Origin of the sequence: Streptomyces sp. NBC_01198 (genome assembly GCF_036010485.1) — a bacterium.
GTDB lineage: Bacteria > Actinomycetota > Actinomycetes > Streptomycetales > Streptomycetaceae > Actinacidiphila.
In genome coordinates this window covers 5,459,739-5,690,424 of record NZ_CP108568.1, presented here as the reverse complement: position 1 = coordinate 5,690,424, position 230,686 = coordinate 5,459,739, and the positions used below count along the sequence as shown (strand labels likewise).

Below are 230,686 nucleotides of genomic sequence, written 5' to 3'. Positions count from 1 at the left end.
GGTGGCGGCGCACCGTGCAGGCGATCGCGGCGCTCTGCACGGTCGCGCTGCTGCCCGCGGTGTGGGTCCAGCTCGCCGGCGGCGGCCGGATACGCGACCTGGCCGACGTGCCGGCGGCGCCGGTCGGCGTCGTCTTCGGCGCCGGGATCTCCGGCGGGCGCCCCACGCCCTACCTCGCGCACCGGCTGGACGCGGCTGCCGTGCTCTACCGGGCCGGCAAGGTACGGGTGCTGCTGGTGACCGGGGACAACAGCCGGGTGGCCTACGACGAGCCGGGCGCGATGCGGTCATATCTCGTCGCCCACGGGGTCCCCGCCGGGCGGGTGGTCGTCGACGACGCCGGGTTCGACACGTGGGACTCGTGCGAGCGCGCGAAGCGCGTCTTCGGGGTGCGGCGGGCGGTTCTGGTCAGCCAGGGCTTTCACATACGGCGGGCGGTGGCGCTCTGCGAGGCGGCGGGGCTTGACGTTTACGGCGTCGGCGTCGACGAGCCGCACGATGTGACGTGGTACGCCGGGGGTGCGCGCGAGGTGCTGGCCGCGGCCAAGGCGGCGGTGGACGCCGGGTTCCACCCGGCGCCCCGCTTCCTGGGGCCCCCGGACCCCCATATCCCGGCCGCCCTCGCCACCCCCTGAGCCCCCTTGCTCCGGGGGGAGCCGAGCGCGCCGTTCCCCGCGCCCGGGGGTTTGTGCCACTTGCGGTGGCGGTGCTGCTTTCCCACCGCGGGGGCTGGGCGCGCAGTTCCCGCGCCCCTGGGGTGACTGCCCCTCGCGGTGGCTGGCCCGCTTTCCCAGCGTGGGGGCTGGTCGCGCGGTTCCCCGCGCCCCTTCGGGCGCGGGTCCTCCTCCGTCGGGCGCTGGCGCCTGGCAGGGGTGCCGCTGCTGCGGAGCGTGCGCGTTTCTCAGGGGGCGCGGGGAACCGCGCGACAAGCCCCCCACCTGGGCGCGGGTGACAGGTCACCGCAAGTGGCACCCACCCCGGGGGCGCGGGGAACTGCGCGGCCAGCTCCCACCAGCTCGGGTGTATGCATTGCATGCAATGCATACGGTAGACTGGGGGGCATGCAGCAGACGGACGCCGCGCACGCGCGGTTGCGGGAGATGATCGTGGGGGGCGCCTACGCGCCAGGCGAGCGGCTGACGGAGACGGAGGTCGCCGGCACGCTGGCGATGAGCCGGACGCCGGTCCGGGAAGCCCTCAGGAGCCTCGTCGCAGACGGCTTGCTCAGGAGCGCCGACGGCCGCGGCGTCGTGGTCGCGGCGCTGGACCCGGGGGCGCTGCGGGACACCTACCGCGTGCGGGCGGCGCTGGAGGCGCTGACCGCGGAGCTCGCCGCCGAGCGCCAGGCCGCAGGCCTGATCGCCCCGGCCGAGCTGACCGCGCTCGCGGCGGACGCGGCCTTGACCGAGGAGGCCACCTCGGAGGGCCACTTCACCGAGGCGGTGACGTACAACCGCCGCTTCCACACCCGCATCGCGGCCCTGGCCGCCAACGCCCCGGCGCAGGCCGCGCTGGAGCGCCTGTGGGACCAGATCGTGGTCTCGACGCGCGCCTCCCTCGACCCGCCGCACCGCCCGGCGCAGGTGAACGGCCAGCACCGCGAGCTGATGGCCGCGATCACCGGGGGCCGCGCGGCGGAGGCCGCGGAGGCCGCCCGGCGGCATGTACTCGACACCTGCGGCTGACCGAGCCGCAGCGGAAAGGACCCCTCATGGCGTCAGCGAATACGCACAGTTACCGCACCGACCTGGTGTGGACCGGCAACCTCGGCTCGGGCACGAGCAGTTACCGTTCCTACGAGCGTGCCCACCGGGTGTCCGCACCGGGCGTCCCGGTGCTGCTCGGGTCGTCCGACCCGGCCTTCCGCGGTGACGCGGCCCGCTGGAACCCCGAACTGATGCTGCTCGCAGCCCTGTCTCAGTGCCACCTGCTGTCGTATCTGCATGTGTGCGCGGTGAACGGCGTCACGGTGACCGGCTATACGGACCAGGCCGCCGGCACGATGACCCAGACCCCGGACGGCGGCGGAAGCTTCACCGAGGTGGTGCTGCGTCCCACCGTGGAGGTCGCCGACGCGGCCATGGCGGAGAAGGCCGCCGCGCTCCACGCGGACGCGCACCGGCTGTGCTTCATCGCCAGCTCGGTCAACTTCCCTGTGCGCCACGAGCCGACGGTGACCGTCAGTCCGTGAGGGCCGGCGTCCGCGCCCGCAGCCTGCGCAGCATCCTGGCGTCCTGGAAGCCCACCGCCCTGGCCGCCGACTCGACCGTGGTGCCGTGGCCGATCAGATGCTCGGCGCGTTCGATCCGCAGTTCCTGCTGGTAGCGCAGCGGGGTGAGCCCGGTGGCCGCGGTGAAGCGGCGGGTGAGGGTGCGTTCGCTCAGGCCGGTGGCGGCGGCCAGGTCGGCGAGGGCGAGCCGGGCGTCGTAGCGGGCGTCGATGAGGTCCTGGGCGCGGTGGACGGCGTCGCTGACGTGGGAGCGGTGCCGGAGCATCGCGCTGGCCTGCTGCTCGTCGCCGTTGCGGCGGGCGTAGACGACCATCTCGCGGGCCACCCGGGCGGCGGCGGCCGGCCCGTGCCGGACGGCGACCAGGTGCAGGGCCAGGTCGATGCCGCTGGCGATGCCGGCGGAGGTGACGACCCGGCCGTCGACGACGTAGAGGACGTCCCGGACGACGCTGGCCCGCGGGTAGCGGCGGGCCAGTTCGTCCTGGACGTCGTGGTGGGTGGTGCAGCGGCGGCCGTCCAGCAGGCCGGCCCGGCCCAGCGCGTCGGCCCCGGCGCAGACGCTGGCGACGGTGCCGCCCGCGGTGTGGTGGTCGCGCAGCCAGTCGAGGGTCGCCGGGGCCATCGCGCCGTGGTCGCGCAGGCTGTGCGAGCGCCAGCCGGGGACGACGACCAGGTCGCCGGGGTCCAGCGCGGGCAGCACCGGTTCTGCGCGCAGCGCGAGGCCCTGCGCGGTGGGTACGTCCTCCTGCTCGGCCGCGTAGTGCAGCGTGTGGCCGAGGCCGTGGTCGGCCGCGGTGGAGAACACCTGGGCCGGTCCCGCGAGGTCGAGCAGGTGCAGCTGCGGGACGAGCAGGAAGACCACCCGGGTCACGATCCAGTCAGCTCCTTGACGGTGGTGACGTTGGCGAAGCGACCCGCCAGCGCGTATTCGGTACGGGCGATGATCTCGGCGGGCAGCAGCGTACGCGGGTCGGCGAGCACCTCGGCGAGTGGGCGGCCCGCTGGCGCGTCGCGGTGCGCGATGGGCTCGGTGGCGGTGGCGTCGCTGACGAAGGTGACGTCGTAGCCGAGGTCGGCGGCCAGCCGGGTGGTCGTCTCGACGCACTGCTCGGTGCGGATGCCGCAGGTGATCAGGTTGCGGATGCCGCGCTCGGTGAGGATCTGCTGGAGGTTGGTGGTGGTGAAGGCGTTGTGCGCGGTCTTGTGGAGCACCGGCTCGCCGGCCGCGGGCGCCAGCCCCTCCATCAGCCGGACGTGGCCGAGCGCCGGGTCGAAGGCGCCGCCGGTGCCGGGTTCGGTGTGCAGCACCCACACCACGAGGCGGCCGTGCAGCCTGGCGTGGTCGACGAGCACGGCGACCTTGCCGGCGACGTCGGGGTCGGAGGCGGCCTGCCAGCTCTCCCGCTGCCGGAAGGACTCCTGGACGTCGATGACGATGAGGGCGGTGTCGGCGGGGGTGTGCGCGGTGGTGTCCGTGGTGGCTGTCATGTCTCAGATCCTGGCCGGTGGGCGGCGCCGCCGCCAGACACGATCATGTCCGGGGGCGGAACGATCCGGTCAGGACGGTGGGGCCGGCTCACAGTCTGCCGCAGCCGGGGATGAGCGCACCGTTCGCTGCGGGTAATGGCGGGGATCCGGGTGGGAAACAGCGGCGGCCCAGGCTCGTGGCAGGGACGACGACGGAGGTGTGTGAGCATGGCTGTCACCAGGGCTGCGGACCGCGACACCACGCGCGACACCGGGGACGGCACCGGGCGCGACACCGCGGGCGGCACGATCGTGCTCGTCGGCCACGGGATGGTCGGCCAGCGCTTCCTCGAAGCGCTCGCGGACCGCGGGGTGACCGGGCGGGCGCGGGTGGTCGTGCTGTGCGAGGAGCCCCGCCCGGCGTACGACCGGGTGCACCTGACCTCGTACTTCTCCGAGAACGCCCGCCCCGCGGACCTGTCGATGGTCGAGGACGGCTTCATGGCGCGGCACGGCATCGAGCTGCACCTGGGCGACCCGGCGGTCGCCGTGGACCGCGACTCCCGTACGGTGACGGCCCGTTCTGGCCTGACGGTGGTCTACGACACGCTGGTGCTCGCCACCGGCTCGTACCCGTTCGTGCCGCCGGTGCCGGGCAGGGACGCGGCGGGCTGCTTCGTCTACCGCACCATCGAGGACCTGCTGGCGATCGAGGCCTACGCACAGGGCGTGACCAGCGGCGCGGTGGTCGGCGGCGGGCTGCTGGGTCTGGAGGCGGCCGGCGCGCTGCGGGGGCTCGGCCTGGACACCCACGTGGTGGAGTTCGCGCCGCGGCTGATGCCTGTGCAGGTCGACGAGGGCGGCGGCCGGGCCCTGCGGCGTAGCGTCGAGTCGCTGGGGGTGGCCGTGCACACCGGGGTCGGCACCCGGGAGATCACCGTGGGCGGCGACGGGCGGGTCAGCGGGATGGCGCTGTCGGACGGGTCCGTACTGCCCACCGGCATGGTGGTCTTCTCCGCCGGGGTGCGGCCGCGGGACGAGCTGGCACGGGCCTGCGGGCTGCCGGTCGGCGAGCGCGGCGGCGTCGTGGTGGACGAGCAGTGCCGCACGCCGGACGCGGCGGTCTTCGCGATCGGCGAGTGCGCGCTGGCGGCGGACGGCCGCGTCTACGGCCTGGTCGCGCCCGGCAACGAGATGGCCGAGACCGCGGCCAGGACGATCGCCGGTGACGCGGGCGCCTTCACCGGCGCCGACCTGTCCACCAGGCTGAAGCTACTGGGCGTGGACGTGGCGAGCTTCGGCGACGCCCACGGCGCCACCGACGGGTCCCTGGACGTGCTGTACTCGGACGCCAGGTCGGGGATCTACCGCAAGCTGGTGGTCGGCCGGGACGGGACGCTGCTGGGCGGCGTCCTGGTCGGCGACGTCGAATCGTACGGCGTGCTGCGGCCGTTGACGGGTTCGGTGCCGCCGGTGGCGCCCGAGCACCTGGTGCTGCCGGCCGGCGCGGGCGCGCCGGTCGTGCTCGGCCCGGCCGCGCTGCCCGACGAGGCGGTGGTCTGCAGCTGCCACCACGTGACCACGGGCGCGATCCGCGGCGCGGTCGGCGACCACGGCTGCGGCACCGTCGCAGAGGTGAAGAAGTGCACCAAGGCCGGTGCGGGCTGCGGCAGTTGCGTGAAGGTGGTGGGCCGGCTGGTGACCGCGGAGCTGGCGGCGAACGGTGTCGAGGTGGACGGCGGCCTGTGCCCGCACTTCGGGCAGACCAGGGCCGAGCTGTACGAGATCGTGCTGGCGCTGCGGATCTCCTCCTACCGCGAACTGCTGGACGCCCACGGCCGGGAGGGCGCGCGCGGCGGCGACGGCTGCGAGGTCTGCAAGCCGGCCGTCGCCTCGATCCTGGCGTCGCTGGCCGCCACGGTCGGCGCGAGCGTGCACGTGCTGGACGGCGAGCAGGCCGCGTTGCAGGACACCAATGACCACTTCCTGGCCAACATGCAGAAGAACGGCTCCTATTCGGTCGTGCCGCGCATCCCCGGCGGTGAGATCACCCCCGAGCGGCTCATCGTGATCGGCGAGGTGGCCCGCGACTTCGGCCTCTACACGAAGATCACCGGCGGCCAGCGCATCGACCTCTTCGGCGCCCGGGTGGAGCAACTGCCGCTGATCTGGTCCCGGCTGGTCGACGCCGGCTTCGAGTCCGGGCACGCCTACGGCAAGGCGCTGCGGACGGTGAAGTCCTGCGTGGGGCAGACCTGGTGCCGCTACGGCGTGCAGGACAGCGTCAGGATGGCGATCGGCCTGGAGCTGCGCTACCGGGGCCTGCGCTCGCCGCACAAGCTCAAGTCGGCGGTCTCCGGCTGCGCGCGCGAGTGCGCGGAGGCGCAGAGCAAGGACTTCGGGGTGATCGCGACCGCCAGCGGCTGGAATCTGTACGTCGGCGGCAACGGCGGCGCCACGCCCCGGCACGCGGACCTGCTGGCGCAGGACCTCTCCGACGCCGAACTGGTGCGGCTCATCGACCGCTTCCTGATGTTCTACATCCGCACCGCCGAGCCCCTGGAGCGCACCAGCGTGTGGCTGCAGCGCGTCGCGGGCGGCCTCGGACACGTCCGCGACGTCGTCGTCCACGACTCGCTGGGCATCTGCGGGGAGCTGGAGGCCCTGATGGCCGCGCATGTCGCGGGCTACCGCGACGAGTGGGCGGACACCGTCAACGACCCGGAGCGGCTGAGCCGCTTCGTCTCCTTCGTCAACGCGCCGGGAACCCCCGACCCGACCGTCCGGTTCGTGCCCGAGCGCGGCCAGATCAAGCCCGAGCCGGTCCTGCTGGCCCTGACAGAGACGGTGACCGTATGACCGCCCCCTCCCCCACCGCGGCCGCTTCCCCCGGCCCGGCCCCGTCCCTCAGCGGGACGGTCGAACTGCGCACCGGCGAGGGCTGGTTGGCGGTGTGCCCGGCCGGTGCGCTGCTGCCGGGCCGCGGGGTGGCGGCGCTGCTGCCCGACGGGCGGCAGGCCGCGCTCTTCCGCGACCGGGCAGGACGGCTCTACGCGATCGGCAACGTGGACCCCTTCACCGGCGCCGGTGTGCTGTGCCACGGCCTGCTCGGCTCGGTCCAGAGCCGCGCCTACGTGGCCTCGCCGCTGCTCAAGCAGCGCTTCGACCTGGCCGACGGCCACTGCCTGGACGACGACACGGTGGCCGTGGAGAGCTACCCGATACGGGTGGCCCCCGCCACTCCCTGACGGGGGCCGCGAGCGGGCCGCCGGCGCCCGCGGACCGGCGGATGCCGGAGGTCCCGGTCGTCGCCGGTCCGCGGGCGGCGGCAGCGGTCAGGCGTCCCCGGCCGCGCCGGCCGGCGGCGCCGTACTGCTGCGCTCCACCAGCCGGGTCGCCAGGTCCACCCGCAGCGTGCTGGGCTGCCGGCCACGGCTCAGGTCGAGCACCAGCCGGGCCGCCGCCTCCGCCATCTCGGTCAGCGGCTGCCGCACGGTGGTCAGCGGCGGGCTGATCCAGGTGGCGAGCGGCAGGTCGTCGAAGCCGACCACGCTCAGGTCGCGCGGGATCGACAGGCCCAGCTCGCGGGCCGCCTCGTACAGGCCGAGTGCCTGGAGGTCGTTGCCGGTGAAGACGGCGGTGGGGCGGTCGGGGCGGCGCAGCAGTTCAAGGCCCGCGGTGTAGCCGGCCTCGTGGTGGAAGTTGCCGGAGACCACCAGGCCCGGGTCGTAGCGCACTCCCGCGGTCTCCAGCGCGGCACGGTAGCCGTCGATCCTGGCCCGGCTGCACATCATCTTGGCCGGGCCGCCGAGCACGCCGATCCTGGTGTGGCCCAGGTCCAGCAGATGGCGGGTGGCGGCGAGGCCGCCCTGCCAGTTGGTGGCGCCGATGGCCGGCACGTCCTCGCCGGGGTCGCCGGCCGGGTCGAGCACCACGAACGGGATGTCGCGGCTGATCAGCTGCGCGCGCTGCGCCGGGTCGAGCCCGGAGAGCACCAGGATCACCCCGGTGGGGCGGCGGGCGAGCACCCCGTCCACCCAGGTCTGGCCGGGGCTGAGGCGGCCCGCCGACTCCGACAGCACCACGCTGAGGCCCTCCTGGCCGGCCACCCGCTCGACGCCCCTGATCACCTCCATCGCCCACGAGCTCTCCAGCTCGTGGAAGACCAGGTCGAGCAGCGGCGCGGGCTGCATGCTGCCGCGGCGGCGCTGGTAGCCGTGCCGGCGCAGGAGGTCCTCGACCCGGCTGCGGGTGGCGGGGGCCACGTCACCGCGGCCGTTGAGCACTTTCGAAACAGTCGGAGCCGAGACCCCGGCGGCCCGGGCGATCTCGGCAAGCGTCGCCGTGCCCTCGCCGGTGGTTCCCGACTGGTCATCGTGCGAGGGCTGGGGAATCGTGGCACTCATGGGTGCGATCGTAGCCCGGGCGGGTGGGGTCCGTCCGCGCCACAGCCGTGTCAATTAGCTCCATGGAGTCCCAAAAGATTCGGTTACATCCCCGAAATATTCGGGCGACCGGCCGGGCCGATGATCACCCGCGCCTCCCCGTGCCCTCCCCCATCGGCTGTTACGGAACCAGGACGGACCCAGGGGAACGCAGCGATCGTCCGCGGGATCTCTCCTGGTGACAGGGGCGTTCACCCGGACGTTCCCTGCCGGTCACCGCGGGCCGACCGGCCCGCACGGGCACGGGCTCGTCCGCCCTGCCTTCACGCATCCTGGGGGGATACGTTGAACCGCTCCACCATCCACCACCGCACGCTGCGCGCATCCGCCGCCACCGCGGGCGCCGCCCTCGCCCTGTCCGGCGCCGCACTGGCCCTCGCCCCGACGGCCTCGGCCGACGGCACTCCCGGCGACGGCGTACCGAAGATGACCCTGTCGGTCGACGCGCCGGCCCGGATCGGCCTCGCGGGCGGGCCGGTCGAATTCACCGAGACCATCGGCAACACCGGCACCGGCTACGTACCCGACATCCTGGAGCTGGAGGCCGCGGCCGGTGCGGGGATGCCGTCCGACGGCTTGAGCATCGACTACCGTGCCGCGGACGGCAGTTGGAAGCCGGTCGAGCTGACCTTCGCCGGCGGCGTCTTCAGCGGGCGGCCGTCCGAGACCTTCTCCGTACCGCCGGGCACCACCAGGACCGTCCACCTGCGGATCGGCCTGCCGATGGGCACCGCGCACCACGGTGACAGCGACGGCGGCGCCGAGTCCGTCACCCTGACCTCGGTCGTCGGCGCGACCGGGTCGTGGGTGGCCGAGGCGAAGGACACCCACACGATCAAGGTCGGCTCGGTCACGTCGTCCTTCGCGGGGGTGCCCGCCGACGTGGTCGCGGGCGGCGCCCCGATCGCCTTCGACGCGAAGGTCTCCAACCCGACGCCGTCGGTGTACACGAACCTCTCGCACCTGCTGTTCGCCGACAAGCACGCGACCGTGCAGGTCCTGAAGTCCGGCACGTGGACGACCCTGACGCCGGTGGCCGACCCGCGCGAGCCCGGCGGCCGGCTGGGCTTCTACCTCGACGGCCGGGACTCCTCGGTCGGCGCGGACAGCTCGACCGTCACCCGGGTCCGGGTCTCCTACCAGGCCGGGACCCCGGTGGGCCGGACCACGCTCGGCGACTGCGTCCTGGTCAACGAGGGCAGCACGCCCTTCACCGGAACCACGCTGTGCCAGAAGGACACGGCACTGACCGTCACGAAGGCTGCCGCGGCGACCCCGACCGCTTCGGCCACCGCGACCCCGACCCCGACCACGACGGCGTCCGCGACCGCGACCCCGGCGACCGGCGCCCAGCTCGCCAGCACCGGCGCCGGCTCCTCCTCGACCGTCGCCGCCGTCGCGGGCGGTGCGCTGCTGCTGGCCGGCGCCGCCACGACGGTCTCGGTCCGGCTGCGCCGCCGCAGCCACTGATCCACGGCTGCCGCCGACGCACGCGGTGCGGGGCCGCCGCGCCGGACGTGGCGCCCCGCACTGCCATGTCCCGCCGCTCGGCGGGACATTGGGCGGCTTTCACAGCCATCACAGCGCCCTTCCCGGGTAACCGGGGGAAGAGGAGGTGGTCATGGCCACGCAAGAAGCAGTCAGCCGGATGCCCTGGTGGGTCAGGACGATCATCGGAGTCGTCGCCCTCGGGCTGCTGTTCGTCCTGCTCGGCAAGGCGAACTGGCTGCCGGGTCTGCCGAATCCGTTCGCCGAGACGACCAAGGACCGCAGTGGTCCCGTACTCCTGAAGTCGATTCAGGACATGAACCGGTTCGAGGGTGCGAGCGGCAACTTCGAGGTCGTGGTGGACCTGGACAAGGACGCCAAGTACCTGCCCGACGTCGTGCGCGGCAAGCGCACGCTCTACGTCGGAGCAGGCAGCGTCGACGCCTATGTCGACCTCGGTTCGGTCAAGGGGGACGCGGTGACGGTCTCCGACGACCGCAAGACCGCGTCGCTGCGGCTGCCGCACGCGGCACTGGAGCGGACCTCCCTGGACACCAAGAACTCCTACGTGGTCTCCCAGTCGCGCGGCTTCTTCGACCGGGTCGGCGACTTCTTCGGCAGCGACACCGGCAATCTGCAGCAGCTCAACGAGCTGGCCGCGCAGAAGATCCAGGACGCCGCCAAGCAGACCGAACTGGCCGGCCGGGCGGAGACCAACACCCGCATGATGCTCCAGCAGATGCTGAGCTCGCTGGGCTTCACCACGGTCAACGTGACCTTCGGCCCGCCCGCCAAGGCGACCCCGTCGCCGTCCGGTTCGAGCACGGCGAGCGCGTCGCCGTCCCCCACGAAGAAGTGAGTTCGGCGCCTTCGGCTACGAGGACGTGAGCGCGGGAAGCAGATGCTCCTCCTCGTAGCCGAAGTGCCGCTCCACTTCGCCGCTGAGCTCGTCGAGCCGCCGCCGCAGGCCGGTCCCGGGTACGCCCGGTCCGGCCGGCTCAGGGATGCCCCGGGGGCAGCGTGAGAAAGCCGGGGGCGGCGCCTCCGCACGAAGCGCCGCCCCCGGCGGGGAAGGGCCGGTCCGGGCCGCCGGGCGGTGAGGGTTCGGCCCCCAGGGCAAGGGGCCTGCGGCGGCGGACCGGGCCGGCCCGGTCGGGGGGGTCAGCGGGATCTGGCGGCGGCGCGGCCGGCCTCCAGGCGGGCGACGGGAATGCGGAACGGTGAGCAGGAGACGTAGTCCAGGCCGACGTCGTGGAAGAAGTGCACGGACTCCGGGTCGCCGCCGTGCTCGCCGCAGATGCCGAGCTTGAGGTCGGGGCGGGTGGCGCGGCCGGCCTCCGCGGCGCTGCGGACCAGGGCGCCGACGCCGTCCCTGTCGATGGTCTCGAAGGGGGACACGCCGAAGATGCCCTTCTCCAGGTAGGCGGTGAAGAAGGACGCCTCGACGTCGTCGCGGGAGAAGCCCCACACGGTCTGGGTGAGGTCGTTGGTGCCGAAGGAGAAGAACTCGGCGGCCTCGGCGATCTGGCCCGCGGTCAGGGCGGCGCGCGGCAGTTCGATCATCGTGCCGATGGACAGCTTCAGCCGGGTGCCGGTGGCCGCCTCGACCTCGGCGATCACCAGGTCCGCCTCGTCGCGGACGATCTCCAGCTCCTGGACGGTGCCGACCAGCGGGATCATGATCTCGGCCCGCGGGTCGCCCTTGGCCGCCTTGCGATGGGCGGCGGCCTCGGCGATGGCGCGTACCTGCATCGCGAACAGCCCCGGGATCACCAGGCCGAGGCGCACCCCGCGCAGCCCCAGCATCGGGTTCTGCTCGTGCAGCCGGTGGACGGCCTGCAGCAGCCGCAGGTCGTTCTCGTTGGCGTCCTCGCGGGACTCGGCGAGCGCGACCCGTACCGACAACTCGGTGATGTCCGGCAGGAATTCGTGCAGCGGCGGGTCCAACAGCCTCACCGTCACCGGCAGGCCGTCCATCGCCTCAAGCAGTTCGATGAAGTCGGCCTTCTGCAGCGGCAGCAACGCGCCGAGCGCCTCGTTCCGTTCGGCGTCGGTGTCGGCCAGCACCAGCCGCTCGACCAGCTCGCGGCGCTCGCCGAGGAACATGTGCTCGGTACGGCACAGGCCGATGCCCTGCGCCCCGAAGCGGCGGGCGCGCGCGGCGTCCTCGGCGTTGTCGGCGTTGGCGCGCACCCGCAGCCTGCGGACCCGGTCGGCGTAGGCCATCACCCGGTGCACGGCCTGCACCAGGCCGTCCGCCTCGTCGGCGCCCGCGTGCATCCGGCCCTCGAAGTACTCGACCACCGGAGAGGGCACGACCGGCACCTCGCCGAGGTAGATCTTGCCGGTGGAGCCGTCGATCGAGATGAGGTCGCCCTCCTCTATCACCACGCCACCGGGCGCGGTGAGCCGGCGCCGCTTGGTGTCGACCTCCAGCTCCTCGGCCCCGCACACGCAGGTCTTGCCCATGCCGCGGGCGACGACGGCCGCGTGCGAGGTCTTGCCGCCGCGCGAGGTCAGGATGCCCTCGGCGGCGACCATGCCGCCCAGGTCGTCGGGGTTGGTCTCGCGGCGGATCAGGATGACCTGCTCACCGGAGCGGGACCACTTCACCGCCGTGTACGAGTCGAAGACCGCCTTGCCGACCGCGGCCCCCGGCGAGGCGGCGATGCCCCAGCCGATCCGCCGGACCGAACCGCTGTCCGCCACGGTGTCGTCGAACTGCGGGAACATCAGCTGGCTCAACTGCGCCCCGTTGACGCGCTGCAGGGCCTCGGCCTCGTCGATCAGCCCCTGGTCGACCAGTTGGGTGGCGATACGGAAGGCCGCCGCCGCGGTCCGCTTGCCGACCCGGGTCTGCAGCATCCACAACTGACCGCGCTCGATGGTGAACTCGATGTCGCACAGGTCACGGTAGTGCGTCTCCAGCGTCTGCATGATCGTCATCAGCTGGTCGTAGGAGGTCTTGTCGATGCCTTCGAGGTCGGCCAGCGGCACGGTGTTGCGGATGCCGGCGACGACGTCCTCGCCCTGCGCGTTCTGCAGGTAGTCGCCGTAGGTGCCCTGCGCCCCGCTGGCCGGGTCGCGGGTGAAGGCCACGCCCGTACCGGAGTCGGGGCCGAGGTTGCCGAAGACCATCGAGCAGATGGTGACGGCGGTGCCCAGGTCACCGGGGATACGCTCCTGGCGGCGGTAGAGCGTGGCCCGTTCGGTGTTCCACGACTCGAACACCGCGCAGACCGCGAGGTCCATCTGCTCGCGCGGCTCCTGCGGGAACTCCCGGCCGGTCTCCTTGACGACGATCTGCTTGAAGTCCTCGACCAGCGTGCGCAGGTCGGCCGCGTCCAGGCCGAGGTCGCTGTCGGCACCCTTGGCCCGTTTGGCCGCGTCGAGCGCCTCCTCGAACAGGCCGCTGCGCACGCCCATCACGGTCTCGCCGAACATCTGCACGAGGCGGCGGTAGGAGTCCCACGCGAACCGCTCGTTGTCCGCCTGGGCGGCGAGACCGACGACCGAGGCGTCGGACAGGCCGATGTTCAGGACGGTGTCCATCATCCCGGGCATCGAGAACTTCGCGCCGGACCGCACCGACACCAGCAGCGGGTCGTCCGGCTGCCCGAGCCGCTTGCCCATCCGCTGCTCCAGCGCGTCGAGGTGCGCACTCACCTCGTCGCGCAGGCCGGCGGGCTCGGCGCCGGACTCCAGATACACCCGGCACGCCTCGGTGGTGATGGTGAATCCGGGAGGGACCGGAAGCCCGAGGTTGGTCATCTCGGCGAGGTTCGCGCCTTTCCCGCCGAGCAGGTCCCTGAGATCCTTGTTGCCCTCAGTGAAGTCGTAGACGAATTTCTGCTGCTGCTGACGTGCCGACACTGGGCCTCGACTCCTCGCGACCGGGTTGCCCTGACGGCGGGGAGCGTACCCATCTCCAAGGCTCCGCAGTGCGTGCATCCGCACGACACACGGGTTTAACCGCTCGTCTGCCGAGGCTTCGAAAGTATTCGCCACGTCGGCGGGTGGTCATGCCGCGTTCACGAAGCGAAGGCACCGTGTCGCTCCGCGAGGCCGGAGGACGGTCGGGTGCACGCGGAGTGACGGTTGCCGTGAGCCTCTGCACGCATCCACACTGGCACTGAGTGCCATGCATTCGAGAGGTGTGATGCTCGGATGGGCGCTCGTTTGAGCGGGTAGGGCATCAGGCGTGATGCGAATCACCTCCCTGACGTACCCCCGGCTACGCAGTGCGGCGGGGTCAGCCGCCCGACGTGTCGGACTCGGCGTCGGCCGACGGCATGGCGCAGTCGAAGGGGTCGTTCAGCCAGCCGTCCGGCAGCACGACGCGCTTGCCGGGCGCGGTCCGGCCCCGGGGGCCGTCCGCGTGGGCCGGCCAGGCCTGCGTCAGGTCGAGCGCGGCGAACTGCTCGTCCAGGTCGGCGAGGGACGACGCCGTCGCGAGGGCGCGCCGGGCCTCGGACCCGACCGCGAACCCCTTCGTGTACCAGGGCACGTGCTTGCGGAAGTCGACCACTCCGCGGGTCTCGTCGCCGAGCCACTGGCCGAGCAGTTCGGCGTGCCGCCGCATGACGGCCGTGACCCGGCCGAAGTCGGGCGTGGCAGGGGCGGAGCCGGTGTCCTCGAAGGCCGCGACCAGGTCGCCGAAGAGCCACGGGCGCCCGAGGCAGCCGCGCCCGACGACGACTCCGTCGCACCCGGTCTCCCGCATCATCCGCAGCGCGTCATCGGCGCACCAGATGTCGCCGTTGCCGAGCACCGGGATCTCGGCGACGTGCTCCTTGAGCCGCGCGACGGCGTCCCAGTCGGCGGTCCCGCCGTAGTGCTGTGCGGCGGTGCGGCCGTGCAGGGCGACCGCGGTGACGCCCTCCTCGACGGCGATCCGGCCGGCGTCCAGATAGGTCAGGTGGTCGTCGTCGATGCCCTTGCGCATCTTGATGGTGACCGGCAGGTCCGCGGCGTTGCCGACCGCCTCGCGCAGGATCGACCGCAGCAGGTTGCGCTTGTACGGCAGCGCGGAGCCGCCGCCCTTGCGGGTGACCTTGGGCACCGGGCAGCCGAAGTTGAGGTCGATGTGGTCGGCCAGGTCCTCGTCCACGATCATCCGCACGGCCTTGCCGACGGTCACCGGGTCGACGCCGTAGAGCTGGATGGAGCGCGGCTTCTCGGTGGCGTCGAAGTGGATGAGCTGCATGGTCTTCTCGTTGCGCTCGACCAGCGCCCTGGTGGTGATCATCTCGCTGACGAACAGGCCCTTGCCCCCGCTGAACTCCCGGCACAGCGTGCGGAAGGGCGCGTTGGTGATGCCGGCCATCGGTGCCAGGACGACCGGCGGCTGGACGGAGTGCGGCCCGATCCGGAGCGCGCCGGGCACGGGCGGGGCCAGGGTGGCGTCAGCGGTCATGCCGTCCATTGTCCCGTACGCCCGGCAGTGGCCACGCTGCCCCCGTCCGCAGGGGAGCCGGACCAGTCAGGTCGTTGTACGATATTAATCGTTCTACTCACACAATCATTGGATCCACCATCCATGCCGGAACCCACCGCACGGCGCCGCACCCTCATCCTGGCGATCTGCTGCATGAGCCTGCTGATCGTCAGCCTGGACAACACCATCCTGAACGTCGCGCTCCCGTCGTTGCAGAAGGAGTTCCACGCCTCGGTCTCCGGACTCCAGTGGACCATCGACGCGTATCTGCTGGTCATCGCCTCCCTGCTGCTGTTGTCCGGTTCGACGGCGGACCGGATCGGCCGTAAGCGGGTCTTCCAGACCGGCCTTGCGGTCTTCACCGCCGGATCCCTGCTGTGCAGCCTGGCCCCCAGCCTGGGATGGCTGATCGCCTTCCGGATGGTGCAGGCGGTCGGCGGATCCATGCTCAACCCGGTGGCGATGTCGATCATCACCAACACCTTCTCCGAGCCGCGCGAGCGGGCCCGGGCCATCGGGGTGTGGGGCGGGGTCATCGGCATCAGCATGGCCGCCGGGCCGATCGTGGGCGGCGCGCTGGTGGAGTCGGTGGGCTGGCGGGCGATCTTCTGGATCAACCTGCCGATCGGCCTCGCCGCACTGGCGCTGACCGCCCGCTTCGTCCCCGAGTCGCGCGCCCCCCGGGCCCGCCGGGTGGACCCGGTCGGCCAGCTGCTGGTCATCGCGCTGCTCGGCACGCTGACCTACGGGATCATCGAGGGCTCGGACGCGGGCTGGTCCTCCGCGCTGATCATCGGCTGCTTCGCGGTGGCCGCGCTGGCCGCGGCGGCCCTGGCCGCCTACGAGAAGCGGCGGGTCGACCCGCTGATCGACACCCGGTTCTTCCGCAGCGTCCCCTTCAGCGGCGCCACCGTGATCGCGGTCAGCGGCTTCGCCGCGCTCGGCGGCTTCCTCTTCCTCAACACCCTCTACCTGCAGGACGAGCGCGGCCTGTCCGCCCTCGACGCGGGCCTCTACATGCTGCCGATGGCGGCGATGGCCCTGGTCTTCGCCCCGCTGTCCGGCCGCCTGGTCGGCACGCGTGGGCCACGCGTCCCGCTGGTGCTCGCGGGCACCGCGATGACGGCCAGCGGCGTGCTCTTCGCCGGGTTCGACGCCCAGTCGTCCGACGTGCTGCTCTTCACCTCCTACGTGCTCTTCGGCATCGGCTTCGGCCTGGTCAACGCGCCGATCACCAACACCGCCGTGTCCGGCATGCCGCGCGCGCAGGCCGGGGTGGCGGCGGCGGTCGCCTCGACGAGCCGGCAGGTCGGCCAGTCGCTGGGCGTCGCGGTGCTGGGTGCGGCGCTGGCCGCCGGGCTGCACGAGGGCGCCTGGTGGATCATCGCGGGCTGTGGTGCCTCGGTGCTGGTGCTCGGTACGCTCACCACCGGCCGGTGGGCCAAGGCCACGGCGGCGCGCACGGCAGGGCTGCTGGCGCCCGAGGCGGAGGACAACCGGATGGCGGTGAAGGTGTGACGGCGGCACGGCACGAGACGGCCGGCGACCCGGACAAGGCGGCGTACTGCGAGCGGGCCGGCGACCCGGTCACGGGCGCGGCCAGCGGCGGTCAGGCCGGCGGTCCCGAGGGACAGGACGCCGCGCAGGAGACGGCCGGGCGGGTGTGGCGCAACCTGCGCGCCCTGGTGCTGGAGCGCAACGAGCGCCGCAAGGAGGTCGCCGAGGCCATCGGCATGAGCTTCTTCAGGGTCAAGGCGCTGCGCAGGATCGCCGCCCGGCCCTCCCAGATGAGCGAGCTGGCTGCCGAGTTGGCCTGCGACCGCCCCTATCTCACCCTCGTGGTGGACGACCTGCAAAAGCGCGGCCTGGTGGAGCGCAGGCAGCACCCCACCGACCGGCGCTGCAAGATCGTCTCGGCCACCGCGGAGGGCCTGGCGGTGGCCGACCGGGCGAACGCGATCCTCGGCAACCCGCCGCCGGCGCTGCTCGCGCTGCCGGCGGCGGACCTGGCGGCACTGGAGCGGATCACCTCGGCACTGGCCGGGCCTCCCCGGGACTGACCGCCGCGCCGGCCAGGCGCGCGGCGGCCGTCGGCAGCAGGCGCAGCGCGGCCTGCCACAGGCCGTCCCGCTCGGCGTCGGTCAGCAGCGGGTTGGCGGCGAGGTCCGCGCGGGCCGCGGCCATCGACTCCTCGGTGGTGCAGGGCGCGCCCCAGTCGGATCCGTAGACCAGGTGGTCGGCGGTGGTCATGGCCAGCGCGGGGGCGATCGCGTGCGCGCTGCCGCAACCGGCGGTGTCGAGGTGCAGGGCGGCCAGCTGGTCGCCGATCTCCTGCCGGGTCAGCCCCGCCGGGTTCGGCACCCACGCCTCGGCGCCCAGCGCCAGCAGCCGCCCGCTGAGCGCGGGCAGGGCGCCGCCGCAGTGCGCGAGCACCAGCCGCACGCGGCGGTGGCGGCGCAGCACCCCGGCGTAGAGCAACTCGGTGACGGTGCTCGCGGTGTCGAAGGCGACCTCGACCAGCGCGCTGGGGCGGCCGAGTACCGGAGGTGCGAAGACGTCGGGGTGGACGAAGACGGTGGCGGCCCGCGCGTCGAGTGCGGCCCAGACCGGTTCGAGCCGGGGGTCGGCGAGGCGCACCCCGTTGTACGCAGTGGCCACCGCGTAGCCGTCCGCGCCCAACTCCTCGCCGGCGCGGGCGATTTCGGCCAGGCAGGCGGCCGGGTCGTCGGTGGGCAGCGCGGCGAGCAGCCCGAAGCGGGTGGGGAACTCGGCGACCAGCGCGGCGCCGTAGTCGTTGACCGGGCGCAGGCGCTCGACCGGTCCCGGCACGACGCTGCTGAGCAACTGCATCCGCACGCCGGCGCGTTCCATCGCGGCCAGGGTGCCTTCCGGTGTCCAGTGCGGTGGTTCGTCCAACAGGAAGCAGCCGGCGCGCATGGCCTTCCAGAAGGCGTCACGCTGGGCGGGGGTGGTGGGCGGCGCGAAGTGGGCGTGGATGTCGACGGGTCCGGCGTTCACAGGACATCTCTCCTACGGATCGGGCATCGTGCTGCGCCCGACCCTAGCAATACCCGTCAGTTACTGCCACGAATGTCAGTGACCGCCAATCACTGACGCTCCCTCACATGCGCACGGCCGAGATCGCGGCGTCCAGCAGGTCCTCGACGCTGCCCGTGCCGCCCTCCTCCGACCAGCGGGTGATCGCCAGGTCGAGGCAGCCGAGCACGGCGGTGGTGATCGCCGCCGCCCGCAGTTCGCGCGTCTCCTGCGGGCCGCCGTCGAGCCTGGCCAGCACCACCGGCACCAGCAACTCCCGCCACTGGGCGTGCTTCTGCTGCCTGGCCGCCCGCAGCGACGGGGTGCTGGCGAACATCCGCGCCCGGGCCAGCGCGCCCTCCCGGTCCTCCTCGATCGCCGCGAGCAGCACCGCGAGCGCGCCCCGCAGGGCCTGCCACGCGTCCTCCTCGGCCGGCCGGTCCGCCAGCGCGTCGGCGAGCCTGGCACCGGACTCCTGCATGCTCCCGACGACCATGTCCTCCTTGGTGTCGAAGTAGCGGAAGACGCTGCGCGCGGACATGCCGACCTCGGTCGCGATCTGCTCGACCGTGGTCTCCTCGAAGCCCTGGGCGATGAACAGCGCGATCGCCCGCTCCGCGATCTGGGCACGTACGGTTCTGCGGGTCAGCTCACGCAGGCCTGAGCCCCTGGCGCGGGTGGATGTCATGGCTCGATTTTATGCCGCGGCCGTCAGACGGCGACCGGCTCGCGCTCGGCCAGCACGATCCGGTGCAGCCGGTCGAGGCGCTCCCTGGTCAGCTCGTCCACCGGGGAATACACCATCAGCCGCGGGCCGTCCTGCGGCCCGAGCCACAGATGGCTGAAGTCGAAGGCCAGCATGCCCACTTCGGGATTGAGATAGCGCTTCACATGACTGCCGGGCCGCAGCACCTCGTGCCGCTCCCAGGCCTCGCGGAACTCCGGGGAACTCTGCTGGAGGCGCCGGAGCATCTCCTTCCACGCGGGCTCGGCCAGATGCTCGGCCATCGAGGTGCGGAACTTCGCCGCCATCAGCCGGGTGTTCTGCTCCCGGTCGAGCATCCGCTCGCGCCACAGCGGGTGGGTGAAGGCCAGCCACATCACGTTGCGGTCCTCGACCGGCATCGCGTCCAGGTCGGCGACCAGCCGCCCGTACGTGTGGTTGTACGCGATGATGTCGTAGCGGGCGTTGAAGACCGCCGCGGGCAGCGGCGCCACCTGGTCGATCAGCGCGCGGATCGCCGGCGACATCCCCGGGCAGTCCAGATGCGGATGCGGGTCGGCGGTGCCGGCCAGCGTGAACAGGTGCCTGCGCTCGTGCTGGTCGAGCAGCAGGGCGCGGGCGATGGCGTCGGCGACCTGGCCCGACACCTGGATCTCCCTGGCCTGTTCGAGCCAGGTGTACCAGGTCACACCGACCGCGGCGAGCTGCGCGACCTCCTCGCGGCGGAGCCCCGGAGTGCGGCGCCTGCGGCCCGGCGGCAGCCCGACCTGCTCGGGCGTGATGCGCTCCCGGCGGCTGCGCAGGAAAGACGCCAGCTCCTGCCTGCGGCTCGCGGCGGAATCGGCGCCGGTGCTTCGGGGCTCGCTGGGAGGTTCGCCGGCAAGGTCGCTGGGAGCGGTCATGCTCCCAGCATGCCGGACTCGTCAAGCAGTTGCCAGGTGCTCGGTATACCTGGATAAACGCTCTCTGGTACCCCCCTCAGCGAAGGTCCAGTGTGGACCATGTGAACGACCGACTGGAACAGACACTTCCCTCCCGGGCGCAGGTGCTGCCCCGGGTCACCCGCATACCGGCACCCTCCTCCTCCACTCCGCAGAAGTCCGCCGCCCCCGCGCTCAGCGCGCTCGGACTGCTGACCGTGCTGCTCGGCGCGGCACTGCCGATGGTGGACTTCTTCATCGTCAACGTCGCCCTGCCCACCATCGACCGCGACCTCGACGCGGGTCCCGCGGTGCTGGAGATGGTGGTCGCGGGCTACGGCGTCGCCTACGCCGTCCTGCTGGTGCTCGGCGGCCGGCTCGGCGACATGTTCGGCCGCCGCAACCTCTTCCTGTGGGGCCTCGGGCTCTTCGCCGCGACCTCGCTGGCCTGCGGCGTCGCCCCCACCGCGTGGACGCTGGTGGCGGCCAGGGTCGCCCAGGGCGCGGCCTCCGCGCTGCTGCTGCCGCAGGCGCTCGCCACCATCCAGTCCGCGACCTCCGGCAGCAGCCGCGGCAAGGCGCTCAGCTACTACGGCGCCACGGCCGGCATCGCCAGCGTCGTCGGCCAGGTGCTCGGCGGCGTCCTGGTCTCCGCGGACATCGCAGGCAGCGGCTGGCGGGCGATCTTCCTGGTCAACGTGCCGGTCGCCGCGGTGGCGCTGGTGCTCGCGCTCACGTCCGTCCCGGAGACCCGCTCGGCGAACCCGGCGCGGATCGACCGGGCAGGCACCGGGCTGCTTGCGGTCACCCTGATCACCCTGCTGCTGCCGCTCACCGAGGGCCGGGCGGCCGGCTGGCCGCTGTGGTCATGGGTGCTGCTCGCGGTCTCCCCCTTCGCGGCGGCGGCCTTCGTGGCCGTCGAACGGCACGGGGAGCGCACCGGCGGGAACCCGCTGCTGCCGCCGTCGCTGGTCCGCATCCACAGCGTGCGCAGCGGGCTGCTGCTGATCGTGCCGCTGTGCCTCGGCTTCGGCGGCTTCATGTTCGTGCTCGCGGTGGCCATGCAGGACGGACTGCACCTCGGTGCGCTCGCCGCCGGTGCGGCGCTCGCGCCGCTGTGCGCGACCTTCTTCGCCGCGTCGCTGCTCGGCCCGCGCCTGGTGGCCCGCTTCGGCCGCCGCACCGTCACGGCGGGCTCGCTGATCCAGGGGGCGGGTCTGCTGATCCTGGCCGGGACCTTCTTCTGGGGCTGGCCGCACATCGGCGTCCTGGCGCTCGCACCCGGCATGGCGGTGACCGGTTTCGGGCAGGGCCTGCTCCTGCCGGTGGTCTTCCGCATCGTCCTCAGCGAGGTGCCCGCCGCGCAGGCGGGAGTGGGGAGCGGGGCGATGGCGACCACGCAGCAGTCCAGCCTCGCGCTGGGCGTCGCCACCCTGGGCACGCTGTTCCTGACGCTGACCACGTCGGTGGGCTTCCGCGACGCCCTCGTCTGGGCCCTGCTGGCCCAGCTCGGCGCGGTCGCCCTCACTGCCGCCTTCAGCCTCCGCCTCCCCCGCACGGTGGTCTGACCCTCCCGGGCGCGATGCGCCCGGCACCGGCCCCCGCGAGTGCCGGCCTCTCGGAAGAGCTGCGGCGGGGTACGCGTTGACCAAGAGGTGGGAGTCGGGAGGAGTGGCGGATGGCCGTGGGTGAGCTGAGGTCACCGCTGGTGGGCCGGGCGCCGCGGGAGACCGGCAGGCACCGTCTCGCCTCGGTGGTGGCGATCTGCGGCGTGGCGCTCGTACCGTGGCTGGCCGTGCTCGCGGCGGCCGGCACCGGCCCGGCATGGATCGCCCTGGACTCGCTGGAGGCCGTGGGCCTGGTCACCACCGGCCTGCTCGCCGCCGGACCCGCGCATCAGGCCCGTACCCCCGCCGCCGCGGTCACCGCGGCCCTGCTCCTGCTCGACGCCTCGCTCGACCTGGCGACCTCACACGGCACCGCCCTGCTCGTCGCCGTCGCGATGGCCGTCCTCGCAGAGCTGCCGCTGGCCGCCGCCTGCGGCGTACTGGCGCTGCGCCGGACCCCGGGGGGCCCGGCGCAGCGACGGGCTCAGCAGCCCAGCAGCCTGCTGCCCAGGTAGCCCTCGACCTGGTCGAGGGACACCCGCTCCTGCTTCATCGTGTCGCGCTCCCGGACGGTCACCGCGTTGTCCGTGAGCGTGTCGAAGTCCACCGTGACGCAGAACGGCGTACCGATCTCGTCCTGCCTGCGGTAGCGACGGCCGATGGCGCCGGCGTCGTCGAACTCGATGTTCCAGTTCGCCCGCAGCGCGGTGGCCAGGCCCTTGGCCTTCGGGGACAGCTCGGGGTTGCGGGACAGCGGCAGGACGGCGACCTTGACCGGGGCCAGCCGCGGGTCCAGCCGCATCACGGTCCGCTTCTCCATGGCGCCCTTGGCGTTCGGCGCCTCGTCCTCGTTGTACGCGTCCAGCATGAACGCCAGCATGGCGCGGTTGACGCCCGCCGCAGGCTCGATCACGTACGGGAACCAGCGCTCGCCGGCCTCCTGGTCGAAGTACGACAGGTCCTGGCCGGAGGCCTTGGAGTGCGCGGAAAGGTCGAAGTCGGTGCGGTTGGCGACGCCCTCCAGCTCACTGAACTCCTGGCCGCCGAAGTTGAAGCGGTACTCGATGTCGGCGGTGCGCTTCGAGTAGTGCGACAGCTTCTCCTTCGGGTGGTCGTACCAGCGGATGTTCTCCTCGCGGATGCCGAGGCCGGTGTACCAGTTCCAGCGCTCCTGCATCCAGTACTCGTGCCACTTCTCGTCCTCGCCGGGCTTGACGAAGAACTCCATCTCCATCTGCTCGAACTCGCGGGTGCGGAAGATGAAGTTTCCCGGCGTGATCTCGTTGCGGAACGACTTGCCCATCTGGGCGATGCCGAACGGCGGCTTCTTGCGCGAGGTGGTCTGCACCTGGGCGAAGTTCACGAAGATGCCCTGCGCGGTCTCGGGCCGCAGATACGCCACCGAGCCGGCGTCCTGGGTCGGGCCGAGGTGGGTCTGCAGCATGCCGGAGAACTGCTTGGGCTCGGTGAAGGCGCCCTTCGTGCCGCAGTGCGGGCAGTTGATGTCGGCCAGCCCGTTGGCCGGCGGCCGGCCGTGCTTGGCCTCGTACGCCTCCTCCAGGTGGTCGGCGCGGAAGCGCTTGTGGCAGGAGGTGCACTCGGTGAGCGGGTCGGAGAACGTGGCGACGTGACCCGAGGCGACCCACACCTCGGGGGCGAGGATCACCGACGAGTCGAGGCCCACCACGTCCTCACGGGAGGTCACCATCGCGCGCCACCACTGGCGCTTGATGTTCTCCTTGAGCTCGACGCCCAGCGGCCCGTAGTCCCAGGCGGCCTTCGAGCCGCCGTAGATCTCACTGCTCGGGAAAACGAAGCCACGGCGCTTGCTCAGGCTGACGATGGTGTCGATCTTGTCGGCGGCCACGGTGCTCTCTTCAGTACGACGAAGGGGTCTGGTCCCAGATTACCGGCGCGGGCGGGGCGCATATCAAATCCGTTCCGCGGGCTGCAAGGACGAGCCCGCCCCCGGGGCTGCTCCGCGCCGGGGCCGGGGAGGCGTCCGGGCCGCCCGGCGGCCCCTTCCGGCCGCGGGGCGGGACGGCCGTCCTCGCGATCTTCGTCCCGGTGTTCTTCCCGGTCTTGGTTCCGGTGTTCTTGCCGGTCTTCGTCGCGATCTGCACGCGGCGGCCGGGGCGGCAGCGGGCGGCGGGCTGGCACAATGGGGACGTCAGGCGCGCAAGCCGTCATGAGGAGGACCGGTGACCACGATGAAGCACCCCGGGCCCTCCGGGCCGCCCGTCGCGGGCCGGGCCACCCGGCAGCGGGCCGCGGTCGCGGCGGCGCTGGAAGAGGTCGACGAATTCCGCAGCGCGCAGGATCTGCACGACCTTCTCAAGCACCGGGGCGACTCGGTCGGTCTGACGACCGTCTACCGCACGCTCCAGTCCCTCGCCGACGCCGGCGAGATCGACGTGCTGCGCACCGGTGAGGGCGAGTCGGTCTACCGCCGCTGCTCGGGCGGCGGCCACCACCACCACCTGGTCTGCCGCTCGTGCGGCAAGGCGGTCGAGGTCGAGGGCCCCGCGGTCGAGAGCTGGGCGGAGGCGGTCGCCTCCGAGAACGGCTTCGTGGACGTGGCCCACACGATGGAGATCTTCGGCACCTGTGCGGAGTGCGCTGCCGCGCGGCCCTGACTCGACCGCACCCCCCACCACCGTGGGCTCCGCCCCGGCCCCTCCCCGGGGGTCAGGAGGCGGCGGGCTCGTTGGGGAGGGCGCCGCCGAAGCGACGGTCGCGGCTGGCGAATTCGTGGCAGGCCCGCCACAGGTCGCGGCGGTCGAAGTCCGGCCAGAGGACGTCCTGGAAGACCATCTCCGCGTAGCTGCTCTGCCACAGCAGGTAATTGGACGTGCGCTGCTCCCCGCTGGGCCGCAGGAAGAGGTCGACGTCCGGCATGTCGGGGTAGTAGAGGTACTTGGCGAAGGTCTTCTCGTTGACCTTCGACGGGTCCAGCCGCCCGGCGGCGATGTCGCGGGCCATCGCCTGGGCGGCGTCGGCGATCTCGGCCCGTCCGCCGTAGTTCACGCAGAAGTACAGCGTCATGGCGTCGTTGTCGACGGTCTGCTCCTGGGCGACCTGGAGTTCCTGGACCACCGACTTCCACATCTTCGGCATGCGGCCGACCCAGCGGATGCGGATGCCCAGCTCGTCCATCTCGTCCCGGCGGCGGCGGATGACGTCCCGGTTGAAGTTCATCAGGAAGCGCACCTCCTCCGGCGAGCGCTTCCAGTTCTCGGTGGAGAAGGCGTAGAGCGAGAGGTTCTTGACGCCGATCTCCAGGCAGCCCTTGAGGACGTCGAGGACGACGCCCTCGCCGACCTTGTGGCCCTCGGTGCGGGGCAGGCCGCGCTCCTTGGCCCAGCGGCCGTTGCCGTCCATGATCACCGCGACGTGCTTGGGCACCAGCTCCGCCGGGAGCTTGGGCGGCCGGGCGCCCGAGGGGTGCGGGTCGGGCGTGCGGTACGAGGTCCGGTTCCGGCCCAGAATCCCGCGACGTGCCATGGTGGTACTTCTCCTACTTCTCGACGAACCGCAGAGAGCGCAGGCCGCGCTCCAGGTGCCACTGGAGGTAGGCCGCGACCAGCCCGCTGCCCTCGCGGCAGTGCCGCGACTCGCAGGCGTCGGCGGTCTCCCAGTCGCCGCCGAGCAGCGCACCGAGGAGTTCCAGTGCCTCCCGTGAGGGTACGACGCTTCCCGGCACGCGGCACTCGCCGCATACCACTCCGCCCGCGCCGACCGAGAAGAACCGGTTCGGCCCGGTCATCCCGCACTTGGCGCAGTCGTCGAAGCTGGGCGCGTAGCCGTTGACGGCCAGCGAGCGCAGCAGAAACGCGTCGAGGACCAGCCGCGGGTCGTGGTCGCCGGCCGCGAGCGTGCGCAGGGCGCCGACCAGCAGCAGATACTGCTGCACCGCCGGTTCGCCCTCGTGGTCGGTGAAGCGCTCGGCGGTCTCCAGCATCGCGGTGCCCGCGGTGTAGCGGGCGTAGTCGGCGACGATCGGGCTGCCGTAGGGGGCGATCGTCTCGCTCTGGGTGCACAGCGGCAGCCCGCGGCCGATCAGCTCGCCGCCGCGGACGAAGAACTGCACGTCGACGTGGGTGAAGGGCTCAAGGCGGGCACCGAACTTCGACTTCGTCCGCCGCACCCCTCTGGCCACCGCCCGGACCCTGCCGTGCCGCCGGGTGAGCAGCGTGATGATCCGGTCCGCCTCACCCAGCTTCTGGGTGCGCAGCACGATGCCGTCGTCGCGGAACAGGCTCATGCGGCCCATTCTCGCCTACGCCGCTCCCCCGGCGGGCCGGGCCCGGCCCGCAGCCGGGATCAGTGCTCCGCGCCGGGTGCCACCAGTCCCGACTCGTAGGCGGCGATGACCAGTTGGGCGCGGTCGCGGGCGCCGATCTTGCCCATGATCCGGCTGACATGGGTCTTGGCGGTGAGCGGGCTCAGGCCCAGCGCCTCGCCCGCCTCGGCGTTGTTCAGGCCGCGGGCGACCAGTGTCAGCACCTCGCGCTCGCGGTCCGACAGGCAGGTCAGCCGGCCCGTGCCGGGGGTGCTGCTGGGCGGCGGTCGGTCGGGCAGCCGCAGCACCCGGGCGATCAGCCGGGCGGTCGGCCCCGGGGACAGCAGCGAGTCGCCGGCCGCGACCGTACGGATCGCGTCGAGCAGTTCCGCGGGCCTGGTGTCCTTGACCATGAAGCCGGAGGCGCCCGCGCGCAGCGCCGCCACCACGTGCTCGTCGTCGTCGTAGGTGGTCAGCACCAGGATCCGCACCCCGGCGAGGTCGTCGTCGGCGGCGATCCGCCGGGTGGCCTCGATGCCGTCCATCTCCGGCATGCGGATGTCCATCACGACGACGTCGGCCCGGGAGCTGCGGGCCCGCTCCACCGCTTCCAGGCCGTTGCCCGCCTGGCCGACCACCTCCATGTCGCGGGCGGACTCCACCAGCATCGCGAACGCGGCGCGTACCAGCGTCTGGTCGTCGGCGAGCAGCACCCTGATCGGCTCCGGGGTCGTCATCCGAGGTCTCCCTGGTGGTCGGCGCCGAGCACGGCGACGGCGGTGTGGTCGGCCTGGCGCAGGAAGCAGGGCAGCACGGCGGTGACCGAGAAGCCCGCCGCGCCGTCGGTCCGCGGGCCTGCGGCGAGCGTGCCGCCGACGCTTCTGGCCCGCTCCCGCATCCCCACGATCCCGAAGCCCTCGGGGCGGTCGTCGTCGGGCGGCCGCAGCGGCACCGGGCCGTCGTCCTCGACGCAGACGTGCAGGGCGGCGCCCTGCCGGCTGACCCGCACCCGCACCTGCGGGTCGGGCGCGCCCGCGTGGCGTACGGCGTTGGTCAGCGACTCCTGGACGATCCGATACGCGGCGGCGCCCACCGCGGCCGGCACCGCTTCGCCGCCGGGGTCGACGGCCAGCGTGACCTTGGCGCCCGCCGCCTCCGCGGCCTCGGCCAGCGACGGGATGCCCGCCAGGTCGGGCAGCGGCCCGTCGCTGTCGGCGCGCAGCACCCGCAAGGTGGTGCGCAGCTCGGAACGTGCCTCCCGGCAGGTGTCCGCGATGTTGTCCAGCGCCGCCGCCACCGCGGTCCTGTCCAGCCGGTCGGGGTCGGCGAGCAGGATGTGCGCGGCCACCGAGGTCTGCACGCCGATCAGGGTGATGCTGTGCGCCAGCAGGTCGTGCAGGTCGCGGGCGATCCGCAGCCGCTCCTCCGCGACCCGGCGCGCGGCCTCCTCCTCCCGGGTCCGCTCGGCCCGCTCGGCGCGCTCCATGATCGCGGCGATGTAGTTGCGGTGCATCCGTACGACCTCGCCGGCGATCGCGACGGCCACTATCCAGCCGGCGCCCTGGAGCATCTGGGTGCCGGCGGTGGGCTTGCCGATGGCCGACATCACGGCGGCCATCGTGCCCACCACGGTCGGCACCACCAGGAACGTCCTGGCCGGCGGTCCCGCGACCGCCACCGAGTACAGCGCGATCATGCTGGACAGCAGCGGGGCTTCCTGGATGTTCTCCATGTAGTGGTAAGGCGCCACGACCGCGACCATGCCGAGCAGGCACCACATCGGGGCGTGGCGGCGCCAGGCGAGCACGGCGCCGCTGGCTGCCAGCAGGAACCAGCCGAGCGCGTCGGGCCGGTGGCTCCTGGCCGCCTCGGGCAGGGCGAGCGCCAGTATCGCCTGGGCCAGGAAGATCGCCACCGCGAAGGCCACGTCGGAGTAGGTGACCCGCGGGGGCGGGGGCGCTGCCGCTGGGCCGGCGGGGGCGAGGCTTGTGAGCACGGCTCCATCTTCCGGGACGTGAGACACGGCGCGGGCGTTTCCGCCCACCTTTCCCCCGGGCCCGGGGGGCGCTGCGGCAGCGGGGGACGCACGGGGTGGCTAGGCCACGACGGAGGTGCGGGTCGGGGGTTTTTCGGGGGTCGGGCTGCGGAGGGCCGGAGGGGTGGGCCACCAGACGCGGGTGGACAGCAGCGTGGTGGCCGCCGGGACGAGGAACGTGCGGACGACGAACGTGTCGAGCAGCACGCCCAGGGCGATGACCAGGCCCATCTCCACCATCATCACCAGCGGCAGCGACGCCAGCACCGTGAACGTCGCCGCCAGGACGATGCCCGCCGAGGCGATCACCCCGCCGGTGGACTCCAGCGCGCCCACCGTCGCACGCCGCGGATCCGCCCCGTCGCGGGCTTCCTCCCGCATGCGGTGCATCAGGAAGATGCCGTAGTCGACGCCCAGCGCGACCAGGAAGACGAAGCTGAGCAGCGGCAGCCCGGGGTCGATGCCGTGGAAGCCGAGGACGGGGCCGAAGATGAGGCCGCCGATCCCGAGGGCCGCGGCCCAGACGCCGACCATGGCCGCGGTCAGCAGCAGCGGGGCGACCAGGCTGCGCAGCAGCGCGGCGAGCAGCAGGAAGACCGCGGCGAGCACCAGCGGGATGACCAGGCGGCTGTCCCGCGACGACGTGCTGGCGGTGTCGATCCGCTGGGCGCTGGCGCCGCCGACCAGGCCGTGGTCGGCCGCGGTGGCGGCCCGCAGCCGGGTGACCGTGTCCTTCTCCGCCGCGCTGTCGGGCGCCGCGGTCGGATACACGGCGATCTCCGTCCAGCCGCCGCCCGACCGCCCGGTGTCGACGCCGGCGACCCCGGTGGTGCCGCCGGCGGCGGCCTTCGCCGCGGCCGCGCGGTCGGTCGGTACGACGACGGTGATCGCCTGGGTGCTGCGTTCGGGGAAGGCCCGGTGCAGGATGTGGTCGGCGCTGACCGACTCGGGCGTACTGGTGAAGGTGTCGTCCTGGTGGAGTGCGCCTGGCAGGTTGCCGATGCCCAGGGCGAGCGCGCCGACCGCGACGGCGGAGGCGGCGAGCACGGCGACCGGCCGGCGCACCACGAACGTGCCGATCCGGTGGTAGACGCCGCGGCTCGCGCGGGACTCGCTGCCGTAGGCGGGGATCAGCGGCCAGAAGACCCGGCGGCCGAGCAGGACGAGCACCGCGGGCAGCAGGGTGGTCATGGCGGCGAGCGAGCAGACGATGCCCACCGCGCCGACCGGCCCCAGGCCGCGGCTGCTGTTGAGGTCGGCGGCGAGCAGGCAGAGCAGCCCTGCGACGACGGTGGCGGCCGAGGTGAGCACGGCGGGGCCGACCCCGCGCAGGGCGGCCCGCATCGCCTCGTACGGCTCGGGGACGCGGCGCAGCTCCTCGCGGTAGCGGGAGATCAGCAGCAGCGCGTAGTCCGTGCCGGCGCCGAAGATCAGCACGGTCATCACCGAGGAGCTCATGTCGGACACGGTCAGGCCGAAGGCCCGCACCATGCCGTAGACCAGCGCCATCGCGGTGCCGGCGGCGACGCCGACGACGGCGAGCGGCACCAGCCACAGGAAGGGGCTGCGGTAGGTGAGGATCAGCAGCAGCGCGACGATGCCCGCGGTGGACAGCAGCAGGGTGCCGTCGATGCTCGCGAAGACCTCCTTGGCGTCGCCCTGCGCCGCGCCGGGTCCGCCGACGTCGATGGTCAGCCCGGCGGGGCGGCCGGCGGCGAGCTGGTCGCGGACGGCCTTGACGACGTCCTCGGGCTTGCCAGCCCTCTCGGCGATGGAGACCGGCACGATCAGGGTGCGGCCGTCCTTGGCGGCGACCGCGGCGGGCTTGGCGCCCACCAGCGGGTAGGCCCGCTCCAGGGCGGCGGTCTGCCGGTCGGCGGTGGCGCGGTCGGCGGCGGTCAGGCCGCCGGCCCGGTCGTAGACCAGCACCAGGGCGGTGGCGCTGCCGCCGGACATGTCCTTCTGGATCTTGGCGACCTGGGTGGACTGCGCGCTGGCCGGCAGGTAGTCGACGGCGTCGTCGTGCTTGACGCCGTCGAGCTTGCCCGCGAAGACCGCGGAGACGGCGAGGACCACGATCCACAGCCCGATCATCGCCCAGGGCAGCCTGCGGCGCCGGGTGCTCGCGCTCGTGCTCGTGGTGGTGCCTGCGGTGGTGCCGGTGGCCCTCATCGGGGGCTCCCCTCGGGGTTCGCTGGTGTCACTCCACCAGAGTCCCGGTTCGGGAAGCCCGAAACGTCGGGCTCAGGGCCGAGCCGTCCGCTACTCCGCAGGACTGCCGCGGGCCTCCGCTACTCCCGGCGGAGTATCCGTGCGGAGTGCCCGCGGGGCCGCGCAGGGGCCGCACCGGGGCCGGACAGCCCGAGGGCCGTGCCGGGGCCGGACCGCCCGCCGGACCCCGCCGGGGCCGCCCGGCTCAGCTCGCGGTGGCCGCGGCGGCGGCGAGCAGCCGGTCGATGTCGTCGGTGTGCAGCGACAGGCAGCGGCCCACCGCTTCGAGGACCTCGCGTTCGGCCGGCAGGTAGGGGCCGTCCGCCAGCGCGATGTGGGCGCCCTGCAGCAGGACCCGCTCGCGGCCCTGCTGGGCGAGGTGGTCGGCGAGCGGCTCAAGCGCCTCGTGCAGCTCGATCGACAGCCAGCTCCCGCAGCCGTCCACGCAGTCGGCGAAGGAGTGGTGGCCGAGCTCCTGGGAGGCGGTGTAGCGGCCCTCGTCGGCGACGATGGCGGCGAGCAGCCCGAGCAGCTGGTCCTCGGTGCAGTCGCTGAAGCCGGCCGAGCGCACCGCGCCCACGGCCGCCTCGCGGGCCGGCCGGCCGGTGGAGCCGCCCGCGGTGAGCACGGCGAGCGCGATGGTGTGCACGGCGTCGCGCAGCATCGCCGAGAAGCGGGTGGTGGTGGGGCACAGCAGCACCTGCGAGCCGTACTGGCGGTGGCAGGCGGCGCATTCGATCACCGAGCCCGCGGTGCCGCGGTTGAGCAGCGGCACGTTGAGCACGGTGAGCCTGCGGGTGCCCGTTCTGCGGTGGTAGCTGCGGTCGCCGCCGCAGTCGGGGCAGAAGAACTCACCGTCGTCCTCGGTGTGCCAGGCCGTTCGCACACCCCAGATCCACAGCCCCAGCTTCATCACGCTGCACCCTCCGGCCGTCTTCGTCCCGGCGTACCCGCATCGGCCCGTACGCGCGCGAAGACGCCCCGGCAACGGTGCCGTACGCCGTGATGTTAGCCACATCAGCGAGGCGCAGTCAGTACCGCGTACGGGGGCAATTCCGCACCGCCCCCGTACGCCTGGGATGATTCGTACCGTTTTGCCCGCTCAGCGGCCGGCGCGGTTGACCGCGGAGACGACTGCCTGGAGTGCTGCGCGGGTGGTGTTGGGGTCGATTCCGATGCCCCACAGGACGCGGCCGCCGATGGCGCACTCGATGTACGACGCGGCCTGCGCGGACGCGCCCTCGCTCATGGTGTGCTCGCTGTAGTCCAGCAGCCTGGCGTCCACCCCGGACTTCGCCAGGGCGTCGAAGAAGGCCGAGATCGGGCCGTTGCCGCTGCCGCTGAGCACCGTCTCGACGCCGTCCACGACAGCTTCCACCGTCAGGGCGTCGGTGCCGTCGCTCGAAGTTGACGTCTGCGCCGAGCGCAGCGCGATCCGGCCCCAGGCGTTGTCCTGGGTCGGCAGGTACTCGTCCTGGAAGACCGACCAGATCTGCGCCGGGGTGACCTCGCCGCCCTCGGCGTCTGTCTTGGTCTGGATGATCTTCGAGAACTCGATCTGCATCCGGCGCGGCAGGTCCAGCTTGTGCCCGTTCTTCAGCACGTACGCGACGCCGCCCTTGCCGGACTGCGAGTTGACCCGGATGACGGCCTCGTAGGAGCGGCCGACGTCCTTGGGGTCGATGGGCAGGTAGGGCACCGCCCACTCGATGTCGTCCACGGTCTTCCCGGCTGCGGCGGCGCTCGCCTCCATCGCCTCGAAGCCCTTCTTGATGGCGTCCTGGTGGGAGCCGGAGAAGGAGGTGTAGACCAGGTCGCCCGCGTAGGGGTGGCGCGGGTGGACCTCCATCTGGTTGCAGTACTCGGCGGTCCGCCGGATCTCGTCGATCTGCGAGAAGTCGATCTGCGGGTCGACGCCCTGGCTGAACAGGTTCATGCCCAGCGTGACCAGGTCCACGTTGCCGGTGCGCTCGCCCTGCCCGAACAGGCAGCCCTCGATGCGGTCCGCGCCGGCCATCAGCGCCAGTTCGGCGGCCGCCACCGCGGTACCGCGGTCGTTGTGCGGGTGGACCGACAGGCAGACGTACTCACGCCGGGACAGGTGCCGCGACATCCACTCGAAGCGGTCGGCGTGCGTGGAGGGGGTGGAGCGCTCGACGGTGGCGGGCAGGTTGAGGATGATCTCGCGGCCCTCCTCGGGCTGCCAGACGTCCATGACGCCCTCGCAGACCTCCAGCGCGAAGTCCAGCTCGGTGTCGGTGAAGATCTCCGGGCTGTACTGGTACCCGAAGACCGTCTCGTCGCCCAGCAGCTTGTCGGCGTACTCCGTCACCAGCCGGGTGCCGTCCACCGCGATCTGCCTGACCTCGTCGCGGCTGCCGCGGAAGACGACCCGGCGGAAGACCGGGGCGGTGGCGTTGTACAGGTGCACGGTGGCCCGGGGGGCGCCGCGCAGCGCCTCGACGGTGCGCTCGATCAGCTCCTCGCGAGCCTGCGTCAGGACGGAGATCGTCACGTCCTGCGGGATGGCGTCCTGCTCGATGATGGAGCGTACGAAGTCGAAGTCGGTCTGGCCGGAGGCCGGGAAGCCGACCTCGATCTCCTTGTAGCCCATCCGCACCAGCAGGTCGAACATCTCCCGCTTGCGGGCCGGCGACATGGGGTCGATCAGCGCCTGGTTGCCGTCCCGCAGGTCGGTGGACAGCCAGCGCGGCGCCTTGGTGATCCGCGCGTCGGGCCAGCCGCGGTCCGGCAGGTCCACCTGCTCGTAACGGCCGTACTTGTGGACCGGCATCGCGGTGGCACGCTGGGTGACGGTCGCGGCGGTGATGGGCGTGGCACGGCCGATACTGTTCGGGCTGGTCATGGGGGCTCTGGCTCCTCGGGATCCGTTCGGGGAACGGCCGACGGCTGGAAACGCCGAACTCCGCGGGGAGGGGGTCGGCCTACGACTACAGACCCTCGCCGCGGCAGCTAAGGAGAAGCAGCCCGAAACGCATGATGGCAACGACCATAGCCGAGGCGGCCGGAATGACGTAGCCGGTGCGTACTTCCTCTCAGCATGCAAGATGGCCGGTTCTGTCCACCAGAATCCTGGTCCTTCGCTCCTTCTCGTCAATTACAGCGCCGAATCGGTGACACAGCGTGCCCGCCGTGCCACATTGCGTGGCATGGACTCCTCTGCCTCGACCCCCGTCTTCTGCACGATCGTGCCGCCGCACGTCCTGGACCGGCTGGCCAGGACCGGCGACCCCGCGCTGGCCGCCGCCGCCCGCCGCACCCTGGAGCACGACGCCCGCGAGCGCACCCGGCGCCGGCTGAACACCGTCCTCGGCCCGTCGGGACCCGCGCCCGCCGCGGGCGCCCCCGCCGACCACCCGGTGCGCACGGTCTACGACGCCCGCCACCACGACACGCTGCCCGGCCACCAGGTGCGCGCCGAGGGCGCGGCGCCGGCCTCGGACGACAGCGTCAACCGGGCCTACGACGCGCTGGGCGCGACCTTCGACACCTACCTGCAGGCGTACGGGCGGCACTCGATCGACGACGCCGGCCTGCCGCTGAAGGCGTCGGTGCACTACCTCAGGGACTACAACAACGCCTTCTGGGACGGCGAGCAGATGGTCTTCGGGGACGGTGACGGCCGGATCTTCCTGGACTTCACCCTCCCGCTGGACGTCATCGGCCACGAGTTGACGCACGGCGTCACCCAGTACAGCGCCAACCTCGAATACCACGGCCAGCCCGGCGCGCTCAACGAGTCGGTCTCCGACGTCTTCGGCAGCCTGATCAAGCAGCACGCGCTGGGCCAGACCGCCGACCAGGCAGACTGGCTGATCGGCGCGGGGCTGCTGGCCCCCGGCGTCAACGGCAAGGCGCTGCGCTCGATGAAGGAGCCGGGCACCGCCTACGACGACCCGCAGCTCGGCAAGGACCCGCAGCCCGCCTCGATGGCGGACTACGTCACCACGACGCAGGACAACGGCGGGGTGCACCTGAACTCCGGCATCCCCAACCGGGCCTTCTACCTGACCGCGGCCGCGCTCGGCGGCCACGCCTGGGAGCAGGCGGGACGCATCTGGTACGACACCCTCACCGGCGGCAAGCTGTCCGCGCAGTCGCAGTTCGCGGACTTCGCCGCGGCCACCGCGGCCGCGGCCGTGGCCCGCTACGGTGAGGGTGCGCAGAGCCAGGCGGTGCGTGCCGCCTGGACCGAGGTCGGCGTCACCCCGGCGGCGGCCGCGGGACTCCCCCGCCAGCAGCCGGGCCAGCCGCAGGAGGTGTGAGCAGCCCGATGCGTATCGAGGTGACCCGCTCCGGCGGCTTCGCGGGCCTGACCCGGCATGCCGCCCTGGAGACCGGGGACCGCCCCGACGCCGGCCACCTCCAGGCCCTGGCCCTCGCCGCGCTGACCCCGCCGCGGCCCACCGGCCAGGATCCGACCCGCGACGGCTTCGGCTACACGATCACCGTCGACACCGCCACCGTGCACTGCGCCGACCCCGAGCTCACCCCAGCGCAGCGCGAGCTGATCGCCGCGGTGCTGGGCGAGGGGGCGTAACCGGGCACACGCGGCCGGGCACGCCGAAGGGCGGCGGGGCCTCTTCCAGGCCCCGCCGCCCTTTCTGCTCACCTTCCGGCGAGGGCGATCAGTACGCCGAGTTCACGTTGTCCATCGAGCCGTACCGGTCGGCCGCGTAGTTGCACGCGGCGGTGATGTTGGCGACCGGGTCGTAGATGTTCTTCGACGTGCCGGACACGTGGTAGCGGTCGAAGGTCGGGTTGATCACCTGGAGCAGACCCTTCGAGGGAATGCCGTTGCGGGCGTTGATGTCCCACAGGTTGATCGCCTTCGGGTTACCGCTGGACTCCCGGATGATGTTGCGGTGAATTCCCTCGTAGGAACCCGGAATGTGCTTGGCGTGCATGATGGCGAGCGACTGCTTGATCCAGCCGTCCAGGTTGTTCGCGTACTTCTTGACGGTCGCCTTCCTGGGGGCGGCGGTCGTCTTCTTCGACGTGACGCTGTGCTTCACGCTGTGCTTCTCGGTGGTCGCCTTCTTCGGGGCGGAGACCGCGGCACGGTGGGTGGAGCGGTTCGCCGCCGACGTGGACTTGGCGTGGTCGGCGGCGGCCGGGGCCGCCTTCTTCGACGCTGCCGAGCCGGCGCTCTTCTGGTCCGTGGCCTTCTTCGTGGCCGCGGCGAGGTCGGTCTTCTGCTGTGCCTTCTGCTGCGTGGACTCGTGGATTACGTGCTGCGACGCCATACCGGACTGCGCGCCGAGTTCCTTGGCGTGCGTACCGGCGGAGACGGAGAACCCGGTCGGGTCGCCCGCCGCGGTCGCCGAACCGGCTCCTGCGGTCGCTTCCAACCCGGTGACCGTGAGCACGACTGCGGCTGCGGCGAGTGCGCCGGCTGCCGAGATCTTGTGCTTCTTCGACATCCGGTTGAACTTCGCGAACGTGGGGAGCTTCTTCGGGATCGTGGGGAGCTGCATTAGGGGATTACCTCTTCCGTAGCGGGACCCCTGAATTGTTAGAGGGAGCGGAAGGGCAGGTCAAAGAGCCCGTCTACGCACTGCATTCGTAGCGGGAAACGGAGACGCGGATCCTCGGTGCAATGCGGCGCCGCTCATTCACTAGGCGGCTTAGTATGTGACGCACGCCCTATCGAGGGGATCACAAGGGGGCGCCCCCTCATTCACGGGCAGTGAATGAGGGGGCGCTTTATGTGAGGGGAATGTGTGACCCCGGTCACTGCCGGGGCGTCCGTGAATCGGGACAGATCTGGAAAAGCCGGGCCGGAATCGATCTCCGGGGTCCTGGAGAAGGGGTCAGCGGCCCGCCGTCGCAGGTGCGGGGCTGTCGGCGGGGACGGTCCCGGCGGTGCGGGCCGGGCGTACCAGGGCGACGACACCGATCGCGCCGGCGAGGCCCGCGGCCGCCGCGTAGAGGGAGATGCGGTCGAGCCCGGAGGCGTACGCCGCGTGCACCGAGCCGCCGTGGCCGGTGACTGTACGCAGCCGGGCGGAGAAGACCGCGCCGAAGAGGGCGATACCGAGGGTCATCCCGAGCTGCCGCGCCGTGTTGACCGCGCCGCCCGCCATGCCCGCCCGGTGCGGCGGGGCCTCCTCGACCGCGGCCGAGACCAGGACGGGCGTGGTGAAGCCGACGCCGACGCCGATCACCGCCAGGCCCGTGATGATCGCCGCCTGGCCGGAGGAGGCGTGGACCATCACCGCGAGCAGGGCGCAGCCCAGGCCGATGATGAACAGACCGCCGCCGATCGGCACGCGCGCGGGGAGGCGGTGCATGTACCGCCCGCCGACCGCGGCGACGACGAAGGCGGTACCGGCCATCGGCATCAGGGCCAGGCCGCCGCGGATCGGGCTGAGGTGCAGCACGTCCTGCAGCCAGAGGGAGAAGTAGACCAGCCCGCTGAAGGCCGCCGCCTGATACAGCAGGGCGCCGCCGAGCAGACCGCTGAAACCGGGGCGGCGCAGCAGGGCCAGATCGATCATCGGGTGGTCAGAGCGCGCCTCGACGAGCACGAAGGCCACCGCCGCGACCACGGCCACCGCGAAGGCCGTGAGGGTCAGCGGATCGGTCCAGCCGTCGTCGCCGCCGCGGATCAGGGCGTAGGTGAGGGCGGCGGCGGCCAGCGTGAAGGTGGCAGCGCCCGGCAGGTCGAGCCGGCCCGTACCGCGCTTCGCGGCGGCCGGCAGGGCGCGCAGCGCGATCACGACGGCGACCGCCGCGATGGGCAGGTTGACCAGGAAGATGGCCTGCCAGCCGAAGCCCTGGGTGAGCAGGCCGCCGAGAATCGGACCGGCTGCGGCGGCGGCGCCGTTGACCGCGCCCCACACGCCGAAGGCGACCCCGCGGTCGCGGCCCTGATACGTCGCCGCGACCAGTGCGGCCGAGGTGGCGAACATCGCCGCTCCGCCGACGCCCTGCACCGCCCGCGCGCTGATCAGCACGGCGGCGTCCGGGGACAGCGCGGCGCCCAGCGAGGCCGCCGCGAAGACGGTGAGGCCGGCGACGTACAGCCGGCGGTGGCCGAACAGGTCGCCGAGCGAGCCCGCGACCATCAGCAGCGCGGCGAGCGCGAGGGCGTAGCCGTCGATCACCCATTGCAGGGCGGAGAAAGGGGCGTCCAGGTCGGACGCCATGCTCGGCAGGGCGACGTTCACGATCGTGACGTCGACCAGGAGGATGAACGCCCCCAGGCAGATCGTCACGAGGGGCAGCCATTTGCGCATCGGGTGGACTCCGTTCGTGCGGTGCAGCGCGGTGCGGTGCGGTGGTGCGGCGGTGACGGTCACAGGCTGGCGGACCGCGCCTCCACTCCCACAGCCACCGGGGCATCGGTGGCGGAATCCGACACCACCTAGGCTGTCAGGATGCGATCCGACAGCCCGATGATGCCGCTGGGCGATCTCGACCTGCTCGACCAGCAGGTCGCGCAGGCGCTGCAACTCGACGGCCGGGCGCCCTTCCGGCGGATCGGCGAGGTCCTCGGCGTCTCCGACCAGACGGTCGCCCGCCGTTACGCCCGGCTGCGGACGTCCGCCGGGCTGCGGGTGCTCGGGCTGAGCGACCCGCTGCGGATCGGGCTCACGCCGTGGTTCGTCCGGGTGCGCTGCACGCCCGACGCCGCCGCGTCGATCGGCGAGGCGCTGGCCCGGCGTACCGACACCCGCTGGGTCAGCCTGCTGTCCGGCGGTACGGAGATCTGCTGCCTCACCTACGCCTCCGGCCCCGACACGGACGCCGACGCGCTGCTGCTGCAGAAGCTGCCGCGGACGCCGCGGGTGGTGCAGGTGACCGCGCACGCGCTGCTGCACGTCTTCTTCGGCCACGACCTCAGTCCGCTCAGCAGGACCGGGCCGCTGGCGCCCGAGCAGGTACGGGCGCTGCGGCCGCCGCCCGTCGCGGCGGACGGCGAGCCCGCGGTGCTCGGGGAGGAGGACCGGCGGATGTTCACCGCGCTGGCCCACGACGGGCGCACCCCGGCGGCCGGGCTCGCCGCGCTCACCGGCTGGTCCCCGACGACCGTACGGCGCCGGATGGCCGAGCTGCGGGCCTGCGGGGCGCTCTACTACGACCTGGACTTCGGGACCGGCGTCCTGGCGCCCGAGATGCGGGCGGTGCTGCTGCTAGAGGTCGAGCCGGCCGGGCTCGCGGCGGCGGGGCGCGCGCTGGCCGGGCACGAGGAGGTGGCCTTCGCGGCCGCCACGACGGGGACGGCGAATCTTTACGCGTCGCTGCTGTGCCGGGACGCGCGGGCGCTGTACCGATATCTCACCGGGCCGGTGGCGGCCATTGCCGGTGTCCGGCGGACGGAGACAGCCCCGATCCATCGGACCCTGAAGGGTCCCGGTCCCTACCTCGCCCCCGCCCGGGGGCGGCGCGGGTAGGGTCCCGCACGCCCTGCCGGGCGGGGGCTTTCACCGGACCTCCCCCCGGCGGGGGCCGGTCGAGCAGTTCCCCGCGCCCCCCACGCCGCACGCCCTGCCGGGCGCGGCTAGAAGCCGAGTTTGCGGAGTTGTTTCGGGTCGCGTTGCCAGTCCTTGGCCACCTTGACGTGGAGGTCGAGGAAGACGGGGGTGCCGAGGAGTGCCTCGATCTGGTGGCGGGACTTCATGCCGACCTCCTTCAGGCGGGCGCCCTTGGGGCCGATGACGATGCCCTTCTGGCTGGGGCGCTCGATGTAGACGTTGGCGTGGATGTCCAGCAGCGGGCGGTCGGCGGGGCGGCCCTCGCGGGGCAGCATCTCCTCGACGACCACCGCGATCGAGTGCGGCAGCTCGTCGCGTACCCCTTCGAGCGCCGCCTCGCGGATCAGCTCGGCCACCATGATCTGCTCGGGCTCGTCGGTCAGGTCGCCCTCGGGGTAGAGGGCGGGGCCCTCGGGGAGCAGCGGGACGAGCAGGTCGGCGAGCAGGCCGACCTGCTCGCCGGAGACCGCTGAGACCGGCACGACCTCGGCCCATTCGAAGCCGAGGTCGCGGCCGAGCTTGTCGACGGCGAGGAGCTGGTGGGCCAGGGCCTTGGAGTCGATCAGGTCGGTCTTGGTGACGACCGCGACCTTCGGGGTCTTGCGGATCCCGGCCAGCTCGCGCGCGATGAACGTGTCGCCAGGGCCGAGCTTCTGGTCGGCCGGCAGGCAGAAGCCGATCACGTCGACCTCGGCCCAGGTGCTGCGCACCACGTCGTTGAGGCGTTCGCCGAGCAGGGTGCGGGGCTTGTGCAGGCCCGGGGTGTCGACCAGGACGAGCTGGGCCTCCGGGCGGTGCACGATGCCGCGGACGGTGTGCCGGGTCGTCTGTGGCCGGTTGGAGGTGATCGCCACCTTCTGGCCGACCAGAGCGTTCGTGAGGGTGGACTTGCCGGCGTTGGGGCGGCCGACGAAGCAGGCGAAGCCGGACCGGTGCGTGGGGCCGGCGGCGGAGGGGGTACGAGCGCTCATGCGCTTCATTCTCCCCGATGAGGCGAGGCGTTCGACACGGCGATGCGCTTCCGGCCGGGCGGGGATCGCCGAGGGACCGGCCCGGACCGCACCGCGGAGCCGTCCGCAGCGCCTACGATCACGGCGTGCTCACGCACGGCAAGTCCCACGGCGCCGCCGTGCACGCCGCCGCGCGCGGGTCGTCCACGACAGGAGCCCACCGGGATGAAGCTGGTCACCGCGGTCATCAAGCCGTACAAGCTGGACGACGTGAAGACGGCCCTGCAGGAGGTGGGGGTGAAGGGGATGACGGTCACCGAGGCCAGCGGCTTCGGCAGGCAGCGCGGCCACACCGAGGTCTACCGCGGCGCCGAATACCGGGTCGACCTGGTCCCCAAGGTCCGCATCGAGGTGCTGGTCGAGGAGGCGGAGGTGGACGCGGTCATCGACGCCCTGGTCGAGGCCGCGCGCAGCGGCAAGATCGGCGACGGCAAGGTGTGGGCGGTGCCGGTCGACACCGCCGTACGCGTCAGGACCGGCGAACGCGGCCCCGACGCGCTGTGAGGCCGCTCAGCCGGCCGTGACGGTGGCCCGCACGGCTCCGTCGGGGCCGGCCACGATCACCGGCACACCGGACCCGCCGAGGTCGCGGACGGCGGCCCGGTCGGCGTCGGCGGCGCCCTCGGCGGCGGTGACGACCGCGGCCGCCTCCAGCGACGTCGCGCCGCTGGCCACCGCCATCGCGACCGCGGTCTGCAGCGCGCTGAGCCGCAGCGACTCCAGGGCGACCGTGCCGGCCACGTACGTCCTGCCGGTCTCGTCGCGGACGGCCGCGCCCTCCGGCACCCCGTTGCGGGCCCGGGCGGCCCTGGCCAGGGTCACGAGCTTGCGGTCTTCCGGGTCCGGCAGGTCGGCGGCCGGCTGCTGATCGGTCATGGGCGCGATCATAGGGCGTACCCCTGGGCGTGGCTCTGCGTACGTGAACATGCGCGTGCGGCGACCGGCGCCTAGCCTTGCTGGGCAGTGCGCCTGTGAGAGGTGATCCCCATGCTCCTGCACATGCCGTTCGTCATCGCGCTCGCCGCATTCACGGTCTTCCTGAAGCGCAAGAGCGCCCTGAAATCCTGCCACGCCTTCGCCTGCGGAGCCCTCGGCTTCTACCTGGCGGACACCAGCCTGGCCGGCTCCATCCACGAGGCGAGCGCCAACCTGCTGGGCATGCTCGGCAGCTTCGGCCTCTGAGCCAGGAGCTACGACTCCGGGCGGTCGATGACGCGCAGCCAGCTGCCGTCCGGCTGCCGGCGGGCCACCTGGACCCGGCCGCCCGTGCCGTCCTTCGGGGCGGTCGAGGTGAGCGCCAGGTCGCCGCTGATCAGGGTCGGCAGCGGGTCCTCGACCTCGAAGACCGGGTTGGCGGCGAGCAGGCCCGCGTAGAGCTCGCGCAGCGCGGCGGTGCCCTGCGAGGGGCGGTCGGCCGGGAAGGCGACGACGGCGTCGGGCTCGAAGAGCTCCAGGATGCCGTCGAGGTCGCGGGCGTTGACGCGGGCCACAAAGAGGCGGGCGAGGTCCTCGGGGTGCTGGGCGCGTGCACGGGTGTCGGTCATGGTCGGGCTCCCTCGAATCGCTGACGGTCCTTGCTCCCTGCTGTCTCCAGCCTGGCCCGGGCATGACCAGAAGTCCAAGGACTGATTCTGCTAAGCGTCAGAAGCCTGACTCATACCTGGTCGTCGTCGGGCAGCGCATCCTCGTGCGCGGCGGCCTGCGCCGCATCCAGCGGCTCGACCAGCACGGTGCCGATCCGGTTGCGGCGGCCCGCCTGCGTCTCCGCGGTGAGCCGCAGTGCGACCGTCTCGCGCTCGCCGGAACCGTCCTCCGGCAGCGGCACCACGGCCGTGGCGCCCGGGATCGGCACCCGGCCGAGCGACTTGGCGAGCAGGCCGCCGACCGTCTCGACGTCGTCGTCGTCCAGCAGCACCCCGTACAGCTCCCCCAGGTCGCCGATGTCGAGCCGGGCGGTGACCCGGTGGCGGCCGGCGCCCAGTTCCTCCACCGGCGGGGTCTCCCGGTCGTACTCGTCGGTGATCTCGCCGACGATCTCCTCCAGGATGTCCTCGATGGTGACGATGCCCGCGGTGCCGCCGTACTCGTCGACCACCACCGCGACGTGGTTGCGGTCGCGCTGCATCTCCCGCAGCAGGTCGCCGGCGTTCTTGGTGTCGGGCACGAAGGCGGCCGGCCTGATCAGCGTGGAGACCAGGTCGCTCTCGGCCTCCCGGTTGATGTGGGTGCGCCGGGCCAGGTCCTTGAGGTAGACGAAGCCCACGACGTCGTCCTCGCTCTCACCGGTCACCGGGATGCGCGAGAAGCCGCTGCGCAGCGCCAGCGTGGTGGCCTGACGGATCGTCTTGAAGCGCTCGATCATCACCAGTTCGGGCCGCGGCACCATCACCTCGCGCACGATGGTGTCGCCCAGTTCGAAGACCGAGTGCACCATGCGGCGCTCGTCGTCCTCGATCAGCGACTCGGACTCGGCGAGGTCCACCATGGCCCGCAGCTCCGCCTCGCTCGCGAACGGGCCGCGTTTGAAGCCCTTTCCGGGCGTCAGAGCGTTGCCGAGCAGGATCAGCAGCCCGGGCACCGGCCCCATCACCCGGGCCAGCGGCAGCAGCACGTACGAGGCGGCCGTCGCGGTGTTCATCGGGTGCTGGCGGCCGATGGTGCGCGGCGAGACGCCCACCGCCACGTAGGACACTAGCACCATCACGCCGATCGCGACGGCGAGGACCTGCCACGTACGGTCGAAGTTCCGGTCGCAGACGACGGTGATCAGCACGGCAGCCGCGGTCTCGCAGCCGACCCTGACCAGCAGCGCCACATTCAGGTAGCGGGTCGGATCCGAGGCCACCGCCAGCAGGTTCGCGGCGCCCTTGCGGCCAGAGCGCAGCGCGTCCTCGGCGCGGAAGCGGGAGATCCTGGCGATGGCGGCCTCGGCGCACGCGGCCAGCCAGGCGACGATGACGAGCAGGACTGCGGAGACGATCATGCGGTGCGCGCCGCCGTCAGTGGGTGGTGGGCGCGGGCGAGGGCCCCTCGATGCCGCGTTCGGCCCGCCACCCGTCCAGGATGGCCTTCTGCAGGCCGAACATCTCGGCCTTCTCGTCCGCCTCCTCGTGGTCGTACCCGAGCAGGTGCAGGACGCCGTGCACGGTGAGCAGCTGGAGCTCCTCGTCCATGGAGTGCGCGGTCGGCGCCTCCTCGCCCTGCTGCTTGGCGACCTCGGGGCACAGCACGATGTCGCCGAGCAGCCCCTGCGCGGGCTCCTCGTCCTCCTTGCCGGGCCGCAGCTCGTCCATCGGGAAGGACATGACATCGGTGGGGCCCGGCAGGTCCATCCACTGCACGTGCAGCTGCTCCATGGCGGCGGCGTCCACCACGATCACCGACAGCTCGGACAGCGGATGGATGCGCATGCGCTGGAGGGCGTAGCGGGCGGCGTCGAGGACCGCCTGCTCGTCGATCTCCCAGCCGGACTCGTTGTTGACGTCGATCGCCATGATGATGTGGTCGGTTACTTTCTCTTGGGTCGTGCGCCGTTGCCGCCGCCGCGGCCGTTTCCGGCGCCGGCGTCCGCTTCCGCGACCGCGTTGTCGTACCGCTCGTAGGCGTCCACGATGCGTCCGACCAGCTTATGCCGCACCACGTCGGTGCTGGTGAGCCGGGAGAAGTGGACGTCCTCCACGTCTTCGAGGATGTCCTGCACCTGCCGCAGTCCGCTTTTCGTGCCGGTCGGCAGGTCCACCTGGGTGATGTCACCGGTGATGACGATCTTGGACTCGAAGCCGAGCCTGGTCAGGAACATCTTCATCTGCTCGGCGCTGGTGTTCTGTGCCTCGTCCAGGATGATGAACGCGTCGTTGAGGGTGTTGTGGGTGAGCAGGTAGTCCTCGGTGACATACAGCGAGTCGGCTGCGGCGACCTGGATGCACACCGCCTCCTCACGCCCTGCGGGCTCGATGCTGTCGATGAACCGCATCGGGCGGCCACCGCCCCCGGCTGCGGCGTACGCGTCCCGTTTGCGGGTCAGACGGAAGGGCTCGACCCCTTGCGGCAGCCGGATGTCGATGACGTGGGCGTCGTAGCGGTGGTGCACGTCGCGCCCGTTCACCCGGCCGGGCTTCCGCCCTTCCGCGGCCCTGCGGCGGGTGTACGCCACCCCGCCCAGGGACTGGACCAGGGCGACCACGTCGTCCCGGAGCAGGATGGACGTGGTGGTGTACTGAACGCGGCACGTACGGCCTGCCTGGACGACCGGTCCGCCGTCGGCGTCCAGGAGGCCCTGCAGCACGGCCAGCCTGACCTCGGCGGAATTCTGCAGATAGGCATCGGGCACGAACTTCGCGTGCGAACGGTTGCCGAGCAGGTCGAGCGTCCTCAGGGAGGCCGTGGCCGGATTCTCCAGCGTGATGACGTCGCCGGGCGTGCTTACCCGGTCCTTCCAGACCACGCTGACGCCGGGCAGTGCAGCTTGCAGAGCCGATACCAGTTCGGGGTCGGCGGAGGCGAAGGAGGGTGTGGTGGAGCCGGTGAGGCAGCCGTCGCCGAGCAGCAGACCAAGGGCGTACGGGTCCATCGGGACGTCCTGGGCCGGGAGGCACACCGGCGCCGTCAGCAGCGGCAGCTCGTAGCGCCGTGCGTGCGCGGCCCGGAGCTTCCCGATCATCTCCTTCGTCTCCAGGACGCGCCACGGCCTGTCGCGACGGCGGTCGGCGGCCGTCCTGACCGTCCAGAGATGGTCCCCGCAGCACAGCGTCGACGACCCGTCCTGGGCCGTGACGCGGTAGACATCCTTCTCGCCCTGCGGATACACACCGAGAACCGGGGTCGGCTCCCCGTTCGACCCGACGACCAGGTCACCGACCTGGAGCTCCCCGATGGGGCGGAAGCCCGAGGGCGTGAGGACCTTGGTGAAGGTCGGCTGCGCGCGGCCGCGCATGTACGCCAGCGGGGCGACCTCGATGGTGCCGGCAGCCATCAGGCGGGGGATCGAGTCCGGGTCCAGCATGTCGTGCAGGGCGTCGTAGAGCGGGCGCAGATACGGGTCGATCTTCTCGTAGAGCGTGCCGGGCAGGAAGCCGAGACGCTCGCCGGCCTCGACCGCGGGGCGGGTCAGGATGATGCGGTTGACCTGCTTGGACTGCAGGGCCTGCACGGCCTTGGCCATCGCCAGATACGTCTTGCCGGTACCGGCGGGGCCGATGCCGAAGACGATGGTGTGGCGGTCGATCGCGTCCACGTACCGCTTCTGGTTGAGCGTCTTGGGACGGATGGTGCGGCCGCGGCTGGACAGGATGTTCTGGGTGAGCACCTGGGCGGGTGTCTCGGCGTCCTCGTCGGCGGCGCTGCCGTTGGCCCGGAGCATGGCGATGGACCGCTCCACGGCGTCCTCCGTCATGGGCTGGCCGGTGCGCAGCACCAGCATCATCTCGTCGAAGAGCCGCTGGACGAGGGCCACGTCGTCGGCCTCGCCGACGGCGCTGATCTCGTTGCCCCGTACATGGATGTCGACGGCCGGGAACGCCTGCTCGATCACGCGGAGGAGAGCGTCGCCAGATCCCAGGACGGTCACCATGGGGTGCTTGGCCGGTACGACGAAGTGGGCGCGCGCCTGCGGCGGCTGCTGCTTTGTCGGTGTCTGAGTCATGGGCCGGCGCTAAGGCCTGCTCATCCCGCTTTCTGCTGATCGAGGACCCCCGTCGGGCCCTGGGCTACCAAGCCTACGACGTGCGACCTTGACGGGCTCGGGGATTTGCCGTTGTGGACCGGCCGCCGGCCCGCTCGCGACCGGCGGCGGGCGCGGCCGCGTACCGGCGGCCCGGCCGATCCGGGCGCGGGCGCCGGTCATACCCGGCGGAAGCCGATGGTGGGCACCGCCCGCGGCAGCGGCCAGCGGCGCGGGGCGGGTGGGATCAGCGCGTCCAGGAAGGCGTACCGCCGCAGCGCCTCCGGCGGGGTGCCGGCCGCGGCCTTGGCCCGCGTCCACCAGGCGGCGACCTCGGTCCAGCCGGGCGCGGACAGCGACCCGCCGAACTCCTGGACCGACAGCGCCGCGCACAGCGAGCCGAAGGCGAGCCGGTCGGCGAGCGGCCAGCCGGCCAGCGTGCCGGTGACGAAGCCGGCCACGAACACGTCCCCGGCGCCGGTGGGGTCGAGGGCGTCCACGATCAGCGCCGGCACCTCGGCGGTCTCGCCGCTGCCCGCGTCCACGGCGACCGCGCCCTCGGCGCCGAGGGTGACCACGGCCAGCGGGACCAGTTCGGCGAGCCTGCGGGCGGCGGCGGCCGGGGTCGCGGTGCGGGTGTAGCGCATGGCCTCCTCCGCGTTGGGCAGGAAGGCGGCGCAGTGGGCGAGGCCGTCGAGGTCGGCCGGATCCCAGCGGCCGGTGTCGTCCCAGCCGACGTCGGCGAAGACCTGGGTGCCGGCCGCGGCGGCCTGGGCGATCCACTCACGGTCCGGGTCGGGCGCCGGCTCCTCGTCGGAGGCCCGCTCGCGCTGGCCGAGCGAGGCGACCGCGGCCCTGGCCGGCGGCGGGCAGGCCGGCACGGTCTCCTCCGGCGGCGCCCGGTGCCCGTGGCTGACCATGGTGCGCTCGCCCTCGTAGGCCATCGAGACGGTGACCGGGGAGTGCCAGCCGGGGACCCGCCGGGAGGGCCCCAGATCGATGCCCTCGCCGGTCGCCAGGCAGTCCCAGCAGTAGTCGCCGTACATGTCGTCGCCGAAGGCCGCCGCCAGGGTGGTGTGCAGGCCGAGGCGGGCGAGCGCCGTCGCCATGTTGGCCACCCCGCCGGGGCTCGAACCCATGCCGCGCGCCCATGACTCGGTGCCGCGTACCGGCGCGCTGTCCAGGCCGGTGAAGATGATGTCGAGGAACACGGTGCCGGTGAGGTAGACATCGGTCGCCGGGTCCCCCGGGGCGCGCACGGCGCCGAGCGGGTCGAGAACGGGCTGGTCGTCCATGGAACACACTGTGCACGACCGCACTGACAGTGACGAGGAAGATCGGGACGGAGCACGGGTGAAGCTCACGGTTCTTGGGGGTGGCGGCTTCCGGGTGCCGCTGGTGCACCGGGCACTGGCCGGCGATCCGCTGATCACCGAGCTGGTGCTGTACGACGAGGACCCGCGGCGGCTGCGGGTGGTGGCGGCGGTGCTGGCGCAGTCCGGCGCGGGCGGCCCCGCGGTGCGGCTCGCGGACGGTCTGGACGACGCGGTGCGGGGCGCGGACTTCGTCTTCTCCGCGATCCGGGTCGGCGGCACGGCGGGGCGGGTGCGCGACGAGCGGCTGCCGCTGGCCGAGGGGGTGCTCGGGCAGGAGACGGTCGGCGCCGGCGGGGTGCTCTACGGGCTGCGGACGCTGCCGGTCGCGGTGCGGATCGCCGAACGCGTGCGGGCGCTGGCGCCGGACGCCTGGGTGATCAACTTCACCAATCCGGCGGGCATGGTCACCGAGGCGATGTCCCGGCTGCTCGGCCCGCGGGTGATCGGCATCTGCGACTCGCCGGTCGGCCTGGTGCGGCGGGCCGCGCGGGCGGCGGGCGCCGATCCGGACGCACCGGACTTCGGCTACGACTACGTGGGGCTGAACCACCTGGGCTGGCTGCGCCGCCTCACGGTGGCCGGGCGCGACAGGCTGCCCGGCCTGCTCGCGGACCCCGCGGCGCTCGGCACCTTCGAGGAGGGCCGGCTCTTCGGCGCCCCCTGGCTCGCGGCGCTCGGCTCGCTGCCGAACGAGTACCTGCACTACTACTACTTCCGCCGCGAGACGCTGGCCGCGGTGCAGGCGGCGGACACCACCCGGGGTGAATTCCTGGACCGGCAGCAGGGCGACTTCTTCGCGGCGGCGGACCGCGAGCCGTCCAGGGCGTACGAGCTGTGGCAGGGCGCCCGGCGGGAGCGGGAGGAGACCTACGGCGCCGACAGCCGTGCGGCCAGCGGCGGTTGGCAGCGCGATCCGCACGACCTGGACGGCGGCGGTTACGACCGGGTGGCGCTGGCGCTGATGCGGGCCATCGCGCGTGACGAGCGGGCGGTGCTGATCCTCAACGTGCCGGCCGGCGGGGCGCTGCCGTTCCTGGACGCCGACGCGGTGGTGGAAGTGCCGTGCGAGGTCGGCGCGTCCGGGGCGCGTCCGATGCCGGTGGCGGCGCCGGACGAGCACCAGGCCGGGCTGATGCTGGCGGTCAAGGCGGTGGAGCGGGCGGCGATCGAGGCGGCGGCGACGGGGTCCCGGCGGGCCGCGCTGCGGGCGCTGGCGCTGCATCCGCTGGTGGACTCGCCCGCGGTCGCCGGCCGCGTCCTGGACGCGGCCGGCTGGTGACCCCGGGCGCCCCGTCCGCCCGTCCCGCACCAGGCGGCCATCCGGTGACGTTTCGGCGAACTCCGGTGAAACACCAGGGAAACAGCTTCTGACCTGCGATGTGACGATACGCGCGTAGACCTTCCTTGACCTGCCCGGATCAGGGGGTCTAACTTTCGCCGCACCAACCAGCGTTGAAGGAGCACCGTCATGTCCCGTGCCCGTCTGTCCCGCCGCTCGCTGGCACTGACCGCCGCCGCGGTCACCCTGGGCGCCACCTTCTACGGCGTCGGCGCCGCCACCGCGGACAACTCGGTGCCGCGCAGCGACAAGCAGATCCCCAACCTCACCGACGTGGTGAACGAGATCAAGGCCTACTACGGCGACACCGTCGACGCCTCGGGCGAGCACTTCGCGTCGGCGGACAGCAGCTACGCCCACCAGCTGGCCGGTATCGAGGCCAAGGCCACTTCCGACCTGGCCCACGCCCTGCGCTCCGGCGGGCACGGCAGGCACGACGCCCACGGCAAGAAGCCGGCGATCGTGCTGGACGTCGACGACACCAGCGTGCTGACGTACAACTACGAGCTGGAGGTCGGCTTCAACTACACCCCGGCCAGCAACCAGGCCTACCTGGACAGCAAGAACATGCCGGCCGTCTTCGGCATGGACACCCTCGCCAACTGGGCCGCGGACCAGGGCGTCACGGTCTTCTGGATCACCGGCCGCCCCGAGGCCCAGCGCGCCGACACCGTACGGAACCTGTCGGCGGTCGGCTACAAGTCCGCGCCCGACACCGCCCACCTCTACCTGAAGAACAGCACGAACCCGCCGGCGTATCTGAGCTGCGGCTCGACCTGCACGACCATCCAGTACAAGTCCGGCACCCGGGCGCACATCGAGTCGCTGGGCTACGACATCATCGGCAACTTCGGCGACCAGTACAGCGACCTGTCAGGCGGTTACGCCGACAAGTCCTTCAAGCTGCCCAACCCGATGTACTTCCTGCCGTAGCCAGGACCGCGGGTCCCGGGCTCAGCGGCGGCGGGGCACCGGGACCCGCGTCAGGTCCGCGGCGATCGTCAGGCCGCCGGTGAAGCCCGCCGCCCTGGCCTGCTCCTGGAAACCCCCGGGCTCGGGGTAGCGCTGCGAGAAGTGCGTCAGCACCAGGTGGCGTACGCCCGCGTCGCGGGCCACCGCAGCGGCCTGTCCCGCGGTCAGATGGCCGTACTCCTCGGCGATCGCCGCGTCCTGGTCCTGGAAGGTCGACTCGATCACCAGCAGGTCGCAGCCGTCGGCCAGCCGCGGCACGGCGTCGCACAGCCGGGTGTCCATGACGAAGGCGAACCGCTGTCCCGGGCGCGGCTCGCTGACCTCGGCCAGGGTGACGCCGTTCAGCACGCCCTCGCGCTGCAGGCGGCCGACGTCGGGTCCCGCGATGCCGCGCTCGGCCAGCCTGGCGGGCAGCATCCGGCGCCCGTCGGGCTCGGTCAGCCGGTAGCCGTAGGACTCCACCGGATGGGACAGCCGGCGGGCCTCCAGGGTGAAGTCCGCGGTCACCGCAAGGACCCCGTCGCCGGCCACCGGTTCCTCGCGCAGGGCCACGGTCTCGCGGTAGGCGGTGGCGTGCCGCAGCCGGTCGAAGTAGCGCTGCCCGCTCGCCGGGTAGTGCGCGGTGACCGGGTGCGGCACCCGGTCGAGGTTGATCCGCTGGATCACCCCGGCAAGGCCGAGGCTGTGGTCGCCGTGGAAGTGGGTGACGCAGATCCGCGTCAGGTCGTGCGTGGACACCCCGGCGTGCAGCATCTGGCGCTGGCTGCCCTCGCCGGGGTCGAAGAGGATGCCCTCGCCGTCCCAGCGCAGTACGTAGCCGTTGTGGTTGCGCTGCCGGGTCGGCACCTGGCTGGCGGTGCCGAGGACGACGAGTTCGCGGGGCGACATCGGTGGACGGCGGGGGCGGCCGGAGCCGCCTCAGACCAGCCGCAGGAGGTCGCGGCCGCCCAGCACGTGCGCGTGGGCGTGGAAAACCGTCTGCCCGGCGCCGGGGCCCGTGTTGAACACGATCCGGTAGCCGGTGTCGACGACCTTCTCCTGCACGGCCACCTCGCCGGCCTCCCGCAGCACGTCCACCAGCGCGCCCGGGTCGCCGGCCGCCAGGGTCGCGGCGTCCGGGTAGTGCACCCGCGGGATGACCAGCACATGGGTCGGCGCCTGCGGGTTGATGTCACGGAACGCGAGCGTGGTCGGCGTCTCGCGCACGAGCGTTGCGGGGATCTCCCCCGCCACGATCTTGCAGAACAGGCAGTCGGCCTGGGGCTCTCCCGCCATCGCGGGGCTCCCTTCTCGGGGGCGTATGGGCTCCGCCATGCTACTGGGCCCCTGGGCGCGCCCCGGCCGCGCGCGCGGGCGCCACCGGCCGAAAGGGGCTGTTCGGTCCGCCCCGGACCACCGGCCGGTGGTGGGCTGAGCGCGCCGTTCCCCGCGCCCCTGGGGGTGCCTTGACGGGGGGTCAGGGGAGCGGGGGGAGGTCCGGAGGGGTCTTGGCCGGGGAGGTGGACAGTGCGGCCAGCGCCAGCGAAACGGCCTTGTCGAGTTGGGGGTCCTCGCCGGCTGCCCAGTGGTGCGGGGCGCGGACCACCTCGACGTCCGGGTCGACGCCGTGGTTCTCCACGCCCCAGCCGTAACCCTCCAGCCAGAAGGCGTACTTGGGCTGCGTCACCCCCGTGCCGTCGACCAGCTGGTAGCGGCTGTCGATGCCGATCACGCCGCCCCAGGTGCGGGTGCCGACGACCGGCCCGATGCCCAGGGCGCGGATCGCCGCGTTCACCACGTCCCCGTCGGACCCGGAGAATTCGTCGGCCACCGCGACGATCGGCCCGCGCGGCGCGTCCTGCGGGTAGCTGACCGGGTGGCCGCCGCGCGGCAGGTCCCAGCCGACGATCCGCCGGGCCAGCTTCTCGACCACCAGCTGCGAGGTGTGGCCGCCGCGGTTCTCCCGCAGGTCCACCACCAGGCCCTCCCGCGTCACCTCGACGCGCAGGTCGCGGTGCAGCTGCGCCCAGCCGCTGCCGACCATGTCCGGCACGTGCAGATAGCCGAGCCGGCCCTCCGACACCTCGTGCACGCGGGCCCGGCGCCCCGCGACCCAGTCGTGGTAGCGCAGCGGCTCCTCGTCGTCGAGCGGCACCGCCACCACATGCCGCACCGGACCGCCCGACTCCGCGGTCACCGTCAGCTCCACCGGCTTGCCCGCCGTGCCGACCAGCAGCGGCCCGGGGCCGGCCACCGGGTCCACCGGGCGGCCGTCGACCGCGAGCAGCACGTCCCCGGCGCGTACCGCCACCCCGGGCGCCGACAGCGGCGAGCGGGCCTGAGGGTCGGAGGACTCGCCGGGCACCACCCGGTCGACCCGCCAGCGCCCGTCGCCGGTACGGGAGATGTCCGCGCCGAGCAGCCCCTGCCGGTGCAGCGGATCGCGGTAGCCGCCCGGCGGCGAGACGTAGGCGTGCGAGGTGCCGAGCTCGCCGTGCAGCTCCCACAGCAGGTCGACGAGGTCGTCGTGGGTGGCGATCCGGTCCAGCAGCGGGCGGTAGCGCTCGGCGACGCCGTCCCAGTCCAGGCCGCCCATGTCGGCGCGCCAGAAGTTGTCCCTGGCCAGCCGGTGGGTCTCGGCGAACATCTGCCGCCACTCGTCCTGCGGGTGCACGGTCAGCCGGATCCGCGACAAATCCACGGTGACCGAGCCGCCCGACTCGTCGTCGGGGTCGGCCTTGCTGTCCGCGGGCACCACCCGCAGCCGGCTGCCGTCGGTCAGCAGCACCTTGGCGCCGTCGCCGGTGACCGCGAAGTCGTCGACGTCCTCGGCGAGTTCCTCCCGCCGCAGCTGCACCAGGTCGTAGCGCTCCAGCAGGGTGCCCGGCGGCTGCGCCTCGGGCGAGGCGAGGGCGGAGCCGAGCGTGCCGACCAGCGGGTGGCGCAGCCACAGCACACCGCCCTTGGCCGCGCGCAGCCCCGAGTAGCGGCCGGCCTCGACGGGGAAGGGCACGATCCGGTCGGCCAGGCCCTCGGCGTCGACCCGGGTGGCGGGGGTGCGCGGGGCCTCGCCCTTGGCGTCGCCGTCGCCCTTGTCGCGGTTCTTGTCCTCCTCGCCCTTTCCGCCGCCGTCGTGCTCGTCGTCGTCCGGCTCGTACGGCCGACCGTGCCGCTGCGGCCCGAACGGCGACGGGGTCGTCGCGGCCAGCGTGATCAGATACGGGCGGCCCGCGTTGGCGAAGGACAGGTCGAAGACGTGGGCGTCGTAGACCGGGTCGAAGGCCCGCTCCGACAGGAACGCCAGGTGGCGGCCGTCCGCGGTGAAGGCCGGCGCGTAGTCGTTGAAGCGCAGCGGCGTCGCGTCCACGACCGCGAGGTCGGCGGTCGCGGCCAGTTTCAGCTGCCGCAGCGTGCCGGGGCCCGGCGCCGACCAGGCCAGCCAGGCGGAGTCCGGCGAGAAGGTGAGCCCGGTGGCGTCGCCTGCGTCGCTCGCGGCGACCTCGCGGACCTCGCCGGTCTGCGTCTCCACCAGCAGCACCCGGCCGTCGTGGGAGGCGACAGCGATGCGGTGCCCGTCGGGCGACACCTCCATCTCCAGCACCCTGCCGAGCCGCCCGGCGGCCAGCCGGCGTGCCGTGGTGCCGCCCGGCACACCCACCGCGGGCGCCAGCTCCAGGGCGTCCTCGCCGCCGTCCGCGTCGGTCACCCACACCACGTGCTGCTCGCCGTCCGCGCCGCCGGGCGCGAAGACCCGCGGGTGCCGGGTGCGCACCCCGGGCTGCGCGGCCAGTGTGCGGGCCGGGCCGCCGCGGTGGGTGACCCAGTGGGTGGTGCCGCGGATCTCCACCGCGCTGCCGCGGCCGGTGTGGTCGGGGCGGGCGTCGCCCAGGTGGTGTGCTGCGCGCACGGGGTGCGGCTGCAGGTCGGTGCGCTGGCCGCCGAGCGCGATCTCCAGCGGGCGCGGCTCGGCGTCCACCAGGTCCTCCAGCAGGTACAGCCGCCCGCCCGAGGTCCAGGCCACCCGGACGCCGTCCGTACCCGCCTGCCGGGCGTAGAAGCCCTCCCCCGCCCCGCTGGCGTCGAGGCCGCTGTGCCGGCGCAGATCCGTACCGTCGGGGAGGCTGGAGTAGAGCGCGCCGACGCCCTCGTGGTCGGACAGGAAGGCGATCCGGTCCCCCACCCACATCGGGCACTCGAGGTTCCCGTCGAGCCCGGCGTGCAGGCGGCTGAACTCGCCGCTGCCGTCCGGGTCCAGCCACAGCTTGCCCGCGGTGCCGCCGCGGTAGCGCTTCCAGTACGCCGCCTCGCGCCCCATCGGCACCGACAGCAGCAGCACCGCGCCGCCGGGGCCGTACGCCACGTCACCGGCCGGCCCGTACGGCAGCGTGGCGCCCTGGCCGCCGTCCAGCGGGACCGTACGCGCCCAGGTGCGGCGCGCGGACGGCTGGCCGTGGGCGCTGGTCACCACCAGCTCGCCGTCCGGCGTCCAGGTGCGCACCGCCGTCCGCAGGTCGCCCCAGTACGTCAGCCGGCGCGACGGGCCGCCGTCCAGCGGCGCCACATGCACCTCGGGGGCGCCGTCCCTGGTCGACGTCCACGCGACCGCCTCGCCGCCGGGCGCCACCCTCGGGCGCCCCACCGGCATGTTGTCCGCGCTCACCCGCCAGGCCCGCCCGCCGTCCAGCGGCGCGACCCACACGTCGTCCTCCGCGGTGAAGGCGATCACGTCGCCGTGCGGGTGCGGGTGCCTGAGGTACGAGGGCTGCGGCGCCTGGCGGTTCGCGCTCGGCTGCTTCGGTGTCGGGTGCGTCACCAGGCCACCCTAACTTCGATCAACTCCTCGCCGGAGTCCGCTTTCCGCAGTTCCCGAGCCCCCCGACGTCGAAGACCTCGCGCGCGCCGACGGTCGCGGTCAGCCGGCCGCGTACGCAGGTGTCGTCCAGCTGCTCGGTCACCCTGCCACGCACCGAGATCTTCCGCTGGTCGTCCGTACGCCCCACGCAGTCCACCGACGCCTGCCTCGTCCCCGTCACGGCGCTGCACGACAGCCACTGCACCGGCACGTCGTCGGCCTTCAGCGCGCGCGTCGCCAACCGGTCCGTCGTCGCCGACACCGCACTGCTGGCCAGCCCGTCCGCCGGCTCGCACGCCACCGCAGCCACCGACGCGGCCGCCAGCAGCGCCCCAACCGCCCAATTCCTCCTGGTCTTTCCCATCCTCATACGGTCCTGTGCCGCCGCCCGCCGGTCCATCCCCCACACGGCCGGTTCGCACCCTTACGGGACCGGCCGGCATCCGCTACGTGCGCCCCCGCCGGCCGACGTCTCAGTACGCGGGCGGCGTCTCACCCAGTGGTCCGCGCAAGATGCGATCACCGCGACCGCGGGTTCCGGTGGAAGGAACCCCCCGCCCTTGCGCACGGAGGCACCCATGGGCCGCATCACGGTCGGCAGCGAGAACTCGACCACCGTCGAGCTGTACTACGAGGACCACGGCGAAGGGCAGCCGATCGTGCTCATCCACGGCTTCCCCCTCGACGGCGCCTCCTGGGAGCGGCAGATCCCCGTCCTGCTCAAGGCCGGACACCGCGTGATCACCTACGACCGGCGCGGCTTCGGCCGGTCGAGCCGACCGTCGGCCGGCTACGACTACGACACCTTCGCCACCGACCTCAAGGTCCTGATGGACACGCTCGACCTGCGCGACACGGTCCTGGCCGGCTTCTCGATGGGCACCGGCGAGGTCACCCGCTACCTCGGCAGCTACGGTTCCGAGCGGGTCGCCAAGGCCGCGCTCTTCAGCCCGATCCCGCCGTTCCTGCTCCGCACCGACGACAATCCCGACGGCGTCGAGCGGGCCGTCTTCGACGGCCTCAAGGACGCGATCGTCGCCGACCGGCCGGCGTTCCTGAAGGCCTTCCTCGACGACTTCAACAACGTCGACAAGCTCGGCGGCGGCCGCATCAGCCAGGAGGCCTGGCAATCGCAGTGGAACATCGCGGCCGGCGCGTCCCCGCTGGCCACGCTGGCCTCCGTGTCCGCGTGGCTGGCGGACTTCCGGCACGACGTGACACGCAACGACGTGCCCACGCTGGTGGTGCAGGGGACGGAGGATCGGATCCTCCCCATCGCCGCGACCGGGCGGCGGCTGCCGGCGCTCATCGCGGACTGCCGCTACGTGGAGATCGAGGGCGGGCCGCACGATGTTCCGTGGACGCACGGGGACGAGCTGAATTCAGCGTTCACGCAATTTCTGGCGGAGCCGTAGCGGGTATTGGGGCGCGCCGCCCACTGGTTCCCCGCGCCCGTCAGGGGGTGCCACCTGCGGTGGCTGCGCTGCTCTCCCCGCGTCGTGGCTGTTTCTGGTGGAGACGGGCCACCGGGGGGCGGGCGTCAGCTCGGGGTAGGGGCCGGGGTCAGGACCAGCGGTGGGTGCGGGTGAGGAGGAGGGATGTGGCAGCCACGCCCGCCGTGGAGGTGCGCAGGACTGTCGGCCCCAGCCGATACGCCCCCGCACCCGCAGTGGCGAAAGCCGCAAGTTCGTCCGGGGACACCCCGCCCTCGGGGCCGACGACCAGGACCACCGACCCGGAGGACGGCAGCGGCGCCGTGGCCAGCGGCACGGCGCCCTCCTCGTGCAGGACGCCCGCGAAATCCGCCGCGCCGAGCAGTGCGGCGACCTGGCGGGTCGTCATGAGCTCACCGACCGAGGGGAACCGCAGGCGCCGCGCCTGCTTGGCCGCCTCCCGGGCGGTGGCGCGCCACTTCGCCAGCGACTTGGCGCCACGCTCGCCACGCCATTGCGTCACGCAGCGCCCCGCCGCCCACGGCACGATCGCGTCGACCCCGGCCTCCGTCATCGTCTCGACGGCGAGCTCGCCGCGGTCCCCCTTGGGCAGGGCCTGCACGACGGTGATCCGGGGGGAGGGCTCGTCCTCCTCCCGGACGCCCTCGACGTCGACGTCGAGCTCGTCCTTGCCGCGGGCCGCCGCGACGACGCCGTACGCGCCGCGCCCGGCCCCGTCGGTCAGGACGACCTCCTCGCCGGGCTGCAGCCGGCGTACGGTCACCGCGTGGCGCCCCTCCGGGCCGTCCAGGGTGATCCGGGAGGGCGAGCCGTCCAGCACCGCGGGCTCGACCAGGAAGACCGGTGCCGTCATGTCCCGGCCTCCCGGGCAGCGTGCAGTTCCTCGACGAGCAGTTCCATCAGGTGCCCGGCGGACACCTCGCGGGCCAGCCGGTGGCCCTGTCCGGCCCACAGCGACATGGCCTGCGGGTCGCCCGCGGCGGCGGCCGCCTTGCGCAGCGGCGAGGTCAGATGGTGTATCTGCGGGTAGCCGGGCGGTGCGTAAGGTCCGTGCTCGCGCACGAAGCGGTTGACCAGCGTACGGGCCGGGCGCCCGGAGAAGGCCCTGGTCAGCTCGGTGCGGGTGAAGACCGGATCGGTGATCGCCCGCTTGTGCAGCGGGTCCGCACCGGACTCGGGGCAGACCAGGAACGCCGTACCGAGCTGCGCCGCGTCCGCGCCCGCCGCCAGCACCGCGGCGATCTGGCCGCCGCGCATCAGGCCGCCGGCCGCGATCAGCGGCAACTGCACCGCCTCGCGGACCTGCGGCAGCAGCGCGAGCAGGCCGGTGCCCGAGTGGTCGAGCTGCAGGTCGTCCCGGTGGGTGCCCTGGTGGCCGCCGGCCTCCACACCCTGCACGCACACCGCGTCGGCGCCGGCCCATTGCGCGGACAGCGCCTCCTGGACCGAGGTGGCGGTCACCACCGTGTACGTACCGGCCTTGCGGAACGACTCGACCACCGCCTGGGAGGGGCAGCCGAAGGTGAAGCTCACCATCGGCACGGGGTCTTCCAGGAGGATCGCGACCTTGGCGTCGTACGCGTCGTCCGTGCCGGCGTCCGGGTCGCCCAGCGGTGTCCCGTACCAGGACTCCTCGCCGGCGAGCTGTTCGGCGTACACCGCCACGGCGGACGGGTCGGTGGCCCTGACCTGCGGCATGAACAGATTCACCCCGAAGGGGTGCGTGCTCTGGTCGCGGAGCTGCCGGATCTCCTCGTACATCGCCTCGGGCGTCTTGTACCCGGCCGCCAGGAACCCCAGCCCGCCGGCCGCCGCCACCGCCGTGGCCAGCCGCGGGTTGGATCCGCCGCCGGCCATCGGGGCCTGCACGATCGGGTACGCCGAGAAGGACGTGAGACTGGGCGCGGACATGGGCCTAGCCTGCCATGCGCTTGCCGCGCGGGCTCAGGCCGCCCCCGGCCTCCCGCCCGGTGCCACGGTTGCCCCTCCGGGCCCTCCCCTGCCGCGAGGGCACGCCATCAGGGGCGCGGGGAACGGCGCGACCAGCCCGCACCGGGGTGCGGGTCGTCACCGACCCCGAAGGGGCAGTCTCTGTCGCAGCCGGACCACCGGCCGGTGAGTGGCTGAGCGCGCAGTTCCCCGCGCCCCCAGGGGGTCGCCCCTGCCGCAGCGGAACCGCAGCACCCCCGCGGCAGCGGACGGTGCCGCCCGCCGCAGGGGGAACGCACGACCCCCGTGCCCGGGGGATGCCCGGGGGATGGCGCGGCCGCGGGTCAGCGGCCGTTGAAGGCGTCCTTCAGGCGGGAGAAGAGGCCCTGCTGGCCCGGGGCGAACTGGCCCGTGGGGCGTTCTTCGCCGCGGAGTTTGGCCAGGCGCCGCATCAGGTCCTCCTGGTCCGCGTCGAGCTTGTGCGGGGTCACGACCTCGACGTGGACGACGAGGTCGCCGCGGCCGCCGCCGCGCAGGTGGGTGATACCGCGCTGGTGGAGCGGGATCGACTGGCCGGACTGCGTGCCGGGCCGGATGTCGATCTCCTCCAGGCCGTCGAGCGTCTCCAGCGGGCACTTCGTGCCGAGCGCCGCCGCGGTCATCGGGATGGTGACCGTGCAGTGCAGGTCGTCGCCGCGGCGCTGGAAGACCAGGTGCGGAACCTCGCGGATCTCGACGTAGAGGTCGCCCGCGGGGCCGCCGCCCGGGCCGACCTCGCCCTCGCCGGCCAGCTGGATGCGGGTGCCGTTGTCGACGCCCGCGGGGATCTTGACGGTCAGCGTGCGGCGGGACCTGACCCGACCGTCGCCGGCGCACTCCGGGCACGGCGTGGGCACGACCGTGCCGAAGCCCTGGCACTGCGGGCAGGGCCGCGAGGTCATGACCTGGCCGAGGAAGGAGCGGGTGACCTGGGACACCTCGCCGCGGCCGCGGCACATGTCGCAGGTCTGCGCGGAGGTGCCGGGCGCGGCCCCTTCGCCGTTGCAGGTCCCGCAGGTCACCGCGGTGTCGACCTGGATGTCCTTGGTGGTGCCGAAGGCGGCCTCTTCGAGGTCGATCTCCAGCCGGATCATGGCGTCCTGGCCGCGCCGGGTGCGCGAGCGCGGCCCGCGCTGCTGCGACTGCCCGAAGAAGGCGTCCATGATGTCGCTGAAGTTCCCGAAGCCCTGGCCGAAGCCTGCACCGGCTCCCGCGCCGCCCGCGGCGGACAGCGGGTCGCCGCCGAGGTCGTAGACCTGCTTCTTCTGCGGGTCGGAGAGCACCTCGTAGGCGGCGTTGATCTCCTTGAACCGCTCCTGCGTCTTGGGGTCGGGATTGACGTCAGGGTGCAACTCCCGGGCGAGACGGCGGAATGCCTTCTTGATCTCGTCCGGACCTGCGTCGCGGCGTACGCCCAGTACGGCGTAGTAGTCCGTGGCCACTTACGACTCCGCCAGGATCTGTCCGACGTAACGTGCCACTGCGCGTACCGCTCCCATCGTTCCGGGGTAGTCCATGCGGGTCGGGCCGACCACGCCGAGTTTGGCGACTGCCTCGTCGCCCGAACCGTAGCCGACGGCCACCACGGACGTGGAGTTGAGGCCCTCGTGAAAATTCTCATGCCCGATCCGCACGGTCATGGCGGAGTCGGTTGCCTCGCCGAGCAGTTTGAGGAGGACCATCTGCTCCTCCAGTGCTTCGAGGACCGGCCTGATCGTCAGCGGGAAGTCGTGGTTGAACCTCGTCAGGTTGGCCGCGCCGCCGAGCATGATGCGCTCCTCGGTCTGCTCCACCAGCGTTTCCAGCAGGGTGGCGAGGACTCCCGCGACCGCGGGCCGGTCGTCGGGGTCGAAGCTCTCCGGCAGGTCCTGGACCAGCGGCGGCACGTCGGAGAAGCGGCGGCCGACGACCCGGCTGTTGAGCCGGGCGCGCAGGTCGGCGAGAACCGTCTCGCCGACCGGGGCCTGGCAGTCGATCAGCCGCTGCTCGACCCGTCCGGTGTCGGTGATCAGCACCAGCATGATGCGGGCCGGCGCGAGCGCGAGCAGTTCCACGTGCCGTACCGACGACCGGGTCAGCGACGGATACTGCACCACCGCGACCTGCCGGGTGAGCTGGGCGAGCAGCCGTACGGTCCTGGCGACGACGTCGTCGAGGTCGACCGCGCCGTCCAGGAAGTTCTGGATGGCCCGGCGCTCGGCGGACGACAGCGGCTTGACGCCGGCCATCTTGTCGACGAACAGCCGGTAGCCCTTGTCGGTGGGGATCCGGCCCGCGCTGGTGTGCGGCTGCGCGATGTAGCCCTCGTCCTCCAGGACCGCCATGTCGTTCCGCACGGTGGCCGGCGACACGCCGAGCCGGTGACGCTCGGTGAGGGCCTTCGAGCCGACCGGCTCCTCGGTGCCGACGTAGTCCTGGACGATGGCACGCAGGACTTCGAGTCTGCGTTCGCTCAGCATCGCGCACCTCCAGCCGTGACATCCGTGACCTGGCACTCCGCCGTTTCGAGTGCCAGCCATCCCGCAGCAAGTGTACGGCGAGGCGGCAAGGGCTGGGCAAGGGTGCGGCACACCGGGTACGCGGAGGTGGCGGCGTGCGGCCCCGCGGCGGCGATAGCGTCACCCCCGTGGAATCTGTGGAGAGCACGGAGGATCCGGGTACGGGTGGTTCTGTCTGGGAGCAACTGGCTCCCGGGGTCGCCCGGCGCAGGATGCCCCATCTCGATGTGACGATCGGCCTGGTGGTCGGTTCCGACGGCGTACTGCTGGTGGACACCGCCTCGACGCTGCCGGAGGGCGAGGAGCTGCGCGGGCAGGTCGAGGCGCTGACCGGCCGCACCGTCACGCACATCGTCCTCACACACGGTCACTTCGACCATGTCTTCGGCACCGCCGCCTTCCCCGGCGCCGAGGTCTACGGGGAGCGCTCGCTCGGGGGCTATCTGCGCCGGGAGCCGGAGGTGCTGCGGGAGTCCGCGGTGGAGCACGGCACCGACCCGGCCGAGGCGGCGCGGGCGGCGGCGGAGCTGGTGCTGCCCACCCGTCAGGTGACCGGCGAGACCGAGGTCGACCTGGGCGAGCGCCAGGTGCGGCTGGTGCACCCCGGCACCGGGCACACCGGCCACGACCTGGTGGTGGTCGTGCCGGGCGCCACCGCGAGCGACCCGACGGTGGTCTTCTGCGGCGACCTGGTCGAGGAGTCGGGCGAGCCGCAGGCGGGCGACGACGCCGACCCGGCGCACTGGCCCGGCACGCTGGACGCGCTGCTCGCCCTGGGCGGCGAGACGGGCCGCTACGTCCCCGGGCACGGCGCCGTGGTCGACGCGCGTTTCCTGCGGGCGCAGCGGGACGCGCTGGCAGAGCGCTTCGGGACCGCGCCCTGAGGGCGTGTCCGCCGCGTGTCCTGGGCCGCGCCGGGGGCGGCTGGTTACGATCGCCCCCATGCGCAGCAGGAGTTACGACCCCGACCTGACCCCGCCGTGGAAGAGGAGCGCCCCGGCGCCCGAGGTGGCGGCCGAGGCCGACCTGGTGGTCGAGGAGGCCGCGACGGGCTTCTGCGGGGCGGTGGTGCGCTGCGAGAGGACCGCGGAGGGGCTGACGGTCACGCTGGAGGACCGCTTCGGCAAGCACCGGGTCTTCCCGATGGTGCCCCGCGGCTTCCTGATCGACGGCCGTACGGTGACGCTGGTCCGCCCGCAGGCCGCGCCCGCGCCACGCGGGCCGCTGCTGTCCGCGTCGGGCTCGGTCGCGGTGCCCGGCGTCAAGGCGCGGGTGGCACGGGCCGGGCGGATCTACGTCGAGGGCCGGCACGACGCCGAACTGGTCGAACGGGTGTGGGGCCACGACCTGCGGGTCGAGGGCGTCGTCGTGGAGTATCTGGAGGGCGTCGACGACCTGCCCGCGATCGTGGCCGACTTCGGCCCGGCCCCCGACGCCCGGCTGGGCGTGCTGGTCGACCACCTGGTGCCGGGTTCCAAGGAGTCGCGGATCGCCGCGTCCGTCAGCGGCGCGGACGTCCTGGTCGTCGGGCACCCCTACATCGACGTGTGGGAGGCGGTGAAGCCCGCCTCGGTCGGTATCGCCCGGTGGCCGCGGGTGCCGCGCGGCGAGGACTGGAAGACGGGGGTGTGCCGGGAGCTCGGCTGGGACATGTCCACGGGCGAGGCCTGGCAGCGCATCCTGGCGTCGGTGCGGACGTACAAGGACCTGCAGGCAGAACTGCTCGGCTCGGTGGAGCACCTGATCGACTTCGTGACCGCGCCCTGACGGCGGGGGCGCGGCTCAGTCGGTGAGGTCGCGGACCACCGCGTCGGCAAGCAGCCGCCCGCGCCGGGTCAGCACGGCACGCCCGGCCGCGTGCGCGGCGGGCTCCAGGAGGCCTTCGGCGACCGCGCGGACCGCGGCCCTGGCGCCCGCGCCGGTCAGCAGGTCCAGCGGGCAGCCCGCGGACAGCCGCAGCTCAAGCAGGATCCGCTCGACCCTGCGGTCCTCGTCCCCGAGCACCTCGCGCCCAGCGCCTGGGCTGCGGGACTCGGCGAGGGCCTGCGCGTAGGCGCCGGGGTGCTTGACGTTCCACCACCGCACCCCGCCGACGTGGCTGTGGGCGCCAGGACCCGCGCCCCACCAGTCCGCCCCGGTCCAGTACAGCTCGTTGTGGCGGCACCTGCCCGCCTCGGTGGTGGCCCAGTTGGAGACCTCGTACCAGCCGAAGCCGGCCGCGGCCAGCCGCTCGTCGGCGATGAGGTAGCGGTCGGCGTGCTCGTCGTCGTCGGTCATCGGCACCTCGCCGCGGCGGATCCGCCGGGCCAGCTGCGTACCCTCCTCGACGATCAGCGCGTAGGCCGACACGTGGTCGGGGCCCGCGCCTATCGCCGCGTCGAGCGAGGCGCGCCAGTCGTCGTCGGACTCGCCGGGGGTGCCGTAGATCAGGTCGAGGTTGACGTGCTCGAAACCCGCTGCCCGGGCTTCGGCGACGCATGCCTCGGGGCGCCCCGGGGTATGGGTGCGGTCCAGGATCCGCAGGACGTGCTGCCGGGCGCTCTGCATCCCGAAGGACATCCTGGTGAAGCCGCCGTCGCGCAGCTCGGCCAGATAGGCCGGGCCGACCGACTCCGGGTTGGCCTCCGTGGTGATCTCCGCGTCCGCCGCGAGCCCGAACTCGTCCCGGATCGCTCCCAGCATCCGCACCAGGTCGGCGGCGGGCAGCAGGGTGGGGGTGCCGCCGCCGACGAAGACCGTCGCCGCCTGGCGCGGGTCGTCCCCGAGCACCTTCCTGGCCAGCCGGATCTCGTCGACCAGGACGTCGGCGTAGTTGTCGCGGGACGCCAGCGCGCCACCCGAGCCGCGCAGCTCGCTCGCGGTGTAGGTGTTGAAGTCGCAGTAGCCGCAGCGGGTGGCGCAGTAGGGCACGTGCAGGTAGAAGCCGAGCGGCCGGCCCGCGGCGGCGGCCAGCGCCTGCGGCGGCAGGGCGCCGTCCTCGGGCACGGGTTCGCCGTCGGGCAGTACGGAGGGCATTCCCCCAGTATCCGGCACGCCGGGCGGTGCCCAGGCACGTCAGCGCGCCTGGAGGACGAGCACCGCCAGATCGTCGGCGGGCGGGGCGCTGTCGTAGGCGTGCACCGCGTGCCGGACGCGCTCGGCCGTACCCGCCGCGTCCAGCCCCGTGCAGCCGCCGAGGACGGTGGCCAGACCCTCGTCGTCGTCGAACTGCCGCCGGCCGCGGCGGCGCTCGGTCACCCCGTCGGTGACGCACAGCAGGGTGTCGCCGGGCGACAGGTCGAAGGACTCGCTCACGTACCGTGACGTCTCGGAGATCCCCAGCAGGAGCTGCGGGCCGGCCGCCTCCCGTACCCGGCCGTCCCGGCCGAGCAGCAGCGGCAGCGGATGGCCGGCGGAGGCCAGGGTGCAGTGCGCGCCGGGCTCCGGCGCGTACGGCGTGACCTCCCCGTACAGCAGCGACAGGAAGCGGGCCTGGCCGCCCTCCCAGGCCGCCGTCCCGCCGATCAGGGCGGCGGCCGCCTCGTCGGCGAGCGCCTTGTTGAGGCGGTCGAGCACGTCGCAGACGCCGTAGCCCTCGCGGGCCAGCAGCCGCAGCACCGGGCGCGCGACGCCGGCCAGCGAGGCGGCCTCGGGACCGTTGCCGCACACGTCGCCCAGCGCGAAGCACCAGCGGCCGTCACCGGCCGGGAAGAGGTCGTAGAAGTCGCCGCCGACCCAGTCGCCGGCCAGCGGCTCGTAGACGACGGCGTGGTCGATGCCGGGGATGCGCCCCACCGCCGGCGGCAGCAGGCCGCGCTGCAGCACCGTGCTGATCATCGCTTGCCGCGCGTACTGCCGCGCCGCGCCCATGGCCTGGGCCACCCGGCGGGCGAAGTCCTCGACCAGGCCGGTCATCGCGTCCGGCAGCCCGTGCCGCCCCGCCGCCCCGGGCGGCGCTGCCCGGCCCAGCAGCAGGGTGCCGTGGCAGCGGCCCGCCACGATCAGCGGCACGGCGAGTGCGCCGCCGGAGGCGGGGTCGCACCCGGCGTCGTCCGGCAGCGCCGGCCACCGCGCCTGCCGCGCCCCGGGCCGCGGGTCGGCGGCGGGCGGCGCCGCCTCCAGTACGGCCCGCAGCCGGTCGATCCGCCGCTCCTCGACGTGCCACACGCTCGACAGCCGCGGTGCGGCTCCCGCCGGGTACACCCACACCGCGCACCAGTCCGCGATCCGCGGCACCAGCAACTGCGCCGCGAGCGAGGCGACGTTGTCCTCGTCCAGCTGGCCGGCCAGCAGGTCCGACGCCTCGGCGAGGAAGGACAGCGCCCCGCGGTCGACCCGGTCCTGCTCGGCGCACGGGCCGGCCGGCCGTGGCGGCGCCACGGGTGCGAGCAGTTCCGCCGGCGGTTCGCCGCGAGGGGCGGGCAGCGGGGGCTCGCCGCCGCCGGGCGGCAGGTCGAAGCGGCACCACACCGTCTTGCGGTCGCGGTGGTAGCTGATGCCCCAGGCGTCGGACAGCGCCGCCACCAGGTGCAGGCCGCGGCCGCCCTCCCGCCGGTCGTCGGGCACGTCCGGGCCGTCCCGGCCGCCGGCCCCGTCCTCCCTGAGCATCCGCGCCGGGTGCCGGTCCGACACCTCGACCACGACGCCGGGCGGGGACTCCCGGGTGTCCAGCCGGCACACCACGTCGACCGCAGTGCCGGCGTGCACGACGGCGTTCGTGACCAGCTCGCTCACCAGGAGGGTGCCGTCGTCCACCAGCCGCTCTTCGAGGCCGGCCGCCTCGGGCAGGCCGCTGCCCGCCCATTCCGCCAGCGCGGCCCGCAGGAACCGGCGGGCGGCGCCGGCGGCCTGCTGGTCGCCGGGCAGACTCGTCCGCGACATGGCCTCGGACCCGTCCGACCCCACGTCGCGGGCTTCGCCCGCGGGGCGAGCAGAGGTGAGCCTCACGCTCCCATGCTGACACTCCGCCACACCCCGACCCCGCTCCGTACCCCCCGCACGGGTCCCTTTCCCCCGAACTCCCCCCATCCCCCACCCCGACCCACTACCCTCCCGCGCCGGGGCCCCTGAAAGACCCTCACCCTCCGCACAAGAGGTCCAGCCCCCAGGGGCGCGGGGAGCTGCGCGACAAGCCACGACGCACCGCAAGGTCAGCACGCCCTCCGGGGGACCGGCAGCCCCCAGCCGCGCGCAAGCGCAAAGCGTGGCCGGGGGCAGGCCCCGCGAGGCCTAGGACTCGCGGGCGCCGGCGTACATCTCTTCGATCAGCGGGCCGAACTCCCGCTCCACGACGGGTCGCTTCAGCTTCAGGCTCGGCGTGAGATCGCCGTGCTCGACGTCGAGATCGCGCGGCAGCAGCCGGAACTGCCGGATCTGCTGCCAGCGCTGCAACCCCTCGTTGAGCCGCTGCACGTAGCCGTCGATGAGGTCGCGGACCTGGTCCGTGGCGACGACCTCCGCGTACGGCCGGCCGGCCAGGTCGTGTTCCGCGGCCCAGTCGAGGATGGTCGGCTCGTCGAGCGCCAGCAGCGCCGTACAGAAGTTGCGTCCGCCGCCGACGACCAGGACGTTGCTGACGAAGGGGCACACCGCCTTGAACTGCCCCTCGACCTCCGCGGGAGCGATGTATTTGCCGCCCGAGGTCTTGATCAGGTCCTTCTTGCGGTCGGTGATCTTCAGGAAGCCGTCGGGGGACAGTTCCCCGATGTCCCCGGTGTGGAACCACCCGTCAGGTTCGAGGACTTCCGCGGTCTTGTCGGGCAGCCCGTGGTAGCCCTGCATGATGCCCGGGCCGCGCAGCAGGATCTCGCCGTCCTCGGCGATGCGGACCTCAAGGCCCGGCAGGGCCTTGCCGACCGTGCCGGTGCGGTAGTTCTCGCCGGGGTTGACGAAGCTGGCGGCGCTGGACTCGGTGAGCCCGTAGCCCTCCAGGATGTGGATCCCGGCGCCGGCGAAGAAGTAGCCGATGTCGGGGGCGAGCGCGGCGGAGCCGGACACGCAGGCCCGCAACCGGCCGCCGAAGGCCTCCCGCAGCTTGCTGTAGACGAGCTTGTCGGCGAGCGCGTGCTTGGTCCGCAGCCCCATCGGCGCCGACGCCGTACCCGTGAGCCGCTTGCTGGTCTGCATGGCCTTGGCGTAGTCGCGGGCGACTTCCGCGGCCCACAGGAAGATCTTGTACTTGGCGGCGCCGCCCGCGCGGGCGCGGCCCGCGACGCCGTTGTAGACCTTCTCGAAGATGCGGGGCACCGCCGCCATGTACGTCGGCTGGACGACCGGCAGGTTCTCGATGATCTTGTCGACCCGTCCGTCGACCGCCGTGATGTGCCCGACGGAGATCTGCCCGGCGGTCAGCACCTTGCCGAAGACGTGCGCCAGCGGCAGCCACAGGTACTGCACGTCCTCCGGCTGCAGCAGGTCGACGGCCTGGATGGCCCGCGCCATGTACGACCAGCAGTCGTGCGGCAGGCGGACACCCTTGGGGCGTCCGGTTGTGCCGGAGGTGTAGATCAGCGTCGCGAGCTGGTCCTTGGTGATCGCCGCGACCGCGTCGGTGACGGCGGCGGGGTGCTGGGCCAGATAGGCCTCGCCGCGCTTCTCCAGCTCGGCGAGCGACAGCACCCAGCCGTCTCCCGCCTCGTCCAGCGCGCCCTCCGGGTCGATCACCACGACATGGGCCAGCTCGGGCAGCTCGGCCCTGCGCTGCCTGGCCTTCTCCAGCTGCGCGGCGTCCTCCGCGATGAGGACCCGGCTGCCGGAGTCGGCGAGGATGAACGCGGTCTCGTCGGCATTGGTGCTGGCATAGACGGTGGTGGTGGCCGCGCCCGCGCACAGGATGCCGAGGTCGGCGAGGATCCACTCGACCCGGGTGTTGGAGGCGATGGCGACCCGCTCCTCGGGGCGCACCCCGAGGTCCATCAGGCCGGCCGCGACGGCGTACACCCGGCGGGAGGACTCGCCCCAGGTGAGCGATCTCCAGCTGTCCGGGCCCTCGCCGTCCTCCGGGGAGACCGGGTAGCGGTACGCCTCCGCGTCCGGCGTGGCCGCCACCCGGTCCAGGAAGAGCGTCGCCACGGAGGGCGGCCGATTCTCTAGCAACGTCTGTGTGTCGGTCACCGCAACCTCCGGGCACGCGCGGGCGTTCTTAACTCACCAGTAACCTATCCGTCGGATCAGACTAGAGGCCCGACGCCCGGCGCGTAAGAGGGTATGGCCAGCGCGTCGCGACCGCATGCGCACCGCCGCCTGCGGATACCGCCGACCGGGTGGCGGGGTGCGCCGCGTCCACGGTCGCACCCCGCCACCCGCCGGCCTACTTCTTCGCCTTGGACTCGCCGTCGGAATCGGTGGACAGCACCGCGATGAAGGCCTCCTGCGGCACCTCGACGCTGCCGACCATCTTCATCCGCTTCTTGCCCTCCTTCTGCTTCTCCAGCAGCTTGCGCTTCCGCGAGATGTCACCGCCGTAGCACTTGGCGAGCACGTCCTTGCGGATGGCGCGCACCGTCTCGCGGGCGATCACCCGGGCGCCGATGGCAGCCTGGATCGGCACCTCGAAGTTCTGCCGCGGGATCAGCTCGCGCAGCTTGGCGACCAGCCGGACGCCGTACGCGTACGCCTTCTCCTTGTGGGTGATCGCCGAGAAGGCGTCCACCTTGTCGCCGTGCAGCAGGATGTCGACCTTGACCAGGTCGGCGCTCTGCTCGCCGGTGGGCTCGTAGTCCAGCGAGGCGTAGCCGCGGGTCTTGGACTTGAGGTTGTCGAAGAAGTCGAAGACGATCTCGGCCAGCGGCAGGGTGTAGCGGATCTCGACCCGGTCCTCGGACAGGTAGTCCATGCCGAGCAGCGAGCCGCGCCGGTTCTGGCACAGCTCCATGATCGCGCCGATGAACTCCGTCGGGGCCAGCACCGTGGCCCGTACCACCGGCTCGTAGACCTCGGAGATCTTGCCCTCGGGGAATTCACTCGGATTGGTGACGACGTGCTCGGTGCCGTCCTCCATCAGGACCCGGTAGACGACGTTGGGCGCCGTCGCGATCAGGTCGAGGCCGAACTCGCGCTCCAGGCGCTCGCGGATCACGTCCAGGTGCAGCAGGCCGAGGAAGCCGACCCGGAAGCCGAAGCCGAGCGCGGCGGACGTCTCCGGCTCGTAGACCAGCGCCGCGTCGTTGAGCTGGAGCTTGTCCAGGGCCTCGCGCAGCTCCGGGTAGTCCGAGCCGTCCAGCGGATACAGGCCGGAGAAGACCATCGGCCGGGGGTCCTTGTAGCCGCCCAGCGCCTCGGTGGCGCCGGCGCTCCTGGTGGTGATCGTGTCACCGACCTTGGACTGCCGTACGTCCTTCACACCGGTGATCAGATAGCCGACCTCGCCGACGCCGAGCCCGTCGGCGGGCAGCATCTCCGGCGAGTTGGTGCCGATCTCCAGCAGCTCGTGGGTGGCGCCGGTGGACATCATCCGGATCTGCTCGCGCTTGGTGAGCTGCCCGTCGATGACCCGGACGTAGGTGACCACACCGCGGTAGGAGTCGTACACCGAGTCGAAGATCATCGCGCGGGCGGGCGCGTCCGCGACGCCGATCGGGGCGGGCACGTCCCTGACCACCCGGTCCAGCAGCGCGTCCACCCCGACGCCGGTCTTCGCCGAGACCCGCAGCACGTCGGCCGGGTCGCAGCCGATGAGGTTGGCCAGCTCCTCGGAGAACTTCTCCGGCTGGGCGGCGGGCAGGTCGATCTTGTTCAGCACCGGGATGACGGTGAGGTCGTTCTCCATCGCCAGATACAGATTCGCCAGCGTCTGCGCCTCGATGCCCTGCGCGGCGTCCACCAGGAGGACGGTGCCCTCGCAGGCGGCGAGCGAGCGGGACACCTCGTAGGTGAAGTCGACGTGTCCCGGGGTGTCGATCATGTTCAGGATGTGCGTGCCCGAGGCGCCGTCGCTGGGCTGCCAGGGCAGCCGGACGGCCTGCGACTTGATGGTGATGCCGCGCTCGCGCTCGATGTCCATCCGGTCGAGGTACTGAGCACGCATCTGCCGCGCGTCGACGACCCCGGTGAGCTGGAGCATCCGGTCGGCGAGTGTCGACTTGCCGTGGTCGATGTGCGCGATGATGCAGAAGTTGCGGATCAGCGCCGGGTCGGTACGGCTCGGCTCCGGCGCATGGGCCGGCACGGAAGAAGGGGTCGCGGGCACGCAGGGTCCATTTTCTTGAGACGCCCACCCCCGCGCTCGGCGCGGGACTCGGTCTCTGCTGGCTGGTCGGATCGATACGTAGCCTCCATCGTCCCATGGCCGGCGGCCGCCGCGCGGTTTGGGAGCGGCCGACGGCTGCTGGTAACCTGGGGCGCTGTGCCTCGTGCCCCCCACCGGTCGCGTACCGCGGGAATCCGGACCCGAGGCGCTGATCCTTTCGGTAAACGAACCTGAGAAGGCTCCTTCGTGGCGAACATCAAGTCCCAGATCAAGCGCAACAAGACCAACGAGAAGGCGCGCCTGCGCAACAAGGCCGTCAAGTCCGAGCTCAAGACCGCGGTCCGCCGCACCCGCGAGGCCGTCGCCTCCGGCGACGCCGCCAAGGCCGAGGCCGCCGCGCGCGCCGCGTCCAAGAAGCTCGACAAGGCCGTGAGCAAGGGCGTCATCCACAAGAACCAGGCCGCGAACAAGAAGTCGGCCATCGCGCAGTCGGTCGCGGCGCTCCAGGGCTGATCACCCTTCGCCTGACCCGCACAGCCTGCACGACCCGCACGACTTGCACGGCCCCGCGCGGTCTCCGCGCACCAGGGTCCGCGGCAGGGCGGGCAACCGGAACCAGCGGCCCCTCTACCGCCCGGACCCGCAGCGCCCAAGACCCGTGCCGCACGCGGACGTTCGCCACGTGCCTGCGGCACACCGATACGCCTCTGCTGCCCGTCCGGGGATTCCCCGGGCGGGCAGTACGTTTCCCTGACGGTGCCGATCCCCCCGCCGCTATCCTCGCCGCATGTCGATGCCGCCGCCGAAGCAGCCGGGCTCAAATCCGTACCAGAACCCCCCGCAGGGCTCCGGGCCCGTTCCCCCGCCGGGCCCGCCGGGACCGATACCGGGCCCGCCGCCGGCCGGCGGTTACGGTGCCCCGGTGCCACCGCAGCACAACCCCTACGCCCAGCCCTCGCCCGGCGCTCCTGCCGGCCCCTACGGGGCGCCGCAGCCGCCGTACTACGGTCCCCCGCAGCAGCCAGGCGCCGCCCCCGCGGGCGGGCCGCGCGGCGGAGCGGGCCGGGCCGTGCTGTGGGCGGTGGTCGGCGCGGTCGTGGCGTCCGCAGCCTGGGCCGGCGGGGTGCTGGTACTCGGCAAGGACTCGGGCAAGGCCGACCTGCGCGGCTACACCAGCAAGAGGAACCTGTGCGACAGCTCGGACCTGACCGCGTTCAAGACCACGTACCCCAAGCCCGACAAGAGTCCGACCTCGTACACCAGCGACCGCCCCTCCATGGTGCAGATGTACTGCAGCGAGAGCCTGGACAAGGAGGACAGCTCCTCCTCCGACACCAGCTACTCCTACTCCTACGTGTCCATCGAGGCGGACCTGCACCGCAAGAGCGACCCCGGGCCGGAGTTCGGCGACCACTGGAAGAGCTTCGAGGACCACGGCTCGGCCCCGGACGACAAGTACACGACCACGGCGGTGGACGGTTTCGGGGACGAGGCCTATCTGGTCACCCAGGACACCGTCATCAGCGCCGGCGAGGGAGAGAGCGGCAGCCGCCAGGTGGTGCTCGCCGTGCGCGACGGGTGGATGACCTTCACGCTGTCCTGGAACGGCTACGCCTCCTCGCTCGACGAGACCGACGACAAGATCCCCACGGTCGAGCGGGCCACGGACTGGGTGAAGGCGGCCACCAAGGCGACGATGCCCAAGCTCAAGTAGCCCGGGCGGGCGACACCCGGGCCGGCGGCGGCCGCCCCGGCGGGGTCAGGTGCGGGAGCGGGCGGCGCGGGCGATGGTGACCACGGCCTTCTCCAGGGCATACGCCGGATCCGCGGCGCCGCCCTTGACGGCCGCGTCGGCCTCCGCGACCGCGCGCAGCGCCACCGAGACGCCCTCCGCGCTCCAGCCGCGGATCTGCTGCCGCACCCGGTCGATCTTCCACGGCGGCATGCCGAGGTCCCGGGCCAGCTGACCCGGGTTCGCGCCCCGCGGGGCCGACGCCAGCTTGCCGATGGCGCGCACCCCCGAGGCCAGCGCGAAGGTGATGCCGGGCAGCGGCTGCCCCACCGACAGGGCCCAGCGCAGCCGCTCAAGCGCCTCGGCCGTCCGCCCGGTCACCGCGAGATCGGCCACCTCGAAGCCGGTGGCCTCGGCGCGGCCGGTGTAGTAGCGGGCGACCACCGCGACGTCGACGGTGCCCTCGGTGTCCGCGACCAGCTGCGCGCAGGCGCTGGCCAGCTCCCGCAGGTCGCTGCCGATGGCGTCGACGAGTGCCTGCGCCGCCTCGGGCGTCACGGACCGGCCGAGCGTGCGGAACTCGCCGCGTACGAACGCCAGCCGGTCGGCCGGCTTGGTCATCTTCGGGCACGCCACCTCGCGCGCCCCCGCCTTGCGTGCCGCGTCCAGCAGCGCCTTGCCCTTGGCCCCGCCGGCATGCAGCAGCACCAGGGTGATCTCCTCCACCGGCGCGGCCAGATACGCCTTCACGTCCTTGACCGTCTCCGCGGACAGATCCTGCGCATTGCGCACCACGACGACCTTGCGCTCGGCGAACAGCGACGGGCTGGTCAGCTCCGCCAGCGTCCCCGGCTGCACCGCCTCCGGCGCCAGATCCCGCACATCGGTGTCGGCGTCCACCGCCCGCGCGGCCAGCACCACTTCCCGCACGGCGCGGTCGAGCAGCAGATCCTCCTGCCCCACGGCGAGCGTGAGCGGTGCGAGCGGATCGTCTTGAGCGGTTTTCCTTGCCATCGCGGCCCAGCATCCCACGCGGCTGTGACAGCCGTGCCGGAGCCCGGGTCCCCCGCGGCACAATGTCCGGGTGACCGACGTACGCCATGTCCTGGTGCTTCCCGACCGCGACGCCGCCGAGGAGGTCGCCGCCGATCTGGCCGAGCGCTTCCCGCTCGCCGAAGAGCCCCGGCTGGTGCGTGACGCGCTGGCCGGCGAGGACGACGCGGAGGACGCGCAGTGGCTGGTCGTCGTCGAGGATCCCGCGGCCCGGCTGGAACCCGCCGCCCTCGACGCGCTCGCCGCGGCGCACGACGGGTGGCTGGAGTAGCCCCGTGCCGCCTCGCTCCGCACGAGCCCCGCTTCGCACGCGCCCTGCTCCTCATGCGTCCGCCGGCGCGGCGCCGGTCGGGACGGCGGTCGCCGCCAGGAGCAGGGCGAAGCCGAGCACGCCGAGGCCGAGCAGGCGGCCTGCGTAGAGCACCAGGATCGCGACCAGGCCGCTGCCGACGGCGTTGGCGACCCCCGTCACCAGGCACAGGCGGCGCAGCCGGCGGTGCCGCCACAGCCACCGGATGCCTTCGGCGACGTCGTGGCGCAACGAGCCCGGCGGCGACCCCGCTTTCCTCGGCCGGAAGTCGCCGGCCGTCAGCGCCACCAGGGCGGCTGCCACCGCGAACGACCCCGCGTCCACCACGAAGGGCAGCGTCGCCCCGATCCCGAACAGCACCGCGCCCAGCGGGGTGCCGAGCAGCGTGTCGCTGATCTGCGCGCTCGCCTGGAGGCGGGCGTTGGCCCTGCCGAGCCCGGACGGCGGCACGAGCGCCGGGACGACGCCGGACCAGGCGCCGTTGTAGAACGTCTGCCCGCAGCCGAGCACGAACCCGGTGACCGCGAGCAGCAGCACCGTGGCCGTGCCGGTGTACACCGCCACGGCCAGCACCCCGACCACTGCCGCACGTAGCGCGTCCACCACCCACAGGATCCGGCGCCGGTCCGGCCGGTCGGCGAGTGCGCCGGCCGTCAGGCCGAGCAGCAGCCACGGCAGTTGCTCGGCCAGCGAGACGGCGGCGACCTGCCGGGGGTCGTCGGTGAGGCGGTTCGCCAGCAGCGGCAGGCGATGAAGCGGGTGCCGTCGCCGAGGGAGGAGACGGTGACCGCGGCCCACACCACCCTGAAGCGCCGGGTGGCGTCCCCGGCGGTCGCCCCTCGGGCCGGGGCGGGGCGGTCGAGCGATTTCGCATGCGCGGGCCTGGGCGTGGGTGCGGTTGCTGGCGTTGGCCCGGGCGCCGGGCGGTCGCGCCTCGGGGCGAACGGGACGCGCCACCGCGCCGGTGTGGGCTGGTCGCTGCTCGACACGGCTGTTCTCCCTCCTGGGGCCGGGTGTTGGTGCGCGGTCTCGCGGTCGTGGGGTGGTGGGGGTGGGTGGGTGGTGCGGTGGGTGCGGGTGCGGGTGCGTCGTGGCTGGGCACGCAGTTCCCCGCGCCCCTCAGCGGGGCCGCCCGGGGTGGTGCGTCGACCGCGGCGCCGTCGTGGTTGCGCGCGCAGTTCCTCGCGCCCCTCAGCGGGGCCGCTTGCCGTGGGGCGGGGGGTCGTGCTTCTCAGGGGGTGGTGTCCGGGAGTGGTGCGGGGAGGGTGCGGGTGTGGGGGACGGGGGAAGGGAGGAGCCAGAGGACGCCGAGGGTGGCGGCGAGGGTGGCTGTCCACAGGGCCGGGCGCAGCCCGATGGTCGAGCCGAGGAAGCCGCCGGCCAGGGCGCCGATGGGGCGGACGCCGTAGTTGACCGTGCGGAATGCGCCGGAGACCCGGGAACGCAGCGCGTTGGGGATGACGGCGGCCTGCAGGGAGCCGGCGGCTATGTCCAGCAGCATCACACCCAGGCCCGAGAGGAACTCCGCCGCGAAGAAGGCCGTCAGGATCAGCGGGGTCGGACCGCCGGCCAGCGGGACGAGGACGAGGGGGGCGGGGAAGGCGACCGCGCCGACCGTGAACGCCGGGCCGACGCCGATCGTCCGCACGACCCGGCCGCTGACCGCCGCACCGAGCAGGCTGCCGACGGCGCCCGCGCCGATGACCACGCCCAGCGTCCCCGCGTTGAGGCCGAGTTCGTCGACCGCGTAGAGGACCAGCAGGGTGTGGAAGGCGAAGTTGAAGAGGTTGATGGTCGCGACGCAGGCGAGCATCGCCCGCAGCAGCGGGGAACGGGCGATGAAGCGCAGGCCGGCCGTCAGCTGGCCCTTGCCGCGCTCGGCGGCGGGTGGTTCGACGGGGGCTATTCGGGACAACTGCCAGGCCGAGACCAGATAGGACGCCGCGTCGGCGAGCAGCGCGAGGGGCGCGGCGAGGACCTGGACCAGGACACCGCCCGCGCTGGGCCCGGCGACGAAGGCGAAGGCCCGGCTGCCGCTGGTCAGCGAGTTGCCCGCGACGTACTGCTCGTGGGAGACCAGCGACACGAACAGCGTGGCGTTGCAGACGTCGAAGGCGACCGCGAGCGTGCCGACCCCGAACACGACGACGCACAGCTGGGCGAAGGTGAGCGCCCCGAACGCGTAGGCGACCGGCAGGGACGCCATCAGTACCGCCCGGGCCAGATCCGCGAAGATCATGGTCTGCCTGCGCCTCCCCCGCCGGTCCGCCCAGGCTCCGCCGGGCAGCGAGAACAGCAGCGCGGGCAGCAGCCCGGCGAAGCGCAGCCAGCCCATGCCGGTGGCTCCGACGTGCAGCACCAGCACGGCCGCCAGCGGCACGGCGAGGATGGTGACCTCGTCGCCGAGCAGCGAGACCGTCTGCCCGGTCCAGTAGCGGCGGAACTGCGGTTCCTGCAGCAGGGCGGGGGCGCGGGAGCCGAGCGAGCGGACCGCGGTGGGGGCGCTCACGGCTGCTCCGGCGCGTGGCCGGGGTCCGCGGCCGGTCCCGGGGCGACGTAGGCGACGTTGAGGTAGGCGATACGGCGGGCGCCCTCCGGCCGCAGCTCCGGGTTGTAGTTGCGGCCGATGAACTCGCCCACCACAGCCTCCAGCCGCTCGCCGAGCGCGATCAGCTCCTCCGGGGTGAGGTAGAGCGTCGCGTCGGTGTAGCGCTCGGCCTGCTGCCATTCCGCGGGCAGGGTGTGGCGGACCTCCAGCGCACGCATCATGCGGTGGAGCTGGTTCTCGGCGACCGCCGCGTTCAGCGCCTCGGCTGCGGAGGTGACCGCGGGGTCCTCCGAGTAGTTCGGCCAGTCCGTGGTCGCGGCCGTGGCCCGCCACGGCTTCTCCCGGCCGGGACCGCCCGGGTCGGCCTCCTCGACCAGGCCGTACTTGGCCAGTATCCGCAGGTGGTACGAGCAGCTGGCGACGGACTCGCCGGTCAGCTCCGCGGCCCGGGTCGCGGTGAAGGGCCCCTCCAGGCGGAGCAGGCCGACCAGGGTCATGCGGGTGGGATGGGCGTAGGCGCGCAGGGCGCGCGGGTCGCTGAGGTGGACCTGTGGTTCCCATGGCTTCTCTGTCATGTATATCAAGCTAGCTTTCTAAAGGGTTCTTTACAAGGACTTCTTTATAAGCAGACCTTGAGAAGGGTCGCGAGCCCGGCTCATGGCGAGCCCGCCGATACCGTCCGCAGCCCGGCCGGCCCGTTACCGGCGACCGCGATCGGCCCGTCGGTGTCGGTGCGCAGCACCGTCGCGCCCAGCGCCCGCAGCGCGGCGACCGTGCGCGCGGCCGGGTGGCCGTAACGGTTGTGGGCGCCCACCGAGATCAGCGCCAGGCGCGGCCGCGTCCGGGCCAGGAGCGCCGGGTCCTGGTAGCCGCTGCCGTGGTGGGCGACCTTCAGCACGTCGACCCGCGACAGGCCCGGCTCCGCGTCAAGCACCTCCTGCTGGGCCACCGGTCCCAGGTCCCCCGCCAGCAGCAACGTCAGGCCGCCGGTGCGGACCAGCAGCGCCACGCTCGCGTCGTTCGGGTCGTCGTCGGGGAGGGCGTCGGCGGACGGCGGCGGCCACAGCACCTGCCAGGCCAGCGGGCCCGTGTGGCGCTGCTCCCCCGCGCTCGCCCGCAGCATCGGCACACCCGCGGCCGCTGCCTCCCGGCGCACCCGGGCCGCCTGCGCCACCGGCTCGTCCAGCACCGTCGTCTCGATCGCGCCGACGCTGCGGCCCCGCAGCACGCCGGGCAGGCCGTCCGCGTGGTCGGCGTGGAAGTGGGTCAGGATCAGCAACGGGATCGTGGTGACCCGCAGATCGCGCAGGCAGCGGTCCGCCAGCGCCGGGTCCGGCCCGGTGTCGACCACCACGGCGCTGCCCGGCCCCGCCGCCAGGGCCAGCGCGTCGCCTTGCCCGACATCGCACATCGCGAACCGCCAGTCGTCCGGCGGCCATGCCGTGACGAGACCCGGCAGCGGCAGCGGGCGCACCAGCGAGAGGAGCAGGAGCAGCGCTCCTGCCAGCGCCGGCCACGGTCTGCCGACCAGCGCCTTGCCGCCGACGGTCAGCGCCACCGTCAGCACCGCGAGCAGCGCCGCGCCCGGCCACCCGCCGGGCCAGCCGATCTCCGCCCCCGGCAGGGCCGCGCCGTGCCGCGCGACCACCACGATCCACCGGGTCGGCCAGCCCGCGGCCCACGCCAGGGCCGCCGCGGCTGCCGGGGCGAACGGTGCCGTCGCCAGCGCGCAGAACCCCAGCACCGTCGCCGGCGCCACCGCGGGCTCCGCCAGCAGATTGCACGGCACCGCGACCAGGCTGAGCCGCGCCGACAGCACCACGATCAACGGACCGCACACCGCCTGCGCCGCACCCGCCGCGGCCAGCGCCTCGGCGAGCCGCGGCGGCACACCGCGGGAACGAAGGGCCGCGCTCCAGCGCGGGGCCAGCGTCAGCAGCGACCCCGTGGCCAGCACGGACAGCGCGAAGCCGTAGGACCGTGCGACGGCCGGGTCGTAGAGCACCAGCAGCAGGACGGCACCGGACAGGGCAGGCAGCAGCGAGCGGCGGCGCCCGGTGCCGATCGCCAGCAACGTGATCAGCCCGCATGCCGCGGCCCGCAGCACGCTCGGGCTCGGCCGGCTGACCAGCACGAAGGCCGCGGTCAGGCCCACGCCCAGCACTGCCGTCAGGCGCAGCGGGATGCCGAGGGCGGCGGCCAGGCCCCGGCGCTCCGCCCGGATCGCCCGGGCCGGCGGGCCGATCAGCAGCAGCAGGACGATCGTCAGGTTCGCGCCCGACACCGCGGTCAGGTGCGCCAGATCCGTCGCCCGGAAGGCGTCCTTCAACTCCGGCGGGAGCCTGCTGGTGTCGCCGATCACCAGTCCGGGCAGCAGCGCCCGGGCGTCGGCCGGCAGTCCCGCGCTCGCCGTGCGCAAGCCGGCGCGCAGCCGGGCCGCGACGCGTTGCGGTGCACTGGGCCCGGTCACGATCCTGGGCGGGCCGGTGGCGTGCAGCACCGCTGCGGCGGTGTCGCCCCTGCGGGTCGGCGGGCTCAGGCGGGCCCGCACCTCCACGGTGGTCGACGGCAGCAACCGGAGCCATTTTTTCTGGTCGTGAGTGGCCATCAGGACGACCGGGGCGCGGGTCCTCGTCGCCCCGACCCGGACGGTGTCCGCGGTCACCACGACGGTGCCGGTCAGGCCCGGGGCCGGCGGGTGGGTGGCGAACGGGTCCGCGGTGATGCGCAGTTCTATGGGGACCGCGGGTGCCCTGTGGGCGGCCAGTTGCGGAACCGGGCCGCGGTGGCGGTCGGCGTCCGCCAGCGCGGCGGCGGTGGTGGCTGTCGCCACGGCCAGGAGGGTGGCTGCGGTCGCGGCGGTGAGCCGCGCGGTTCCTGCCCGGGGGGTGGGGCTTGTCCTTGCCCTTCCCTTGGCCCCTGGCCTTGCCCTTGCCCATGCCCTGCGGGCCGGCGCTGTTGCCGCCAGCGTGACGGCTGCCGCGATCGCGACGGACACGAGGATGGCTGTCGCGCCGACGGTCGGGGTCAGGGCTGCGGCCGCCCATGCCGCCAGGGCCGGCGGCACCAGCCGGTAGTCGGGCGGCCCGTCCTGGTGCGGATTCGACGCCCCCAGCCGGGACGCCGCCGCCGCGTGCACGGGCGAGCGGGCGCGCGGTTGTTCGTCGGGTGGGGCCTGGCCCTGGCAGGCCGGGCCCGGCTCGGCGCGGGTTGCGTCATCGGGTGACGGTCCGTCGGGGTTGCTCGCGCCGTTCCCCGCACCCCTTCCGGGGCCCACCGTCCGCTCCCACGCTTGGGGTGCGTCCGGGCTGGGCGCGCCGTTCCCCGCACCCCTTCCGGGGCCCACCGTCCGTCGTGACACTTGCGGTCCGTCGGGGTTGCTCGCGCCGTTCCCCGCGCCCCTTTCGGGGCGCACCGTCCGCTCCCACGCTTGGGGTGCGTCGGGGCTGGGTGTGGTGTTCCTCGTGGGCCTTCGGGGCGGCGCTGGGCGTTTTTTGGGGCGGGGGTGGCTGGTGGGGGTCATGGGTGGACCAGGGGTTTGAGGGTGGTGAATTTGTGGTCGCCGATGCCGGGGACCTGGCGGAGTTGTTGGAGGGTCGTGAAGCCGCCGTGCTGGGTGCGGAAGTCGAGGATGTGCTGGGCCAGGACGGGGCCGACGCCGGGGAGGGCGTCGAGTTGCGGGGCTGTGGCCGAGTTGAGGCTCAAGGGGGTGCCCGGGGGCGCGTCGGTGGTGGACGTGGTGGATGCCGCGGGCGGGGTCAGGCCGACGAGGAGCTGTTCGCCGTCGGCGAGGGGGCGGGCCAAGTTGAGGGCCGTGGTGTCGGTGCCCGGGAGGGGGCCGCCGGCCGCGACCAGCGCGTCGGCCACCCGGGAGCCCGCGGGGAGCCGGCGTAAACCCGGGCGGGCGACCTTGCCGGCGATGTCGATCGTCAGGCTCGGCGCCTTCGTGGCCGCAACGGGGGCCGGGACTGCGGCGGGCGGCAGCGCGGCGGGGACGCGGACCGCGTGCGGGCGGCCCGAGACGTAGTGCTGGACGGCGAGCCCCGCGCCCACCAGCAGGACGACCGCAAGTGCCAGCACCGTGCGGAATTCCAGGCCGCAGCGCAGCAGCAGCCAGGTGCGCAGACCGCCGAGCCGCCCGCTCGACGGCTCGGGCGGTGACGGCGGCGGGGACGGGGGCGGGGGCGGGGGCGGAACTTGTGGCGCGACCGGCGGCGGGGACGGGGGCGGTGGGGACGGGTCGTCCGGGGTGCCGAAGATCGCGGAGGCGCGCTCACGGGCGAGCGCGGACCTGGCCTGCGCTGCGGCGGCCCGGCGGCGCGGGCGGACAACGGTGATCGGGCCGGCCGGGCCCAGCGGGTTCGTCGGGTTCATACCGATCATCGTGGACCGGCTCCCCCGCCCCGCGATGATCTTGGTCCGCAACCTGTGGATAACTCACCGGCTGTGGACAACCCCGCTCAGTGCGGTGAGATCACCACGCCCAGCAGCCCCGGCCCGGCGTGCGCGCCGATCACCGCGCCGACCTCGCTCACCACCAGGTCGTCCAGGCCCGGCACCCGCTCGCGCAGCCGGTCCGCGAGGGTCGCGGCGCGGTCCGCCGCGGCCAGATGGTGGACCGCGAGGGCCACCCTGCGGGTGCCTGCCTGCTCGACCACGATCTCCTCAAGGCGGGTGATCGCCTTCGAGGCGGTGCGGACCTTCTCCAGCAGCTCGATCCGCCCGTCGGAGAGCCGCAGCAGCGGCTTCACCGCCAGGGCGGAGCCGAACAGCGCCTGGGCGGCGCCGATCCGGCCGCCCCTGCGCAGGTAGTCGAGCGTGTCGACGTAGAAGTACGCGGAGGTGTCCGCGGCCCGCTTCTCCGCCGCGGCGACGACCTCGTCGGCCGTACCGCCCGCCTCCGCGGCCTCGGCGGCTGCCAGCACGGTGAAGCCGAGGGCCATCGCGACCATGCCGGTGTCCACGACCCGGACCGGGACGGGGGCTTCCTTCGCGGCGACGAGCGCCGCGTCGTAGGTGCCGGAGAAGTCGGCGGACAGGTGGAGCGAGACGATCTCCGCCGCCCCGGAGGCGGCGGCGGCCTCGTAGGCGGCGGTGAATTCGAGCGGGCCGGGCCGGGAGGTGGTGACCGGACGGCGGCGCTGGAGTGCCCGGGCGACGGCCGGAGCGGAGATTTCGGTGCCCTCTTCCAGGGCCTCGTCGCCGATCACCACGGTGAGGGGCACGATGGCGATCTGGTGGCGGATCAGGGCGTCACGGCCGAGGTAGGCCGTGGAGTCCGTGACGATGGCGACGTGCGGGGGCATGTCCGGGAGATTACCCGGCGTGCGCGCCGGGGCGACAGCTTGGGCCTCGGGCGGGGCGCCCCCGCGCGGCCCGCAGCGGTCCGGCGCGCACACGTGACCACCAGGTCGCGGCCTATGCCGCCCTATCCAACCGCGGCCGCACGCGCGGGGCGGAACGGCCCGTGGCCGCACGCGCGGCGGACGAGCGCCCGTGGCTGAACGCCCCGCGCAGGCCCCCCGCCCGCCGCGCAAGCCCCCCGCCCCACGCCCCGCGGAAATCCTTACGCCAGCCAGGATTTGAGCCGCGGGGTCGCCGGGCGTTCGACGAAGCGGTGGACCAGCCACGCGGCGGTCAGCATCGCCGCGACGAGGGTGACGGCCAGGACCCGGGCGTCGACCCGGCCGTGGGTGTGGCGGATGACCTCCCAGCCGAGGTTCTCGTGCAGCAGGTAGAGCGGGTACGTCAGGCCGCCGGCCAGCGAGAGCACCCGCCAGTTGGCGAAGTCCAGCCGGCCAAGCGCCGCGGCCAGCAGCAGGGCGTAGCAGGCGGTGACCACTGCCAGCGATATCCCCCAGGACAGGTCGCCGCGCACCGACCGCTCCGAGTGCGCCACCAGGCCGACCAGTGCGTTCTGCGCGCCGAGCCAGGACGCGCCCAGCAGCAGCCACAGCACCGGACGCCGGGTGCCGAAGCGGCCGATGAGGTGGATGACGACGCCGCCGACGAAGAACGGGGCGTACTGCGGGACGGCCAGCACGCTCACGAAGGTGAGGTGCAGCGCCGGTGCGATGGCGGCGGCCAGCAGCCACGCGGCGCAGAAGCCGACGACGCGGCGGTAGGTCAGGCCCATGGCCGCGACGATGCCGAAGAGCAGGTAGAAGCGCAGCTCCACCCACAGTGACCAGTACACGCCGTCCACGTCCCGCAGTCCCATGGGCTCCTGGAGCATGGTGAAGTTGGCCAGGACGGTGTTCGGATGGAGCTCCCAGCCCCCGGGACGCAGCACCATGACCGCCGAGGTCACGGCGATCGCGAACCAGTACGCCGGGAAGAGGCGTACGAAACGGGAGACGGCGAACTGCCGGAGGGTGCGCCCCCAGCACGACAGGCAGATGACGAAGCCGCTGATCAGGAAGAAGAGTTCCACGCCGAGCCAGCCGTAGGCGGCGACGGAATGCGCGGTCGGGAAGACCGTGGCGGTGGACGCCCCCCAGGGCGAGCGGAACCAGTCGTCGTAGCCGAGGTAGTGGAACGCCACGACCATCAGCGCGGCGAGGAGCCGGAGTCCGTCCAGGACGTACAGCCGCCGCGGCCGCTGCGGGCGGGTTCCGGGCGGCGCGGGCTCCGGTGGGGCGTCGCCGCGGGGGACGCCTTCATCGCAGGGGCCGTCTTCGCGGCGGAGAGCGTCTTCGTGGGCAACAGCGCTGTTCATCGGGCCGGAAACCTCCGCCATGGGCGTGCGCACAGCCGTGCGCGGGGCCGCAGAGCCCCTTCCTTGTTTCCCGACGATCGATGCGGGGTTCACGGCCACGGCCCGCGAGTGGCGCCCGTGCCGGCGGGCGGGCGGGCCGGACGGGGTCCGGATCCACCACCTCGCAGGGCCTATTCGCCCGGCGAGGGCAGCTTCGGCGGCTGCGCGGGGGTCCAGTGGCGGAGGGCGGCGGACTCGATGGCGATCTGGTCGGTCAGCGCGGCCAGGTCGTCGGTGGTGGCGTGGTGGGCGCGGTCCTGGGCGGCCCAGCGCAGCGAGTCGGCGGAGTGGGTGACGTGGTGGACGCGGGTGGTCAGCTCGGGGAGGCGGGCCGCGACACGGGACTTGTCGGGCTCGCGTTCGAGCAGTTTGAGCTCGCCGTCCAGGGCACGCGCGTGGTCGTTGAGGCGGGCCAGCAGTGCGGCGGCCTCGGCGAGGGCGGCGTCGTCGGGATGGCGCTCGTCCAGGGCGGCGAATGTCGCGTCGATGGCGGTTCTCAGGTCGATCCGCAGCTGGGCCACCTCGCCCCCGACACCCGGTGTCGTGTAGCGGCGGGCCTTGAGCTGGGTGTCCTCGACCAGCCTGCGGGCCTGGGCCGTGCCGCGGGCCACTCCGCGCTTGACCGCGCGGACGGTGCGGAAGGTGGCGATCGTGGCGAGCGACGCGAAGATCAGCACGAGCAGGAGGACGATGATGCCGGCGGTTTCCACGGGCGGCTCCTCCTGGGGGTCTGACGGTCCCGGGAGCCCTTGGGGCGGCCGGGACGCGGCGAGCTGCTTCCTCCACGGTAACCGCAAGGGGCAGGCCGGTGGAATCCGGCGGATCCCCCGGCCTGCCCCTAAGGGGTGGGCGTCCTCGGACGGCGACGCCGGCCGGCGTCAGACGACGATGTTGACCAGCTTCGGCGCCCGGACGATCACCTTGCGCACCGCCGCACCGCCCAGGGCCGCCACCACAGCGGGATCGGCCAGGGCCAGCGCCTCCAGGTCGGCGTCCGGGATGGTCGGGGGAACCTCCAGGCGCGCCTTGACCTTGCCCTTGATCTGGACGACGCAGATCACCGCGGGGTCCTGGGCCAGGGCCGGGTCGGCGACCGGGAAGCCGGCGCCGGCCAGGGAGGTGCCGTGGCCCAGCCTGGACCACAGTTCCTCGGCGATGTGCGGCGCCAGCGGGGCGATCAGCAGCACCAGCTGTTCGGCGACCGTGCGCGGCACCGGGGCGCCGGACCTGGTCAGGTGGTTGTTCAGCTCGGTGATCTTGGCGATGGCGGTGTTGAAGCGCAGCTCGGCCATGTCGGTGCCGACACCGGCGATGGCCTTGTGCAGGGCGCGCAGCGTCTCCTCGTCGGGCTCGGCATCGGAGACGGTGACCTCGCCGGTCGCCTCGTCGACGACATTGCGCCACAGCCGCTGCAGCAGCCGGTACTGGCCGACGACGGCACGGGTGTCCCAGGGGCGGGAGACGTCCAGCGGGCCCATCGCCATCTCGTACAGCCGCAGCGTGTCGGCGCCGTATTCGGCGCAGATCTCGTCGGGCGTCACCGCGTTCTTCAGCGACTTGCCCATCTTGCCCAGCAGCCGGCTGACCTGCTCGCCCTCGTACCAGTAGGCGTTGTCCCGCTCGTCGACCTCGGCCGCGGGGACGGCGATACGGCGGGCGTCGCGGTAGACGTACGCCTGGATCATGCCCTGGTTGTACAGCTTGTGGAACGGCTCGAAGGACGAGACGTGGCCCAGGTCGTACAGCACCTTGTGCCAGAAGCGGGCATACAGCAGGTGCAGGACGGCGTGTTCGGCGCCGCCGACGTACAGGTCGACGCCGCCGGCCGGCTGGCCCTCGCGCGGGCCCATCCAGTACGCCTCGATGGCCGGGTCGACCAGCCGCTCGCTGTTGTGCGGGTCCAGGTAGCGCAGTTCGTACCAGCACGAACCCGCCCAGTTGGGCATGGTGTTGGTCTCGCGGCGGTAGGTGCGCGGGCCGTCGCCCAGGTCCAGTTCGACGGTGACCCAGTCCGCGTTGCGGGACAGCGGGGTCTCGGGCGAGGTGTCGGCGTCGTCCGGGTCGAAGGTGCGCGGGCTGTAGTCGTCGACCTCGGGCAGTTCGACGGGCAGCATCGAGTCGGGCAGGTCGTGCGGGACGCCGTCCTCGTCGTAGACGATCGGGAAGGGCTCGCCCCAGTAGCGCTGGCGGCTGAACAGCCAGTCACGCAGCCGGTAGTTGACGGTGCCCTCGCCGATGCCGCGCTCGCTCAGCCAGGTGGTGACCGCGGCCTTGGCCTCGGTCACGCCCAGGCCGTCCAGCGAGATGCCGGCGCCCGAGGAGTTGACGATCGTCGCGTCGTACGACACGAAGGCGTCGTCCCAGGTGGCGGGGTCGGTGCCGCGGCCGTCGGTCGGCTCGACCACGCAGCGCATGGGCAGTTCGAAGGCGCGGGCGAAGGCGAAGTCGCGGGTGTCGTGGGCGGGGACGGCCATGATGGCGCCGGTGCCGTAGCCCATCAGGACGTAGTCGGCGATGAAGACCGGGACGGGCTCGCCGCTGACCGGGTTGACGGCGAAGGCGCCGGTGAAGACGCCGGTCTTGTCCTTGGCCTCCGCCTGCCGTTCCACGTCGGACTTCGTCGCGGCCTGCTTGCGGTACGCGGCGACCGCGTCGGCGGGCGTGCCGTGTCCGCCGGTCCACGCCTGGTGGGTGCCCTCGGGCCAGGCGGCGGGGACGATGGCCTCGACCAGCTCGTGCTCGGGCGCCAGCACCATGTACGTCGCCCCGAACAGCGTGTCCTGGCGGGTGGTGAAGACGGTGACGGCGGCGTCGGTGACCTGTCCCCCGGTGCTGTGCATGGGGAAGTCGACCCGGGCGCCTTCGCTGCGGCCGATCCAGTTGCGCTGCTGCAGCTTGATCGCCTCGGGCCAGTCCAGCGCGTCCAGGTCGGTCAGCAGCCGGTCGGCGTAGGCGGTGATCCGCATCATCCACTGCCGCAGATTGGCCTTGAAGACCGGGAAGTTGCCGCGCTCTGAGCGGCCTTCCGCGGTGACCTCCTCGTTGGCCAGCACGGTGCCCAGGCCCGGGCACCAGTTGACCGGAGACTGGGCGGCGTACGCCAGCCGGTGGGTGCCAAGCACCTCGGACTGCTCGGCGGCGCTCAGCTCGGCCCACGGGCGGCCCGAGGGGGTGGCGCGGGTGCCGTCGGCGAACTGGGCGACCAGGTCGGCGATCGGACGGGCGCGGTCGGCCGCCTGGTCGTACCAGGAGTTGTAGATCTGCAGGAAGATCCACTGCGTCCAGCGGTAGTAGTCGGGGTCGATGGTGGCGAAGGAGCGGCGGCGGTCGTGGCCCAGGCCCAGCCGGCGCAGCTGCGCCCGCATGGTGACGATGTTGGCCTCGGTGGAGGTCCGCGGGTGGGTGCCGGTCTGCACGGCGTACTGCTCGGCGGGCAGCCCGAAGGCGTCGAAGCCCAGGGTGTGCAGCACGTTGTGCCCGGTCATGCGCTGGAAGCGGGCGTAGACGTCGGTGGCGATGTAGCCCAGCGGGTGGCCGACGTGCAGTCCCGCCCCCGAGGGGTACGGGAACATGTCCATGATGAATTTCTTGGGCCGGGCGGCCAGCTCCGGGTCGGAGTCCAGGTCGCCGGTCGGGTTCGCCGCGTCGAAGGTGCCGTCGGCCTCCCAGCGGTCCTGCCAGCGGTGCTCGATACCGGCGGCCAGCTGTGCGGTGTAGCGGTGCGGCGCAGCCGTCTCGGCGGCCGGGGTGGTGTCGCTCATCGTCCTCGGTACTCCATCGATGTCATGACGGCTGCTGCGGCCCGTCGCTGCCAGTGGCCCTGCCTGCGGCACAAACAAAAAAGCCCCTCACGCAGGAGGGGTGCCGCACTGACGTCTCTCGTGGTCAGCGCGGCTCGCTAAGCAGGAGGCTCACGGCTCGCATGCGCTCAGGTTACCGCAGCGGGTGCGGCCCCCGCACCGGTGAACGGTGCGGGGGCCGCGGGGTTCGGCTGTTCTCGGCGGCCGGGTACTCCCGTGCGCGGCCGCCTGCCGGGCTAGTGCCGGTTCTTGGGCGGCAGCGACGAGGTGACGTAGCCCTTGGCGGGCGTGCCCACCCCGGTGACGTCGTCGTAACCGACCGTGGCGTGCAGCGACGCGTCCGCGCCGAGCGTCCGCAGGGACACGATGGTGCCCTCCGAGGCGTCGAACGTGTTCGCGTAGTCCACCCGGACCACGGCGAGGCCCTGGCCCTGGCCCAGCGGGTGGTCGGTGACGTCGTGGTAGACCGGCGTCCCGTACTTGTCGTAGATCAGCGGGTTCGCGAAGCCGATCGCGATCCCGTGCCTGGCCTCCTGCGAGAGGGCCTGGACGCCGGCGATGACCGGGGCGGCCAGCGACGTGCCGCCGATGCGGTACGTGCTGTACTGCAGCGACCCGTCGGGGTACGACTGGGTCTGGCCGACCAGGAAGCCGGTGTTCGGGTCGGCGACCGCGGCGATGTCGGGCTCGACACGCTGCTTGACGGTGCCGCCGTTGGCGAGCGCCAGCGAGTCGGGGACCACACCGCGCTGGTAGAACGGCTGGTCGTAGAGCTTGCTGGTGCCGCCGCCCGCGCCGGAGGTGTACGGGCCAGGGAAGCCCGTCCAGGTCTTGCCGTCGGCGGACAGCGGGGCGCGCTCGGTGCCCCAGCCGGTCTCCCACTGGTACTTGTCGTTCTTGCCGACCGCCAGTGAGGTGCCGCCGACGGAGGTGGCCCACGGGGAGTTCCCGGGAGTGTCGGCCTGCTTCACACCGGTGGACGCGACGTTGTCGCCCGCGTCTCCTGAGGAGAAGTAGAAGCCGATGCCCTCGACAGCGCCCAGCTGGAAGACCTGGTCGTAGGCCGCCGCGATGTCCGGCGTCTCGTTGGCCTCGACGTCGCCCCACGAGTTGGAGACGATGTCGGCCAGGTGGTTGTCGACGACCTTGTTCAGGGCGTCGAGCAGGTCGTTGTCGAAGCAGGAGGCGCCGCCGACGTAGACGATGTTCGCGTCGGGGGCGACCGCGTGCACCGCCTCGACGTCAAGGGTCTCCTCGCCGTACCAACCGCCGGCGTCGCAGTCCACGGTGCTGTTGTAGTCGTCCGGCAGGACCTGGGTGAGCTGGCCCTTCTTGTACTTCTGGCCGCCGGTGTCCTTGGCGTAGCGGGCCGCGTCCTGCGCGATGTACGGCGACGCGAAGGCGTCGGTGATGGCCACCCGCACACCCTTGCCGGTGTACTTGCCCGCGCCGTAGGCGGCACGCAGCTGGTCGCCGGTGTAGCCCTGGATGGCGTAGGGAGCCTTGCCGCCGTAGGCGTCGGGGAGCTTCTTGTCGGTCTTCGAGCCGTAGTACGTGGAGAACGGCCCGGCGTTCTTGAAGACCGCGCCCGGCGGGGGCAGCTCCTCGTCGTGGCTGGACTTCTTGGGAGCCGTGTCCAGGCCGGTGACGGTGAGCACCGCGCCGTTCAGCGAGGCGGGGGCGCTGGCGTTGCCGGTCGGGGCGCGGTAGGTGTGCCCCGACTTGTTGTAGTTGTGCAGCTGGGTGCCGAACGCCTTCTCGGCCGCCGCCACGTCACCGGTGACGGTGAGGTAGTGGGCGTTGGCTCCGGTCACCTTCAGGCCCGAGGACGTCAGCCAGGCGGTGACCTCGGCGACCTGCGCCTTGGTCGCGCCGTACGCTGCCTGCGTCTGGGAGGCCGTCAGGTAGTGGCCGTACGCAGCGGAGTCCGGGTCGGACACGGACTTCGCGTAGGCCGCGAGGCCCTTGGCGTCCTTGCCGGCCAGATACACCCGGACCGTCACCTTGGCGGAGTCGGCCGTAGCGCCCTTGTCCGCCTGGGCGGTGGCCCACTGCGGTTTGGTGCCGGACAGGAGCTGGCGTCCGGCGGACGGGTCGGCCGACGCGGACTGGGTGCCAAGCGCGAGCGCGCTGGCGACCAGCGGCAGCGCGGCGGCAGCCACAAGTCCCCTGCGCGTCCTTCTGCGCTCAAATCTCATGTAACCCCCATGCGAAGCGAGTTGTCGCGTTAGTCGCGTTGGTCGCACACTGCGGTGTCGCCGCTATGCGTACACGCCGTACCGCAGAGCGATACTCTTCCGCTGATCAGTTCATGCCAGGGGCACGAAACTCCCAAGAGCAGGTCAAGGAACGGTCGGCTCCACCTGTTGGCGATCACCGTGCGAACCGACGTTAGCAGCGCGGGAGTTGTCCCGACAGAGGGCGAAGTCCCGCCCCGGCGGGGTATTCCCGCCGGTCACGGCACGCCGAGCCGGGGTTGCTTGACAGAACGGCGGGCGCGTACGACTATTCATGTGTCACGACATACATGTCGGGGCACAGACTCTCTGGACTAGGAGGCACCCGATGGGTGGTATGAGGCAGGCGGAACTGCTGCGCTACCTCGTGCTCGCCGCTCAGCGCGAGGGCAACCGGCAGCTCACCGCCCGGCTCGCCGAGATCGACCTCACCCCGGCCCAGTCCGAGGCGCTGCGGATCCTCGCCGACCACGGCCCGCTCGCCCTCACCGGCCTCGGCGACATGCTGGTCTGCGACAGCGGTACGAATCCCAGCCGGCTCGCCGACCGCCTCGTCACGGCGGGCCTGGTCGAACGCGGCGTCGCCGCCGAGGACCGCCGCCGGATCATTCTCGCCCTCACCCCGACCGGCTGGGCCGCGAACGACGCGGTACGGAAGATCGAGAACGAGTTCTACGAGTTCCTCGACGCGGCGGCCGCGCAGGTCGACGTGTCCGCCGTGATCGAGCTGCTGCGGTTCGTCTCGGCCGGGTCGCCCGCCGCCCGGGCACTGCAGAACCGCATCGACGCGCAGGGCGGGTGAGCGCACCGCCCACCGCCCGGCCCGCAGAAGCACCTCAGTAGGTCCTCATCACCCCGTCGCACCACCCCGTCGCACCACCCCAGAAAGGCAGTCCCATGACCTCCACCGCCACCGGCGCCCGTACCGTCCCCTTCAGCCGCGCCCAGGTCCACGCCCTGCTGCTCGACGCGCTGCGGCTGCCCGAGTGGAACCCGGCGTTCCTGGCCATCGCCGGATCCCGCACCCCCACGGTCGGCGAGGACTACGACCTGCGGACGCTGCCCAACCTGCGGGGCACCTTCCGCTACACCGAGATCACCGCGGACCGCGTCAGGATGGAATGGACCGTCCCCGGCATGCGCGAGCACTGCGAATGGGTGCTGCGCGACACGGGCACCGGCACCCGGGTGGACCACGCCGTCACCCGCTCAGGACCGCTCGCCGCCGTCCTGCGCCACTCCCTCGCCGACCTGCCCGGCCTGCGGCTCGACCGGCTCGCCGAGACCCTCCCTTCGGCGGCCGCCGCAACGATCGGCGCCTAGTGTCGGCAGCGGGGGGACCGCCGCCGGGGGCTTCGCAGGGAAGGCAGGGCCGATGACGTTCCGCGACCTCCATCACGAGGGCGAACTGCCGCTGCTGCTGCCCAACGCCTGGGACGTCGCCTCCGCGCCGGCCATCGACGCCGCCGTCTCCGTCGCCACCTCGGTGCGCGGCGGGGCGACCCCGCAGAAGGCGACGCCCTACCCGACGATGCAGGAGCGCCTGGTCCGGCACCAGGAAGGCCGCTGAGCCGCCGTCAGAGGTGCGACAGGACGTTGACGACCCGTCCGTGCGGGTCCCGCACGAAGAAGCGCCGCACCCCCCACTCCTCGTCCTGCACGGGGTGCACGATCTCCGCCCCGGCGGCCCGCACCGCCTCGTAGACCGCGTCGACGTCGTCCACCTCCACGCTCATGTCGGCGACGACCGGCGCGGTCAGGTCGGCGGCCAGGAAGGTGATCTGCGCCTGCGGGTTCGCGGGCGACGCCAGCGTCACGACCCACCCCAGATCCATGGCCTCCTCGAAGCCGAGCAGCCCGTAGAAGCCGCGGCTCGCCGCCACGTCCTCCGACCGCACGTTGGGCACCACACGGCGAACGCTCACGACCACTCCCGATCCGTACTGTCGACGATCCCCCGGACATATACCCCGGACCCGCCCCGACCCGCCCCCGGCCCGCCTCGATCAGCCCCGGACCCGTAACTCCGAGCGCGCCGGGGCGCGTACCCCGTACACTCCGCCCATGATCTCCGGACCCCACTGACCGACCCGCCGTCCGCGCCGCGCCGCGGGCCACGGTCGCTCATGTTCACGCCGACTCCGGAGAACTCCCATGTCCCGCCCCGCCAGGGGCAGTGAGTCCTATCGCGCTGTCCTCGCACTGCCGCACGCCCGCCTGCTCTTCGCCACCGCCACCCTCGCCCGGCTGTCGTACGGCCTGCTCTCGCTGCCGCTGCTGCTCGCCGTACGCGACGGGACCGGCTCCTACGCCGTCGCCGGCACCGCGGCCGGCCTGTTCGGGCTGACCGCCGCGGTCCTCGGGCCGTACCGGTCCCGGCTGGTCGAACGCCGCCGCACCGCGCTGCCCGTCCTGACCGCCCTCTACGGCACCCTGCTGGGCTGCCTCGCCGCCGGGTCCGCGGCCGGCATGAGCGCCTGGCTCGCCGTGACCCTCGCGGTGCTCGCCGGGGTCTTCCCGCCACCGGTCGGGCCGCTGATGCGGACCCGCTGGGGCCGGCTGGCCCGCGACGAGGCCCAGCGGCAGTCCGCGCTGAGCCTGGACGCGGTCACCGAGTCCAGCGTGTTCGCCGTCGGCCCGGTCCTCGGCGGCCTGCTGATCGCCGCCTCCTCCGCGTCACTGGCGCTCGCGGGCGCCACCGCCCTCGCCGTCGCCGGTTTCGCCGCCTTCGCCGCGGTCCTCGGCGCGACCGCCCCCGAGACGGCAGCCAAGACCGTGCCCGCGCCGGCCCCGACAGGCGTACGGGCCCGGCTCGGACCGCCGGCCGGCGCGGGATTCGTCCCGCTGCTGGTGGCGGTCCTCGGCAGCGGCTGCGCCCTGGCGCTCGCCGAGGTCGGTGTCGTCGCCGCCCGTGGCGCGGCCGTCGCCGGTCCGCTGATGGCGTTGTGCGCGGTCGGCGGCGCCGCCAGCGGCCTCGCGTACGGCCGCGTCCAGTGGCGCATGGCCCCGCACCGCCGCCTGCTGACCCTGGGCGCGCTCGCCGCCGCCTGCTACGCGCTGCCCGCGGCCGCCTCCGCGCTGCCCGCCGTCGCCATCGGCCTGCTGCTGGCAGGCGCCTGCTCCGACACCCTCCAGATCACCGCCTACCTCCAGGTCGACCTGCTGATAGCCGCCGGCTCGCGCACCGAGGCGAGCGCCTGGATCAACACAGCCAACAACTTCGGCAGCGCGCTCGGCTCCGCCGCGGCGGGCCTGCTCGTCTCCCGCTACGGCCCGGCCCCCGTCTTCGCCGCCGCGACAGCCGTACCGGCGGCGACGACCGCCCTCGCAGCCCTCCTCCGCACCCGCCGGGCCGCCGCCACCGCGACCGCCTGACCCCGTGTCCGAAGAGGCCGGCGTACCCGAGGGGGCCGGCGGAAAAGGAGAGAGCCGGTCCTGTCCGCAGTTTCCGCGGACAGGACGGCTCTCACGCTCGTGGAGCTACGGGGAATTGAACCCCGGACCTCTTGCATGCCATGCAAGCGCTCTACCAACTGAGCTACAGCCCCGCTACGGTGCCGGGATGCCCGGCGACCTGGGGTTACTTTACACGCTGGACGGGCAGCGGCCGCAAATCGATTCCGGGCCCGGGTGGCGGGGTGCGGAGGCGGCACGGGCGGGATCGCGGGCGGCGGCGGAGTTCATGAAGTGTCAACAAACGGGGGACACTTGGCGGGTTACGGTGGCAGCGGCTGAGTGGACGAGAGAGGTGGAGACCGCTGTGACCACCGCGTTCGACCCGATAGACCTGGGCGGGAACCGGTTGCGGAACCGGATCGTGATGGCGCCGATGACGCGCAGCCGGGCGTACGGCCCCGGTCTGAGCCCGACCGCGAGCACCGCGCGGTACTACGCGCAGCGCGCGTCGGCCGGACTGATCATCACCGAGGGCACGCAGCCGTCGGTGGTGGGGCAGGGCTATCCGGACACGCCCGGGCTGCACAGCGCGGAGCAGCTGGCCCGGTGGCGGCAGGTGACCGACGCGGTGCACGCGGCCGGCGGGCGGATCTTCGCGCAGCTGATGCACACCGGCCGGATCGGCCACCGCTCGCTGCTGCCCGACGGGGTGCGGCCGGTGAGCGCGTCGGCGGTGCGGCCCAGGGGCAGCGTCTACACCGCCGAGGGGCCGCAGGAGTTCGAGGAGCCGGAGGAGCTGTCGGAGGAGGGCATCCTGCGGACCGTCGAGGACCACGCGGCCGCCGCACGCAACGCGGTCGCCGCCGGTTTCGACGGGGTCGAGGTGCACGCCGCCAACGGCTACCTGGCCCACCAGTTCCTGGCGCCGAACGCCAACCTTCGCACCGACGCCTGGGGCGGCTCCCCCGAGCGCCGGGCCCGATTCGCCGCCGAGGTGGTCACCGCGGTGGCGGGCGCGATCGGCGCGGAGCGCACCGGGCTGCGGATCTCGCCCGGCAACCCGCTGGGCGACATCGACGAGCCCGACCCGGAGCCGGCGTACACGGCGCTGCTGCGCGCCCTGGAACCGGTCGGCCCGGGGTATCTGCACATCGTGGAGACCGGCGAGCGGTCGCTGACCCTGGAGCTGCGCAAGCGCTTCTCCGGCGCGCTGATCCTCAACGCCCGGACGCAGGGCCGCCCTTCGGGCCCCGAGGAGCTGGCCCTGGTCGAGGACGGCACCGCCGACATGATCTCCTACGGCGCGCTCTTCCTCGCCAACCCCGACCTGCCGGAACGGCTGCGCGCGGGCGGCCCGTACAACGCCCCGCAGCGGGCGACCTACTACGGCGGCGACGACCGCGGCTACACCGACTACCCGGTGCTGGGCGCCCCCGCGTGACGTGCCGGGCGCCCGCGGGACACCCGGCACTCCAGGGTCAGGCCGTACGGCGCCGCCCCAGCGCCACCGCCGTGCCCGCCACGCACACCGCGGTCAGCGCCACGGCGGTGACAGCGAAGGCGTGGGCCGAGGGGTGGGCGCCCGGCAGGTCGAGCCGGTTGAGGTAGAGCGTGCCGAGGGCGGCCACCCCGAACAGCTGGCCGAGCTGGGTCACGGTGGCCAGCAGCCCGCTGGCGTCGGCCGCGTCCTGCGGGGCGACCGTGAACAGCGCCAGGGTGAACGTCGGGCTGAACCCCAGGCCGAGGCCGCCACCGAGGGTCAGCAGGCAGACGTACAGCGCGGCGCCGCCGTCCCCGCCGCCGCGCAGCGCCAGGCCGAGGCCGGCGAAGGAGGCGGCCGCGACCAGCAGGCCCGCGGCCGCCAGCCAGGGCCGCCAGGCCACCGGCAGCCGGCGCCAGTTGAGGCCGACGCCGCCGAAACTGACCGCCGCGACGGCGAAGGTCAGACCGGTGCGCAGCGCGCTGAAACCGAGGCCGGACTGCAGGTGCAGGGCCACCGCGAAGAGGAAGCCCGCGTTGACCGCCATCGTCGTCATGATCACGACGACCGCGCGCAGCATGCCGGGTGCCCGCAGTACCCGAGCCGACACCAGCGGTGCGCCACCGCGCCGGGCCAGCCTGGACTCCAGCAACATGAACAGGCCGAACAGCAGCACGCTGAGCCCCAGGCAGATCCAGCCCCACAGCGGCCAGCCCTCCTCCTGGCCAAGCACCAGCGGCACGGTGAGCAGCGTGACCGCCGCGGCAAGCACCGTCAGGCCCGGCAGGTCCAGGCCGCGCCGCCGCTCGGAGCCGCGCCGCGCGTCGCGCGGCAGGACGCGCGGGGAGACCACCAGCATCACCGCGCCGATCGGCACGTTGACCAGGAAGACCGGCCGCCACCCGGCGCCGAACAGGTCGGCGCTGACCAGCACACCGCCCAGCGACTGGCCGAGCGCGGCGCCAGAGGACAGCACGGCGGCGTAGACGCTCATCGCCCGGTTCCTGGCCTCACCGGTGAAGGTGAGCTGCAGCAGGCTGAGCACCTGCGGGATCATCAGCGCGGAGCCGGCGCCCTGGACGAAGCGGAAGCCGATCAGCTCGCCGGTGTTCCCGGCGAGGCCGCAGGCGAGCGACGCGAGCGTGAAGACCGCCAGTCCGGTGACGAACATCCGCCGGTGCCCCAGCAGGTCGCCGAGCCGCGCCCCGGTGATCAGCAGAACCGCGTAGGCGATGGTGTAGCCGGCGATGACCAGTTGCAGCGACGCCCCTGAGGCGTGCAGGTCGGTACGGATGGTCGGGGCGGCGACGTTGACGATGAAGACGTCGAGCAGGGCCATGAACTGGCCGACGAGGATGGTGGCCAGCAGCAGGCCGGGGCGCGGCCCGGCTCTGCCGGGCTTCGTGGCGCCGGGATCGGCGACGCCGCCGGAGAGCGCGGCGGCGTCGGGGAGGGCGGCAGGCGCGGTCGCGCCGTTCATCACGGGTTGTGTCATACGTCGAGCCTGAACGCACGGCGGTACCGGTAACGAGAGCCCGGGGATCCTGGTACTGCCAGCACCTGGCAGGGGCGCCGGGCATTGGGGAGTATGGGCGTATGCCCTCGTCACCGGCATCACCCCCTCCGCTGGCCACCCCCGCCGACCCCGCGGCGCGGGCCGGTGCCGCGCGCCGGAACGGAGCCGCGCGGCGCACCGAGCTGGCCGCGTTCCTGCGCAGCCGCCGGGCCAGGATCACCCCGGAGGACGTCGGCATGCCGCCGGGGCTGCGGCGGCGTACGCCGGGGCTGCGGCGCGAGGAGGTCGCGCAGCTCGCCGGGGTCGGGGTGACCTGGTACACCTGGCTCGAACAGGGTCGGCCGATCAACGCGAGCGTCCAGGTGCTCGACGCGGTGGCCCGGGTGCTGCAGCTCGACGTCACCGAGCGCGAGCACCTCTACCGGCTGGCCGGCATCCCGTTCGTGAGCGAGCCGGACTCCGACGCGGAGATCGTCGGCGTGGAGTCGCAGGGCATCCTGGACGCGCTGGACCCGCTGCCGGCCGCGATCTACAACTCCCGCTACGACGTGCGCGCCACGAACGCCGCCTACCGCGCGCTGTGGCCGATGACCTCGATCGTGGCCCGCTGGGAGCGCAACGTGCTCTACAAGCTCTTCACGGTGCCCCAGTGCTGCATGAACTTCGTCAACAGCGCGGAGGAGCTGCCGTGGATGGTGGCCCAGCTGCGCAGGAATTACGGCCGGCACGTCGGCGAGCCCGCGTGGGAGTCGTTCGTCGCGCTGCTGGTCGAGGAGAGCCCGACCTTCGCCCAGCTGTGGGCGAGCGGCAACGTGGCGGCGCCGGGCAAGCGGGTCAAGAGCTTCACGCACGAGGGGATCGGCGTGATCAAGCTGACGTCGACGTCGCTGAGCATCGACGGCATGGCCGAGCACCGCTTCGTGATCTACACCCCGGTCACCGAGCACGACCGGCTGGGGATCGAGCAGCTCCGGCGGATCGACGATCCGGTCGTCGGGTGCAGCCTGCACGGCCGCCCGCTGTCGGCGGTCATCGCGGAACGTGCGGCGGCCGCCGCCCCGGCCTGCGGGCACCCGGCCTGACCGGGCCCGCCCTCCCGGGGGCCCTCCCTGGGGGGTGCGGGTGGCGCAGCCCCCGCCACGCGAGGCGGAGCCGAGCAGAAACGACAAGGACGAAGTGGCTCGCGCTTTCCGCGAGCACACTCCGCCTTCGACTTTGTGGAGCTACGGGGAATTGAACCCCGGACCTCTTGCATGCCATGCAAGCGCTCTACCAACTGAGCTACAGCCCCGCGTCGGTCCGGGTCTCCCCTGACGACGTGAAGAAGCATAGCCGGTGGGTGGACCGGAAACGAAATCGGCTAGGCGTCGTCGCCGAGCACCGGCTCGGGCAGGGTGCCGGCGTTGTGCTCGGTCAGCCGCCAGCCCCGCGCGCCCTCGCCGAGCACCGACCAGCAGCAGTTCGACAGGCCGCCCAGCGACTCCCAGGTGAGCGGGTCGAGGCCGAGCAGCCGGCCGATGGTCGTGCGGATCGTGCCGCCGTGGCTGACCACGACCAGCACGCCGCCGTCCGCGAGCTCGTCCGCCGCGGCCAGCACCACGGGCGCGGCCCGGTCGGCGACCTCGGTCTCCAGCTCGCCGCCGCCCCTGCGCACCGGCTCGCCGCGCTTCCACGCGGCGTACTGCTCGCCGTACGACGCCAGGATCTCCTCGTGGGTCAGCCCCTGCCAGCGCCCGGCGTACGTCTCCTGCAGGCCCTTGTCGTACGTGACGGGCAGCCCGGTGAGCGCGGCGAGCTCCGCCGCGGTGGCGGCGGCCCGGCTCAGGTCGGAGGACACGATCGCGTCGGGCGCGAGGGCGGCCAGCAGCCGGGCGGAGCGGCGGGCCTGCGCGACACCGGTCTCGGTCAGCTCGATGTCGGTGTTGCCCTGGAAGCGCTGCTCCAGATTCCACGCGGTCTGGCCGTGCCGCCACAGCACGATGCGGCGGCCCCTGGTGCTCTGACCGTTTTCCTGCCCGTTCAGCTGAACTCCCCGTCCTCGTCCGCGGCGGCCGCGGCCGCGGCATGCTCCTTGCCCTTGCCCCGGGTGGCGACCGCGTCCTCGGGCAGTGCGATCTCGGGGCAGTCCTTCCACAGCCGCTCCAGAGCGTAGAAGACCCGCTCCTCTGAGTGCTGCACGTGCACGACGATGTCGATGTAGTCGAGCAGTACCCAGCGGCCGTCCCGCTCGCCCTCGCGGCGGACCGGCTTGACGTCCAGCTGCTTGAGCAGCGTCTCCTCGATCGCGTCGACGATCGCCTTGACCTGCCGGTCGTTCGGCGCGGAGGCGACCAGGAAGGCGTCGGTGATGGACAGCACGTCGCTGACGTCGTAGGCGATGATGTCGTGCGCGAGCTTGTCGGCGGCCGCCTGTGCGGCGGTGCGGGTCAGCTCGATGGAACGGTCAGTGGCGGTCACAGAAACAGCTTTCCGGTCGGGGGCTGGTCTGCCTCAAGGGTCTCACGACCCTCCGACAGCCCCCGACCGGTTTTCGATCAACACTCCGCGGTCACCGCACCGTCACTGCACCGGCGGCTTGTAGTCCTTGCCGAGCGTCACGCTGATGTCGGCGTTGGACGGCACCTTGCCCTTCTTGACCGCGGTCGGCGGCAGGCCGAGCGTGGCGGCGACGTCCTTGGCCGCGGTGAGCCGCGCGGTGTCGGCGTAGAGCACCTCGGACCGCGCCGCGGCCGCGCCGGTCTTGCCCCCGGTGACAAAGGTGTAGGTGCCGCCGTTGACGATCGCGGCCTGCGCCAGCGAGGCCGCCTTGGTGTTCCCGCTGTCGTTGTTGATCATGACGCGGGGCTGGGTGGTGCCCTCGGACTGCTTGACGGTGCCGCCGAGCACGTCCTTGACCAGCGAGTCGGTGTCCGCGCTGAGCGTGCCGTCCTTCTGGACCGGCAGCAGCGTGGTGGTGTAGGCGCCGGTCTTGGCCAGGTTCGCCAGCTGGGCCAGCGACGCGCCGAGCTGGGTGTCGGTGAGCGACGGGTCGAGGATCTGGCTGAGGGACTGGACGGTCCTGGTCGCGCCCGTGGCGTCGCTCGGCATCTTCTTGAGCACCGCCTGCATGACCTGGCCGAAGCGGCTGAGCTGCTTGGTCTGCGGTTCGCCCGCGGCGCGGTAGGTGGCGTAGGCGACGGCCGCCTGGCCGTTCAGCTCCTGCTCCTTGCCCTGCTGGACCAGCGTCTTGCCGCTGTCCTTGCCGGTGCCCTTCACCGCAGTGTCGGTGTCGACGTAGACGTTGCCGAGCGCGTCGACCAGCAGCTCCAGATACGGGCTGTCCAGCCGCCAGCTGCCCTTGATGTCGGCGCCGAGCAGGTCGTTCAGCGAGTCGCGGGTCGGGCCGACGCCGTCGCCGACCGAGGTGTCCAGCGGGGCCGCGGTGCCGTCGTCCGAGGTCAACGACAGGGTGTTCGGCAGCAGGACGGTGGTGCCGCGGCCCTTGGTGCTGTTGTCCACCAGCAGGGCGGTGTCGCTCGGGCCGCCGTTGACCGGGATCAGGTGCACGACGATGACGTCGCGCTTCTGCGGCCCGCCCGCCGCGGCCTGGGCGGCCTTGCTCTTGCCGACGCCGGGCAGCTTGCCCGCGTGCCACAGGTAGCCGGCGCCGCCGAGCATCGCGAGCACCAGCAGCACGATCAGGCCCGTGGTGCGGTTGCGCCCGCGCCGCTTGGCCTCCTCGCGGCGCTCGGTGCGCGACTCGGAGAACTTCAGCCAGTCGATGACTTCCTCGGACTGCTCCGACTCCTCGTCGACGAAGGCGAACATCTCGGTCTGGTAGCCGGCCCGGCCGCCCCCGCCGCCCTCTTTCGCCGCACTGACGGCCGCGGCCGGCTCCTCGGTCTGCGCGGGCATCTGGCCGGTGTCGTACACGGCGTGCTGGCCGGTGTCGTACGCGGGCTGCTGGCCGGTGTCGTACGCCGGCTGCTGGCCGGTGTCGTAGACCGGCTGCTGCCGGCCCGTCTCGTAGACCGCGTGCTGCCCGGTCTCGTACGCGGGCTGTTGGCCGGTGTCGTACGCCGGCTGCTGCCCGGTGTCGTAGACCGGCTGCTGCTGACCCGTGTCGTATCCGCCCGGCCGGCCGGTGTCGTAGCCGTGGCCCCGGCCCTGGTCGTACGCCTGCGGTGCCTGATGCTGCTCGTAGTACGGCTGCTGGGGCTGCTGCGGGATCCAGCCCTGCTGCTGGCCGGGCGGCGGCGGGGCCTGCTGGTCGCCGTAGCCCTGGTACGGGTCCTGGTAACCGGGCTGCTGGGGCACCTGGGGGGCCTGCGGCGCCTGCTGCTGCCGGGGGTTGCCGTACTGGTCGTAACCGTAGGACTGCTGCTGGTAATAGGGGTCCTGCGGGTAAGGGTCCCTCTCGTCGTCGGGACCGCCCTCGGCATATTGCCAACGGGGGTTTGCGTCGTTCACGAGGAACCCCTTCACCTGCTTCGTTTCGCGGCGCCTGCTACCCGGTAGCGTCCCGGTAGAGCGCGCGCTTGTCGATGTAGCGCACCACGCCGTCCGGAACCAAGTACCAGACCGGATCCCCCTTGGCCACCCGCTGACGGCAGTCCGTCGAGGAGATCGCCAGTGCCGGGACCTCCACGAGCGACACGCCGCCCTCGGGGAGGCCCGGGTCCGACAGCGTATGCCCCGGACGGGTGACCCCGATGAAATGTGCGAGGGAGAACAGCTCCCCGGCGTCCCGCCAGGAGAAGATCTGCGAGAGGGCGTCCGCGCCGGTGATGAAGAACAGCTCGGCCGCCGGGTGCTCGGCCCGCAGATCGCGCAGCGTGTCGATGGTATAGGTCTTGCCCGCGCGGTCGATGTCGCTGCGGCTGACCGAGAAGGTCGGATTGGACGCGGTGGCGATCACCGTCATCAGATACCGGTCCTCGGCCGGCGACACCTGCCGGTCGGTCTTCTGCCAGGGCTGCCCGGTCGGCACGAAGACCACCTCGTCGAGGTGGAAGAGGCTCGCCACCTCGCTCGCGGCCACCAGGTGCCCGTGGTGGATGGGGTCGAACGTCCCGCCCATCACCCCGATGCGGTGCTTGCTGTCGGGCATGGCGACGGTCAGTCCCGGTTGAAGCGGGTGACCAGCCACAGCAGGAGCAGCAGCGCGCCCAGCGCCCCGAAGCCGGTCAGGTACGGGCTGAGGCTGGGGTGGTTGCCGCCGTTGTCCTCGGCGAGGGTGGTCAGGGCGGAGACTGCGAGGGGCGACATGATCAGCGGGACCCTTTGCGAAGTCGGGGACGGGCGGGAAGACTCTGCGCACATCGTACGGGCGGCCCTGCGGGAACTTCGCGCAGGCTCTGCGCGTCCTGACTATGTACCGGTGGGCTACCAGGGGGTTGGGCCAGTATGTCCGAGTCGAACGGACCGAACGACGATCGTGTGAGCACCGAGAAGCTGCCGGGACGCTCCCGCAAGAGGTTCCCTGACATCTCCTCACGCGCCTATGAGCACCCCGCCGACAGGTCCGCGCTGGTGGCGCTGCGCAAGCTCACCGGCTTCGACACGGTCTTCAAGGCGCTCAGCGGGCTACTGCCCGAGCGCAGCCTGCGGCTGCTGTTCCTGTCGGACTCGGTCCGGGTCAGCGACGAGCAGTTCGCGCATCTCAACGCGATGCTGCGGGACGCCTGTTACATCCTGGACCTGGAGAAGGTCCCGTCGATGTACGTGACGATGGACCCGCAGCCCAATGCCATGTGCATCGGCATGGACGCGCCGGTCATCGTGGTCACCACCGGCCTGGTCGAGCTGCTGGACGAGGAGGAGATGCGCGCGGTCGTAGGCCACGAGGTCGGGCACGCGCTCTCCGGGCACTCGGTCTACCGGACGATACTGCTCTTCCTCACCACGCTGGCGCTGCGCGTGGCCTGGATACCGCTGGGCAATCTGGCGATCCTGGCGATCATCACCGCGCTGCGCGAGTGGTTCCGCAAGTCGGAGCTGTCCGCCGACCGGGCCGGGCTGCTGGTCGGCCAGGACCTGCAGGCGTCGATGCGCGGCCTGATGAAGATCGCCGGCGGCAACCACCTGCACGAGATGAACGTGGACGCCTTCCTCAAGCAGGCCGACGAGTACGAGGCGGCCGGCGACCTGCGCGACTCGGTGCTCAAGATCCTCAACGTGCTGCCGCGCAGCCACCCGTTCACCACCGTCCGGGCGGCCGAGCTGCGCCGCTGGGCGGCCACCCGGGAGTATCAGCGGCTGATGGACGGGCACTACCCGCGGCGCACCACCGACAAGGACGCCTCGGTCTCCGACGCCTTCCGGGATTCCGCCAACCACTACGCCGACACGGTGAAGAAGAGCAAGGACCCGCTGATGGGCCTGATCCGCGACATCACCAATGGCGCGGGGGACGTCGGCGGCAAGCTCAGGGACCGCTTCACAGGAGCCGGGACGTCGCAGGCGACCGCGGAGCGGCCTGCGGGCTCAGCAGCGGACTCCGAGTCGACGCCGGACGACGAGCAGCCGGAGGGCCCGCTGCCGTAGCCGTCGGTCCGCTGACGGCGGGTCCTGTGACGGTGGGCCCGCTGGTCGTCGGCCCGCTGGTCGTCGGCGCCGCCTCCGGTCTGCCGGTCGCGCCGGTGAGGGGCGCGCAGACGGCGCCCGGCGGGCGGCCGTGGTCGTACGGGTCGGCGCCGCTGACCGTGTCGGGTGAGGCGTGGCCGGCCAGTATCGGCCGGAAGTAGCTCTGCACCTCGGCCGAGCAGGCCAGCGGTCCGGCCACGATGTCGGCCTGCACCACCTCGATGTGGTGCCGCCGCAGCTCCTCGTGGTCGAAGTGGAAACGCAGTTTCCGCCGCACGGTGAACAGCGACACCGACCTGGTGGTGTCCGACGAGCCGCGGATGGCGTAGACGTAGGTGTGGTCGGCGACGATCTCCAGCCGGTTGTCGCCGGTCTCCGACGCCGTCCAGTCGCCGCTCACCCGGATGCCCTGGTCCTCGCCGACCAGCTCGACCCGTACCGCGGGGTCGGGGTCGAAGCGCACCAGCCAGCCGGTGACCTCGCGGGTGCCGTCGGCGGCCGGGGCGACGAGGCTGTTCTTGAACTGCTCGACCTGGCTCGGGTCCAGCAGGTCGAGCACCGGGCGCACATCGCCGCCGGCCACGGTCTGCGGGTCGAGCGCGGAGTCGAAGAGGAAGGCCGCGGCGGTGTCGTAGCCGGCCTCGACCTCACTCTCGGCGTATCCGCCGACCCGGTGGATCGTCTTCGGCACCTTGAGGCCCGCAAGGCCGCTGCCGAAGCCGGCGGCGGCGGTGCCGGCGAAGGGCGCGGTCGGCGAGACGGCGGGCACGACGCCGTCCGGCACCAGCGGGACCACCGAGACGTGCAACTGCTCGCCGGCGGCGGCGTCGCGGGCCTTGTAGGGGTGCCGCACCCCCATGTAGATCGCGAAGCCGAAGGCCAGCACGATGACCAGGATCAGCGCGACCGCCTGGCGGGCCAGGCCGCGCGGCAGCACGTGGCGGATCCTGACCGGATGGGCGGCGTCGTCCTGCCGCTCACGCGCGGAATACTCCTGGATCCGGGCAGCTCTGACGAACGATTCGTCGAAGACGACGGATCGGTACTCCTCCTCGCCGCCTCCTGAGGCGCCCTCGGGCGTGCCCTCAGGAGGGTCTCCAGCCCCGCTCATATCACAAGGTTAAGTCTGCGGGCGCGGGAATAAACTCCCCGGTGCCGGTCGAGTTGACACGGGATCAGGGCACCGGGGTGCTGGCGACCGGTGGCAGCGTCTGCCTGCCGACCGGGCTGCCGCTGGACGGCGGGGGATCCGCGGGCTGCCGGGTGCCGCCGCCCGCGCCGCGGTAGACCGCCGCGAAGGTGAGGGCGACCACTCCGATGCCCATGACCACGGCGAGTGCCCAGGCCACCGGACGATGCCAGCGGGTGCTGCTGCCGCGGTAAGGGTGCCCGGCGGCATACAGCGGGTCGGTGTCGGGGAAGTCGGCGCCGTCACCCGGTTCGGGGATGGCCGAGCGCGGGTTTCTCCGCCGCCCGGGCCAGCCGGGCGGTAGCGCGGGACCTTCGGCGACGGCCAGCATCCGTTCCCGGGCCGTGGGCTCGTGGAACAGAGCAGACCGTACGAATTCTTCGTCGAGGACTACGGAGGCGAATTCGTCATCGTCCGGCATCCGTCCAGAGTAATCCGGAAGTTGGCCCTTTGGGCAGGGGAATCCCGTTCCGCTGTGAGCCCGCTGTGCACCCGAATGGCGCAACGCCACAGGGGGCCCGCCCGCCGCAGGTCAGCGGATATGTCCGTCGCCGGTGACGATGTACTTGGTGGACGTCAGCTCGGGCAGCCCCATGGGGCCGCGGGCGTGCAGCTTCTGGGTGGAGATACCGATCTCCGCGCCGAAACCGAACTGGCCGCCGTCGGTGAAGCGGGTCGAGGCGTTCACCATCACCGCGGCCGCGTCGACCAGCTGGGTGAACCGGCGGGCGGCGGGCTGCGAGCCGGTCACGATCGCCTCGGTGTGGCCGGAGGACCACAGCCGGATGTGCGCGACCGCCGCCTCCAGCGAGTCCACCACCCCGGCGGCGATGTCGTAGGACAGATACTCGGTCTCCCAGTCCTCCGCGGTCGCCGCCACCACCGTGGCGGTGCACGGGTCGCCGGCCAGCGCCTCGGCCGCGGCCACCACCTGCTGGTCGCCGTGCACGGTGACCCCGGCGGCGCCCAGCGCCGCCAGGGCGCGGGGCAGGAAGCGGTCGGCGATGTCGCGGTGCACCAGCAGCGTCTCGGCGGCGTTGCAGACGCTGGGCCGCTGGGCCTTGGAATTGACCAGGATCTCCACGGCCATGTCGAGGTCGGCCTCGGCGTCGACGTAGACGTGGCAGTTGCCGGTGCCGGTCTCGATCACCGGGACGGTGGAGCCCTCCACCACGGTACGGATCAGCGAGGCGCCGCCGCGCGGGATCAGCACGTCGACCATGCCGCGGGCGCGCATCAGCTCGGTGACCGACTCCCGGCTCTCCCCCGGGACGAGCTGCACGGCGTCGGCGGGCAGCCCCGCGCCGCCGATCGCGTCCCGCAGCACGACGGCCAGCGCGGTGTTGGAGGAGTACGCGGACGACGAGCCGCGCAGCAGGACGGCGTTGCCCGACTTCAGGCACAGCGCGGCGGCGTCCACGGTGACATTGGGCCTGGCCTCGTAGATGATGCCGACCACGCCCAGCGGCACCCGGACCTGGCGCAGGTCGAGGCCGTTGGGCAGGGTGGAGCCGCGCAGCACCTCGCCGACCGGGTCGGGCAGTCCCGCGACGTGCCGCACGTCGGCGGCGATGGCCGCGATCCGCTCACGGGTGAGAGTGAGCCGGTCGATGACGGCCGGGCTGGTGCCCGCCTCCCGCGCGCGGGCCACGTCCTCGGCGTTCGCCGCGACGATCTCCTGCGTGCGCACGATCAGGGCGTCGGCGATGGCCAGCAGCGCGTCGTCCTTCACGGCCCGCGGCAGCGGGGCCAGGTCCGCCGCGGCGGCTTTGGCGCGATAGGCCGCGAGCATCACGGGGGACTTGGGGAGCGGCGAGAGCAGGTCCATGCGTGCAGGGTACTGAACCGGGCCCCGCCCGGGCTTTCCAGGGCGCCGCGGCACTCAGAACGGGTGGACGCCCACCGGTATCGCCGGCGCCGGCCCGTAGCCCTCGGCGAGCCTCTGGTGATAGGTCTCCCGGTCCACCACCTCCAGGCCCACCGTCTCCCAGGGCGGCAGCCCCGCCGTGGAGCGGTGCTCGCCCCACAGCCGCAGCGCGATGGCGGCGGCGTCGTGCACGTCCCTGGCCTCCTCCCAGTAGCGGATCTCCGCATGGTCGGGGGCGTAGCGGCTGGTCAGCAGAAAGGGGTGGTCGTTCGCGAGCTGTTCCAGGCCGCGCCGCAGCTCGGGCAGCGGGGTGAGCGGCCCGGCGACGCTGAGCGTGACATGCCACAGCCGGGCCGGGGTGCGGTCCTGCGGGCGCGCCTGGTGCGGCACGACCGCGGTCTCCGGGTCCGCGCGGTCGACGCTGACCAGCGGGCGCTCCGACGAAGTCCTGGTCAATGGCCCTGGGCGCCCTCGTGTCACCGGCGGCCTCCCTGTGGGTCGCGTTCGCTGCCGCTCGCACCGCCCGCACCGGTGGGCGCGGAGGGGACGGCGGCAGGGACGTACCTGCGCATCGCATCCTCATCAAAGTTGACCAGGCTCCGGCAGGCGGCGGGGGCGTTTTCCGCAAGAAGCCCCCGACGAGGTCAGCCCGGCAGCCCGTGCCGCCGCAGCAGGACCAGGTCGTCGCGGTGCACGACCTCCCGCTCGTAGGCGGGTCCGAGCTCCGCCGCCAGGTCGCGGGTGGAGCGGCCGAGCAGCCTGGGCAGCTCACGCGCATCGTAGTTGACCAGCCCGCGGGCCACCGCGGTGCCCGACTCGTCCACCAGGTCGACCGGGTCGCCCGCGGCGAAGTCGCCCTCCACGCCGGTGAGCCCGGCCGGCAGCAGCGAGCTGTGCCGCTCGGTGACCGCCCGGACCGCGCCGGCGTCCAGCCGCAGGGCGCCGCGCGGGGTGGAGGCGTGCGCGAGCCACAGCAGCCGGTCGGCGGAGCGCTTGCCGGTGCGGTGGAAGTGGGTGCCGGTGGGGCGGCCGGCCAGCGCGTCGGCGGCGTGCACCGCGGAGGTCAGCACCACCGGCACGCCCGCGCCGGTGGCGATGGCGGCGGCCTCGACCTTCGTCACCATCCCGCCGGTGCCGACGCCGGCCCGGCCCGTGCTGCCGATGGAGACGCCCGCCAGGTCCCCGGGCCCGGTGACCTCGGCGATCAGCCGGGTGCCCGGGGTGCGCGGGTCGCCGTCGTAGAGGCCGTCGACGTCGGAGAGCAGCACCAGCAGGTCGGCGCGCACCAGGTGGGCGACCAGCGCGGCCAGCCGGTCGTTGTCGCCGAAGCGGATCTCGTCGGTGGCCACGGTGTCGTTCTCGTTGACGACCGGCAGCGCGCCCATCGCCAGCAGCTGGTCCAGGGTGCGGTAGGCGTTGCGGTAGTGGGCGCGCCGGCTGACGTCGTCTGAGGTGAGCAGCACCTGGCCGACGCGGATGCCGTAGCGGGCGAAGGAGGCGGTGTAGCGGGCCATCAGCAGGCCCTGCCCGACGCTGGCCGCGGCCTGCTGCCTGGCCAGGTCCCGCGGCCTGCGGCGCAGCCCGAGCGGGGCGAGTCCGGCGGCGATGGCGCCGGAGGAGACCAGCACGATCTCCCGGTCGCCGCGCGCCTTGGCCAGCACGTCGACCAGGGCGTCCACCCGGTCGGCGTCCAGGCCGCCGGCCGCCGTGGTCAACGACGAGGAGCCGACCTTGACCACGACTCTGCGGGCCTCCACCACGTCCTGCCGTGCCGGCGTCGTCACGTCCGTCCGTCCGTCCCTCGTGTCGGGTGCGCCGACTGCCCTTTGGCAACGGGCAAATTGACGGGATGTGAACCGATGGGGCCCGCGCCGCCGGCAATCGTCCAGGTCATGACGGAAGTCTAACGAGAGACCCGATATCTCAGGGGCACGGTGTCACCCCCCGGGGATACACTCCGACCACCCGAACCGGACGAGTCTTCGAATCCGTACTGGTTCAGGGATTCATCGCTTGAGATCCCATGGGGGGATTTGTGTCCGAAACACAGCCGGTACGGCCCAAGGGCCGCCGTCGCCTTGTCGCGGCGTGCACAGCCGGCATCCTGTCCCTCGGCGCTTTCGCGCTGGGGACCGGTGCCCAGGCCGCGGAGCCGGGCGCCCACCCGAGCGCCAAGCGGCCGACCGCCTCCAGCGGTCAACTGCCCCACCTGGTCGCGCCGAAGACGGCCAGGATCAAGAGGTCCACGCTGTCGTCCCGCGTGGCCAAGGTGGCCACCGCGGCACCGCAGCGGTACGACATCGACGGTGACGGCGTCACCGACCAGCTCGAAAGGGACGGCGCCGGCAACTGGTTCAACTCGCTGGCCGACCAGGACGAACCGCTGGGCGCGGGCAGCGAGAAGTTCGTGGACACCCTCACGCCGGGCGACCTGGACGGCTCGACGGGACCCGAGGTCCTCGCCACGACGTCCACCGGCGCGCTGGAGATGTTCACGCCGGGGAACTTCCCCAACTACGCCTCGTGGACCGGCACGGGCTGGAACGTCTACAACAAGCTCGTCGCGGTCGACGACGTCACCGGTGACGGCAGGGCCGACATCATCGCCCGGACCTTCGACGGGCAGCTCTACCTGTACGAGGGCACCGGCAACGGTTCCGCGCCGTTCAAGCCGAGGGTCCTCATCGGTGGCGGCTGGGGCGCGTACGACCAGCTGACCAGCCCCGGCGACGTCGACGGTGACGGCATCAGCGACCTGGTCGCCCGCGACAGCTCCGGCACGCTCTACCTCTACAAGGGCACCGGCGACGCCACCCGGCCGTACGCGGCCAAGGTCACCGTCGGCAGCGGGTGGAACGCGTACAACCAGATCATCGGCTTCGGCAACGAGCCCGACGGTCTGGCGGTCCTGTGGGCGCGCAGCACCAGCGGCACGATCTACGCGTACCGCCCCGACGGCTCTGGCCTGTTCGCGCCGCGGATCACCGGCGGCACCGGGTGGCAGACCCTGGACCTGATCGCCGGCATGGGCGGCAACCCGTCCTGGGGCAAGAAGGAGCTGCTCGGGGAGACCTCGAACGGCACCATCTACTGGTACGGGGCCAACAACGCGGGCGGTTTCGGCCCCCGTGAGGCCCTCAGCGAGGACGGCGGCTGGGAGGGCGACTTCGACCTGACCTTCGCCGACGCCCTGACCAACACCGGCGAGCCGGACTTCCTGGACCGCTGGGAGGGCGACCTCTACAACGTCTTCGACGGCTACACCCGCATCTCCGGCGGGTGGAGCAGCTACAACCTGCTCATCGGCCCCGGTGACCTCAGCGGCGACGGCAAGGGCGACCTGCTGGGCCGGGACACCTCCGGCAACCTGTACCTCTTCCGGGGTACGGGCACCGGCCTCGGACTGGCCGGCCGCCAGCTCATCGGTGGCGGCTGGGGCGCGTACAACGCCATCGTCGGCTCCGGCGACTTCAGCGGCGACGGCCGGGCGGACATCGTGGCCAGGGCCGGCGACGGCACGCTGTATCTGTACAAGGGCACGGGCAACGCCTCGGCGCCGTTCGCGGCCAAGGTCAAGATCGGCACCGGCTGGAGCCAGTACACCCAGCTCGCCTCGCCCGGCGACATGGACGGCGACGGCCGCTCCGACCTGCTCGCGGTGAACTCCGCGGGCACCGCCTACCGCTACAGCGGTTACGGGACGGGCCAGTTCAGGGCCCGCGCGACCGTGGGCGGCGGCTGGAACACCTACAAGAAGCTCTTCTGAGTCCTCGATCCCGCAGACGACGGCGCCCGCACCTGACCGGTGCGGGCGCCGTCGTCCGTGCCGCGGTCAGCTCGGGTGCCGCAGCTGCCAGCCCGCCCAGGCCGAGCTGACCATCTCGCGGATGTCGTGGGTGGCAGACCAGCCCAGTTCCTTGCTGATCGCCTCGGCCGACGCCACCACCCTCGCGGGGTCTCCTGGACGTCGCGCTACCACCTGCGCGGCCGGCCCGGCGTGGCCCGAGATCTCCTGGATGACGCGCACCATCTCGGCGACCGAGACGCCCTCACCGCGGCCGATGTTCAGCACCAGATGCGCCGCCTGGTCCTCGGTGAGCCGGCGGGCGGCGGCGACATGCGCCGACGCGATGTCCTGGACGTGCACGAAATCGCGGATGCAGGTGCCGTCGGGCGTCGGGTAGTCGTCACCGAAGACCAGCGGGGGCAGGCCCTGCGAGAGCCGGTCGAAGACCATCGGCACCAGGTTGGTGACCCCCGGGTCGCCCAGTTCCGGAGCGGCGGCGCCGGCGACGTTGAAGTAGCGCATCGAGGCGGTGGCGATCCCGTGCGCCCGGCCGACCGCGGAGACCAGCCACTCCCCGGCGAGTTTCGTCTCGCCGTAGGGGTTCATCGGCTCGCACGGGGTCTGCTCGGTGACCAGGTCCACGTCGGGCATGCCGTAGACGGCCGCGGACGAGGAGAAGACGAAGCTCCGCACCTGCGCCTCGACGGCCGCCTCCAGGACGGTCCGCAGTCCCTCGACGTTCTCCCGGTAGTACCAGAGCGGGCGGTCGACGGACTCCCCGACCTGCTTCTTCGCCGCGATGTGCACGATGCCCCGCACGTCGTGCTCGCGCAGCGCCCGGTCGAGCACCTCCCGGTCCAGGACGCTGCCGCGCACCAGCGGCACACCGGCCGGCAGCCGCTCCGGGTCACCGGTGCTCAGGTCGTCGAGCACGACGACCCGCTGCCCGTCGGCGACGAGCGCCCTGAGGACATGTGAACCGATGTAGCCCGCACCGCCGGTGATCATCCAGGTCATGGCGGAAGTCTAACGACCGGGCCCGTTCACCCGGGGGCTGGGTCCTGGCCCCCCGGGATTCACCCCGTGCACCCGATACGGGCGTCCGGGGCGGTCCGTGCCGCTTCGTGGGCTCACCGCCGGGGAGCCCGGGACGAGGGCGTGCCCGGCCATGCCGACCGGGCCGCCGTCCAGTCCGAAGGACACCAGCAGCGGATGGTCGGTGTCCGGGCCGAGCAGCGCGGGCCTGCCGACCGCGAAGACGGTGGCCGCCGCTGCCGCCGCCGGGCCGGTCGCGCCGCCGTGGACGGCGGCGTCGACCGTGACCGCCCATCCCGAGCGGGCCGCCGGTTCGACGACCCGGCCGTCCCGCACCACCCGGGCGTCGCCGGAGGCGGCCCGCACGGCGAGCACCGCCTCCCGCCCCGCCGCCGCGGGCGGGCCGGCCGGCAGCGAGACCGGGCCGAATCCGCAGCCGTTCAGCTGCCCCGCCGGTGTCCAGCGGTCCCGGCCGCCGGCCGTGCTGAGCCGCTCCACCACCAGTTCCGCGGTGTCCGGCAGCCGGTAGGCGAGCAGCAGCGAACCGTCCGCCGCGGTGGCCGCGTCCGGGGCCTCGGCGGGCGCCGCGACGGCCCTCAGCGGCCGGTGGTGGAAGTCGCCGCCGGGTGAGGTCTGCGCCCACTCGTGGACCGCGCCACGGCCGGCCGCGAAGACATGGATCCGGCCCTCCGCGTCGAGCGCGGCCGCCAGCCCCTCCTGGACCTGGCCGCCGGCCAGGCCGCGCCAGGCGGACCACTTCCCCGCGCTGTCGCGGACCCGGGTGCTCAGGCCCTTGGCCGCGTTGCGTACGAAGAGGTGCAGCCGGCCGTCCCCGCCCAGCAGCGCGGTGGGCGGACCCACCCGCCGGCCACGGACCGGGTCCGGCTCCGGGTTGCCGAGGCCCCGCCAGACCGGCGCCGTCACCGGACCCGGGCCGACGCCTTCCAGCAGCACGATCTCCCTGGTGTTGCCCTGCTTGGCCCCCTCCAGGCCGGAGAAGCGCAGGGCGAAGACCAGGTCACGCCCGTCGGCCCCGGTGACCACGCTGAGCGCGGGAGCCAGCGGCCCGCCGCCCAGGTCCTCGGGGGCGCTCCAGGCCCCGCCGCCTGCCGGGTTGCCGGTCCAGCGGACCGCCCGGGTGCTGAGCACCCCGTAGACGGTGGTCCTGCCGTCCCCGGTCCGCACCGGCCGGGGGCCCGAGGTGGGGTAGCGGTAGTGGGTGCTGCGCACCCATCCCCTCGGGGAGCGCAGCACCGCGCCCTGACCGACGGCGTAGTCCCCGCAGCCCTGCGGGTCGCCGCAGTGCCACGCGGGGTCGCCGCCGTAGGTGTCGAGCAGCGCGGCCTTCGTGCGGACGGCGTCCTGCGGCAGATTGTGCGGCCACCGCTGGTTGTAGTAGCCGCGGTAGACGTCGGTGAGGAAGGCCGGTGCCCCGCCGTCGGCCGCGGCCGCGTCCACCCATTGCGCGATGGCGCGCCAGGTGAAGAGGGCGACCGCGGTGTGGTCGGGGTGGTCGGAGAATCCGCGCTGGTCGCTGCCGCGCGGGGTGCGGGCGTCGTGCACCTGGACGTCGGGGTCCGGGTCGAGGGTGCGGACGAGGGTCGGACGGTAGGTGGCGAGAATCCGCACCAGGCTGTCGATCAGCGACTGCCGCCGGTAGGTGCGCGCGGTGCGCACCGCCGAGCCTGGCACCACCACCGTGGAGGCCTCCGCGCCGGGGAACGCCCACAGACCCGCCATGCCGACCATGCCGTGCCGTGTCCTGCTGTGCATGTCGAGGTTGAGGAAGACCAGTTCGGCGCGCCTGCGGCCGTGGTCGAGCGAGTGGACCTCGGCCTGGCCGCCGCCCGGCAGGTCGAGCACGGTCCGCCGCCATGAGGTGAAGACCGGGGCGCCGAGCATCCGCGCGTACGCCTGGCGCAGGCCCTGCTGCCGCGCCGAGACGTACCCGGGCACGTCGTGCCGCGCCTTGGGGCCGCCGACCGGCTGGTTCACGCCGAACGAGCCGCCCCCGGTGACGTACACCGACACGATCGGCACCTCGCGCTCGATGCCGGCGACCGTGTCGGGGTTCATGAAGTACAGGTCGTCGTCGGGGTGCGCGAGCACCTGCATCACCAGCGGCCGGTCCTGCGAGCTGAAGGAGACCTGGGACGACATCGGCAGCGGCCTGGCGGGGACGCCGTCACCCGCCGCGGCCGGGTGCGACCCGCTCGTGCAGCCCCCCAGCGTGACCCCGGACAGCACGCCGGCCACCGCACCCACGGCCGCCCGGCGCGTCGGACCGCCCGCCCCCGGGCCCTGCAAGCGATTCAACGTTCGTGCTCCGTTCACCCGTTGTGCGATCATTCCGAGCGCCCCGGTTCACAAGAGCGACCGGTCGCGGTGCGGGTTTCGGCAGAACCGGTGATCCCCGTCACATAATGGATTGGCCCGCAGGTGAATTGCCGTGAACGGTAATTGCAACATTCGGCCAACTTGCTGATCTTTGGCATCCTTGACACGATGCGCTGGCCGACGGACCAGAACGGGAGACACGTGTGCCGTGAGTGAATCGCTCCTGCCCTACGCGGTGGGCGCGGCAAAGCGCGCCCGCACCATGGCGGTACGGGTCCGCCGCAAGGTCGAGCGGATGAACACCGTGCCCGCGCTCGGTACCGGCGTGCGACCGCGGCCGGTTGTCGCACCGGTCCATCTGTCCGTGCTCGGCGGTCGCACCCTCAATGTCGCCGTTCCGGTGTCCCGGAATTCCGCCGACCCCGCCGCCGCCCGCCTGGAACTGATCCACGGCAGCCGCCGGGTCAGCGTCGACCTCGACGTGGAGACGGGTCCCGGCAGCTCCGGACTGCTCACCGCGACGGTGCCGCTGCGCTACGCCGAGGGCGAGGACGACACCTCGCGCGGGCTGCTGCTCAGCTCGGGCGTGTGGCGCTTCAGCGTCGTCGTCACCGACAACGGCGGCCGCGAGACCCGGGCCGACCTGTCCGCGCCGGCCTTCGCCGCGGTGGACGGCCCGATGCTGCCGACCTCGCCGTCGGAGTCCAGCGGCGCCGTCTTCCGGGCGGTGCGCTCGGTGGACGGCCGCGCGATGCTCAAGGTCTCCGCCCCGGCCCACCAGGCGGACCTCTCCGGCTTCGACCTGCGCTGGGACCGGGTGACCGTACGCGGCCGGCTGCTGGCCGCGCGCCACCCGCTGGAGAGCTACACCGCCGAGGTCGTCAGGCGCGGCTCCAACAAGTCCGTTCCCGTCCCGCTGAGCTGGGACGGCGACAACTTCACCTTCGACCTGCCGCTGCGCACCATGACCGGCAACGCGGGCGTCCAGCGCACCTGGGACGTCCAGCTGCGCGCCGGCCGCACCAAGTTGAAGGTCGCCAAGCGGCTGACCCAGGTGCGCCACCCCAAGCAGGTGTTCAGAACGCCCTTCCGCGTCATATCGCTGGAAGACGGCTCCCTGACGCGTGTGCACGCCTACCTGACGCCTGCCGGAGCCCTTGCGGTGGCCTGCGCGGCTATCGGAACCAACGAGGACGCATGAAGATCACATTTCTGCTCACCTGGGGCGACGAGATGGGCGGCACCGAGATGGCCGCCTACACCCAGGCGATCCATCTGTCCCCCCGGCACGACGTCGAGGTGCTGAGCGTCTTCAAGACCCGGCGGGAGCCGTTCTTCGCCGCGGCCCAGCAGATAAAGCGGCGCTACCTGGTGGACAGGACCGGCCCCTACGGGCGCCCGGTGCGCCGTAGCACGCTGGACGAGAAGGCGTGCAGGACGCTGGAGTCGCTGCCCAGCGAGCTGATCAAGCCGGTCTGGGAGAACACCTTCGACCAGCTCTCCGACGTCGAGATGACCGCCGCGCTGTCGACGCTCGACTGCGACGTGCTGGTCACCACCACCCCGGCTCTGATGGCCGCCGCCGCGGAACTCGCCCCGGCCCGGGTGGTGACCGTGCACGAGGAGCACCGCGCCTCCCAGCTGCGCGGCGTCTCCGGTGAGCCGCTGCTCGTCTACGGCCCGCAGTTCGACGCGCTGGTCTCGCTCACCGAGCGCACCAACGACTGGTTCGCCGACTCCCTCGGCGAGGCCGCGCCCGAGCTGGTCACCATCCCCAACGCCGTGTCCGACGGCTACCGGCCCCGCTCCGACCTGCAGAACAAGGTCATCGTGCTGGCCGCGCGGATGACCCCGGAGAAGCAGCTCGACCACGCCATCCAGGCCTTCCACCGCATCTCGGGCGACTTCCCCGACTGGAAGCTGCGGATCTTCGGCGACGGCCCGCAGGAAGTGCGGCTGCGCCAGCTCGTCGAGGGGTTCGGCCTGCAGATGCGGGTCGAACTGGTGGGCCGCTCGCAGCAGATGGACGAGGAGTGGGCCAAGGCGGGGCTGTGCCTGCTGCCGTCGCGCAACGAGGCCTTCCCGCTGGTGCTGCTGGAGATGTTCGCCGCCGGTGTGCCGGTGGTGGCGTACGACATCGTCACCGGCCCGGCCGAGATCATCAGGCACGACGTGGACGGGCTGCTGGTGCCGCCCGGCGACATCGAGCTGCTGGCCGAGGCGATGGCCCGGCTGGTCGGCGACGAGGAGACCCGGCACGCCTTCGGCAAGGCCGCACGCGCGGGCGTCTACGAGCGCTTCAACGGCGAGCAGATCACCGCCCGCTGGGAGGAGCTGTTCGACCGGCTGCTGGCCGAACGCGACGACCCCAGGCGGCTGAGCCGGCGCGCCGACCGCACCGCCCTGCGGGTGGTGGCGGGCGGTACCCGCAACTTCACCGTGGCCGCGCCCGTCTCCCCGCTGGCGAACTCCGCCGACGAGCAGAAGGCCAGGGAGGTGATCATCCAGGCGCAGGACCGCACCCTGGTGCGCTCCGCGGGGCGGCTGGCCGAGGTCCGCGACGACATCAACGGGCCCGAGATGCTCAGGACCAACCTGGAGATCAGCGCCAAGGTCCTTGAGGACGCCGGGATCCCGTACATCCTGCTGCGGGCCGAGGGCGTGCAGTACCGGATCGCGGTGCCGGTCGAGGAGCGGTCGCGGGTGCTCGAGGCCATGTCCACCGCGCTGCACGGCAAGCCGGTCTACGCCGAACTGATCATCCCGCGCGGCGCCGTCCCCGGCGCGGTGCTGGCCGAACGGCTGCGGGACGTCGGCGAGATCGCCGGCCTGCGGATGTTCAAGCCGGTGACCACCGACAGCCGCACGCTGCGCTACGGGCCCGCGTACGGCTGCAGCGTGGAGTTCTGGGTCGTCGACGAGGAGGACGGCTGGCGTTCCACGCCGCGGGCCGCGACCCTGCTCGGCCGCCGGCTGCCGTCCCTGGAACCCACCGCGAAGCTGCGGATCGGCGACCGCGACTACCCGACGCTCGCGCAGTTCACCAAGCAGCTGATGTGGGACGTCGACTATCCGATCGACGTCGTCTACACCTGGGTGGACGGCAACGACCCCGCCTGGAACGCCCGGCGCAACGCGGTACGCCGCGAGCGCGGCATGGCCGTCGCGGAGAACTCCGACGCCGACAACGGCGACGTCAGGTTCCGCAACCGCGACGAACTGCGCTATTCACTGCGCTCGCTGGAGATGTACGCGCCCTGGGTGCGGAACATCTACCTGGTGACCGACGACCAGGTCCCGGACTGGCTCGACACCTCGTGCCCGGACGTCAAGGTGGTCAGCCACCGGGAGATCTTCGCGAACCAGGACGACCTGCCGACGTTCAACTCGCACTCCATCGAGAGCCAGATCCACCGGATCGAGGGGCTCTCGGAGCACTTCCTCTACCTCAACGACGACTTCTTCGTCGGCCGTCCGCTCTCGCCCGACCGCTTCTTCCTCAGCAACGGCATAGCGAAGTTCTTCAAGTCGCCGGTCGCCGTGCCGCCGAGCGAGCCGTCGGACGACGACGAGGGCTACTTCGCCGCGGCCAAGAACAACCGCAAGCTGCTGGAGGAGACCTTCGGGCGGACCTCCACCCAGAGCTTCCTGCACGCGCCGCACGCGCTGCGCCGCAGCGTGCTCGCGGAGATCGCCGAGAAGTACCCGCAGGAGGTGGCGAGGACGGCGGCCAACCCCTTCCGCGGCAACTCCGACATCTCCATCACCTCGTCGCTGCACCACCACTTCGGCTACCTCACCGGCCGCTCGGTGCCCGGCACGATCTCCTGCAGCTACGTCAACGCCGGTGACTACGACCACCACTCGGTGCTCGGCCGCCTGCTCGCGTCCCGCAACTACGACGTCTTCTGCATCGGGGAGTCGCCGGACGCCGAGGTGCCCGAGGAGGAGCAGGCGCGCGTGATGCACGCCTTCCTCAACGCCTACTTCCCGGTGAAGTCCCGCTTCGAGCGGGACTGACCACCCGGCCGACCTACTTCCCGGTGCCGGGCTGCTTCGTCTTCTCGAAGGGCCCGGGCACCGGGAAGTACGCGTCGAGGAACGGCGTGATCAGATCCTTCTGCTCCGCGACGTTCTCCCCGGTGGACACGGTGTCGTTGACGCAGAAGACCGTCTTGTCCCGCCGGGCCAGCAGCCGGCCGAGGCGCGTCTCGGTCCACGGGTGGGTCAGGTCGATGTAGGTGTACGGCAGTTCCGACGGCACCGCCCGGCGGGTGGCGAAGGCGTAGTAGTGGTGCAGCGAGGAGGCGATGGAGATGTCGTCGACGCTGCGGAAGTGGCTGGACTCGGTCTGCCGGTACTCAGCGGCGAACTCCGCCTCGATCTCGGCGAGCACGCTGCGCCGCAGCGGGTGCGGCATGTGCTTCATCTTCTGCACCAGCACCGAGCCGTAGCGCTCCTCGATCAGCCGCCGGTTGTTCTTGCCCGCCGCCGCCACCGGCGGGTCCTCGACCGTGCGCTCGCCGAGCGGCACCAGCGCGGGTGAGGGGAAGAACTTGGTCAGGCCGTTGGCGAGGAAGAAGTCCTGCGGTGTGACCTCGTTGCCCAGCAGCACGTCGTCGTTGAAGTAGAGGAAGTGCTCGGACAGGCCTTCTATGTGGTGCAGTTGGCTCTCGATGGCGTGCGAGTTGAAGGTCGGCAGCGAGGCTGCCGAGCGGAAGATCTCCCGGTGGCTGACCACCTGGATGCCGGGGTGCTCGGCGTTCAGCCAGGCCGGCGTCTGGTCGTCGGTGACCAGGAAGACCTTGCGCACCCAGGGCGCGTACATGTGCAGCGAGCGCAGCGAGTAGCGCAGTTCGTCGCGGCTGAGGTAGCGGGCCGCGTTGGCGGCCTCCTCGTGGTAGCCCTCGCCGCTGAACTCCGCGCGGCGGCGCAGCCACGCGGGGTCGGAACCGTCGACCCAGGTGTAGACGACGTCCACCGGGAAGCGGACCTCGCCGGTGGTGTGGATCGCGAAGTGCTCGCGGGTGGGCACCTCGTGCAGCGGTCCCGCGCCGGTGTCGCGCGGCGCGAGGTCGGTGAAGAACGCCTCGGCGGCCTGGACGGGCTTGGAGTCGGCCGGGATGTCCTCGGCGAGCTTGCCGGGCCGCGGCGCGACCAGCCGGCCGTCCTCCTCGGTCCAGAACTCCACGTCGCAGCCGTAGCGGGTGCCCAGCGCGAGGCGGCCGTGCTCGTCGCTGCGGTACCAGGTCAGCCGGAAGACGCCGGCCTCAGCGACCTTGCGCCAGGCGGCCGGTTCGTAGCCGGGCAGCGACTCCTCGGGCACCGGGCTGTTGGCGGTGACCGGCGTCACGTAGCCGGGCTCCTCGGCGCACAGCGCGGTCAACGCGGCAAGCACTGCCTCCCGGTCGGCCTCGCGCACCGCGACCGCGGCGGCGGTCTCCGAGCGGCCGCGTACGCAGAAGTGGCTCAGGCCCGCGGCCTCCAGGCAGTCGAGCACCGTGTCCAGATTCGCCCGGCGGGCCGCCAGCGGGGTCACCCCGGGGATCACCAGCGCGACCTTGGGCTCCCTGCCGACGGTCATCACCAGCCGGTCCGGCCGGTCCACCAGTGCCTGGTGGCGCTTGCCGACCCGGGCGGCCCGGACCCGCTCGGCGGCGGCGGTGGCTCCGGCGATCCTGAGCTTCACCTGCTTGCGCAGATCCGAGTCGACGCGGGCCGCGATGGCCTTGCGGGCGCTTTCCGGCACGGCTCGTCGGTAGACCCCCAGCAGCCGGGGTGCCTCGGGATTACGCACGGCGGGCGACTCCTCATCGAACGACGGCCCCGGTGGGAGGCCGTCCGGCGGACCAGACACAGCCATCGAGGCCGACATCCCCAGTATGCCTTGCGTTCGCTGGGCGTCCTCATGCGGTCCATTTCACCGGCAGGTGATCATCACCACGGCCCGTGGTTCCCCTTGCACGGTGAATTCTTGGCACTACCATTCGGACAGCTTGCTGAACGTTCGCCGACCTCATAGCGCACACTCACCACAGCCGGTTGGCCCCGCCTACACTGACGCTCACATATGCGGCTCGGTTTCCAGCCGCCGCACCGCGTATTTGACGCACGGCGCCGAAAGTGACCTTCATGCGACTGTCGATCGTAGTTCCCTGCTACAACGAAGAAGCCGTCATCGAGCTCTTCGACCTGCGCATCAGGGAGACCCTTGACACGCTGGCCCTCGACTACGAGCTGTGTTACGTCGATGACGGCAGCAAGGACGGGACCCTCGAACGGCTCCGCGTGCTTGCCAAGAACAACCCGGGCAGCACCCGCTACGTCTCCTTCAGCCGGAACTTCGGCAAGGAGGCCGGCATGCTGGCGGGCCTGCGCGAGGCCACCGGCGACGCGGTCGTCCTGATGGACGCCGACCTCCAGCACCCGCCGGAGCTCATCGCCCGGATGCTGGAGCTCTACGACGTCGGCCACGACCAGGTGATCGCCCGCCGCACGCGCGAGGGCGACAAGAAGGTGCGCTCCGCCGTCAGCCGGCTCTACTACCGCATGATCAACAAGTGGGTCGACGTGGAACTCACCGACGGTGTCGGCGACTTCCGGCTGCTGTCGCGCCCCGCGGTGGACGCGCTGCTGTCGATGCCGGAGTACAACCGCTTCTCCAAGGGGCTTTTCTCCTGGATCGGCTTCGACACCGTCACCTTCGACTACCGCAACGCCGCCCGCGAGGCCGGCGAGACGAAGTGGCGCTTCGGGGCGCTGGTCAACTACGGCATGGACGGGCTGATCTCGTTCAACAACCGCCCGCTGCGGCTGGCGATCTACGCGGGCCTCGGCCTGGCGGGCCTGGCCGCGGTCTACGCGGCGGTGATCACCGTGCAGGCCTTCATCCAGGGGCCGACCTCGCCGGGCTACGTCACGCTGCTGGTCGCGATCACCGGCCTCGGCGGGCTGCAGATGATGATGCTGGGGCTGATCGGCGAGTACATCGGCCGCATCTACTACGAGACCAAGCGGCGCCCGCACTTCCTGGTCAAGGAGACGAACGCGCCACGGACCTTCCGGGTCGGCGACCAGGCCGGCGCACCCTCCCAGGAGGCGCAGATCCCGCAGGACTGGTCGGAGATCCGGTGAGCCCCGCGCTGCCCCGGCTCTCCCCGCAACTGCTGCAGATCGTCCGCTTCGCACTGGTCGGCGCCGTCAACACCGGGACCTTCTACGGCTTCTATCTGGCGCTGCACCCGTTGATGCCGTATTTCGCCGCGTATTCACTGGCGTTCGTGCTGAGCATGATCGGGTCGTTCTTCCTCAACACCTACTTCACTTATCGCACCCGCCCGACGTGGAAGAAGTTCTTTCTCTTCCCGCTGACGAACATCACGAACTACGTGGTGACCAGCATCGGCGTCTACGCCTTCGTGGAGTGGGTCGGCATGAACGACAAGATCGCCCCGCTGGTGGCCGCGGCCGCCGCGATCCCCTTCACGTACGTCCTGTCCCGCCGCATCCTGACCAAGGACACCCCGCCCGCCACGGCCTTCTGAGCCCGCGGACACGGCCGCGCCCCGGACCCCCAGCGGGGTCCGGGGCGCGGCCGTGTCGCGGGCCACCCGGTGGTTACTCGAACGGGTCGAAGCCGCGGTAGGCCTCGTCGGACTCGTCGCGCTCCGCCTGCTTGTCGCGGCGGCGGGTGACGGCCGCGCGGGGGGCGTCGAAACGGTGGTCCTCGCCGCGGCGGCCGAGCATCTCGGCGCCGGCGGCCATGGCGGGCTCCCAGTCGAAGACGACCGCGTCGTCGTCGGCGCCGATGGCGACCCCGTCACCGGGCTTGGCGCCGGCCTTGAGGAGTTCGGCCTCCACACCGAGGCGGTTGAGGCGGTCGGCGAGATAGCCGACGGCCTCGTCGTTGGTGAAGTCGGTCTGGCGGACCCAGCGTTCCGGCTTCTCGCCGCGGACGCGGAAGAGGTCGTCGTCCTCGGCGGTGACCGTGAAGCCCGCGTCGTCGACCGCCTGCGGGCGGATGACGACCCGGGTGGACTCCTGGACCGGCAGGGCAGCGCGCGTGTCGGCGACGATCTTCGCGAGGGCGTAGGACAGCTCCTTCAGGCCCTCGTGGGAGACCGCGGAGACCTCGAAGACCTGGTAGCCGCGGGACTCAAGCTCGGGCCTGATGATCTCGGCCAGGTCGCGGCCGTCGGGCACGTCGATCTTGTTGAGCACCACGATCCGCGGCCGGTCCTCCAGACCGGCGCCGTACGCCCGCAGCTCCGCCTCGATGACGTCCAGGTCGGTGGCGGGGTCGCGGTCGGACTCCAGCGTGGCGGTGTCCAGCACGTGCACCAGCACTGAGCAGCGCTCGACGTGCCGCAGGAACTCCAGGCCCAGACCCCGCCCTTCGCTGGCACCGGGGATCAGCCCGGGCACGTCGGCGATCGTGTAGACGGTCGAACCCGCCGTCACCACACCGAGGTTGGGCACCAGCGTGGTGAACGGGTAATCCGCGATCTTCGGCTTCGCCGCGGAGAGCACCGAGATCAGCGAGGACTTGCCCGCGCTGGGATAGCCCACCAGCGCCACATCCGCGACGGTCTTGAGTTCGAGCACCACATCCCGTGCGATGCCCGGCTCGCCGAGCAGCGCGAAGCCCGGCGCCTTGCGGCGGGCCGAGGCCAGCGCCGCGTTGCCCAGGCCGCCGCGGCCGCCCTGCCCCGCGACATACGTGGTGCCCTGGCCGACCAGGTCGGCCAGCACGTTGCCCTTCCTGTCCATCACGACCGTGCCGTCCGGCACCGGCAGCACCAGGTCGACGCCGTCCTTGCCCGACCGGTTGCCGCCCTCCCCCGGCTTGCCGTTGGTGGCCTTGCGGTGCGGGCTGTGGTGGTAGTCGAGCAGCGTCGTGACGTCCTGGTCGACCACCAGGATCACATCGCCGCCGCGGCCGCCGTTGCCGCCGTCGGGCCCGCCCAGCGGCTTGAACTTCTCCCGGTGCACGGAGGCGCAGCCATGGCCCCCGTTACCCGCGGCGACATGCAATTCGACGCGGTCCACGAAGGTGGTCATGGCGTTTCCTCCAGATACATACGGGTCTGCGCGCATTCACGCGCAGTCATAACACGCCGAGGGCGGCCCCGCTTCCCGTGTGCCGGGAAGCGGGTCCGCCCTCGGAAAGCTCTCAGCGTGCCGTTCAGGCAGCCGGAACGATGTTCACGACGCGGCGACCGCGCTTCGTGCCGAACTCGACCGCACCGGCGGACAGCGCGAACAGCGTGTCGTCCTTGCCGATGCCGACGCCCGAGCCGGGGTGGAAGTGCGTGCCGCGCTGGCGGACGATGATCTCACCGGCGTTGACGACCTGGCCGCCGAAGCGCTTCACGCCGAGCCGCTGAGCGTTGGAGTCGCGACCGTTCCGGGTGGACGATGCGCCCTTCTTGTGTGCCATCTCTCCTCAGTCCCTTACTTCGCAGCCGCGGCGGGGATGCCAGTGATCTTCAGCGCCGTGTACTGCTGGCGGTGACCCTGGCGACGGCGGTAACCGGTCTTGTTCTTGTAGCGCAGGATGTCGATCTTCTGGCCCTTGTGGTGGTCGACGATCTCGGCCTCGACCTTGATCCCGTCCAGCACCCACGGGTCGCTGGTGACGGCTTCGCCGTCCACCACGAGCAGCGTGGAGAGCTCGACGGCGTCGCCGACCTTGCCGGTGGGAATCTTGTCGACCTCGACGATGTCGCCGACGGCCACCTTGTGCTGGCGGCCACCGCTACGCACGATCGCGTACACGCTGAACTCACTCTCTGCTCGATTCGGACCCCTGATGCCAGCCGTCCCTCGTTTCACGCGGGGGGCCTCTCCCGGCGGACCGGGAGGAATTTGCTCAGGAGATGGGCGCAGAAACGCCGAAGCTCAACTTTACGTAGCGCCCCCACCCCGGTCAAATCCCCCGCCTCCCCTTCGGCAGGGGGTGCCCTTCCCCCGGCGCGGTGGTCGAGCGGCTCCCCCTCGGCAGGGGGTGCCCCCCAGGGGCGCGGGGAACTGCGCGACCAGCCGTCGACGGGGTGCAGGTCGCCACCGGGCGAAAGGGGCTGTTGCTGTCGCATCCGGACCACCGGCCGGTGGATGGCTGAGCGCGCAGTTCCCCGCGCCCCTGGGGGGTGGCCGTCCGCCCAGCCACGACGGCCCGTCGTGGCTGGGCGCTTCGTTCTCCCCCAGCGCTACGCCTGGGGGTACCCCCACGCGCCCCTGGGGTGGTGGCGGTCCGCTGCCGCACGACGGCGCGTCGTGGCTGGGCGCGCAGTTGCCCGCCCCTGAGGGGTGACGCTTGTGCGGCCCGCCCTCTCCGGGGCCTCCGGGGCCCCGCGGGTCGCGGCCCCCGCGGGGCCCCGGAGAGGGCGGGCCGCGGGGGCGCGGGGGGCTACTCCGCTGAGGTGGCGGCCTTCTTGGCCGCCGACTTCTTCGAGGCGGCCTTCTTCGCCGTCGTCTTCTTCGCCGCGACAGCCTTCTTGGCCGCCGCCTTCTTGGCGGGAGCCTTGCGGGCGGCAGCCCGCTTCTTCGGCTCGGCGGGGGCCGCAGCCTCCTCGGAGGGCGCCGCGGCCACCACGATCTCGGTGTCCTCGCCCGCCGCAGGCGACCCCGCCGGGGCGGTCACCTTACGGGTCGCACGCCGCCGCGTGCGAGCCGGCGGCTCGGTCGAGACCTCGGGCTCGGCCAGCACCTCCGCGGCGGCGACCGGCGCCTCGGCCGTGACGACCACGACGGCCGCCTCCTCGCCCGCCGCGGGCGAACCCGCGGGAGCTGTGGCCTTACGGGTCGCACGCCGCCGCGTGCGAGCCGGCGGCTCGGTGGAGACCTCGGGCAGCGGCGCCGCGGGCTCGGCCTCAGGTTCGACGTCGGGCTCGCTCACCGGGACGACGACGAAGGCCTGTTCGGTCTCGCCGCCCGCCGCGGCGGGCGCGCCCGCAGGCGCGGTCGCCTTGCGGGACCCCCGCCGCCGGTTGCGGCCACGGGACGGGCTCGCGGCGGCCTCCGCCTCCGCGGCGCTGCCGAACCACTCCTCCTCGGGGTCGCCGACCGCCGGGACCAGGTCGGACTCGCCGACCTCGATGGGTTCGAGCTCGGGCAGCTCCTCGGTCTCGTCCGCCTCGATCTCGACGTCGGCCACGTGCTCGTGCTCGTGCCCGAGGTCGCCGTTGCCGGCCTTGCCGCCGCGGCGCTTGCGCTTGCCGCCGCCACCGGTGGTGGTCGCCTGGTCCATGTGGACGATGACGCCGCGCCCGTTGCAGTGGACGCAGGTCTCGGAGAAGGACTCGAGCAGGCCCTGGCCGACCCGCTTGCGGGTCATCTGGACCAGGCCGAGCGAGGTGACCTCGGCCACCTGGTGCTTGGTGCGGTCCCGGCCCAGGCATTCGAGCAGCCGCCGCATGACCAGGTCGCGGTTGGACTCCAGGACCATGTCGATGAAGTCGACGACCACGATGCCGCCGAGGTCCCGCAGCCGCAGCTGGCGGACGATCTCCTCGGCCGCCTCCAGGTTGTTGCGGGTGACGGTCTCCTCCAGGTTGCCGCCCTGCCCGGTGAACTTGCCGGTGTTGACGTCGACCACGACCATCGCCTCGGTCTTGTCGATCACCAGCGAACCGCCGGACGGCAGCCACACCTTGCGGTCCAGCGCCTTGAGCAGCTGCTCGTCGATGCGGTACGTCGCGAAGACGTCCACCTCCGACGTCCAGCGGGAGAGCCGGTCGGCCAGGTCGGGCGCGACGTGGCTGACGTACTCGTGGATGGTGCTCCACGCCTCGTCGCCGCTGACGATGACCTTCGAGAAGTCCTCGTTGAAGATGTCCCTGACCACCCGGACGGTCATGTCGGGCTCGCCGTAGAGCAGCGTCGGCGCGTTGGAGCCGCCGCCGTTCTTGGCCTTGCGCTGGATGTCGTCCCACTGCGCCTGCAGGCGCTCGACGTCGCGGCGCAGCTCGTCCTCGCTGGCACCCTCGGCCGCGGTGCGGACGATGACGCCGGCGTCCTCGGGGACGATCTTCTTGAGGATCGTCTTGAGCCGGGCGCGCTCGGTGTCGGGCAGCTTGCGGCTGATGCCGGTCATCGAGCCCTCGGGCACGTAGACCAGGTAGCGGCCGGGCAGGCTGACCTGGCTGGTGAGCCGGGCGCCCTTGTGGCCGATCGGGTCCTTGGTGACCTGGACGAGCACCGGCTGGCCGGACTTGAGCGCGGACTCGATCCGGCGCGGGCCGCCGGACAGGCCGAGCGCCTCGAAGTTGACCTCGCCGGCGTAGAGCACGGCGTTGCGGCCCTTGCCGATGTCGACGAAGGCGGCCTCCATGGACGGCAGCACGTTCTGGACCTTGCCCAGGTAGACGTTGCCGACGTAGCTGGTGGCCTGCTCCTTGTTGACGTAGTGCTCGACGAGGACGTTGTCCTCCAGCACGCCGATCTGGGTGCGCTCGCCGTTCTGCCGCACCACCATGACGCGCTCGACCGCCTCGCGGCGGGCCAGGAACTCGGCCTCGGTGATGATCGGCACCCGGCGGCGGCCCTGCTCGCGGCCCTCGCGGCGGCGCTGCTTCTTCGCTTCGAGGCGGGTGGAGCCCTTGATGGACTGCACCTGGTCGGCGCCGGTGCCGAGCGGCTCCTGGCTCTGCCGCGGCTCGCGGACCTTGACGACCGTACGCTCCGGGTCGTCCACGTCCTGGCCGTGGGCGTCGTCCGCGCCGGAGTCGCCACCGCGGCGACGGCGACGGCGACGGCGACGGCTGCTGGTGCTGCCGCCGGAGCCGCCCTGCGGGTGGTCCTCGTCGTGCTCGTCGGCGGCCTCGGCGTCCTCGCCGTCCTGCGGCTCGTCCTCGTCCTCGTCGTCGCCGGACGCGGTCTCGTCCTGCTCGGCGGACTCGCCGCGGCGACGGCGACGGCCGCCACGACGGCGGCGCCGGGAGGAGGGACGGTCCTCGTCGTCCGCGTCGCTCTCCGCGTCGTCGCTCTCGTCGGCCTCGGCCTCGGTCTCGACCTCGGCGGCGCTCTCGGCGCCCCGCGCGGTCTCGGGCTCGGCCTCCACCGCGGCGCCGCCCCTGCGGCGGCGACGGCGGCGCGGGCCGCCGCCCTCGTGCTCGTCGGCCTCCGGCTCGGGCTCCGGCTCCGGCTCCGCGTCGCTCTCCTCGGTCACCGCGGGCGCGGGGGTGGGGGCGACGAAGACCGGCGGCTGGAAGACGGCCGTCGGCGGCTGCGCGGCCCGGCGGCGGCCGCGTGCGGGCGCCTCCTCGGTCCGTACTTCGAGCGTCACCGACTCGGCGGGGATGCCGAAGGCGTCGGCCAGCGCGATCGCGGCCTGTGCGGCGGCGTCCTCGGGCGTGGGGCCGTAGCCGCGGATCTCGTAGGCGTCGTCGACCTCGACGGCCCAGCCGTCGCCGTCCCGCAGCGCCTTGCCGGTGTAGGAGGTGCCCGGTGCGGCCGGGGCCGCGTCGCCGGAGCCGTCGTGCTGGGGCGCCAGCGCGCCGGGCTTCAGCCGCCGGGAGCCGTCGCCGCCGGGAGCGGAGAAGGTCGCGGCGGGTGCCGCCTTCTTCCGCGTCCGCCGCTGCCGCCCTGCGGGCGCGGCCTCCTCGGCGGGAGCGGCCGCAGCTGCGGGTGCCGTGGGGGCGGCCGCCTGGGGACGGGCCGGGGTCGCCTGCTCGTACGCGACAGCGGGCGAACCGGCCGGAGCCGTCGCCTTACGGGTGGCACGCCGACGGGCCCGCGACGGCGCCGCGTCGAACACGGCAGGCTCGTCCTCGACCGGCGCCGGGGCGGGCGCCGCAGCCTCGGCCACGGGCTCGTCGGAAACAGCGGGCGAACCGGCCGGAGCCGTCGCCTTACGCGTGGCACGCCGACGGGCCCGCGACGGCGCCGCGTCGGACACGGCAGGCTCGTCCTCGACCGGCGCGGGAGCCGGCGCCGCAGCCTCGGCCACGGGCTCGTCGGAAACAGCGGGCGAACCGGCCGGAGCCGTCGCCTTACGGGTCACGCGGCGACGGGCGGGTGCCGCCTCCGACGCGGCAGGCTCCTCGGCAGCGGGCGCCACCTGCGCAGCCGGAGCAGCCTCCTCCGCGGCAGTGGCCTTACGGGTCGCACGGCGACGCGGACGCGCCGGGGCGTCCTCGGCGGTCACGGCCTCGCCGGCGGGCTCCTCGGAAACGGCAGGAGAGCCGGCCGGAGCCGTCGCCTTACGCGTGGCACGACGACGGGCGGGTGCCGCCTCCGACGCGGCAGGCTCCTCGGCAGCGGGCGCCACCTGCGCAGCCGGAGCAGCCTCCTCCGCGGCAGTGGCCTTACGGGTCGCACGGCGACGCGGACGCGCCGGGGCGTCCTCGGCGGTCACGGCCTCGCCGGCGGGCTCCTCCGCGCCGGCGGCCGTCTTACGGGTCGCGCGGCGGCGCGGCGCCGCTGCCACGGAGGCCTCGTCGCCGGAGTCGGGTGCGGTGGGTTCGGCGGCCGCGGTCTTGCGCGTGCGGCGCCTGGCCGGGGCGGCCTCGGCCGCGTCGTTCGCGGCGGCGGTGTCGCCGTCGGAGGCCGCGCCGGCCGGGGGGCCGGCGGGGCGGGAGGCGGCGCGCCGGCGGCGGGCCGGAGCAGCTTCCGCGGGGGTCTCGCCGTTGGTGGGCTGAGGATCGGTCTGGTCGGGCATTCGGGCAGTGCTCCCGTCGTGCTCCCGGGCGCCGCGTCCAGGTCGGAGGTGGCAGCCGCTTGGATCGCGGGGCCGCCCTCCGGGGCGCGGGCGCCGCACGGGAGCTGCTGTGTCGCTCGTCGGCCGCCCGTGCGGGGACCGACGAAAGTCTCATGTGGTCAGCGGCGCCGGACCCGGGTGGCTCCCTGGTGCGTCGGCGACGCGTGACGACGTGGCTACGCGGAACCGGCGGGCACCGTCACGGCGTCGCGATCGGGCGCGAGCGGGTCGGTGACCGTCCCGGTGTCCTCGTCGAGCGGCCCCTGCGCCAGCCTGGTCACCGCTGCGGGGACCGGCGGCGCGAGGTCGGCCGTCGCATGGAGGCCGGACAGTACGTCGTCGGGTCGTACGGCAGGTGTCAGGTGCCGCACAACTAGCCGCAGTATCGCACAAGCGTGATCCTGCGGCCTATCGGCACCCTCGCGCGTGTCGCCGAGGACACCTTCACCGTCACCCTCGACGACCTCGAACCGCGTGACCGCGGCCCGGCAGTCGAAGGTGCGGATGCCGTTCTTGGTGCTGCGCTGTACTTCCACGGCGTCCGCGGCGAGGAAAGCCGCGACCGCCCGCCGGGCCTCGTCGGGCTCGACGCCGTCGAGCCTGAGCTGCCAGACCGACGCTTCGAGGCGTTCTGCCAGGCCCGAGGTGCGGGCCTCGACCGCCTCGATGACGTCCAGGCCAGCCGGCAGCGACTCGTCCAGCAGGACCCGCAGCAGTTCCGGGTCGCGGAACTGCGCCAGGCCGATCTCCAGATACTCCGCCTCGCTGCCGACACCGGTGGGTGCCGCGTTCGCGTAGGACACCTTCGGGTGCGGGGTGAAGCCCGCGGAGTACGCCATGGGCACCTCGGCGCGGCGCAGGGCCCGCTCGAAGGCACGCTGGAAATCGCGGTGGCTGGTGAACCGGAGGCGGCCTCGCTTGGTGTAGCGCAAACGGATGCGCTGCACCGTCGGTGCGGGCGGCGGGCCTTCGGGCTGTCGCTTGCCCAGTGTCGTTCAGTCCCTACATGCGAATCGGGTGCGTCGTCCCGTCCAAGGTTACGCCGCGCCGCAGGGCCCCGTGGCCGTCCCCGGTCAGCGGTGCGACGGTGGCGTGCGCCGCTCGCCGCCGCCGAGCCCGAAGTCCTTGCGCGGGTCGGGGCGCCGCGGCACCGGAGCGGGGGCCGGGGAGGGCGGTTCATACGCCGCCGGTGCCGGTGCGGGTGGGGTTACGGGTGCCGGCTCGGGGGCTCGCGGAGGTGCGGGCCGCCGCTGGGGCGGGCGGCGGTGCGGTGGCGCCGGCGGCGGGCGATGCGCCGGCGCCGGCCCGCCGAGCAGGGCACGGCGCACGGTCCGCCGCACCCCGGCGACGGCTTCCGCGGCCGGCCGCCAGAGCGCCCGCCGGAACCAGCGCAGCGCCGGACCGAAGGTCCAGCTCCACACCCACGCCACCGGGAGGGCGATGAGCACCCGGCCGGTCCAGGCCAGCGCCCGGCCGACCGCCCGCAGCACATACGACGTGACGCGCCAGGCGAGGGCCAGCGCCGCCCCCACCTCCCGGGCGACGGGTACGACGACCCGGCGCCACAGGAAGATGCCGGGCACCACCAGGAGGTAGTGCACCAGGTAGGCCGCCCCCGTCCCGATCGCGCGGACCAGCGGGACGATCACCGCGCACCCGATCGGCGCGAGCACGTAACGCCACAGGACGACGATCGGCCAGACCACGAGGTAGCGGCACAGGAAGCGCAGCGCGATGCCGACCGGGACGAGGACGTAGCGGTGGAGGGTGACCAGCGGCCACACGACCAGGTAGCGCCACACGAACGCCAGCGGCGGCGCCAGGACGTGCCGCCACACCCAGCGGAAGGCGGTGCCGCCCGCGCGGCCTGCCACAGCCAGCACTTCCCACAGCAGGCGCAGCGGGATGACGACGACGAACGCGACGACGCGTATGGGGAGCCTTATCGCGGCGGCCAGGCAGCCGTCCCCACCCTGTCCTTCCGGCGCCGGGCGCCGGGCCTCCCCCTGTTGACCCATGGCCAGAACCTAACGGAGCTGCGTGGCCTGGTTGTTGCTGGGTGCCCTGCCGGGCGGCGGGGACGTGGCTCAGGAGCGGCGCAGGCCGACCAGGCCGGTGAGGAAGCGGTCGAGCTGCTCGGCGAAGGGCGGCCAGGGTGTGTCGCAGCGGTTGATGCGCATCGACATGCTGCCGTGGACGGCCGCCATCAGGTCGAGGGCGGCGGCCCGCGCGTCGGGGCCGGGGGCGAGGCCGGCGTCGACGCAACGCTGGACGGCGGTCACGCAGCTCTCCTTGAAGTCCCGCTTGAAGCGCATCTCGACCCGCTGGTTGATGGTGCTCTCGTACAGCACCTTGTAGAGCCCGGCGTGCTCCTGCGCCCACGTGCCCAGCAGCAGCGTCCTGGCGCGGAGCGCGTCGGCGGGGTCGGCAGCGGAGGCCTCCGCGGCCTGCATCGCGCGCATGATGTCCAGGTGGCACTGTTCGAGCGTGGCGAGCACCAGCGCGTCGCGGTCGTCGAAGTGCAGGTAGACCGAGGTGGCGGCGATGCCGACCTCGCGGGCCACCGCCCGCAGCGACAGCGCCTGGTCGTCCGCGAGCACGTCCAGCATGTGGGTCGCCGTCCTGATGATGTCGGCTCGCAGCCGCTCGCCCTGGCCGCGCGGGTTGTTGCGGCTGCGGGCTCCGCTCCGGCGTGGAGTGGTGGCATCCATGATTCCGATTGTATGGGCACAACCCGTAGGACTACAGTCGTAGCCCTACGGCCGTTCGGTCAGAGCAATACCGTGGAGGCGCCCCGTGGACCACAGCTTGGACATGCCCGGCGAGGCACCGGTGGACACCCTCACGTACCACCAGGGCTGGGATGAGTTCCCGGAGTTGACCGACCGCGAGAAGGTCGTGATGTGCGTCGTCGCCGACATCTGCCGGCAGACGCTTGGCATGCCGTTCGAGTCGCAGGGCACGATGGGGCTCACCCACGGCGTGTCCGGTGACGCGTTGCGCGAACTGCTCATCTTCCAGGGCGGTTACATCTCCCTGCAGCGTCATCTGTACGCGGGAGCCGGTCAGTTGACCGTCCGGGAGCGGATCTTCGGCTCGCTGACCGCGGACGTCCTGCACGGCGTGCTCGAAGGGGCGTTCACCGTCCATGTCTCCCGCGCGCTGGCCATCGGTGCGACAGCTGACGACGTGCGGGCCGTCATCCGCTTCTCCGGCCAGTTCGGGGCGGCCGAGGCATGGCGCGGGCTGCGCGCCGCCGAGCCGCTGCTCGCCGGGGACGCCGGCGTGGCGGACCCCTTCGTCGCCTGACGTCCGCGCACCGGACCGCCAAGCACCACCACCACGGCGCCACCGTAGGGTGAAGGGCAGGCCGTGCGGCGGGAGATGAGGTCGGGGATGATCAGCGAGCCGGAGATGGACGGCACGGGCGACACGGGCCAGGACGTGGACATGGTGAGCCACACCGACCGGCCGCCGCTGCTCGGGCGGTTCACGGCCAAGCCCTGGATATGGGCGCTGGGCGCGGCCGTCGTGACCTCGGCGGTGTGGGCCGGGGTCCTGCGGGGCACCGGATTCGGGCACACCGCGGCGCCCGACCTGCACGGCTACCACCTCGACGAGAGTCCCAGCCCCTGCACCAACCTGCGCATGCAGCCGCTGGCGGGCGACCTGGGCGCCACATCGTTCGGCCAGACCACACCGCAGATCACCAGGAGCGCCGCCCTCGACCGCGTCAGCTGCGAGCTGATCGGCTCGGTGACCCGCGACGACGGCTGGATGACGACGTACACGATGGCCGTCACCGTCGACCTGCACAAGAAGACCGACCCCTCCACGGAGTTCGAGGCGCTCAGCACCTCCCAGGTCTCCTCCCCCACCGGCAACGGCAGCGGCGTCGTCGTCTCCTTCGTGGACGACCACGCCATGACCACCCACCCTCAGGGCCTCGGCGACGAGGCGAAACTCATCACCGGCGACTACCAGCAGTCGCTGTACGTACGGCACGGCGGCGCCGTCTTCTCGCTGACCCTCCGCGGCATCAAGGAGTGGGACACCGGCAGCGGAAAGCCGCCCATCGACCCCGCGGGCAACGCACCGCTGCCGGTCGTCGCGGACACCGCCGCCTTCCGCAAGGACCTCGCGCCGACCGTACGCACCGTCATGCGCGCGATGGCGCAGCAGCCGTCCGCGTCCTGACCCGCGCGCCTGCGGCCGGCCCGCGGGGCGCCCGTACGGCGGAACGCGCCGGCGCCGGCGGGCGGGGCGCGGCCTGATACCCGGTGCGTACGGGGATCGTGGGGAGATGACACCCCCGTGCGAAGGGCGGCACCGTGTCGGACAGTCCGGGCCTCAGCACAGCACGTGACCGGCCACGGGTGCCGTTGCAGCGCCTGCTGTTCGGCGGCGTGTACGGCACCGTGCTCGCCAGCTCCCTCGCCTCCGCCCTCGACCACGACAACGGCCAGCCCAACGCGGGCTACGACGCGCTGTGGATCCTGGTCGCGGCACTGGCGGCCGCCGCGGCGCACGGTTACGCGCATGCCATCGCGCACTGGAAGGCCGGCGGGAAGCGGGCCACCGTGGAGAGCGTCAGGTCGGTGTTCGCCGAGTGGCCGCTGGTCGCCGCCGCCCTGCCCACGGTGGCCGCCGTGCTGGGCGCCGCCGCCGGGTGGTGGAGCGAGGAAGGCGCCGTCGACGTCGCCCTGGTCGTCAACACCGCGGCCCTCTTCGGCTGGGGACTGCTCGCGGCCCGGTCCGCGGGCCAGGGCTGGGGGTCCGCCTGCCGGGTCGGCATGGTGGACGTCCTGCTCGGCCTGTTCATCGTGAGCGCCAACGCCCTGACCCACTGACCCGGCGCCACGCCCCGGTCAGCGCCGCGGCTCCGGCAGCATGAGGCCCAGCGCCAGCGCGATCGGCGGCACCACGCAGAGCGCCGCGAGGGCACCGCGCGGTCCGTGCGCGTCGGCCACCAGCCCGAGCACCGGCGCGAGCAGCCCGCCGACACTGACGGCCAGCCCCAGGGTCACGCCCGCCGCGGTGCCCGGCCGGGTGGGCAGGTAGTCCTGGCCGAGCTTGACCAGCACCGCGAACGGCAGGTTCAGCGCGACACCGGTCAGCACCGCGAAGAGCAGCGGCACCACGCTGCCCGGCGCGAGCAGCAGTCCCCCCAGCATCGGCAGCACCAGCGCGGCGCCGATCTGCACCGTCCGCACCATCCCCAGCCGGTCCGCCAGGCGGCCCCCCAGCAGCGTGCCGCCGACACCCCCGGCCAGGAAGAAGGTGAGCGCGGCGCCCGCCAGCAGGCGGGACGCGTGCAGGTGGCGGATCCAGTACAGCTCGATGAAGGTGTTCACGCCGAAGAACGCCACCGACCGCACCACCTCCACGCAGGTCAGCACCGCGAACGGCCGCCACCTGTCCTGCCCGCCGGCCGGCCCGCCCACCGGCGCAGGCGCCGGCCGGCGCCGCTGGTGGCGCAGCAGGGCGAACGCCGTCAGCACCGCCGGCGGGATGAACAGCGCCGTCGACCCCACGCCCCAGGCGATCAGCGCGGGCGTGGCCAGCGCGGGCGCCAGGAAGAAGCCGACGCTGCCGCCCGCCGCGAAGACGCTCATCGCCGCCGCGCTGTCGCCCGCCGACTCGCGCGCGGCCTTGCCCGCGGCGGGGTGGAACATCGCCACGCCCAGCCCGGACAGCAGGATCAGGCACCACACCGCCGCGTACGACGGCATGAGCCCGGACAGCCCGAGGCCGAGACCGGCCAGCGTCACGCCCGCGGCGGCCAGCCAGCGCAGCGCCAGCCGGTCCACCGCCACCCCGACGAAGGGCTGCGGCACCGAACTGCCCAGCGTGGCGGCCAGCGTCAGGCCCGAGGCGGCGACGTAGCTGTAGTGCCGGTCGAGGACGAAGTAGGGCACCGCGGCAGGCACCAGGCCCTGGTAGAGGTCGTCGACGGCGTGCGCGACACCCCACAGCCGCATCCGGCGCCAGATCCCCGGCGCGGGCGCGGGGGTGGTCGTGGACTCTGCGGGGTCGGTGACGTGGGTCATGGTGCCAGCCTGGCGGGCCGCACCGGGCGCCGGCCATCGGTAGTCTGCCTCATCATGTCGCCAACCCGCCAACCTCACCGGCCGCCCGCGCCGCCCCCCTGGCAACCCGCGGCCGGCGAGCCGGTCCGCAGGCACCCGCTGGACGGGCCCGACAACCTCGCCTTGGCGCACCGCGAGCGCGTCGAGTGGCACCTGCACGACGAGCACCAGCTCATCCACCCCAGCCAGGGCGTGCTGCGGATCTTCACCTCAGCCGGCTCCTGGGTCGTGCCGCCGCACCGGGCGGTCTGGGTGCCGGCCGGTGTCGCCCACGCCCACCAGGCACACGGACCCACCCGGATGCGCACGCTCGCGTTCACCGGCACGCCCGGCCCGCTGCGTACCGACCGGCCCACCGTCCTGGCGGTCGGGCCGCTGCTGCGCGAGGTCGTCGTCGCCCTCACCGACGAGACGGCGGCGGCCTCGCGTACCCCCCGGCAGCGCCGGACGCTGGAGCAGGTCGCCGTCGACGAGCTGCGCCAGGTCGACGCGCTGCCGCTGCTGCTGCCCGCCCCGGCGGACGACCGGCTCCGGGCGGTGGCCGCGCTGCTGCACGACGACCCGGCCGACCCGCGCTCGCTGGGCGAACTTGGCGCGGCCGTCGGCGCCAGCGAACGCACGCTCAGCCGGCTCTTCCGCCGCGAGATGGGCCTGAGCTTCCCGCAGTGGCGCGCCCAACTGCGGCTGCACCACTCGCTGATGCTGCTGGCCGCGGGCACCTCGGTGACCGCGACGGCCACCGCCTGCGGCTACGCCCACACCAGCGCCTTCATCGAGGCCTTCCGCCACGCCTTCGGCACCACCCCGGGCCGCCACCGCCGGCCGGACCCGGCCTGAGGATCAGGCGCCCGGAGTGCTGCCGGCGTTCATCACCGTGAGCGGGAGCAGCTTCTTGCCCGTCGGGCCGATCTGGATGTCGAGGTCCAACTGGGGGCAGACGCCGCAGTCGAAGCAGGGCGTCCAGCGGCAGTCGTCGACCTCGGTCTCGTCCAGCGCGTCCTGCCAGTCCTCCCACAGCCAGTCCTTGTCCAGGCCCGAGTCGAGGTGGTCCCAGGGCAGCACCTCCTCGGCGGTGCGCTCCCGGGTGGTGTACCAGGCCAGGTCGAGGCCCTCGGCGGGCAGCGTGCCGGCGCAGGCCTGCACCCAGCGGTCGTACGAGAAGTGCTCGCGCCAGCCGTCGAAGCGGCCGCCGTCCTCGTAGACCGCGCGGATGACGGCGCCGACGCGGCGGTCGCCACGGGAGAGCAGGCCCTCGATGATGCCGGGCTTTCCGTCGTGGTAGCGGAAGCCGATGTTGCGGCCGTACTTGCGGTCGCCGCGGATCGCGTCGCGGAGCTTCTCCAGCCGCGCGTCGGTCTCCTCGACGCCGAGCTGCGGCGCCCACTGGAAGGGGGTGTGCGGCTTGGGGACGAAGCCGCCGATCGAGACGGTGCAGCGGATGTCGTTCTGCCCGGTGACCTCACGGCCCTTGGCGATGACCTTCTTCGCCATCTCGGCGATCTGCAGGACGTCCTCGTCGGTCTCGGTGGGCAGCCCGCACATGAAGTACAGCTTCACCTGGCGCCAGCCGTTGCCGTACGCGGTGGCGACGGTACGGATCAGGTCCTCTTCCGAGACCATCTTGTTGATGACCTTGCGGATGCGCTCCGAGCCGCCCTCAGGGGCGAACGTCAGGCCGGAGCGGCGGCCGTTGCGGGTCAGCTCGTTGGCCAGGTCGATGTTGAAGGCGTCGACCCGGGTGGACGGCAGCGACAGGCCGATCTTGTCTTCCTCGTAGCGGTCGGCGAGGCCCTTGGCGACGTCGGCGATCTCCGAGTGGTCGGCGGACGACAGCGACAGCAGGCCGACCTCCTCGAAACCGGTCGCCTTCAGGCCCGCCTCGACCATCTCGCCGATGCCGGTGATCGAGCGTTCCCGCACCGGACGGGTGATCATGCCGGCCTGGCAGAAGCGGCAGCCGCGGGTGCAGCCGCGGAAGATCTCCACCGACATCCGCTCGTGCACGGTCTCCGCGAGCGGGACCAGCGGCTGCTTGGGGTAGGGCCACTCGTCCAGGTCCATCACGGTGTGCTTGGACACCCGCCACGGCACGCCGCTGCGGTTCGGCACCACCCGGGCGATGCGGCCGTCGGCGAGGTATTCGACGTCGTAGAAGCGCGGCACGTATACCCCGCCGGTCCGCGCCAGCCGCAGCAGCACCTCGTCGCGGCCGCCGGGGCGGCCCTCGGCCTTCCAGCCGCGGATGACGTCGGTCATCTCCAGCACGGCCTGCTCGCCGTCGCCGATGACGGCCGCGTCGATGAAGTCGGCGATCGGCTCGGGGTTGAAGGCTGCGTGGCCGCCGGCCAGCACGATCGGGTCGTCCAGGGTGCGGTCGGCCGCGCGCAGCGGGATGCCCGCCAGGTCGAGGGCGGTCAGCATGTTCGTGTAGCCCAGCTCGGTGGAGAAGCTCAGGCCGAAGACGTCGAAGGCGCGGACGGGGCGGTGCGCGTCGACGGTGAACTGCGGCACGCCGTGCTCGCGCATCAGCGCTTCCAGGTCGGGCCAGACGCTGTACGTCCGCTCGGCGAGCACGCCTTCGCGCTCGTTGAGCACCTCGTAGAGGATCATGACGCCCTGGTTGGGCAGCCCGACCTCGTACGCGTCCGGGTACATCAGCGCCCACCGCACGTCGGTGGCGTCCCACTCCTTGACGGTGGAGTTCAGCTCCCCGCCCACGTACTGGATCGGCTTCTGGACGTGCGGGAGGAGTGCTTCCAAGCGCGGGAAGACCGACTCGACAGGCATCTCGGCGACTTTCATCAGCTGGCGGTGAGCGCCCGTGGGCCGGTGGCCCCCGGGATGGGTGACCCTCAAGACTACCCGGACCCTCAGAGCTCCTGATCCGCGCGCTCCCAGGCCTCCGGCAGCGCCGCCTCGACGTCGGCGGCCCGCTGCTGCTCGGCGCGGATCAGGGCGTCGTAGGGTGCCGGGTCCTCCCCCGCGGCCCGCGCGCCGGCCGCGGCGCCGGTCAGCGCCTCCCGGCTCAGCACGCTGTCCTGGTGCTCGCCGAGCAGTTGCTGCAGCTTCTTCATCCGGCTCGTGTGCGCTTTCGCGGGGGCGCCAAGCACCGGGCGGACGGCCTCGCCGGAATAGCGGGCGCGCTTGGCGGACTTGCGCGCCTCGTGCAGCGCGACGTCCTTCTCCTCGCCGGGCTCCAGCGCCAGCGCCTCCTCGATGCGGCGCCGCAGCCGCGCCATGTCCCGCCCCACGGTCGCGCGGGCGGCCTCCGCGCCGGGCTTGCGGGCGCCGCGGCGGTACGGCGGCGCGGCGATCAGCGCTTCGAGGGCGTCGAGCAGGGCGAAGTAGCGGGCGCTGCCGAGCGCACGCAGCAGGGTCTCGCGCGACTCGGTCGACGTGCGCGCCGCCAGGGCCTGGACCCGGTCCCGTACGGCGTCGGTGACCGCGGCTGCATCGGCGCCCGGCTCGCCGGCCAGCTCGTCCAGGAGCGCGGCCAGCCGCTCAGCGAGCACCTCCCGGTCGCGCTCGGCGCCGAGGACCGCGGCCAGCCATTTCAGCTCGGCGCCCAGCGGGTCGGTGACCTCGCGGTCCAGCTCCTTGCGGAAGCTCTTGAGCGCGCTGCGGGCCCTGCGGGTGGCGACCCGCATCTGGTGGACGGCGTCCTCCTCGTCCCTGCGGACGGCCGGGTCGAGCGCCAGGATCGCGGCGAGCTGGTCGTGCAGGTAGCCGGTGGCGGTGCCGCCGGCGCTGCCCGGCACCGCGGGCGGGCCGGCCGGCGGGGCGACCAGCATGCCGCCGAGCGCGTGGGCCAGCTTCGACGCCGAGGCCGAGCGCTGGAGGCCGGCCGCGAGGAGCCGCTCCTCGGCGGCGTCGAGCAGCGCCGGGTCGCCTGCGGCGGCCTCGCCGAGCTCCACCTCGACCTCGGTCCACTCCGAGGCCGGGCCCTCCGGGAGGACCTGGGACTTCACCCGGTCGTAGGCGACCTCGGCCAGGGTGGCGCCGTCGGCGTCCAGCAGCAGTACGCGGCGCCGCGACGTCGTGAGCCGCACGACCGGTTGCAGGGCGCGGCCGCGTACGAGCGCGGCGACGTCGTCGAGCAGTTCCTGCGGCGGGCCGTCCGCCGCGGGGGTCAGCGGGGCCTGCACCTCGGTGCGGGTGTCCGCTTGCGCGGCGGGCAGTTTCAGGTGCCAGCCGGCGTCGTCACCGCCGGTACGCCGCCGGAGCGTCACCTTGTGCGCGGCGAGCGCGAGGCCGGCGGTGTCGTAGTACACCGCCTCCAGCCGTACGGCGTCCAGCGCTCTCGACCCGGCGGTCAGCCCGGCGAAATCGGCCCTCACGGTGGCGGCTTCGCCGCCACCGTCGTACTTCCGCTCGGTCTCGCGCACGCGCTTACCCATACTCCGACCGTACCCCTCCCGGGGGGCCACCCCTCCTGCGACGACCCCCTGCGCCCGCCAAGCCCCCCGGGGAGCGCGCGTCGCCACCTCCCCAAAGCGCCCACATGCCGCCGCCCCGGACCACCAGCCGGCGGCGGGCTGGGCGCGCCGTTCCCCGCGCCCCCAGGGGTCCCCCCTCTCCGGAAGATCCCAGCCCCCCAGGGGCGCGAGGAACTGCGCGACCAACCCCCACCGAGCCAGCGGGTCGCCACCGACCCAAAGGGGCAGTCTCTGCCGCCCCCGGACCACCGGCCGGTGGTGGGTTGCGCGCGCAAGAAAAGACCCGCCCCGGAGGGGCTAGGCAGACATGGGGCGTTGCATCTTCACCGATTGGAGCAGCCCTATGGCCACACAGTTGGCGAACATGGACGATCCCCCGTAGGACACAAAGGGCAGTGGGATCCCCGCTACCGGCATGATGCCCAGCGTCATGCCGATGTTCTCGAAGGCCTGGAAGGCGAACCACGCCACGATCCCGGCGGCCACTATCGTGCCGTAGAGGTCGGTCGCGCCGCGGGCGATGGCGCAGCCGCGCCAGAGGATGACGCCGATCAGCAGGATGATGAAGGCCGCGCCGACGAAGCCGAGTTCCTCGCCGGCGACGGAGAAGACGAAGTCGGTCTGCTGCTCGGGCACGAACTGCCCGGTGGTCTGGCTGCCGTGGAAGAGGCCCTTGCCGAGCAGGCCGCCGGAGCCGATGGCGATCCTGGCCTGGCTGGTGTTGTAGCCGACCCCGGAGGGGTCGAGAGCGGGGTTGGCGAAGGCGGCGAAGCGGTCGATCTGGTACTTGTCGAGGATGCCGAGCTGCCAGACGAGCAGCGCGCCGCCGATGCCGGAGGCGATCAGGCCGACGACCCAGCGGTTGGACGCGCCGGAGGCGAGCAGGACGCCGAGCACGATCGCGCCGAGCACCATCACCGAGCCGAGGTCCGGCATCAGCATGATGATGCCGATGGGCAGCACGGCCAGGCCGAGGGACTGCAGGACGGTGCGGTGGTCGGGGTGTTCGCGGTCGCCCGCGTCGACCCGGGCGGACAGCACCACCGCCATGCCGAGGATGATCGCGACCTTGACGAACTCCGACGGCTGGAGCGAGAAGCCGCCGCCGATGACGATCCAGGAGTGCGCGCCGTTGACGGTGGAGCCGAGCGGGCTGAGCACGGCGAGGATGCCGAGGATGGCCAGGGCGTAGTAGAAGGGCACCACGTCCCGCATCCTGCGGTGGCCGATCACGACGGCGCCGATGCCGAGCCCGGCGCCGATACCGGCGTTCATCAGGTGCCGCAGCAGGAAGTAGTACTGGTCGCCGTGGGTGAGGCTGGTGCGGTTGCGGGTCGCGGAGTACACGAGAAGCGTGCCGATGCCGCACAGCAGCAGCGCGGCGAAGAGCAGCAGCCAGTCCATCCGGCGCACTATCGAGTCGCGCGCGAGGAGCTTGCCGAGAGCCGACTTCTCCGGGGTGAAGCGGCGGATGGTGGTGTAGCCGTTGGCGCTCATGACCAGTACCGCCTGCCCAGCAGGAGCTTCTCCGGCCGTCCTGGGGCGAGCGCGGCGAGCGCCTGGGTGCTGCCGCCGCCGGTGCGCGGGCCGGTGGGCTCGGGCACGAAGAGGTCCTCGGACGGCGGGACGACGTACGACGCCGGGCTGGCGACCCCGTCCGAGGAGATCTTCGGCAGCGAGGTCAGCGGCTTCGGCATGATCCCCTTCTTGGGGTCGATCGTGGCGGTGTCCTTCTTGATGCCGTACATCGCCTCGTAGATCCGCCGGACGGCCTCGCCCGAGGCGCCGGAGCCGGTGCCGCCCTGGGAGATCGTCATGACGATCGTGTAGTCCTTGGTGTAGGTGTCGAACCAGGACGTGGTCTGCTTGCCCTCGACCTCCGCGGTACCGGTCTTGGCGTGCAGCGGGATCTTGTTCTGCGGCCAGCCGCCGAACTTCCAGTCGGCGGTGCCTTCGGTGACGACGCCTGCCAGGGCCTTGTCGATGTACTTCAGCGTGGCCTTGGTGTCGGGCAGCTTGCCTGACACCTTGGGCTTGATCGGCGTGACGGTCCTGCCGTCGGCGCTGACCACGGCCTTGCCGACGCTCGGCTGGTAGAGGGTGCCGCCGTTGGCGAGCGCCGCGTAGACCCGGGCCATCTGCACCGGGGTGACGAGGGTGTCGCCCTGGCCGATCGCGTAGTTGACCGAGTCACCGGCGCGGATGACGTTGTGGTCGGCGCACTTCTCGACGGAGATCTGGACTTCGAAGCTCTTCTGCTTGTCGTTCTTGTGCGCCGCGGCGGTCCGGCACCAGTAGCCCTGCATCATGTCGTTGTAGTCGGAGGCCCACTTGCGGTCGGGCACCCGGCCGGTGACCTCGCCGGGCAGGTCGACACCGGTCTTGGCACCCAGGCCGAACTGGTGGGCGGTCTTGAAGAACCAGTCCTTGGGGTGCTTGGGGTTGGTCGCCCCGTCCTTCTTCCACTCGTTGTACGCGATGCCGTAGAAGACGGTGTCGCAGGAGACTTCGAGGGCGCGGCCGAGGGAGATGTCGCCGAAGCTCTCGTTCTCGAAGTTCTTGAACTCCCGGTTGCCGATCTCCATCGAGGAGGTGCAGGGGTAGTTGCCGTCCGGCGGGTAGCCGGCGTTGATCGCGGCGCTGGTGGAGACCACCTTGAAGGTGGAGCCCGGTGCGGACTGGCCCTGGATGGCGCGGTTCAGCAGCGGGGTGTCGGACTTCTTGTCCATCAGCGCCTTGTACGCCTTCTCCGAGATGCCGCCGACCCACTCGTTGGGGTCGTAGGTCGGCAGGCTCGCCATGGCGATGATCTCTCCGGTGTGGTTGTCCATCACGACCGCTGCGCCGGAGTCCGCCTTGTAGTTCTCGTGGGAGACGGTGTCGAAGGTCTTGCGCGCGGCGACCATCGCGCCGTTGAGCTCCTTCTCGGTGACCGCCTGGACCCGGGCGTCGATGCTGGTGACCAGGTCGCTGCCGGGCTCGGCCGGGGTGTCGCCGGCCTTGCCGATGACCCGGCCGAGGTTGTCCACCTCGTAGCGGGTGACGCCGGCGGTGCCGCGCATCTGCTGGTCGTAGACGCTCTCCAGGCCCGAGCGGCCGATCTGGTCCGAGCGCAGCAGCGGCGTGCTGGTCTTCTCCGAGTCGCTGACCTCGGCGTCGGTGACCGGGCCGAGGTAGCCGAGCACCTGGGCGGCGTTCGACTTGTACGGGGCGGCGTAGCGGCGTACCGCGGTGGGCTCGGCGGTGACGCCGGGGAAGTCCTCGCGGCGCTCCATGATCTGCAGGGCCTGCTGGGTGGTGGCCGAGTCGGTGATCGGGATGGGCTGGTAGGGCGAACCGTTCCAGCACGGCTTGGGCGTCTCGGCGTCGCACAGCCGGACCTTGTCGATGACCTCCTGGGGCTTCATGCCCAGCACGCCGGCCAGCCTGGTCAGCACGGCGGTGCCGTCGTCGGCCTGCTTGAGCAGGTCGGTGCGGCTGGCCGAGACGACCAGCTTGGTCTCGTTGTCGGCCATCGGCACGCCGCGGTCGTCGAGGATCGAGCCGCGTACGGCGGGGGTGACGACCTGCTGGATGTGGTTGTTGGCGGCCTTCTGGTCGTACTGCTGGCCGTTGCGGATCTGCAGGAACCACAGCCGGCCGCCGAGGGTCAGCAGCAGGGACACGACCAGGACCTGCAGGATGACCAGCCGGATGGTGATCCGGGTGGTCCTGCCGGTCTCCGGGATGTTGCCGTTCATCGCCTGACCCCCCTGGCCATCGAGGTGACCTTGACCGTCCTTCCGGCGCGCCCGAACAGGCCGGCGCGCTGCGGGGAGATACCGGTTCTCAGCCGGCTGCGGCTGCTGCCGTAGCCACCGGTGGAGTCCTCGGACATCGGGTCGTGGTCGAAGCGGCGGGCCATCGCCATCACCAGCGGCACCACGAAGGGCGCGAGCAGCAGGTCGTAGATCGTGGCGGTGAAGACCAGCTTGGCCAGGCCGACATGGGCGCCCGCGGTGTCGCCGACCAGGCTGCCGACGGCCGCGTAGAGCACGGTGGTGCCGATGGCGGCGCCGATGACGACGAGCATCGGGCCCGCGGCGGTACGCAGCCGGCCGCTCTCCGGCTTGAACAGGCCCGCCACGTAGCCGATGACGCACAGCACCAGGGCGTACCGGCCGACCGCGTGGTCGGCGGGCGGTGCCAGGTCGGCGAGCAGTCCGGCGAAGAAGCCGATCAGGCAGCCGGCGACGTGGCCGTAGGTGATGGCGAGTCCCAGCACGGTCAGCAGCAGCAGGTCGGGCACCGCGCCCGGCAGATGGAGCCGGGCCAGCACGCTGACCTGGGCGACCATCGCGAAGACCACCAGGACGGTGGGGAGCAGGATCCGGTTCAGACGCATGGGTCAGCCCCTGCCGCTGGTGGGCGATTCGGTGGGGTCGGCCGGGGGCAGCGCGCCGCCGGTCGGGGTGCTGCCGGGCGACGCCGGGGCCTTGGGCGAGGCGGGCGCCTTCTTCGGTTTGGGCTTGGGCGACGGGGTCGGCTTGGCGGGCAGCACGCTGTCCCGCGGGTCGGTGCGCGGGCCGACCACGACGACGCCGACGACGTCCAGCCGGGTGAAGCCGACGAAGGGCTGCACCAGGAGGGTCTTGGTCAGGTTGCCGCCCGACGGGTCCACCCCGACGATCGTGCCGACCGGCACGCCGGGTACGAACGGCTTGCCTGCCTCGGAGCCGAAGGTGACCAGCCGGTCGCCCTTGTGCACGGCGGCCTTGCCGTTGAGCAGCTGGACCCGCATCGGGCGGTCGCCCTGGCCGGTGGCGAAGCCCAGCTCCATGGAGCTCTCCAGCCGGGTGCCGACGGTGAAGTCCGGGTCGTTGGCGAGCAGTACGGTCGCCGTGGACGGGCCGACGGTGGTGACCCGGCCGACGAGGCCGTCGCCGTTTATCACCGTCATGTCGCGGGTGAGACCGTCGCGGCTGCCGGCGTCGATGGTGACCGTCCAGGAGAAGCCCTGGGCCGCTCCTATCGCGATGACCTGCGCGCCCTTGATGGCGTACTGCCCGGCGCCGGCGGTCTTCAGCAGCTTGTCCAGCTCCTGGGCCCGGTTGCGGGTGATGTCCTTGCTGCCGAGCTGCTGCTTGAGCGCGGCGTTCTCGCGTTGCAGCCGGCTGATGGTGCTGCTTCGGTCGCCCGAGTCGCGCACCGCGTCCACCGCGTTGCCCACCGGGTCGACGACACCGGACACGGCGTTCTCCACCGGCCCGAACGCGGATTGTGCGGCCTGCCGCGGCCGGTCGAGCGGTGAGTTCTCACCGCCTCTGATGTCCATGGTGATCAGCGCGAACGCGACCACCACCAGCAGCACCAGCAGCAGCCGGCTCTCCTTTGTGTCCCTCACGGGCGCCAGTCCGTGCCTTCCTCATCGGACCCGCCGCCAGTGGGGCCGCGGCCGGTCGGAGCTACTGTGCTGTGGTTCGCATGCCGCGGATGATCCGGCTCGCCGAGGTCGTCTGCGGGCCGCGCGTCATCTGCGGGGGGCGGCGTCGAGCACGCGCTGCAGTGCCTCGAACTCCTCGACGCACTTGCCGGCGCCGAGCGCCACGCAGTCCAGCGGGGTCTCGGCGATGTGGATGGGCATGCCCGTCTCGTGCCGCAGCCGCTCGTCCAGGCCGCGCAGCAGCGCGCCGCCGCCGGCCAGGACGATGCCGCGGTCCATGATGTCGCCCGACAGTTCGGGCGGGCACTTGTCCAGCGTGGTCTTCACCGCGTCCACGATCGCGTTGACGGGTTCCTCGATGGCCTTGCGCACCTCGGCGGCCGAGATGACCACCGTCTTGGGCAGCCCGCTGACCAGGTCGCGGCCGCGGATCTCGGTGTGCTCCTCGTCGTCCTTGGTCGCGAAGGCGGACCCGACGGTGAGCTTGATCTGCTCGGAGGTGCGCTCGCCGAGCAGCAGGCTGTACTCCTTCTTGATGTGCTGGATGATCGCGTTGTCCAGCTCGTCGCCCGCCACCCGGATGGACTGCGCGGTGACGATGCCGCCGAGGCTGATGACCGCGACCTCGGTGGTACCGCCGCCGATGTCCACCACCATGTTGCCGGTGGCCTCGTGCACGGGGAGCCCGGCGCCGATCGCGGCGGCCATCGGCTCCTCGATGATGTGCACGGTGCGCGCACCGGCCTGGTTGGCCGCGTCGATCACAGCACGGCGCTCGACGCCGGTGATGCCGGAGGGCACGCAGATGACCATGCGCGGGCGGGCCAGGTACCGGCGCTTGTGCACCTTGAGGATGAAGTACCGCAGCATGCGCTCGGTGATCTCGAAGTCGGCGATGACGCCGTCCTTGAGCGGCCGGACCGCGACGATGTTGCCCGGTGTGCGGCCGATCATCTTCTTGGCCTCTGCGCCGACCGCCAGGATGCCGCCGGTGTTGGTGTTCACGGCCACGACGGACGGCTCGTTCAGAACGATCCCGCGGCCCCTGACGTACACCAGCGTGTTGGCGGTCCCGAGGTCGACAGCCATGTCACGGCCGATGAACGACATGTTGTTCGCCATGAGGATACGTCTGGCCTTCCCGAGCTTGAGCGGAGATTCCATCGTAGTCGCGACCGGTACGGCGCGCGGGTCGGGGTTCCGACGTCATTGTCATCAGAACACACAGCTGACCTCTGTAATGGTGACGTCGTGTCGGGATGTTTGGTTCCCGATCGACCGCCACATATACCCTGATCGGCGGGGGTGTTAGGCCAGACCGGGGAAGAACAGCTTGATCTCGCGTTCCGCGGACTCCTCGGAGTCCGAGGCGTGCACCAGGTTCTCCCGGACGATACTGCCGAAGTCCCCCCGGATGGAGCCGGGCGCTGCTGCAATCGGGTCGGTCGGCCCGGCCAGCGCGCGCAGCCCTTCGACGACGCGCTCGCCCTCGACCACCAGTGCCACCGAGGGTCCTGACGCCATGAACTCCACCAGCGCCTCGTAGAACGGGCGTCCGACGTGCTCGGCGTAGTGCTGCTCCAGCGTGCCGCGGTCCAGGGTGCGCAGTTCCAGGGCGCCGATCGTCCAGCCCGCCTTGCGCTCGATCCGGCCGAGGATCTCGCCGACCAGGCCACGGCGTACGGCGTCGGGCTTGAGAAGGACGAGGGTGCGCTGTGACACGGGGCGGCTCCTGCTGAAAACGGGAAGACATGTGAAGGGTGGTACGACGAGCCTACAAGGCAGTCGTCAGGCCGCTTGCGCCGCGTTCCTCGCCTTGGCCTCGTCGACCTTGCGGCCGAAGTGGATCGACGCCCACCACAACCCGCCGAAGATCAGACCGAGGAAGAACATCGTACCGACCACCAGCCCGCTGACGAACAGCGCGATCTGCAGCGCCCAGCCGACGGCCAGCGCGCCACGCCGGCCGAGGAAGCCGCACAGCAGTACGCACAGCGCCATGGCGACCCCGGACACCGTCCACACGGTGGCCATGGACAGGTCGGGATTCTTCATCGCGACCAGCCCGGCGAAGCCGATGACGAAGAACTCGCCGATCAGCGTGCTCGAACAGAGCGTCCGCATGGACCCAGCCCCTCACTTACGGCCCAGCAGCAGCCGGGCCTCTCCCACGGTGATGACGGAACCGGTCACCAGCACACCGGCGCCGGAATACGCGCCCTCGTCCTCGGCCAGCGTGATCGCCGCCTCCAGCGCGTCGTCGAGCCGCGGCTCGACCTGCACGCGGTCCTCGCCGAAGACCTCCACGGCCAGCGCCGCCAGCGCGTCCACGTCCATCGCGCGAGAGGTGGAGTTGCGGGTCACCACGACCTCGGACAGCACCGGCTCGAAGGCTTCGAGCAGGCCGCGCACGTCCTTGTCCCCGCTCGGGCCGACCACGCCGACCAGATGGGTGAAGTCGAAGACCTCGCTGATCGCCGCAGCGGTGGCCAGCGCGCCCGCCGGGTTGTGCGCCGCGTCCAGCACCACGGTGGGGCTGCGGCGGACCACTTCGAGGCGGCCGGGCGAGGTGACCGCGGCGAAGGCGGTCCGCACGGTGTCCACGTCCAGGGTGCGCTGGTGCATCCGGCCGATGCCGAAGAAGGCCTCGACCGCCGCCAGCGCGACCGCGGCGTTCTGCGCCTGGTGCTCGCCGTGCAGCGGCAGGAAGATCTGGTCGTACTCGCCGCCGAGGCCGCGCAGCGTCAGCAGCTGGCCGCCGACCGCGACCTCGCGGCGGGCGACCCCGAACTCCATGCCCTCGCGGGCCACCGTGGCGTCCACCTCGACCGCCCGCTTGAGCAGCACCTGGGCGGCGTCCGCGGGCTGCCGGCCGAGGACCGCGGTGGCGTCCTTCTTGATCACGCCGGACTTCTCCACCGCGATCTCGCCGGGCGTACCGCCGAGCCTCTCGGTGTGGTCCAGCGCGATGGGGGTGACCACGGCGACCTGCCCGTCGAGCACGTTGGTCGCGTCCCAGCTGCCGCCCATGCCGACCTCGACCACGGCCACGTCGACGGGTGAGTCCGCGAAGGCCGCGTAGGCCATCGCGGTGAGCACCTCGAAGAACGACATGCGGTGCTGCTGGGCGGCGTCGACCATCTGGACGTACGGCTGCAGGTCGCGGTAGGTCTCGATGAAGCCCTCGGCGCTGATCGGGGCGCCGTCCAGGCTGATCCGCTCGGTCACGGACTGCACGTGGGGGCTGGTGTAGCGGCCGGTGCGCAGCTCGAAGGCGAGCAGCAGCCGCTCGATCATCCGGGCCGTGCTGGTCTTGCCGTTGGTGCCGGTGATGTGGATCGCCGGGTAGGCGCGCTGCGGATCGCCGAGGACGTCCATCATCGCGGCCATCCGGTCGAGCGACGGGTCCAGCTTCGTCTCAGGCCAGCGCCCCAGCAGCTCCTCCTCGACCTCCCGCAGCTCGCGGTCGACCGCCGGGTCGGCGGGACGCGAGGGCACGTCGTCGGCGACCGCGGGGCTGAGGCCGGACCGCAGCGTCCGGCTGCCGGCCTCGATGACGGCCATGTCCACCTCGCGCCGTCCCGCGTCGGCCGCGCGATCGTCGTCGCCGGCTTCGTAGGGATGCGGATCGTCCGCGGAGTCGCCGTTCGGGGGGAGGTCGGTCACGCGGTCCAGTCTACGGAAGGCGGCCCCGGCCTCACGGCCAGGGCCACCACGCTCATCTGTACGCCCGGTCAGCTGTCCGGCAGGGCGTCCAGCTGGGAGCCGATCCGCGCGATGTCCGCCTCGGCGGCCGCCAGGCGGGCCCTGATGCCGGCCACGACCTTCTCCGGCGCCTTCGCCAGGAAGGCGTCGTTGCCGAGCTTGCGGCCCGCGTCGGCCTTCTCCTTCTCGGCCAGGCCCAGGTCCTTGGTGAGCCGCCTGCGCTCGGCGGGCACGTCGATCGCGCCCGACAGGTCGAGTTCGACCGTGGCGCCGGCCACCGGCAGCGACGCGGTGGCGTGGAAGCCGTCACCGGCCGGCTGCAGCCGCAGCAGCTGCCGGATCGCGTCCTCGTGCGGCGCCAGCAGAGTGCCCTGCAGGCCGAGCCTGGCCGGGACCTTCTGGCCCGACTGCAGACCCTGGTCGTTGCGGAACCGGCGGACCTCGGTGACGACCCGCTGGACCAGCGCGATCTCCGCCTCCGCGGCGGGGTCGCGGAAGCCGCTGTCCTTCGGCCACTCGGCGATCACCAGCGACTCGCCGCCGGTCAGCGTGGTCCACAGCGTCTCGGTGACGAAAGGGACGACCGGGTGCAGCAGCCGCAGCAGCACGTCGAGGACCTCGCCGAGGACCCGGCCCGAGAGCCTGGCGCCCTCGCCGCCGGCGAAGAAGACGGTCTTGGACAGCTCGACGTACCAGTCGAAGACCTCGTCCCACGCGAAGTGGTACAGGCTGTCGGACAGCTTGGCGAACTGGTAGTCGTCGTAGAAGGCGTCGACCTCGGCGACGACGGTGCCCAGCCGCGAGAGGATCCAGCGGTCGACCGCGGACAGCTCCTCGGCCGGCGGCAGGTCGCCCTCGACGGTGGCGCCGTTCATCAGCGCGAAGCGGGTGGCGTTCCAGATCTTGTTGGCGAAGTTGCGCGACGCCTGGACCCAGTCCTCGCCGATCGGCACGTCGATGCCCGGGTTGGCGCCGCGCGCCAGGGTGAAGCGGACGGCGTCGGAGCCGTAGGTGTCCATCCAGTCCAGCGGGTTGACCGCGTTGCCGAAGGACTTGGACATCTTCTTTCCGAACTGGTCGCGGACCATGCCGTGCAGGGCGATGGTGTGGAACGGCGGGGTGCCGTCCATCGCGTACAGGCCGAACATCATCATCCGGGCGACCCAGAAGAAGAGGATGTCGTAGCCGGTGACCAGCACCGCGTTCGGGTAGAACTTCTCGAGTGCCGGGGTCTGTTCGGGCCAGCCCATGGTGGAGAAGGGCCACAGGCCGGAGGAGAACCAGGTGTCGAGGACGTCGGAGTCCTGCCGCCATCCCTCGCCGGGCGTCTCGTCGTCGGGTCCGACGCAGACCGTCTCGCCGTTCGGCCCGTACCAGACCGGGATGCGGTGGCCCCACCACAACTGCCGCGAGATGCACCAGTCGTGCAGGTTGTCGACCCAGTCGAAGTAGCGCTTCTCCATCTCCTGCGGGTGGATGGCGACCCGGCCGTCGCGGACCGCGTCGCCCGCGGCCCGGGCCAGCGGGCCGACCTTGACCCACCACTGCATCGACAGCCGCGGCTCGATGGTCGTCTTGCAGCGCGAGCAGTGGCCGACCGAGTGGCGGTACGGGCGCTTCTCGGCGACGATCCGGCCCTCGGCACGCAGCGCGGCGACGATCGCCGAGCGCGCCTCCAGCCGGTCCAGGCCCTGGAAGGGGCCGGGGACGGTGATGACCGCGTGCTCGTCCATGACGGTCAGGGCCGGCAGGTCGTGGCGGCGGCCGATCTCGAAGTCGTTCGGGTCGTGGGCGGGCGTCACCTTGACCGCGCCGGTGCCGAACTGCGGGTCGACATGGGCGTCGGCGACGATCGGGATCGAGCGGTCGGTCAGCGGCAGCTTGACCGTGCGGCCGATCAGGTGCGCGTAGCGCGGGTCGTCGGGGTGGACGGCGACCGCGGTGTCGCCGAGCATCGTCTCGGCGCGGGTGGTGGCGACCACGACGCTGTCCTCGCCGTCGCCGTATCGCAGCGAGACCAGCTCGCCGTCCTCCTCCTCGTACTCGACCTCGATGTCGGAGATCGCGGTGAGGCAGCGCGGGCACCAGTTGATGATCCGCTCGGCGCGGTAGATCAGCTCGTCGTCGTAGAGCCGCTTGAAGATGGTCTGGACGGCCTTCGAGAGGCCCTCGTCCATGGTGAAGCGCTCGCGGGACCAGTCGACGCCGTCGCCGAGGCGGCGCATCTGGCCGGAGATCTGGCCGCCGGACTCGGCCTTCCACTGCCAGACCCGCTCGACGAACGCCTCGCGGCCCAGGTCGTGCCGGGACTTGCCGACCTTGGCCAGCTCGCGCTCGACCACGTTCTGGGTGGCGATGCCGGCGTGGTCCATGCCGGGCTGCCACAGCGTCTCGTAGCCCTGCATGCGCTTGCGGCGGGTGAGGGCGTCGATCAGCGTGTGCTCGAAGGCGTGGCCCAGGTGCAGGCTGCCGGTGACGTTGGGCGGCGGGATGACGACGGCGAAGGGCGGCTTGTCGCTCGCCGGATCGGCCTCGAAGTAGCCGCGCTCCACCCAGCGCTCGTACAGCGGCCCCTCTACGTCGGCCGGCGCATAGGTCGTCGGCAGTTCGGGGGCGCTGGTCGGCCCGTCGTGCGGGCGCTGAGTGTTGTCGGTCACCGGACGATTCTACGGCGGCGCACCGGGCTGTTACGAATCAGTTGCTCCCCCGCGGTAAGCGCGGCATAAGGGATCGGCGAAGATGAGGGTGCACACCTATGGGAGGGGACCCGAAGCAATGAGCGACAACCAGCCGCCGCCGAATCCTTACGGCCAGCAGCCGTCCGACGCGCACGGACAGCAGCCGCAGCAGCCCGGCTACGGCCAGCCCCAGCCCGGGTTCGGCCCGCCGCAGCAGCCGCAGCCCGGTTACGGGTATCCGCAGCAGCCGCAGCCGCCGCAGCAGGGCTACGGCTACCCGCAGCAGCAGCAGGCGTACGGCCAGCAGCCCGGGTACGGCTACGGGCAGCCGCCGGCCGCGCCGCAGGGCGGCGGGAACGGCAAGCGCACCGGGATCATCATCGGCGCGGTCGTCGCGCTGGCCGCGATAGGCGCCGGCGTCTTCTTCGTCACCAAGGGCGACAGCGGCGGCGGTATCAAGAACGACGGCAAGAAGTACCGGCTGACCATGCCGAACGCGGTGGCGACGGACTACAAGAAGACCGACGCCGACGAGGACGGCGGCTTCGACGCCTCGGACCTGGCCACCCTGAAGTCCCTCGGCGTGAGCGACCCGAAGACGGCCCAGGCCGACTACGCCATCGGCGACGCGAACACCGGCAAGGTGCTGGAGGTCGCCGGCGTGTACGGCACCGTCAAGGACCCGCAGAAGGTCGTCGACGGGATGTTCGCGAAGATGAAGAAGGACGCCGCCAAGAAGGAGAGCGACGGCACCACGCACGAGTTGGTGGGTGAGCCGCAGAAGGTGCACCCGGCCGGGATGGACGACGCGGCGCTGGAGTGCCAGCAGGTCAAGTACACCATCCCTGCCCAGAAGCTCAGTTTCCCCACCACCATCTGCCTGTGGGCGGACTACAGCACCGTCGCGTACACGGTCACGCTCGACCTGGCCGAGGTGCAGGCCGGCAGTGCGACCGCGATGTCCTACGACGACGCCGGAGCGCTGGCGCAGCGGGTGCGCAAGGACGTGCGGGTGCCGGTCGCGGGCTGAACCGCCCTTTCCCGCGCGGCCGTCGCAGCTTCCCGGCCCCGGGTCAACAGCGCGTCCGCCGTCCGCCAGGATGGGCCGGACCATGCCAACGGAGGGGACCCGAGTTCCGATGAGCAACGACCAGCCGCCACCCAATCCGTACGGCGGCCAGCCGCCGCCCGGGCCCTACGGGCAACAGCCGCCCCAGCAGCCCGGCTACGGGCAGCCGGCGCCGCAACCGGGCTACGGCTACCCGCAGCAGGGCCCGCCCGCCCAGCCGCCGTACGGCCAGCCGCCCCAGCAACCGGGCTACGGCCAGCCGCAGCCCGGGTACGGCTACCCGCAGCAGGGCCAGCACGGTTACGGCCAGGTGCCGCCGCAGCAGCCCGGGTACGGCTACCCGCAGCAGGGCCAGCCCGGTTACGGCTACGGGCAGCCGCCCGGGCCCCCGCAGGGCGGCGGCAGCGGCAAGCGCACCGGGATCATCATCGGCACGGTCGTGGCGCTGGTCGCGGTCGGCGTCGGCGTCTTCTTCGTCACCAGGAGCGACAGCGGCGGCGGCCCGAAGGACGACGGCAAGAAGTACCAGCTGACGACCCCCGCCACGGTCGCCACGGACTACCAGAAGTCCAGCAACGCGGACATCACCGACATGGGTCTGGACGACGACGACGTGGCGACGCTCAAGACACTCGGCATGACGGACCCGAAGCGGGTCTCGGCGGCCTACGTCAAGGGCTCGGAGGCCAGCGGCACCCTGCTGTCCTTCAGCGGCGCCTACGGCACCGTCAAGGACCCCAAGAAGGTCGCCGACGGCATGATGGCCACCCTGCGCAAGGGTGCGACCGAGGACAGCGGCAGCGACGACGACACCACGACCGAACTGGTCGGCGGCACGCAGACGGTGCACCCCTCGGGCGCCGACGACGCGGTCGTGGAGTGCCAGACCGCGAAGATCACCAACAAGCAGGACACCAGCAAGGCCGTCAGCGTGACCATCTGCCTGTGGGCGGACTACAGCACGGTGGGCACGGTGACGCCGCTGGACGTGGCCTCCCTCGCCGACGGCAGCGGCAGCAGCCTGTCGCCCGGCGACACCGCGGACCTGCTCTCGAAGGTCCGCAAGGACGTCCGGGTGCCGCTCGGCTAGCCGCCCGTCCAACGTGAGAGGGGCGCCCGGTCCTGGACCGGGCGCCCCTCTCACGTTGGACGTCAGCGCCGTGTTGCGGTGCGGCTAGGCGCTCTTCTGCTCGCCCTTGCCCACGATGCGCGGCTCGCGCGGCACCAGGGTCGGGTTGACGTTGGAGTGGACGACCTCGGCGCTGATCACCACGCGGGCCACGTCCTTGCGGGACGGCACCTCGTACATCACCGACATCAGCACCTCCTCCATGATCGCCCGCAGACCGCGTGCGCCGGTCTGCCGCAGGATCGCTTGGTCGGCGATGGCCTCCAGCGCACCCCGCTCGAACTCCAGCTCCACGCCGTCGAGTTCGAACAGTTTTTGATACTGCTTCACCAGCGCGTTACGCGGCTCGACCAGGATCTGCAGCAGCGCCTCGCGGTCGAGGTTGTGCACGCTGGTGATGACCGGGAGGCGGCCGATGAACTCCGGGATCATGCCGAACTTGACCAGGTCCTCGGGCATGATCTCCTGGAACTGGTCGCTGGCCTGGATCTCCCGCTTGGAGCGGATGGTCGCGCCGAAGCCGATGCCCTTGGCGCCGGCCCGCGACTCGATGATCTTCTCCAGGCCCGCGAACGCGCCGCCCACGATGAACAGCACGTTGGTGGTGTCGATCTGGATGAACTCCTGGTGCGGGTGCTTGCGGCCGCCCTGCGGCGGCACGCTCGCGGTTGTGCCCTCAAGGATCTTCAGCAGCGCCTGCTGCACGCCCTCGCCCGAGACGTCCCGGGTGATCGACGGATTCTCGCTCTTGCGGGCCACCTTGTCGATCTCGTCGATGTAGATGATCCCCGTCTCGGCCTTCTTGACGTCGTAGTCCGCCGCCTGGATCAGCTTCAGCAGGATGTTCTCGACGTCCTCGCCGACGTAGCCGGCCTCGGTGAGCGCGGTGGCGTCGGCGATGGCGAACGGCACGTTCAGCATCCGGGCCAGCGTCTGGGCCAGCAGCGTCTTGCCGGAGCCGGTCGGGCCGAGCAGCAGGATGTTGGACTTCGCCAGCTCGATCGCGTCGTCGTGGCCCGGGCGGCCGTTCTCACCGGCCTGCACGCGCTTGTAGTGGTTGTACACCGCCACCGACAGCGCCTTCTTGGCGGGCGTCTGCCCGACGACGTAGCCCTCCAGGAACTCGTAGATCTCCCGGGGCTTGGGCAGATCCTCCCAGCGGACCTCGGAGGACTCGGCGAGCTCCTCCTCGATGATCTCGTTGCAGAGGTCGATGCACTCGTCGCAGATGTACACACCAGGGCCTGCGATGAGCTTCTTCACCTGCTTCTGGCTCTTTCCGCAGAACGAGCACTTCAGCAGGTCTCCGCCGTCACCGATGCGTGCCACGAGGTCTTTCCCCTTCGCCTGGGTTCCGCCGGCCTTCAACGGAGCCTGGTGCTTCTCTCATCGACGGTACCTTGCCGCGCCCCCCGAGTGGGTCCCCCTTGGACGTACTCGCTCATCCGGGTCCGGGGGGACCGCACGCGACCGGCACCGCCTGCCGGGTGGTTCAGACGTTCACAGAGGTCTTGCGGGTGGAGACGATCTGGTCGACAAGACCATAGGCCAGAGACTCCTCGGCCGTCAGGATCTTGTCCCGCTCGATGTCCTCCCTGATCTGCTCGATCGGGGTGGTGGAGTGCTTGGCCAGCATCTCCTCCAGCTGCTGCCGCATCCTGATGATCTCGTTGGCCGCGATCTCCAGGTCGGAGACCTGCCCGCGGCCGGTCTCGCTGTACGGCTGGTGGATCAGCACCCGGGCGTTCGGCAGCGCCATCCGCTTGCCGGGGCTGCCGGCGGCCAGCAGCACGGCCGCGGCGGAGGCCGCCTGGCCCATGCAGACCGTCTGGATGTCCGGCTTCACGAACTGCATCGTGTCGTAGATCGCGGTGAGCGCGGTGAACGAGCCGCCGGGGCTGTTGATGTAGACCGAGATGTCCCGGTCGGGGTCCATCGACTCCAGGCACAGCAGTTGCGCCATGACGTCGTTGGCGGAGGCGTCGTCGATCTGGACGCCGAGGAAGATCACCCGCTCCTCGAACAGCTTCGCGTACGGGTCGTACTCGCGCACGCCCTGCGAGGTGCGCTCCACGAAGCGCGGGATGACATAGCGGGCTTCGGCGCCGAACACGCCGGGCCGCTCGGCCTCGGTGCGCTCGTACAGGCCGCTGCCGGGGAAGTTCATGGAATTCACGTCCACCGTCCTGATGATGAAGAGCTTCGAGTGATCAGAGGCTGCCGCCCGGCAGGGCGCCAGGGCTCAGGCGGCACCGGTGCCGCCGCCGCCGGGCACATGCGCGGCGGAGAGCATGACCCCGTCCAGCAGGCCGTACTCCTGGGCTTCCTCGGCCGAGAACCAGCGGTCCCGGTCGGAGTCCTTGGTGATCTGCTCGAAGGTCTGGCCCGAGTGCTGTGCGATCAGCTCGGCCATGCGGCGCTTGGTGTGCAGCAGCTGCTCCGCCTGGATCTTGATGTCGGTGGCGGAACCGCCGAGGCCCGCGGAGGGCTGGTGCATCAGGATCCGGGTGTTCGGCAGCGCGAACCGCTTGCCGGGGGTGCCCGCGGTGAGCAGGAACTGCCCCATCGAGGCGGCCATGCCCATGGCGATGGTGACCACGTCGTTCTGGATGAACTGCATGGTGTCGTAGATCGCCATGCCCGCGGTCACCGAACCGCCGGGGCTGTTGATGTAGAGGAAGATGTCCTTGTCCGGCTCTGCGGCCAGCAGCAGCAGCTGCGCGGTGATCTTGTTGGCGATGTCGTCGTCGACGGCCTGGCCGAGGAAGATGATTCGCTCGCCGAGCAGTCGGTTGTAGACCTGGTCGCCGAGTCCACCGGGGTTCGGCTCGCCGGCGGCGGAAGGCATCGGAGTCGTCACGTATCCACCTGCTCGTTGTCGGACGGTAGACATGCCGTCACAGGGTCTTCGTCTGGGCCGGGTGCCGTTCCCTTCACGGGACCGCACCCTTTCTCCCTACGGACCCTAACGCGCGGGTGGTGGCCGACAATCCTGTACGGCCACCTGTTCGCTGTGAGCGCATGCCCTCGTGGGGGCACCTTCCCGCGCGTGGGCGGGCACCTTCCCGCGCGTGGGCGCGCCCCGCAGGAGCGCGGGGAACCGCGCCCCCGGCGGGACGGGGCGTCAGGCCTGCTCGGGCTCCGCGGCGTCACCCTCGGACGGGGCGTCGCCCTCGGCGGAAGCGGCGGCCGCCTCCTCCTCGTCCTCGTCCGTGAGGTCGACGACCTCACCGTTGGTGTCGGTGACCTTCGCCGCCTCCACCACGACCGCCAGCGCCTTGCCGCGGGCGACCTCGCCCACCAGCATCGGCACCTGGCCGCCCTCGACGACCGCCTGGGCGAACTGATCGGGGGTCATACCGGAGGTCGCGGCCCGCCGCATGAGGTGCTCGGTGAGCTCCTCCTGGTTGACCGACAGCTTCTCCTTGTTGACGAGCTCGTCCAGGATGAACTGGGTCTTGATGCCCTTGACCGCCTGGGTCTCCAGCTCCGCGTCGTACTCCTCGCGGGTCTTGCCCTCGCGCTCCAGGTAGGAGTCCCAGGTCAGCCCCATCTGCGGGAACTGGTGGTGCTCCAGGTTGTGCGTCCTGGTCTCGATCTCGTCCTTGAGCAGCTTCTCCGGGATCGGCACCTCGGTCAGCTCGATGAGCGCGTCGAGGACCTTCTCCTGGGCGGCGGTCGCCTGGTCGTACTGCTTCATCGACTCAAGCCGCTTGCGGCTGTCGCCCCGCAGCTCCTCCAGCGTGTCGAACTCGCTCGCCAGCTGGGCGAAGTCGTCGTCCAGCGCGGGCAGTTCGCGCGCCTGGACATCGGAGACGTCGACCTTGACCTCGGCGGGCCTGCCGGCGGCGGAGCCGCCCTTGAGCTCGGAGGTGAAGGTCGCGGAACCGCCGGCGGACAGGCCGGTGACGGCCTCGTCGATACCGTCGAGCAGCTGGACCGAGCCGATGGTGTAGCTGACGGCCTTGGCGATGCCGTCCTCCAGCACCTCGCCGTCCACCGCGGCCTCCAGGTCGACCACCACGACGTCGCCCTCGGCGGCCGGGCGGTCCACCGTGGTGGTGGACGCGAAGCGGTCCCGCAGCTGCTCCAGCGACTTCTCGACGTCCTCGTCGCTGACCTCGACGGCGTCGACGGTGACCTCGATGCCGGAGAAGTCCGGGATCTCGATGACCGGCCGGATGTCCACCTCGGCGGTGAACTTCAGCTCGTCGCCGTCGTTGAACTCGGTGATGTCGACGTCGGGCTGCCCGAGCACGTTCAGCTCGCCCTCGCTGACCGCCTCCGTGTAGAACTTCGGCAGCGCGTCGTTGATGGCCTCTTCGAGGACCGCGCCACGGCCGAACCGCTGGTCGATGACGCGCGCAGGGATCTTGCCCTTGCGGAAGCCCGGCACCGTGACCTGGTCGTTGATCTTCTTGTACGCCGCGTCGAGGCTGGGCTTGAGCTCCTCGAAGGGCACCTCGACAGTGAGTCGAACCCGGGTCGGGTTCAGAGTCTCGACGGCGCTCTTCACGGTTGGGTCTCCTTGGGGCTTTACGTTGATGGGGGCGGACCGTCGGTACGAGTCGTACGTGCGGCACTCGGCTTGGCCGCGTGCCCGGTCGCCAGCGGCCCATCCTACCGGTACCACAAAGCCCGCCGGGCGGGGTCGGACGAGGGCCCGCGGGCCGGCGCCACCGTACGTGCCGGCCCGCGCGGAACTGCTGGTCGGGGTGGCCGGATTCGAACCGACGGCCTTCCGCTCCCAAAGCGGACGCGCTACCAAGCTGCGCCACACCCCGCTGGTGCGACACGTAGAGTACATGCACCGTCGACCGTGGGCAGCCGCTCTTCCACCCGCCACTCATCCGGTTCGACCGGCAACCGTGCGATGTGCCAGAATCTGAGGCGCTGCGGGCGTAGCTCAATGGTAGAGCCCTAGTCTTCCAAACTAGCTACGCGGGTTCGATTCCCGTCGCCCGCTCTGTACGGCCACGGCCCGGGTGGCGGAGCGATTCCGCGACCCGGGCCGTCGTCATTTCCGATCTTCTTCTAGCTCTCCGTGCCCCCCACGTGCCCCTTCCTGCCGGAGCCCCGCTTGAGCGCCTTCACGATCATGCCGTCAATGGCGTCGGCGATCTCGCGTTCCCGCTCCTGATTGCCGTGCTGATAGATCAGCGCGGCGCGGCTCGAACCGTGGCCCAGCCGGATCATCAGCTCTCTCGTACTGGCGTCCGTCCGTGAGGCGAGCGTGTTGCCGGTGTGCCGAAGATCATGGAAGTGCAGACCCTTGATCCCAGCCTCGGCACACGCCTTCCGCCATAGCCCGTTGAAGTGGTTCCGGCGAGGCGTGGCCCCCTTCGCTCCGACGAAGATTCGACCCTGAGCACCAGGCTCGGCGTACACCCGCAGGTGCACGTTCACGACCGGCATGATCGACGCCGGGATCGCTACGGAGCGCTTCCCCGCCTCACTCTTCGGAGCCTTGTAGACCCGCTTCCCGCTGTTCAGCTCGGAGACCGAGCCCCGTACCCGGATGACGGCCCGCTCGACGTCGAGATCCTGGCGGCGCAGGCCCATCAGCTCGCCCCAGCGCAGGCCGCAGAACGCGGCGAGGAGCACAAGCGCGCGATAGCGCGGCTGGCCGGCGTCAGCAATCGCGAAGACCTCGGGGATTGTCGCGGTCGGTCGCTCCGGGGTGTGGACCGTGCCCCCGTTCTTGATCTGGCACGGATTGCGCCGGATCAGGTCGTCAGCAACGGCCGTCCCCATGATCGTGCGGAGGAGCGCGTACGCCTTGGCCACGGTCGGAGCACCGGTGCCGGCGTCCAGCCGGGCACGTCGCCAGGCCCGAACGGCAGCAGGAGTGACGTCGGCGATGGTCATCCCACCGAAGGTCGGCAGCAGGTGAACCCGGAGCAGGATGCCGTACAGGCCGGCCGTGCTCAGGGCCAACGGCCGCTCGGCGATCCAAGCGGTCGCGTACGCCTCGAACGGCACCTTAGACGCGTCAGGGTCCCGCCAGTCCGGCTGACGCACCTCGGTCTGCCGTTCGGCCAGCCAGTCGTCAGCGTCCCGCTTCGTGGCGAAGGTCTCGGGTGCCGGGCGGTCGATCCCGTCCGGACCCCGGTAGCGAGCCTGGTACCGGCCGGAGGGCAACTTGCGGACCCGGCCGAACGTCCGGCGCTTCTTGCTGGGCATCACGCCACCTTCCGCAGGTGCCGGGCGGCGGTACGGGGCTGGACCGTGTTCGCAGCGACGAAGGCATCGAGCGCGCTCGCCGGGATGCGGACGTGCCGGCCGACCTTGACGAAGGTGATGCGCCGTTCCTCGATCAGCCGCCGGGAGAAGCGCACTCCGGTGCCGAGCCGTTCGGCGGCTTGTTCCACTGTCAGTAGCCGGTCCATGGTCACCACTCCCCCTCGTTGTCGGCGATCTCGTGGCGTGCTTGGCGTGCGGTTTCTCTGGTCTGGGTGATGTCGCGGTGGATCTGTTGGGCGAGCCAGGATTCGCCGGGGGTGTGGCCGTGACCGGCGTAGGTCCAGTGGGCGATGACGAGGGTGCCGGCGTCCGGATCGGCGTCCAGGTCGGGGAGGCCGCGTTCCTTGCGTTCCTGGTCGGCGCGGTAGTCCGCGCGAGCCTGCCGGAGCGCTCCGAGGGTGGTGGAGTAGCGCCGGGCCTTGGTCGAGAAGTGGCCCCGGAAGCCGAGCATGTGAGCCCAGGCCCACAGCCGCCGGTCGGGATAGGTCGCGTCGAGGTCCCAGCAGGCTTGGATCAGCCGGCGGGTGTGGTCGGGCAGGTCGGGGAGCTTGTCGAGTTCGGCGAGTTCACCGATGCGGCGGTCGACAGTTCCCGTCGTCTCCGCCGCCTTGGTGGCGTACTTGGCGACGTAGGACGCGACGGCCTGTTCCGTCAGTTCCTCGCCGTGACCGAAGGCCCCGATGGGCTGCACGTCGAGCTGTGTGCCCCAGCGCAGAACCCGGGCGGCCTGGTCACCGGCGGCGGGAACGGTGACGGCAGCGCGGGCGGCAGCGGCGCGTAACGCGTCTTCCAGGAGGCCGGTGGTCGCCCAGGCCGGCGGGGCGGTGTCGGGACCGTCCGGGCCGTCGAAGCGGATCACGGCGTGGAAGTGGATCGCACCGCGCTTCTGGTATTCGGCGACCTTGCCGTAGGAGACGCGGAGCCGTTCGCGCAGTTCGCGTTGCGTGATGCCGACGCGGGCGGCGAGTTCGCGGGGCAGGTAGATGGTGACGTACCGCCAGAGGTCCGAGGCGTGGTTGTTCCACAGCACCGCCCCGGCGTAGTCGTACGAGTCGGGATCGAGCGGCGTGCCCAACTCCGGTGCCCCGTCCTGGTGGGGAGTGCCGCAGCGGCAGCGGCCGGCGGCAGGCCGGTTGTGGACCGGGCCGAAGGACGGGGCGGTGAGGGTGGCAAAGACCCGGGGGTGGTCGACCACGGTTGCGGGGACGCCTTTGCCGCCGGTCAGGCCGGACAGGATGAGCTGGTAGGTGTCGCCGGCGTAGGTCCATGCGCAGGCCGGGCAGCGCGAGGCACGGCGGTTGCCACAGGCGACGCGGAGCCGCCCGCCAGGCTCCCCACCGGTGTCGTAGGCGTAGAGGACCTGCCCGGTTGCCGGGTCGAGGGTGGTGGTCGAGCCGACCAGGTGGATCGGGTCGGAGCAGCCACCGGTGCGGGTGACCTGGTCGTGCCAGCGGTCAAAGCCGTCCGACCCGGCCACCCGCAGGAAGTCCTGCCAGGCAACCGGGTCCAGGCCCGCCGGAAGGGCGGTTGCGATCACGCGCCACCGTCCTTGCGGGGGTGGGTGTCGATCCAGTCCTCTGCGCACACCTTGTGGACGGGCTTGCCCGCATCGGAGCGGAGCGGGGTGGGCTTGGTGCACAGGACGCACGGCCTGTCGCCGGTGTGGTCGAAGTGCTTAGCGTCGCGCCAGTCGAGGAAGGCCACAGCGCTCACCTGCCGGCGGTGGTCAGGACGCGGCGGGTGGGGACGACACCGGTGCCCTTGCAGGCGGGGCAGGTGACGTTCAGGGTGCGGCGGGTGCCGTCGCCGTTGCGGGTGCCGGTGGCGATGGCCACGACGGGGAAGCCGTCGCAGTGGGAGCAGATGTGGCCCGGGGCGTGGGTGTGGTGCGGCATGATGGGTGTCCCTTTCGGGTCCGTTGGATCAGGAAGGTGGAGGCGCCCGGGGCGGCGGAAACTTGGCAGTAGAGGCCGCCCCGGGAGCCGCTAGGAACGGCGGTTGCGTCGGGTGGGGTAGGCGGGCGGGATCGCGTTGTAGGCGTCCTGGCCGTGCTGGAACGAGGCCGCGTCACCGTCGCCGGTCGCGGTGCGGTCGTACTCGCGGGCGATGCGGCGCACGGCCTTGCGGTCACCGTGGCGCTTGGCGTTGGCGAACTCCCGGCCCAGCTCGGCCATAGCGGGATTGGCCGGTGTGTCGCTCTTGCGGGTGAACAGGCCCACGACGCTCACCGGCCCTTGTGGGAGTCGTTGAGGATGGCGCGGGCGACCACGGCCACAACCGCGACGGAGGCGGCGGTGATGGCGACGGCCAGGAGCAGGGAGACGAGGACGACGCCGACCACGAGGACCACGGCGGTGCCGCCGACCACGACGGTCGCGACGCTGCCGGGGGTGAGCTGGACGACCGGGCGGGCCGGGGCCTGCGGGATCGGCATGGGCACCGGGGGCTGCGCCAGCGGGGCCGGGGCGGTGGTGTCGGTGTTCACCGGTGCCGGCGGGGTGGTGTAGGCGGTGACGGGCGGGGTGTAGGTGTAGTCCGGCGGGTACTTGGGCTTGAACATCCGAAGTCCTCTCCTGATCAGGTGGTGGTGCAGGTGTGGGTGCGGGCGGCGAGTTCGGCGGCAGCGCGGGTGGCGTAGTCGTTGGACCAGCCGCAGCGCGGGGCGGTGCAGGCGGCGATGGTGGCTTTGCGGCCGTGCCGGTCGCGGTGGTCGCCGACCTCGACGGGGCCGATACGGGCGACGTTGGTGAAGCGCTCGAAGCGGGCCATCGGGTCAGCCCTTCGGGTCGTGCAGGAAGTCGTCGGCGTGGTCGTGCAGCCACTGCGTGACGTCGGGTGCCTCGGTGTCGGTGGCGCCGGTGATGGCGCGCTCTCCGACTTCCACGGCTTCGACCAGGCGGCCGGCGCGGGTGAGTTCGGCGGACCGTTCCAGAGCGGTACGGGTGGACGGACGCATCAGGATTTCCTTCCGGGTCAGGTGAGTTGAGCGGCGATGGCGTCGGCCAGCGCCGGGGGGACGCCGAGGCGGGTCCGCAGGGTGGCGGTGTCGATCGGGGTACCGGTCGCGGACCGGTGGGCGGCGGCGATCTTCCGGGCGTGATCGACCAGCGCAGCCGGCACCGTGACCGCCGGGGGCACGGCCGGGGCGGGGGCGGGCGCGGGGGCCGGTTCATGGGCGCGTTCGAGGACGACCGGCACAGCAGGCTCCGGGACCGGCAGCGCCCCACACTGGTCGGGTGCGGTGTCGGGGATGAGGCGGTGGACCTGACGCATGAGCGCGCCGAAGGCGAGCAGCGCGGCGAACGGGGGCACGGCGGCGACGACGTAGTGCAGCAGCGGCTGCCGGGCACCGACGCCGGCGACGTTCAGGCCGATCGAGCCGAGGGAGCCGGTGACCGTGAGGCCGATGGCCCACCAGTCGGTACGGCCCCGCAGTGCGGCGAGGAACATCAGCACCTCGCCGGCCACGATGAACAGATCGAGCGTCGCGGGCCACGCCCAGCGCCGGGCCGGTGAAGCGGCAAGCCCGTTGGTGCGGGCGACGTCGGCGAGGTGGGCGTAGGAGAGCCAGAACGCGGCGGCGGTCAGTACGACGATCACGACTCCGGCGACGATCACGGCGGCCTGTTCGGCTTCCGGTTTGGTCATGGCGATCACGCCTCTCCGGTGCCGAAGCAGGTCAGGCACATGCCGTCCTGCTTTCCGACGACGCGGTGCCGGCGGCCCACACGAACGGTCACGGCGACGGTTCCGGTGCCCTTGCAGACCGGGCACTTCTCCGGCACCGGCTCGGCAGCGGGCTTGGCGGGGCGGGCGGCGGTCTTGCGAGCAGCCATGGCACGGACCTCCTTCCAGGACGTTTTGGGCATGGAGCGGGTAGGGAGCTGGCGTGAGGCGGTCACGCCGACCGGTGGACAGGTTGGGTCAGGCGGTGGCGGGGAACGGCCCGGGAACCGGCGCGGTGGTCGTACCGAGAGGCGGCAGGACGGGCCGGAAGGGTGCCAGCGCGGGCACCTCGGGTGTCAGCTCGGCATACGCGTTGCAGGCGGCGACCGCGTCACGCAGCGAGACGTGTGGGGTGCGGATCCGGGACCAGCCGCCGGAGGTGTCCGCGACGATCGCGACACCCGGTTGATCCGGGGCGATGGCCAGGACCGAGGCCAGAGCCTCCGGGGCGATGTCGCCGAAGGCCATCTTCGCGGACGCTTCATCGTTGACGCGGTGGCACACCCGGCCGGTGAGCTGAGCGCGCAGCATGGTCACGCCGTCGCCCAGCTCGGAGCCGAAGCGCTGACCGCACACTTCGAGGTAGATGCCGGCCGCCCGGGCGAGCTGACCGAGACGGATCAGGGCGGTGATGATCCGCTCCCGGCGCTTCTTCTCCGACGCGGTCGCGATCAGGAGCAGTTCGGCTATCTCATCGATCATGACGACGATCGGCACCGGGCGGATCTTGTCCGGCAGGCCCCAGATGTCGGAGGTGATCTCCGCGTCCGGGGTGTCCGCGCTGATCCGCTGTGCGGCACGGATGACCTGGAAGCGCTCCGTCATCTCGTCAACGAGCGCTTCGAGGAGATCGGCGGCGAGCTCTGCGGTGTCGGCCATGGCGGTGAACCGGCGCGCCAGCGGGGCGAGTTCGACACCCTTCTTGCAGTCGATCCCGACCAGCGCGACCGGCTGAGGAGCGAGCTCCCTGATCAGGCCGCGTTGGTAGACGGACTTGCCCGACTCGGTCGCGCCCACGGTCAAGCTGTGCGGCACCTTCCGGAAGTCCCGGTAGTGCACGGTCCCATCCCCGCGCAAAGCGACCGGCACCCGCAGGGCCGAACGTTCCGCACGGGCCGGCAGGTGCACCCGGCCGAGCACGTCATAGCCGGTCATCGACAGTTCCAGGACCCCGGAGCGGATCTCCTTGACCGCGACCTGGTGAAGGCGCCAGGAGTGCCGCAACCGGTCGGCGGCAGTGATCACGTCGAAGGCGTCCTGCCCCGGCTGGAGCCGGATGCGGGCAACCAGGCCCGTGCGGGTGGTCCGCAGACGCAGGAGCTTCGGGGGCCGGTTGGCCGGCATCTCCCGGCGCAGCGCCCGGGCGACCGCGATCCGTGCCCGTGACGGGGGAACCGACAGGCCGCACGCGTCCATGACGGAGGCGTAGGACCAGCCGACCCTCACCCGAGCAGCGGGGCCGCCGATGACCAGCCAGTACAGGTCCGGGCGGACCCGGCGCAGGATCAGCACAGCGGCGATCCCGGCGCCGGATAACACCAGTACGGTCACCACGGCGATCAGCCCTTGCCGTTCGCGGCAGCCGCCGGCATGAGCGAGGTCACGGCCACGGCGCGGAAGCTGATCCCGTGCCGCTTCTGCCCGTTGAACTCGTTCTCCCAGTCCCGCGCCCGCAGACCCGTCACCGCGACCAGCGTGCCCGGCGTGAGCGTTGCGTCGATGCCGGTCTCCGGGATGGTCACCTGGAACAGGTCACCCTGCCCCTCATCCGAGACCAGCAGGCCCACCGTCCTCAGCGGCGCACCGGTCTCGCGGTCGATCGCGATCTCACCGGTCTGCTTGTTCACCAGCTTCGGCACCGGCGGGGTCGCCACGAACACCGTGGCGGTCGAAAGGTCGATCTTGAACGAAGCCATACGGCAACTCCTGTGCTGGGTGGAGGAGTAGAGCGCTCCCCCACGAGCGTCAGCTTGTATATCCAAGCTGTACCTTCACGGTACGGCGGTCAACTTGGATATGCAAGTGGGGAGTTGAAAAAGGAGAGCCCGAAGGCTCTCCCTGGCGGCGCAGTTGATCAGGGAACGTCGATCACGTACCGGAAGACGTGACGATCGCACGGCACCCGAGAGTCGAGCACTTCCACCGTCTGACCAGCGGAAGTGTGCGCCGTACGAAGCACTCGCGCGAGTGGCACTCCGGGCGGAATCTTGAGCGCGTCAGTCTCTGCCGGCGTGGGCATACGGATTTCAAGATCTTCTACGAAGTGCGTGATCCGCTGTCCGATCGGCCCGTCTGGATCTTCGATCAGCCGACTGACGCCACCGCGAATCCGGCGCGCCTCGGTCACCTCGGTGCCGGCGAACAGGGCAGCGGGGTAGTAACCGTCAACCAGTTGCATCGGTTCGTCGTTCACGAAGAACGCCCGACGCCGGACGATCACCTCGGCGCCGTCGGCGACCCCAAGTCGCTCCGCCACGTCAGGAGGTGCGGGCACGGTCTCTACGGACGAGATCCGCTGTTCGGGTCGCAGCCCCTGAGCCGCAGCCTCCGCGTTGAAGTTGCTGACGCCGGTGTCGCGACGCTCGCGGAAGTTGGCTCCGGTGGTGAGCATCTGCACGTTCGGTCGGGGCCGCACGAAGACGCCTCGGCCCTGTTCGCTGATCAGCAGGCCGTCTGCCTTGAGCAGTGCCAGCGCCTTCCGCACCGTGACGCGCGTGGTGTCGTACTGATCCTTGAGCTCGTTCTCAGACTTGAGTTTCTCGCCGGCGCGCAGCTTCCCCAGCAGGATCAGCGTGCGCAGTTCATCGGCGATCTTCCGGTACGTCGGAAGATCCTTCTCCGCCATCTAGGTCACCTCGACTTGGCTATGCAAGCCAGCTTACGGGCGACACCGACAATCGTCACCCGGCGTAGGCCCAGCCGGTCCAAGCGGCAACACGGATGGCGACAACCGGCCCTTGAGGCGGAGTCTCCTCGTACTGGTGGTACTTCGTCTGGAGTTGAGCGACAGCCTTCAACCGGTCGTCGCCGTCCTCCCAGATCTCCGCGCGCCCATCAGCCCGAGCCCACCACAAGGCCGACCAGTCATCTGCGTACCGATCGGCGATGACCGCCACCGCCGGGTTTTCAGCGATGTTCCGCAGCCGCCGCAGGTTGGTCGAGCGCTTCGGCTTGTGGTCGATCACGAAATAGATCACGTCGCCGTCCACCACGAAGGTGATCGGCACGACGTGCGGCACGCCAGCAGCATCGGCCGTCGCCAAGCGCGCGACGGGAGAGCTTGCGAAGCGCTCGCGAGCCTCAGCGGCGGAGATGTCCATGGTGCGAACGTACCCGCGACGACAGGCGTTGTTACAGATTTCCCTACCTCATCAAGCTCCCGGCGTCGCTGCCGCTCCGCCGGGCGCGCGTCCGGCTCCCGGCCGCGCCGTCGCTCCTGTCTCCGCCCCGCTCGGCCCGGCCGAAGCCGCGCGCGCCCGCAAGGGTGGGCCGAAGGGCATGAGGGAGAACCACACCAGCCCACAGCAGAAGTCACGACGATGCCTCCGGCGGGGGCGCTCCGCATCCGGGATGAACCAAGCCCGGCCGGCGAGTGCACGTTCATCGTGGCGAGCGAGGGAGCTCCCATCCCATCTGCCATCGACCCGGGCAAGCCGAGCAGTCGCGGCCCAGGGCGTCAAGGTCGTTCGTACAGTGGCGCGCTCCACCTTGACGCCCTGAACCACGCCCGCTCCACAAGAGTGCGGGCCGACAGCAGACGGGATGAGAGCAGGGGGCGTGGCTAGGGTGTGGGGGTGAAAGTCCACGTGCAGAAGGGGTGAGCGTGATCATGTTGAGGCGGAGGGATCGGGCACCTGACAGGCCATCCGGGCGTCACATAGACCGGCGGTGGCAAGCCGCCTACATCGCCGTGACGTTCCTCCTGGCAGTCTCCACCGACGACATAGTCATCCGGCTTCTGCTCACCGCCTCGGCGATTGGGGCGGGATACTCGCTCGGGCGCAAGTCCCAAGAACGTGAGCGGGTATCGGCGCGATGACTCGACTTAGCTTGGTCGATCTTCCGGTGACCTTCGAGCGGCCCCTCCGACTGTTCACTTACATCATCGGGCACAGTCAGCTTCTGCTCAGAGGGCAGCAGGACAGCGAACGAGGCCACTCGACCACGCTGGAAGTGCTCTTCAAGGACGTTAGCGCCCTATCGGTCCGGGACCGCTACCCCTCACTGATCATCCGGGCAGCATCCAGCCAAGAAGAGGATGAACTGCGCGAAGCAGTTCCTGGCGCTTGGTATGACGCGCGGGCCTTCGTCCTAGGCGAGGGACTGTTGGGCGGGTTCGTGGTAGCAGGCACCGTATTCTGGGGCGAGTCTTCTGCTCCTGAGACGTACGGGAGCTTCCTTGTCCCGGACTACAGTCTGCCGCGATTTGATCCGGACCAGCCGCACCGCTCCGACTGTCAGACGATCTACACCCCCTATCCGCAACGCCAGTAGGGCGTGCCCGCCGCGTGCCCGTCTGACGGGCGTTCAACGGGGAACCACGGGGAACAGTGGCGGTCTCGACCCGTAGGCCCTGGAAGGGGCCTTCCCAGGTCACGGCGGGGCCGCCGCACTCGTCTTCCAAACTAGCTACGCGGGTTCGATTCCCGTCGCCCGCTCTGTACGGCCACGGCCCGGGTGGCGGAGCGATTCCGCGACCCGGGCCGTCGTCATTTCCGGGCGCGGTCCCGGCGCGGGCGGATCCGGCGTTCCGGCCGCTCGTGGATATTCGGGAGCGCTGATCAGGGCTGCCAGCCAGGATGTCCTCGTGGCCTACTCCGAAATCAATGTCCATGGCGCGCCCGAGGACGGGCCGTACGCGTGTCCGTGCTGCGCGTACATCACGCTCACCCGACGGGCCTACCACGAGACCTGCCCCGTCTGCGATTGGGAAGACGACGGCCAGGACGACCACGACGCCGATGAAGACCGCGGCGGGCCGAACTGTCTCTCCCTCACCGAGGCCCGCGAGAACTTCAAGGCTTTCGGCGCGAGCCAGGAACGACGCACTCGGTATCTGCGGGAGCCGCTCCCCCACGAGTTCCCGGACGACCGCAGCGACTGACGCGCCACGCGGGGTGGGGTCAGTCGACCGGGATGCCCTGGGGGGATTTGATGCGGCGCATGATCATCTGGGAGTTGACGTCGCTGACGCCCGGCAGGGCGATGAGCTTGTCGGTCCAGAAGCGCTCGTAGGCGTCCGAGTCGGCCACCGCGATGCGCAGCAGGCAGCCGGGGGCGCCGTAGAGGCGGTAGGCCTCGACCACGTCGGTGGTGGACTGGACCTCGGCCTCGAAGGCGGCGACGGAGTCGCGGTCGCGCTGGACCTCGACCGAGGCGAAGACCTCGAAGCCGCGTCCGACGGCTGCCGGGTCGACCACCGCGCGGTAGGTCTGGATCACCCCGTCGTCCTCCAGCTGGCGCACCCGGCGCAGGCACGGGGAGGGGGTCAGGCCGACCCGCTGGGCCAGCTCCTGGTTGGTGAGCCGGCCATCGGCCTGGAGTTCGCGCAAGATACTTCTGTCAATGGCGTCCATCGGGGCATTATCACCCCGCCTTCCGGGGAGTACCGGCCGGTATTCGCAATCATATGGCGGGTCTACGCGCATATCATTGCAGGGGACCGGTACCGCCGTGCCGCCGTGCCGTCGGCGGCCCCCGCGGCACCACGCAGCACGGTCGGCACAACGGCAGCAGTGGAGGCGGAGGCATCGTGCGACACGTCGTGGTCATCAGCACCGGAGGCACCATCGCCAGCCGATGGCAGGGCGACGGCTACGCGGCGGAGGCCGCCGGCCGGGAGGTGCTGGAGGCGGGCGCCGTGCCCGAGGGCGTCGAGGTGCGGGTGGTGGACCTCTTCACCGTCAACAGCTCGCGGCTGACCACCGGCCACCAGCTGCGGCTGCTGCACGCGGTGCACGACGTGCTCGCCGACCCGGAGGTGGACGGCGTGGTGGTCACCCACGGCACCGACACGCTGGAGGAGTCCGCCTTCTTCGTCGACCTCTTCCACGGCGACCGGCGCCCGGTGGTCTTCACCGGCGCCCAGCAGCCGCTGGACGCGGCGGACGGCGATGCGGCCGGCAACCTCTACGACGCCCTGCTGACGGCCGCCTCCGGCCGGGACATCGGCGCCGTGATCGTCTTCGCCGGCCAGGTCTTCGCCGCCCGCGGCACCGTCAAGCGGCACACCCTGGACGCCCGCGCCTTCGGCGACCCGGACGGGCTGCCGCTGGGCCGGGTGGAGTTCGGCCGGGTGAGCTGGGGACGGCGGCAGCCGCGGCGGGAGCCGCTGCCGCTGCCGGAGCGCGACGTCGCCTCGCCCCGGGTGGACATCGTGATGCACCACAGTGACGCCGACGCGGTGCTCTTCGACGCCGCCGTGGCGGCCGGCGCCCGCGGCATCGTGCTGGTCGGCACCGGCGCGGGCAACGCGAACCCGGAGATCGCCGAGGCCGTGCACCGGGCCGTCGCGGCCGGGGTGCAGGTGGCGGTCAGCACCCGGGTGGCCGCGGGCGCGGTGGCACCGCTCTACACCGGCGGCGGTGCGGTCGACCTGGCAGCGGCGGGCGCGCTGCTGACCGGCACGCTCAAGCCCGGCCAGGCGCGTATCGCGGTGCTCGCCGCCCTGCTGGCGGGCCGGGACGCACCGGCGGGTGAGGACCGCGAGGCCGGCGCGCGGCTGCGCCGGATCCTGGACACCACGCCGAAGGCGGCGTCCGCGTCAGAGCTTTATCTGGTTGATGGTGTCGGCCACTGAGTTGAGGAACCGGTTGATGTCCGGCGCCATGTTCGTGGACGCGAGGAAGAAGCCGAAGAGGGCGGCGACGATCGCCGGGCCCACCTTTATCGACTTGGACCGGATCATCACCACCAGGACGATCGCAAGCAACAGTGCGGCGGACAGGGAGATAACCACAGCGGATCACTTCCTCTTTCGGTTCTTGCCGGTCCGGGGACCGCGCCGCGCCCCCCGCCTCGCCCGTATCCATGGTGCCACCGGTGACCGACAATCAACGCCCGTACGACACACGGCCCATAGTCCCATTCCCGTGGGCTAGTCGCGGCACACCACCAGCAGCGCACGGTCGTCGTTGACGTCCTTGGCCACCGCCTCGATCAACCGCCAGGCGGAGCCGCGGAATCCGGTGGCCACGAAACGGTCGGCCTCGCCGATCAGCCGGTCCATGCCCTCGGCGATGTCCCGCTCCGCGGTCTCCACCAGCCCGTCGGTGAACAGCATCAGGACGTCGCCGGACCGCAACGTGCCCTTGACGCCGTGGAATTCGGCCCCGTCGTAGACGCCGAGCAGCGGCCCCTCGGCGGCCTTCTCCTCCCACCGGCCGCTGCCGGCGTGCAGTTGGACGCCCGGCGGGTGGCCGGCGGACAGCAGTTCGTAGTCGCCGCTCTCCAGGTCGAGCACCAGGTGCACGGAGGTCGCGAAGCCCTCCTCCCAGTTCTGCCGCAGCAGGTAGCCGTTGGCCGCGGTGAGGAAGGCGTGCGGCGGCAGCGAGCCGAGCAGGCCGCCGAAGGCGCCGGACAGCAGCAGCGAGCGCGAGGCGGCGTCCATGCCCTTGCCCGACACGTCGGTGAGCACCGCCTCAAGCACCCGGCCGCCCGAACTGCGGGTGGCGACCACGAAGTCGCCGGAGAAGGACTGGCCGCCGGCCGGCCGCAGCGACATCTCGGCGTGCCAGCCGCCGGGCAGCCGCGGCAGCCTGCTCTGCACCCGGATTCTTTCCCTGAGGTCGAACAGCATGGTGTGCCCGCCCCGCCACGGCACGCCGACCCTGGCCCTGAACTGGGCGATGACCAGGCCGGCCAGCGCCACCGCGGTCACCACGAGCACCGTGCCGGGGGTGACCCGGGCCGGGCCCTCGCGGTACGGGCCGAGCGCGGCCGACTCGGCGATCAGCGCGACGGCGGAGGCGGCGTAGACCAGCAGCAGGCTGGAGGGGCGCAGCAGCAGCCCGCCGGCCAGGATCGGCAGCACCAGGGCGCTGGGCGGGCACCATTCGGGCGTGATCACGGTGGTATACGCCAGGATCGGTATCACCGCGACCAGGACGCCGAGGCCGGCCCAGTCGGAGGCGCCGCCGCGGAAGTAGTCCACGGCGGACTTGCGCACGCTGAGCCGGGCCCGGTGCAGCCGTCTGCGCCACCTGAGCCGAGGCCCCTCGCCCACCGCCGTTTTTGCCATGTCCCGGCGACCATACCCACGGATGGCCCTGCCGTGCAGGCAGGATGGCCTGTGAGCCGTCCGGGTGAGACAGAACGAGACGGGAGATGCCCGGGAAAACGGAGTCGGCGAAAATTACGTATCGCCGCCGCCGCTCGTCCTGGTAGTCAGAGCGTATGACGATCGATCTGCGCCCGCCGGCGGCCGGGGACTGGGACGAGTTCGTGCTCCGCCTGGAGCGGGCCTTCGGCGAGCCGGCCATGACCTCCGAGGAACGGGCGATGTGGCGGGACTTCCTGCCCCTGGAGCAGGCGCTGACCGCCCGGGCGGACGGCGGGATCGTCGGCACCGCGGGCGCCTTCGACTTCCGGATGACGGTGCCCGGCGGGACGCTGCTCGACGTGGCCGGCGTCACGATGGTCAGCGTCCAGCCCACGCACCGCCGCCGCGGGGTGCTCACCGCGATGATGCGCCGCCAGCTGGACGACTTCCGCGAGCGAGGCCTCGCCGTCGCCGTCCTGCTGGCCTCCGAGCCGTCCATCTACGGCCGGTTCGGCTACGGCACCGCCACCCGGCAGTTGCACGGCCGGATCGACACCACCCGCGTCACGGTGCAGGCGCCGCCGGGCGCCGACGCGGTGCGGCTGCGGCTGGTCACCCCGGCGGAAGGGGTGGCTGCCTGCGAGGCGGTCTACGCCCGGGCGGTGCCCGGCAGGCCCGGCATGCTGGCCAGGCAGCCGGAGTGGGAGCGGCTGGCGCTGCTCGACCCGCCGGCGGACCGGGGCGGCTTCGGCGCCCGGCTGTGCGTGCTCGCCGAGGTGGACGGCGAGGTGCGCGGCTACGCCCGCTACAGCGTCAAGGCCGGCGGCACCGCACTCGGCGTGCCGGACGGCACCGTCAAGCTGAAGGATCTCGAAGCACTCGATCCGGTGACATACGCGGCGCTGTGGCGCTACCTCACCGACGTCGACCTGGTCGCCCGGCTGGTCTTCCACAACCGCCCGGCCGACGACCCGGTGCAGCAGATCGTCTCCGACATCCGCCGCTGCAACTTCAGCTGGCGCGACGGCCTGTACGTACGGCTGGTGGATCTCCCCGCGGCACTGGCGGCGCGCGCCTACGCGGCGCCGCTCGACGTCGTGCTCGACGTAGAGGACCCCTTCTGCCCGTGGAACACCGGCCGCTGGCGGCTGTCGGGTGACGCGAAGGGGGCGGTCTGCGAGCGCACCGGCGATCCGGCGGACCTGGCCCTGGCGGCAAGGGAGTTGGGCACCGCCTATCTGGGCGGCCACGGGCTGCGGGCGCTGGCCGGTGCGGGGCTGGTCACCGAACTGCGCCCGGGTGCGCTGGCCGAGGCGTCGGCGGCCTTCCGCTCCGACCTGGAACCGTGGGTGCCGCACGGCTTCTAGGCGCTGCTTCTCGCGGGGGGCTCAGGCCTGGCAGCGGGGGCACCAGAACAGGTTGCGGGCGTCCAGCGGCCGGGTGCGGACCGCGGTGCCGCACACCAGGCAGGGCTGGCCCGTACGGCGGTAGACGTAGACCTCGCCGCCGTGGTCGTCCACCCGGGGCGGGCGGCCCATCGCCGCCGGCTCATGCTCGGGGCGCACGGTGTCGATCCGGTTGGTGCGCACACCCTCGCGCATCAGCGCCACCAGGTCGGCCCACATCGCGTCCCACACCGGCCGCGGCAGATCGCGGCCGGCCAGGAAGGGGTCCACGCCGTGCCGGAAGAGAACCTCGGCGCGGTAGACGTTGCCGACGCCGGCGATCACCTTCTGGTCCAGCAGCAGCGCGGCCACGCTGATCCTGGACCTGGCGATCCTGGTGTAGACCCGGTCCGGGTCGTCGCCGGGACGCAGCGGGTCGGGGCCCAGCCGGTCGTGTATCGCCCGCTTCTCCGGCTCGGTGATCAGCGCGCAGGCGGCGGGGCCGCGCAGGTCGGCGTAGTGCGCCGACGTGGCGATACGCAGCCGTACGGTGTCGGTCGGCGGCGGCGTCGGGCCGTCACCGAAGCCGAACTTCCCGATCAGGCCCAGGTGCACGTGGACCCAGCCGGTGTCGCCGAAGCCGAGGAAGAGGTGCTTGCCGTGCGCTTCCGCGCCGGTCATCACCCGGCGGTCGAGCAGTGCGGCGCCGTCGGAGAACTTGCCCTGCGGGCTGCTCGCCCGTACCTGCCGGCCGCCGAAGCGCTCCTGGTGGTCGGCGGCCAGCCGGTGGATCGTGTGGCCCTCGGGCATCGCCCGTTCAGTCCTGCTGCGGGTGGTGGGCGGGAACCGGCGGGAGTTCGCCGGTGGCCTCGTACGCGCTGAGCATGTCGATACGGCGCTGGTGGCGCTCCTCGTGCGAGTACGGCGTCGTCAGGAACAGCTCGACGAACTTCAGCGCCTCGTCCCGCGTGTGCAGCCGGCCGCCGATGCTCAGCACGTTCGCGTCGTTGTGCTCGCGGGCCAGCGTGGCGGTCTGCTCGCTCCACGCCAGGGCGGCGCGGACGCCGCGCACCTTGTTCGCGGCGATCTGCTCGCCGTTGCCTGAGCCGCCGATGACGATGCCGAGGCTGCCGGGGTCGGCGGCGGTCCGCTCCGCTGCGCGGAGGCAGAAGGGGGGGTAGTCGTCCCCCGCGTCATAGATGTGCGGCCCGCAGTCCACGGGCTGATACCCGTTGCCTGTCAGCCACTCCACGAGGTGGTTCTTGAGTTCGAAGCCGGCATGATCCGAGCCGAGGTACACGCGCATGCGCCCAGTCTTCCACCTCGCCCTCCCCTCCGCTGGCCGCGGGGGGCCATGCGGTTGCCCTTACGCAGGGGGGCTTTTCGGGGGCGCGGGGAACGGCGCGCGCAACCGCACACCCGCCGGTGGTCCGGCACGGACCGAACAGCCCCCTTGGGACGGTGACGACCCCCGCCCCCGGTCGGGGCTTGTCGCGCAGTTCCCCGCGCCCCTGGTGGGCGCCGCCCACCGCAGAGGGCAAGCTCGGGGGTTTGCGCTGGCCGCGAGGTCAGTGATGGAGGAGGCGCCAGGTCGTGGGGAGGGCCGTCATGGCCAGGGCGGCCTTGAGGGCGTCGCCCAGGAGGTAGGGGCGCAGCCCCATGCTCAGGGCCTGGTGGGCCGAAAGGTGGGCGGAGGCGGCCAGATAGGGGACGCCCACCGCGTAGATGACGGCGGAGCCGAGCAGCATCACCGCGGCCGTACGCAGCACCGTACGGTCCCCGCCGCGGCGCGCGAGGAAGCCGACCACGCCGGAGGCGAGCAGCATCCCGAGGATGTAGCCGAAGGTCGGCATGGACCAGCCCGAGGTGCCGCCCGCGAACCACGGCAGCCCGGCCGCGCCGGCCGCGGCGTACAGGCCGAGCGAGGCGGCCCCGCGCCGCGCCCCCAGCGACGTGCCGACGAGCAGCGCGGCGAAGGTCTGGCCGGTGACCGGGACCGGGGAGCCGGGGACGGGCACCGACAGCTGCGCGGCGAGCCCGGTGAGCGCGGCGCCGCCGGCCACCAGGGCGGCGTCCCTGAGCCGGGCGCGGCCGGCGGAGGACGCGGGGAGCAGGTCGGCGAGTACGGTTCCGGCCCGGCCGGGGGCAGCTGTGGCGCTCATCGGTTCTCCGCGGGGTGAGGGTGTTCGGTGGGACCCCGTGACGCTAACCCAGCCGCCGAGCCCGCTTCATCGTCGGACCCCGACAAAGCCCTGATCATCCGCTTGGAGACTCCCGCACCCGCCCCGGGGGCCGTTTCCGCAGGTCGCGTGACCCACGTCACGCACACTGGCGGCCGGCCCGGGCGTGTATCACGCCCGCCCGGCCGCCTCGTGCTGTGCGGTTCCGCCAACTCAGACCGGCTGGATGAGATCCCACCGGTTGCCGTACAGGTCGTGGAAGACGACCACCGCCCCGTACGGCTCGTACCGCGGCTCCTCCTCGAAGACGACCCCGGCGGCGACCATTCGCTTGTAGTCGCCGTCGAAGTCCTCCGTGTTCAGGAAGAGCCCGACCCGGCCGCCGGTCTGGTCGCCGATCCTGGCGGTCTGCTCCGGCGTGGTGGCCCGGGCGAGCAGCAGGCCGGTCTCGCGGGCGCCGGGCGGCGCGACGACCACCCACCGCCCGCCGTCCTGCCGCGGGGTGTCCTCACGCAGCTCGAAACCGAGCGCGTCGGTGTAGTAGGCGATGGCCTCGTCGTAGTCCCGCACGACGACGGCCACCAGACCCAGGTGCGCCATGGTTCTCCGACCGTCCTACTCGAAGCTGGGCCCGGCGGTGCGGGAGCGCTTGATCTCGTAGAAGCCGGGGACGGAGGCGACCAGCAGCGTGCCGTCCCACAGCTTCGCCGCCTCCTCGCCCTTGGGGGCCGGGGTGACGACCGGGCCGAAGAAGGCGACCTGCGAGCCGTCGGCGCCGGGGACGGCGATCACCGGGGTGCCGACGTCCTGACCGACCTTGTCGATGCCTTCCTTGTGGGAGGCGCGCAGCTCGGCGTCGTAGGTGTCGCGGTCGGCGTGGTCGGCGAGGCCGGCGGGCAGCCCGACCGCTTCGAGCGCGGCGACGATGGTCTCCCTGGTCCTGGGCAGCGCCTGATTGTGGAAGCGGGTGCCGAGCGCCTCGTAGAGCGGGCCGACGACCTCGTCGCCGTGCAGCTGCTGTGCGGCGATCACCACGCGGACCGGGCCCCACGCGTCGCGCAGGAAGGTGGCGTAGTTCTCGGGGAGGGTGTCGAGCTTGTCCTCGTTGAGCACGGCCAGGCTCATCACGTGCCAGCGCACCTCGACGGGGCGGACCTTCTCGACCTCGAGCATCCAGCGGGAGGTCATCCACGCCCAGGGGCAGAGCGGGTCGAACCAGAAGTCGGCCGGTGTTCTCGTGGTCTCGTTGGCGGTCGCGGTCACTGCGTTCTCCTCGTGCGGGATGGCGGAGGCTGCGTCCGGTGTCGGCCGGGCGCGGCCCGGTCGGGCTGCGGATGGCACTCCTCGACGGACAACGCGCCGGAGGCGGCCCGGCATTCCCGCCGGCGGTGCCTCCGTACGCGCTGGCCGTCGCCTCCCTGTCCTACCACCGTGGCAGGATGCGAGGCGTTCGCTGTCCGTTTCCGGTGGTCAAAGACGAAGGAGCCGCCCGTGCCCGGCGAGAACCTGAGCCGTGAGGAGGCCCGCGAGCGGGCCGCGACGCTGTCCGTGGAGCGCTACGACGTGGCGCTCGACGTGCGGTCGGCGGCCGGTGCCGTCCCCGCCGGCGGGGAGCGCACCTTCCGGTCCACCACGGTGATCGACTTCCGGTGCGCGCGGCCGGGCGCGTCGTCCTTCGCCGACCTCGTCGCGTCCGAGGTGGTGTCGGTGCGGCTGAACGGCCGGGAGCTGGACCCGGCGGTGGTGTACGACGGCGCCAGGATCGCCCTGGAGGGTCTGGCCGAGCGCAACACCCTGGTGGTGGACGCGCGTTGTGCCTACAGCCGTACGGGCGAGGGCCTGCACCGCTTCGAGGACCCGGAGGACGGCGAGGTCTATCTGTACACGCAGTACGAACCGGCCGACGCCCGGCGGGTGTTCGCGAACTTCGAGCAGCCGGACCTCAAGGCGCCGTTCACCTTCCAGGTGAGCGCGCCGGAGAGCTGGACGGTGCTGTCGAACGCGGAGACCGAGGGCGAGCCGGCCGGGGCGGACGGCGGCGGGCTGACCACCCGTTTCCGGCCGACGCTGCCGATCTCCACGTACATCACCGCGGTCGTCGCCGGCCCCTACCACGTCGAACGCGACCACTACTCGCGGGCCTTCGACGACAAGGTGGTGCTCGACATCCCGCTGAGCGCGCTGTGCCGGCGTTCCCTGGCCCGGCATTTCGACGCGGACGAGATCTTCACCGTGACCAAGCAGGGCCTGGACTTCTACCACGACATCTTCGACTACCCCTATCCGTTCGGGAAGTACGACCAGGCCTTCGTGCCGGAGTACAACATCGGGGCGATGGAGAATCCCGGCTGCGTGACCTTCCGCGAGGAGTTCGTCTTCCGCGGCAAGGTGACGCGGGCGTCGTACGAGCACCGGGCCAGCGTGGTGCTGCACGAGATGGCGCACATGTGGTTCGGCGACCTGGTGACCATGCGCTGGTGGGACGACCTGTGGCTCAAGGAGTCCTTCGCGGACTTCATGGCGGCCTTCTCCCAGGTGGCGGCGACGCAGTACACACAGGGCTGGATCACCTTCGCCAACCGCCGCAAGGCGTGGGCCTACCGTGCGGACCAGTTGCCGTCCACCCATCCGGTGGTCGCCGACATCCGCGACCTGGAGGACGCCAAGCTCAACTTCGACGGCATCACGTACTCCAAGGGCGCCTCGGTGCTCAAGCAGCTGGTCGCCTACGTCGGGCAGGACGCCTTCCTCGATGCGGCCCGGCGGTACTTCAAGCGGCACGCCTACGGCAACACGGAGCTGGGCGACCTGCTCTCGGTGCTCACCGAGACCTCGGGGCGCGACATGGCCGCCTGGTCGCGGGCGTGGCTGGAGACGGCGGGCGTCAACTCGCTGACCCCGCAGGTCTTCCACGACGCGCATGACCGGATCACCGAGCTGACGGTACTGCAGGGCGCGGACGACCCGGCACATCCGCACCTGCGCCCGCACCGGGTCGCGGTGGGGCTCTACCGGCGGGTGCCGGGCGGCGCCCTGGAGCGTTACGCGCGGACCGAGACCGACGTGGCGGGCTCGGTCACGGTGATCACGGACCTGGCCGGGCAGCCGCGGCCGGACCTGGTGCTGGTCAACGACGACGACCTGACGTACTGCAAGGTCCGCTTCGACCCGGCGTCGCTGGACACGCTGCGTGCCCATCTGGGCGACCTGTCCGACCCGCTGGCCCGGGCGCTGGCGTGGTCGGCGGTGTGGAGCATGACCAGGGACGCGCTGATGCCGGCCGGCGACTACCTGGACCTGGTGCTGCTCTTCGCGGGCCGGGAGAGCGACATCGGGGTGCTGCAGTCGCTGCACCTGCAGGCGCGGACCGCGCTGACGCACTACGTGGCCCCGGACCGCCGCGACCTGATGGCGACCGAGCTGGCCCAGGGCGCGCTGCGCGAACTGCGGCTCGCCGAGCCGGGCAGCGGCCACCAGCTGGCGTGGGCGCGGTTCTTCGCCTCCGTCGCGTCCTCGGCCGGCGACCAGCAGCTTCTGCGGGGGCTGCTGGACGGGTCGGCGAAGGTCGACGGCCTGGCGGTGGACCAGGAGCTGCGCTGGACCTTCCTGGGCGCGCTCACCGCGTGCGGCGCGGCCGACACCGCGGCGATCGCCGCCGAGCGGGCCAGGGACGACACGGCTTCCGGCCAGCGGCACGAGGTGCGCTGCCTGGCGGCGCGGCCGTCCGCCGAGGTCAAGGCGGCGGCCTGGGCCGACGTGGTGGACTCCGACGCGCTGTCGAACGCGCTGGTGGAGGCGACCATCGCGGGCTTCGCGCAGGCCGGGCAGCGGGACCTGCTCGCGCCGTTCACCGGGCGGTACTTCGCGGCGCTCGAGGAGCTGTGGGCGACCCGGTCTATCGAGACCGCGATGGCCGTGGTCACCGGGCTCTTCCCGGCCCTCCAGGGCCCCTCGGAGACGCTGGCGGCCACCGACGCCTGGCTGGACGGGCATCCGCAGGCCGCGCCCGCGCTGCGCCGGCTGGTACTCGAAGGGCGGGACGACCTGGCACGGGCACAGCGCGCACAGATGTGCGACACCCGCGCGGCCGGGGCGAGCGGCGCCGCCGCCGCGGTCTGACCTCGGGGCGGGGCCGTCCTGCCTGGTGGGGCGGCCCTCGTCACCTGAATGGGGGAAATCCACTGATCGGCATCCGAACACCTGGACTTTAGCCCGGCCTTGTCCCGTTTTGTCGACGGGCGTGTAACAGCGGTTAGTGACCGCCCGGGCGGCGGGAACGACGTCGCCATGAACGTGAACTCCCGCACCCCCCACGCCCTGGACCGCCGTCTTCCCGCGGAGCAGCGGGTACTGACCCTCCATCAGCTGCGCAGGCACGGCGTGCCCGCGGCCGCGGTCGCCGCCCGCTGCCGCCCGGGCGGCCCCTGGCAGCAGGTGCTCCCGCAGGTGTATCTGCTGCACTCGGGCCCGCCGAACAGCCGTGAACGGCTGGAAGCCGCCCTGCTGTACGCCGGCCGCGACCCCCACGCGCACGGGCCGCTCGGCGGCGGCCGGGAGGCCATGGTGACGGGCCTGGCCGCGCTGGCGCTGCACCGCTTCCCCGGCGTGCCGGCGCTGCCGGGGCTGCCACGGATCGACGTGCTGGTGCCGCGGGCGCGGCGGCTGCGGGACGCGGGCGACGTGGCCGTCCGCCGCACCCGCGACCTGCCGCGCCCGCAGGAGGTGAGCGGCGTGCCCTGCGCCCCGGTGCCGCGCGCGCTGGCCGACGCCGTCGAGCACCTGGACGACACCGAGACCGTGCGGCGGCTGCTGACCGAGGCGGTACGCGGCGGGCACTGCGACGCCGCGGCCGTGCTGCACGAACTGGCCACCGCCGGGCTGCTGGAGCGCCCGCAGGTCGCCGCGGCGGTCGGCGCGCTGCGCGGGGCCGAGCACACCATGGCGGAGCAGCGGCTCTACACGATGGTGCACGCCCACCAACTGCCCGAGCCCGTCTGGAACGTCGAACTCCGGCTGCCAGGCGGCCCGCTGCTGGGCGGGGTGGACGCGTACTGGCCGGAACACGCGGTGGCCCTGGCCATCGACCCGCGGACCGGCGGACCGGCGGGCGGAGCGGACGCGCACGGGATGCGCGGCGCCACAGCCGCGGCCAGGGAGCGCGGTCCGGCCGTGGACGACCCCTACGCCATGGATGACGCCCCGGCGCCTGACGACGTCTACGCCGATCCGTTCGGCGACGCCCTTTACGCCGGGGAGGGCGGCGAAACCTGCGCCCAGGCAGCCGAATTCGGCGGCGACGAGACGTGGGCGCGCTGCGTGCGGCAGCGCGAGCGGCTGGAAGCGCTGGGCATCACGCTGGTGCATGTCACCGCGGCCAAGCTGCGTGACGCCTGCGAGCAGCAGGCCGCCGTGGTGCGCACCGCGCTGGTGGCCGCCGCGGACCAACTGCCTGCCGCTTATGTCGTGGTGACCCCGCGCTGACCCCCCTCGGCCGCGGCTCTTGCGCGGGTTTGCGGCGGTCCGCCCGTGGCGGAAACACGTCACCGACGACCCAAGAGAAGGTCAACGCACCACAAAGGGCAGCTTTTCCCGGCAGGGTGACCAGGCGTACGGCCCCGTTATCCGCAGACAGACCCGACGGTCCGAACAGGGATGCCCATGCCACTCGCACACATACCAGGCAAGAGACGCACCGCCCGGCTCGCGCTCGCCGCGGGCCTGGTGGCCGCACTGACAGCCGCAGGTCCCGCGCTGGCGGTCGCCGACCCCGCGCCCGCCGCCCCCGCCTCCCCCACCGCCCCCGGCTCGGACGCCCCCGGCGAGCCCGGCAAGGACGCCGCAGGCAAGCTCGGATCCGCCGACGCCACACTGCTGGCCAAGGCCAAGGCGGACGGCGACAAGAACGTCACCTTCATGATCGCCGGCAAGCCCGGCAGCACCGCGGAGATCAGCTCCCGGCTGCACGCCCAGGGCGCCAGCGTCGGCCGGACCTACGACCAACTCGGCTACGTACGCGCCACCGTGCCCACCGCGAAGGCGGACGCGGCGATCGGCGCGGCGCAGAAGCTGCCCTCGGTGCTGGCCATCGACCTCAGGCAGGAGGTCAAGCTCGACGACCCGACGCCATCCGCCGACACGACCCCCGCCGCGTCCCGGCACGCCGGCAAGGCCGCCACCACCTACCCGGGCCCCGACAAGCACACCCCCGCCAAGAACCCGTACGAGCCGGTCTTCGAGACCGGCGCGGTGGACTTCGTCAAGGACCACCCGGCCGCGGACGGCCGCGGTATCACCGTCGGCATCCTCGACTCCGGCGTCGACGTCGGCCACCCGGCGTTGCAGAAGACCACCACCGGCGAGCGGAAGATCGTCGACTGGGTCACCTCGACCGACCCGATCCTCGACGGCGACGCCACCTGGCGCCCCATGGTCACCGCGGTGTCCGGGCCGTCCTTCACCGCCGCGGGCCGCAGCTGGACCGCGCCGGCCGGCAGCTACCTCTTCTCCACCTTCGCCGAGGCCGCCACCAAGGGCGGCGACATGGCGGGCGACCTGAACCGCGACGGCGACACCACCGACGTCTGGGGGGTCCTCTACGACCCGGCCGCCGGCACCGTCCGGGTGGACCTGGACAACAACGGCGACTTTCGCGGCGAGACGGCCATGAAGCCGTACAAGGACGGCTTCCAGATCGGCCACTTCGGCACCGACGACCCGGCCACGCCGATCTCGGAGTCGATCCCGTTCACCATCGAGATCCGCAAGGACGTCCCGATGGACCCGTACGGCGGCGACTGGGTCGGCAAGAAGGCCGACTTCGTCAACATCGGCGTCGTGCAGTCCGAGCACGGCACGCACGTCGCGGGCATCACTGCCGCCAACGGGCTCTTCGGCGGCAAGATGACCGGCGCCGCACCCGGCGCGAAGATCGTCTCCTCCCGGGCCTGCACCTGGAGCGGCGGCTGCACCAACATCGCGCTGACCGAGGGCATGACCGACCTGGTGGTCAACCACCACGTCGACGTCGTCAACATGTCCGTCGGCGGCCTCGGCGCGCTCAACGACGGCGCCAGCGCCCGCGACCTGCTCTACCAGCAGCTGATCGACACCTACGGCGTGCAGCTGGTGATCTCCGCGGGCAACGACGGCCCCGGCGTCAACACCATCAGCGACCCGGGCCTGGCCGACCACGTGCTGAGCGTCGGCGCCTCCATCTCCCGTGAGACCTGGGCGGCCGACTACGGCTCGCAGACCACCGTGCCGTACTCGCTGCTGCCCTTCTCCGCCCGCGGCCCGCGCGAGGACGGCGGCCTCGCCCCCGTCATCACCGCCCCGGGCGCGGCCATCAACTCCGTGCCGACCTGGGAGCCGGGCGCGCCCGTCGCCGAGGCCGGCTACGCCCTGCCGCCCGGCTACGCGATGCTCCAGGGCACCTCGATGGCCTCGCCGCAGGCCACCGGAGCCGCGGCGCTGCTGCTGTCCGCCGCCAAGGCGCAGCACCTGAAGGTCACCCCGGCGCAGTTGCGCACCGCGCTGATCAGCACGGCCAAGAACATCCCCGGCTTCCAGACCGTCGACCAGGGCGCCGGACTCGTCGCCGTGGCCCCCGCCTGGGACCTGCTGCGGCGCGGTGGCACCACCGACACGTACACCGTCAAGGCGCCGGTCGACACCACCCTGTCGAGCTTCCTGCAGACCCCCGGCTACGGCACCGGCGTCTACGACCGCGAGGGCGGCCTGACGACCGGCCGGCAGCGGACGTACGACGTCACGGTCACCCGCACCACCGGTCCCGCGTACGCGCAGCTGCACACCCTGAGCTGGGCGCACAACGACGGCACCTTCTCGGTCGGCAGCCCGCTGGTGCTGCTGCCGCTGAACAAACCGGTCACGGTGAAGGTCACCGCCAAGCCGCGGTCGGCCGGCGTGCACAGCGCGCTGCTGGACGTCGACGACCCGCTCACCCGCGGCACCGACACGCAGGTCGCGGCCGCCGTCGTCGTCTCCACGCCGATCGCGGGCCCGTCCTACACCCTGACCCGCTCCGGGACGATCCAGCGGGACAGCACCCGCTCGTACTTCCTCACCGTCCCGGCCGGCGCGACCTCGCTGGAAGTCGCCATGGGCGGCCTGAAGCCGGGCAGCCAGACCCGCTTCATCTCCATCCACCCCTACGGTGTGCCGCTCGACTCCACCCAGACGCCTGACTGCTACCCGAACTACGACAACCCGGCCAATACCTGCCGTCCCGACCTGCGGTCCTACGCGGACCCGCTGCCGGGCGTGTGGGAGATCGAGGTCGAGGCCCGCAGGACCTCGCCGCAGCTCGACAACCCGTACGTGCTGACCGCCTCGGTCCTCGGGGTCACCTTCGACCCGGCCGTGCAGACCGTGCCCGAGGCCAAGGTCGGCACGCCCGCGCCGGTGAGCTGGACCGTCACCAACGGCTTCGCGCCGATCAGCGGCGGTTCGCTGCGCGGCGGCCCGCTCGGCTCGGCGCTCACCGCCACGCCGACCATCACCGAGGGCGAGGCGCAGACCACGTCGCTGACCCTGGGCACGGGTGCCTCCCGGCTGGACGTCTCCATCGGCTCGCCCTCCGACCCGCAGGCCGACCTCGACCTGTACGTCTACCTCGACGGTGTGCTGATCGGGCAGTCCGCCGACGGTGACGCGGAGGAGGCGGTCAGTCTCACCGACCCGGCACCGGGCACGTACACCTTCGAGGTGGACGGATACGCGGTGCCGTCCGGCTCCACGACCTACTCCTACGAGGACGTCTACTACTCGGCCGCCCTCGGCCAGGTCACGGTCGACTCGTCCGCCCCCGTCAACCTGCCGCACGGCGCGTCGGCCCCGGTCAGCGCGTCCGTGCTCGCCGCGGCGGAAGCGCCGGCCGGGCGGCAGCTGTTCGGACAGGTCCAGCTGCTCGACGCCCGCGGGACTGCCGCCGGCACGGGCAGTGTGATCATCACGTCGACCACCCCGTAACCCCCGCCGCCGGGGGTACGACCCCACGCCGTACCCCCGGCCCTCACCTCTCACCCGCCCCCGCCGCGCCCGGCAGGTGACTGCCCCTTACGGCCCGCACTTGCCCGCGGCGCGTGGGTGGCCGGGCGCGCCGTTCCTCGCGCCCCTGAGGGGTGCCACTTCCTGTGGCGTCGGTTCCTCCCCGCCATCGTGGCTGGTCGCGCCGTTCCTCGCGCCCCTCAGGGGCTGGCCTCTGTGGCAGAAGGGTGAGGTGGCCGGCAGGGGCTGATGCTGGGCGGAGGAGGGCACGTGCCCCGAAGGGGCGCGGGGAACTGCGCGGCCAGCCGCGGCGCGGCCGCAGGCACAGCGCGCAGAGCAAGGGGCACCCACCCGGGGGCGCGGGCCGCAGGCCAAGTGCGCACCGCACGGGGCAGGGTGCCGGTACCTCCCGGCGTGCCGCAGGCGGGGCGTGGCGACCGGGTGAACCCGGGGTCACCGGGTGCGCAGGGTGTGGCACACCCCGGAAGGGGTAGGGCTGTGGAATCGGCCGGTAGATGCCGCACGAAGACGGAGGCTTGATGGACCGGGCACGGCTGGCGGCACTGCACGGCGTGGATGTGACGTACCGCCCGGCCCCCGGGCAGGAGGTCGCCGTCTCGGAGGAGACCGTGGTGGCCGTGCTGGCCGCCCTGGGCGTGGACGCGTCCACCCCGCACGCCGTGCGTGACGCGCTGGCCGCGTACGAGCTGCGTACCGCCCACCGCCTGCTGGCGCCGTGCACCGTGCTGCGGGCCGGGCAGCCGCTGACCGGCCTGCCCGCGGGCACCGAGGTCACCGTCGAGACCGCCGCGGGCGAGCCGCTGGCCGGGCTGCCGCAGGCACCTGGGCGCTACGTGCTGCGCGCGGCCGCCGCCGACGGCCGGACCGCCAGGGGCGACCTGGTGGTGGCGCCGGAGCGGGTGGCCGGGCCGCAGGGCCGGGCGTTCGGCTTCATGGCCCAGCTGTATTCGACCCTGTCCGGGCGCTCCTGGGGCATGGGTGACCTGGGCGACCTCGCGGAGCTCGCGGCCTGGTCGGGACGGGCGCTGGGCGCCGGGTTCGTCCAGATCAACCCGCTGCACGCGTCGGTGCCCGGCCGGCCCACGGACCCGTCGCCGTACCGCCCCTCCTCGCGGCGCTTCCCCGACCCGGTGTATCTGCGGATCGAGGAGGTCCCGGAGTACGCCTATCTGTCCAGGGAGGCGCGCGAGCGGGCCGGCCGGCTGCTGGTCAAGGCCGCGGCCCTGCGGGACAACGTGCTGCTCAAGGACATGCTCATCGACCGGGACGCGGTCTGGGAGCTCAAGGCGCAGGCGCTGGAACTGCTCCGCGAGGTGCCGCTGAGCCCCGGCCGGCGGGCCGCCTACGCCGACTTCCTGGCCGCGCAGGGCCAGGCACTCGACGACCACGCCACCTGGTCCACGCTGGCCGAACTGCACGGTCCCGACTGGCAGAAGTGGCCCGCAGGACTGCGCGACCCACGGTCCGCACAGGTCGCACGGCTGCGCAGCCGGCACCAGGACCGGATCGACTTCCACTGCTGGCTGAGCTGGCTGACGGACGGCCAGCTGGCCACCGCCCAGCGGGCCGCGCGTGACGCGGGGATGCCGATCGGCGTGGTGCACGACCTCGCGGTCGGCGTCCACCCGGCCGGTTCCGACGCCTGGTCGATGCAGGACGTGCTGGCCAGGGGCATGTCGACCGGGGCGCCGCCGGACGCCTTCAACGCCCGCGGCCAGGACTGGGGCCTGCCGCCCTGGCGCCCCGACGCCCTCGCCGCCACCGGCTACGCCCCCTACCGCGACCTGATCGCCCGGATGCTGCGGCACGCCGGCGGGTTGCGCATCGACCATGTGATGGGCCTGTTCCGGCTGTGGTGGGTACCCGAGGGCCGCCCGCCCACCGAGGGCACGTATGTGCGCTACGACGCGGATGCGATGCTCGGGCTGCTGGCCCTGGAGGCGCACGAGGCCGGCGCCGTCGTCATCGGCGAGGACCTCGGCACGGTCGAGCCCGGCGTCCGGCAGCAGCTCGCCGACCGCGGCATCCTCGGCACCTCCGTGCTGTGGTTCGAACGTGATTACGAGGGCGAGCACGCCGACCGCCGGCCGCTGCCGCCGAGCGCCTGGCGGGAGGCCTGTCTGGCCACCGCGACCACGCACGACCTGCCGAGCACCGCCGCCCGGCTCACCGGCGAGCACGTCGAGCTGCGGCACCGGCTCGGTCTGCTCACCCGCCCGCTGGAGCAGGAGCAGGCCGAGGACGCCGCCGAGGTGGCCGAGTGGATCGCGCTGCTCGGCCGGCTCGGGCTGCTGCCGGAGGGCGCGGCCGACGAGGAGGCCGTCGTGCGGGCGGTGCACCGCTTCCTGGCCGCGACCCCCGCCAGGATGGTCGGCGTCTGGCTGCCGGACGCGGTGGGCGACCGGCGCCCGCAGAATCTCCCGGGCACCTGGGACCAGTACCCGAACTGGCGGCTCCCCGTCGCCGACCCCGACGGCAACCCCCTCACCCTCGAAGAGCTCGCCGCGTCGCCGCGCCTGCACAGCCTCGCCGACGAGATCCGCCGGGCCCTCCACGCCGACACGGAAGCGTAAAGCACCCCCGGGCGCACAGGCGCCGGAGTCGGTCACTACCCTTGGCACGTGGACAAGAAGCTCAACAAGAAGGTCATGCGCGCCGGCGCCGTCACCGCGGCGACCACCGTGATGCTGCTGCTGTCGTCCCCGGCGTTCGCGAACACCCGCGACGACGGCGACGACCCGGGCTCGGGTCTGAGCGTCATCCAGACCCTCGGCCTCTTCGTCGCCATCCCGCTGGTGCTCTTCGGCATCATCGCGGCCCTCGTGATGATCACCGACAAGACCCGCAAGCAACAGGGCTGACCTTCCCCCCTCGCCCGGCTGCGCCGCCGGCGAGCGCGCGGTGCGCGGGCGGCTGGACGGCGGGCCCGGCGGCCGGCGCCTCGTCCAGGCCAGCGGGTCCCGGCGCGGTCGCCGGCACCCCACACCGCCGCAGGTGGCTGAACGGCATGGGGCACCGGCCGCGGCCTACGTGTACGGACGGTGTCCCCGCTCCTGGTGCGGGAAGGACTGGTCCGCCCCCGGCAGCGTCGGCTTCGGCAGCGTGGCCACCTCCTGCTGGGCCCCGGCCAGCTGCTCCGCGGTGTCCTCGGGCAGCCGCGGCGGGCGCCGCCGCTCGTCGTGGAAGCGGAAGGCCGAGGTCAGGTCGCCGAACGTACGGCGCCGCCACTGGCTGATGTTGGGCTCCTCGACGCCGGTGAAGCGTTCGAGGAACTGCAGCACCGAGGTGTGGTCGAAGGCCTCGCCCGCCACCCAGCCGCCGACCGTCCACGGCGACACCACGATGGCCGGCACCCGGAAGCCGCCGCCGATGGGCAGGCCCTGCACGAACTCCTCGGGGGTGCCCGCCTTGGGCGTGGGCGGCACGACGTGGTCGAACAGGCCGTCGTTCTCGTCGTAGTTGAGGAGGAAGGCGGTCTTGGCCCAGACCTTGGGGTTGGACGCGATGGCTTCCAGCTTGGAGGCCACGAAGTCCGCGCCCGCGGCCGGCAGGTAGTTCGGGTGCTCGGACTGGTAGCTGGTCGGCAGGATCCAGGAGACGGCCGGGAGCCGGTCGTTGCGGGCGTCGTCCTCGAAGGTGCCCGCCGGCTGGGCGACCATGCCGCGGTCGTACAGCGGGTCGCCCGGCTTGGCGTCCTTGAACTGCTGGAACTGCGACAGCATGTTCGTGCCGTAGTTGTCGGTCTGCTGGTAGACCCGCCAGTCGACGCCGGCCGCCTGCAGCCGCTCGGCGTAGGTGGTCCAGGTGTACGGCGTGGGCGCGGAGTTGGAGATGACCGGGCCGCCCTCGGTGCCGCCGGGGTCGACCGTACCGGTCATCCAGAACAGCCGGTTCGGCCAGGTCGGGCCCATCATCGAGCAGAAGTAGTTGTCGCAGATGGTGAACGTCTCGGCGAGGGCGAACTGGAAGGGGATGTCCTCGCGGGTGTAGTAGCCCATCACGTAGGGGCCGTTGACGCCGTCGGCCTTGCGGTGGGCGGGCAGCCACTGGTCCATGGCGCCGTTGTTCCACGCCTGGTGCTGGACGGTGTAGGCGTGGCTGGTGGAGGGGATCGCCTGGGCGCTGCTGGCCTTGGTGTCCAGGTGGAAGGGCAGCGTGTAGCCGTCGGGGTTGACCGTGTCGGGCTGGTAGAAGACCGAGCGCCCGGTGGACAGCTGCTTGGCGTGCGGGTCGTTGAAGCCGCGGACGCCGGACAGCGTGCCGAAGTAGTGGTCGAACGAGCGGTTCTCCTGCATCAGCAGGACGACGTGTTCGATGTCGCGGAGTGAGCCGTGCCGCGGCGGACCGGCGGCGACGGCGGCCTGAACGCTGGGGGGCAGCAGGGTCAGCGCCGCGGCGCCACCCACGGCCCCCGCCGCGGATCCGAGGAGTCTGCGGCGCGTCAACTCGGCCATGAACGTTCCTCCTTGAGCAGTGGAATACGAGTCCTTGTCATGGACCCACCGAGACTCTGCCGGGGAACCGTCTGGGCCGATGGAGGCGCCTGGTGAACCTGTGGCCAACGCGCCGGGGGCGGTCGGCCACATGCTGACGATCTTTGCCGTCCCCTTGCCGACCGCCGGTCCGGTCTCACCTACCGCCGGTCCGGGTCTTGCCGACCGCCGGTCCTGGTCCCGGGCGCGGGGCCCGGGACCCCGGCGATCAGCCCGCCGCCGCGTCCGCGGCCTGGGCTTTCAGCGCGCGCTCGACGCCCGCGCGGGACTCGACGACCAGCCGGCGCAGCGACGGCACCGGCTCGGCGCTCGCCAGCCACGCGTCGGTCGCGTCCAGCGTGGCCTGCGAGACCTGCAGCGTCGGGAAGAGGCCGACGACGATCTGCTGGCCCATCTCGTTGCTGCGGTCGGTCCACACCTGCTTGATCGCGGCGAAGTACCGCTCGGTGTAGGCCGCGAGCAGCTCGCGCTGGTCGGTCTGCACGAAGCCGCCGATGACGGCTTCCTGCGTCGCGTTCGGCAGCGTGTCGGCCTCGACGACCGACGCCCACACCTCGGCCTTGGCCGCCTCGGTCGGCCGCGCCGCCCGGGCCGCCGCGGCGTGCTGCTCGCCCGCGGAGGTCGGGTCGAGGGCGAGCTCCGCCTCGATCGCCTTGTCGTCCGCGCGGCCGGTGACGGCCAGCCGGTTCAGCAGCGCCCAGCGCAGGTCGGTGTCGACGGCCAGGCCATCGTAGGTCACCGTGCCGTCGAGCAGCCCGGCGAGGACGTCCAGCTGCTCGGGGGTGCGGGCGGTCACCGCGAACGCCCTGGCCCACGCCAGCTGGTGGTCGCTGCCGGCGGCGGCCGCCGCCAGGTGCTCCTGGGCGGCGGCGGTCCAGCGGGCCAGCCCGGTCTCCCGCCACGCCGGATCGGCGTAGAGGTCGAGGGCCAGCTTCACCTGGCGGTGCAGGGACTGCACCACGCCGATGTCCGACTCCTTGCCGATGCCGTGCAGCACCAGCTCCAGGTAGTCGCGGGTGGCCAGCTCGCCGTCCCGCGTCATGTCCCAGGCCGACGCCCAGATCAGCGCGCGGGGCAGCGAATGGGTGAAGTCGCCGACGTGGTCGCGGACCACGGCCAGCGACTGCTCGTCCAGCCGCACCTTGGCGTACGACAGGTCGTCGTCGTTGAGCAGGATCACGTCGGGGCGGCGGGCGCCCGCCGGGAAGGGCACCTCGGTCAGCTCGCCGTCCACGTCAAGCTCGATCCGCTCGGTGCGCTCCAGCACGCCGTCCCGCAGGTCGTAGAGGCCGACCGCGATCCGGTGCGGCCGCAGCACCGCCTTGCCCTTGGCGCCCACGGGCAGCGCGGGCGCCTCCTGCCGGACGGCGAAGGACGTCACCGCTCCGGTGGCGTCCACCGTGATCTCCGGCCGCAGCACGTTGATGCCCGCGGTCTCCAGCCACGCCCGGGACCAGGCCTTGAGGTCGCGGCCCGAGGTCTCCTCCAGCGCGCCCAGCAGGTCGGTCAGCCGGGTGTTCCCCCAGGCGTGCTGCTTGAAGTAGGCCTGCACGCCGGCGAAGAACTCGTCCATCCCGACGTAGGCGACCAGCTGCTTGAGCACCGAGGCGCCCTTGGCGTACGTGATCCCGTCGAAGTTGACGAGCACGTCGTCCAGGTCGTTGATCTCCGCCATGATCGGGTGTGTCGAGGGCAGCTGGTCCTGCCGGTAGGCCCAGGTCTTCATCGTGTTGGCGAACGTCGTCCACGAGTGCGGCCAGCGCGAGCCCTCGGCGTGCGCCTGGCAGGCGATCGAGGTGTAGGTGGCGAACGACTCGTTCAGCCAAAGGTCGTTCCACCACTCCATGGTGACCAGGTCGCCGAACCACATGTGCGCCAGCTCGTGCAGGATCGTCTCGGCCCGCGTCTCGTACGCCGCGTCGGTCACCTTCGACCGGAAGACGTACTGGTCACGGATCGTCACCGCGCCGGCGTTCTCCATCGCGCCCGCGTTGAACTCCGGCACGAACAGCTGGTCGTACTTGGCGAACGGGTAGGCGTAGTCGAACTTCTCCTGGAACCAGTCGAAGCCCAGCCGGGTGACCTGGAAGATCGCCTCGGCGTCCAGGTGCTCGGCCAGCGAGGGCCGGCAGTAGACGCCCAGCGGCACGCTGCGCCCGTCGCCCTCCCAGCTGCCGTGCACCGACGTGTACGGACCCGCGATCAGCGCGGTGACATAGGTCGACATCCGCGGGGTCGGCTCGAACGTCCACACCCCGTCGGCCGACGGCTCGGGCGTCGGCGAGTTCGAGATCACCGTCCAGCCCTGCGGCGCCTTCACCGTGAAGGCGAACGTCCCCTTCAGATCCGGCTGTTCGAAGCTGGCGAACACCCGCCGCGCGTCCGGCACCTCGAACTGCGTGTACAGATACGCCTGCTTGTCCACCGGGTCGACGAACCGGTGCAGCCCCTCACCGGTGTTGGTGTACGCGCAGTCCGCCACGACCAGCAGTTCGCTCCGCCCGCCGGGCAGCGAGTCCAGCGCGATCCGCGAGTCCTTGAAGACGCCCTCGGGGTCCAGCGCCACGCCGTTCAGCACCACCTCGTGCACCGTGGGCGCCACCAGGTCGATGAAGCTCGAACCGCCGTCCCCGGCCACGTCGAAGCGCACCGTGGTCCGCGACCGGAACGTGCCACCCTCCTGGGCGCCGCTCAGGTCCAGCTCGATCCCATAGCCGTCCACAGTCAGCAGAGCCGCCCGCTGCTGCGCCTCCTCGCGCGTGAGGTTCGTACCAGGCACGGTGGCCCACTCCTTCTCGTCAGGTGAGACGCCCATCCTCGCACGTCACCCCCATCCGGCGCGGAAGCCTTGTGGACAACTCCCGTACCCGCCGGACCGCGCACCCGGTGGCGCCCGCCCCGGTGGCGGCGCGTGCGCCGAGGGGCCACCGCGGTGCGGCGCCGGCCCGCCCGCCGGACCCCACGCGCACCACCGGGGCGCAGCCGTTGACACGGGGCGCACGCGAGTGGTGAGCTCGCCGTTCGGTGTCGCGCGCAAGGCCGCAGGGAGGACCCCCCGTGCTGCGTAGGACTTCGGCCGTCGCGCTGGCGGCCACCGTCGTCGGCGGCTGGTTCGGCCAGGCCCCGGCCTCCGCCCAGCCCGCGCACGCACTCGCCCGCCCCGGGCTCACCGCGCTCGCCGACGCCGGCGCGTCCACCCCGGCCGCCCGGGCGGACACGGCGGCCACCGTCTCCCCGAAGCCCCAGTACCTGCGCCGCCAGGGTGACTTCGCCCGCGTCACCGCGCACGTGACCCTGGTCGCCGACGCGTCAGCCGACCCGTACGCCCTCGACGTGATCGAGCAGACCCTCCGCTCCGCGGGCGCCCTCGACATCACCCGCACCGCCCAGGCCCCCGCCCCCGCCCAGGGCCTGACCGTCTACGCCGGCGCCCCCGCAACAGGCCCGCTCGCCGCCCTCGGCGCGCCGCCCGCCGATGACCTGCCCGACGGCGGCTACCGGCTCGCCGTCGGCGGCGGCACCGTCGCCTTGCAGGGCGTGGGCACCGACGGGCTCTTCCACGCCGCCCAGACGCTGCGTCAGCTGGCGGCCACCCGGCACCAGGACCGCGGCTTCGCCCCGGCCACCGTCCGGGACTGGCCCGCCGCGACCGTCCGCGGCATCACCGAGAGCTTCTATGGCGTTCCGTGGACGCAGGACCAGCGCCTGGCGCAGCTGGACTTCATGGCGCGGACGAAGCAGAACCGCTACCTCTACTCCCCCGGCGACGACCCGTACCGCGAGCAGCAGTGGCGCGAGCCCTACCCGGCCGCCCAGCGGGCGGACTTCCGGGCGCTGGCGGCCCGCGCCGCCGAGGACCACGTCACGCTGGCGTGGGCGCTGGCGCCCGGTCAGAACCTGTGCTTCTCGTCGGCCGCCGACCGGACCGCGCTGCACCGCAAGCTGGACGAGATGTGGGCGCTGGGCGTCCGCGCGTTCCAGATCCAGTTCCAGGACGTCAGCTACAGCGAGTGGCACTGCTCCGCCGACGCCCGCACCTTCGGCACCGGCCCGCAGGCCGCGGCCCGGGCGCAGGCGGAGGTGACGAACGCGGCGGCGGCGTACCTGACCGGCCGTCACGGCGGCGCCGCGGCAGGCGCGGTGTCGCTGCTGCCGACGGAGTTCTACCAGGACGGCGCGACCGACTACCGCACGGCGCTGGCGAAGGCGCTCGACCCGCGGGTCGCGGTGGCCTGGACCGGCGTCGGGGTGGTGCCGGGGCACATCACCGGGACGCAGGTGGCGTCCGCGAAGGCCGCGCTGCGGCATCCGCTGCTCACGGTCGACAACTACCCGGTCAACGACTTCGCCGCGGACCGGCTCTTCCTCGGTCCGTACACCGGGCGGCAGCCGGCCGTGGCGACGGTGTCGGCCGGCCTGCTGGCCAGCGCGATGCAGCAGCCGGCGGCGTCGCGTATCGCGCTGTTCACTGCCGCGGATTTCGCCTGGAACCCGAACGGCTACGACCCGCAGGCGTCCTGGCAGGCCGCCGTCGACGACCTCGCCGGTCCCGACGAGCCGACCAGGGCGGCGCTGCGGGCACTGGCGGCGAACGAGGCGTCGTCCGCGCTCGGCGGCGAGGAGTCGGCGTATCTGCGCCCGCTGATCGCCGCCTTCCGCGCCGCGCTGGCGGCGCCGGCGCCCTCCGGCGCGCGGCAGCTCACGACGGCGGCGGCGAAGCTGCGCGCGGCCTTCACGGTGATGCGCACCGCGCCCGGCCGCCTCGACGGGCTCGCGGGCGGCGGGTTCGGCGACGAGGTGCGGCCGTGGCTCGACCGGCTGTCGCTGTACGGGGCGGCGGGCGAGCAGGCGGTGGACCTTCTGTCGGCGCAGGCCCGAGGCGACGGGGCCGCCGCCTGGCGGGCCCGGCAGGCGCTGGACGGCGACCGTGCGGAGCTCGCGCAGGGCACCGCGACGGTCGGCGGCGCTGTGCTCGACGACTTCCTGACCGGCGCGGTGGACGACGCCGACGCCTGGGCGGGCCTCGGCGCGAACGGCCCGACGGCGACCACGTCGATGGCCTCGGGCCGCGGCACCGACCCGGCGGCCATGGTCGACGGGAAGGCCGCCACCGCCTGGTCGAGCGACACGCCGCCGCGCCCTGACGACGCCTTCGGCGTGGACCTGGGCGCGGCGAAGCAGGTCGGCTCGGTGCGGATCACGATGGGCGACGGCAGCGGCTCGGACGACTTCCTGCACGACGCGGTACTCGAAGTGGCCGCGGACGACGGCAGCGGCTGGCGCCGGATCGGCGAATACCACGACCAGCCGGTGATCACCGCGCGGTTCCCCCCGGGTACGACGGTCCGCCGGGTGCGGCTGCGGGCCGTCGAGGGCCAGCCCGGCGCGGTGACCGTACGGGAATTCGCCGTGGCGGTGAGCGGCGCCGTCACCGTGTCGGCGGCCGGCCCGGACCACGCGGCGGCCGCGGTGGACGGCGACCTGTCGACGTCGGCCGGCTCCGGCCCGCTGACCGTGGACTTCGGCGGCGCCCGGCAGCTGGACACCCTGACCGTCGCGGCCATTGACGTGCCCTCGCCCGTTCCGGCCGGCCGGCCGCCGTACGCGGCGCCGGTGTCGGTCGAGGCCCATACCGCGGCCGGGGGCTGGCAGCGGGTCGGCGTGCTGGCGGGCGACTGGACGGAGCTGCACGTCGGAGCGCTGGTGGACGCCGTACGGCTGTCGGACGGGCGCGGGGTGTGCGAGGTCGTGCCGTGGTTCGCCGGGGCGCCGCGGGTGACGCTGGACCAGCCGCAGGTCGACGTGCCGGCGGGCGGCCCGGCGGTGCGGGTGACCGCGACGGTGGCCTCCGGCCTGCCCAGGGACGTGACGGTGTCGGCCGCCGACGCCCGGCAGCCGGGGGGCCCGGTGGGCTTACGGCTGCCGGGCGCGCTGCCGCTGCGCCGCGGCGGCACCGCACGCCTGCCGCTGGCCGTGTCGGTGCCGGCCGGCACCGCCCCCGGGACGTACTCCGTGCCGGTGCGCTTCACCGTCGCCGGCCGAACGGTGGAGCGGACCGTCACCGTGCGGGCGCATCCGCCGACCGGCGGCCCCGATCTGGTGCCCGGTGGTACCGCCTCCTCGTCCGGCGACGAGACCGCGGACTTCCCGGCCGCCGCGGTGGCCGACGGCGACCCGGCCACCCGCTGGTCCTCGGCGGTGGACGACTCCGCGTGGGTGCAGGTGCGGCTGGCGGCGCCCGCCCGGGTCGGCGAGGTGGTGCTGCACTGGCAGGACGCCTACGCGGCGCGCTACGAGGTGCAGACGTCGGCCGACGGGGTGAGCTGGCACACCGCGGCCACCGTGGCGGACGGCGGCGGCGGGCGCGAGGCGGTGTGGCTGGACGGCGCCGGGGAGACCGCCTTCATCCGGGTGCAGGGGGTGCGCCGGGCCACCGCCTACGGTTACTCGCTGTACGGCATCGAGGCATACGCCGTCACGGGATGACCCGGCCGCCGGGCGGGCGGGGCACCCCGTGACGCACGAAGGCCCGGATCTCAGGCCGATATGCCGTCGATCCGGGCCAGGGCGTCATCCGCGCCGAAAGGTTGCAGATATGGCAGCCAGCGCGGGTCCCGGTGACCGGTCCCGATGATCCGCCAGGCCAGTCCCGAAGGCGGCGCGGGTTGATGGCGCAGCCGCCAGCCGAGCTCGGCGACATGGCGGTCGGCCTTGACATGGTTGCAGCGCCTGCACGCCGCGACCACGTTCTCCCAGGCATGCTGGCCGCCCCGGCTGCGCGGGATGACATGGTCGACGCTGGTGGCGGCGGCCCCGCAGTAGGCGCACCTGCCGCCGTCCCGGGCGAAGAGCGCCCTGCGGGTCAGCGGAACGGTGCCCCGGAACGGCACACGGACGAATTTGGTGAGCTTGACGACACTGGGCGCGGGCAGCGCCTGTGTCTCGCTGTGCAGATAGGCGCCGGATTCCTCTAGGCATACGGCCTTGTTGTTCAGCACGAGGACGAGCGCGCGGCGGAGCGGTACGACGCCGAGCGGCTCGTACGACGCGTTCAGGACCAGGACATGCGGCACGGATGCCTCCTTTAACGCCGGCGGCGCGTGGCTCGCGCCGGGACGATCTGTCTCAGTCTCTCCGGAAGGCGGGGCACCGCGCCACCATGCCCGGGTAACTGACCGAGAGTGTTTTGGACCACACGACTGCTCCTCCAGCAGGCGCCTCTTCCCTTTTCTCCCCCGCCAGGCGCCGTTCCGCCCCTCGAACGGGCAACGGAACAGCATCGGTCCTTGGTTAGTGTGGGGGCTTCGTACACCCCGGAGGTTCCCGCCCGTGTCCACCGCGACGCCCCCCGCCGCCGCCCCGCTCGACAGCGTGTCCCACACCGCCTCCCAGGCAGGCAGCTGGGTGGACGACAATTGGGCCGACTGGCTGAATGCCGGACTCCAGATCATGCTGATCCTGGTGATCGCGATCGTGCTGCGCACGGTGGTGCGGCGCACGATCAGCCGGCTGATCGACCGGATGAACCGGGGCGCGGAGGCCGCGGCCGCCACCGCGCTGGGTGGGCTGCTGGTCAACGCCGAGCGGCGCAAGCAGCGCAGCGAGGCGATCGGCTCGGTGCTCAGGAGCGTGGCGTCCTTCGTCATCCTGGGCACGGCGGCGCTGACCATCCTGTCGGTGCTGCGGATCGACCTGGCACCGCTGCTGGCCAGCGCCGGCGTCGCGGGGGTCGCGATCGGCTTCGGTGCCCGCAACCTGGTGACGGACTTCCTGTCCGGCGTCTTCATGATCCTCGAGGACCAGTACGGCGTCGGCGACGTCATCGACGCCGGGGTCGCGTCCGGCACGGTGGTCGAGGTGGGCCTGCGGGTGACGAAGCTGCGCGGCGACAACGGCGAGATCTGGTACGTGCGCAACGGCGAGGTCAAGCGGATCGGCAACCTGAGCCAGGGCTGGGCGACGGCGGTGGTGGACGTCCAGGTGGGCAGCGGCGAGGACCTGGACCGGGCGCGTGCGGTGGTCCTGGAGACCGCGGACGCGATGACCAAGGAAGACCCGTGGGACGAGTTCCTGTGGGAGCCGGTGCAGCTGCTCGGCCTGGAGTCGGTCGGCGCCGAGTTCGTGGTGCTCCAGGTGCAGGCCAGGACGATGCCCGGGCAGGCCGCGCCGGTGGCGCGGGAGCTGCGCTGGCGGATCAAGCGGGCCTTCGACCGGGAGGGCATCGTCATCTCCGGCGGCACCCCGGGGGCCACGGTGACCGACCCCGCCGCGGTGGCCGCCGAGGGGGCCCCGGTCCCGGACGGCGCCGAGGAGAACGGCCCGGCGCCCGTGCAGCGCGCCACGTCCGTACCGCCGCCGGCCGCCGGCGAGCAGTGAGGGCGGGCCGGCCACGGCGAGCCGGCCGCACCCGCTGACACCCCGCCGGACCCGCCGGGCGGGCCGGTTGCCCGCGCATCGCCATCTACCCGTGCACGGCCGTCTACCGGCGATCCCGCACGGGTAGATAACGACTTGGCCGCACGGCCTTCTGCACCCCTTGACGCTCCCCTGACGGCGGGCCTACCTTTCGTTTTGCCAATAGGAAAGTTTCCTAACAGTGAACTGAGGGAGGATGGCGCGCATGGCTGGCACCCCTGGCACACCGCGCGTGTTGCGCGCCATGAACGACCGCGCCGCGCTCGACCTCCTGCTGGAGCACGGCACGCTCTCCCGGACCCGGATCGGCAAGCTCACCGGCCTGTCCAAGCCCACCGCCTCGCAGCTGCTGGCCCGCCTGGAGGCGGCCGGCCTCGTCCTGGCCACCGGCACCACGGCGGGCCGCCCGGGGCCGAACGCGCAGCTCTACTCGGTCAACCCGGCCGCCGCCCACGTCGCGGGCCTCGATGTGACCACGGAACGCATCAGGGCCGCGGTCGCCGACATCACCGGCCGTACCGTCGGCTCCTTCCGGCTGCCCACCCCGCACCACCGGGCCGGCAGCGCGGTCGAGCAGGTCGTCCAGGCCGTGGACGGGGCGGTGAAGGCCGCCGGACTCAGCCGCTCCGACCTGCACCGCGCCGTGATCGGCACCCCCGGCGCCTTCGACCCCAGCACCGGACGGCTGCGCTACGCCAGCCACCTGCCCGGCTGGCACTCCCCCGCACTGCTCGACGAGCTGGCCGCGGCACTGCCGATGCCGCTGGAGTACGACAACGACGTCAACCTCGCCGCGATCGCCGAGCAGCGGATCGGCGCGGCGCGTGGCCACGAGGACTTCGTCCTGCTGTGGAACGAGGAGGGCATCGGCGCCGCCCTGATGATCGGCGGCCGGCTGCACCGCGGCTGGACCGGCGGCGCCGGCGAGGTCGGCTTCCTGCCGGTGCCAGGCACCCCGCTGGTCCGCAACGTCACCAGGACCAACAACGGCGGCTTCCAGGAGCTGGCCGGCTGCACCGCCGTCCTGCGCCACGCACGGGAGCTGGGCATCGACGTCCCCGACGCCCCGGTCGCCGACGCCGCCACCTCGGTGCTGTGCCAGGCCGCCGCCGCCCACGACGAGGAGAGCAGCGGACCGCAGGCCGAACTGCTCGCCCGCTGCGCCACCGGCATGGCGGTGGGCCTGGCCTCCGTGGTGGCCGTGCTCGACCCCGAACTGATCGTGCTGGCCGGCAACGTCGCCACCGCGGGCGGCGAACCGCTGCGCGCCCTGATCCAGACCGAACTGGCGGAACTGGCCGTGCCCCGGCCCCGGCTGGTGCTCGGCACCGTGGAGATGCACCCCGTCCTCAGCGGCGCGCTGGAAAGCGCGCTCGCCACCACCCGCGACGAGGTGTTCGACACCTCGCGCTGACCGCACCACCACCGCACCACCCGCAGAACCACCGCACCACCGCACGGAACGGCACCCACCCGCCGTCCCGACGGCACCGCACACCCTCGCCCACCCTCGTATCCCCGGAGGTAAAGAGCAGTGTCCCGTATACGTAAGGCAGCCGCCGCAGTGGCGGCGAGCGCCGCGATCACCCTGCTCGCGAGCGCGTGCACCGGCCAGAGCACCACCTCGGCCGACGACGACGCCAGCAAGGACGTCACCATCACCTTCTGGCACGGCTGGTCGGCGCCCAACGAGCTCAAGGCGATCAACGACAACGTCGCCAGGTTCGAGAAGGCGCACCCCAACATCCACGTCAAGGTGCAGGGCAACATCACCGACGACAAGATCAACCAGTCGCTGCGGGCCGGCGGCGACAAGGCCCCCGACGTCGTCTCCTCCTTCACCACCGACAACGTCGGCCAGTTCTGCTCCTCCGGCACCTTCGCCGACCTGGCGCCCTTCCTGCAGAAGTCGAAGATCGACCCGGCGGCGACCTTCCCCAAGCCGATGCTCGAATACACCCAGTTCGACGGCAAGCGGTGCTCGCTGCCGCTGCTGGGCGACGCGTACGGGCTGTACTACAACAAGAAGGAGTTCGCCGCGGCCGGCATCTCCGCGCCGCCGAAGACCCTCAGCGAGTTCAAGCAGGACGCCGTCAAGCTCACCAAGTCCGCCGGCGGCAGCTACTCGCAGCTCGGCTTCATGCCGGACTTCCACGGCTACGAGTCCACTCCCGGCCACTTCGCCGCCCAGTGGGGCGTGAAGTACTTCGACGCGAGCGGCAAGTCCCAGATCGCCAAGGACCCCGGTTTCGCCGCGATGTTCAACTGGCAGCAGGACATGGTCAAGGCGCTCGGCGGCTTCACCCAGCTGGAGAAGTACCGGGCCGGCTTCGGTGACGAGTTCGGCGCCAAGAACCCGCTGCAGACCGGCCAGGTCGCGATGGGCATCGACGGCGAGTGGCGGCTCGGCATGGCCAAGGACGCCGGCATGAACGACCTCGGCGTGGCGCCCTTCCCGGTGCCCGACGACCAGGCGAGCACCTACGGCAAGGGCTACACCACCGGCACCATCATCGGTATCGCCAACACCAGCACCAAGAAGAACGCCGCCTGGGAGCTGGTGAAGTTCATGACCACCGACACCGACGCGGTCGTCTCCTTCGCCAACGCGATCCACAACGTGCCCTCCACGCTGGCCGCGCTCAAGTCGCCGCAGCTCGACCAGGATCCGGGCTTCAAGACCTTCATCGACATCGCGCAGAACCCGAACAGCACCACCACCCCGCCGAGCGTCAACGGCGGCGCCTACCAGGTGACGCTGCAGGACTTCGGCTACGCCTACGAGTCGGGCAAGTCCAAGGACCTCACGACCGGACTGCAGGGCGTCGACACGCAGGTCGACAAGGACATCGCGCAGGCCAAGTGATGAGCGCCGCCGTCCACCCCCTGCTGAGGGCCAGACGCCGCAAGGCGGCGCTGCGCAACCTCGCCTTCCTGTCGCCGTGGATCATCGGCTTCAGCGTCTTCTTCGCCTACCCGCTGCTGTCCACCGTCTATTTCTCCTTCATGCACTACAACGGGGTGAACCCGCCGACCTGGACCGGTACGAAGAACTGGTCCTACGTCTTCAAGGACTACCCGCTGTTCTGGCCGGCGCTGCGCAACACGCTGTGGCTGGTCCTGGTGATGGTCACGCTCCGGGTCGTCTTCGGCCTGGGCGTGGGCCTGCTGATCACCAAGATCAAGACCGGTGCCGGCCTGTTCCGTACCGCGTTCTACCTGCCCTACCTGGCCCCGCCGGTCGCCGCGACGATGGCCTTCGTCTTCCTGCTCAACCCGGGCACCGGACCGGTCAACCACATCCTGGGCGACATCGGCATCCCCACCCCCGGGTGGTTCACCGACCCGCACTGGTCCAAGCCCGCGCTCACCATCCTGGCGGTGTGGGGCATCGGCGACCTGATGGTCATCTTCATGGCCGCACTCCTCGACGTGCCCAAGGAGCAGTACGAGGCCGCCGAGCTGGACGGCGCCGGAGGGTGGGCGCGGTTCCGGTACGTGACGCTGCCGAACATCTCGCCGATCGTGATGTTCGCGGTGGTCACCGGGGTCATCCAGACCATGCAGTACTACACGCAGCCGCTGGTGGCGGGAAAGGTCGCCTCCGGGATCATCGGCAACTCGGGCCAGCAGTTCGAGCCCGGCTACCCGGACAAGTCGACCCTGACCCTGCCGCAACTGGTCTACGAGCGCGGCTTCCAGCGCTTCGACTACGGCTCGGCGTGCGTCATCGCCCTGGTGCTCTTCGTGCTGGCGATGGCCTTCACGGCGCTGCTGATGCGCCGGCGCAACGGCTTCCTGTCGGCGGAGGACTGACGCACGAGCTCCCGCAGAGGCCGGCCGAGGAACGAGGCCGTCCGCGAAGGGAGTGAGCAGGAAGTCCGACCAAAGGAGAAGTGGACCGACCCATGACCCAAGCGACTCTGACCGCCCCCGCCGCCCCTGTACCCGAGCGTCCCCTCGACGTGCGGGCCCGGCGTACCGCCCGCCGCAAGGCCCGGCTGCACTGGATCGCCGTGCACTCGCTCGGCCTGGCCGCCGCCGCGTTCTTCGTACTGCCCTTCGTCTTCGTCCTCCTCACCGCGGTGATGAGCGACAACCAGGCGCTCACCAGGGACCTGTGGCCGAACTCCTGGCAGTGGTCCAACTTCCGTACCGTGTGGGACACCCCGGGGTTCCTCACCTGGTGGCGCAACACCCTGGTCTACGCGGTGTCAGGCACCGTGCTGACCGTGGTGTCCTCGCTGCCGGTGGCCTACGCGCTCGCCAAGTTCCGCTTCCGCGGCCGCAACCTGATCATGGTGCTGGTGATCTCCACGATGATGCTGCCGCCCCAGGTGATCATCATCCCGATGTATCTGTTCTGGACCAAGCAGCTCGGCATGGACGGCACCCTGTGGCCGCTGATCATCCCGATGGCCTTCGGCGACGCCTTCACCATCTTCCTGCTGCGCCAGTTCCTGCTGACCATCCCCAAGGAGTACACCGAGGCCGCCCGGGTGGACGGCTGCGGTGAGCTGCGCACCCTGGTCACCGTGATCGTCCCGATGATCCGGCCGGCCATCGCCGCCGTGGCGCTGTTCCAGTTCTTCTACTGCTGGAACGACTACTTCGGTCCGCAGATCTACGCCAGTTCCAACCCGGCAGCCTGGACACTGAGTTACGGGCTTGAGTCCTTCAAGGGGGCCCATCACACCAACTGGAACCTGACCATGGCCGCGACCGTCCTGGTGATGGCGCCGGTGATCGTGGTGTTCTTCTTCGCGCAAAAGGCCTTCATCGAAGGCGTGACCCTGACGGGAGTCAAGGGATGAAACTGGCAGTCGTGGGCGGCGGGTCCACGTACACCCCCGAGCTGATCGACGGGTTCGCGCGGCTGCGCGACAGCCTGCCCGTCGAGGAGCTCGCCCTGATCGACCCGGACGCGCACCGCCTTGAGCTGGTCGGCGGGCTGGCCCGGCGGATCTTCGCCAAGCAGGGCCACCCGGGCCGTATCGTCACCACCTCCGACCTGGAGGCGGGCGTGGCCGGGGCGGACGCGGTGCTGCTGCAGCTGCGGGTCGGCGGCCAGGCCGCTCGCAACCAGGACGAGACGTGGCCGCTGGAGTGCGGCTGCGTGGGCCAGGAGACCACCGGCGCGGGCGGCCTGGCGAAGGCGATGCGTACGGTCCCTGTGGTGCTCGACATCGCCGAGCGGGTCAGACGGGCCGCGCCGGACGCCTGGATCATCGACTTCACCAACCCGGTCGGCATCGTCACCCGGGCGCTGCTCCAGGCCGGGCACAAGAGCGTCGGGCTGTGCAACGTGGCGATCGGCTTCCAGCGCCGCTTCGCCGAGAAGCTCGGCGTGGCGCCCGAGCAGGTGCACCTGGACCATGTCGGGCTCAACCACCTGACCTGGGAGCGGGGGGTGCGCATCGGCGGCCCCGGCGGCGAGGACGTCCTGCCCAGGCTGCTCGCCGAGCACGGCGACTCGATCGCCGCGGACCTGCACCTGCCGCGCCCGGTCCTCGACCGGCTCGGCGTCGTCCCGTCGTACTACCTGCGCTACTACTACGCGCACGACGAGGTGGTGCGCGAGCTGCGGACGGAGCCCTCGCGGGCCTCGCAGGTCGCCGCCATGGAGAAGGAACTCCTGGAGATGTACGGCGATCCGGCCCTCGACGAGAAGCCGGCGCTGCTGGCCAAGCGCGGCGGTGCCTTCTACTCCGAGGCCGCGGTGGCGCTCGCCTCGTCGCTGCTGCGGGCGGCGCACGTCCCCGCGGCCGGGGACGTCCAGGTCGTCAACACCTACAACAACGGCACCCTGCCCTTCCTGCCGGACGACGCCGTGATCGAGGTGCCTGCCGTGGTCAACGGCGACGGCGCGCAGCCGCTGCCCGTGCCGCCGGTCGAGCCGCTCTACGCCGGGCTGATCGCGAACGTGACGGCCTATGAGGACCTGGCGCTGGACGCCGCCCTGCGCGGCGGCAGGGACCGGGTCTTCACCGCGCTGCTCGCCCACCCGCTGGTCGGGCAGTACGACCTCGCCGAGCAGCTGACCGACCGTCTCATCGCGCACAACCGGGAGCACTTCGCGTGGGCCTGAACAGCCCCCAGAGCCTTCGGCCTGGGAGGCGCCCCCTGTCGCCGCTGGTACCCGGCGGCGTGCTCGCCATCGACGCGGGCAACAGCAAGACCGACGTGGCGCTCGTCGCCGCCGACGGGCGGGTGCTCGGCGCCGCCCGCGGCGGCGGGTTCCAGCCGCCGGTGGTGGGTGTCGGGCCCGCCACGGCGGCAGTGGCCGAGATCGTGGCCCGGGCGGTCGCGGACGCCGGACTCGCCGCCCGGGAGGGGGGCGGCGAGGACGGCAGACCGCTGACCGCGTACACCTCGGCATGCCTGGCCAACGCCGACCTGCCGATAGAGGAGCAGCGACTGGAGGCGGCCCTGCACGCCTACGGCTGGGCGCACACCACCCGGGTCGCCAACGACACCTTCGCGATCCTGCGGGCCGGCGTCGACGAGCCGCGCGGGGTGGCGGTGGTGTGCGGCGCCGGCATCAACTGCGTCGGCATGCTGCCCGACGGGCGCACCGCCAGATTCCCGGCGATCGGCAAGATCTCCGGGGACTGGGGCGGCGGCTCCGGGCTGGCCGACGAGGCGCTGTGGTACGCCGCCAGGGCCGAGGACGGCCGCGGCGAGCCCACCGAGCTGGCCCGTACGCTGCCCGGCCACTTCGGCCTCGCCTCGATGTACGCGCTGATCGAGGCGCTGCACCTGGAGACGCTGCCGGCCGAGCGGAAGTACGAGCTGACGCCGGTGCTCTTCGCGACCTCGGACGCCGGCGACCCGGTGGCCAGGACGATCCTGGCCCGGCAGGCCGAGGAGATCACGGCGCTGGCCGTGGTCGCGCTCGGCCGCCTCGACCTGCTCGACGAGGAGGCCGACGTGGTGCTCGGCGGCGGGGTGATGGCGGCCCGCAACCCGTATCTGATGGACGCCCTGGCCGAACGGCTCACCGCCCGCGCCCCCAAGGCGCGCACCAAGGTGGTGACCGCGCCACCGGTGCTCGGCGCGGCGCTGCTCGGCCTCGACCAGCTGGCCGCGCCGCCGCAGGCGCACGCCACGCTGCGGGCGCACTACGGCTGAGCCGCCGCACGGCCGTCCCCGCTCCCCCGCGGGGAACGGCCCGCCCGGCAGCGGGCGTCCGCGGGCCACAGCGGGCGGCGGCGGCGGGAACCGAACCCGTATGCCGCGCGTGTGATCAGGCGGGGGCGGGTAGTGACCGGGCAAGATCACACGGCCGCTGGAGGTATGGCGTCAACTGCGGCCATACTGCTGCCTGACAGCGTGACTTACCGCAGCAGCGGCAAGTCGGACCCGGGGGAGGGTATGTGACGCACACGCCGACGGGCCGCATGAGCCGGGACGCGCGCACGGGTGCGGGACTGCCCGCGCCGCGCGGCAGCGTGCCCGCGCCGCCGCCCGGCCCTCCCGGCCCGGTCCGGCGGCGCGCCTGGGCGGAGTCCGCGGCCCGGATGCGGGCCGCGGCCACCACGGAGCCCGGCAGGCTGCGCATCATCGGCGCAGTCCTCGCGCTGGTCGTGGTGGCCTTCGGGGCCGTCACCGCCTGGCAGGTCACCGACCGTTCCACCGCGGCCGACAACGTCACGAAGCACAGCGCCCCGCTCAGCGCGACCGCCGCGGAGATCTACCGCTCGCTCGCCGACGCCGACGCCACCGTCACCGGCGGCTTCCTGGTCGGCGGCCTGCAGCCCGAGAAGGACTCCGACCGCTACACGAACGACATCACCACCGCCTCCCGGCTGATCTCCGAGGCCGCGGCCAACAGCGAGGGCTCCCCGCAGGCCCGCGCCGAGATACGCACCCTCAACGAGCAGCTGCCCCAGTATGTGGAGCTGGTGACGGCGGCCCAGACCAACAACCGGCACGGCCTGCCGGTCGGCGGCGCCTATCTGCGGTACGCCAACAGCCAGATGCGCAGGCACGGCGGCCTGCTCGCCGCGGCCGACCAGCTCAACCAGATCGAGACCGACCGCCTCGGCCACGACTACAGCAGCGCCAAAGCGCTGCCGTACGCCTCGTGGGCGCTGGGCGCGGTCGCGCTGGGCGGCCTGCTGTGGGCGCAGCGCCGCCACTACCGGCGTACCAACCGGGTGTTCAACCACGGCATGGTGGCCGCGAGCGCGGCGTCCGCGGTGGTCCTGCTGTGGCTGGTGGCCGGGCACACCATCGCCCGTTCCCAGCTCGAACACTCCTACGCGCACGGCGCCCGCTCGGTGCAGGTGCTCAACAACGCGCGGATCAGCGTGCTGCAGGCCCGCGGCGACGAGAACCTGACGCTGGTCGCCCGCGGCTCAGGACAGGACTACGAGACCAAGTTCGGCGACGGCATGGAGGTGCTCGCGGGCGTCGACCCCAAGGGCGTCGGAGGTCAGCTGGCGCAGGCCCTGCGTCTGGCCGACAACTCCGCGGGCAGCGACCCCGTCAACGCGGCGGTCAAGGGCGTCCAGACCTGGCGGGCCCGGCACACCGCGGAGCGCAAGAGCGACGACAGCGGGGACTACACCACCGCGGTCGCCGAGGTCATCGGCGGTAAGGACAGCAAGGGCAAGACGGTGGACCAGACGACCGGCAGCTGCTTCGACGTGGTCGACGCGAGCCTGCAGCGGGCGGTCACCCACGAGCAGCAGGAGTTCCAGGACGCCGCCGACAGCGGCCGCGGCGCCCTGACGCTGCTGCCGTACGGAGCGGCGCTGCTCGCGGTGCTGGCAGCGGCGGGCGCGCTGGTGGGCATCGGCCGCCGTCTGTCGGAATACCGGTGACCGGGATGCCGGCGACAGCGCGCACGCGCGCGGCGCGAGCGGGAAGGAGACGGACGGTGGGTGGACATCGGCGCGGCTGGGGCGGAGTCGCGGGGATGGCGGTGGCCTGCACGCTGGCCGTCCTCGGCGCGCTCGTCCCGCTGCGGGACGCCCCGGCCCCGGTGCCCGCGGCGAACCCCGGCCAGCCGGCCAGGGCGGACTACGCCGCGACGCACGACGCCTCCGGCGACTGCTCGGGGCCCGTGCTCAGCCTCGACCCGAACGGCGGCACCAGCGACGGCGCCGCCGTGGCCCGGATCAGGAAGCACGGCAAGCTGATGGTCGGAGTGGACCAGAACAGCTACCTGTGGGGCTTCCGCGACCCGGCCACCGGCGACTTCGCCGGTTTCGACATCGACATCGTCAAGGCCATCGCCAAGGACATCCTGGGCGACGAGAACGCGGTGCAGTACCTGACGGTGCCCACCGCCGACCGGATCGACGCGATCAAGGACCACCGGGTCGACATGGTGGTCCGCACCATGACCATGAACTGCCAGCGGGCCAAGGACGTCGCCTTCTCCGTCGCCTACTTCAAGGCCGGCCAGCAGATCCTGACCCTGGACGGCTCCCCGATCACCGGCTTCGACGACTCGCTGGCCGGCAGGACGGTCTGCACCGCGACCGGTTCGACCGGCGACGACGAACTCAGGAAGGGCTCGCACGGGGCCTCCGTGCTGTACGTCGCCAACCAGCTCGACTGCCTGGTGCGGCTGCAACTGGGCCTCGCCGACGCCGTCTTCACCGACAACGCGCTCGGCGCGGGACAGGCCGCCCAGGACCCGACGGTGCACCTGGTGGGGAAGCCCGTCACCGTGGAGCCGTACGGTGTGGCCATGAACCTGTCCGACACCGACCTGGTGCGGCGGGTCAACAGAGTGCTCAACACCTATCGCACCGACGGTTCGTGGCAGGCGTCGTACGACCACTGGCTGGCGGCCGACCTTCCGCACATGAAGCCGCCGGCGCCGCAGTACAAATAGGTCCGGGCAGGGTGGGAAGAGAGGGCGGCGTGATGGCGGTCGCGGGACCATCCGGACCGGTGATGGGACGGGAGGACGTCGACCGTGCCCTGGCGCGGCTGGCCACCGAGCACGAGGCGATCGAGTCCTCGCTGCTCTCGCTCCAGGACCACTCGGGCCGCCGGCTGCTGGAGGGCGCGGAGCTGACCGGCGTCACCAAGGAGCGCTGGGCCGAGACCGACGCGGCGATCACCGCCCTGTGGACGCACTTCGAGGCGTATACCGACGCTCTCACCACGGCCCGCGAGATCCGCTCACGGCGCCGCTGGCCGACCCAGACCGAGCTGCGGCGGCTGACCGACCTGCTCAGCGGCGACGGTGTCAGCGTGAGCGGCGGCGCCGTCCCCGACAGCGCCCGCTCGCTGACCGGGCCGGCCCGGCTGACCGAACAGCTGAGCCTGCAGCAGCTGCTGGCCAGGATGAACGGGTGGTACGACCAGGCGATGGAGACCGTCGCCGCGGCCGACTCCGTCTGGTCGGCGCTGCCCGCCCGGATAGACCTGCTGGCCGCCGAGACCCAGCGGGTGCGCTCGCTCGCGCACTCGGTGGGGGTGCGCCCCGGGGCGCACCCCTCGGGTGACGAGCTGGAGGACCTGATCGCGGAGCTGACCGAGCTGCGCGCGCAGAGCGTCTCCGACCCGCTGGCCTTCTGGCGGGCGCGGCCCACCCCCGGCCGGCCCGACACCTCGCGCTACGAGCAGGCCGGCCGCCGTCTCGACGACATCCGCCGCGAGGTCGAGGCGGTGCTGCACGTCAGGGACGACGCCGAGCACCGGCTGGTGCGGCTGCGCGACGTGCTCTCCCGCGCCGACCGCACCCTGACCGAGGCGCGCAGCGCCCGGGTGGAGGTGCTGTCGAAGATCCTCGCCTCCGACGTGCCCGCGGTCAGCGGCCCGGCCTCGGTGCTGCACGAACAGCTCGCGGCAGCTGAGGAGTTCACCAGGTCGGCGCAGTGGCACCGGCTCTCGCCGCTGCTGGACAGCCTGGAGGAGCACGCCGACGACGAACTGCTGCGCGCCAGGGAGTCGCTGACCGCGGTGACCGCGCCGCTGGCGGTACGGGCCGAGCTGCGCGGCCGGCTGGACGCCTACCGCGCGAAGGTCGCCAGGCTCGGCATGGCGGAGGACCCGCTGCTGATCGAACGCTACGACCAGGCACGGCGGTTGCTGTGGAGCGCGCCCTGCGACCTGGCGGCGGCCGAGCGGACCGTACAGCGCTACCAGCAGGCGGTGGCCGAGACCGGCGGCCAGCGCCCGCAGGGTCCGCCGCAGGACCGGCGGTGATCAGCGGCTCGCGCGGGCGTCCCCCGCCGTTCCCGCGGGATTCGCAACCGTCGCGTACGGTACGACCGTCGTAGCCGGTACGGGTCGGGTCCGTCGGGGTTCCGGCGGGGCCGGCGGCGTCCGCGCGAGGGAGCCGGATCCGGGTCCGGCGGTGGTGGCACACCAGGGGAAGGGCTGAGGGGGACACAGTGAGCAAGTGCCAACGGCCGGGCTGCGGCGGGACCTTGGAGGACGTGGGCGGCGGCGAGCTGTACTGCGACAGCTGCGGTCTCGCACCGCTGGCCGCGCCCGCCGCGCAGGTACCCGTGTCCGTACCGCCGCCCGCCCAGCCGCCGCGCGCCCCGGGGGCGTCGGGCGCCGACTCCGGGCGTACGTCGACCTCCACCTCCCTGCGGTCCTCCAAGTCCTCCTCCCGGGCCTCCAGGCGCTCGGTGTCGGGGCGGCTGTCGCAGACGCTGGCCGGTACGGCGGCCGCCCGCTCGGTGTCGGTGCGCAGCAGCCGCAGCGGCTCCGCGGGTACGGGGCGCGGCAAGCTCGGCGCCGGACTGGTCACCGTCCCCACCGTGCCGCGGCCCGACCCGGCCGCCGCGGTGCTGGCCAACCCCGAGGTGCCGGAGCGCAAGCGGTTCTGCAGCAAGGGCGACTGCGGGGCGCCGGTGGGCCGCAGCCGCGGCGACCGGCCGGGGCGCACCGAGGGCTACTGCACCAAGTGCGGCCACCCGTACTCGTTCTCGCCCAAGCTGCGCCCGGGCGACGTGGTGCACGGGCAGTACCACGTGGTGGGCTGCCTGGCCCACGGCGGGCTCGGCTGGATCTACCTGGCGGTGGACCGCGCGGTCTCCGACCGCTGGGTGGTGCTCAAGGGCCTGCTCGACACCGGGGACGAGGACGCGCTGGCCGCGGCGGTCTCCGAGCGGCGCTTCCTCGCCGAGATCGAGCACCCCAACATCGTGCGGATCTACAACTTCGTCGAGCACCTGGACCAGCGCACCGGCACCCTCGACGGCTACATCGTCATGGCCTACGTCGGCGGCAAGTCGCTCAAGGAGATCGCCAACGAGCGCCGCGCCCCCGACGGCAGGCGCGCCCCGCTGCCGGTCGCGCAGGCCATCGCCTTCGCCATCGAGGCCCTGGAGGCGCTCGGCCACCTGCACAGCCGCAACCTGCTCTACTGCGACTTCAAGGTCGACAACGCCATCCAGACCGAGGACCGGCTGGAACTCATCGACATGGGCGCGGTCCGCCGGATGGACGACACCGAGTCGGCGATCTACGGCACGGTGGGCTACCAGGCCCCCGAGGTCGCCGAGGTGGGCCCGTCGGTGGCCTCCGACCTCTACACGGTCGCGCGCACGCTCGCGGTGCTGACCTTCGACTTCCAGGGCTACACCAACGTCTTCGTCGACAGCCTGCCCGACCCGGGCCACATCGACGTCTTCTCCCGCTACGAGTCCTTCTACCGCCTCCTGGTACGGGCCACCGACCCCGACCCGGACAAGCGGTTCGCCTCCGCCGAGGAGATGTCCGACCAGCTGCTGGGGGTGCTGCGGGAGGTCGTCGCCCTGGAGACCGGGGTGCAGCGGCCGGCCCTGTCCACGCTGTTCGGCCCCGAACTGCGGGTGGTGGACACCGACCTGGTCCGTGCGGTGGCCGGCGACGCCTCGGCGCTCGGCGCGGACCGGGCGCTGGAGAAGGCCGCCAGACGCCGCGACAAGGCCGGGTTGAGATCGGCGGCACAGGGCGGTAACGGCGCGGGCGCAAACGGCGCGGCCATCGGCGCGGCGTTCCCGCCGGGCACGGCGATGGGCCCCGGGTTGCCGCCCGGTGCGGTGCCGACCCAACTGCCGGGCCCCGGCGGCCATCCGGCGACGGCGCCCACCCCGGCGTGGGGGCCCCCGCTCCCGGTGGTCGCGCGGCTCGACACCACCGCGGCCGTCCTGGCGCTCCCTGTCCCGCACGTCGACCCGGGCGACCCCAACGCCGGTTTCCTGGCGGGGCTTTCCGCCGCCGCCCCCGGCGAACTGGTCGCCGCCCTGCAGTCGGCGCCGGTCGACTCGGTCGAGCGGCGGCTGCGCGAGGTCCGCGCCCGGCTGGAGCTCGACGACCCGTTCGGCGCGCAGCAGTTGCTCGGCTCGCTGGCCCACCCCGACGACAACGCGGACTGGCGGGTGGTGTGGCACCGCGGCCTCGTGGCGCTGTGCACCGGCGACCACGAGACGGCCGCGCTGAGCTTCGACGCGGTCTACGACGCCTTCCCCGGCGAGCAGGCGCCGAAGCTGGCGCTGGGCGTATGCGCCGAGGTGCTGCACCAGCTCGACAACGCCGCTGAGTACTACCGCCTGGTGTGGACCAGCGACCACAGCTACGTCAGCGCCGCCTTCGGCCTGGCCCGGGTGCTGCTCGCCTCCGGCGACCGGGCGGGCGCGGTCGCCGCGCTGGAGTCGGTGCCGGAATCCTCCATCCACTACACGGCCGCGCGAGTCGCCGCGATCAGGGCCCGGCTGCGCGACCGCTCGCCGCACGAGCCGCTGCTGCCCGACCTGCGGGCGGCAGGACTGCAGGTCGAGGCGCTGCAACGGCAGGGCCTGGACTCCGACCGGCGCGAGCAGCTGGCCACCGAAGTGCTGGGCAGCGCACTGGACTGGGTGCTCGCGGGCCGTGTCGGGGAGCACATGGCGGCCCCCGCGGGCGTACCGTCGTCGGCATCCGGCGCCCCTGCCGTGCTGGGGGCCGACATGACCGAGCGGGGCCTGCGGTTCGGCCTCGAACGCTCGTACCGGGTCCTGGCAAGGCTCGCCCAGCAGGGCAGTACGAGGATCGAACTGGTGGAACGCGCCAACCGCTTCCGCCCCAGGACGTGGGTGTAACCAGATGCCACCACTGCCCGAGTCGGCGCCGGCGGCGCAGTCCGCCACACCGACCGCCTGCCCCGACTGCGCGGAGCCGCTGGACGCGGACGACCGCTACTGCGGCAGCTGCGGTCTCGACCTGACCGCTCCGGTCGCGGCCGCACCGGCCCGACCGGCCGCTCCCCCGGCCGCGTCACCGCCCGGCGGAGCGGACGCCGGCCTCGCGGAGGCGCCGGCGACCGACGCCTTCGTGCTGGCCCCGCCCCAGCCCGCCCGGCCCCCGTCGGCCGCCGACGGCGACACCCTCGCCCTCGGCGTCGCCGTGCCCGGCGCGCGGCTGTCCGACCCGCGCGCGGAGCCGCCGGCGCCCGGCGGCCCGGTGTGCGTGGCCTGCGGGCTCGGCGGGGTGGACGACGACGGCTACTGCGAGCACTGCGGGCACGCGCAGCCGCGCCAGCGGGACCACCAGGAGCAGGAGTTGGCGGGCGTGGCCGCGGTCAGCGACCGCGGGCTGCGGCACCACCGCAACGAGGACGCCTTCGCGGTGGCGACCACCTCGCTGCCGGACGGCACCCCCGCGGTGGCCGCGGTGGTGTGCGACGGCGTGTCCACCGCCTACCGCCCCGACGACGCCTCGGCGGCCGCGTCCGCCGCGGGCCGCGAGTCGCTGCTCGCCGCCCTGGAGCGCGGCACCCCGGCGGAGGACGCCATGCGCGGCGCCCTGATGTCGGCCTTCGACGCGGTGACGGCGCTCGCGGCGGAGGAGGAGCCGGCGGGCGGCGTCCCGCACCACAACGCCCCGGCGTGCACCTGCGTCAGCGCGGTGGTGACCGGCCCGGTCTTCACCGTCGGCTGGATCGGCGACAGCCGTGCGTACTGGATCCCTGACGACCGTACGCTGCCCGCCTCCCGGCTGACCGAGGACGACTCGTGGGCGGCCAGGATGGTCGCGGCGGACCTGATGTCGGAGGCCGAGGCCTACGCCGACGTGCGGGCGCACGCCATCACCGGCTGGCTGGGCGCCGACGCGGTGGAGGTCGACCCGCATGTGGCCGCCTTCCAGCCGGAGGGTCCCGGAGTGATCGTGGTGTGCACCGACGGGCTGTGGAACTACGCCGAGTCGGCCGCCGAGATGGCCGAGGCGATCCCGGCCGACGCACGCAGCCGCCCGCTGCACAGCGCGCGCACCCTGCTGGGTGTGGCACTGGACGGCGGCGGCCACGACAACGTAACGGTCGCGGTGCTGCCGTTCCCGGCCGCCGTGTCCCGGGCAGGATTCCCATCCGCGTAGCTTCCGGACAAGCTGGGCGGGGCTGTGAACGGGCTTCAAAGGAGCGCAGGAAGCGATGGCCATTCTCTCGAAACCGAACATGCCGCAGTTCTCGGTCGACGTCTACCAGAACGAATACCTGCCGGAGGGCGGCCGCGAGGTCAACGCCATCGTGACGGTCACCTCCACCGGTGGCGGCACCACCGGCGGCCACCCCCTGCCCGGCGCGGCCGCCGGCGCGCGGAACGGGCCGGCCGCGGGCGTGGTGGTCATGGTCGACTGCTCGGGGTCGATGGAGTATCCGCCGACCAAGATGCGCAACGCGCGGGACGCCACCGCGGTCGCGATCGACGCGATACGCGACGGCGTCGCCTTCGCGGTGATCGGCGGTACGCACGTGGCGCGCGAGGTCTTCCCGGCCAACGGCGGCCTGGCGGTGGCCGATCCGGCGACCCGCGCCCAGGCCAGGCAGGCGCTGCGCCGGCTGACGGCAGGCGGCGGCACCGCGATCGGCACCTGGCTGCGGCTGGCCGACAAGCTGCTCTCGTCCGGCGACGCGGCCATCCGCCACGGGATCCTGCTGACCGACGGCCGCAACGAGCATGAGAAACCCGAGGAGTTGCAGTCGGCGCTGGACTCCTGTGCGGGTCGCTTCACCTGCGACGCCCGCGGGGTGGGGACCGACTGGGAGGTCAAGGAGCTGACCGGGATCGCCTCCGCGTTGCTCGGCTCGGTGGACATCGTCGCCGATCCCGCGGGCCTGGCCGCGGACTTCCAGGCGATGATGGAGAAGGCGATGGGCAAGGAGGTCGCCGACGTCAGCCTCCGGCTGTGGACCCCGCAGGGCTCCGAGATCGTCTTCGTCAAGCAGGTCGCACCGGTCGTGGAGGACGTGACCGCCCGCCGCGTCGAGGCGGGCCCGCGGGCCGGCGACTACCCGACCGGCTCGTGGGGCGACGAGTCCCGCGACTACCACGTGTGCGTGCGGGTGCCGAACGCCGGTGTCGGCCAGGAGATGCTCGCCGCCCGGCTGTCGCTGGTGCTGCCGCAGCCCGACGGCACCCCGCAGGTGCTCGGGCAGGGCCTGGTGCGGGCGTTGTGGACCGACGACATGGCGGCCTCGACCCGGATCAACCCGCAGGTCGCGCACTACACCGGCCAGGCCGAGCTCGCCCAGGCCATCCAGCAGGGCCTGGAGGCCCGCAAGTCCGGTGACATGGACGGCGCGACCTCCAAACTCGGCCGCGCGGTGCAGCTCGCCAGCGCCCTGGGCAACGAGGACACCGCCAAGCTGCTGGCGAAGGTGGTCGACGTCGTCGACGCGCCGAGCGGTACTGTGCGGCTCAAGGCCCGTGTCGCCGACGCCGACGAGATGACCCTGGAGACGCGGTCGACGAAGACCGTGCGGGTGAAGAAATAGCGCACGAGCGACGCCGGAGGGCGGCGTCACGCAGCAGCTTCGCGCACAACCTGGTGATCCGCCCCGGGGGGCGGAGGGGGAGCCGGCACGATGCTTTGTCCTAACGGCCACGAGTCCGCGGCCACCGACTGGTGCGAGACCTGCGGTATGCGCATGCCCGCGCCGCCGTCCTCGTCGTACAGCTCGCGGCCCCCGTCCTCGGCGGCGTCCTCCTCCTCGACGCCGCCGGTCTCGCCCCAGCCCGCCTTCGGCCACGACCCGGCCGGGGCCGGCGCCGCGGGTCCCGTGCAGCAGTGCCCGGCGTGCGGGACGCCGCGGGAGGGCACGGCGCTGTTCTGCGAGGAGTGCCGCTACAACTTCCAGACGCACTCGGCCACCACCTTCGTACCGCCCGCCCCGCACATCACCCCGACGGCGCCGGACCAGCCGCCCTACCAGCGTTACGACTCGCAGCTGTCGCGGCCCTCCCGCGTCAACCGGCCCGCGGAGCCGCTGCCGTCGGAGTCGGTCACGGTGACCTCGGGCTCGGGGGACTTCCTGCTCGACCCGCCGAGCGCGCCGACCGCCGCGCCCGCCGCCCCGCCGCCGGTGGCCGCGTCGAGCGCGGCGCCCGCGAAGCCCGTACCCGGCAAGGGCAGCGCGTGGCTGGCGGTGATCGCCGCGGACCGGGAGTATTTCACCGCGGTGATGGCGCGCAGCGGCCCGGACGCGGGCGGCCTGTACTTCCCTGCCTTCTCCCCCGAGTTCGAACTGCCGCTGACCGGCCACCAGATCACCATCGGGCGGCAGCGGCACAGCACGGGCGAGTCGCCCGACATCGACCTGTCCCGCGCGCCGGAGGACCCGGGCGTCTCCCACAAGCACGCGGTGCTGGTCCAGCAGCCGGACGGCTCCTGGTCGGTGGTCGACCAGGACTCGACCAACGGCACCACGGTCAACCTCGCCGAGGACCCGATCCCCGCCTACACCCCGATCCCGCTGGCCGAGGGCGACCGCGTCCACGTCGGCGCCTGGACGACCATCACCATCCGCCGGCTCTGAGCCCCGTCGCCGCCGGCCGGCCGGCAGGCGGCCCGCTCAGCGGGACGCGGCGGGGACCGGCCAGGTGTCGGGGCCGTCCGGGGTGTCCAGCCACACCCACTGGCGGCCGCCCTCCACGGTCAGCCCGAACCGGGTCCGCGACGGGTGCCGGTCGAGCAGCGAGGGCTCGCCGCCCACCGCGGGCGGCTGGACACCGGCCGCCTGGCCGCGCAGCGGCACGAAGTACGCCGGGGTGGGCAGGAAGCGGCCCTCGGCCCTGCCCGGCCCCCGCACGGTGAGCACCACGAGACCGGTCGCGAAGGGCGCCAGGATCCGGGCGCCCGGCCGGCACTGCTCGGTCCAGGCCGGCGGGATGGCCGGCAGCTCGCAGGTCGCGATCACCCGGTCGTACGGCGCTCCCGGCGGGTGCCCCAGCGCCCCGTCGCCGGTCACGACGGTGACCGCCAGGGACTCGGCGGTGCCGTGGGCGGCCAGGTGCTCGCGCGCGGCCGCGGTGATCGCGGCGTCCAGGTCGATGGTGGTGACCGCGCCCGTACCGCCGAGCCGGTGCGCAAGCAGCGCCGCGTTGTAACCGGTGCCCGCGCCGATCTCCAGGACCCGCTGACCCTCCCGGACGTCCAGCGCCTCGCACATCAGCGCCATCAGCGACGGCTGGCTGCTTGACGAGATCAGCTCACCGTCCGCGACATGGGTGGCGATCGGCTGGTCGGCGTAGGCGCCGGTCAGCCAGCGCAGCCGCCGCCGCGCGTCGGGATCCTTCGCGGAGTACCGCCCGCTCTCTTCGTCGCCGGAGGCCCCGCGGTAGTACACCGGCACGAACAGGTGCCGCGGCACCTCCGCGAAGGCCGCCCGCCACGCGGGGTCGGTGAGCCCGCCGCCCGCGACGATACGGCGCACCATCCGGTGCCGCAGCGCGCTCGCCGCGGCACCGGAACGGTCGTCACCCGCCGACCCGGCCATGCCTCCATCGTGCGCCCGCGGCAGGGGTCCTACGACCCGGGTCCTCGTCCCGGCCGTCTGCGACCATGGGGGTGTGACTGAGATCCCGTACGGCACGGTCGAGCAGCAGACGTTCTACGAGCAGGTCGGTGGCGAGGACACCTTCCGCCGGCTCGTGCACCGCTTCTACCAGGGTGTCGCGGACGACCCCGACCTGCGGGCGATGTATCCCGAGGAGGACCTCGGCCCGGCCGAAGAGCGGCTGCGGCTGTTCCTGACGCAGTACTGGGGCGGCCCGCGGACGTACAGCGACCAGCGCGGCCATCCGCGGCTGCGGATGCGGCACGCGCCCTTCCAGGTCGACAAAGCCGCACACGACGCCTGGCTGCGGCACATGCGCGCGGCGGTCGACGACCTGGCGCTCGCGCCGGAACACGAACGGCAACTGTGGGACTACCTGGTGTATGCCGCGGCCACGATGGTGAACACCCCCGGCTGAGCGGGCGCTCACCTTCGGCGGGTCACGATCTTATTGCGACCATCCTCGACATGTTTCTGTACTGCCCCTTGTGTTGAGAGCATCCGGTCAGGAAGAGAACGGGGGCAACACGGGTGACCGGATTCGTACTGCTGCGCGTCCGCGCCCACCGGCTGCTGCTGGCAGCCGCCCTGCTCACGGTGCTGCTGACCACCTGCGTGCTGGCCACCCTCGCCTCCTACACGGGCGCGATCGGTGACGCGGCGCTGCGCCGCACCCTGCAACACCAGGCCGCCGACCGGTCCACCTACGACGTCAAGGCGTCGCTGACCGGCAAGGACCGGGCCGGGCTCGACCACGGGGTGCGCGGGCAGCTGGCCGGCGCGTTCGGCGACGCGCCCTCCCGTGTCGCGTCCAGCACCAGGTCCGGCCCCTACGGCCTGCCCCTCTCGCTGCGGCCTGCGGGGGCGCCCAAGAAGTCCGACCCCGACCTGACGCTGCTGGCCACCTTCGACCGGGCGCGGCTGGAACTCGTCGGCGGCAGCTGGCCGGCCGCCGCCGCCAAGGGCGCCGGCACCGTCGAGGTGGCGGTGCCGGAAACCGTCTCCCGGGCGCTGCACATCGCCGCGGGGCAGCAGATCACGCTGGCCGACCGGCTGGGCGGCCGGCCGCTGCGGATCCACGTCACCGGCGTCTACCGCCCTGCCGACCCCGCCTCGCCCTACTGGCAGCTCGACCCGCTCGCCGGACGCGGCGTCCACACCCTCGCCTTCACCACCTACGGCCCGCTGCTCGCCGACCCGGGCACCTTCGGCTCCGGGCGCATCGCGGCCGACGAGATGTCCTGGCAGGCCACCGGCGACTTCCGCACGGCGAGCGCCGGCCGTATCGACACGCTGGAAGCGGCCGTGCGGGACACCACCGCGCGGCTACGGGCCGGCAAGGCCACCGGCGCCGTGCAGGCCACCACCGGCCTGCCCGACCTGCTCGACGGGCTGCGCCGCAGCCTGCTGGTGACCCGCTCCACCCTGCTCATCGGCGCCTTCCAGCTGATCATCCTCGCCGCCTTCGCCCTGCTGCTCGTCGCCCAACTGCTCGCCGAGGAAAGGGCGGGCGAGACGGCCCTGCTGCGCGCCCGCGGCGGCTCGCGCGGCCGGGTGGCCCGGCTCGCGGCCGCCGAGGCGCTGCTCCTCGCGGTCCCCGCGGCCCTGGTCGCGCCGCTGCTCTCCGGGCCCGTCACCCGGCTGCTGGCCGGCACCGGCGCGATGGCCCGCACCGGGGTCACCCTCGACGGCGGGAACACCGGCAGCGCCTGGCTGGTGGCCGCCGCCGCCGCGCTGGCCTGCGCCCTCGCGGTGGTCGTGCCCGCGCTGCGCTCCACCGTCTCCACCGCACGCACCCGGCGCGGCGGCCTGCCCGGCGCGCTGCAGGCAGGCGCCGACATCGGGCTGCTGGTGATCGCCGGGGTCGCCTACTGGCAGTTGCAGCGCCGCGCGTCCGGCGCCGGGGCGCTGAGCTCCGACAAGTCGGGCGGCCTCGGCATCGACCCGGTGCTGGTGGCCGCCCCCGCGCTGTGCCTGCTGGCCGGCACCGTGCTGGTGCTGCGCCTGCTGCCGCCTGCCGCCCGGCTCGGCGAACGCCGTGCGGCCCGCGGCAGCGGGCTGGCCCTGGCGCTGGCCGGCTGGCAGCTGGCCCGCCGCCCCCGGCGCGGCGCGGCGGCCTCGCTGCTGCTGGTGCTGGCCGTGGCGATGGGCATGTTCTCCATCGGGCAGAGCGCGAGCTGGGACCGCTCGCAGCGCGACCAGGCGGACTTCGCCGTCGGCGCGGACCTGCGGGTGACCGGCATGACGACACCGCCGTTCGGCCAGGCCGGCATCTTCACCGCGGTGCCGGGCGTCACCGCGGCCGCCCCCGCCGCCCGGGAGACCCTGCTGCTGCCCGGCGACCGGCAGGCCACCGCCCTGGTCGTGGACACCGCGAAGGCGGCCGGCGCGATGCGCACCAGGTCCGACCTGACCGGCGGCCGTCCGCTGCCCGCGCTGCTGGCACCGCTGCGTACCGCACCCGATCGCCAGGGCCTCACCGTGGACGCCACAGCCCGGCAGGTGACCTTCGGCGCCACCCTGACGGCCACCGGCCTGGACGGCAGGCCCACGAGCGCCGACGACCCGCCCGACCAGGTCAGCGCCGCCGTCGTGGACGCCGAGGGCGTGCCCTACGACTTCGCGCTCGGCGACCTGCCGCCGGACGGGCGCCCGCACACCCTCACCCTCGACCTGGCCACCGCGGCGGGCACGGGAACCCCGGCCGGCCCGCTGCGGCTGGTGCGGTTCGAGTCGTCCTACCAGGTGCCCGCCCCCGCCGAGACCCGGCAGCTCACGCTGTCGTCCGGGAAGATCACCCGGGCCGACGGCACCGTCGTGCCGCTGGGGGCGCTGGACGGCGCACCCTGGCGGACCTCGGCGGGCTTCGACGACAGCTCGCTCGGCGACCTCCCCGGCGCGGTCGAGCCGAGCGCCACGCCCGCCCGGGCCGGCGGCGCCACGCTGCTGTCCTTCGGCTACCTGACCGGCAACTTCGCCGGCGACACCGGCTCCTTCCAGCAGAGCAGCGGGACCGCGCGCATACGCGCCGACGCCTCCGCTCCCCCGCGGCTCAAGGGGATCGCCACCGACGGCTACCTGCGGGCGGTCGGCGCGAAGGTCGGCGACACCGTCCAGGTGCAGCTCGGCAACGTGACGACGCCCGTGGTCATCAGCTCGGCGGTGCGTGAACTGCCGGGCACCGACCCGGCCACCGAGGCGGGCGCGCTGCTGCTCGACCTGCGGGCCGTCAATGAGGTGCTCGCAGCCGCCGACGCGCTGCCGGTGCAGCCCACCGAGTGGTGGCTGGGCACGGCGCCGGGCGCAGCTGAGCGTGCCGCGGCCGCGCTGCGCGCCCGTAACGACGTCGACACCGTCCTCGACCGCGCCGAGGCCACCGCGGACCTGCGGGCCGACCCGCTGGGCGCGGGACCGCAGTCGGCGCTGCCCGCCGCGGTGATCGCGGCGGCCGTGCTGGCCGCGGTCGGCTTCGCGGTCGGCGCGATGGGCGCCGCCCGTGAGCGCCGCACCGAATTCGCGGTGCTGCGCGCCCTGGGAGCGCCGCCCCGCAAACTCACCCGGATGCTGGCCGCCGAGCAGGGCCTGCTGGTGCTGGTCTCGCTCGCCGTGGGCCTGGCGCTGGGCACCTTCCTCACCCGGCTGATCACCCCGCTGATCGTGCTCACCGGCCAGGCGGCCCGCCCGGTCCCGCCCCTGGTGATCGAACTCCCCGTGGGCCGGCTCGCCGAACTGCTCGCCGTGCTGCTCGTCGCCCCGCTGCTGGTGCTCGTCGCGACCGCCGTGCGGCGCGGCGAGCCGGCGGCCGCACTGCGTCATCAGGCGGAGGACTGAATGCCGTTCACCGACTCCTGGCTGCGGACCCGGCTGCGCGCCGCGCCGCTGGGCGCCCTCGCACTGGCCGCCCTGGTCCTGGTCACCGCCTTCCTCGCCGCGGCCCTGCCGCGGGCCGTCGACCGCTACGAGGACCGGGCCCTGCGGCGGGCCGTCGCCGAGGCGCCGGCCCGCGACCGCGGCCTGACGGTCTCCGACGACTTCCGGTCCGCCGACGACGACACGTCCGCCGACGACCGCCTCGCACCCGGCTCGCTGGACAGCGTGGAGAAGGTCTTCCGCGCCCTGCTGCGGCCGCCGGTGCGTATCGCGCCGGACGACGTCGTGCTCGGCGTGCGGTCCGGAGCCGAGGCGGAGGTCCCCGACCCCGAACTGCCCCGCACCTCCTCGCACGCGCCGGGCGCCGACCTGGTGGCGCAGGCGGGCCTCGCCGACCACGCGACGCTGGTCGCCGGCCGGCTGCCCCGGCCGGAGCCGGCCGGCCCGCCCGCGCTCGCCTTCGAGGGCGCGGTCACCCAGAAGACCGCCCAGGTGCTGCACCTCAAGGTCGGCCAGCGCATCCACCTGATGAAGTTCGGCGCGAAACCGCTGACCGTCCGCATCAGCGGCATCGTCGCCCCGCGCGACCCGGCGGCCGCCTACTGGACGACCGACGACGACATGCTCGCCCCGCTGGTGAGCTACCCGCCGCATCTGATGATCTCCCCGCCGCAGACCTACTGGCACTTCACGGTCCTGACCGACCGCAGCGCCGCACAGTCCATGCCGCTGCTGGGCACCGGCGCGAGCCTGTACTGGCACCACCCGCTGGACGCCGCCCGGCTGACCGCGCACGACGTCCCGGCGCTGCGCGCGGAGCTTGCCACCTTCGGCAGCGGCCCGCTGGCGACGCAGCTGGACACCACCGCCGGTTCGCCGTCACTGCACGTGGTGGCCGGCGTCAGCGCTGTCCTCGACTCCTTCACCGCGGAAAGGGAGGCGGCGCAGCCGCTCGTACTCATCGCGGCCGTCGGCGTGGGCACCACCGCCCTCGCCGTGCTGCTGATGGCCGCGGGCCTGGCCGCCGACCGCAGGCGCGGCGAGATCACCCTGCTGCGCTCCCGCGGCGGCTCGCTGCGCGGCATCTTCCGGCGGCTGGTCTGCGAGACCGCCGTGGCGGCCGTGCCCGCGGGGGCCGCCGGCACGCTGCTGGCCCTGCTGGTGCTGCCCACCGGGCGGTACGCGGCGGCGCTGGCGCTGGGCGCGCTGGTCACCGCCGCGGGGACGCTGGCGATGCCGGCGCGCGCCACCCTGGCCGTACGCCGCCCGCGACCCGCCGCGCGCGAGGACCTGGTCGCGGCGCGGCCGTCGAAGCGGCGGCTGGTGCTGGAGCTGACGGTGACCGTGCTGGTCGCCGCCGCCGTGGCCACGCTGCGGCGGCGGGGGACGTCCGGCGGCACCGACCCCTTCCTCGCCGCCGCCCCCGTGCTGGTCGCGGTGGCCGCCGCGCTGGTGCTGCTGCGGCTCTACCCGCTGCCGCTGCGCCGGCTGGCCCGCCCGGCGGCGCGGCTGCGGGGCGCGGTGACGCACCTGGGGCTCGCCCGGGCGGGGCGGGCCTCCTCCGGCGGGCAACTGCCCATGCTCGCGCTGCTGGTGGCGCTGACGGTGGCGTCCTTCGGCGGCTCGGTGCTCGCCGGGGTCGGCCACGCCAGGAACCACGCAGCGGCGGTGGCGGTCGGCGCCGACGCCCGGGTCGACTCCATCTTCCCGCTGGACGCCGGGCTGCCCGCCCGGGTAGCGAAGGTGCCGGGCGTCGGCGAGACGGCCGCGGTCCGGGTCGAGCCGCACGCGGCCAACCAGTACATCCCGCTGAACTTCGACCTGCTGATCGTGGACGACCCGGCCGTCTACGCCCGGATCACCCGGTCGGCGGGCATGCCGGCCTTCCCGGCCGGCCTGCTCGGCGGCAAGGTCGCCGCCGGCTCGCGCGGGCCGCTGCCCGCGGTGGTCTCGCCGAAGATCGCCGACCTGCTCGGCAGCCACACCGAGCCGGTCGAGACCGGTGTCGGCACCGGCGCCGTCCGCTGGGCGGCGACGCTGCGGTCCACCCCGGCCGAGCTAGGGGGCGAGTTCGTGATCATCTCCGGGCGGCAACTCCACACGCAGTTCCCGCGGCTGGCGGCGCTCCCCCAGTACGTCGGCCCGACGCTGCTGCTGGCCGACGCCGCGTCAGGACGGCAGATCGACGCCCCCGCGCTGCGCAGGACCGCCGCGCGCAACACCTACCTCGCGACGGTCTCGCTGCGCACCGAGCAGCGGGCGGGGCTGTCCGACAGCGAGGTGCAGCGCGGCGCCCGGAGCCTCTACCTGGCGGCGGTCGCGGCCGGGGCGGCGTACAGCGTGCTGGCGCTGCTGCTGTCGCTGATGGCCGCCGCTCCCGGCCGGCTCGCGCTGCTGGCCAGGCTGCGCACCATGGGGATGACCCGGCGGCAGTCGCGGCGGCTGGTGCTGCTGGAGATGCTGCCGCAGGTGCTGCTCGCCGCGGTCGGCGGGGTGCTGGTGGGCCTCGCCGTCGTCCCGCTGCTCGGCCCGGGCATCGACCTGGGCGCCCTCACCTTCGGCGGCCACGGTGCCACGGCGGCGCCGCCGTCCGACGTGGGCGCGGGCCTGCGCGCCGACCCCTGGTCCCTCGCCGTGCCCTCGGCCGGTCTGCTGCTGCTCGCCTGCGCGGTGCTGCTGGTCCAGGCCTGGATGAGCGGGCGACGCCACGAAAGCACCGAGTTGAGAGCGGGTGACCGGACGACATGAGCGGACACGGGACGACGGAGGAGCCGGTGGCCGGCGGGTCGGGCACGGCGGGCGCTGCGGGTTCCGCGCCTTCGGCGGGCGCGGGGCGTTCAGCTGCGGCTCCGGGTCAGGTGGCGGCTCCGGCCAGCCTCGCGGAGCTGGAGCGGCAGGTCGCGGAACGCCGCGACGGGCCCGCGTACGGGCAGGACTCGCTGATCAGCTGCGACCGGCTGGTGCGGATCTTCACCGCCGACGGTGTGGAGGTGCAGGCCCTCCAAGGCCTCGACCTGCTCGTCGGCAAGGGCGAACTGATGGCCCTGGTCGGCGCGTCAGGCAGCGGCAAGTCCACGCTGCTCAACATCCTGGCCGGGCTGGACGTCCCCACCGCCGGCGCGGCCTCGGTCGGCGGCTACGACCTGCTGGCCATGGACGCCAAATCCCGGCTCCGCTACCGTCGGGAGGTCGTCGGCTTCATCTGGCAGCAGACCGCGCGCAACCTGCTGCCGTACCTGACCGCCGCCCAGAACGTCATGCTGCCCATGCAGCTGTCCGGCCGGAGCGGGCCGCGCCACAAGCGGCAGCGCTCGGCCCGGGCCGCGGAACTGCTCGGCATCCTCGGCGTCTCCCACTGCCACGACCGCCACCCGGGCCAGATGTCGGGCGGCGAGCAGCAGCGGGCCGCCATCGCGGTCGCGCTGGCCAACGACCCGGCTGTCGTCCTCGCCGACGAACCCACCGGCGAGCTGGACTCCGCCACCGCGGAACAGGTCTTCGGCGCCTTCCAGACCGCCAACGCCCAACTCGGCACCACCGTCGTGGTCGTCACCCACGACCAGTCCGTCGCCGACGCGGTGCACCGCACCGTCGCCATCCGGGACGGCCGCACCGCCTCCGAGGTCGTCCGGCGCACCGAGATCGACGAGCACGGCAGGGCGTCGGTGGTGGCCCGCGAATACGCCACCGTCGACCGGGCCGGCCGGCTCCAGCTCCCCCGGGACTACGCCGAGGCGCTGGAGATCCGCCGCCGCGTCCTGCTGGAACTCCAGCCCGACCACATCACCGTCCGCCCCGACGACCATCCCGCCCGCGACCAGGACTGAGCTGGCGGGATCGGGACTGACCCGGGCGGGATCGAGCGGGATCGGGTGATCGGGCCTGGTGACGTCAGGCCGGGGAGAAGGTCAGCCCCGCCGCAGGCGACTCGCGCCGCACCGCCACCGAGCCGTACGCCGTACGCAGCCGCGTCCACGGGCCCGCGGCCAGCAGTGCCACCGCGTCGTCGCCGTCGCCGCGCAGGAAACCCAGCGCGTGCGCGGCGTGCACGACCCGCAGCGTGGTGCCCTGGTACGGGCGCGTCCACAGCTCCTCGGCGAGTGCGTCGAGCGCCGCCCGGGTCCGCTCCTGCTGCGGCAACTCCTCGGTCCTGGCGCGGAATTCCGCGACCGCCTCGGTCGCCGCCTTCCGCACCTGCCCCGGTTCGAACTCCGCCGTCCGCCGCCACCCGGCGCGCGGCGGCAGCAGCCCGGCCCACGCCGGGCCGGTGACCGACAGCGGCAGCTCGAATCCCTCGGCCGCCGCCGAGACCGCTTCGAGCAGCTGCCCGGCCGACACCGTCGCGTCGACGGCCGCCGCCACGGCGACGGCGCCGCGGACAGCGGTGCTGCGCACGGCGAGCACTCCGCCGAACGGCGGGTGCCCGAAGACCCCGAGCGCCGGCTCGCCCGCCGCCGACCGCAGCCGCACCACGGCAGCCTTGTCCCAGCGCACCAGGCGCCCGAGGAAGGCGACCAGATCGGCCGCCTCCCCCGCGCTGTCGCTGCCGTCGCCGTGGCCGAGGGCCAGCCGGACTGCCGTCATATGGCGACGGATCCGTCCTCGTCGCGGTACTTCTCCAGGAAAAACCGCTCCTCGGCCGTGATCCGCCGGGGCCGCCCCTGGGCCAGGTTGTAGGGCACCACCACGGTCGACGCCCGCGCGTAGACCGTCTCCTCGTCCTTCACCTCGTAGCGGACCGTCATCGACGCGGCCGAGATGTCGGTCACCCAGGTCTCGACGTCCACCGGCTCGTGCCGGTGGACGAGCGGCCGCAGGTAGTCGATCTCGTGCCGCGCCACGACGGAGCCGCCCGTGAAGGACGCGCTCCCCTCGCCCGGCGCCAGGCGGAACATGAAGTCGATCCTGGCCTCCTCCAGATACCGCAGGAAGACCACGTTGTTGACATGCCCGAAGGCGTCCATGTCCGCCCAGCGCAGCGGGCAGCGGAAGATGTGCCGTGCCATCAGCCGCGCGTCAGCTTCTTGTAGGTGGCGCGGTGCGGCCTGGCGGCGTCGGCGCCGAGCCGCTCGACCTTGTTCTTCTCGTAGGACTCGAAGTTGCCCTCGAACCAGAACCACTTCGAGTTGCCCTCGTAGGCCAGGATGTGGGTCGCCACCCGGTCCAGGAACCACCGGTCGTGGGAGACGACCACGGCCGCACCGGGGAATTCCAGCAGCGCGTTCTCCAGCGACGACAGCGTCTCCACGTCGAGGTCGTTGGTCGGCTCGTCCAGCAGCAGCAGGTTGCCGCCCTGCTTGAGGGTGAGCGCCAGATTCAGCCGGTTGCGCTCACCGCCGGACAGCACGCCCGACGGCTTCTGCTGGTCAGGGCCCTTGAAGCCGAACGCCGACACGTAGGCACGCGACGGCATCTCCACCTGGCCGACGTTGATGTAGTCCAGGCCGTCGGAGACGACCTCCCACAGCGTCTTCTTCGGGTCGATGTTGGCGCGGTTCTGGTCGACGTAGGAGATCTTCACCGTCTCGCCGACCTTGATGCTGCCGGAGTCGGCGTCCTCCAGGCCCTGGAGCATCTTGAACAGCGTGGTCTTGCCGGCGCCGTTGGGGCCGATCACGCCCACGATGCCGTTGCGCGGCAGGGTGAACGACAGGTCGTCGATCAGTACCTTGTCGCCGAACGCCTTCGACAGGTGCTGCACCTCGACCACGATCGCGCCCAGTCGCGGGCCCGGCGGGATCTGGATCTCCTCGAAGTCCAGCTTCCGCATCTTGTCGGCCTCGGCGGCCATCTCCTCGTAGCGGGCCAGTCGCGCCTTGGACTTGGCCTGCCGCCCCTTGGCGTTGGAGCGGACCCAGTCCAGCTCCTCCTTGAGCCGCTTGGCCCGCTTGGCGTCCTTCTGGCCCTCGACCTTCAGCCGCGACGCCTTGTTCTCCAGATACGTCGAGTAGTTGCCCTCGTACGGGATCGCCCGGCCGCGGTCCAGCTCCAGGATCCACTGCGCCACGTTGTCCAGGAAGTAGCGATCGTGGGTGACGGCGACGACGGTGCCGGCGTACTTGGCCAGATGCTGCTCCAGCCACTGCACGGACTCGGCGTCCAGGTGGTTGGTGGGCTCGTCGAGCAGCAGCAGGTCGGGCGCTTCGAGCAGCAGCTTGCACAGCGCCACCCGGCGCTTCTCGCCACCGGACAGCGTCGTCACCGGCCAGTCGCCGGGCGGGCAGCCCAGCGCGTCCATCGCCTGCTCAAGCTGCGCGTCCAGGTCCCACGCGTTGGAGTGGTCGAGCTTCTCCTGGAGCCGGCCCATCTCGTCGAGCAGCGCGTCGGAGTAGTCCGTCGCCATCAGTTCCGCGATCTCGTTGAACCGGTCCAGCTGCGCCTTGACCTCGGCGACACCGTCCTGGACGTTCTCCAGCACGGTCTTGGACTCGTCAAGTGGCGGCTCCTGCAGCAGCATGCCGACACTGAAGCCGGGCGACAGGAACGCGTCCCCGTTCGACGGCTGCTCCAGCCCCGCCATGATCTTGAGCACGGTGGACTTACCGGCACCGTTGGGGCCGACCACACCGATCTTCGCGCCCGGCAGGAAGCTCAGCGTCACATCATCGAGGATGACCTTGTCGCCGTGCGCCTTGCGCGTCTTGCGCATCGTGTAGATGTACTCAGCCAAGAGAAACCGTCCGGCAGATCGAGAAGGGCCAATGTGCGGCTCCGCCGCGTGAGGGCAGATACACCCCATCTTGCCAGCCGTCCACCCCTGCGGGCGAATGGGTACGTCAGCGCCCCGCACCGGGCCTGCGACCTGCACTCCCCCCCTGCACTCCCCGCCGGGTCTCCGCTGACGGCCCGCCGCCGCCGGCCGGTCGCGAAGCGTCTCCGCCCACCCCCTGCCGTCCCTGCAGACGGGGCAAGTCCCGTTGTGCCATCATTCACGGAATCGCTTACTCATGGGGGAACGATGGGCAAGGATGTATTACCGCTCACGGTCGATGAAGTGCTGGCGATACGCAGAACGATGTACGAGATGAAAATCTCGTCCCGGGAGTTCGGCGAACTTCGACCGCTGTATCCCGAGAAATTACAATCGGCGGTCGGCCGGCAGCTGGCGGGATACGGCGACTACCTCAAGTACCGCAAGCTTGAGGCGGCGGCCGCGACGCTGTTCTTCGGCCTGGCCTGCAGCCACTCCTTCGACAACGGCAACAAGCGCACCGCGCTGGTGTCGACGCTGGTCCTGCTGGAGAAGAACCACTCTTCCCTCGGGGAGGCCACCGAGGACGAGCTCTACCTGCTGGCGACCGACGTAGCTGATCACAAGCACTCCACCCGGTGGTCTGCCCCTGATCCGGACACGGTCGTGAGTGAGGTGTCCAGATGGCTGCGTGGCAGGATCCGGGACAGCCGAGCGGGGTACAGGCCCATGAAGACCGGGGATTTCCTGAATTCCCTCAGGAAGCTCGGATGCGAGATCGGTCCTCCGGACAAGAGCTCCGTCCGCGTGGTGCCTCCCGAGGGGAGCGACGGACATCTTGCGAAGGTCGCCTACCGGGGAGGTGACGGCCGCGAGCTGTCGGCGTCCTACATTCGCGCGATTCGTAAACAGCTGGGCCTGTCGTTGGCCGACGGCATAGACGAAGCAACGTTCTTCGACCTTGAACCGTCGGTCGATCGCTTCGTCAACGAATACCGCGGGGTTCTTGATCGCCTGGCCGACGCCTAGCCACGGTGGCCCGAGCGCCTTCGCCTCTCCCCCGGTTCGGTAGCGTGCCGGGCGACGACCACCTGGGGGAAGATGCGGGCACCACGGCACGAGCCGGCCGGGCGGCTCGTGCCCGGTCCGCCGACCGGCTGAGCCCCCCTGCCTGGGGAGGCCCCTGCGGGCGAGCGGGTCCCGGCGCCGGGACGGGGGCGCCGGGACCCGGTGGATCACTCCGAGGGAGTGGCGTTCTTCTTGCGGCGGAAGAAGAAGACCGCGCCGCCGCCGAGGACGACCAGGGCGATGGCGATCCCGGCGATCATGGGCGTGGCGCTGCTGCTGCCGGTGGCGGCCAGGTCCTGGTCACTGCCGGCCGGGCTCGGCTGGTTCGCCGGGGTGGTCGGGGTGCCGGTCGGAGGGGTGGTGGCGCTCTTGCAGTCCAGCACGCCTTCGAAGGTCTTCACCGACTTGTCGGGCAGCGTGACGTCGATCTTGTAGCGCTGGTCCTCGGCGACCGGGACGGTGATGGTCCGCGAGGCTCCGGGGGCGACGGTGTAGGCCTTGCCGCCGAGGGTGAACGTCAGGTTCTCGTCACCCTTGTTGGCGGCGGTGACGTCGACCCCGCCCTTGGCACAGTCCACCGCGGCGCTCACCGCGGGTATCGGGCCCTTCTTCGCCCACGTCGCCGTGGCCTGCGCGGTCAGCGGGGTGGTGTCGGAGCCGGCCAGGATCTGGGTCTGGCTCGCGACGTCGTTGGCACCGAAACCGGTGAAGGCGCGGCCGAGCGGCACCGTGGTGGTGGCGGTCACCTTCACGGTGGTGCTGCCGTCCTTGGTGCCTGCGGGGACGTCGAAGTAGAGCTTGCTGCCGTCCTTGGCGGTGGTCACCGGCTTGCCGGCGGCGTCCACCAGCTTGACGCCCCCGGCGTCCGGGGCAATCTCGGCCGCCGCGGAGTCCGCGTTGGTGTGCACGGTCACCGGGCCGATGCGGTCACCTGACTTGCCGGAGACCGAGGGCGGGTCCAGCGTCAGCGACGCGTCGGGCTCGGCGACGGCGACGGCGGCCTGGGACAGGTAGTCGGCCAGCTGCTCGGCCGCCGGGTCGTTCGCCTTCGCGGTCGGGTCGTCCGAGAGCCGCCAGATGGCGACCTGGGTGCCCGCGGCGGCGGTCTTCTTGCTCAGCGGCCCGGCCCCGGCCGTCTTCGCCAGCGCGCCGAGGTCGTCGACCTGCGGGAAGGAGTGGTTCAGTATCCAGGCGATCTTCCCCGCCTTGGCGCGGTCCTTGCCCTGCTGGTAGAGCGACGTCGCGCTCCAGGGCACCTCCTGGTAGTGGGCGTTCGGCTTGGTCGAGTTGAACAGGTCGATGCAGTACGTGTAGATGCTCTTGCCGCCGCCGAGATCCATCTTGAACAGGCCGGCGGCCTCGTGGTCGTTCGTCCTGCCGTCTTTGGTGGCGACCGTGGCGACGTCCGAGAGATCGCGCTGGAGGCCGTCGAGGACGGCCGTCGCACCGCTGGACGAGGGAGTCGCGTCGTCCGCGAGCGCGTTTCCCGCGCCGGCGAAGGCGCCCGCCGCGAGCAGGCCGGTGGCAAGACCGGCCGCCGCGAGGCGGGCAGCGCTCCGCCTGTGAGTGTTGAACATGGATTTCCCCTCCGGGCGAGGCGGGTGGGTGAAAAGAGGGTCGCCTCGCCTGCAGCTCCGAGCCCCCGTGTGTCAGTGCCGAAATCCTAGGAACCACGCGCCCCATGGGCACCGAAAGGGTCGCCACTGGCCCTTTTCGCATCCCAATCGTTACCCACTTGCGGGCATGTTTCCGTAATTGTCGACAAGTCCCCGGCGCAATAGATCCATGGAAATACCGGTGAATACGGATACTCCACAGAATCAGGGCACAGCCACTGCCGCGACCGGCGGCGGCGCGGCCGGCTCCGGCAGTGTCGCGGGTGGTGCCGACGACCGGCTGAACTGCGCGACTCCACGCGCCAGGTCGTGGCCCACGGCCACCGCCTCGATCTCCGCCGCCGTGTAGCGGCGCCCGTCGCGCTCGTCCTCACGGATCTTCAGCCGCCCCTGCACGAGGAGCGGTTCACCCAGTCCCACCGACTCCTTGACGTGCCCGGCGAGCGTGCGCCAGGCACGCACCGTGTAGAAGCTGGTCGGACCGTCCGTCCACGCGCCGCGCTCGGAATCCCACCGGCGCGCGGTGGTCGCCAGCCGGAAGCGGGTGACCCCCACGCCGGTGGCGGTCGTGTACATCTCGGGCTCCGTCGCCACGTTCCCGACGACGGTCACCAGGGTCTCGTTCATCGCACGGTCCTCGCTTTCCGCGGCGTCCCGTGGTGGGACGCGCTGAGGACATCGTGCCCCATATCCGGATGGTCAAGGAAAGACCATCTCGAATCTGTGGATAACCCACTGCTTGTGGATAAGCGGCTCACCCGGACGAGTGGGAATGGGATTGCGCGGCACGGGAATCGCGCGCGTGCGGCGCGCGCGGAGAAGTACCTGCGACCACCGCGAACTGCTCGCGGACCTCGCGATAACGCATCAGCTCGGCCGCGACCGGTTCGAGCACCCTGGCCCTGCCGCAGTCGGCGGCGGCGTCCCGCAGCCGCCGCTCGGCGGCCTGGCCGTACCGGCGGGCCGGGCCGCGGGCGGCGAGCCGGCAGCCCGCGCAGACCAGTTGGCCGCCCAGACCGCCGGTCGCGGCCATCACGAGCGGCACCCACCAGGCGAGCTCGATCGAGCCGACCGCGAGCGCGCTCAGGCACACCGCGCCGGCGACCGCGAGCGCCATCAGCAGCCACTGGACAACGTGGGCGGCGGACCACCAGCCGGGCCGCTCCGGGGTCCCGGGCTCGGCCCGCTGCGCCGCCACGTCCAACGCCACCGGCAGGCCCTCGCCACCGCGGCGGGCCGCATCGCGTACCGCCTGCGCCCAGGGCGCGGGCAGCCCGCGGGCGGCGTCTGCGGCCAGACCCCGTACCGCCTCCCCGACCAGCGGCCGGGACGCCACGGGCCCGGAGCCGACCGTGCCGCTACGCCGTTCGGGTGAAGTCGGCGTATCCCGGGGTCCGGGGGAACCGGCGCCAGCGGCGGTCCGTTCTCCTCTCAACCGCCCCCACGGTGTGCCGCACGCCGCACGGGCGGCACTTGCCCAGTCCCGCTCCGCCGACTGACCGGCGCCGGCCGCTCCCACCGCGTCCGCCAGCCGGTCGACGAATTCCTCCCGCGCCGGATCGGTGAGCCCTGCCCCGCCCTCTCCCACGTAGAGCGGATGCAACCGGCTCGCGGTGCGGTCCATGTCGGCAGCCAGTCGGCGGCCGGCCGCGGTCCGCTCGGCGACGATCTGCGCCAGCACCGCGCGCAGATCGGGCACTCCGTCCCCGGTGAGGGCGGAGGCCGCGAGCACCACCGCACCGGCCTCACCGTGCTCGCCCACCGCGAGGCCGTCCTCGTCCAGCAGTCGCCGCAGGTCGTCGAGCACCAGATCCGCGGAGTCCCCCGGCAGCCGGTCGACCTGATTGAGCACAAGCACCGTCACGTCGGCATGCCCGGAAAGGGGGCGCAGATAGCGTTCGTGCAGCGCCGCATCGGCGTATTTCTCGGGGTCGAGCACCCAGACCACGACATCGACGAGCTCCAGCAGCCGGTCCACCTGCGCGCGGTGGCCGGGTGCGGCGGAGTCGTGGTCGGGCAGGTCGATCAGGACGAGCCCGTCCAGGCTCGCCCGCTCCGCCGGGTCCCTGTCGAAACACTCCGCACCCGCGTCGTCAAGCCGTGAACCGGCCGGACACCCGTCCTCGCCGACCGGGATTCCGGCAGCAGCGCCGAAACCGCCGGCCGCAGGACCCGCGTCCTGCGGGCTGGCGCCACACCGGTCGTCGTGCCCATCCCGGCCGCCCAGGGCCGTCACGCCATCGGCGGCGTCCAGGGCGTCACGGTCCGCGCTGCTGCCGGAGTCACCGGCGCCCGCGTCGCCGCGCGGCGCGCCGCCGCTCGGCGCGGGGATCCTGGTCGCGCTCCGCCGGGCGTAGCGGTCGTGCGGGGCAATGCCGAGGCGGTCCAGCAGTCCGGCGGCCCGTTCGGGGTGCCAGGCGCAGGCGATCGGGCGCGCCGTGACGGGCCGGCGTGTGCCGGTCTCGGACAGCGGGAGTCCGGCCAGGGCGTTGAAGAGGGTCGACTTGCCACTGCCGGTCGCCCCCGCGAGGGCCACCACGGTGTGGTCGAGGGACAGTCGCCGCCGCTCACCGATCCGCTCGAGCAGCTCACCGGTCTCGGCGAGGGCGTCGGGGCTGATCCGGGTCCTGGACAGGCCGAGCAGTTCGCCGAGCGCGTCCACCCTGGCGCTCAGCGGATCGGCCGCCGGGCCGCCGGCCACCGCTGCGTGCTGCCCGGTGGGACCGGTCCCGAAGGCAGGGCCGGAGCCCGGCGGGGAGACGGCGGAGGAGGCGGGGCGGCCGCGTTCCGCCTCCTGGACCGTGGCCGACGGGTCGGTGGTGGTCGAGCGCACCGGGGTCACCTCTCCTTCTGCAGTAGGGACAGCGCGGAGATCAGCGAGGCCTGCTGGCCGGCGGTGACGTCGAGGCCGTCGACCGGTGCGAGCCGTCGGTCGCGTTCGCCGTCGAGCAGCCCGGCGACCGCGTCGGCAAGGCGGTCGCGTGCCGCGTCGCGCATGCGCAGCGCCGCCTGGGCGCCGATGGTCTCGGCGAGCCGCTCCCCCGCCGTGCGCCCGCGCCGGCCACCCAGCAGCGCGGTGGCCAGCAGGGCGGTGACGTCCTCGGGGTCGGCGGCCGGGCGCTCGGTCTCGCGTGCGGACCGCGACTGGGCCTGGACGATGTCGGACAGCGTGCGGCGCCAGCGGCGTACGCCCTTGTCGATCCGGGCGGCGACGGCGACCCGGTCGCGGTCGGGCCGGGAGGCCGGATCGTCGAGGAGGCCGGCCCCTGCCGGGTCCCGCTGCCAGCTGTCGGCGATGCGCTCGTCCGCGGCGTCGGTCTCGGTGCGCAGCAGCGCGGCGAGTTCCTCCGCCAGGGCGTGCAGCAGGGTGTCGGCGCCGCAGGCCGGGTAGCCCTGCCAGTGGGCCAGGGCCTCACCGGCGAGGGTGGTGCCGGCCCGGACGGCCGCGTCGATGTGCTTGCCGGCCACTTCGTAGGCGTCCTCCGCGGCACGGGCCAGCCGCAGAGCGGCGGCGTGCTGGGCGGCGGAGGCGCCGGCGAGGGCGGGCAGCCGGCTGTGCAGCGAGTCCAGCACGCCTGCGGCCGTGCGGCGGGCCGCGTGCTGGCGGGCGGCCGGGTCCTGGGCGCAGTGGGTGAGCCACTCGCGCAGCCCGGCCACGGTGGTCTGCGGCAGCAGGCCCCCGCCGCCCGCGGACTCGGGCAGTTCCGGGATGGTGAAGCGGGGCACGTCGCCCAGGCCCGCCTTGGCCAGCAGCGCGGCGTAATGCCTGCTGACGTCGTCCGCGATCTGGTGCGGGACTCGGTCGAGGACGGTGGCGAGGGTGACGTCGTACTCCTTGGCGGTGCGCAGCAGGTGCCAGGGCAGCGCGTCGGCGTAGCGGGAGGCGGTGGTGACCAGGATCCAGATGTCGGCCGCGCAGATCAGCTCGGCGGCGAGTTCACGGTTGCGGGTGACCAGGGAGTCGATGTCGGGGGCGTCGAGGAGGGCCAGGCCGCGCGGGAGCGAGTCGTCGCATTCCAGCCGGAGTTCGGCCCGGGCGGGCTCGCTGCGGTCGGGGGCGTCGTCGTCGCCCCTGACCCGCTGGCGTACGGCCCAGGCGCGCGACAGCCCGGGCAGCACGCGCGGGTCGGCGAACCAGGCGCGGTCCTCGGGATGGCACACCAGCACCGGCGTACGGGTGGTGGGGCGCAGGACACCCGATTCGCTGACACGACGGCTGATAAGAGAGTTGACAAGAGTCGACTTGCCCGCGCCTGTCGATCCGCCGACGACCGCGAGCAACGGCGCCTCGGGCGCGGTCAACCGCGGTACCAGGTAGTCGTCCAGTTGGGTCAGGAGTTCCTGCCGGGTGCGGCGGGCGCGGCCGGCTCCGGGCAGCGCGAAGGGGAAGCACGCGGCCTCGACGCGGTCGCGCAGCGCGGACAGCGCGTCGATCAACTCTGGCCGTACGTCCAAGATCGCCACAACGGCAGAATGCCCCATATTGGAGCATTTACGAAGCGCATTTCGGGTAATTAGCCCCATTCAGCCCGTATAACGCCCACCCGGCGGCGACCGGTACGGCGCCCGGAGCGCCGCACCGAAGGCCGCGGAGGGCCTGCGGAATGACCGCGCAATGCAGGCGGGAAGGGGCGCGGAACACCGGGGAACAGCTGGTCCGCGGGTGTCGGATGGTGCTCGGGGGCCAGAACGAGCCACCGGCATAACGAGTGCACAACAGCAGTGTTGCGACCCGTCAAAAGCGATGCGGCTTCCTCGCCTGCCTGCGATTATCGGACCGCTTCACCGAACCTCCACAACGTGTCACGCGGCTGAAGCAGACGGCAGAACGGACGCGGCGCCCTATCCTTGACCTCGGTACAGGTCACGGAACCAGCCAGGGGCGATGACAGCCGCGGCCACTGTCCGGCCCCCGTAGCTCAGCGGATAGAGCAGGCGCCTTCTAAGCGCTTGGCCGCAGGTTCGAGTCCTGCCGGGGGCGCTCTCGTGCGACCGATGACCCGCCTGGGGACACCGGCCGCCGCCGATCGGCGCCTGCGCCGATACCGCGACCCGCCGAAAGTACGGCTCGGCTGGAATGTAGCGGGACCCGCGTAGCGACGGTGTAAGGACCGCTCCCCCACCGGCCGCCACGCCTGCGGCGCCCGGCCGGCGAACATCCGCCGAATTTCTGACGGCCCGCCGACCCCGACCACTCGCCCTCCGGCGGAATGCCCGTCCCGCCAGGAGAGATAGATGTAATGCACCCGCAGCCTCGTGTCTCCCGCCCGCCACACTGGTCCGCGGGGGCGGCGAGGTTTTGCGGAAGTCGTACGAGTCGCTTAGGGGGTTGTGAGATGGTGTGCGCCGTAGCCACCTCTGCCGGACCGCAGGTAAGGCGGCCTGAACAGCGACGGCCGCCCGGCAGTCGTGTCGCGCCATGGGGTAGTTTGCTCTCTCCGCGTGCT

192 protein-coding genes and 5 tRNA genes (1 of these 197 running past the window's edge) are annotated in these 230,686 nt (G+C 72.6%); 74 read left to right on the top strand and 123 right to left on the bottom strand.

From position 1 onward, the window contains the following. The 3 genes from OG702_RS25295 to OG702_RS25285 all read left to right on the top strand — a co-directional run. Positions 1-635, top strand: partial view of a SanA/YdcF family protein gene (locus OG702_RS25295; protein ID WP_327291231.1) — the 3' portion only. The gene continues 34 nt to the left of window position 1, outside the view; only the last 635 of its 669 coding nucleotides appear in the window; its start codon lies off the left edge, out of view; the stop codon is at positions 633-635. A 426-nt stretch (positions 636-1,061) separates the two neighbouring features. Beyond that, positions 1,062-1,685, top strand: coding sequence for a GntR family transcriptional regulator (locus OG702_RS25290; protein WP_327291230.1), 624 nt, complete (start codon positions 1,062-1,064; stop codon positions 1,683-1,685). 26 nt (positions 1,686-1,711) lie between these two features. Then, complete coding sequence (locus tag OG702_RS25285) at positions 1,712-2,191, top strand: OsmC family protein (protein ID WP_327291229.1); 480 nt, start codon at positions 1,712-1,714, stop codon at positions 2,189-2,191. On the opposite strand, the gene OG702_RS25280 is transcribed toward OG702_RS25285, so the two are convergent. Together OG702_RS25280 and OG702_RS25275 are read right to left on the bottom strand one after the other, a co-directional pair. Beyond that, positions 2,181-3,101, bottom strand: coding sequence for a GlxA family transcriptional regulator (locus OG702_RS25280; RefSeq protein ID WP_327291227.1), 921 nt, complete (start codon positions 3,099-3,101; stop codon positions 2,181-2,183). The two genes, OG702_RS25285 and OG702_RS25280, sit on opposite strands and share 11 nt — an antisense overlap. Next, the gene (locus OG702_RS25275; protein WP_327291226.1) at positions 3,098-3,718 is read right to left on the bottom strand and encodes a cysteine hydrolase family protein; all 621 of its coding nucleotides are present in this window, start codon (positions 3,716-3,718) and stop codon (positions 3,098-3,100) included. The genes OG702_RS25280 and OG702_RS25275 overlap by 4 nt, the downstream gene beginning before the upstream one ends. A gap of 309 nt (positions 3,719-4,027) precedes the next feature. Here OG702_RS25275 and nirB point away from each other — a divergent pair, with 309 nt between their 5' ends. Both nirB and nirD read left to right on the top strand, forming a co-directional pair. Continuing rightward, a complete protein-coding gene (gene nirB / locus OG702_RS25270) occupies positions 4,028-6,556 on the top strand; it encodes a nitrite reductase large subunit NirB (RefSeq protein WP_327293366.1) in 2,529 nt (842 codons plus the stop codon). Next, the gene (gene nirD, locus OG702_RS25265; RefSeq protein ID WP_327291225.1) at positions 6,553-6,945 is read left to right on the top strand and encodes a nitrite reductase small subunit NirD; all 393 of its coding nucleotides are present in this window, start codon (positions 6,553-6,555) and stop codon (positions 6,943-6,945) included. Before nirB ends, nirD begins: the two co-directional genes overlap by 4 nt. Before the next feature lie 87 nt (positions 6,946-7,032). Here the strand turns inward: nirD and OG702_RS25260 are convergent, their stop codons facing one another. Then, entirely contained in the window at positions 7,033-8,103 is a 1,071-nt protein-coding gene (locus tag OG702_RS25260) for a LacI family DNA-binding transcriptional regulator (protein ID WP_327291224.1), read from the bottom strand. A 324-nt stretch (positions 8,104-8,427) separates the two neighbouring features. On the opposite strand from OG702_RS25260, the gene OG702_RS25255 reads away from it, so the two are divergent. Both OG702_RS25255 and OG702_RS25250 read left to right on the top strand, forming a co-directional pair. Beyond that, positions 8,428-9,612, top strand: coding sequence for a hypothetical protein (locus tag OG702_RS25255; protein WP_327291223.1), 1,185 nt, complete (start codon positions 8,428-8,430; stop codon positions 9,610-9,612). Positions 9,613-9,763: 151 nt separating this feature from the next. Beyond that, positions 9,764-10,489, top strand: coding sequence for a DUF4230 domain-containing protein (locus OG702_RS25250; RefSeq protein WP_327291222.1), 726 nt, complete (start codon positions 9,764-9,766; stop codon positions 10,487-10,489). A gap of 302 nt (positions 10,490-10,791) precedes the next feature. Here OG702_RS25250 and ppdK read toward each other — a convergent pair whose 3' ends face one another. Together ppdK and dusB are read right to left on the bottom strand one after the other, a co-directional pair. Then, entirely contained in the window at positions 10,792-13,503 is a 2,712-nt protein-coding gene (gene ppdK / locus OG702_RS25245) for a pyruvate, phosphate dikinase (RefSeq protein ID WP_442814531.1), read from the bottom strand. Between the two features lie 379 nt (positions 13,504-13,882). After that, positions 13,883-15,046 (bottom strand): tRNA dihydrouridine synthase DusB, encoded by a 1,164-nt coding sequence (gene dusB / locus OG702_RS25240; RefSeq protein WP_327291221.1) that lies wholly within the window; start codon positions 15,044-15,046, stop codon positions 13,883-13,885. A 123-nt stretch (positions 15,047-15,169) separates the two neighbouring features. Here dusB and OG702_RS25235 point away from each other — a divergent pair, with 123 nt between their 5' ends. Both OG702_RS25235 and OG702_RS25230 read left to right on the top strand, forming a co-directional pair. Beyond that, a complete protein-coding gene (locus OG702_RS25235; protein ID WP_327291220.1) occupies positions 15,170-16,585 on the top strand; it encodes an MFS transporter in 1,416 nt (471 codons plus the stop codon). Continuing rightward, complete coding sequence (locus OG702_RS25230) at positions 16,582-17,127, top strand: MarR family winged helix-turn-helix transcriptional regulator (protein WP_327291219.1); 546 nt, start codon at positions 16,582-16,584, stop codon at positions 17,125-17,127. The genes OG702_RS25235 and OG702_RS25230 overlap by 4 nt, the downstream gene beginning before the upstream one ends. Here OG702_RS25230 and OG702_RS25225 read toward each other — a convergent pair. From OG702_RS25225 to OG702_RS25215, 3 genes are all read right to left on the bottom strand, one after another. Continuing rightward, positions 17,093-18,085 carry an amidohydrolase family protein gene (locus tag OG702_RS25225; RefSeq protein WP_327291218.1) on the bottom strand — a complete coding sequence of 331 codons (993 nt, stop codon included), beginning with the start codon at positions 18,083-18,085 and terminating at the stop codon, positions 17,093-17,095. The two genes, OG702_RS25230 and OG702_RS25225, sit on opposite strands and share 35 nt — an antisense overlap. Before the next feature lie 103 nt (positions 18,086-18,188). After that, positions 18,189-18,791 (bottom strand): TetR/AcrR family transcriptional regulator, encoded by a 603-nt coding sequence (locus OG702_RS25220; RefSeq protein ID WP_327291217.1) that lies wholly within the window; start codon positions 18,789-18,791, stop codon positions 18,189-18,191. Between the two features lie 23 nt (positions 18,792-18,814). Next, complete coding sequence (locus tag OG702_RS25215; protein WP_327291216.1) at positions 18,815-19,729, bottom strand: helix-turn-helix transcriptional regulator; 915 nt, start codon at positions 19,727-19,729, stop codon at positions 18,815-18,817. 101 nt (positions 19,730-19,830) lie between these two features. Between OG702_RS25215 and OG702_RS25210 the strand changes: the two genes are divergently transcribed. Continuing rightward, the gene (locus OG702_RS25210) at positions 19,831-21,315 is read left to right on the top strand and encodes an MFS transporter (protein ID WP_442814530.1); all 1,485 of its coding nucleotides are present in this window, start codon (positions 19,831-19,833) and stop codon (positions 21,313-21,315) included. Positions 21,316-21,425: 110 nt separating this feature from the next. Then, a complete protein-coding gene (locus tag OG702_RS25205) occupies positions 21,426-21,869 on the top strand; it encodes a hypothetical protein (RefSeq protein ID WP_327291214.1) in 444 nt (147 codons plus the stop codon). On the opposite strand, the gene OG702_RS25200 is transcribed toward OG702_RS25205, so the two are convergent. Continuing rightward, positions 21,839-23,221 (bottom strand): glycine--tRNA ligase, encoded by a 1,383-nt coding sequence (locus OG702_RS25200; protein WP_327291213.1) that lies wholly within the window; start codon positions 23,219-23,221, stop codon positions 21,839-21,841. The two genes, OG702_RS25205 and OG702_RS25200, sit on opposite strands and share 31 nt — an antisense overlap. Before the next feature lie 343 nt (positions 23,222-23,564). On the opposite strand from OG702_RS25200, the gene OG702_RS25195 reads away from it, so the two are divergent. After that, positions 23,565-23,990, top strand: coding sequence for a Fur family transcriptional regulator (locus OG702_RS25195; protein ID WP_327293363.1), 426 nt, complete (start codon positions 23,565-23,567; stop codon positions 23,988-23,990). 52 nt (positions 23,991-24,042) lie between these two features. On the opposite strand, the gene OG702_RS25190 is transcribed toward OG702_RS25195, so the two are convergent. From OG702_RS25190 to leuA, 7 genes are all read right to left on the bottom strand, one after another. Further along, positions 24,043-24,858 (bottom strand): isoprenyl transferase, encoded by an 816-nt coding sequence (locus tag OG702_RS25190; protein ID WP_327291212.1) that lies wholly within the window; start codon positions 24,856-24,858, stop codon positions 24,043-24,045. 13 nt (positions 24,859-24,871) lie between these two features. Beyond that, complete coding sequence (recO, locus tag OG702_RS25185; protein WP_327291211.1) at positions 24,872-25,618, bottom strand: DNA repair protein RecO; 747 nt, start codon at positions 25,616-25,618, stop codon at positions 24,872-24,874. A 59-nt stretch (positions 25,619-25,677) separates the two neighbouring features. Beyond that, complete coding sequence (locus OG702_RS25180; protein WP_327291210.1) at positions 25,678-26,373, bottom strand: response regulator transcription factor; 696 nt, start codon at positions 26,371-26,373, stop codon at positions 25,678-25,680. Next, positions 26,370-27,632 (bottom strand): sensor histidine kinase, encoded by a 1,263-nt coding sequence (locus OG702_RS25175; protein ID WP_327291209.1) that lies wholly within the window; start codon positions 27,630-27,632, stop codon positions 26,370-26,372. Before OG702_RS25175 ends, OG702_RS25180 begins: the two co-directional genes overlap by 4 nt. Positions 27,633-27,731: 99 nt before the next feature. Next, positions 27,732-29,843: an MMPL family transporter gene (locus OG702_RS25170; RefSeq protein ID WP_327291208.1), complete on the bottom strand. Its 2,112-nt coding sequence runs from the start codon at positions 29,841-29,843 to the stop codon at positions 27,732-27,734. Positions 29,844-30,087: 244 nt separating this feature from the next. Beyond that, positions 30,088-30,795, bottom strand: a complete 708-nt coding sequence (locus OG702_RS25165) for a TerB family tellurite resistance protein (protein WP_327291207.1) — start codon at positions 30,793-30,795, stop codon at positions 30,088-30,090. Between the two features lie 189 nt (positions 30,796-30,984). Beyond that, the gene (leuA, locus tag OG702_RS25160) at positions 30,985-32,748 is read right to left on the bottom strand and encodes a 2-isopropylmalate synthase (protein ID WP_327291206.1); all 1,764 of its coding nucleotides are present in this window, start codon (positions 32,746-32,748) and stop codon (positions 30,985-30,987) included. A 304-nt stretch (positions 32,749-33,052) separates the two neighbouring features. Between leuA and OG702_RS25155 the strand changes: the two genes are divergently transcribed. Further along, positions 33,053-34,168 carry a M4 family metallopeptidase gene (locus tag OG702_RS25155; RefSeq protein WP_327291205.1) on the top strand — a complete coding sequence of 372 codons (1,116 nt, stop codon included), beginning with the start codon at positions 33,053-33,055 and terminating at the stop codon, positions 34,166-34,168. Positions 34,169-34,176: 8 nt separating this feature from the next. Beyond that, the gene (locus OG702_RS25150; protein ID WP_327293362.1) at positions 34,177-34,443 is read left to right on the top strand and encodes a protealysin inhibitor emfourin; all 267 of its coding nucleotides are present in this window, start codon (positions 34,177-34,179) and stop codon (positions 34,441-34,443) included. An 88-nt stretch (positions 34,444-34,531) separates the two neighbouring features. Here the strand turns inward: OG702_RS25150 and OG702_RS25145 are convergent, their stop codons facing one another. Continuing rightward, positions 34,532-35,380 (bottom strand): transglycosylase SLT domain-containing protein, encoded by an 849-nt coding sequence (locus OG702_RS25145; RefSeq protein ID WP_327291204.1) that lies wholly within the window; start codon positions 35,378-35,380, stop codon positions 34,532-34,534. Between the two features lie 336 nt (positions 35,381-35,716). Next, on the bottom strand, positions 35,717-37,144 hold the full coding sequence (locus OG702_RS25140) for an MFS transporter (RefSeq protein ID WP_327291203.1): 1,428 nt from the start codon (positions 37,142-37,144) through the stop codon (positions 35,717-35,719). Positions 37,145-37,285: 141 nt separating this feature from the next. On the opposite strand from OG702_RS25140, the gene OG702_RS25135 reads away from it, so the two are divergent. Further along, entirely contained in the window at positions 37,286-38,302 is a 1,017-nt protein-coding gene (locus OG702_RS25135; RefSeq protein ID WP_327291202.1) for an Lrp/AsnC family transcriptional regulator, read from the top strand. Positions 38,303-38,409: 107 nt separating this feature from the next. Here OG702_RS25135 and era read toward each other — a convergent pair whose 3' ends face one another. Continuing rightward, a complete protein-coding gene (era, locus tag OG702_RS25130; protein ID WP_442814529.1) occupies positions 38,410-39,363 on the bottom strand; it encodes a GTPase Era in 954 nt (317 codons plus the stop codon). A 195-nt stretch (positions 39,364-39,558) separates the two neighbouring features. Here era and OG702_RS25125 point away from each other — a divergent pair, with 195 nt between their 5' ends. After that, positions 39,559-39,897, top strand: a complete 339-nt coding sequence (locus OG702_RS25125) for a P-II family nitrogen regulator (RefSeq protein WP_327291200.1) — start codon at positions 39,559-39,561, stop codon at positions 39,895-39,897. 6 nt (positions 39,898-39,903) lie between these two features. Here OG702_RS25125 and OG702_RS25120 read toward each other — a convergent pair whose 3' ends face one another. Continuing rightward, the gene (locus tag OG702_RS25120) at positions 39,904-40,281 is read right to left on the bottom strand and encodes a cytidine deaminase (RefSeq protein WP_442814528.1); all 378 of its coding nucleotides are present in this window, start codon (positions 40,279-40,281) and stop codon (positions 39,904-39,906) included. A gap of 99 nt (positions 40,282-40,380) precedes the next feature. Between OG702_RS25120 and OG702_RS25115 the strand changes: the two genes are divergently transcribed. Continuing rightward, positions 40,381-40,575 (top strand): hypothetical protein, encoded by a 195-nt coding sequence (locus tag OG702_RS25115; protein WP_327291198.1) that lies wholly within the window; start codon positions 40,381-40,383, stop codon positions 40,573-40,575. An 8-nt stretch (positions 40,576-40,583) separates the two neighbouring features. Here the strand turns inward: OG702_RS25115 and OG702_RS25110 are convergent, their stop codons facing one another. The 5 genes from OG702_RS25110 to OG702_RS25090 form a co-directional block, all read right to left on the bottom strand. Further along, positions 40,584-40,937 (bottom strand): YybH family protein, encoded by a 354-nt coding sequence (locus OG702_RS25110; protein WP_327291197.1) that lies wholly within the window; start codon positions 40,935-40,937, stop codon positions 40,584-40,586. 110 nt (positions 40,938-41,047) lie between these two features. Then, positions 41,048-42,376 carry a hemolysin family protein gene (locus OG702_RS25105; RefSeq protein WP_327291196.1) on the bottom strand — a complete coding sequence of 443 codons (1,329 nt, stop codon included), beginning with the start codon at positions 42,374-42,376 and terminating at the stop codon, positions 41,048-41,050. 16 nt (positions 42,377-42,392) lie between these two features. Next, a complete protein-coding gene (ybeY, locus tag OG702_RS25100; protein ID WP_327291194.1) occupies positions 42,393-42,887 on the bottom strand; it encodes an rRNA maturation RNase YbeY in 495 nt (164 codons plus the stop codon). Positions 42,888-42,901: 14 nt separating this feature from the next. Then, positions 42,902-45,034, bottom strand: coding sequence for a PhoH family protein (locus OG702_RS25095; protein WP_327291192.1), 2,133 nt, complete (start codon positions 45,032-45,034; stop codon positions 42,902-42,904). 197 nt (positions 45,035-45,231) lie between these two features. Then, entirely contained in the window at positions 45,232-46,347 is a 1,116-nt protein-coding gene (locus OG702_RS25090; RefSeq protein WP_327291191.1) for a carbohydrate kinase family protein, read from the bottom strand. A gap of 58 nt (positions 46,348-46,405) precedes the next feature. Between OG702_RS25090 and OG702_RS25085 the strand changes: the two genes are divergently transcribed. Both OG702_RS25085 and OG702_RS25080 read left to right on the top strand, forming a co-directional pair. Further along, positions 46,406-47,707 (top strand): family 4 glycosyl hydrolase, encoded by a 1,302-nt coding sequence (locus tag OG702_RS25085; protein ID WP_442814527.1) that lies wholly within the window; start codon positions 46,406-46,408, stop codon positions 47,705-47,707. A gap of 189 nt (positions 47,708-47,896) precedes the next feature. Then, complete coding sequence (locus OG702_RS25080) at positions 47,897-48,700, top strand: HAD family acid phosphatase (RefSeq protein WP_327291189.1); 804 nt, start codon at positions 47,897-47,899, stop codon at positions 48,698-48,700. Positions 48,701-48,721: 21 nt separating this feature from the next. Here OG702_RS25080 and OG702_RS25075 read toward each other — a convergent pair whose 3' ends face one another. The 4 genes from OG702_RS25075 to OG702_RS25060 all read right to left on the bottom strand — a co-directional run bounded on the left by OG702_RS25075 (position 48,722) and on the right by OG702_RS25060 (position 53,934). Continuing rightward, positions 48,722-49,627 carry a ribonuclease Z gene (locus tag OG702_RS25075; protein WP_327291188.1) on the bottom strand — a complete coding sequence of 302 codons (906 nt, stop codon included), beginning with the start codon at positions 49,625-49,627 and terminating at the stop codon, positions 48,722-48,724. Positions 49,628-49,657: 30 nt separating this feature from the next. Continuing rightward, complete coding sequence (locus OG702_RS25070; protein ID WP_327291187.1) at positions 49,658-50,014, bottom strand: histidine triad nucleotide-binding protein; 357 nt, start codon at positions 50,012-50,014, stop codon at positions 49,658-49,660. A gap of 181 nt (positions 50,015-50,195) precedes the next feature. Continuing rightward, positions 50,196-53,531, bottom strand: coding sequence for a S41 family peptidase (locus OG702_RS25065; protein WP_327291186.1), 3,336 nt, complete (start codon positions 53,529-53,531; stop codon positions 50,196-50,198). A 19-nt stretch (positions 53,532-53,550) separates the two neighbouring features. After that, positions 53,551-53,934, bottom strand: coding sequence for a hypothetical protein (locus OG702_RS25060; RefSeq protein WP_327291185.1), 384 nt, complete (start codon positions 53,932-53,934; stop codon positions 53,551-53,553). Positions 53,935-54,148: 214 nt separating this feature from the next. Here OG702_RS25060 and OG702_RS25055 point away from each other — a divergent pair, with 214 nt between their 5' ends. Continuing rightward, positions 54,149-54,985 carry an alpha/beta fold hydrolase gene (locus tag OG702_RS25055; RefSeq protein ID WP_327291184.1) on the top strand — a complete coding sequence of 279 codons (837 nt, stop codon included), beginning with the start codon at positions 54,149-54,151 and terminating at the stop codon, positions 54,983-54,985. 148 nt (positions 54,986-55,133) lie between these two features. Here the strand turns inward: OG702_RS25055 and OG702_RS25050 are convergent, their stop codons facing one another. The 4 genes from OG702_RS25050 to hrcA all read right to left on the bottom strand — a co-directional run bounded on the left by OG702_RS25050 (position 55,134) and on the right by hrcA (position 59,451). Further along, a complete protein-coding gene (locus OG702_RS25050) occupies positions 55,134-55,877 on the bottom strand; it encodes a 16S rRNA (uracil(1498)-N(3))-methyltransferase (RefSeq protein ID WP_327291183.1) in 744 nt (247 codons plus the stop codon). Further along, the gene (locus OG702_RS25045; protein WP_327291181.1) at positions 55,874-56,935 is read right to left on the bottom strand and encodes a nitronate monooxygenase; all 1,062 of its coding nucleotides are present in this window, start codon (positions 56,933-56,935) and stop codon (positions 55,874-55,876) included. Before OG702_RS25045 ends, OG702_RS25050 begins: the two co-directional genes overlap by 4 nt. A gap of 362 nt (positions 56,936-57,297) precedes the next feature. Beyond that, positions 57,298-58,434, bottom strand: a complete 1,137-nt coding sequence (gene dnaJ / locus OG702_RS25040) for a molecular chaperone DnaJ (protein ID WP_327291180.1) — start codon at positions 58,432-58,434, stop codon at positions 57,298-57,300. Beyond that, positions 58,435-59,451, bottom strand: a complete 1,017-nt coding sequence (hrcA, locus tag OG702_RS25035) for a heat-inducible transcriptional repressor HrcA (RefSeq protein WP_327291179.1) — start codon at positions 59,449-59,451, stop codon at positions 58,435-58,437. It lies immediately after the preceding gene. Positions 59,452-59,627: 176 nt separating this feature from the next. Between hrcA and OG702_RS25030 the strand changes: the two genes are divergently transcribed. Then, positions 59,628-60,374, top strand: a complete 747-nt coding sequence (locus OG702_RS25030; RefSeq protein ID WP_442814733.1) for an MBL fold metallo-hydrolase — start codon at positions 59,628-59,630, stop codon at positions 60,372-60,374. Between the two features lie 58 nt (positions 60,375-60,432). After that, entirely contained in the window at positions 60,433-61,257 is an 825-nt protein-coding gene (locus tag OG702_RS25025; RefSeq protein WP_327291178.1) for a DUF3097 domain-containing protein, read from the top strand. Between the two features lie 15 nt (positions 61,258-61,272). Here OG702_RS25025 and hemW read toward each other — a convergent pair whose 3' ends face one another. From hemW to lepA, 4 genes are all read right to left on the bottom strand, one after another. Next, positions 61,273-62,505, bottom strand: a complete 1,233-nt coding sequence (gene hemW, locus OG702_RS25020) for a radical SAM family heme chaperone HemW (RefSeq protein ID WP_327291177.1) — start codon at positions 62,503-62,505, stop codon at positions 61,273-61,275. 39 nt (positions 62,506-62,544) lie between these two features. Further along, the gene (locus OG702_RS25015) at positions 62,545-64,350 is read right to left on the bottom strand and encodes an ATP-binding SpoIIE family protein phosphatase (protein ID WP_327291176.1); all 1,806 of its coding nucleotides are present in this window, start codon (positions 64,348-64,350) and stop codon (positions 62,545-62,547) included. A gap of 348 nt (positions 64,351-64,698) precedes the next feature. After that, the gene (locus OG702_RS25010) at positions 64,699-66,582 is read right to left on the bottom strand and encodes an AMP-dependent synthetase/ligase (RefSeq protein ID WP_327291175.1); all 1,884 of its coding nucleotides are present in this window, start codon (positions 66,580-66,582) and stop codon (positions 64,699-64,701) included. Between the two features lie 196 nt (positions 66,583-66,778). Then, the gene (gene lepA / locus OG702_RS25005; protein ID WP_327291174.1) at positions 66,779-68,656 is read right to left on the bottom strand and encodes a translation elongation factor 4; all 1,878 of its coding nucleotides are present in this window, start codon (positions 68,654-68,656) and stop codon (positions 66,779-66,781) included. Positions 68,657-68,902: 246 nt separating this feature from the next. Here lepA and rpsT point away from each other — a divergent pair, with 246 nt between their 5' ends. Further along, positions 68,903-69,169 (top strand): 30S ribosomal protein S20, encoded by a 267-nt coding sequence (gene rpsT / locus OG702_RS25000; protein ID WP_327291173.1) that lies wholly within the window; start codon positions 68,903-68,905, stop codon positions 69,167-69,169. Between the two features lie 409 nt (positions 69,170-69,578). After that, entirely contained in the window at positions 69,579-70,370 is a 792-nt protein-coding gene (locus tag OG702_RS24995; RefSeq protein ID WP_327291172.1) for a hypothetical protein, read from the top strand. Between the two features lie 45 nt (positions 70,371-70,415). Here the strand turns inward: OG702_RS24995 and holA are convergent, their stop codons facing one another. Beyond that, positions 70,416-71,402, bottom strand: coding sequence for a DNA polymerase III subunit delta (holA, locus tag OG702_RS24990; RefSeq protein WP_327291171.1), 987 nt, complete (start codon positions 71,400-71,402; stop codon positions 70,416-70,418). A 70-nt stretch (positions 71,403-71,472) separates the two neighbouring features. Between holA and OG702_RS24985 the strand changes: the two genes are divergently transcribed. Then, a complete protein-coding gene (locus OG702_RS24985; RefSeq protein WP_327291170.1) occupies positions 71,473-71,712 on the top strand; it encodes a hypothetical protein in 240 nt (79 codons plus the stop codon). Between the two features lie 51 nt (positions 71,713-71,763). Here the strand turns inward: OG702_RS24985 and OG702_RS24980 are convergent, their stop codons facing one another. From OG702_RS24980 to OG702_RS24935, 10 genes are all read right to left on the bottom strand, one after another. Next, positions 71,764-72,549 (bottom strand): MFS transporter, encoded by a 786-nt coding sequence (locus tag OG702_RS24980; protein WP_327291169.1) that lies wholly within the window; start codon positions 72,547-72,549, stop codon positions 71,764-71,766. Between the two features lie 433 nt (positions 72,550-72,982). Continuing rightward, entirely contained in the window at positions 72,983-74,260 is a 1,278-nt protein-coding gene (locus OG702_RS24975) for an MFS transporter (protein ID WP_327291168.1), read from the bottom strand. Continuing rightward, positions 74,257-74,874 carry a winged helix-turn-helix domain-containing protein gene (locus OG702_RS24970; RefSeq protein WP_327291167.1) on the bottom strand — a complete coding sequence of 206 codons (618 nt, stop codon included), beginning with the start codon at positions 74,872-74,874 and terminating at the stop codon, positions 74,257-74,259. The genes OG702_RS24975 and OG702_RS24970 overlap by 4 nt, the downstream gene beginning before the upstream one ends. A gap of 80 nt (positions 74,875-74,954) precedes the next feature. After that, entirely contained in the window at positions 74,955-77,414 is a 2,460-nt protein-coding gene (locus OG702_RS24965; RefSeq protein WP_442814732.1) for a ComEC/Rec2 family competence protein, read from the bottom strand. A gap of 404 nt (positions 77,415-77,818) precedes the next feature. Continuing rightward, positions 77,819-78,673, bottom strand: a complete 855-nt coding sequence (locus OG702_RS24960) for a ComEA family DNA-binding protein (RefSeq protein WP_327291166.1) — start codon at positions 78,671-78,673, stop codon at positions 77,819-77,821. 86 nt (positions 78,674-78,759) lie between these two features. Next, positions 78,760-79,605, bottom strand: a complete 846-nt coding sequence (locus OG702_RS24955; protein ID WP_327291165.1) for a DegV family protein — start codon at positions 79,603-79,605, stop codon at positions 78,760-78,762. 260 nt (positions 79,606-79,865) lie between these two features. Then, positions 79,866-81,017: an acyltransferase family protein gene (locus OG702_RS24950; RefSeq protein WP_327291164.1), complete on the bottom strand. Its 1,152-nt coding sequence runs from the start codon at positions 81,015-81,017 to the stop codon at positions 79,866-79,868. 170 nt (positions 81,018-81,187) lie between these two features. Beyond that, positions 81,188-81,766 (bottom strand): hypothetical protein, encoded by a 579-nt coding sequence (locus OG702_RS24945; protein ID WP_327291163.1) that lies wholly within the window; start codon positions 81,764-81,766, stop codon positions 81,188-81,190. A 168-nt stretch (positions 81,767-81,934) separates the two neighbouring features. Then, on the bottom strand, positions 81,935-84,817 hold the full coding sequence (leuS, locus tag OG702_RS24940) for a leucine--tRNA ligase (RefSeq protein ID WP_327291162.1): 2,883 nt from the start codon (positions 84,815-84,817) through the stop codon (positions 81,935-81,937). A 275-nt stretch (positions 84,818-85,092) separates the two neighbouring features. Continuing rightward, complete coding sequence (locus tag OG702_RS24935; protein WP_327291161.1) at positions 85,093-87,054, bottom strand: S53 family peptidase; 1,962 nt, start codon at positions 87,052-87,054, stop codon at positions 85,093-85,095. 367 nt (positions 87,055-87,421) lie between these two features. Here OG702_RS24935 and OG702_RS24930 point away from each other — a divergent pair, with 367 nt between their 5' ends. The 3 genes from OG702_RS24930 (at position 87,422) to OG702_RS24920 (ending at position 88,663) form a co-directional block, all read left to right on the top strand. After that, the gene (locus OG702_RS24930) at positions 87,422-87,895 is read left to right on the top strand and encodes a MarR family winged helix-turn-helix transcriptional regulator (protein WP_327291160.1); all 474 of its coding nucleotides are present in this window, start codon (positions 87,422-87,424) and stop codon (positions 87,893-87,895) included. A gap of 95 nt (positions 87,896-87,990) precedes the next feature. Continuing rightward, the gene (locus tag OG702_RS24925) at positions 87,991-88,416 is read left to right on the top strand and encodes an SRPBCC family protein (RefSeq protein WP_327291159.1); all 426 of its coding nucleotides are present in this window, start codon (positions 87,991-87,993) and stop codon (positions 88,414-88,416) included. A gap of 52 nt (positions 88,417-88,468) precedes the next feature. After that, a complete protein-coding gene (locus tag OG702_RS24920; protein ID WP_327291158.1) occupies positions 88,469-88,663 on the top strand; it encodes a hypothetical protein in 195 nt (64 codons plus the stop codon). A 7-nt stretch (positions 88,664-88,670) separates the two neighbouring features. Here OG702_RS24920 and OG702_RS24915 read toward each other — a convergent pair whose 3' ends face one another. Then, a complete protein-coding gene (locus OG702_RS24915; RefSeq protein WP_327291157.1) occupies positions 88,671-89,018 on the bottom strand; it encodes a VOC family protein in 348 nt (115 codons plus the stop codon). 229 nt (positions 89,019-89,247) lie between these two features. Between OG702_RS24915 and OG702_RS24910 the strand changes: the two genes are divergently transcribed. Next, a complete protein-coding gene (locus OG702_RS24910) occupies positions 89,248-90,468 on the top strand; it encodes an MFS transporter (RefSeq protein WP_327291156.1) in 1,221 nt (406 codons plus the stop codon). Positions 90,469-90,568: 100 nt separating this feature from the next. On the opposite strand, the gene OG702_RS24905 is transcribed toward OG702_RS24910, so the two are convergent. Further along, a tRNA-Ala gene (locus OG702_RS24905) sits at positions 90,569-90,641 on the bottom strand. 212 nt (positions 90,642-90,853) lie between these two features. Here OG702_RS24905 and OG702_RS24900 point away from each other — a divergent pair. Continuing rightward, entirely contained in the window at positions 90,854-91,930 is a 1,077-nt protein-coding gene (locus OG702_RS24900; RefSeq protein WP_327291155.1) for an alkene reductase, read from the top strand. A 37-nt stretch (positions 91,931-91,967) separates the two neighbouring features. On the opposite strand, the gene OG702_RS24895 is transcribed toward OG702_RS24900, so the two are convergent. Beyond that, positions 91,968-93,464: an MFS transporter gene (locus OG702_RS24895; RefSeq protein ID WP_442814524.1), complete on the bottom strand. Its 1,497-nt coding sequence runs from the start codon at positions 93,462-93,464 to the stop codon at positions 91,968-91,970. A 101-nt stretch (positions 93,465-93,565) separates the two neighbouring features. Here OG702_RS24895 and OG702_RS24890 point away from each other — a divergent pair, with 101 nt between their 5' ends. Further along, positions 93,566-94,567 (top strand): helix-turn-helix transcriptional regulator, encoded by a 1,002-nt coding sequence (locus tag OG702_RS24890; protein ID WP_327291154.1) that lies wholly within the window; start codon positions 93,566-93,568, stop codon positions 94,565-94,567. A 136-nt stretch (positions 94,568-94,703) separates the two neighbouring features. On the opposite strand, the gene OG702_RS24885 is transcribed toward OG702_RS24890, so the two are convergent. From OG702_RS24885 to OG702_RS24860, 6 genes are all read right to left on the bottom strand, one after another. Further along, positions 94,704-94,776: transfer RNA gene (locus OG702_RS24885), tRNA-Ala, on the bottom strand. A 69-nt stretch (positions 94,777-94,845) separates the two neighbouring features. After that, a complete protein-coding gene (locus OG702_RS24880; protein ID WP_327293358.1) occupies positions 94,846-95,508 on the bottom strand; it encodes a histidine phosphatase family protein in 663 nt (220 codons plus the stop codon). After that, on the bottom strand, positions 95,505-95,942 hold the full coding sequence (gene rsfS, locus OG702_RS24875; RefSeq protein WP_327291153.1) for a ribosome silencing factor: 438 nt from the start codon (positions 95,940-95,942) through the stop codon (positions 95,505-95,507). The genes OG702_RS24880 and rsfS overlap by 4 nt, the downstream gene beginning before the upstream one ends. 102 nt (positions 95,943-96,044) lie before the next feature. Then, complete coding sequence (locus OG702_RS24870) at positions 96,045-97,934, bottom strand: LytR C-terminal domain-containing protein (RefSeq protein ID WP_327291152.1); 1,890 nt, start codon at positions 97,932-97,934, stop codon at positions 96,045-96,047. Positions 97,935-97,971: 37 nt separating this feature from the next. Beyond that, positions 97,972-98,574 (bottom strand): nicotinate-nucleotide adenylyltransferase, encoded by a 603-nt coding sequence (nadD, locus tag OG702_RS24865; protein WP_327291151.1) that lies wholly within the window; start codon positions 98,572-98,574, stop codon positions 97,972-97,974. 8 nt (positions 98,575-98,582) lie between these two features. Next, positions 98,583-98,732, bottom strand: a complete 150-nt coding sequence (locus OG702_RS24860; RefSeq protein WP_033172885.1) for a hypothetical protein — start codon at positions 98,730-98,732, stop codon at positions 98,583-98,585. 138 nt (positions 98,733-98,870) lie between these two features. Here OG702_RS24860 and OG702_RS24855 point away from each other — a divergent pair, with 138 nt between their 5' ends. Further along, positions 98,871-100,010: a M48 family metallopeptidase gene (locus OG702_RS24855; protein WP_327291150.1), complete on the top strand. Its 1,140-nt coding sequence runs from the start codon at positions 98,871-98,873 to the stop codon at positions 100,008-100,010. Here the strand turns inward: OG702_RS24855 and OG702_RS24850 are convergent. The 5 genes from OG702_RS24850 to proB all read right to left on the bottom strand — a co-directional run bounded on the left by OG702_RS24850 (position 99,904) and on the right by proB (position 104,865). Beyond that, complete coding sequence (locus tag OG702_RS24850; protein ID WP_327291149.1) at positions 99,904-101,160, bottom strand: SCO2583 family membrane protein; 1,257 nt, start codon at positions 101,158-101,160, stop codon at positions 99,904-99,906. The genes OG702_RS24855 and OG702_RS24850 overlap by 107 nt on opposite strands. A gap of 64 nt (positions 101,161-101,224) precedes the next feature. Next, positions 101,225-101,659, bottom strand: a complete 435-nt coding sequence (locus tag OG702_RS24845; RefSeq protein WP_327291148.1) for an SCO2583/SCO2584 N-terminal domain-containing protein — start codon at positions 101,657-101,659, stop codon at positions 101,225-101,227. A 111-nt stretch (positions 101,660-101,770) separates the two neighbouring features. Next, positions 101,771-103,066, bottom strand: coding sequence for a glutamate-5-semialdehyde dehydrogenase (locus tag OG702_RS24840; RefSeq protein WP_327291147.1), 1,296 nt, complete (start codon positions 103,064-103,066; stop codon positions 101,771-101,773). A gap of 54 nt (positions 103,067-103,120) precedes the next feature. Beyond that, positions 103,121-103,585 carry a hypothetical protein gene (locus OG702_RS24835; protein ID WP_327291146.1) on the bottom strand — a complete coding sequence of 155 codons (465 nt, stop codon included), beginning with the start codon at positions 103,583-103,585 and terminating at the stop codon, positions 103,121-103,123. Between the two features lie 164 nt (positions 103,586-103,749). After that, on the bottom strand, positions 103,750-104,865 hold the full coding sequence (gene proB / locus OG702_RS24830; RefSeq protein WP_327293357.1) for a glutamate 5-kinase: 1,116 nt from the start codon (positions 104,863-104,865) through the stop codon (positions 103,750-103,752). Between the two features lie 275 nt (positions 104,866-105,140). On the opposite strand from proB, the gene OG702_RS24825 reads away from it, so the two are divergent. Further along, the gene (locus tag OG702_RS24825; RefSeq protein WP_327291145.1) at positions 105,141-106,871 is read left to right on the top strand and encodes an FG-GAP repeat domain-containing protein; all 1,731 of its coding nucleotides are present in this window, start codon (positions 105,141-105,143) and stop codon (positions 106,869-106,871) included. Positions 106,872-106,937: 66 nt separating this feature from the next. On the opposite strand, the gene galE is transcribed toward OG702_RS24825, so the two are convergent. Together galE and OG702_RS24815 are read right to left on the bottom strand one after the other, a co-directional pair. Beyond that, entirely contained in the window at positions 106,938-107,909 is a 972-nt protein-coding gene (gene galE, locus OG702_RS24820; protein WP_327291144.1) for a UDP-glucose 4-epimerase GalE, read from the bottom strand. A 9-nt stretch (positions 107,910-107,918) separates the two neighbouring features. Next, the gene (locus OG702_RS24815) at positions 107,919-110,243 is read right to left on the bottom strand and encodes a PIG-L family deacetylase (RefSeq protein WP_327291143.1); all 2,325 of its coding nucleotides are present in this window, start codon (positions 110,241-110,243) and stop codon (positions 107,919-107,921) included. 229 nt (positions 110,244-110,472) lie between these two features. On the opposite strand from OG702_RS24815, the gene OG702_RS24810 reads away from it, so the two are divergent. Then, positions 110,473-111,465, top strand: a complete 993-nt coding sequence (locus OG702_RS24810) for a hypothetical protein (protein WP_327291142.1) — start codon at positions 110,473-110,475, stop codon at positions 111,463-111,465. Then, positions 111,462-114,284: a stealth conserved region 3 domain-containing protein gene (locus tag OG702_RS24805; RefSeq protein ID WP_327291141.1), complete on the top strand. Its 2,823-nt coding sequence runs from the start codon at positions 111,462-111,464 to the stop codon at positions 114,282-114,284. Before OG702_RS24810 ends, OG702_RS24805 begins: the two co-directional genes overlap by 4 nt. Before the next feature lie 13 nt (positions 114,285-114,297). Here OG702_RS24805 and OG702_RS24800 read toward each other — a convergent pair whose 3' ends face one another. After that, positions 114,298-116,061 carry a stealth family protein gene (locus OG702_RS24800; protein WP_327291139.1) on the bottom strand — a complete coding sequence of 588 codons (1,764 nt, stop codon included), beginning with the start codon at positions 116,059-116,061 and terminating at the stop codon, positions 114,298-114,300. A gap of 335 nt (positions 116,062-116,396) precedes the next feature. On the opposite strand from OG702_RS24800, the gene OG702_RS24795 reads away from it, so the two are divergent. Continuing rightward, positions 116,397-117,398, top strand: coding sequence for a glycosyltransferase family 2 protein (locus OG702_RS24795; RefSeq protein ID WP_327291138.1), 1,002 nt, complete (start codon positions 116,397-116,399; stop codon positions 117,396-117,398). Continuing rightward, the gene (locus tag OG702_RS24790) at positions 117,395-117,808 is read left to right on the top strand and encodes a GtrA family protein (RefSeq protein ID WP_327291137.1); all 414 of its coding nucleotides are present in this window, start codon (positions 117,395-117,397) and stop codon (positions 117,806-117,808) included. Before OG702_RS24795 ends, OG702_RS24790 begins: the two co-directional genes overlap by 4 nt. Positions 117,809-117,881: 73 nt before the next feature. Here the strand turns inward: OG702_RS24790 and obgE are convergent, their stop codons facing one another. From obgE to OG702_RS24755, 7 genes are all read right to left on the bottom strand, one after another. Then, positions 117,882-119,324: a GTPase ObgE gene (gene obgE, locus OG702_RS24785; RefSeq protein WP_327291136.1), complete on the bottom strand. Its 1,443-nt coding sequence runs from the start codon at positions 119,322-119,324 to the stop codon at positions 117,882-117,884. A 124-nt stretch (positions 119,325-119,448) separates the two neighbouring features. Beyond that, on the bottom strand, positions 119,449-119,703 hold the full coding sequence (rpmA, locus tag OG702_RS24780) for a 50S ribosomal protein L27 (protein ID WP_031514533.1): 255 nt from the start codon (positions 119,701-119,703) through the stop codon (positions 119,449-119,451). A gap of 14 nt (positions 119,704-119,717) precedes the next feature. Then, positions 119,718-120,041, bottom strand: a complete 324-nt coding sequence (gene rplU, locus OG702_RS24775; protein ID WP_327291135.1) for a 50S ribosomal protein L21 — start codon at positions 120,039-120,041, stop codon at positions 119,718-119,720. A 631-nt stretch (positions 120,042-120,672) separates the two neighbouring features. Then, the gene (locus tag OG702_RS24770) at positions 120,673-124,923 is read right to left on the bottom strand and encodes an Rne/Rng family ribonuclease (protein ID WP_327291134.1); all 4,251 of its coding nucleotides are present in this window, start codon (positions 124,921-124,923) and stop codon (positions 120,673-120,675) included. Between the two features lie 215 nt (positions 124,924-125,138). Then, complete coding sequence (locus OG702_RS24765) at positions 125,139-125,909, bottom strand: TIGR03936 family radical SAM-associated protein (protein ID WP_327291133.1); 771 nt, start codon at positions 125,907-125,909, stop codon at positions 125,139-125,141. A 126-nt stretch (positions 125,910-126,035) separates the two neighbouring features. Then, complete coding sequence (locus OG702_RS24760) at positions 126,036-126,980, bottom strand: hypothetical protein (protein ID WP_327291132.1); 945 nt, start codon at positions 126,978-126,980, stop codon at positions 126,036-126,038. A gap of 69 nt (positions 126,981-127,049) precedes the next feature. Then, entirely contained in the window at positions 127,050-127,673 is a 624-nt protein-coding gene (locus OG702_RS24755; protein ID WP_327291131.1) for a TetR/AcrR family transcriptional regulator, read from the bottom strand. Between the two features lie 85 nt (positions 127,674-127,758). Between OG702_RS24755 and OG702_RS24750 the strand changes: the two genes are divergently transcribed. From OG702_RS24750 to OG702_RS24740, 3 genes are all read left to right on the top strand, one after another. Then, entirely contained in the window at positions 127,759-128,271 is a 513-nt protein-coding gene (locus OG702_RS24750; RefSeq protein ID WP_327291130.1) for a carboxymuconolactone decarboxylase family protein, read from the top strand. Between the two features lie 87 nt (positions 128,272-128,358). Further along, a complete protein-coding gene (locus tag OG702_RS24745; protein WP_327291128.1) occupies positions 128,359-129,159 on the top strand; it encodes a hypothetical protein in 801 nt (266 codons plus the stop codon). A gap of 134 nt (positions 129,160-129,293) precedes the next feature. Further along, positions 129,294-129,812, top strand: coding sequence for a hypothetical protein (locus OG702_RS24740; RefSeq protein WP_327291127.1), 519 nt, complete (start codon positions 129,294-129,296; stop codon positions 129,810-129,812). Between the two features lie 18 nt (positions 129,813-129,830). Here OG702_RS24740 and OG702_RS24735 read toward each other — a convergent pair whose 3' ends face one another. Then, positions 129,831-131,012, bottom strand: a complete 1,182-nt coding sequence (locus tag OG702_RS24735) for an MFS transporter (RefSeq protein ID WP_327291126.1) — start codon at positions 131,010-131,012, stop codon at positions 129,831-129,833. Positions 131,013-131,066: 54 nt separating this feature from the next. Here OG702_RS24735 and OG702_RS24730 point away from each other — a divergent pair, with 54 nt between their 5' ends. After that, positions 131,067-131,888 (top strand): AraC family transcriptional regulator, encoded by an 822-nt coding sequence (locus OG702_RS24730; RefSeq protein ID WP_327291125.1) that lies wholly within the window; start codon positions 131,067-131,069, stop codon positions 131,886-131,888. Positions 131,889-131,891: 3 nt separating this feature from the next. On the opposite strand, the gene OG702_RS24725 is transcribed toward OG702_RS24730, so the two are convergent. From OG702_RS24725 to OG702_RS24675, 11 genes are all read right to left on the bottom strand, one after another. Then, positions 131,892-133,838: a TIGR03960 family B12-binding radical SAM protein gene (locus tag OG702_RS24725; RefSeq protein ID WP_327291124.1), complete on the bottom strand. Its 1,947-nt coding sequence runs from the start codon at positions 133,836-133,838 to the stop codon at positions 131,892-131,894. Positions 133,839-133,921: 83 nt separating this feature from the next. Next, the gene (locus OG702_RS24720; RefSeq protein WP_327291123.1) at positions 133,922-135,448 is read right to left on the bottom strand and encodes a CYTH and CHAD domain-containing protein; all 1,527 of its coding nucleotides are present in this window, start codon (positions 135,446-135,448) and stop codon (positions 133,922-133,924) included. A gap of 336 nt (positions 135,449-135,784) precedes the next feature. Continuing rightward, positions 135,785-136,984: a rod shape-determining protein RodA gene (gene rodA, locus OG702_RS24715; RefSeq protein ID WP_327291122.1), complete on the bottom strand. Its 1,200-nt coding sequence runs from the start codon at positions 136,982-136,984 to the stop codon at positions 135,785-135,787. Beyond that, positions 136,981-139,227 carry a penicillin-binding protein 2 gene (gene mrdA, locus OG702_RS24710; protein ID WP_327291121.1) on the bottom strand — a complete coding sequence of 749 codons (2,247 nt, stop codon included), beginning with the start codon at positions 139,225-139,227 and terminating at the stop codon, positions 136,981-136,983. The genes rodA and mrdA overlap by 4 nt, the downstream gene beginning before the upstream one ends. Next, positions 139,224-139,871 carry a rod shape-determining protein MreD gene (mreD, locus tag OG702_RS24705; protein WP_327291120.1) on the bottom strand — a complete coding sequence of 216 codons (648 nt, stop codon included), beginning with the start codon at positions 139,869-139,871 and terminating at the stop codon, positions 139,224-139,226. Before mreD ends, mrdA begins: the two co-directional genes overlap by 4 nt. Positions 139,872-139,874: 3 nt before the next feature. After that, positions 139,875-140,870 carry a rod shape-determining protein MreC gene (mreC, locus tag OG702_RS24700; protein ID WP_327291119.1) on the bottom strand — a complete coding sequence of 332 codons (996 nt, stop codon included), beginning with the start codon at positions 140,868-140,870 and terminating at the stop codon, positions 139,875-139,877. 126 nt (positions 140,871-140,996) lie between these two features. Further along, entirely contained in the window at positions 140,997-142,019 is a 1,023-nt protein-coding gene (locus tag OG702_RS24695) for a rod shape-determining protein (protein WP_327293356.1), read from the bottom strand. Positions 142,020-142,217: 198 nt separating this feature from the next. Then, positions 142,218-142,631, bottom strand: coding sequence for a nucleoside-diphosphate kinase (gene ndk, locus OG702_RS24690; protein ID WP_327291118.1), 414 nt, complete (start codon positions 142,629-142,631; stop codon positions 142,218-142,220). A 66-nt stretch (positions 142,632-142,697) separates the two neighbouring features. After that, on the bottom strand, positions 142,698-143,033 hold the full coding sequence (locus tag OG702_RS24685) for a DUF4233 domain-containing protein (RefSeq protein WP_327291117.1): 336 nt from the start codon (positions 143,031-143,033) through the stop codon (positions 142,698-142,700). Between the two features lie 12 nt (positions 143,034-143,045). Continuing rightward, positions 143,046-144,575, bottom strand: a complete 1,530-nt coding sequence (gene folC, locus OG702_RS24680; RefSeq protein WP_327291116.1) for a bifunctional tetrahydrofolate synthase/dihydrofolate synthase — start codon at positions 144,573-144,575, stop codon at positions 143,046-143,048. A gap of 68 nt (positions 144,576-144,643) precedes the next feature. After that, a complete protein-coding gene (locus tag OG702_RS24675) occupies positions 144,644-147,271 on the bottom strand; it encodes a valine--tRNA ligase (RefSeq protein WP_327291115.1) in 2,628 nt (875 codons plus the stop codon). Between the two features lie 118 nt (positions 147,272-147,389). Here OG702_RS24675 and OG702_RS24670 point away from each other — a divergent pair, with 118 nt between their 5' ends. Further along, entirely contained in the window at positions 147,390-148,322 is a 933-nt protein-coding gene (locus tag OG702_RS24670; RefSeq protein WP_327291114.1) for a hypothetical protein, read from the top strand. A 109-nt stretch (positions 148,323-148,431) separates the two neighbouring features. Beyond that, positions 148,432-149,451 (top strand): hypothetical protein, encoded by a 1,020-nt coding sequence (locus tag OG702_RS24665; RefSeq protein WP_327291113.1) that lies wholly within the window; start codon positions 148,432-148,434, stop codon positions 149,449-149,451. Positions 149,452-149,535: 84 nt separating this feature from the next. On the opposite strand, the gene clpX is transcribed toward OG702_RS24665, so the two are convergent. The 5 genes from clpX to OG702_RS24640 form a co-directional block, all read right to left on the bottom strand. After that, positions 149,536-150,819 carry an ATP-dependent Clp protease ATP-binding subunit ClpX gene (gene clpX / locus OG702_RS24660; protein WP_327291112.1) on the bottom strand — a complete coding sequence of 428 codons (1,284 nt, stop codon included), beginning with the start codon at positions 150,817-150,819 and terminating at the stop codon, positions 149,536-149,538. 163 nt (positions 150,820-150,982) lie between these two features. Further along, the gene (locus tag OG702_RS24655) at positions 150,983-151,657 is read right to left on the bottom strand and encodes an ATP-dependent Clp protease proteolytic subunit (protein WP_251489060.1); all 675 of its coding nucleotides are present in this window, start codon (positions 151,655-151,657) and stop codon (positions 150,983-150,985) included. 75 nt (positions 151,658-151,732) lie between these two features. Continuing rightward, the gene (locus OG702_RS24650; RefSeq protein WP_327293355.1) at positions 151,733-152,338 is read right to left on the bottom strand and encodes an ATP-dependent Clp protease proteolytic subunit; all 606 of its coding nucleotides are present in this window, start codon (positions 152,336-152,338) and stop codon (positions 151,733-151,735) included. Positions 152,339-152,614: 276 nt separating this feature from the next. Beyond that, positions 152,615-154,006, bottom strand: coding sequence for a trigger factor (gene tig, locus OG702_RS24645; protein ID WP_327291111.1), 1,392 nt, complete (start codon positions 154,004-154,006; stop codon positions 152,615-152,617). 191 nt (positions 154,007-154,197) lie between these two features. Next, positions 154,198-154,274, bottom strand: a tRNA-Pro gene (locus OG702_RS24640). Between the two features lie 111 nt (positions 154,275-154,385). On the opposite strand from OG702_RS24640, the gene OG702_RS24635 reads away from it, so the two are divergent. Next, positions 154,386-154,456 (top strand) — tRNA-Gly (locus OG702_RS24635). Between the two features lie 68 nt (positions 154,457-154,524). Here OG702_RS24635 and OG702_RS24630 read toward each other — a convergent pair. From OG702_RS24630 to OG702_RS24560, 15 genes are all read right to left on the bottom strand, one after another. Further along, positions 154,525-155,673 carry a tyrosine-type recombinase/integrase gene (locus tag OG702_RS24630; protein WP_327291110.1) on the bottom strand — a complete coding sequence of 383 codons (1,149 nt, stop codon included), beginning with the start codon at positions 155,671-155,673 and terminating at the stop codon, positions 154,525-154,527. Beyond that, positions 155,673-155,879 (bottom strand): helix-turn-helix domain-containing protein, encoded by a 207-nt coding sequence (locus tag OG702_RS24625; protein WP_327291109.1) that lies wholly within the window; start codon positions 155,877-155,879, stop codon positions 155,673-155,675. The genes OG702_RS24630 and OG702_RS24625 overlap by 1 nt, the downstream gene beginning before the upstream one ends. 2 nt (positions 155,880-155,881) lie before the next feature. Continuing rightward, positions 155,882-157,270: a replication initiator protein RepSA gene (repSA, locus tag OG702_RS24620; protein WP_327291108.1), complete on the bottom strand. Its 1,389-nt coding sequence runs from the start codon at positions 157,268-157,270 to the stop codon at positions 155,882-155,884. Further along, entirely contained in the window at positions 157,267-157,446 is a 180-nt protein-coding gene (locus OG702_RS24615) for a hypothetical protein (RefSeq protein WP_327293495.1), read from the bottom strand. The genes repSA and OG702_RS24615 overlap by 4 nt, the downstream gene beginning before the upstream one ends. Further along, positions 157,443-157,628, bottom strand: coding sequence for a hypothetical protein (locus OG702_RS24610; protein WP_327291106.1), 186 nt, complete (start codon positions 157,626-157,628; stop codon positions 157,443-157,445). Before OG702_RS24610 ends, OG702_RS24615 begins: the two co-directional genes overlap by 4 nt. Positions 157,629-157,718: 90 nt before the next feature. Beyond that, entirely contained in the window at positions 157,719-157,961 is a 243-nt protein-coding gene (locus tag OG702_RS24605; protein WP_327291105.1) for a hypothetical protein, read from the bottom strand. Further along, on the bottom strand, positions 157,958-158,293 hold the full coding sequence (locus tag OG702_RS24600) for a SpdD protein (protein WP_327291104.1): 336 nt from the start codon (positions 158,291-158,293) through the stop codon (positions 157,958-157,960). The genes OG702_RS24605 and OG702_RS24600 overlap by 4 nt, the downstream gene beginning before the upstream one ends. A 17-nt stretch (positions 158,294-158,310) precedes the next feature. Further along, complete coding sequence (locus OG702_RS24595) at positions 158,311-158,502, bottom strand: mobile element transfer protein (protein WP_033176133.1); 192 nt, start codon at positions 158,500-158,502, stop codon at positions 158,311-158,313. Between the two features lie 4 nt (positions 158,503-158,506). Then, on the bottom strand, positions 158,507-158,689 hold the full coding sequence (locus tag OG702_RS24590; protein ID WP_327291103.1) for a hypothetical protein: 183 nt from the start codon (positions 158,687-158,689) through the stop codon (positions 158,507-158,509). 17 nt (positions 158,690-158,706) lie between these two features. After that, positions 158,707-159,381 (bottom strand): DUF2637 domain-containing protein, encoded by a 675-nt coding sequence (locus OG702_RS24585; protein WP_327291102.1) that lies wholly within the window; start codon positions 159,379-159,381, stop codon positions 158,707-158,709. A 5-nt stretch (positions 159,382-159,386) separates the two neighbouring features. Next, positions 159,387-159,569 carry a hypothetical protein gene (locus OG702_RS24580; RefSeq protein ID WP_327291101.1) on the bottom strand — a complete coding sequence of 61 codons (183 nt, stop codon included), beginning with the start codon at positions 159,567-159,569 and terminating at the stop codon, positions 159,387-159,389. A gap of 88 nt (positions 159,570-159,657) precedes the next feature. After that, on the bottom strand, positions 159,658-161,010 hold the full coding sequence (locus tag OG702_RS24575) for an FtsK/SpoIIIE domain-containing protein (RefSeq protein ID WP_327291100.1): 1,353 nt from the start codon (positions 161,008-161,010) through the stop codon (positions 159,658-159,660). Positions 161,011-161,018: 8 nt separating this feature from the next. Then, positions 161,019-161,375, bottom strand: a complete 357-nt coding sequence (locus tag OG702_RS24570) for an SCO3933 family regulatory protein (protein WP_327291099.1) — start codon at positions 161,373-161,375, stop codon at positions 161,019-161,021. Positions 161,376-161,533: 158 nt separating this feature from the next. Next, the gene (locus tag OG702_RS24565; RefSeq protein ID WP_327291098.1) at positions 161,534-162,304 is read right to left on the bottom strand and encodes a GntR family transcriptional regulator; all 771 of its coding nucleotides are present in this window, start codon (positions 162,302-162,304) and stop codon (positions 161,534-161,536) included. 55 nt (positions 162,305-162,359) lie between these two features. Then, on the bottom strand, positions 162,360-162,779 hold the full coding sequence (locus OG702_RS24560; RefSeq protein ID WP_327291097.1) for a TIGR03668 family PPOX class F420-dependent oxidoreductase: 420 nt from the start codon (positions 162,777-162,779) through the stop codon (positions 162,360-162,362). Between the two features lie 745 nt (positions 162,780-163,524). Between OG702_RS24560 and OG702_RS24555 the strand changes: the two genes are divergently transcribed. Together OG702_RS24555 and OG702_RS24550 are read left to right on the top strand one after the other, a co-directional pair. Next, entirely contained in the window at positions 163,525-163,953 is a 429-nt protein-coding gene (locus OG702_RS24555) for a hypothetical protein (protein ID WP_327291096.1), read from the top strand. Between the two features lie 313 nt (positions 163,954-164,266). Next, the gene (locus OG702_RS24550; RefSeq protein WP_327291095.1) at positions 164,267-164,563 is read left to right on the top strand and encodes a CPCC family cysteine-rich protein; all 297 of its coding nucleotides are present in this window, start codon (positions 164,267-164,269) and stop codon (positions 164,561-164,563) included. 19 nt (positions 164,564-164,582) lie between these two features. On the opposite strand, the gene OG702_RS24545 is transcribed toward OG702_RS24550, so the two are convergent. After that, complete coding sequence (locus tag OG702_RS24545) at positions 164,583-165,035, bottom strand: Lrp/AsnC family transcriptional regulator (RefSeq protein ID WP_327291094.1); 453 nt, start codon at positions 165,033-165,035, stop codon at positions 164,583-164,585. 176 nt (positions 165,036-165,211) lie between these two features. Here OG702_RS24545 and OG702_RS24540 point away from each other — a divergent pair, with 176 nt between their 5' ends. Then, positions 165,212-166,258 (top strand): asparaginase, encoded by a 1,047-nt coding sequence (locus OG702_RS24540; protein ID WP_327291093.1) that lies wholly within the window; start codon positions 165,212-165,214, stop codon positions 166,256-166,258. On the opposite strand, the gene OG702_RS24535 is transcribed toward OG702_RS24540, so the two are convergent. Together OG702_RS24535 and OG702_RS24530 are read right to left on the bottom strand one after the other, a co-directional pair. Beyond that, complete coding sequence (locus OG702_RS24535; RefSeq protein ID WP_327291092.1) at positions 166,223-166,417, bottom strand: hypothetical protein; 195 nt, start codon at positions 166,415-166,417, stop codon at positions 166,223-166,225. The two genes, OG702_RS24540 and OG702_RS24535, sit on opposite strands and share 36 nt — an antisense overlap. A gap of 138 nt (positions 166,418-166,555) precedes the next feature. Next, positions 166,556-167,698 carry a PP2C family protein-serine/threonine phosphatase gene (locus tag OG702_RS24530; protein ID WP_327291091.1) on the bottom strand — a complete coding sequence of 381 codons (1,143 nt, stop codon included), beginning with the start codon at positions 167,696-167,698 and terminating at the stop codon, positions 166,556-166,558. Positions 167,699-167,853: 155 nt separating this feature from the next. On the opposite strand from OG702_RS24530, the gene OG702_RS24525 reads away from it, so the two are divergent. After that, positions 167,854-169,086 (top strand): GNAT family N-acetyltransferase, encoded by a 1,233-nt coding sequence (locus OG702_RS24525; RefSeq protein WP_327291090.1) that lies wholly within the window; start codon positions 167,854-167,856, stop codon positions 169,084-169,086. A 21-nt stretch (positions 169,087-169,107) separates the two neighbouring features. On the opposite strand, the gene OG702_RS24520 is transcribed toward OG702_RS24525, so the two are convergent. The 5 genes from OG702_RS24520 to OG702_RS24500 all read right to left on the bottom strand — a co-directional run bounded on the left by OG702_RS24520 (position 169,108) and on the right by OG702_RS24500 (position 172,547). Continuing rightward, complete coding sequence (locus OG702_RS24520; RefSeq protein WP_327291089.1) at positions 169,108-169,914, bottom strand: Fpg/Nei family DNA glycosylase; 807 nt, start codon at positions 169,912-169,914, stop codon at positions 169,108-169,110. Between the two features lie 7 nt (positions 169,915-169,921). Continuing rightward, entirely contained in the window at positions 169,922-170,410 is a 489-nt protein-coding gene (locus OG702_RS24515; RefSeq protein ID WP_327291088.1) for a ribose-5-phosphate isomerase, read from the bottom strand. A gap of 262 nt (positions 170,411-170,672) precedes the next feature. Further along, entirely contained in the window at positions 170,673-171,266 is a 594-nt protein-coding gene (locus OG702_RS24510) for a biotin transporter BioY (protein ID WP_327291087.1), read from the bottom strand. Between the two features lie 231 nt (positions 171,267-171,497). Beyond that, the gene (locus tag OG702_RS24505) at positions 171,498-171,884 is read right to left on the bottom strand and encodes a VOC family protein (protein WP_327291086.1); all 387 of its coding nucleotides are present in this window, start codon (positions 171,882-171,884) and stop codon (positions 171,498-171,500) included. Between the two features lie 15 nt (positions 171,885-171,899). Beyond that, entirely contained in the window at positions 171,900-172,547 is a 648-nt protein-coding gene (locus OG702_RS24500; RefSeq protein ID WP_327291085.1) for a mycothiol-dependent nitroreductase Rv2466c family protein, read from the bottom strand. A gap of 228 nt (positions 172,548-172,775) precedes the next feature. On the opposite strand from OG702_RS24500, the gene pepN (OG702_RS24495) reads away from it, so the two are divergent. The 5 genes from pepN (OG702_RS24495) to OG702_RS24475 all read left to right on the top strand — a co-directional run bounded on the left by pepN (OG702_RS24495) (position 172,776) and on the right by OG702_RS24475 (position 183,175). Continuing rightward, a complete protein-coding gene (pepN, locus tag OG702_RS24495; RefSeq protein ID WP_327291084.1) occupies positions 172,776-175,403 on the top strand; it encodes an aminopeptidase N in 2,628 nt (875 codons plus the stop codon). A 168-nt stretch (positions 175,404-175,571) separates the two neighbouring features. Then, entirely contained in the window at positions 175,572-176,765 is a 1,194-nt protein-coding gene (locus OG702_RS24490) for a hypothetical protein (RefSeq protein ID WP_327291083.1), read from the top strand. A gap of 177 nt (positions 176,766-176,942) precedes the next feature. After that, positions 176,943-180,275 carry a S8 family serine peptidase gene (locus OG702_RS24485; protein ID WP_327291082.1) on the top strand — a complete coding sequence of 1,111 codons (3,333 nt, stop codon included), beginning with the start codon at positions 176,943-176,945 and terminating at the stop codon, positions 180,273-180,275. Positions 180,276-180,832: 557 nt separating this feature from the next. Then, a complete protein-coding gene (gene malQ, locus OG702_RS24480; protein ID WP_327291081.1) occupies positions 180,833-182,887 on the top strand; it encodes a 4-alpha-glucanotransferase in 2,055 nt (684 codons plus the stop codon). A gap of 48 nt (positions 182,888-182,935) precedes the next feature. Then, the gene (locus tag OG702_RS24475) at positions 182,936-183,175 is read left to right on the top strand and encodes a hypothetical protein (RefSeq protein ID WP_327291080.1); all 240 of its coding nucleotides are present in this window, start codon (positions 182,936-182,938) and stop codon (positions 183,173-183,175) included. Positions 183,176-183,340: 165 nt separating this feature from the next. Here the strand turns inward: OG702_RS24475 and OG702_RS24470 are convergent, their stop codons facing one another. Both OG702_RS24470 and pepN (OG702_RS24465) read right to left on the bottom strand, forming a co-directional pair. Further along, positions 183,341-184,768: an alkaline phosphatase family protein gene (locus OG702_RS24470; RefSeq protein WP_327291079.1), complete on the bottom strand. Its 1,428-nt coding sequence runs from the start codon at positions 184,766-184,768 to the stop codon at positions 183,341-183,343. A 247-nt stretch (positions 184,769-185,015) separates the two neighbouring features. Next, a complete protein-coding gene (gene pepN, locus OG702_RS24465; protein ID WP_327293354.1) occupies positions 185,016-187,586 on the bottom strand; it encodes an aminopeptidase N in 2,571 nt (856 codons plus the stop codon). Positions 187,587-187,864: 278 nt separating this feature from the next. Here pepN (OG702_RS24465) and OG702_RS24460 point away from each other — a divergent pair, with 278 nt between their 5' ends. Beyond that, a complete protein-coding gene (locus tag OG702_RS24460; protein WP_327291078.1) occupies positions 187,865-191,293 on the top strand; it encodes a beta-N-acetylglucosaminidase domain-containing protein in 3,429 nt (1,142 codons plus the stop codon). 50 nt (positions 191,294-191,343) lie between these two features. Here the strand turns inward: OG702_RS24460 and OG702_RS24455 are convergent, their stop codons facing one another. Beyond that, the gene (locus tag OG702_RS24455; protein ID WP_073493871.1) at positions 191,344-191,880 is read right to left on the bottom strand and encodes an HNH endonuclease; all 537 of its coding nucleotides are present in this window, start codon (positions 191,878-191,880) and stop codon (positions 191,344-191,346) included. A gap of 298 nt (positions 191,881-192,178) precedes the next feature. Between OG702_RS24455 and OG702_RS24450 the strand changes: the two genes are divergently transcribed. The 14 genes from OG702_RS24450 to OG702_RS24385 all read left to right on the top strand — a co-directional run bounded on the left by OG702_RS24450 (position 192,179) and on the right by OG702_RS24385 (position 210,974). Then, positions 192,179-193,183, top strand: coding sequence for a mechanosensitive ion channel family protein (locus OG702_RS24450; RefSeq protein ID WP_442814731.1), 1,005 nt, complete (start codon positions 192,179-192,181; stop codon positions 193,181-193,183). A gap of 235 nt (positions 193,184-193,418) precedes the next feature. Continuing rightward, positions 193,419-194,636: an ROK family transcriptional regulator gene (locus tag OG702_RS24445; protein WP_327291076.1), complete on the top strand. Its 1,218-nt coding sequence runs from the start codon at positions 193,419-193,421 to the stop codon at positions 194,634-194,636. Positions 194,637-194,756: 120 nt separating this feature from the next. Continuing rightward, entirely contained in the window at positions 194,757-196,088 is a 1,332-nt protein-coding gene (locus OG702_RS24440; RefSeq protein ID WP_327291075.1) for an ABC transporter substrate-binding protein, read from the top strand. Further along, positions 196,088-197,038, top strand: coding sequence for a carbohydrate ABC transporter permease (locus tag OG702_RS24435; protein ID WP_327291074.1), 951 nt, complete (start codon positions 196,088-196,090; stop codon positions 197,036-197,038). The genes OG702_RS24440 and OG702_RS24435 overlap by 1 nt, the downstream gene beginning before the upstream one ends. 92 nt (positions 197,039-197,130) lie before the next feature. Then, positions 197,131-198,036: a carbohydrate ABC transporter permease gene (locus OG702_RS24430; RefSeq protein WP_327291073.1), complete on the top strand. Its 906-nt coding sequence runs from the start codon at positions 197,131-197,133 to the stop codon at positions 198,034-198,036. Then, positions 198,033-199,310: a 6-phospho-beta-glucosidase gene (locus tag OG702_RS24425; RefSeq protein ID WP_327291072.1), complete on the top strand. Its 1,278-nt coding sequence runs from the start codon at positions 198,033-198,035 to the stop codon at positions 199,308-199,310. The genes OG702_RS24430 and OG702_RS24425 overlap by 4 nt, the downstream gene beginning before the upstream one ends. A 59-nt stretch (positions 199,311-199,369) precedes the next feature. Continuing rightward, complete coding sequence (locus OG702_RS24420) at positions 199,370-200,353, top strand: N-acetylglucosamine kinase (RefSeq protein ID WP_327291071.1); 984 nt, start codon at positions 199,370-199,372, stop codon at positions 200,351-200,353. A gap of 245 nt (positions 200,354-200,598) precedes the next feature. Further along, positions 200,599-202,050: a hypothetical protein gene (locus OG702_RS24415; protein WP_327291070.1), complete on the top strand. Its 1,452-nt coding sequence runs from the start codon at positions 200,599-200,601 to the stop codon at positions 202,048-202,050. 56 nt (positions 202,051-202,106) lie between these two features. After that, positions 202,107-203,072 (top strand): glutamate ABC transporter substrate-binding protein, encoded by a 966-nt coding sequence (locus OG702_RS24410; RefSeq protein WP_327291069.1) that lies wholly within the window; start codon positions 202,107-202,109, stop codon positions 203,070-203,072. Positions 203,073-203,104: 32 nt separating this feature from the next. After that, entirely contained in the window at positions 203,105-204,394 is a 1,290-nt protein-coding gene (locus OG702_RS24405; RefSeq protein ID WP_327293353.1) for a hypothetical protein, read from the top strand. A gap of 188 nt (positions 204,395-204,582) precedes the next feature. Then, a complete protein-coding gene (locus OG702_RS24400) occupies positions 204,583-207,261 on the top strand; it encodes a serine/threonine-protein kinase (protein ID WP_327291068.1) in 2,679 nt (892 codons plus the stop codon). A gap of 4 nt (positions 207,262-207,265) precedes the next feature. Next, positions 207,266-208,534, top strand: coding sequence for a PP2C family protein-serine/threonine phosphatase (locus OG702_RS24395; protein WP_327291067.1), 1,269 nt, complete (start codon positions 207,266-207,268; stop codon positions 208,532-208,534). A 55-nt stretch (positions 208,535-208,589) separates the two neighbouring features. Beyond that, entirely contained in the window at positions 208,590-209,933 is a 1,344-nt protein-coding gene (locus OG702_RS24390) for a vWA domain-containing protein (RefSeq protein ID WP_327291066.1), read from the top strand. A gap of 90 nt (positions 209,934-210,023) precedes the next feature. Next, positions 210,024-210,974, top strand: a complete 951-nt coding sequence (locus tag OG702_RS24385; RefSeq protein ID WP_327291065.1) for an FHA domain-containing protein — start codon at positions 210,024-210,026, stop codon at positions 210,972-210,974. 36 nt (positions 210,975-211,010) lie between these two features. On the opposite strand, the gene OG702_RS24380 is transcribed toward OG702_RS24385, so the two are convergent. Beyond that, a complete protein-coding gene (locus tag OG702_RS24380; protein ID WP_327291064.1) occupies positions 211,011-211,934 on the bottom strand; it encodes a methyltransferase domain-containing protein in 924 nt (307 codons plus the stop codon). 73 nt (positions 211,935-212,007) lie between these two features. Here OG702_RS24380 and OG702_RS24375 point away from each other — a divergent pair, with 73 nt between their 5' ends. The 4 genes from OG702_RS24375 (at position 212,008) to OG702_RS24360 (ending at position 219,691) form a co-directional block, all read left to right on the top strand. Continuing rightward, positions 212,008-212,412 carry a globin gene (locus OG702_RS24375; RefSeq protein WP_327291063.1) on the top strand — a complete coding sequence of 135 codons (405 nt, stop codon included), beginning with the start codon at positions 212,008-212,010 and terminating at the stop codon, positions 212,410-212,412. Positions 212,413-212,525: 113 nt separating this feature from the next. Continuing rightward, a complete protein-coding gene (locus OG702_RS24370; protein ID WP_327291062.1) occupies positions 212,526-215,825 on the top strand; it encodes an ABC transporter permease in 3,300 nt (1,099 codons plus the stop codon). Next, positions 215,826-218,612 carry an FtsX-like permease family protein gene (locus OG702_RS24365; RefSeq protein WP_327291061.1) on the top strand — a complete coding sequence of 929 codons (2,787 nt, stop codon included), beginning with the start codon at positions 215,826-215,828 and terminating at the stop codon, positions 218,610-218,612. It abuts the gene before it with no gap. Positions 218,613-218,722: 110 nt separating this feature from the next. After that, a complete protein-coding gene (locus OG702_RS24360; RefSeq protein ID WP_327291060.1) occupies positions 218,723-219,691 on the top strand; it encodes an ABC transporter ATP-binding protein in 969 nt (322 codons plus the stop codon). A 64-nt stretch (positions 219,692-219,755) separates the two neighbouring features. Here OG702_RS24360 and OG702_RS24355 read toward each other — a convergent pair whose 3' ends face one another. From OG702_RS24355 to ettA, 3 genes are read right to left on the bottom strand one after another with little or no spacing between them, the layout of a single operon-like run. Beyond that, complete coding sequence (locus OG702_RS24355) at positions 219,756-220,448, bottom strand: hypothetical protein (protein WP_327291059.1); 693 nt, start codon at positions 220,446-220,448, stop codon at positions 219,756-219,758. After that, a complete protein-coding gene (locus OG702_RS24350) occupies positions 220,445-220,870 on the bottom strand; it encodes an acyl-CoA thioesterase (RefSeq protein ID WP_327291058.1) in 426 nt (141 codons plus the stop codon). The genes OG702_RS24355 and OG702_RS24350 overlap by 4 nt, the downstream gene beginning before the upstream one ends. Then, positions 220,870-222,534 (bottom strand): energy-dependent translational throttle protein EttA, encoded by a 1,665-nt coding sequence (ettA, locus tag OG702_RS24345; protein WP_327291057.1) that lies wholly within the window; start codon positions 222,532-222,534, stop codon positions 220,870-220,872. The genes OG702_RS24350 and ettA overlap by 1 nt, the downstream gene beginning before the upstream one ends. A 288-nt stretch (positions 222,535-222,822) precedes the next feature. On the opposite strand from ettA, the gene OG702_RS24340 reads away from it, so the two are divergent. Beyond that, the gene (locus OG702_RS24340; protein ID WP_327291056.1) at positions 222,823-223,584 is read left to right on the top strand and encodes a type II toxin-antitoxin system death-on-curing family toxin; all 762 of its coding nucleotides are present in this window, start codon (positions 222,823-222,825) and stop codon (positions 223,582-223,584) included. Positions 223,585-223,790: 206 nt separating this feature from the next. Here the strand turns inward: OG702_RS24340 and OG702_RS24335 are convergent, their stop codons facing one another. From OG702_RS24335 to OG702_RS24320, 4 genes are all read right to left on the bottom strand, one after another. Continuing rightward, positions 223,791-225,200 (bottom strand): LAETG motif-containing sortase-dependent surface protein, encoded by a 1,410-nt coding sequence (locus OG702_RS24335; protein ID WP_327291055.1) that lies wholly within the window; start codon positions 225,198-225,200, stop codon positions 223,791-223,793. 243 nt (positions 225,201-225,443) lie between these two features. Further along, entirely contained in the window at positions 225,444-225,866 is a 423-nt protein-coding gene (locus OG702_RS24330; protein WP_327291054.1) for a single-stranded DNA-binding protein, read from the bottom strand. Positions 225,867-225,993: 127 nt separating this feature from the next. Continuing rightward, positions 225,994-228,072: a GTPase gene (locus tag OG702_RS24325; RefSeq protein ID WP_327291053.1), complete on the bottom strand. Its 2,079-nt coding sequence runs from the start codon at positions 228,070-228,072 to the stop codon at positions 225,994-225,996. Positions 228,073-228,077: 5 nt separating this feature from the next. After that, on the bottom strand, positions 228,078-229,694 hold the full coding sequence (locus tag OG702_RS24320; RefSeq protein ID WP_327293352.1) for a dynamin family protein: 1,617 nt from the start codon (positions 229,692-229,694) through the stop codon (positions 228,078-228,080). Positions 229,695-230,147: 453 nt separating this feature from the next. Between OG702_RS24320 and OG702_RS24315 the strand changes: the two genes are divergently transcribed. Next, positions 230,148-230,220: transfer RNA gene (locus tag OG702_RS24315), tRNA-Arg, on the top strand. Positions 230,221-230,686 lie beyond the last annotated feature (466 nt).

Excerpts from the sequence above, each read along its gene's own strand:
- OG702_RS25290 (WP_327291230.1), top strand. The coding sequence starts at position 1,062 with ATGCAGCAGACGGACGCCGCGCACGCGCGGTTGCGGGAGATGATCGTG.
- OG702_RS25285 (WP_327291229.1), top strand. The coding sequence starts at position 1,712 with ATGGCGTCAGCGAATACGCACAGTTACCGCACCGACCTGGTGTGGACC.
- OG702_RS25275 (WP_327291226.1), bottom strand. The coding sequence starts at position 3,718 with ATGACAGCCACCACGGACACCACCGCGCACACCCCCGCCGACACCGCC.
- nirB (WP_327293366.1), top strand. The coding sequence starts at position 4,028 with ATGGTCGGCCAGCGCTTCCTCGAAGCGCTCGCGGACCGCGGGGTGACC.
- nirD (WP_327291225.1), top strand. The coding sequence starts at position 6,553 with ATGACCGCCCCCTCCCCCACCGCGGCCGCTTCCCCCGGCCCGGCCCCG.
- OG702_RS25260 (WP_327291224.1), bottom strand. The coding sequence starts at position 8,103 with ATGAGTGCCACGATTCCCCAGCCCTCGCACGATGACCAGTCGGGAACC.
- OG702_RS25250 (WP_327291222.1), top strand. The coding sequence starts at position 9,764 with ATGGCCACGCAAGAAGCAGTCAGCCGGATGCCCTGGTGGGTCAGGACG.
- dusB (WP_327291221.1), bottom strand. The coding sequence starts at position 15,046 with ATGACCGCTGACGCCACCCTGGCCCCGCCCGTGCCCGGCGCGCTCCGG.
- OG702_RS25235 (WP_327291220.1), top strand. The coding sequence starts at position 15,170 with ATGCCGGAACCCACCGCACGGCGCCGCACCCTCATCCTGGCGATCTGC.
- OG702_RS25220 (WP_327291217.1), bottom strand. The coding sequence starts at position 18,791 with ATGACATCCACCCGCGCCAGGGGCTCAGGCCTGCGTGAGCTGACCCGC.
- OG702_RS25215 (WP_327291216.1), bottom strand. The coding sequence starts at position 19,729 with ATGACCGCTCCCAGCGACCTTGCCGGCGAACCTCCCAGCGAGCCCCGA.
- OG702_RS25205 (WP_327291214.1), top strand. The coding sequence starts at position 21,426 with ATGGCCGTGGGTGAGCTGAGGTCACCGCTGGTGGGCCGGGCGCCGCGG.
- OG702_RS25195 (WP_327293363.1), top strand. The coding sequence starts at position 23,565 with ATGAAGCACCCCGGGCCCTCCGGGCCGCCCGTCGCGGGCCGGGCCACC.
- OG702_RS25190 (WP_327291212.1), bottom strand. The coding sequence starts at position 24,858 with ATGGCACGTCGCGGGATTCTGGGCCGGAACCGGACCTCGTACCGCACG.
- recO (WP_327291211.1), bottom strand. The coding sequence starts at position 25,618 with ATGAGCCTGTTCCGCGACGACGGCATCGTGCTGCGCACCCAGAAGCTG.
- OG702_RS25180 (WP_327291210.1), bottom strand. The coding sequence starts at position 26,373 with ATGACGACCCCGGAGCCGATCAGGGTGCTGCTCGCCGACGACCAGACG.
- OG702_RS25170 (WP_327291208.1), bottom strand. The coding sequence starts at position 29,843 with ATGAGGGCCACCGGCACCACCGCAGGCACCACCACGAGCACGAGCGCG.
- OG702_RS25165 (WP_327291207.1), bottom strand. The coding sequence starts at position 30,795 with ATGAAGCTGGGGCTGTGGATCTGGGGTGTGCGAACGGCCTGGCACACC.
- leuA (WP_327291206.1), bottom strand. The coding sequence starts at position 32,748 with ATGACCAGCCCGAACAGTATCGGCCGTGCCACGCCCATCACCGCCGCG.
- OG702_RS25155 (WP_327291205.1), top strand. The coding sequence starts at position 33,053 with ATGGACTCCTCTGCCTCGACCCCCGTCTTCTGCACGATCGTGCCGCCG.
- OG702_RS25150 (WP_327293362.1), top strand. The coding sequence starts at position 34,177 with ATGCGTATCGAGGTGACCCGCTCCGGCGGCTTCGCGGGCCTGACCCGG.
- OG702_RS25145 (WP_327291204.1), bottom strand. The coding sequence starts at position 35,380 with ATGCAGCTCCCCACGATCCCGAAGAAGCTCCCCACGTTCGCGAAGTTC.
- OG702_RS25140 (WP_327291203.1), bottom strand. The coding sequence starts at position 37,144 with ATGCGCAAATGGCTGCCCCTCGTGACGATCTGCCTGGGGGCGTTCATC.
- OG702_RS25135 (WP_327291202.1), top strand. The coding sequence starts at position 37,286 with ATGCGATCCGACAGCCCGATGATGCCGCTGGGCGATCTCGACCTGCTC.
- era (WP_442814529.1), bottom strand. The coding sequence starts at position 39,363 with ATGAAGCGCATGAGCGCTCGTACCCCCTCCGCCGCCGGCCCCACGCAC.
- OG702_RS25125 (WP_327291200.1), top strand. The coding sequence starts at position 39,559 with ATGAAGCTGGTCACCGCGGTCATCAAGCCGTACAAGCTGGACGACGTG.
- OG702_RS25120 (WP_442814528.1), bottom strand. The coding sequence starts at position 40,281 with ATGATCGCGCCCATGACCGATCAGCAGCCGGCCGCCGACCTGCCGGAC.
- OG702_RS25115 (WP_327291198.1), top strand. The coding sequence starts at position 40,381 with ATGCTCCTGCACATGCCGTTCGTCATCGCGCTCGCCGCATTCACGGTC.
- OG702_RS25110 (WP_327291197.1), bottom strand. The coding sequence starts at position 40,937 with ATGACCGACACCCGTGCACGCGCCCAGCACCCCGAGGACCTCGCCCGC.
- OG702_RS25105 (WP_327291196.1), bottom strand. The coding sequence starts at position 42,376 with ATGATCGTCTCCGCAGTCCTGCTCGTCATCGTCGCCTGGCTGGCCGCG.
- ybeY (WP_327291194.1), bottom strand. The coding sequence starts at position 42,887 with ATGGCGATCGACGTCAACAACGAGTCCGGCTGGGAGATCGACGAGCAG.
- OG702_RS25095 (WP_327291192.1), bottom strand. The coding sequence starts at position 45,034 with ATGACTCAGACACCGACAAAGCAGCAGCCGCCGCAGGCGCGCGCCCAC.
- OG702_RS25090 (WP_327291191.1), bottom strand. The coding sequence starts at position 46,347 with ATGGACGACCAGCCCGTTCTCGACCCGCTCGGCGCCGTGCGCGCCCCG.
- OG702_RS25080 (WP_327291189.1), top strand. The coding sequence starts at position 47,897 with ATGTCCCGTGCCCGTCTGTCCCGCCGCTCGCTGGCACTGACCGCCGCC.
- OG702_RS25075 (WP_327291188.1), bottom strand. The coding sequence starts at position 49,627 with ATGTCGCCCCGCGAACTCGTCGTCCTCGGCACCGCCAGCCAGGTGCCG.
- OG702_RS25070 (WP_327291187.1), bottom strand. The coding sequence starts at position 50,014 with ATGGCGGGAGAGCCCCAGGCCGACTGCCTGTTCTGCAAGATCGTGGCG.
- OG702_RS25060 (WP_327291185.1), bottom strand. The coding sequence starts at position 53,934 with ATGGGAAAGACCAGGAGGAATTGGGCGGTTGGGGCGCTGCTGGCGGCC.
- OG702_RS25055 (WP_327291184.1), top strand. The coding sequence starts at position 54,149 with ATGGGCCGCATCACGGTCGGCAGCGAGAACTCGACCACCGTCGAGCTG.
- OG702_RS25050 (WP_327291183.1), bottom strand. The coding sequence starts at position 55,877 with ATGACGGCACCGGTCTTCCTGGTCGAGCCCGCGGTGCTGGACGGCTCG.
- OG702_RS25045 (WP_327291181.1), bottom strand. The coding sequence starts at position 56,935 with ATGTCCGCGCCCAGTCTCACGTCCTTCTCGGCGTACCCGATCGTGCAG.
- hrcA (WP_327291179.1), bottom strand. The coding sequence starts at position 59,451 with ATGCTGAGCGAACGCAGACTCGAAGTCCTGCGTGCCATCGTCCAGGAC.
- OG702_RS25025 (WP_327291178.1), top strand. The coding sequence starts at position 60,433 with ATGCGCAGCAGGAGTTACGACCCCGACCTGACCCCGCCGTGGAAGAGG.
- hemW (WP_327291177.1), bottom strand. The coding sequence starts at position 62,505 with ATGCCCTCCGTACTGCCCGACGGCGAACCCGTGCCCGAGGACGGCGCC.
- OG702_RS25015 (WP_327291176.1), bottom strand. The coding sequence starts at position 64,350 with ATGTCGCGGACGAGTCTGCCCGGCGACCAGCAGGCCGCCGGCGCCGCC.
- holA (WP_327291171.1), bottom strand. The coding sequence starts at position 71,402 with ATGGCAAGGAAAACCGCTCAAGACGATCCGCTCGCACCGCTCACGCTC.
- OG702_RS24970 (WP_327291167.1), bottom strand. The coding sequence starts at position 74,874 with ATGACAGAGAAGCCATGGGAACCACAGGTCCACCTCAGCGACCCGCGC.
- OG702_RS24960 (WP_327291166.1), bottom strand. The coding sequence starts at position 78,673 with ATGAACCCGACGAACCCGCTGGGCCCGGCCGGCCCGATCACCGTTGTC.
- OG702_RS24955 (WP_327291165.1), bottom strand. The coding sequence starts at position 79,605 with ATGCCCCCGCACGTCGCCATCGTCACGGACTCCACGGCCTACCTCGGC.
- OG702_RS24950 (WP_327291164.1), bottom strand. The coding sequence starts at position 81,017 with ATGAACAGCGCTGTTGCCCACGAAGACGCTCTCCGCCGCGAAGACGGC.
- leuS (WP_327291162.1), bottom strand. The coding sequence starts at position 84,817 with ATGAGCGACACCACCCCGGCCGCCGAGACGGCTGCGCCGCACCGCTAC.
- OG702_RS24935 (WP_327291161.1), bottom strand. The coding sequence starts at position 87,054 with ATGAGATTTGAGCGCAGAAGGACGCGCAGGGGACTTGTGGCTGCCGCC.
- OG702_RS24930 (WP_327291160.1), top strand. The coding sequence starts at position 87,422 with ATGGGTGGTATGAGGCAGGCGGAACTGCTGCGCTACCTCGTGCTCGCC.
- OG702_RS24925 (WP_327291159.1), top strand. The coding sequence starts at position 87,991 with ATGACCTCCACCGCCACCGGCGCCCGTACCGTCCCCTTCAGCCGCGCC.
- OG702_RS24920 (WP_327291158.1), top strand. The coding sequence starts at position 88,469 with ATGACGTTCCGCGACCTCCATCACGAGGGCGAACTGCCGCTGCTGCTG.
- OG702_RS24910 (WP_327291156.1), top strand. The coding sequence starts at position 89,248 with ATGTCCCGCCCCGCCAGGGGCAGTGAGTCCTATCGCGCTGTCCTCGCA.
- OG702_RS24895 (WP_442814524.1), bottom strand. The coding sequence starts at position 93,464 with ATGACACAACCCGTGATGAACGGCGCGACCGCGCCTGCCGCCCTCCCC.
- OG702_RS24890 (WP_327291154.1), top strand. The coding sequence starts at position 93,566 with ATGCCCTCGTCACCGGCATCACCCCCTCCGCTGGCCACCCCCGCCGAC.
- nadD (WP_327291151.1), bottom strand. The coding sequence starts at position 98,574 with ATGCCCGACAGCAAGCACCGCATCGGGGTGATGGGCGGGACGTTCGAC.
- OG702_RS24860 (WP_033172885.1), bottom strand. The coding sequence starts at position 98,732 with ATGTCGCCCCTCGCAGTCTCCGCCCTGACCACCCTCGCCGAGGACAAC.
- OG702_RS24855 (WP_327291150.1), top strand. The coding sequence starts at position 98,871 with ATGTCCGAGTCGAACGGACCGAACGACGATCGTGTGAGCACCGAGAAG.
- OG702_RS24850 (WP_327291149.1), bottom strand. The coding sequence starts at position 101,160 with ATGAGCGGGGCTGGAGACCCTCCTGAGGGCACGCCCGAGGGCGCCTCA.
- OG702_RS24845 (WP_327291148.1), bottom strand. The coding sequence starts at position 101,659 with ATGCCGGACGATGACGAATTCGCCTCCGTAGTCCTCGACGAAGAATTC.
- OG702_RS24840 (WP_327291147.1), bottom strand. The coding sequence starts at position 103,066 with ATGGACCTGCTCTCGCCGCTCCCCAAGTCCCCCGTGATGCTCGCGGCC.
- galE (WP_327291144.1), bottom strand. The coding sequence starts at position 107,909 with ATGACCTGGATGATCACCGGCGGTGCGGGCTACATCGGTTCACATGTC.
- OG702_RS24805 (WP_327291141.1), top strand. The coding sequence starts at position 111,462 with ATGAAGATCACATTTCTGCTCACCTGGGGCGACGAGATGGGCGGCACC.
- OG702_RS24795 (WP_327291138.1), top strand. The coding sequence starts at position 116,397 with ATGCGACTGTCGATCGTAGTTCCCTGCTACAACGAAGAAGCCGTCATC.
- obgE (WP_327291136.1), bottom strand. The coding sequence starts at position 119,324 with ATGACCACCTTCGTGGACCGCGTCGAATTGCATGTCGCCGCGGGTAAC.
- rpmA (WP_031514533.1), bottom strand. The coding sequence starts at position 119,703 with ATGGCACACAAGAAGGGCGCATCGTCCACCCGGAACGGTCGCGACTCC.
- OG702_RS24770 (WP_327291134.1), bottom strand. The coding sequence starts at position 124,923 with ATGCCCGACCAGACCGATCCTCAGCCCACCAACGGCGAGACCCCCGCG.
- OG702_RS24760 (WP_327291132.1), bottom strand. The coding sequence starts at position 126,980 with ATGGGTCAACAGGGGGAGGCCCGGCGCCCGGCGCCGGAAGGACAGGGT.
- OG702_RS24755 (WP_327291131.1), bottom strand. The coding sequence starts at position 127,673 with ATGGATGCCACCACTCCACGCCGGAGCGGAGCCCGCAGCCGCAACAAC.
- OG702_RS24745 (WP_327291128.1), top strand. The coding sequence starts at position 128,359 with ATGATCAGCGAGCCGGAGATGGACGGCACGGGCGACACGGGCCAGGAC.
- OG702_RS24735 (WP_327291126.1), bottom strand. The coding sequence starts at position 131,012 with ATGACCCACGTCACCGACCCCGCAGAGTCCACGACCACCCCCGCGCCC.
- OG702_RS24730 (WP_327291125.1), top strand. The coding sequence starts at position 131,067 with ATGTCGCCAACCCGCCAACCTCACCGGCCGCCCGCGCCGCCCCCCTGG.
- OG702_RS24725 (WP_327291124.1), bottom strand. The coding sequence starts at position 133,838 with ATGCCTGTCGAGTCGGTCTTCCCGCGCTTGGAAGCACTCCTCCCGCAC.
- OG702_RS24720 (WP_327291123.1), bottom strand. The coding sequence starts at position 135,448 with ATGGGTAAGCGCGTGCGCGAGACCGAGCGGAAGTACGACGGTGGCGGC.
- rodA (WP_327291122.1), bottom strand. The coding sequence starts at position 136,984 with ATGAGCGCCAACGGCTACACCACCATCCGCCGCTTCACCCCGGAGAAG.
- mrdA (WP_327291121.1), bottom strand. The coding sequence starts at position 139,227 with ATGAACGGCAACATCCCGGAGACCGGCAGGACCACCCGGATCACCATC.
- mreD (WP_327291120.1), bottom strand. The coding sequence starts at position 139,871 with ATGCGTCTGAACCGGATCCTGCTCCCCACCGTCCTGGTGGTCTTCGCG.
- OG702_RS24695 (WP_327293356.1), bottom strand. The coding sequence starts at position 142,019 with ATGTCGTTCATCGGCCGTGACATGGCTGTCGACCTCGGGACCGCCAAC.
- OG702_RS24685 (WP_327291117.1), bottom strand. The coding sequence starts at position 143,033 with ATGCGGACGCTCTGTTCGAGCACGCTGATCGGCGAGTTCTTCGTCATC.
- OG702_RS24670 (WP_327291114.1), top strand. The coding sequence starts at position 147,390 with ATGAGCGACAACCAGCCGCCGCCGAATCCTTACGGCCAGCAGCCGTCC.
- OG702_RS24665 (WP_327291113.1), top strand. The coding sequence starts at position 148,432 with ATGAGCAACGACCAGCCGCCACCCAATCCGTACGGCGGCCAGCCGCCG.
- OG702_RS24655 (WP_251489060.1), bottom strand. The coding sequence starts at position 151,657 with ATGAACTTCCCCGGCAGCGGCCTGTACGAGCGCACCGAGGCCGAGCGG.
- OG702_RS24650 (WP_327293355.1), bottom strand. The coding sequence starts at position 152,338 with ATGCCTTCCGCCGCCGGCGAGCCGAACCCCGGTGGACTCGGCGACCAG.
- OG702_RS24630 (WP_327291110.1), bottom strand. The coding sequence starts at position 155,673 with ATGCCCAGCAAGAAGCGCCGGACGTTCGGCCGGGTCCGCAAGTTGCCC.
- OG702_RS24625 (WP_327291109.1), bottom strand. The coding sequence starts at position 155,879 with ATGGACCGGCTACTGACAGTGGAACAAGCCGCCGAACGGCTCGGCACC.
- OG702_RS24610 (WP_327291106.1), bottom strand. The coding sequence starts at position 157,628 with ATGCCGCACCACACCCACGCCCCGGGCCACATCTGCTCCCACTGCGAC.
- OG702_RS24600 (WP_327291104.1), bottom strand. The coding sequence starts at position 158,293 with ATGTTCAAGCCCAAGTACCCGCCGGACTACACCTACACCCCGCCCGTC.
- OG702_RS24595 (WP_033176133.1), bottom strand. The coding sequence starts at position 158,502 with ATGGCCCGCTTCGAGCGCTTCACCAACGTCGCCCGTATCGGCCCCGTC.
- OG702_RS24590 (WP_327291103.1), bottom strand. The coding sequence starts at position 158,689 with ATGCGTCCGTCCACCCGTACCGCTCTGGAACGGTCCGCCGAACTCACC.
- OG702_RS24585 (WP_327291102.1), bottom strand. The coding sequence starts at position 159,381 with ATGACCAAACCGGAAGCCGAACAGGCCGCCGTGATCGTCGCCGGAGTC.
- OG702_RS24580 (WP_327291101.1), bottom strand. The coding sequence starts at position 159,569 with ATGGCTGCTCGCAAGACCGCCGCCCGCCCCGCCAAGCCCGCTGCCGAG.
- OG702_RS24570 (WP_327291099.1), bottom strand. The coding sequence starts at position 161,375 with ATGGCTTCGTTCAAGATCGACCTTTCGACCGCCACGGTGTTCGTGGCG.
- OG702_RS24565 (WP_327291098.1), bottom strand. The coding sequence starts at position 162,304 with ATGGCGGAGAAGGATCTTCCGACGTACCGGAAGATCGCCGATGAACTG.
- OG702_RS24560 (WP_327291097.1), bottom strand. The coding sequence starts at position 162,779 with ATGGACATCTCCGCCGCTGAGGCTCGCGAGCGCTTCGCAAGCTCTCCC.
- OG702_RS24545 (WP_327291094.1), bottom strand. The coding sequence starts at position 165,035 with ATGGACGCCATTGACAGAAGTATCTTGCGCGAACTCCAGGCCGATGGC.
- OG702_RS24530 (WP_327291091.1), bottom strand. The coding sequence starts at position 167,698 with ATGGCAAAAACGGCGGTGGGCGAGGGGCCTCGGCTCAGGTGGCGCAGA.
- OG702_RS24525 (WP_327291090.1), top strand. The coding sequence starts at position 167,854 with ATGACGATCGATCTGCGCCCGCCGGCGGCCGGGGACTGGGACGAGTTC.
- OG702_RS24520 (WP_327291089.1), bottom strand. The coding sequence starts at position 169,914 with ATGCCCGAGGGCCACACGATCCACCGGCTGGCCGCCGACCACCAGGAG.
- OG702_RS24515 (WP_327291088.1), bottom strand. The coding sequence starts at position 170,410 with ATGCGCGTGTACCTCGGCTCGGATCATGCCGGCTTCGAACTCAAGAAC.
- OG702_RS24510 (WP_327291087.1), bottom strand. The coding sequence starts at position 171,266 with ATGAGCGCCACAGCTGCCCCCGGCCGGGCCGGAACCGTACTCGCCGAC.
- OG702_RS24505 (WP_327291086.1), bottom strand. The coding sequence starts at position 171,884 with ATGGCGCACCTGGGTCTGGTGGCCGTCGTCGTGCGGGACTACGACGAG.
- OG702_RS24490 (WP_327291083.1), top strand. The coding sequence starts at position 175,572 with ATGAACGTGAACTCCCGCACCCCCCACGCCCTGGACCGCCGTCTTCCC.
- OG702_RS24485 (WP_327291082.1), top strand. The coding sequence starts at position 176,943 with ATGCCACTCGCACACATACCAGGCAAGAGACGCACCGCCCGGCTCGCG.
- malQ (WP_327291081.1), top strand. The coding sequence starts at position 180,833 with ATGGACCGGGCACGGCTGGCGGCACTGCACGGCGTGGATGTGACGTAC.
- OG702_RS24470 (WP_327291079.1), bottom strand. The coding sequence starts at position 184,768 with ATGGCCGAGTTGACGCGCCGCAGACTCCTCGGATCCGCGGCGGGGGCC.
- OG702_RS24445 (WP_327291076.1), top strand. The coding sequence starts at position 193,419 with ATGGCGCGCATGGCTGGCACCCCTGGCACACCGCGCGTGTTGCGCGCC.
- OG702_RS24435 (WP_327291074.1), top strand. The coding sequence starts at position 196,088 with ATGAGCGCCGCCGTCCACCCCCTGCTGAGGGCCAGACGCCGCAAGGCG.
- OG702_RS24430 (WP_327291073.1), top strand. The coding sequence starts at position 197,131 with ATGACCCAAGCGACTCTGACCGCCCCCGCCGCCCCTGTACCCGAGCGT.
- OG702_RS24425 (WP_327291072.1), top strand. The coding sequence starts at position 198,033 with ATGAAACTGGCAGTCGTGGGCGGCGGGTCCACGTACACCCCCGAGCTG.
- OG702_RS24405 (WP_327293353.1), top strand. The coding sequence starts at position 203,105 with ATGGCGGTCGCGGGACCATCCGGACCGGTGATGGGACGGGAGGACGTC.
- OG702_RS24395 (WP_327291067.1), top strand. The coding sequence starts at position 207,266 with ATGCCACCACTGCCCGAGTCGGCGCCGGCGGCGCAGTCCGCCACACCG.
- OG702_RS24390 (WP_327291066.1), top strand. The coding sequence starts at position 208,590 with ATGGCCATTCTCTCGAAACCGAACATGCCGCAGTTCTCGGTCGACGTC.
- OG702_RS24385 (WP_327291065.1), top strand. The coding sequence starts at position 210,024 with ATGCTTTGTCCTAACGGCCACGAGTCCGCGGCCACCGACTGGTGCGAG.
- OG702_RS24380 (WP_327291064.1), bottom strand. The coding sequence starts at position 211,934 with ATGGCCGGGTCGGCGGGTGACGACCGTTCCGGTGCCGCGGCGAGCGCG.
- OG702_RS24365 (WP_327291061.1), top strand. The coding sequence starts at position 215,826 with ATGCCGTTCACCGACTCCTGGCTGCGGACCCGGCTGCGCGCCGCGCCG.
- OG702_RS24355 (WP_327291059.1), bottom strand. The coding sequence starts at position 220,448 with ATGACGGCAGTCCGGCTGGCCCTCGGCCACGGCGACGGCAGCGACAGC.
- OG702_RS24350 (WP_327291058.1), bottom strand. The coding sequence starts at position 220,870 with ATGGCACGGCACATCTTCCGCTGCCCGCTGCGCTGGGCGGACATGGAC.
- OG702_RS24340 (WP_327291056.1), top strand. The coding sequence starts at position 222,823 with ATGGGCAAGGATGTATTACCGCTCACGGTCGATGAAGTGCTGGCGATA.
- OG702_RS24335 (WP_327291055.1), bottom strand. The coding sequence starts at position 225,200 with ATGTTCAACACTCACAGGCGGAGCGCTGCCCGCCTCGCGGCGGCCGGT.
- OG702_RS24330 (WP_327291054.1), bottom strand. The coding sequence starts at position 225,866 with ATGAACGAGACCCTGGTGACCGTCGTCGGGAACGTGGCGACGGAGCCC.